Below are 230,686 nucleotides of genomic sequence, written 5' to 3' on the forward strand. Positions count from 1 at the left end.
ACTGTTCAGTTTTCAAGGTTCAAGTTTCAAAAAGGTATGGAGCGGGTGAAGGGAATCGAACCCTCATCATCAGCTTGGAAGGCTGAGGTTTTACCACTAAACTACACCCGCATAATATTGTTGTTTTAGAAGTTGTTTGGCGCGCCCGGCAGGAGTCGAACCCACAACCTTCTGATCCGTAGTCAGACGCTCTATCCAATTGAGCTACGGGCGCTAAATGTTTGGTGCGGCCGAGAAGAGTCGAACTTCCACGGGATTTCTCCCACTAGGCCCTCAACCTAGCGCGTCTGCCATTCCGCCACGACCGCTTGCTATTTAACGACAAGAATCATTGTATCACGTTAAATCCAAGAAGTCAAACAAGAAAATGGTGAGCCATGTAGGATTCGAACCTACGACCCTCTGATTAAAAGTCAGATGCTCTACCAACTGAGCTAATGGCTCGTACGCTATAAAAATAAAAGAATGGCTGGGGAACCTGGATTCGAACCAGGGCGTGACGGAATCAAAATCCGTTGCCTTACCGCTTGGCTATACCCCAATAAAATGGCGGTCCCGACGGGAATCGAACCCGCGATCTTCTGCGTGACAGGCAGACATGTTAACCGCTACACCACGGGACCATTTGGTTGCGGGGGCAGGATTTGAACCTGCGACCTTTGGGTTATGAGCCCAACGAGCTACCACTGCTCCACCCCGCGACAATATTATGTTATAAAGATTATTACTTCTACGCTTATATCTTAGTTGACATCTGCATCGGCTTCGCCTGCTTCGATGTTACTTGCTATCTTCGTACAGCTGCGTTGCTACACCCTCGCGATTTCCTTTAAAGAAATCAAAACTGAGTAACTTTATGCATATAAAGTCTTCATCGTCGCGTTTTCTTTAATAGAAGAAACGCTTCTCTTTTGTCGTGAGTGTTAGTATACCATACTTTCTTAAAAAGGAAAGTTGGTGACCCCTACGGGATTCGAACCCGTGTTACCGCCGTGAAAGGGCGGTGTCTTAACCGCTTGACCAAGGGGCCATATTTGGCTCCGAAGGTAGGACTCGAACCTACGACCAATCGATTAACAGTCGATTGCTCTACCACTGAGCTACTTCGGAATAATGTCGTGTAACTTGTCGACTTTTATTATTATAGGGAGGTTGTTCACTCTCGTCAACCTTTTTCGAATAATTTCTTCAAAGTCTTATCATTCCACTTTCATTAAGGGTCCTGAACACTTGCCACACCGGTATTTGCTAGTATTTAAACGAATCTTCCGTCTATAAAGAAGGCCACAAGACATACAGCCATAGACATGCGAAATACGTCTTGTTGTGCGTTTGGTAGAAACTAAGTTTGCACAAAATCTTGGTGAATTAGTCATTTTCAATAGTTCTTTAAAGTCTTTATCGCGATGTTTATACCCTTTTCCTTCTATATGTAAATGATAATGACATAGTTCATGACGTATGATACCCTCAAGCTCTTCCAATCCATAAAGTTCAAATGATGTAGGGTTTATTTGAATATGATGCGTTCGAAGCATGTATCTCCCGCCAGTTGTTTTTAGACGATTGTTGAAGTAGGCTTCATGCATAAATGGTTTGTTAAAAATGTTCGCGGATATTTTCATCACTAGTTGTTGAAGTTCTTCATTTGTCATACGATCCATCCTTTTACAGTTTTAAACCTGCCTATCTTGATAGGCAGGTTTCTTATTAGCTTTGTTTTACCGGTGAAAGCATCGTTAATGAAATACGTCCTTTTGTTTTTTCAACTTGTTCCACCCATACTGTAACGATGTCACCAAGTGCAACGACGTCTAGTGGGTGTTTAACAAAGCCCTTTTTCAGTTTTGAAATGTGGACAAGCCCATCTTGTTTTACACCAATGTCTACAAATGCACCAAAATCGACAACATTTCGAACCGTACCTTGTAGCTCCATACCGCTCGCTAAGTCTTCCATCTGGAGGACATCGGTTTTAAGTAGCGGTTGTGGAAATTGGTCGCGCGGATCGCGTGTTGGTTTTTTTAGAGTATCGACGATATCTTGTAATGTAATTTCACCGACATCCAATTGTTCGCTTAAGACTTTTAAATTCAACTCGCTTAATAAGAGTTCAGCATCCTTTGTTCCAATCTGTGCTTTCGTTAACCCCGCCTTTTTCAATACTTCCTCTGCAGTAGGATAACTTTCTGGATGTATGCCGGTTGCGTCAAATGGATTCTTTGCTTCTGGAATACGTAAAAACCCGATAGCTTGTTCATATGTTTTGGCACCTAATCGCGGGATTTTTTTAAGTTGCGCACGAGAGGTGAATTTTCCATTTTCATTACGCATAATAATTACGTTCTCAGCCACCGTTTTTGATAGGCCAGATACATACTGCAATAAAGAAGCAGAAGCTGTGTTGATATTAACACCGACTTGGTTAACAGCTGTCTCTACTATAAATGTTAGTGAATCATTTAGTTTCTTTTGAGAAACATCATGCTGATATTGACCAACACCCACTGCTTTCGGCTCTATTTTCACTAGCTCCGATAATGGATCTTGCAGCCTGCGCGCGATTGATACGGCACTTCTTTGTTCAACTTGTAAGTCTGGGAATTCTGCACGAGCGGTATCCGATGCCGAATATACACTTGCTCCCGCTTCATTGACAATCACATACGCAACTTCTCGCTCTGCTTCTTTCAAGCACTCCGCAATAAACTGTTCCGATTCCCGTGAGGCTGTCCCGTTCCCTATTGCAATGATCGAGATTGGATATTGTTTCAATATATCCAGTATTACTTTTTTCGACCCTTGAACATCAGATTTTGGGGGGTGTGGATAAATAACTGAAATCTCTTGAAGTTTTCCAGTATCATCTACAACTGCTAATTTACAACCCGTTCTATAGGCTGGGTCTAATCCCAATACTACCTTTCCTTTTAATGGAGGTTGAAGTAATAGGTTACGTAAGTTTTCAGAAAAAATATGGATTGCTTGTGTCTCGCCCTTTTCCGTGAGTTCCGTACGAATTTCGCGTTCAACAGAAGGTGCAATCAGACGTTTATAAGAGTCTTCTATTGCTTCCGTCACTTGTGGAATACTTGGTGAAGAGCTATATGTCGGTATCCACTCGTCTCGCATGGCCTGTAAAATGCGATCGACTGGAGAATGTAAACTGACTTTCAAAATCTCTTCTTTTTCTCCACGGTTTAATGCCAGGACACGGTGGGGGACAATTTTTTTAACAGGTTCAGTGTAGTCATAATACATTTCGAACACACTTTTTTCATCGTCTTGTTGTTTCTTTACGCTGGATGTAATAGATCCTTCAGCTCGTGTTAGATTACGAATCTTTTCACGAATCTTCGCATCATCTGCAAATTGTTCTGCTAAAATATCTCGTGCACCTTGGAGAGCTTCTTCAACATTTGCCACTTCTTCATTAACAAAGCCTTGTGCTAGTTCTTCAGTGGGAGTCTTTGAATAACTGAAAATAAGATTTGCTAACGGTTCCAGTCCTTTTTCTTTTGCGATTGTCGCTTTCGTTCTGCGTTTTTGCTTATATGGTCGATATAAATCTTCTAGACGTTGAAGAACCGTTGCATGTTGAATTGCGTATGTTAACTCTTCAGTTAATTTCCCTTGCTCGTCAATTAATCGAATAACTTCTTCTTTGCGCTGTTCTAATTGTTGTATGTAACGGTAACGGTCTTCTACCGCTTTTATTTGAACTTCATCTAATGAGCCAGTTGCTTCTTTACGGTAACGTGCGATGAAAGGGACCGTATTTCCTTCTTCGAGTAAATCGATAACTTGTTGTGCTTGTGCAGGTCTCACATTTGTCTCTTTCGCAATGCGTTGCATCATTTGTTTTGCATTCATGGTACTCATCCTTTCTATCTACCCCTCTATTTTACCATTAGGAAAAGACAACATGCACCCACAATGGTGTATGTTGATATTTTTCTTATCCTAATATCCGAAATCTTTGTTTCTAATTGAACATCAAAAAACCTACTCCATTTTATTGGAGCAGGCTGCCTGTGATAAATGTTGCATCATCACCATGTTCAATTGTACTAACCAATGTTTGATGCAAACAATATGCACCAGCACTATTCCTCATGGTGCTTTTAGGACTGCCTAATACAACACCATCAGAATGAAGTAAAAATAAATCACCGGGTTTGTAAGTATATAATTGGGTTCGAAGTTTTTGTGGTCGACCTGATAAGTAGCCCATAACAGGAAGTGGATAAATCATTTTTTCATCGTCTCTGCGAGTCATATAAAATTTAATATTCCCTACACAACTATACTCCAAAGTTTTCGCAATAAAATCAACTTTCATTATTGCGACAGCCGCTCCACGTTTTTGATACATGAGTTCATTACATCGAAGTAACAACTCATCAATCGTTTCGTGATGGTACTCAGCTAAAATCAACGGGATGATTTCAGATGACTGTCTAGCGATTGGACCATTTCCTAATCCGTCAGCAATTGCACATAAAAAGTATTGTTCATTCATATAGGTGAAATACGTATCTCCAGATTCTTTGTTTCCCTCTTTGGCCTCTTGGTAGACGAAGACTTCTAAAAACGGATGCTTGATCACTTCCATCAAGTTACTCCGCCAGCTGCCAGTATTGCATCCTGTAGCTTTTTGATGGCTTTACGCTGTAACCGAGAAACATGCATTTGGGAAATATCGAGTTTTTCGCCCGCTTCCTTTTGGCTCAGTTGTTCAATGTATGTATATTGAATGACTTGTTTCTCTCTCTCAGAAAGGACACTCATTGCCTCTGCCACTAACATACGTTGATCCGTTTTTTCAAATCCATCATCTTTCTGGCCAATCACATCGAATAAAGTAATACTGCTGCCATCCGAATCCGATTCAAGCGAATGGTCCATCGACAACGCTTGGTAGCTTTTGCCCATTTCCATCGCTTCCAGTACATCATCTTCATCTACTTCAAGAAATTCAGCGATTTCGATTACTTTCGGGGAGCGTTGAAGTTCTGTTGTCAGTGTTTCAACAGCAGATTTTATACGTGGTCCCAATTCTTTGATACGACGTGGAACGTGTACGGCCCATGTCTTATCACGTAAAAATCGTTTGATTTCGCCAATAATCGTTGGGACCGCAAAAGCTTCAAACGTCCTGCCGAATTCAGGATCATAACGACGAATGGCTCCAAGGAGTCCCAACATCCCTACCTGATAGATATCTTCATGATACGATTTACCATTCGAATATTTACGGGCAATCGAGTCCACCAGTCGTTGGTAATTCAATACTAGATTGGTTTGTGCCACATCATCTTCCGTTTCTTGATAGGCTTTAATCCATTCCAATATCTGTTCTTTGGTTTCGTAGTTAGGAGGTGATAGTTTCGACATTCTCTTCCACCTGCTCTTCTCCGACATATTTCGTCATAAAGACTGTTACGCCCTCTTGGTGGTGGACTTTCACTTCATCCATTAACGTTTCAATCAAATATAATCCAAGTCCACCTTCACGTAGAAACTGAACTTCTTGTTGGTCATGGTAAGGACCTACTTTGGTTTTTGTTTCTTCAAAGTTGAAGCTTTTCCCATGGTCAGCAACCATGATCTCGATTTTATCTGGATAAAGTGCACATCCAATTACTACTTCGCCTTCATCCACCTCGCTATAAGCATGTTGAACTGCATTCGTAATGGCTTCAGACGACGCAATTTTCAAATCTTCAATTTCGTCGTATGTAAAACCGATTCGACTAGCTAGTCCCGAAATTGTCAAACGAGCAACACCGACGTATTGGGATTTTGCAGGAACCCGAATTTCTACATAATCAAATGGTCTCATTATTTGTTTCCACCTTTATCGTCTGTCTCAATATCCATTATTTCTCCAAGACCTGTAATATCAAATAATCTCTTCAGACGAGTTGACAATCCTGTTAACTTAACATGACCATTGTTCGCATTAACGTGTTTATAGAAAGCTACAATTACTCCTAGTCCAGTGCTATCCATATATGAAACATCAGACATTTCTAATTCTGTCTGTAGATTTTCTTTTTGTTGAACCGTTGCTAGCTTTTCACGTAACATTGGGGCAGTGAAAGCATCTATCTCCCCACTAATAAAAGCTTTAACCAAATTTTCTTCTTCTTTTATAACAACTTGAATATTCATCTATTGACACCCCGTCCATCTATTAAATCAATTTAATTAATACTCATTGCTTACCACGAATGAAGAAATTTTAAACATATTAAGAAGTTTTCTTGAAGATCACGAGCGTAAAATCATCACGGAGTTCAAAGTTTTGCATCTTCTCTAGTTCCTTAAATACCGAATCTACAATGGTTTGAGCTGGTTCGTGACGCATAGAATGAATTAACGTTATCACAATTTTTGGATCTATAAAACCTTCATCCGTTCTGCATTCTGTAACTCCGTCTGTCATCATTACAACGAAGTCTCCGGCTTCCATCGTCACAGCGTGCTGCTCATAACTAACATTCGCAACTACACCTAATAATAAACCTTTTGCATGTAATTCCGTGAATTCATCATTTTGAGCATTGTAAAAAAGAGCTGGTTCATGACCTGCAGTTGCGTATGTAAAAAGAGAATTTTCCACATTATAACGACCGTAAAACATGGATATGAACATATCATCGTTCACACTTTTTTCAACAATACGATTGATGACATCTAACACTTTCTTGGGATCTGTTGCAACATCTTGTAAACTGTCCATCCCATATTTAATCATGGACATGCAAAGTGCAGCAGGAATGCCTTTACCAATCACATCCGCTACAGCAACACCGGCATTGTTGAGATTGTCGCTTAGAAAATAAATATAATCTCCATTCATCTTGCGTGCTGGTACTGATACAAGCCCAATTTCAAGACCATTAATTTTAGGACGTGTTGTTTTTAATAGAGTCCTTTGAACTTTAGCTGCTAAATCCATTTCAACTTTCATTTCTTCTTGCTGTTGAAGTAGACTTTGATGCTCTGCGTGAGCTAGTCCATAACGAATCATCATCTCGATTAACAAGTCAAATGAATTCCACACATTCATCGGCAACTCAGGAAACATTTCTTCAAGTGTTGCCTTATGTATGCTAATTACTTCGTCTGGCGCAATATTTTTTTTAATCAGTTGACGACTAAAATTTTGACCCTCGTATAAATTCCTTTCGGTTTGTTTCATCAGATATTGCTTGAGTATTTCTTTGTATTGTTTTTCAATTTCTTGAGGCATTTATTCTGACCCCCTAGCGAATCCATTTCGTCGCTTTAATAACTGTTCCTTCGCCTACAACCGTGTCAATCTTAAAAGTATCCATTAAACGTTTTACACCAGGCATACCAGCACCTAAACCACCTGAAGTTGAGAAACCATCCTCCATCACTTTTCGGACATCGGGAATTCCCGGACCTTCATCTGATGCGATAATCGTAATACCATACTTTCCGCCTTCTGATATACGTTCAATTTCAATCTTCCCTTTTCCCGCATATAAGTAAATATTACGAGCCAGTTCACTGATTGCTGTTGTGATCCGTGCTTGGTCAACCGTACCGAAGCCCACTTCTTTTGCTTCATTTCGACCAAGTTGTCTAGCAGCAACAATGTCCCACTCTGTTAAAATCTCTACAGAAGACCGATAACTCATTCTTAAGCCTCCAATTCTCGTTGGAGTTTTTCAAGACCATTCTCTAAATCTAAAGCAGTCATGACATCTTCTAAACGAATTCCAAGTTCGATCAGTGTAATAGCTACTGCAGGTTGAATCCCTGTGATAACCACCTTTGCACCCATTAAGCCTGACATACTAATAACATCACCTAATACCTTAGCGATAAAAGAGTCAATAAAGTCTATCGGAGTTAAATCGATCACTACTCCCCGCGCACTTGTTTCATGCAATTTTGTCAGTAAATCTTCTTGGAATTGGAGTGCAGTTTGATCATCTAGTTCCCATTGGATGGAAACAATTAGACAGTCATTTAATTTCAATATAGGTATTCGTAAGTTCAATTTCCTTCCACCTCCACGATTTGACGATTTGTCCAAGCAAGGGCTTGTTCAACCCCACGTTGTAATGTACTTGTCGTTGTAAAATCTTTTAAATTTATGCCTAATGTAACGATTGTTTGTGCGATTTCCGGACGAATTCCAACCAGCATACACTTAGCCCCAACTAAACGAACCGCGTCTGCTGCTTGGATTATGTGATGTGCCACCATTGTATCCACTACAGGAACACCTGTAATATCAATGATTACAACTTCAGCCCGGTGTTTGACAACACCTTCAAGTAGGTTTTCCATAATTAATTTCGCACGCTCGGTGTCAATGGTTCCAACTAGTGGCATAACTGAAATTTTATCAAAAACAGGAATCAAGGATGCCGAAAGTTCCTGTAAGGCAATTTTTTGTAATTGCACAGTACGTTCCCATGTTTTGGCATATGTATCAACGATTCCATCACGCATTGGTGTAATCCAGTTGGTCAAGATCGTATTGTACTCTTTAATATTTTCATCAACTATGATTTTTTCTGTTTCGAGCAGTTCATATACGATATTGGCAAAGTGATTGATGGCTTTCATGACAAAACTAATCGACCAGCCAAATCGCACGACTTTACTTGTAAATATATTTAAGCGATTTTCATACTTATTTTCGCCTTCTAGAAGATTAGAAACCATCAATTCCGCAAATTCACGACTTGTGTTATCGATGACACTTTGAGACATGATTTGAAAGAATCGTTCTTCTGAATCTTCTTTCATCAATTCTTTCCAATTCACTAATATCTCATCTAAATTATCTTGAACTAATGTTGCTATAATTTTATTCATAAATTTTGGCTATGCCTCCTGAGTCCAATTTAATACTTATTTATATTGTATCTGAAAACGTCAAACTACACACTTTTTTTACTTAAATGCGAAGAAACACCGTTTGGAAGAATATCCGCACGGTGTTTCCCCTTTATGTATGATTAAAATTTTACAAGGCCAAGACTTATTTCAAGCGCCTCATCCACTTCTTCCATAAGTACATCATCAAGCTGCGTTATTTTATCCGTCAGCCGTGATTTATCAATCGTCCGCAATTGTTCAAGCAAAATAACGGAATCCCGTTCAAATCCATACTTTTTCGCATCGATTTCTACGTGCGTTGGTAATTTTGCTTTTTGAATTTGCGAAGTGATAGCCACAATGATGACTGTTGGGCTGAAACGATTTCCAATATCGTTTTGAATCACCAGAACGGGTCTTGTTCCACCCTGCTCAGACCCGATGACTGGTGATAAATCAGCAAAAAAAACGTCACCGCGTTTTACGTTCAATATTTCATCCTCCGCTTACAAGTCGCTCCATCGTATGCTCCGCTTCATATTCCAAGTGCAGACACTCGCTTGCAATGGACAAGTTAATACTCGACATTTCCACGTAGCCTTTGATCATTGCTTCTCGTATAAGATTGGGTTTAACTTGTTTAATCACTTTTTTTGTCGAAATATAAACAAACTCTCCTGGCTCAGCCAGTTGTTGCTCTTTCTGTCTATCAAGATCGCTCACAAATTGTCTCGGAAGTTTCACAATAACTTCCTTTGTTTCTCTCTTTTTCACAGTCAACACCTCCGACAAACCCGTCCCTCTTTTCGATACTTTTCTATCTTAACATTCAAAACAGGCATTGAGAAGACAAGAAAGGAAAATATCTGACAATATTTTTTGTTTCGTCGGTATTTGTCGTATGCTACTGCGTGTACACCCTAGGTACTCTATTTGTGAGTATACAAGGAATTTCGTATGAAATAGTTTGCAGTTTTTGTGCCCATTCTTCTATGGTTATTTGTTCGGATCCTTGTCTCCCAATTAAGACAACCGGTTCGCCTATTGAAACCTGTCCATTTAGCCGCACCATGCATTGATCCATACAGATACGGCCAATAATTGGAAATCGTTTTCCTTGAATTAACACTTCTTGTCCACTCAGCCCCCGAATCATTCCATCCGCATATCCAATAGGAAGTGTGGCTATCCATTCGTCTTTACTCGTTGTGTAGGTTGCACCATAACTGATTGTGGATCCTTCAGGAACTTTTTTCACATGTACCACTTGTGTGAGTAAAGATAGGGCTGGTTGCAGTGGAAAAGGAAGTTTGTTCGATACATATGGTGACGGTGATAATCCGTACATCGAGATACCAAATCGTACTGCATCAAACAACGAGTTTTCATGAACGATTGAAGCTGCACTGTTTGCGGCGTGAATGCACCGCGGTTTTACAGGAAAGTGCTGTAAGTAACCCTTGAATTTCTCCAGTTGTTGCCTGAACTGACTTTCGTCCTCTTCATCTGCCGTCGCAAAATGAGTGAAGACCCCATCGATCATGATATCTTGTCTTTGATGGATGGTTTCAAGAAGCAAGCTTAATTCTGATTCCGTAGTAACGCCTAACCTTCCCATGCCGGTATCGATTTTAATATGTACATTCAGCTTTTGGGGTAAGGTCGGAATGTGTAGAAACCAATCTTTTTGAAAAACAGTTACCATAATATCTTTTTCACTTGCCACAGCAGCAAAAGATGGGGATGATGCACCCAGCACAAGAATGGGCGATTCGATGCCACTTTCTCGCAATCGAATCGCTTCATCTGGTGTGGCAACGGCAAGCATGCTAGCCCCAGCGTTTAATGCCGCGTTTGCTACTTCAAGATCACCATGTCCATACGCATTTGCTTTGACTACAGCAATGACCTCGACGGAATGACTAATATGTTTCTTCAAATTAAGTATATTCTTTTTTATCGCATTCAAATCAACCTTTGCAAAAGTCGGTCGATAAAAATATTTCGGCTGCATTGTCATTCCTCATTTATAGTTCGATAGGTAGGTTGGAAATTATTTCATATCAGATGCTTGCATGGAAGACGCCACTGTAATCATTTCTTCACGAGACATTGAATCTGATGCTAAGAAGAATTGTACTCCGTTTTGTTCCCAACTGATAGACTGATCCGTGATTGCCCCGATAGCAAAACCTAAATCGGCTGGATCACCAGCTGCAAATACTGGAACTAGATCGGATGCTTTTTTCGTAATTGGTGTTTGAATAATCGTGAATTCTTTCTTCCCACCATATGTTAAAATAACACGTTCAAGCGTTTCATCCTTAATTACTTTTTCATCAAGTTTGTCTACGCCTTCCCATTGTAGAGCAGGATAGTGTGTTTGAAAGACAGGATATTCAACGTCGGCACTAGCTGTTTCTTTTCCATTTGATTCTTCAGAAGGCATATCTGCCTTATAATCACTAGCACTTCTTGACGTTCCCAAAGTGATCTTATCAAATGTGATACTTATTTGTTCTTCTTTTTGATCATTCAGAATTGATACCTTTGTTGGTAGTAATGTTTTCTTGCTGATATGAATTTTTTGAGTCGGCAACATTTTTTGGTGACTGTTTCTTGTCTTCGTTTCAAAGACGTACGATTTTTCGTTTTCCGTCATTACTGAATCTTTATCCGCCTTGATGTCTTGTGCCAAAGAACCAATTAGATAGGCTTGGCTATTTTTTTCCGGCCAATCACTCTGGAATTTATACGTTTTGCCAAGTGTCGGTGTGATTACAAAAACACCTTCTTTGTTTCTTACAATGGTCTGTGATACATCTTCACCCGTTTGACTGACTTTCACACGATAAAATTCAGGTTTCGTGTGCCACACGCTTACTTCATACAGACGTGGTTCTGATCCAGTACTAATCTCCATCTTCGCGTCTAACTCATACCCTTTTGTGTCAACCCACTTGGTACTCAATTTCTTCAGTACATCTTCTTTTGACTCTTCCCCACATGCTGCCAACAAAAGCACCAACAATAAAACTATCCCAGCAAATACACGGCTACGCAATACTTTCACCCTTTCTCTTTTCGATGCGTTAAAACATCTTATGAGAGATGGACAGGGATTATTCTAGCAATATTACCTGAGCTGCTGCGAATTGTTTTGTATGTGTGATACTGACATGTCCATTCACTATTTTCCCATTAAAATAAAGTATAGGTTTCCCACTTTGGTTGGATAATACTTCAATATCTTGAAAGCTACACTCTTTCCCAATACCCGTTCCTAATGCTTTGGCAAATGCTTCCTTAGCCGCAAAGCGACCAGCCAAAAACTCAATTTGTCTGTTTTCATTCAGCGTACTCCAACGGTCGAGTTCTCGTGTTGTTAAAATACGTTCTACGAATTTCGATGTTCTCCGATTGGTCGTAGCGACCCTATCCATTTCTGTCACATCTAATCCAATTCCTTTGATCATGAAAGACTTCTCCTTTCAACCAATAGCAGTTTCACGTTATAATAGTTTCATACCAATTCGAGGTGAATATATGTTTAATCGAACAGAAAGTTTTGCACAATACATTAAGTTATACCCAGTTGTTTCAATTTTAATTGCAATCAATGTCATTATTCATTTAATTAGTCTCATTCCATTGATTGGTGATCAGCTTTTCATTTTAGGAGCAGGCTCAAATGCTTTAATTGCTGATGGTCAATGGTGGCGCTTTATCACACCGATGTTCTTACATGCCGGATTAGTTCATTTACTGTTTAATATGTTTTCCTTATATTTGTTCGGACCTGAACTTGAGAAACTTGCAGGGAGAGTTCGCTTTCTAACCATTTACTTTATGGCTGGATTATTTGGAACCGTTGTAACATTCCTTCTACAAGAACCCGGTTATGTACATGTTGGTGCAAGTGGTGCCATTTATGGTCTTCTTGGTGCATTTGGCGCCCTGGTTTATTACGCAAGAAAAGCCTTGCCTCAGCTACGTCAAATCATTCTACCGATCATTGTCATTAGTATTGTAATGACTTTTGTATCATCGAATATTAACATTACAGCTCACTTAAGCGGGCTAGCTGTTGGATTTTTAATTGGATTAAGTTATTTTCATCCAAAACGTATCATTAGCTGGAAAAACAGAAAAAGATAGGACAGCCTTATTGCGGCTGTCCTTTTTACTAAGAATTGGAAGTCTAACCGGTTTCCAATCCCCCAGCTAGACTAGTGCTTTGCGCTTTTATTGACCAGATGGTTTATACCAAGTCATCACTTCCTCGATATCCTCTATCTTCATATGGTCTACTTTTGCCGTTACCCCTGTCACCCCAGACTTGATAGTCGTCTCAATCGAGGCGAGTGCTTTCCTTTTTTGGAAAGGAGTTTGTTTCATTATTAACGATTGCATCCGTTTCCTTTCAATAAAAAAGGTACTTTTACTGAATCCGCGGAATCGTAATGACAATTGATTATTTGTCTGCGCAAACGCCGCAGATCGATGTTGCCACAGTCCGAGCAAGAAAATAATCGGCAGGATTAGTAAAGACAATAAACCAAACGGGTAGAAAAAGATACTTATTGCAATTACTACCGGCATCATCCAAAGAAAATCAAGGCGATAATAGAATGGTTTTGCCTTCTTAGGTGAAGATATCCAGTCTGGCTCTAACTCTAATTGTGCAAACAACTTTTGTAATGGCTGTTTGATTTTATTTCTCTTTACGAGTGGAAACAATCGAATTTTTTGATCTTTATCCCCGACAGAACCTCCAGCACTTTCTATAATCACGGCGCAGTATCCGAATAATTGTCTTAAAGGGCTTTCAACTATTCTAATTCCCTGTACTCGACTTAGTGGTATCGTCACTTTCTTCTTCTCCAGTAAGCCACGTGTTAACACAATTTGGTCGTCTTCTTGTACGATTGTAAACTGGTAATAATTAAGCGTAGTCAAAACAACGGATCCAAACCAGGCCACTAGCAGCACCATGAAGACACTAATCGCGACGATAAAAACGCCAAATTTCATAAACACGACTACTTCATCATAAATGCGTTCATACGGAATGAACTCAGAAAATTGAGAGAAAAACACAGCAAGACCTGAAAAAATAACCCCAATCCCACCAGAAGTGGTTGCAAGCATAATTAAATCTTTCATAGACATCTTAAATATAGGGGTACTAGTGACGGTGGTTTCCTTTTCCACAATGTCAACTTCGCCAACTAAGTCACTATCTGAGATTTTGCTCAATTTTCTTTTTTTTGCTTGAGCTAAAGTAGTTTCAATCCATTTTGCTGCTTCTTTTGTAATCGCTGTAAGTTCTGCTTCCGCTTCTTTCGTGGAACCTGAACCTGCCGTCTCAATTGTTACTTTTACTAATTTAAATGGTCGATGTAAAATTCCCTCTGTATAATTTAAACTTTGGATACGTTCAATCGGAATGTATCTTTTTTTCTTTACAAATAATCCATATTCAATTCGAAGTTCATCGTCCTCAAACCAATAGACAAATCGTTTCCATTTAATAAATCCACTAAATAACACCAGTATTAAAACGAGAGGGCCTATTATATACGGGATATAGGCCGTCCAATGAGAATCTTCTGTAGATCCCCCTTGAAACCCATTCGCCACAAAAATAATAACAAACGGAAAGATTAAATCTTTTAAGCCCTTAATAAAATTTAAAAGTGCGGATATCGGGTGCAGTTTATGGCGTTCATTAGACATCATCTTCCGCCACCCTTGCAAGTGTCGATATTCGGCTTCTTAATTCATCTGCCTCACTTGTAATAAGTGCAGGAATTGTATGCGTTGTTGCGGCAGTTGAAATGGTGATCGAAGCCAAGTCATATTTTCGGAGAATCGGACCTTGTGCTGTATCAACGTGTTGTACACGGACCATTGGAACCAGAGTTCTCTTCACTACAAATAGGCCATATTGAAGTTCAATTTCTTGTTCACGTACTTCATATCGCCAACGCAGCCATTGTAATTTGGGAAATAAAATAACGAATAAATATGTATATAATACCGGGAGAACCACACAAATCATCAAAACCCACCACGGACCTTCAAGCCACCAGTTTAATACGCCACCACCGATTGCCAATAACCAAACAATTGCCGAATGCATCAAACCATACAATCGCCAAACTTTTAAACCTTGTGGAGAAATTTGATTAATGGGTATATTTCTCATCAAAACACCTTCTTTCTATTATGCATACGATTCTACAGCAAAAATGTTTCAAAAAAAATATCACAGCCCAAATGGACTGTGATATTTGTATTATTTAGCTTTCGCGACGTGCTGATGAACGAGGACGTCCACCACGGCTTGCGCCATCACGTGATGCTGAAGAAGAACTACTTCCATCACGAGGTCCGCTGCTGCGGCGTGATCCACTGCGATCATATCCACGGCTGGATGAACCTGAAGCTGTTGCACTACGTCCGCCACTGCGGTTGCCTTTATAGCCGCCACCGCCACTGCGTCCGCCACCACCGCCACGATCTTTACGAGCAGGCAATGGGCGTTCTTCGGAAATATTTACCGGAGTATCGCTAGGTTCACGAGTCATTGATTTTAGAGCAGCTGCAATTACATCTACTGCTTCGTATTTTTCAAGTAATTCCGTTGCAAACGAACGGTAATCGCCTAAGTTGTTTTTGTCTACCATTTCACTAAGTGACTCAACAGCTACACGTTGTTGACCTACTAACGCCTCATCAGAAGTTGGTGGGACAAGAGCAGTCATACGTTTTTTAGTTGTGTCTTCAACAATGCGAAGGTAACCCATTTCACGTGGTGTTACAAACGTTATTGCCATACCACTTTTCCCTGCACGACCCGTACGACCGATACGGTGAACATAACTTTCAGGATCTTGTGGGATATCATAGTTATAAACGTGAGTTACGCCAGAAATGTCAAGTCCACGAGCAGCTACATCTGTAGCAACTAGGATGTCTATTTTGTTTTCTTTAAATTGTTTTAACACTGACATACGTTTTGATTGGCTTAAATCACCATGAATACCTTCAGCTAAATAACCACGAATGCTTAAAGCTTGAGATAATTCATCAACACGGCGTTTTGTACGACCAAAAATAATCGCAAGTTCTGGTTGGTGAACATTGATGATGCGAGAAAGGAAATCAAATTTCTCACGTTCAAGTGATTTAACATAGAACTGTTCAATGTTTTCAACAGTCATCTCTTTAGATTGGATTTTAACCATTTCAGGGTTTTTCATGAATTTCTCAGCGATTTTACGGATAGGTCCTGGCATTGTAGCCGAGAACAGTAACGTTTGACGTTCTGGTGGAACACTTTCTAAAATCATGTTGATATCTTCGATGAAGCCCATGTTCAACATTTCATCCGCTTCGTCTAATACAAGCGTTTGAACGTTGTCTAATTTTAATGTACGACGGTTAATATGATCCAAAAGACGACCAGGTGTACCAACGATTACGTGTGGACCATTTTTCAATGCACGGATTTGACGTCCGATTTCTTGACCACCGTATACAGATAAAATTTTCACACGTTTGTCTTGTCCAATTCGGTAGATCTCTTCAGATACTTGAACTGCAAGCTCACGAGTTGGTGCAATAATTAAAGCTTGGATGTTTGGGTTTTTAGGGTCGATTTTTTCAATCAATGGAATACCAAACGCTGCAGTTTTACCTGTTCCTGTTTGTGCTTGACCGATAATGTCGCGGCCTTCCATTGCGAACTTAATTGTACCTTCTTGAATTGGTGTAGCTTCTTCAAACCCCATACGAAGTACTGATTTTAATGTTGAAGCACTAATATTTAATTCTGAAAAATTTGTCAAAATTTAATCTCCTTTTTGTTTACATTTGACAAATGGTTACATTTTCAGATGAAGTTGCGGCAAATTCGAGCCTATACGAGGAACGTTTCCGTTACTTAAAATTCTCTGTAGAGTTATCAGAGGGGACTTATATTTAAAGGAAAGCCCGGTTTTTTGCCGAGCGGTTCGATCAGTTGGGAGCATGTTTCAAAGCGTCTGCATCACGCTGTCTCTTGTGACCTGTTGGTAGCCTAAATTTAACGTTCCTTTGAACTTGGCTATTGTGATAGTTCACATATTTGATGTTTGAAACTAAACATCCTACCCTAAAAAATTGAACAAACCGTTATGTTCAAAAAAAAGACCTCTTCATGAATAGCGAAGAGTCCTTACATAAAATGTATCCATTGCTCTAAACACTTTACCATAATTAAACACAAAACGCAATTATTAACCCACAGTCATAATAATAGTTTTCTTTTCCATATGCAAAAAAGTGAAAAACTTCATCAAACCATTTGTCACCATCAACACTATTTTGCCGCCTTACTACGTAAACAGATTTAGCCCCTCAGATACTTACAATCATACAAAAACGTAAATAATTAGAATTAAGAGCATTGTTACGATTCACATTAACCCAGTTCGCGGCTCGATTTACAAATGAGTTAATCTTGTTCGCAAAAGATGATGCATCGTCTTGTGAATTAAGTTTCTTAGCAGTGCCTTAGCCATTGAATTTTCATCAATTGATTACCATAAATCATGACTTTTAGCATTGTTGAGAATAGTCAATTCAATCCGTTCATCTCTTCTATATAGTGTACAGATGGTTGAGATTCATGCAGCCCATAATACGCCAGTTTTTAATCAATTTTCAAATTTGAAATTCCAACTAACCTATTATTGAATTACATTCTCAAGCGCCATCCCTCGAGAGCCTTTTACTAAAATAAGTGATTTTGAAGAAGTATACGTTTTTAAAGTTTTTTTAATCGCCTCATAATCCTGTTCTGTCCAGACTAAGTGAGTATCGTTCCATTGGTCTTTCAACTGATCGTATAACCACTTCATTCTCGGACCATATAAACAGACTCCTGCAAAATCTTGAGGGCTCATCTGTTCAGCTAGATCTTCATGAAACGCCTTCTCATTCTCCCCAAGTTCTAGCATGTCACCGAGGACAAGCCATTTTTCTGGACGGATTGTCGTTTCCCGAGCAAATGTGATAGCGGCTTTCATGGATGTCGGAGCAGCGTTATATGCGTCGTTAATAAACAACGAGCCATTTGCCGCAGGAATGACTTGCATGCGCATATCTGTTAGGGACACCTGTTTTAATGATTCCTTGATTTGCGAATTCGTTAATCCCGCTTTTTGAGCAATTAATATGGCTACTAAAGCATTCTTCACTTGATGTTTCCCTAGTACAGGTATCGAAAAATGATCTTTAATCAATCCATTAACATCAAACTCACTGCCATTTTCTGTTGTTTGGACAGCTGAAGTATAGACGTCATTCGAACTACTAGTACCGAAGGAAATCGCACGCGTGGAAGTATGCGTTTTTTCGTTATTAAATTGATCAATTAATGGATGTAGCAATGGTTCGTCTCCGTCATAAAACAAAGAACCATCCTCCTGCAGGCCAGAAACAATTTCAAACTTGGCTTTGGCAATTCCTTCTCGTGACCCTAAATCTTGCATATGGGCTTCACCAATGTTGGTAATGGCAACATAATGTGGTTTTGCTAAATTTGATAAGAACTCGATTTCTCCAAAGCCACTCATCCCCATTTCAAGAACCGCAAATTCGGTATCTTCATCTAACGATAAGATCGTGATAGGCAAACCAAGATTATTATTAAAGTTTCCTGCTGTTTTTTGAACTCGGAAGTAGGGAGTTAGGACACCTGCCACTAGATCTTTAGTAGATGTTTTGCCATTTGAACCCGTAATGCCAATAAACGTAGCATTATGTTCATTTCGATAAGTACGTGCCATTTGCTGTAAAGCTTTTTCGCTATCCTCCACCACTAATAAGGGCACATTTTGAGGAGGATTCGGTTCATCTCGTTGCCAAAGAGCGGCAGCCGCTCCTTTTTCAAAAGCTTGCGCAACATATTGGTGTCCATTTACTTTTTCACCTTTAAACGGAATAAATAAATCACCCGGTTCGATGGTTTTTGTATTAATCGACACCCCTGTTACCATCACATCAAGTGTCGTTATAGGTGGTTCTAGTTGTAACCAATTAGCAATTGTCTGTAATGATTTTTCCACAAATATTCACACTCAATCCATTGTATAGTGTAGTTGTTGTTTTTCTGCATGACGTTCAATTGCCAGTTGAATCAGCTGTTCAATTAACTCGGGGTAACTTACTCCTGTATGCTGCCACAGTAATGGGAACATGCTAGATGGAGTAAAACCAGGTAATGTGTTTACTTCGTTGATAAGCACTTCATCTTCATCTGTTACAAAGAAGTCTGCACGTACTAGTCCTGAGCAATCCAATACTTTAAATGCTTTGATTGCGTCTACTTGTAGTGTAGCTTCAACTTGGTCTGAAACGTCTGCTGGGATAATCATAGCCGTGTTACCATCTTGGTACTTCGCTTGGTAATCATAAAAATCTTTCAACGGCTTAATTTCACCCGGTACTGAACACTTCGGAGAGTCGTTTCCAAGGACACCCACTTCGATTTCACGAGCTTTAACGCCTTGTTCAATGATGATTTTACGATCATATTTAAATGCAACATCTACTGCTTCAATCAACTGTTCACGATTAGCCGCTTTGCTGATACCGACACTTGATCCTAAATTCGCAGGTTTTACAAAAACTGGCCATGAAAGCTCATTTTCGATTTTTTGCGTCCAAGTTTCCTGATCCTTCTGCCATTCTTTTCGAATGAAATGGACGTAAGGTACTTGTTTCAAACCAGCAACCGCAAAAAGCTGTTTCATGATAACTTTGTCCATGCCAGCTGAAGAAGCTAAGACACCGTTGCCAATGTACGGAAGATTTAATACTTCCAGCAATCCTTGAACTGTTCCATCTTCCCCATTCGGTCCATGAAGGAGCGGGAAAATGACATCTAATGAATCTTCATTCGACGATTCTTGTTTGGAAGGCAAGAAGCTAGAAATATTATTTGGTAAACTTTGATTTGTTGCTTCACCATACTGAAGTTGTTCAATGGATTCTACTGGCGCCATTAATTGCGACCCTTTTCTCCATTCGCCTTCTTGTGTAATGTATATTGGATAAACTTTATACTCATCGAAATTTAATGCTTGTGTCACTGCGCGTGCTGTCGATAAAGACACTTCATGTTCAGCGGATTTCCCACCATATAATAAACCGATTTTCTTCTTCATTAAAAGACCTCCACGTTTTGGATATTCATATTTTATCACGAACCTTGTTGACCTATGAACAGAAATGAAAAAAACAATCCCTTGCACTCATCTTTGCAAGGGATTGTCGTTAAAAACGGATCGTTTCATCCGGGGTTTGTTTCACTACTGCAGTTAATTCGTCCCATATTTCATCAGCGAAAACCGTGTCTGGTAAAGAGCGGATTTCTAAAACATACGATGCTATTGATTTTTCAATTTTGCATAACGAAAGCAGGATCCCTTCCTTCAACAATGATTTATGTGCATTGAGTTGCTCCATTGTGAGTTCGGGATAAACTTCTTTTTGTTTACGACGCCAAAATGCAGTGCCTCTTTCTTTTTCACGTACTACTTGATTTAGTATATTAACGACTAAACGAAGTGAATCATTTAGTTCGCGAAAATAAATTTTCGTCATACTTTCTTCTTCATTGGACAAGTACACAAAGTGATTTTGAAGTTGATGGTAAAACGGTGAGCGAATCGGTTCTTTTTTATGGCCAATATATAATAATTCAGCTTGTTCTTGGGGCGTTAACATATTAAGTCTGGGTTCATCCGCAAAATCAATCCATCTTATATCAGTAGGTTTGTCCATGAACTCTTTCGTAAAAGAAAGTACCTCTTCATCTGGAACAAACTCTAATTGGGTATGCATGTTAAAAGAACTGTCTTCATACTCATGCTTAAGCAATAACAAATTTTGCAAAGGTCCTGCACATTGTACAAATTGTTGCATAGTTAAACCACTGAACAATACGAATTGATCCGCTTCATTCATATGTATATAAATATGGTGAAGAAAATCTTCAATATCACGTGCCTTTTTCACCACGATCATCACTCCATTTCCTCTCTCATTATAATCTCACTTTATGTAGAAAGAAACATTTGAGCGTGTCTTACGTCATTACATACTGCACAAGCTTTTGTGTAACATTTACGTTATAATAAATTGGCTGTAACTTCAAATTAGAATTTAGGTGACAATTATGGAAAATAACAAAGGGTTCGCGGATCGTTTTGACTGGACGCTAGCTTTTATCATATTACTACTTTTTATCGTTAGCTTGTTTGCAATTTCATCTGCACAAACATCCGGACAATATTTAATAAACTTTATTCCAAAACAAACTTTTTGGTATTTAGTTGGAGCCATTATCATTGGACTTGCCATGTTTTTTGAGCCAGAACAATATAAAAAGATGGCTTGGATTCTATACGGTGGCGGTATATTTCTTTTACTATTATTGATTTTCATGCCGGAGGGTCAAGGTCAAATTGGACAACTTCGTAATAATGCAAAAAGCTGGTATCACTTACCTGGACTTGGGAGTATTCAGCCCTCCGAGTTTATGAAAACCTTTTTCATTTTAGCGATGGCCCGCATGATTAGTAAACATCATGAAAAATTCCCATTAAAATCGATGAAAACAGATTTAATATTACTTGGTAAAATTGCACTCACAATGCTTGTACCCCTTCTCTTTATTATGAAGCAACCCGATTTAGGGACATCACTCGTTTTCATCGCGATTACTGCCGCACTCATGCTTGTTGGTGGGATTACATGGAAGCTAATTGTGCCTTTATTTGCAGGTACCGCTATTATGGGCGGCACATTACTTTGGATGGCAGTCTACATGCAAGATTTTCTCTCGAACACATTCGGTTTTAAGGCCTACCAAAATGCTCGTGTCTATTCATGGCTTGATCCATACTCATATGCAACTGCTGAAGGGTATAACTTAATTAATGCCATGACGGCCATTGGATCTGGAGAAATTACAGGGAAAGGGTACCAAGGTCGACAGGTCTATGTGCCTGAAAATCATACTGACTTTATTTTCACTGTAATTGGTGAAGAATATGGCTTTATTGGGGCTAGTATAGTCATCAGTTTATTTTTCTTACTGATTTACCATTTAACAAAAATCACATTGCAGCTAAAAGATCCGTTTAGTACGTATGTATGTGCTGGCATAATCGCCATGATTACATTCCATGTTTTCCAAAATATTGGGATGACCATTCAATTATTACCAATTACTGGTATCCCTCTACCTTTTATTAGTTATGGAGGAAGTTCGCTTATGGGGAATATGCTTGCACTTGGATTGGTGTTCAGCATGAAGTTCCATCATCGTACTTACATGTTTGGCTCTCATAGTGATGATTAACAAAGATTACGCAGGCTGCTGCGTAATCTTTTTTTGCGAATGCCGTTTGGATTTCATTAGAAAAAGTGCAAAGTGCGTTCGGTCCTTTAGTAAATTTATATTGGAGGGTAATACTGAATCGTGAAGGGTTGCAAATCGCTTTGGACTTCTTATTGCTGCACCATGGTCTAAGAATAAAGAGATGGGGGCAAATTAAATTAGTTTTGTTTTCCGCTACGTTACTGTTAAAGGAACATGGCTATTTGTATTCTTTCCATTTATTTTGATTTCTACCCGTTCATCCAATTTATTCCACATGAAAAAGTCCTTTCAATCTAAACAAGCACAAGCAAGCCCCCCCTCGATAAAATCCCGGGAAGACTCGTTAGTTATTTGTATACATCGTACTGAATCAGATGGTATCAATATGTCTAGGCAGAAACAGCGTAGGCACCTTTCACATGGTAGCCAGAGTAAGAAGACTGGCAATGATTTTCTGCCTTGCTTTCTCGTGGGAGGCATCCACAAATCGCAGACGCGTGATTATAGGGAATACTTAGTCCAGTCTATAATGATGTACTTTTTCAGTAGCCTCTATTAAGGGCAGCACAAGCTTTGAACACTGAATTCTTGGAAGTCACAAATTTTGTACTTTCTTATATTATCTAAAAAAGCGATCCAAAAGAGGGACTTTTGGATCGCTTTTTAGCTTATGTAAATTCTTTGATGATGATTATCCTTGGGATTGAGGAGTTTGAGAGGGTGGTGCAAGTGCTTTTAACATTTCGAGACGAGATTTTGTCATCGTAACTGTTACACCTAACTTCGACAAATTCGAAACGATTTTTTTCAAATCTACTTCTTTCGTCATACCGTCCACCTCATCTTTCCTATAATATTGGAACGAATTCATTAACTAAAAGTTTCAACAATCATGTAAAAAAATTGACTTATTTTATTTTTTATACTATACCCATAGCATACCACTTTTTAGTGCTTTTAAATCTTTCAATTTTGTTACATATTTTATTTAAATGTAAATCATACTAACGAAACTAAAAGCGTGTTTGAAAAGAATTTCATAAGAGGCAAGTAGCTATTTTGTGCAGACTTTTTAAACAAACTTTAAAAGGAGGATTTTGTGTGAAGATCAAAGACATCATGTCCCGAGATATTGTAACTTGTACACCAACCGATTTAATATCGGAAATTGCCCAAAGTATGCGGGCATTGGATATCGGATGTATGCCAGTCGTTGATGGTCCCCGTGTGATAGGTATGATCACTGACCGTGATATCGTGACAAGATCTGTTGCAAAAGATGGGCAAAAGTATGTAAAAGACGTGATGTCTCATGAAGTAATTTCTGTTGGTCCTGAAACCTCTACAGATGAAGCCGCTGCAATCATGGCTCAACATCGTATACGCAGATTGCCAGTCATTAAAAATGAAGGGCTTGTTGGCTTTGTGGCTATTGCCGATTTATCCGTCCCAAGCGAAACACTCCATGAAGCTTCTCAAGCTCTACATGAAATTTCCGAGCCAAGACACACGTAATACACTCCCCAAACTTTTTTAAGTTTGGGGTTTTTAATTTGATTTTCATTTTAGTCACGTTTATCGCACAAATCATATCATCTCTCCGCAAGTTCTTTGGACTTGCGGTGTTTTTAAGTTCCTTTGTTGTTTGTATACTTATTTACTAGTAAAATGAACTATACGTAATGAGTTTAGAAAGCAGGTTCTTTAAGTATGAAGAAAGCCATTTTATTATTAATGTCGGTACAGTTTTTTGTGTATTTAGGTTTTGGCATTATCATTCCGATTTTGCCGGAGGTAATACTAGAACAAGGTTTGAGTGAAGTTCATGTTGGTGGATTATTGACGATTTATGCCCTAGCTTCCTTCTTTACTGCTCCATTGTGGGGGGCTTTATCAGATCGAACAGGTAGAAAGAAATTAATTTTAATTGGTCTCTTTGGGTTCAGTATGAGTTTTGTGATATTCGCGAGTTTTATTGATGTGCTACCGATGTTATACATATCACGTATTGTTGGTGGAATTTTCTCTGGTGCGTTGTATACAGCTGTCACTGGCTTCGTTGCTGACATGACCACTGAAGAAGAGCGAAACAAATACATGGGGTTACTTGGTATGTCGATTGGATTAGGTTTTATTTTTGGACCAGCAATCGGAGGGTTACTTGGAGCTCACAGTTTGCAGCTTCCTTTTGTTGCATCTGCCCTCCTTCTTTTTGCACTGCTGATCTATGCAAGCGTTATTCTGAAAGAACCTGAACGACGAGGTCAAGCGAAAAAACGAACGATTGTCCCTCAAGGTGCGAAAGAGTTCTGGAAATATCGCGTTCGTTACTTATTCCTTTTTTCTTTTATGGTTACTTTCCTGCTGGCTGGACTTGAATCAACTTTCCAATTGTTTCAGATTGATAAGATTGACATCACGCCGCTTCAGCTCGGTTATTTATTCATGGCAAGTGGGTTAGTTGATGCAATAATACAAGGTGGCGTTGTTCGAAGAATTAAGAACGGTCAAGAAACAAAATGGATTATAGGTGCTCAGATAGTAACAGCAATCGGCCTATTCTTATTGCTTTTTACAGGCAGTCTACTGTGGGCTGGGTTTGCACTAAGTGTCTTTACAGCTGGAAATGCATTGGCTCGAACTGCATTAGTTTCACTTACAACGAAAGAATCTGGCGGAATGTTTGGGACCGCTGCCGGGATGACATACTCGATGGATAATATGGGACGCATAATCGGACCACTACTGTTTACATGGATATTCACGGTTCAACCAGACAAAGTCTATATTCTGTCCTCCATACTCGCTATTCTATCGATTGGCTTGATTATTCTTTTCCGCAAATCGAATAAGAAATTAACAAACGAAAGTCCAGCTGTCTCTTAAGAGGAGGTACTGGACTTTTTTCTTATGAAGTGACAGTTTCTATCGTTTCAACTGAAGGTTTTTTCTCCCCCAGCTCCGGATGTGCTTGCTTCATGATTGAAGGACGAAGCATATAAAGGACTGCAATTATCAAGAGCGAACTTGAACCTAGCAATACCCATTGTGCTGGAATAATGTCGTAAAGGAATCCGAAAATAACCATCCCTAGTGGCATTAAAGCCATCGCCATTGTTTCTAGGATTCCAAATACTCGACCTCTGTATTCTTCATCAATACGCTTTTGCATTAATACTCCTATTGGGGTATTTACAAATATCATCGTTACACCAAATGCAAACATCAGCACAAAATAGAAACTGATAATACCAAAATAGGAAAACGTGACGAGTAAAGGTAAAGCGACTGCTGCCATGATAATACCCATGATAAAAATTCCTCTTTTGGAAGTCACCAATGGATATTTCAAATCCTTTCGCATGGAGAAGTAGATAGATGCTCCAAGCATTCCCACGGAGAGAGCACCCTCTGTCAGTCCAAAGTGAGTAGATTCTACGTTTAATTTTTCAACGAGAATATAGGAAAATCCAATTTGAAATGCACCAAAGCAAAAGTTAATGACTAAAGCAACCCATACAATCACCGTTAATATACGATGTTGTTTCAGATACTGAATACCCGCTTTAATACTCTGGAACATGGTTTCTTTTGTTTCTTCTAAAACTTCTTCCGTTTTCTTCGTGAATAACTTAAAATCCATTGTCGCTTCGAGCACCACCGCAACAGCGTAACCGATGATATGGATGACGAGGAAAGTGGGCATCGAGACTAAACCAAATAATAATCCGCCTACTGCTGGCCCTCCGATGGTCGCGATGGAAATCGACATCTGATTAAATGACATGGCTTTTTGAATACGTTCTTCATTAACCAAGTTTGCAATGGATGAACTGAACGTCACTCCTGAAAAAAGGGAAGTTATCGAAAGGACACACGTGGTAATGTAAATGGCTACAAGTGACAAACCCAAACTTATGCTGACTGTCAATAATCCACTCACTGCCAAAACGCTACATATTTGTGCAAGTATCACAATTTTCTTTTTCGAATACTTATCAGCCGCATACCCTGCAAATGGGGCCAGTAATGCTCTAGGCAGAATACTACAAATCATGTTGGTAGCAAAACTTGTAGCCGATCCTGTGATTGACAAGATATAAAAACTAATACCGAACGAATAAACACTAGCCCCAAATGTCGAAATCAATTTACTGATTGTAAATGTCCAAAGATGATACGTGGCTTTTCTTAACTTCAACGTCATATCCACAAAATTTCCTCTTTTCAGTTTGTTTAATTTAATTAAACAAATAATAACACGCAAGCACTTCCCTCGCAAGCGAAAGTTTAATATAATTAAACAAAAGAAATGGAGCGATGAGCTTTGGAAAATATCGGGCTGCGTATTCGCCAGTTACGTAAAGAGCAAAAGTTAACGCTCGAAGCATTGGCAGGAAAAAAACTCACAAAAGGCATGTTAAGTTTGATTGAAAACGGCAAAGCTCAGCCTTCGATGGAGAGCTTATCTTATATAGCACAACAACTAGGTGTGGAGACTACTGAATTAATGGAGGAAGTCAGCCAATCTGAAAAGAGAAGCGTACTTGAAGAAGTAGAAAAATTATATAAAGTGGAGTTCTCTAATTTAACCGATGAACATTCAAAAATCGTCCAATTGATTGAACCCTTGCTGGACAAGCTTACCATCAGTTATGAGTCTGCCAGGTTGCTGGAGATTTACAGTAGATGCGCTTACAATTTAAATCGTGATAACTGGGAAATCTCTTTTGCTCAAGCCCAATCGATGTACGATCAATTACATCTATACAATCAAAGTGCATCCCTCACTTTATTTAAAGGATTGATTCGATTTAATAGGCATGAATACCAGGAATCTTTGGACTTTATTTTACATGAACATGAAGAAATGAAACGGAAATCCATCCAGCTGGATGCCATGACCACTCTTGATTATCTGTATATTGAATCAATATTATATTCTGCAGTAGGAAATTATGATTTGGCACGTTTCAAAATGAACGAGGCAATTTCATATTCGAAGGAAAAAAAACTATTTTACCGTATTGACGATTTATATCGTTTCGCTTGTTTCCAAGCCATTATAAATGGGGATGAAGGAGATCGGCGTTATTACTTGCACAAGGTTAGACAATATGGGGAATTCGCCGAAGACAAAAATTCTGCAGCCATTGCAGAGTTATTAGAAGCCCATTATTATAATTCCTATGCACTCGATTACAAGAACGCGTTGATCTATATCGAGCGTTTCCATGAGCTAGTGAAAGAATTGGATAAAGAGAATCCAAAAAATGAAGATAATAACCACTACCGTCTTGAAAAAGGCAAAGCCTTATTAGGATTAGGGTTCATAAATGAAGCAACTGAATTACTTGAGGCCTATATAGTACCGGTCTACCTCCATCACCCCTACGATTTATCGATGGCGTATGAAGTCCATTCTTATCGGGCTCTTTGCTATTCACAACTTGGAGATATGGACCAGGCACTTGAAGAAGCACAACTCGGTGTTGACTTAATCACGCCAATGCCAGATACACCGTACAAGAAATTTATAAATCAAACACTTGCACAAATTCAAAACTAGCAGTGACTCGAGACGAGTTCACTGCTTGTTTTCATAATTAATATAATTGCGTAACCACAAATGAAACTTTTCAAATGACTCCTCAAAGTTTGGTTGAATGAGCGAAATTTGTACCCATTGTCTGTCTTTCAAATAAGCACTTTGATCATGCAAATCAAATCCAGAAAGTCTTGCATCAAGCGATAGGTATTTGCCTATTTGTTGCATGGTTAATGTGACAATCATGGGATACCCTTGTTTTGTTAAAAACTCCAGTTCACCGCTTGCCTCCACATGTAAAAGATTTTGATATCGTTCGTTCAAAACTGTATACCTTGCTTCGTTATGATATGCTTTCAACGCGATTTCTAAGCTTTTGAGCAGTTGGGAAGAATACGTATACGGAATCCTCCCATTGGCATAAGAGCCTAAATCCAAGTACGACGGAATAGAACTAGATTCTTCTATTTCATGATTTGAATAAACCATGGCTAATCCCGTCATCGTCCCTATTGCTTTCCCACTGACTCCAGTTGCCAAGTAAACGTCTTGTAACGAAAACGGAACTGCACCAATAGAACTGATACAATCCATGCATAGGTGTACTTGTTGTCCTTTACAAACTGCAAGTATGTCTTGGAAATCATTTAACATGCCCGTTGACGTTTCTCCATGCACCAATAACACCCATCCATAGGTTCCCGTCTGAATGGTATTTTTTATTTCCGAAAAGTTAAAAGGAGTCCCCCACTCTTCTTCGATAGTTTCGAATTTCAAATTCCACTTTTGAGCTTGCTTCCTCAAACGTTCACCAAAGGCACCATTAATCAATATCAACCCTTTGGATTGGAGACGACTAATTTGTGCAATCATCGCTTCGTTTGCAAGTGTCCCGCTTCCTGCTAAGAGATGGACTTGTGTCGCTCCTGTCATCTCCGTTAATCGGCTTTGTACGCGCTTTAATAGTTCAGTAAACTCAACTGATCGGTGGGATATCGGTGATTGCTGGAATGCTATTTTTAATTCCTTCGTCAACTCATTAGGTCCCGGATAGAACATATGTCTTTTCTGCTGAAAACGCGCAGCTATCGATTGTTCATAGCGTTCTTTCGTTAAAAACATCGGAACAAAAGCAGCTTCCTCACTTCCGACTGTATGGGCAAAAGCTTGAAAACCAAGCTGGCCATACAGTTTCATTTCACGGACCGTACCCGATATGACCGCTGCCCCGTACCCTTTCTCATAAGCATAATCTGCTAAAGCACGTGCTAACAAGAAAAAGACACGTCCATTTCGATGTTCTTTTCGAACCGATAACAATCTAATTTCGCAAAGCTTTCCTTTTAATGCCTCTTGTGGCAATGAATTTTCTACTGGCCCAATTTTACGGTCTAACGAAAATGGTCGTTGGTCTCGTAATGCAATCATTCCAACAAGTTGTTGACCTTTTAACACGATTAAGTATGTATTTTCATGGTGAAAAGCATCTGTACGTTTTCCACTATGATGTTGTTCATGTTGAGGGATCTCCTCTACAAACGTCTCGTAATTTAGTTTGGCAATCGCTTCAAATTCAGACTCATTGCGTGCAATTTTACACCAATACATGATAGACACCACCTCCATCTTTTAATGTATAGCCACGTTGAAATAATCTTTTTAATAATACCTAGATTAATAGCTAAGTTAAGATATATAGTTCTATATCGTACATTTGCACTTGCCGCAGGTTCCGCATGAGCCCACCACAAGTATGAAGACCGCATGTTTGTGGGCTTCATTCTTCACGCTTTTTGCGGCTTGCTCCTGCGCAATCTCGTCGCAGAAAAGCTGTCTAGGCGCAAAAAGGACTTTTCTTTTTCATTGTCATTAGCTTTCTTTAACATTGCCCACTATAAAGAACGTCTTACTTCTCATTATGTTCTTTTTTCTAACAAATTAAATGAAACAGAATAGCGAAAAAACTCCTCCGACACTTCGGAGGAATTTCTTATTTAACGTATATCGAAATCACCGAATCCAAATAAATGCATAATCTATTGGTAACGACGCTGTCAACTATCAAATCTTGCTCGAAAAATCGACTTCACTCTCGTTTCAAATGAGTTGTTTTTAAGTCATTTGAAGTTCGGAGCATGTCAATTCTTTCAATTTGCACCTCTGATTTATTTTCCCGAATAATAACTTCTCTTTTGTTCCCCATAAACAATTCATTTCTTACGATGGCAAACATCCAATTTCCTCCTAAGTGAACATCAAGTCTGTTCATTGTTTTGTTAACTTCATTTTAACAATTGCTTCTTTGAATTCCTTCCTCCTGCAGATGTAGGTTGAGGGGGGCGTAAGATGTGTTTGATTTCAGCAAAAAACCCGACTTCCTTAAAGGAATTCGGGTTTATCATTGTCTTACATCGCTAGGTAAATACCAGCACATCCATTTTGCCCAATCGATAAACCAAACGAACCTGCAAAGTTTGCGATTCCTTGTGGAACACCAAAACGAGTAGTTTGAGCATCAAGCGTTAGTGGTAAAGTACCAGCACTAGAACGTGAAGTAAAAGCAAATAGTAATAGTTCAGCTGCTCTAATTTCTTCTTTCTTTATATACATTCGGTTATACTAAATAGTAAAGCTACAATGCACTTTCCTGTCATTATCGTACATTTGCGCTTGCCGCAGAAAAGCTGTGTTATGCGCAAGTGCACTCTTTCGTTTTTTATTCAACTTCAATAGCATTCTTATAGCCAAGAGTAAAAAAAGAGTCATTCATGAAAGGTGGGACTTTATGGCTGTTAGTTTAATCAGCATCGCAATTTCCGCCATAATTATACTTAATATATTTTTAGCCATTGCTTTAATCTTTCTTGAACGAAGAGATGCTTCTTCTACATGGGCTTGGTTAATGGTTTTATTCTTTATTCCCGTATTTGGATTCCTTTTATATTTAATGTTAGGGAGACAATTAAGGAAGAAACATTTATTCCGCTGGGAAGGTCGCAGTAAGATTGGGATCGACAAGCTAATAGATTATCAAATTGATGCCATTGAAGATGGGACATTTGAGTTTCGACTTGAAGATGCATTGGATTATAAAGACATGATCTACATGCAGCTTCGAAATAATCATGCGGTGTTGACGCAAGATAATGAGGTGACAATCTTTAATGATGGGGAACAAAAATTCTCTGCACTGTTAGACGACTTAGAACATGCAAAAGATCATATCCATATTCAATACTACATTTTCCGTTTAGATGGACTTGGAAGTCGGATTTATGACGTGTTACTGCGGAAAGCCAAGCAAGGGATAAAAGTTAGATTGCTCTATGACGATATGGGTTCCAGAGGACTGAGAAAAAGACATTTCCATAAACTGATTAATTTAGGCGGAGAAGTAGAAGCCTTTTTCCCTTCGATTATGCCTCTTGTCAATCCACGTTTAAATTACCGGAATCACCGAAAAATTGTAGTGATTGATGGCCGCGTCGGTTATATCGGCGGATTTAATGTTGGGGATGAATATCTAGGTTTGGATCGTAAATTTGGCTACTGGCGTGATACACATCTTCGAATAGAAGGAAGTGCCCTTCACCCACTCCAAACTCGTTTTATTTTAGATTGGAATCAAGCATCAAAAGACCAAGATATTGAATACTCTGATCGATACTTCCCTGCTATTCCTATGAAAGGATCTGTTGGCCTACAGATTGTTTCAAGTGGTCCCGATTCCGAATGGGAACAAATTAAAAATGGCTATTTAAAGTTAATCACCATGGCAAGAAAGTATATTTATATTCAGACGCCATATTTCATACCTGATGCGAGCTTTATGGACTCACTTCGCATCGCTTGTTTGTCGGGCATCGATGTGCGCATTATGATTCCGAATAAGCCAGACCACATGTTTGTTTATTGGGCGACGTATTCTTATGTTGGTCAACTGATTAAAGCGGGGGCAAAAGTTTATATTTATGAAAATGGATTTTTGCATACGAAAATGATTGTGGTAGACGATGAAGCGTCAACTGTTGGAACAGCTAATATCGATGTCCGCAGTTTTAAATTGAATTTTGAAGTAAATGCATTTATTTATGATCGAGAAACATCCCATGAACTGGCGGAGTTATTTGAACAAGACATGTTGTTATCAACAGAACTTACATGGGAACTTTATGAAAATCGCACACGCTTCATTAAAATGAAAGAATCCATCTCCAGACTATTATCACCGATTCTATAACATGAAAGTATATTCACCCTGCATGAAGATAATTGTTGTCTTCATGCTTTTTTGTATCAATTAGTTTGTGTGAATGTATACCGAATGAGTTCTAAAGGAATACATTCGGTATGAACATAATCCTATATATGCTATTATGTACGATGTACCAAAATAAGAAGAGGTTCGCAAACTCCCTCTATAAAAAACTAAGGTGATTCTGTCGCTTACTTTCATATTTACATGCTAGTTATCCTACTAAATCACCTACATAGAGATTGTCGAAACTCATTCTTCCAAAGGAGAAATGAGCAATGAAACAAGAAAAAGCAGTAGTCGTATTTAGTGGAGGTCAAGATAGTACAACTTGTCTTTTATGGGCTTTAACACAATACGAAGAGGTATATACAGTCACATTTGACTATGGTCAACGGCACATCGAAGAAATAAAATGTGCTGAAGAAATCGCCAATGAACTAAATGTTCCATTTAAAGTTTTGGACATGACCTTGATTAACCAACTCTCAGCCAATGCTTTAACAAGAAGTGATATTGCCGTGACAGAAGGAACAGATGGCGGATTGCCTTCTACTTTTGTTCCTGGACGCAATCATTTATTCCTTTCGTTCGCTGCAGTTTATGCACAATCGATTGGAGCCCGCCATATCATTACTGGCGTTTGTGAGACTGATTTTAGTGGATATCCAGATTGCCGCGACGTATTTGTCAAAGCACTGAATGTATCCATTAACTTAGCAATGGATACATCGCTAGAATTCCATACCCCCTTAATGTGGTTGGACAAAGCAGAAACATGGAAGCTAGCCGACGATTTAAATGCGTTGGATTTCGTTCGTGAAAAAACACTGACTTGCTACGAAGGAGTACGCGGAGACGGTTGTGGCGAATGCCCTTCCTGTGTATTGCGGAGTAATGGGTTAACCACTTACCTTGCAGAAAAACAAGGAAGTGCAGCACAATGATTCAACAATTTTACCCACAGACACACCACTCGTTTCGGTACGAATTAAATAAAGATATGCATTTGTCCGCAGCACACTTCATCCCGCATGAAGATGCTGGCAATTGTCAATATATGCACGGGCACACTTACTTTATCAACATCACGATTGCTGGAGATCAGCTAGATCATATGGGGTTCCTTATCGACTTCAAGGAAATCAAAAATCTCGTTCACAAAAGATATGACCATACCGTTCTAAATGATCACCCTGAATTCAAGCAGAAATTCCCTACGACAGAACTAGTGGCTGAACAGATCTGGACGACGATTCAAAATCAACTTCACACACTTACACATCAGCCGAAATGCATGCAAGTAATCGTTCGCGAAACACCTACAAGCTATGTTGTGTATCGTCCAAAAGCGGAGGATTTAGTATGAAGATACCCGTAATGGAGATATTCGGACCTACTATTCAAGGTGAAGGAATGGTGATTGGCCAAAAAACCATGTTCGTCCGTACTGGAGGCTGTGACTATTCATGTTCATGGTGTGACTCGAAGTTCACATGGGATGGGACTGGGAAAAGCACAGCAATGAAAGCGGATGAAATCATTCAGTCTTTGAAAGAAATTGGTGGCGAGACGTTCTCTCACATCACGATTTCAGGAGGCAACCCTGCCCTGCATAAAGGATTAGGCGAATTAATTGATCAATGTCACGAACAAGGTTGGAAAGTTGCGATTGAAACGCAAGGATCTTTTTGGCAGAACTGGCTACTGGATATTGATGATATAACCATCTCTCCAAAACCACCGAGTTCTTTAATGACTACCGATTTTGATAAGCTGGATGTCTTTATCTCCAACTTACAGGATTCCAATGTGAGTTTAAAAGTTGTGATTTTTGATGAAGGCGATTTTAAATATGCAGAGATGATTCATACACGCTACCCCCATATTCCATTCTATTTACAAATTGGCAATGATGATGTATTAACTGTGGATGATCAAGCATTGGTTGCTACTTTATTGAAACGGTTTGAATGGTTAATAGATCGTGCAATGAAATCTACGATCATGAATGATGCACGAGTATTACCTCAATTACATGCTTTGATTTGGGGGAATAAACGCGGTGTTTAACAAGGAGGAACAAAAGATGAGCGGTCGTGAAAAAGCAGAGTTACAAGAACAAGGAATTAGCTTATTGGGTAACCAAAATGTACAATATGATTTTTCATATAATCCTGGCGTTTTAGAATCATTTGATAATAAACACCCTTATCGAGACTATTTTGTGAAATTCAATTGCCCAGAGTTTACTTCTTTATGTCCGATTACGAGCCAGCCCGATTTCGCTACGATTTATATTAGTTATATCCCTGATATTAAAATGGTGGAAAGTAAATCGTTGAAATTATACTTATTTAGTTTCAGAAATCATGGGGACTTCCATGAAGATTGTATGAATATCATTCTGAACGATTTGGTCGAACTAATGGAACCTCGCTATATCGAGGTTTGGGGCAAATTCACGCCACGTGGCGGAATCAGTATTGACCCCTATACGAACTATGGAAAGCCTGGTACTAAGTATGAAGAGATGGCTAGTCATCGTATGATGAACCACGACATGTATCCTGAAACGATTGATAATCGTTAAACTGCAAAAAAGGTCTCCTCTTAAGTACGAGGCTACTGAAAAAGTTCACACTTATATACTACTTGACTAAGTATTCCCCATAATACCCGCTTCGGCGCTATGTGATGCCTGGCTTCTCTCTGGCTACCACCTGAAAGGTGCCTACACAAGTTCTGCCTAGGCATATGGATGACATCTAACTCAGTACAGTGTATACACAAAAACAGCGATTCTTCCTTCAACTTTATTGAGGGAAGTTTCGCTGTTTTTGTTGTTTAAAGATAATACTAATTTCAGTTAGTGTCCTGATAATTTTCAATTAGATATGCCCATTCAACTTTTAGCACACTGAAGGCACTCATTAATTCTGTGAAAACTATTTATAGTTCTAAATATTCTTCGAGTGTTTGTTTGTTTGTATAGATATCTGTCGCGGTCACGACACCAACATAGCGAAAATGCCAGGCTTCGTGCATGTAGCCTGTAATTTCTTCTTTCCCTAGCGGATAACGCATAATAAATCCGTACAGATGTGCGTTTTGTGCGACCCATTTGCCAGCTGGAGTTTCACCAAATGATGAAGAAGCCCAGTGCTGCTCAAAGTTTATCTCTCCTATATCGAATGCTAGACCCGTTTGATGCTCGGAATAGCCAGGTCGTGCACTATAACGATCTGCAGCTTCTTGCCCGTCTTTCTCCACGTATTGATTATATAGAGTGACTTGACGTTCATAGGATCTAAATGTACTAAAAGCAAAAAGTTCGAAGCCATCAATTTTTGCAGCTGCTGCCATTTTATCAAAAGCTTCCCGAGCTGTTTGATCCTCGCCTTTATTATAGGTCGAAGGTAAAGGGTACTTTTTATTAGCAATGATAAAACCATTTATGATTGTAGGTGACTCAGGTAAAGCCTGGTTTGGAATATAACTATTATTCGGTGGTTCCTCTGCTGGAGGCGTGTGTTGTTCCTTTGATTCATCCGGTTTTTCTTGTGGTGGAACAACTTCTTCTGGTTCTTCAGTAGGAACAGGGTCTGGATTTTCACTATCTGGAGTATCCGGTTCTGTAGTTGTTTGTGTTGGCTGCTCATGTGGTGTCTCTGGATTCAGAGCGATTAAACTTTCATCAAGATTCCAGTCGTGTAAGCCAATCCATATGGTTGGCACGATAATGAGAATACCTCCAATAAGACATGTAACGATGATCGGCCACTTCTTCTTTTTCTTGTTGTTATGAAAACGTATTTTTCGAGATTGCATGAGAATCCTTCTTTCATATATCGTACTTGTATATTACCATTAATTTTATAGACAGAACACTCCGCTCTTATTTTCGGTATAATAAATAGTAGATTATTAAAATAGATAAGAGGTTTCCCTAATGATTAATTCTCAAAGATGGTTATCGGTTAACTTTTTCGCATTTTTCTTTACTTGGGGCGTCTTCCTTCCATTTTGGACAGGCTGGTTAACAACTGAAAAAGGTCTTACCGTTGCACATGCGAGTCTCATTATGGGTGCGGGTTTATTTGCGCGTGCCTTTTCTACTTTTATTTTATTCCCAGCAGCTACAAAAGTCGCTTCCATCCGTCGAATCATGATATGGACAGCATTTTTGTCTGTACTTCTAATGTTCCTGTATATTCCAGCTGATAATTTTTCATCGTTACTAATAATCACCGTTTTATTTAGTTTAGTTTATCCCAACTTGTTACCCGCAATGGAAAGTAGTGCTACTATATTGATTCAAACAGATAAGGTTCACTACGGAAAAAGCCGTTCGTATGGCTCAATTGGCTATGCAATTGCCCTTTTAATAATAGGTGCTTTTACTGCACTATGGAGTGAACAAGCTATTTTGTGGGTGATGTTAATTAGTTTAGTTTTTATGTGGTACCTCCACACACGCTCTGCCCCAACTGTACTATCACTTAACCCTAAATTCGTTAAAGGTCCTCACAAAAAATCAGATTTCAAACGTTTATTGACATCCAAGCCTTTTGTTACCGTTCTAATCCTTGCCATTCTCTTACAAGGTGCACATGCTTCTTATTACAATTTCGGTTATATTTATCTGCAGGATCTTCATGTAAATAGCTTATATATTGGTGTAGTGCTTAATGTGGCCGTACTATTAGAGATTTTATTTTTCATTCAGGCAGATCGATTCTTTTCCCATAAAAAAGAATCAACGATGTTCTTAATTGCGGGAATCGGGTCTACACTTCGATGGCTCTTAATTTTCCTATTCCCCACGGTTTGGGTTTTTATTATTTCTCAATTGCTTCATGCAGCCTCATTCGGAATTGCACACTATGGTTTTATCCAGTTTATTTCAAAACGTATACCATCTGATGAAATACCAGCTGCACAAGGAATGTATTCTGCATTTGCTATGGGTTTAAGTACAGCCATATTAACGTTTGCAGGGGGCTATTTATACGAAATCAGCCCTGGAATTGCATTTTTAGGAATGACACTTTGTTCGATTCCTGCAATCGTAATTGTACTGTTAACACGGAAAAAGTTCGCGTACTAAATATTTTTTTGTAATTGACGGACAGAAAACTAGTCATTGCCTCGAATGATATAGAAAGAAAACCGAGAAGGAGTGTATCTACATGTCACGAATCTCAAAATTCGATGTAATACTATTAATGCAACAATTAGACGAGCTTTTAGAAGATCGTAAAACAGCCAAAAGTAAAGATACAAAACAGAAAAACGCGCGTAACCGTTAAAGGTTACCCGCGTTTTTTATTGGATTACTCCACATGCAATTCGATCTCCCGAATTCCCGGCAGGATCTGTTACGTAATCATCCGCCTTCTCATGGATGACGAGAGCACTGCCATCTTCATCAAGCAATGAATTGGACTTTCCTTTTTCTAAAGTAACCATTGGCGTTGTGATTTCTAGATCCACCTCACCCTCTTTAGATACCTTCAAATTTGGAAGATCCCCAGCATGATACCCTTTTGGATTATCAAAGCCGTGTTGTTTCTTTGTAGGATTCACATGACTGCCAGATGATTTAAAATCAGGCTGTTCACATTTCCCTACTTCATGAAAATGAATAGCTTTATCGCCCGGCTCTAAGCCTTTTAGTAATAATCGAATCCTTACTCCTGTATCCGTTTCTGTCAATTCAGCTGACCCAAGTGTTTTTCCAGTGGAGCTTACAATTGTTGTGGCGAGTGAGTTTTCAATTTCTCCACTAACAGGGAGAAGAGTTGTTTGTTGACTACAACCACTTAACAAAATTAATACACTTGCAATAATCCATTTCCTCATAAAAAAAACCTCCATACTAATGATTCCTCATTAGCATGATGGTCTAAATTCGTTTATTTATACATTAGAAAATAATTAATCCTAATACCAGAATAAATGCAGCAGCAAAGAATATAGACATGCCTTTCATCCACTTGGCTTCACGTTCAAATCCTTTTTCTTTAAAGCTGATTGCTCGAAAGCCGTTTGTTAAGGCAAACAACGCGGTCATAAATAACACAGCTAAATTTAAATTTCTATAAATAACAGAGACTAATGCAGCAATACTCACCGCAGCAATTGATAAACCGGCAATCCAATTTCTTTTCATATGCACACTCCTTCATATCATGCTTTCCTGTCAGTGAAAAAGCCGGTGCAGTTACGCACCGACTTTACTTATTCTTTTTCAGTTGGTTTGTTAGAGCCTTTTTTATTTGTTTTTTTAGATTCTGAAACTACTTCCTTTTGCGTTGTATTTTCAGTTTCTGATTGATCAACTATTTCGGTCTCTGGATCAACTGTCTTTTCAGGATGGTTCGAATAAAATTTACGACCAAGCCATGTTTGGAAAATTAATAGTAAACCACCGACTGTCCAGTATAACGGTAGTGCAGACATCGATGAAAATGATACAAACATAATCATGATTGGTGAAATATAAATCATCATTTTCATTTGTTGCTTTTGTTGCTCAGGCACGGTCCATAATGAAACTTTTGCCTGCAAGAAATACACTGCACCAGCAATCATTGTCATGATTAAGTCTGGGGATCCTAGACTATACCATAAAAACTGATGATTCTTCACATCTGGAGAATATAAAATTGCAAAATAAAGTCCCATGATGATTGGCATTTGGATTAACATAGGTAAGCAGCCCATATTTAGTGGGTTTACATTATGTTTGCGATACAAGCCCATCATTTCTTGTTGCAACTTCATTTGCTCTTCTTTGTCTTTAGCTGCTTTGATTTTCTTTTGGATAGCATCCATTTCCGGCTTTAAAGCATCCATTTTGACTTTCATGCCTTGTTGGTTCTTATAATTCCGAAGCATTAATGGCATTAACACGAGTCGAATCAATACCGTAATCGCAATAATAGCTAACCCAAAACTTCCATTGAATAAATCCCCAAAAAAGTTAAGTAAATAGTCGAAAGGTCTTACAAGAAAGTTATAAAAGTAACCTTCTTTATTTTCAACGCCCGCACAACCACTAAGTAGAACAGTAGCAAGAACAAGGATTGACAGTAATCCAATTTTTTTCTTCAATAGTTTCACCTTCATCTTCTAAGCTATAAAAAAGTATACCTTATATGACCTCTATTTATCAAATCAATAGAGAAATAGTGGCACCTCTCGAAATTTAAATGGTTGCAGATAAGGCGAATCGAAAATAATCATGTTCTTTTTGGTCACGGAATTGTTTAGGAGTAACCTCAGTATATTTCTTGAATATCCGAGTAAAGTAACTTTGGTTACAGAAATGAAATTGACGCGAGATTTCTGAAATACTTTTATTCGTATTACGTAAATAGTATTGAGATTCTTCTACTCGTCGGACATTTAAATATTCAACAAGGGTAATTCCGACATGTTCACGGAAAATCCGTGAAAGGTGGCTGGTGCTAACACGAAAATGTTTCGCTATGTCTTCTACAGATAACTCCGACTCCAACTCATCATTAATAAACAATATCACCTTATTAACGGTTTGATGAATGAATGTCGGTTGCTTTCTTTCAGATATCACCATCACAAAAAAGTCGATCAAATCGTCTGCAAATTGAAGAAAAGAGGCATCGTTCATATGGTTGTCTATCATATCTATACAAGCATAATTAAATGCCAACGCCTTTTTTGATGGCACTTGGTTTTCATATAACTTTCTAGCCATGATAGATGATAAAACCGTAAAATAATGTTTTACTCCACGAATTGTCGACTTACCAGCTCTCAACGAAATGCGATCAATAATTAAATGAATTGTTTTCTTTGCTTGTTCTTTTTCCAAATGATGAATTTCATATAAAAGTTTTGTTTCCAAATCAAAGAAATCTACTATCTCCTCATACTGTGACGAGTTTTCAATTTCTGATATGTATTTTTTGGCAATTGTTTCACTGCCTGACAAATGATGTTGTTGCATAAAATCCCCATCTTTCTTAACTATAAGCCTTTTCTTTCACTCTTCTTATCATAACGATATATTGAATAAAGTTCTATGAAAATTGATAGATTTCATAATAAAAAAATCCTTTTGTTTATTAATATTAGGTATTTCCTCACGCGTAAGGTAAAGATGATCACTTTTTTCAACTATTAACCAAAAAAATTGTATGTTGGCAAATAATAACTTTGTCGGTTGAATGAAATGTCTTCTTTGTGCACCTGTCTAATATGGTAAAATTCAATTTAGACATAAATGTGCAAATCGAGGTGAAACAAGTTGGATACTAAATCAATAAATGAAATCATGAAAGTTATTCATGAATTTTTTCCAGAACATGCATCCATTGCGATTTCCAATACAAATGAATATGTGTATTATATACCCAGTAATAAGGTCGACTTAAAAATTCTACCCGGAGATTTAATCAAAGAAGGTACTGCGACACATAAAGCACTTTTGAATGGTCAAAAAGTAAATGAGTTTATTGACTCTGGAATTTTTGGAGTTCCCTATTACGGGATGAGTGTTCCTTTTATTGAGGGAGGAGAAATACAAGGTGCAGTAACAGCAATTCTCCCTAAACCACCATCTCCTTTTTTAAGTCAGTATATGACAATAAAAGTTGATGATAATTGGTACACAGTGAAACATGATAAAATCCTCTTCTTAGAAACTCAACTTAGAAAAACCATTGTAATCACAGAAACTCAAGTTGGTTTTCATCGCTTGAACTTAAGTGAACTTGAACTATTTTTATCATCAGAATCTTTCATTAGATGCCATCGTTCATACATTGTCAATATTGCGTATATAAAAGAGATTCAACCGGATTCTCACTCTACATTTTTATTAGAAATGATTGATGGAACAAGAATTCCAGTCAGTCAACGCTATGCCAGTTTCTTTAGAAGATCATTAGGATTTTAACTAGACTCAAAAAGTCGAATTTCAAAAATACTGGACACAAAAAAGCTACGCTCGCTTTGAGCGTAGCCTTTTCAGTTTATTTATTATCTGTTTCAAATTTATTTTCAATAGATGAAAGATCTGTAACATTTGGTTTATCTGATTTGTTTTTACTATCTTGTATTTCTTCGTTATAATATTTCACACTTGTCATTGAACCTTCGTCGACCATTTTGTTATCTTCTGTGTCAACAGGATCTGAATGACCAGTTTTCGTCATCTCATCTTTATTTGTTTTTTGTGATTCAAGGTATGAATTCACTTTTGTTTTTGTATTATTGAATGCGACTAACGCTTTATCGCGATTTTCTTTCTTTCTGAAATATGCATATGCACCTGCTGCTAAACCTGCTAATAATAATGAATTGTTTTTTCTTTTCGCCATTCTTCATTCCTCCAGTAAACATCAATTTTCTTTCTAATAATAATTTATTACCCTTTATATCAGATTTGAAACATAATTAATGTGAGAAATGATTATTAGTATTTAGTTTCACCATATCTACATGCGGGATTCCATCTTCATCATATTCTAAGGACGTTTCATTGAACCCAAAGGATCCATAAAATTTTCTTAAGTATGTCTGTGCTTGAAGTTGGATTTCTCCCCCAGGCCACTTTTGCTCGATTGTTGCGATTGAAACTTCCATTAATTTTTTCGCTAAACCTCTTCCACGAGCTTTTTCATTCACGATGACACGTCCAATTGAAGCACGATCGTATTTAATCCCTGGTGGTAAAATCCGACCATAAGCAAGCAATTCATTATTTTCTATGTAAGCAAGATGAAAGGCTTGCGTATCATATCCATCTAAATCTGGAAATGGACACGATTGCTCTACGATAAAAACATTGACTCGAAGTTGTAAATATGAATATAGTTCACTGGTTGTTAACGCCTGAAAAGATTTTACTGTCCACATTTTCCCCACTCCTTTATGGATATTATTTCACAAATGTAGCATGCTAGTGAAATATTTGGTATGATAGTTGAAAGAATTTTGAGGTGAAACAAATTGATACGAGTGATGAAACTAGACGATATTCCTGCAGTACAACAAATTGCGAAAATTAGTTGGAATGATACATATGAGGGTATTATCCCAATAGATGTCCAAAATTTGTTCATTGAAAAAGCTTATTCGACTGCCATGTTGATGAAACGTTTAGAAAAAACCTCTGTTTACGTTGCAGTTCATCAGGAAGAACTTGTTGTTGGGTTTGCTAATTTCACACGGGTGGATGAGGATGGAGACGCTGAACTTACAGCTATTTATTTGTTACCCGCATACCAACGTTTAGGATATGGAAAAAGATTGATAGCAGAAGGACTCCAATCTATTCATCACGCGCAACAGCTATTTGTATATGTAGAAAGTGAAAATATAAAAGGTCGCACATTTTATGAAAGCAACGACTTTACGTGTATTGAAGAATTTGATGAACTTTTTGAAGGGCATCCCTTATCAACCGCAAAGTATGTACGCTACCTAAAAACACCCGTTAACAATTAAATTGTTAACGGGTGTTTTTATTAACTTTAATATGGTTGTTTCGTATCTTGGAATTCATTGTTGTAGAATGGATCCTCTACATCAAGTTTTGGGGTTTTACGAACGAAACACATAATTGCTGCGATATAAAATAAGATTGGAGCCAGTAAGAGAATCCCAGATAACAAGCCAGAAACGATAAATAATATACCCGCTGTTTTTGGACTCTTATTTTTAGATACTTTTACTACAGCTACTATACTCAAAATCACACTAATTAATAACGTGATGACTAAAACCCAACCAACAACTCCAACAACATCTGCGCTCATATTTATCCCATCATTGATCATAGCTAGGTCTTCAGTAGTCAAGTTAGGATTTTGTAACATCATCTCTTCTTCCACAATTTGTTTTAACTCAGTTTCATTAATTGACGATAAGCCTATTACAGCAATTGTTACAACAATCAAAAAAATAACATTTAATATGGTACCTATAATTCCTAAAGCAACTTCTCCCGCTCTACTCAAAGCACTTCACCTCTTAATTTAGTTTATACCTTATTATATACGCTCCCAATTAATCTTTGGTTTCATATTATTATAATATTCCCTTGTAAAATTATGACTAAACCTTGTTTAAGGATATAAAGTAGTGGGTATATGATATTTATAACATCAAAATGTTAAATGAGAGGAGAAGATGAGCCTATGGAAGAGAAAATTGTCTTCAGTCAAGCAGATTTTATGTACACAATGGTGGGTGCTTCAGTACTAACAGGATTCCTATTTATTTTCACTCAGATATGAGGGATAAAAACATGTCAATCTATACATAAAAGGCAATCCACTACTATTTAAAATAGCGGATTGCCTTTTAATTATGCTTTAATATCTTCGTATTGATCTGATTGCTCGAAAGCCGCTACGACATACGAACAAACAGCTTCCATTTTATAATCTTTTTCACGCGCAAATTCAGCTGCTTGATCTAACAGTTTCTTGGCAACCCCTTGACCTCGAAGTGTTGGAGAAACAAATGTATGGTCCATCACCATTACATCCCCTAACAGTGTCCACGTGATTTCCCCTAAAGTTTGATTGTCTTTTTCATAAACAAATGCATATGCATCATGACCAGTCTCTTTTAACTGAAACTCCATTTACAACCACTCCTTTTGGACATTTTAGCATAAATTATCCTTTAAATGTTATCGGACGAAGTGATGCCTCAATTTCTTCACGACGTGATTCTAGAAACGGTGGCAATGCTAGGGATTCACCTAAAGTTTCCATGGGCTCGTCTGTTGCAAACCCGGGTTCGTCTGTCGCAAGTTCATACAGAATCCCGTTAGGTTCACGGAAATAAATTGATTTAAAGTAATATCGATCGACTTTTCCAGATGTCATGAATCCTCTTGATCGTAACAATTCTTCCCATCTGTCATACTCTTCAAACGTATTTACTCGGAATGCAACATGATGAACACTGCCACGACCTGGGCGTTCCCTCGGCAAATCCGTGCGTTCTTCCACATGCACTTCAGATGCCGGACCCCCTTTACCTGTTGAGTACACAGTAATCTCAGGCATACCTTCAATAAACGATGGGTATGTTCCTACTTTTTTAAATCCTAACACTTCCGTTAGTACGACTTGCGTTTGTTGTGCTTTACGAACTGTGAGTGTAACGTGTCCTAATCCGACAATTGCATATTCTTCTGGTACCTCAGACTTAGTCCAAGCAATTCCATAAGGTACCCCTTTTCCGTCATCTACAACGAGCATTAAACGTGAACCTTCGAAATCTTCAAAGTACAAGGTGTTTCTACCGAAACGTTCCACTACTTCTTCAACATACACATTGTGTTCCTTAAAACGCTTCTTCCAATAGGTTAATGCTTCTTCACTTTTCACTCGGAAAGCTGTATTGCTTATGCTAGATACTCCAGGTGTAGTTTTTGCAGCATGAGGAATGTCAAAGTAAGTCATATCCGTTCCCGGAGTTCCTACTGCATCCGCATAAAAAAGATGGTATGAAGAAGTGCTATCCTGGTTTACACTTTTTTTCACGAGTCTCATCCCTAATATTCGTGTGAAGAAATCAAAGTTTTTTTCTGCACTAGCTGTAATCGCGGAAACGTGATGAATTCCTGCCAATTCCATGAAAATTCCTCCCATTTATAATATCTCGAATTCGAGATATTTTTTATTTTAGTTTATCATGAGCTTTTAAGATGTGCAATTCATATATTTCGCTTACTTAGGAAGGTTATTAAGTCGCTTCTGAGTTCGCAATTTGAGTCAAACCCATTTTTCATTTGTTACATGAAGGGTTCTAGGTCGCTATGGTGCCTTTCTGCTATACCATATCGACCTCTCATTGCTTTCTTTATTTTGGTGACCGCTTTGTTTTCTCATACTGTTGTCGAGGTTATAAGACATGTTTATTTAACAATACACTATCGTTGGGCATTAAATGGAGAATGTTAAAAGTAGTATACACGGATAAATATGAACAACAGCAGCCGCAATTTCATCTTCGGCTGCTCAGCATTTTGCAGTAAGTGACGATTCTCTAGTTGACCTAAAATAAAAAAACCATTTGCACGTAGATTTATAGGGAGAAACGGAAACACGAACAGCGCAGATTTACCTGTAAAGTTAAGTGGGAGCATGTGACGAAGTCACATCGCTCCCACTTAGTCTTTCATTAGGTAATCCTGCGGTGGTGCTTTCATAAGTTCCCAGGAACCTAAGCGAAAATGTTTTCACAACTTTCTTATCGGTTAAAGGCGCCTGTATCAAATATTGATTCAACTGCATATTGCTTAACTCTTCTCTTGTTTAGTTAAACCAAGAACGAATTGAATCGATTAGGTTCTTGAAGAAGTTTTTGACACTTTCCCAAAACCCCTCATTATCCACAATGTTACCTATTTTATCTTCAATCGTTTTACTTAAATCATTTAGTTGATCAGACCATTTACTAAAATCGATGTCCAATTGGCGAATGCGATCCATTAGATCAATAAGCATCTGACGGTCTTTATCATTCAATTCTATTTTCAGTTTTGATAATTGCTCTTGTACAATTTTTTCTACTTCTTCTTTAGTTGCAGGATTTTGCTCTGCAATTTCTTTTTTGATTTCTGTTAAGAGTTCACTAACCTTTGCCTCATCTATGCCTGCCTTATTTGCTAAGTTGGTTGCGACAGAAAGTTCTTCATTTGCTACATCAGTCCGTTCAGGATCTAGTGTCTCTCCACTTACTTCATAGGCTTTGTAGATCCCGACTAAAGCGGAATGCCCCGTTACTTTCTTTGGTGCTGCTACTTCCACCGTCGCATCTTCAATCCCAGCTGTGAGCATCGCATTTGCATACATCTCTGATGTTACTTGTGTGATGTTGTCTTCCGTCACAATATCGATGACTAGGCCCTCACCGGCATCTTTACGTGTAATTTTTGCCGAAGAGTACATACGAGCCGAAACATCGCCATCTTTAATGTATTTCACTAAATCTTTACCTGTAACTGAAATCTCTTCTACTTCAGTTACGTCTGCAACATCAAGGCTTTCTCGCACACTTTGCTTTTCTGCTTCCGATAAGTCAGCTCCATAGACCACAATCGGCAAACCGAACTTTTCATTAATTCCTTCCCCAGTAGTGGAACCACCTGTACTGGCTAAAGCGGCAGTTGGCATTAGTAAAGAACATGCTAAAAGGATTGTGCCAATGTGTAAGATATTCTTTTTCATCGTAAGTTCTCCTCCAAAAATCGTATTCTATAAGTTGGGACAAGCTACTCTTTAAAATATGCTACCCTTTTGATAATACGACGAAAGGGCACAAAAAGTTTCGAAGATCCTACGTCTTCCCATTCTCTTTGTGCCCTTTGGACCAGTTATTTAAACTTTAGTATCAGACTTGATTAAGGTCCAACCATCTTGTTGTTCTATTTTTCGTTCTTTCATCAATTTACCTAACGCACGTTTGAACGAAGCCTTACTTAAATTAAACATCTCGAAAATTTCATCGGGAGATGATTTATCTGTAAATGGCATTTTTCCGCCCATGTCCTGTAAATAACGATACAATTTTTCCGAATCGTCCATCATGCGTTCTTGTTTACGTGGCAACATCGAACCGTTCAATGAACCGTCTTCTTTTACGCCAATTACACGAATTTCCACATCTTCACCTAAACGTGGTTCAGCCATTTGTTCGGTATGATGAACAAACATTCTATATCCTTCTGGCACGGTAATGAAAAACGATCCTACTGGCAGTAAACGATAAGCTCGTCCTTTTAAGTTTTTATTGGCAACCGTTTCTGGTGCTTCCACAAATGCTTCTGCCACTTTTTCTTCGGTTGCCAAACGGCCAAATAAGTCTCCATGAAAATCCGTTCGAAGTGTCATATATAAATGGTCACCAGGTTTAGGCCATAGTTCTTTAAGCTGTGGCAAATCAAAACCTTTTACAATGACTTCACGTGAACTCCCGATATCTACAATCGCACCTTCACGCTCATCCATTTTAAGAACTCTTGCCCATCCATAGGTGCCTTTTGTGATATGTGGTAATTCCGATGTTGCACTCAAATTGCCACGACGATCTTTAAATAAAAACACTTTGATGGAATCGCCTTCTTGAAGTTCTTCGGGCGCTTCAGAGCTGTTGAGTGGTACTTCTATTTCTCCATTGGATAATATCCATTTAGAAGATTCTTGCGACTTTACTTGTAATTCAACGATTTCTCCTGATACGATTTCGTTCATTTTGGACACTCCTCTCACGATACCCTTATTCTGATTGCTGCTGATTTTTAATTTCTTCTAGTTTTTGAAGAAATTCTGGGTGTTCTTCCATTGCTTGAATTAAGTCTGCAATCCGGTCAATTGAATTCCTGCTTAAGTGATGTTCAATTCCTTCTACATCTTCATATATGTTTTCTTCCTGTACGCCAATTAAACGTAAAAACTGTTCTAATAAATCATGACGTTGAACTAAACGTTTGCCTAATTTCAAACCTTTTGGAGTTAACATTAAGCCACGATAGCGTTCATATATCAAGTATCCATCTTTATCGAGTTTTTGAACCATTTTTGTTACAGAAGAAGGCAGAATTGAAAGAGACTCAGCGATATCCGAAACACGTGCATACCCTTTTTGCTCAATCAGCATATAGATTTGTTCGATGTGATCTTCCATACTAGGTGTCGGCATCCCTCTGTTCCTCTCTTTCCATAGCTTCTCTAAGTGTACTATAGTCGCTTACTGTTCTCAATCACTGGACAAAGACATGCAAATTTCTAACTATTTCATTCTTGGTTTACCTTTTTCAATCAAAGGGTACCTTATTAACAGGCCACATTGTTGAGAGGATGAGTAAATTATGGGTAAAATGTTATGGATGGTTATCGTTGTATTACTTGTTATTTGGTTACTTGGACTTGTTTTAGAAATCGGCGGCGCTCTAATACACTTAATCTTATTAATTGCAGGGATTATCTTAATCGTACAATTAGTAACAGGTAAACGAAAACTTTAGATAAGCACAATACATGATCAGTGATATTAAAAGGGATGCCCGTTATGTTGCGGGCATCCCTTTTTCATTCATTTATTTTGGCATATATGCATGTATTTCGAACAGATTTCCCATCCGCTGACATGGAGTCTTGTTTAAGAATTCCTTCGAGCGTAAAGTTCAATCTTTCAGCTATCGCTCTACTTCTTACATTATCCGAATCACAACGGATTTCCACTCTTTTCGCACCAAATTCTTCGAATGCAAACTCCGTCAGTCGGTCGGCTGCTTCAGTCATATAGCCTTTTCCTTCATGTCGACTGTCTAACCAATAGCCAATCTCCACTTTTGGAATTTCCCAATTCATGCGGTGAAAACCGGTCGAGCCGATAAATTCACCTGTATCTTTTAAGAATATATGGAGTCTTAAATCTTTTCTCGTAATGAAGTCCGCAACCGCTTGACGTGTACTTTCCGTAGTTTCTTCAACCTTGGGAAGAGTTTGTGCCCATGGCATCCATGTTTTTAAAGCTTTATATGAAGCTCGGATACTTTCCCAAACGATCGGCGCATCCTCCACTCTCGGTGCTCGAATCAGCAATCGCTCTGATTCAAATGCATCTGGAAATTCTCGCATGGATATATGTTTCTTGTTTACCTTCAATTCACTTGACTGTTGATCGTCCCACATGACAGGTGTTGTTGTACCTGCCACAAAGTCTTCCCTCGTAATTCCATACGTTATGGCATCATAGTAAGAGCCTTCTTTTGGTGAGAACCAGGCTTTTCGCAGGTGTCCCTCTTTGACAAACCCTGCACGTTCAAACGTTTTTCGCATCGCAAAATTGTCCTGGCGAGTATGCCCTTCAACACGAATTTTTTTCTCAGGCAAGCTAAATACATACTCAGCTACTTTCTTCAATGCGGAAGGACCGTATCCATGACCGCGATGATTTTCGGCGATCCGCAAATCGAATAAAGGAATTTCATCTTGCAAATCAAACACTTTGACTATGCCTACTTTTGCTTCTTCATCATTTTCGACCCAGAACGTTTTGACTTCGTCAGATTCGTAACCGCCTTCGCCAATCATCTTTTCGATAATGTCTCTCGCGGGATTCGAATTCCCATGAAATGGCCACGTATTGGTCGTCATGAAATGTATCAACTGTTCTTGTTCTTCCATCGTCCATTCTGTTAAACGCATCCTGTTCCCCCGAACTGCGTTACTTTTGAATGCGTAATAATCTCATTGAATTTAACACAACGAGTAAGGTTGCACCCATGTCTGCAAATATCGCAATCCAAAGAGTTAATAATCCTGGAATGATCAGCAGTAACGCCACTATTTTTAATCCTAATGCAAACATAATATTTTCTTTAATAATACGCAATGCTTTTCGACTTAATTGAATCGTATATGGAAGTTTTTCTAAATCGTCTGCCATCAAAGCGACATCTGCAGTTTCTAACGCTGCATCCGTTCCCGCTCCGCCCATGGCGATTCCGACTGTTGCCGCTGCAAGTGCTGGAGCATCATTCATCCCGTCTCCGACCATCGCTACTCGACCAAACTCGGCTCGCAATGTTTTCACTGCTTGGAGTTTCTCATCAGGCATTAATCCTGCACGTACGTCTGTCATGTTTAACTGTTGACCAATTGCAACCGCTGTTGTTGGATGATCACCCGTAAGCATAACTATATGTTTTAAGCCAAGATCTTTTAATTTGGTCAAAATGGTTGAGCTTGTTTCTCTTATCGCATCTGCCACGGCTAAGTGACCTGCATATTTATTGTTAAATAGAACTACCATTACAGATTTCCCTTGTTTTTGAAGTTCTTCTACGCTCGCTCTCACTTTATCCTGGATTGTTGTCTTTTCTTCCGCCCACTGCAAGCTACCGATGGCCACTTCAACATCCTCAACAAGAGCTTTCGCCCCTTTTCCAGTCACATACTGAAACTGTTCTATCGAAGAGTGATCGATAATTTGATCTGAAGCGTAATTTAGGATAGCTCGTGCCAAAGGATGGTCTGAATACGATTCGACAGATGCCACTTTTCTAATGAAATCTTGCTCAGTAAACTCTGGTTTAATCGAAAGATCCGTAACTTCTGGATATCCTTTTGTTAATGTTCCTGTTTTATCAAAAGCAATGGCTTGCAGGCGACCCATTTCTTCTAAATGGATGCCTCCTTTGATTAAAACTCCTTGTTTGGCAGCATTCCCAATCGCCGTGACGATTGCAACCGGTGTCGATACAACAAGCGCACAAGGACATCCTACTACCAATACCGCTAGACCTTGGTAAATCCATGTTTGCCAGTCTCCGATAAATAATGGAGGAATGACGGCAACAAGGAAGGCAATCAAGATAATAATAGGTGTGTAGTACTTCGCGAACTGGTCTACAAACTTTTGGGATGGGGCCTTCTCCGCTTGCGCTTCTTCTACTAAATGAATGATTTTTGCTATCGTTGTGTCTTCTACTCGTTTTGTTACACGGACTTCTAGTAGCCCTTCTTCGTTTAATGTTCCCGCGAATACTTCTTCCCCAGGTATTTTGATTACTGGCATCGATTCTCCTGTAATGGGCGCTTGATTGACAGATGAACGACCAACTAAGACTTCCCCGTCCATGGCGATTTTTTGACCTGGCTTAACTAGAAGGGTATCACCGATATTAATCTCTTCCGTACCAAGCTCCATTATTTCACCATTTCTACGAATGACTGCACGTGATGGCGCGATATCCATAAGCTGACGAATCGATTGACGGGCTTTGGTCATTGAATATGCTTCAAGAGCTTCACTCACGGCGAATAGGAAAACAACGACTGCACCTTCACGCCATTCACCGATAATGGCAGCACCAATGATGGCAATCGTCATTAACGTTTTCATGTCAAAATAAAAGCGGGACAAGTTCTTAAGTCCACTCCAAAACATTTCATAGCCGCCTATAACGATTGATGCAGCAAAAAATGCAATCGCATACGGGTCAGCTTCACTTGTCTGGAAAGAAATAGAAGTTCCTATTATCAACAAGACGAGTGAAAGTAGCGTGATGATATTTTCTCTTCGCTTATAAAAAGGTTTACTTTCGATTGTACGTTTCATTGCAATTGGCACAACTTTAATGCCATCAAATGCTCCAGCTTTTTCTAAGTCTTCAACTGATACAGGTCCACTAACACGAACTTTAGAAGCACCAAAGTTAACGTTTACTTCCGTAACATCTGGCAAGGCTTGAATGTTCTTTTCAAACTTCATCGCACAGTTAGCACATGTTAAATTTTCTAAGCGAAATTCTTGTTGTTCATGTTCCTTCATGTTGCTCCCCTTCTTTCGCATGTTCATGTGCAATTTTCACAAGCTGACTCACGTGATGATCGGCAAGTCGGTAGTAGACCAATTTCCCTCTTTTTTCTGACTTGGCTAAATCCATATCCTTTAAATAACGTAAATGGTGGGAAGCAGTTGCTGTGGATGATTGAATAATGGTTGCCACATCACACACACATAGTTCATCCTGAAGTGTTAAAGCATAAGAAATCTTCAGCCTCGTTTCGTCTGCTAACGCTTTAAATATTTGTGCCATTCCTTTTAAATCAGGTAAGTTTTGTTGAACATGCATCACATCTTCTTCATGGATACAAGTCACTTCGCAAACTTCGTTTCTCATTATTCCAACTCCTCATTCAAATGTTCGTTTGATTGTTGATATCAGTATATGTCAGAATTATTCATATATCAAGGACAGTCAAACGAATATTTGAATGTTTATTCGACATACGTAAAATTATTTGTTATAGTTTTTGAGTTTAATATGAATTTTTATATGTGTTAGTAGAACTTAAGCACTGTTCTATTTCATTGTTGATTTTTATTTATTTCTAAATATGGAGCACATATTTTCATGCGACGAGTAAACGCAGGAGCACGTGTTTTCTTGCGACGAGTAAACGCAGGAGCACAAAGATAGCGAGGCAGTCGAGAACCCTTAGGAAACGAATTGTTCAAATGACGAGGAGGTTCGACGCCCGCCCGCGGAAAGCAGAGCTGTTTTGTGGAATATCAACAGGAGGATTTAACATAGGACAGATAAAGACGAGGAAGTGGTAACTTGAACGTACAATCGTTAAAACAACAATGGTTTGGCAATATACGCGGAGATATTTTATCGGGTACGGTTGTAGCATTAGCACTGATCCCCGAAGCAATTGCCTTCTCAATCATTGCTGGAGTTGATCCGATGGTCGGCTTGTATGCATCCTTTACCATTGCCGTCATAATCGCTTTTGCAGGAGGACGCCCTGGAATGATTTCGGCAGCAACAGGCGCAATGGCTCTAGCGATGGTATTGCTGGTCAAAGAACACGGCATTCAATACTTGTTTGCAGCAACTATATTAACCGGCATTCTTCAAATCATTTTCGGCTATTTAAAAGTAGCCAAAGTCATGCGTTTCATTCCAAGAGCGGTCATGATGGGATTTGTTAATGCCTTGGCCATTTTAATCTTTATGGCTCAAATTGATTTCATTTTCGGTATTTCATCGCTTACGTATGTATTTGTAGGACTAACGTTATTAATTGTTTACGTATTGCCAAGATATTTCAAAGCGATTCCGGCACCATTGATTGCCATTGTCGTCTTATCAGCAATCGTCATTACGATGGACTTAAACTTACAGAATGTCGGAAACCTCGGAACAATCACTCAAAGTTTACCAGGGTTCTTAATTCCGGATGTGCCATTTAATTTCGAAACACTTCAGATCATCTTCCCAACAGCCCTTGCACTTTCAATTATCGGCTTGCTTGAATCATTATTAACTGCTTCAATCGTCGATGATATGACCGATACTGGTTCTGACAAAAATAGAGAAGCTCGTGGACAAGGGATTGCCAATGTTGTCACTGGATTTTTCGGAGGCATGGCTGGATGCGCGATGATTGGCCAATCGGGGATTAATGTTAAATCTGGTGGTCGTGGACGTTTGTCTGCATTGACTGCGGGTGTCGTGTTAATTATATTGATTTTGGTTTTCGCTCCATTAGTCATGCAAATTCCAATGCCTGTGCTGGCAGCAATCATGGTGATGGTGTCAATTGGAACATTCGACTGGAGTTCGTTTAAATATTTGGTGAAAGCACCTCGAACAGATGCGATCGTATTATTAGTAACGGTCGTTACGGTTGTATGGACGCACGATTTATCAAAAGGCGTCTTAGCTGGTGTCCTGCTGAGTGCGATTTTCTTTACTGCTAAAATTTCAAAAGTAAGTGTGCAAAAAAAGGACTTACCTTCGTCAATAGAGAATATATATGAAGTACAAGGGCAATTATTTTTTGCTTCAGTAGAAGATTTCACCCTGTACTTTGAACAAAATGATCTACCGGACGAACTTACAATCGATTTTTCAAACTCTCATGTGTGGGACGACTCTGCAGTAGGTGCAATCGATCGTGTCATGCTGAAGTTACAAGAAAAAGGAATTGAGGTAACCTTGACTGGATTAAATGACTCGAGTAGAAAATTACTCGGTAAATTGGCAATCCATCAAGATAAAGACGCAAAAGCACCACTTCACTGAGGAGGTTCGATGATGTATAAACGAATTTTAGTGGCTGTAGACGGTTCTGTACATTCAAAACGAGCTGCCGCACATGCAGTTTTTTTGGCAAGTGCCACACCGGACGTTCATGTAACTTTACTTTATGTATTGGATTACGATAAAACTAGAACAGACGTGATTCACAGTATGAGCAGTGAAGAACTTCACATTGATCGTAAAAATAAAATTATGCCCATAAAAGAAATGTTTTCATCCAAAGGGATTTCATCAGAAATTAAAATACTTCACGGTGAAGCAGGACCAGTAATTGTTGAGCACGCGAACCAAGAAAATTACGACATTGTGGTCATTGGCAGTAGGGGTCTCAATGCACTTCAAGAAATGGTGCTCGGTAGCGTCAGTCATAAAGTGGCCAAACGTGTACATTCACCAGTTCTTTTAATTAAATAAATAACTATACTGCTATTTTCCGTACATTTGAGCTTGTAGCACGTTCCTCATGAGCCAAACTAAATAATATCCTGGGACTGATCATTTTATTGGTCGGTCTTTTTTATAATTGTATAGCTGCAAGGGCCAGCTCACTACCGCCATCACGGGGTCAGAAAGGCGAAGTTAGGCGCATTATGCTTTTCTAATAAGGAGATGAATGGATTGAAAAAAGGGAAGTTGAATTTAATTACCGATGTGATGGGAGTAAAAGTCGGACATGTCACTCTTGATCATGTAATTGATGAAAAAAATGCGATTTGTACAGGTGTCACAGCGATTTTACCACATGAACATAATCCATTCTTACATAAAGTTCCGGCTGCAAGCTTTGTCCTAAACGGCTTTGGCAAAACGGTCGGTCTCATACAACTTGATGAACTGGGGTTGATGGAATCTCCAATACTGCTGACCAATACATTTAGTGTAGGTGCAGTTTTAGAAGGAACACTTGCCTATATGTTGGAACAAAATCCTACCATTGGCGATTCCACGAGTTCCCTAAATATAGTAGTAGGTGAATGCAACGATAGTTATTTAAATTCGATGCGGCAATTGGCCGTTCGACCTGAACATGCCATCACTGCCATAAAAAAGGCTTCGCCTGGAAACTTCAATCAAGGAGCCATTGGTGCTGGAAAAGGAATGATTTGCTACGGAGTTAAAGGCGGAATTGGCAGTTCGTCACGGATTGCTGAACATGGAGATCATGCATTTACAGTTGGGGTTCTTACACTAACGAACTTTGGACGTGCTCACGAGTGTCGAATAGCCCAGTGGGAGCAAGATTATTTGGACAAGCCAGATGGCTCGGTCATCATCATAGTCGCAACCGATGCTCCGGTCGACGCCAGACAACTGAAACGATTGGCAAAGCGTGCAGCAATCGGACTTGGCCGCACGGGAACTCATGTACATAACGGCAGTGGCGACATTATTATTGCCTTTACTAATGCCTATACAATTCCGCATGACTCCGATGAATTATGTGTGACTCAGGTAGTAATGCGTGATGATCATCCTTTAATGAATAAGCTATTCCAAGCCGTCATTGAAGCAACGGAAGAAGCTGTATATCAATCCATTCGTCACGCTGAAACGACTACTGGAAGATTAGGAAGAGTCGTTCAAAAAGGTGTGCTATAAAAACGGTGGTTGGTTTTGAATTTAATCGGCATGAACCGAGATTTATTCGGCATAAAGCGGATTTTAATCGGCATCGTACACGTTTTAATCGGTTTCACCCAGTCTTCTCCTAATAAAAAGCTGTCTCACATGGTCTATTTAACTGACCATGTGAAACAGCTTTTCTTGATTTTCTATTTAATTAAAATGAATCCACTAAAAATCCAACCCATACACACAAATAATAGACCCCCGATTAAAGTCACCAAAGCGTAAGAGATGGCTTTAACCGAGTGACCATCATTCCACGTCTCCACAAATTGCACAGCAAAGGTTGAAAAAGTGGTGAATGCTCCAAGAAAGCCGATTAACCAAAAGGAGGAGAAGGTTCCTGCTTCATCAACAAATCTTAAAGACAAACCAAATAGGAATGAACCTAAGATGTTAACACTCAAAATCCCCAACATCCCTGTTACTCTCATTGAGACAAGATATCTCACAATTGCTCCTAAAAAACCACCTGCAGCAACAGCAATGATCGTTATGACAATCCTCTCCCCCACTTCATGCCAAATGCAGCTAGGATAAAACTCCATACTGTCATTAAGAGCGCGTATAGAATCGCTAATCCTATATCAGCCTGTGCTACAGATAGCCATTCTGCTGAAAAAGTTGAAAAGGTGGTAAAGGAACCTAGAATTCCAGTGGTCCACAAAATGGATGTTGCTTTACCTGTTGCAATTGCACGCCCCGACAACCACCCTAAAAGGAAGCTCCCCACTCCATTTACAATCCATAACACAAAGATATCCGGAATAACCAGCACGACACTGTAGCGTAATAATGATCCAATTATTCCTCCAACTCCCACCAATAAAGTGTTTTTCATACACTCAACACACCCTAATAAATTATCATCATGCGTTTATTTCGATTGAAGAGGAAGAGGAGTAAGCCATATTTTGAGGAGAATACAAGTCTTACCTGTTTCACTTGTGTTTTGCCTCAAATAAACAGGACACCTTTGGCTCATAACAAGGGAAAAGTCCCGAATTTAGAATTCGAGACTTCATTCAAGCATTTTCGCCAACTATTTTCACTTCAAGTTCCAACTCAATCCCGAACTGCTCTTTTACTTTTGTGCGAACCATTTCGATTGTCTGGATATAGTCCGTTGCCGTTGCATTGTTTTTATTCACAATAAAGCCAGCATGTTTAGTAGAAACTTCCGCTCCACCGAATCCTTTTCCTTGTAGTTCGCAGTCTTGAATTAACTTCCCTGCAAAATAACCAGGAGGACGTTTAAACACACTTCCCGCTGACGGGTACTCCAATGGCTGTTTCGATTCACGTAAATGCGTTAAATCTGCCACTTTTGAATCGATGGTTAACTGGTTACCAGGTTCTAAGTCAAACTCTGCAGATAGCACATAGTACCCTTTTTTGGTAATTATGCTCTTCCGATAGCCGAGCTCTAGATCTTCTTTCGACAACACGAGCTTTTGACCTTCTTGTGTCAACACTGTTGCTTGATAAATGATGTCTTTAATTTCTCCACCATAGGCTCCTGCATTCATGGCCATTGCTCCACCAATTGAACCTGGAATGCCACAAGCAAATTCGAGACCTGTTAAAGTTTGTTTCGCAGCAATACGAGAGACATCAATTATGTCCGCTCCACTTTCTGCATAAACACGTGTTCCGTTAATTTCAATTCGATTTAATTTGGACAGATTCAAGACAATTCCGCGTACCCCGCCGTCTCGAACCACCATATTAGATCCATTCCCTAGTAATAGTAATGGAATATTTTGTTGATATGCATAAGCAACAACAAACATCGCTTCTTCTTCCGACGTTGGCGTTACGTATAAATCAGCCCGTCCGCCCATTTTCGTCATCGTGTGTACGTATAGTGGTTCATCTATTTTTACACATGCTTTAGAAATTTTACCTGTTAAATCGTCAAACCAACGCTGTTTAGTCATGAAAAGCCAAATCCTTTCCCTTAACTCTTTCCATTACATAGTATGCGTTTTGACGACCTTTTTGACAAGTGAAAATCAAGATAACCATACTTTTGACCACTGTTCTATGTCCGCAATTGCATCTTTAAGCCCTTTTCCTTTTTCAGTTAAAGAATATTCAACCTTTACAGGAACTTCCGCATACACATGTCTTACGACTAAACCTTCTTTTTCAAGTTCTTTTAATCGTTCTGATAATAGACGGCCACTGACTGGCAAGGCAGATTCAATTTCATTAAATCTCTGAGGTCCTTCTAATAATTGATATAGGATTAATCCTGTCCATCTTTTTCCAATGAGTTCCATTGCTTTCGATAAACGTGGACAGATTGTAGATTCTTTCATTACTTTCACCTCTATTAGTTCATATTATAACGCAAATAAAAAAGCATGTAAACTTATAGTAATTAAATTACTTGACGTAATCAAATTATAATAATATAGTAAGTTACAAATAGTAACTATGAAAGGGGATTGTCATTTTGAACTTTCAACTTGATTCTCAACTCAGTTTAGGTCATCTAACTCTCCAAGTACAGTCCATCGAGACTCAACTGGCTTTTTATCAACAAATGTTTGGTTTACACATTCTAACTAAAACAGATACACATGTCACCTTAAGTGCAGATCGTGTTCATCCGTTACTTATATTACAGACCGGTGAAAATGTGATTATAAAACCCGCACGAACTACTGGACTTTATCATTTCGCCTTACTCGTTCCCGGTCGTGAAGATTTAGCATATGTAATTAATCATTTAATACAATTAGGAATTCGTTTTGACGGTGCTTCAGATCACCTTTTTTCGGAAGCTTTCTATTTAACTGATCCAGAAGGCAACGGAATTGAAATTTACCGTGATCTCCCTCGAAATGAATGGCCAAGATCAGCTAATGGGGAATTACTTGCTGCTACAAATCCAATTGATTTCCAGGGTATTATTGCAACTCTTGATCCTACACGTGAATGGAATGGTTTCCCAGAAGGCACAGTCCTTGGCCATATGCACTTACATGTCAGTGATCTTGCACAAGCAGATCAATTTTATTTACACACACTAGGATTTGAAGAGATTACTCGTCTTCAGGACTCCGCTTTATTTATGTCCGTCGGTGGGTATCACCATCATATTGCGACAAACCTATGGCAAGGTAAAGGCGCACCCTTACCTCCTGCGAATGCTACGGGTTTACTTGAATACTCTCTTATTCTTTCTTCGCTCAAAGAAGTACTGGCACTTGCCGAACATTTAAGAGAACAAAAGATTGAACATACCGTTGAAGAAAATTCATGTATTGTAGTGGATTCAAATAATGTCCGAATGGTTTTTACTTCTTATTCATAATCTGAATCTTATCGGGGTAACTCTATAATTTAACAAGTATTCCCACTATACATTTTATCTTTAATTCAATATAAATTTATTCAAACATATTGACATCGAGATATCTACATCATATAGTAATAAATAGAAATAAATAACAACATGGAGGAATTTAAAATGAAAAAATGGAACGTAGACGCATCTCACTCAAGTATTGGATTTTCAGTAAAACATATGATGGTTTCTAAAGTACGTGGATCATTCAGTGATTTCACGGCTGTAGTTGAAGCAGATGAAACAGATCTAACTGGTGCTAATATTGCATTCACTATTCAAGTTGCAAGTATTAACACTGGAAGCGAAGATCGTGACAACCACCTTCGCTCAGCTGATTTCTTTGATGCTGAAACTTACCCAGAAATCAAATTTGTTGCGAACAATATCTCTAAAAAAGGCGATGACTATGAAATCGCTGGTGATTTAACAATTAAAGACGTAACTAAACCAGTTGTATTTGAAGCTGAATATGGTGGTAAAGGTACAAACCCATGGGGCGTTGAAGTCGTAGCATTTGAAGCTGAAACAAAAATTAACCGTGAAGAGTTTGGTTTAACTTGGAACGCAGCACTTGAAACAGGTGGCGTTTTAGTAGGCAAAGACATCAAGATCTCACTTGATCTTGAAGCTAACCCAGCTTAATTAACAAAAGCAGAGAAAGTCACTGCGGCTCGACTCCACGAAAAGTGAAATTGGTCGCTTTAATCTGACTCATCAAGTAACTACGGATGCCTGAATGCTACACCATGATCTATGAATAAAGAGGGTGATGTGAAGTGACTTCGTCACATCGCATCCCCCTCTCTTTTTCAGGTCATCCTACGGCGATTGGGCATCCATTGCTCCCTTATTTCCTCAATGTGAACCGTTTTTTCGATTTTGGCAGCTTGAGAATAGATGCATTCTTTATTTTGGTGTCCGTTCTGTGCTCCAATTATGGTGTCGAAGTTACGAAATCTGCTCATTTTTTTGCTAGGAATTCGAAAGACTCTATCGTAACCAAGCGTTGACGCCTTTCTAGTGGTAGCCCGAGCGAAAAGACTGGGTACGTGGTAGTCTTAAATTTTATACTTTCTACATTTTTAAAAAGGAACTTTTCTCACTAACGAGAAAAGTTCCTTTTTTGATGCAAGGTTGAATTATATTTTCAATACGTCCATTTTTTCTTTCGTAACTCGATTGCCAACTCTGCTACAACGGGACGGCTAATTAGGTAACCTTGAACTTTTTGCACACCCATGTTTTTGAGCAATTGGAGTTGCTCTTGTGTTTCTACACCCTCCATTACGGTAGACAACCCAAGGTTTTTGGCAATATCTAATATCCCTTGTAATATGACCAGGGATTTATCCTTATCTTGTTCCATCTCCACTATGAAAGAACGATCTACTTTTAATTGTTGAATCGGCAGTAACTTTAAGATAGATAGAGAGGAATACCCTGTTCCAAAATCATCTAGTGATGTTTGTACACCCAGTTCATTCAATTCAGTTAGAATTTGGGTTGCCAATCTACTATTTTGTACAGCTACTGTTTCCGTGATTTCAAAAACTAGTTGGTGTGGGGATACCATAGTTTCATGAATGATCGTTTTCACATCCTTAAAAAAGTCCGGATGCATCATTTGTTTAACGGAAATATTGGTGGCCACTTGAAAATCTGATTGCCCTTCTTCTTCCCATTGTTTAATTTGTGTTGCGACTTGACGTAAAATCCATTTACCGACAGGGATGATTAAATCACTTTCTTCTAGCAACGGAATGAATTCTGCGGGCGAAACTGGTCCAATAATCGGTGATTCCCAGCGTAATAGTGCCTCATAGCTCGTAATTTGTTTCTTTGAAAGTTCATAAACTGGTTGATACACCATATAATATTCTTGATTTGCTAATGCATGTACAAAGTGATTCGCTATTAATCGGACTCTCTCATTTTGATTCCCTAGCTCTTGAGAGAAAAAGACGCTACGATTCCCACCTAGTTTCTTGGCTTCATGTACTGCAAACGTTGCATCTTGCATCATTAGATCCGGCCAGTCGCCTAACTCGGATTTTCGAATACCAATACTACAAGTCACAATGGCACTTTCAAAAGTAGACAATTCAATCGGTTCTTCCATTAACTTAATTAACCCATTCCCTATCGAGATCAACTCCTGATCAGAATGTGAAGGAACAAGGAAGACTAATTCATCTCCGCCTATTCGAAATAATTCATTTTTACCAACGAAAGTCTGTATTTTACGACAGATTTCATATAGCACGCGATCCCCTAGTTGATAGCCGTTCCGTTCATTAATATCTTTAAATCTGTCTAAGTTAATAAAAAACAAAGTGAATTTCTTATATTTCTGTTGATTTAGATCTTTATTTAATTGTTCCTCTAATAATACTCGATTTGGCAAATGGGTAAGTAAGTCTCGTTTCAACATTTTATCCTCGCGCAGTTCAATTCTCCTGATGAACAAGAGAATTCCGCATAAAACAAGGATTGTAAATACGACAATCAATACATTACGCCAAAATATGAATGAAATTTGTTTTTCCATTTCTACAGTAGAGGAATCTACAACGACCGTCCAATTATCACCTGCTCGTTGATACATCACAAAATGGGCGATGTTTTCGTCTATGACAAACGTCCCTTGCTTGTTTTCTTGAATCTGTTTTAGGATGGAAAATCCATTTGGTATTTTCTCTTCAAAGTTGATGTCTGATGTTGTATATACTAATTCATTTTCTTTTAACAAGTATAACGTTCCTGGTAAGTTTGAGTCACGGGCAATTGCACCTAAAACACTGCCCATATTAAGGACTCCCGAAATCACGCCAACCGTTTGATCATTTTTTATGACAGGCATACGAACTGCGGTTACCAACTTAGTCGGATCTTCATAACTTGGAAAAAGTTCACTAAACACCGTCTCACCTAGTAAAGCACGTTCGAAAGATTCTTGATGTTCCATTTTATATAAGGAACCACTATTCGTTAAAACTTCACCGTCTATTGAAATAAAATTAATTGACGTAAAAAAGGGCATTTTTTCTCGTTGTTGGTTCAAAAACTGAATGATTTCTTGATCATTTTCAAGGAAGGCTACATAATCCGCAATTAATTCGAGTTCTGCCACACGTTCGATTGTAAATTTATTGGTCTCATCTGAAAAGTTATGAAGGAGCTCTGTTAATTCCGATTTCACCTTTTCAGTCATAAACTTCTCCGTCGAGTGATAATTCAAGATAGTTAATGTAACAACTGCCAACAAAATAATTGTCATCAAAATATATGCTTGTAGTTGTCTTTTTGACATGTTGAACCTTCCCATCTTGTGTTCGATTGGCAATAAGTGATCCAAAGATATGTAATATCCTAAAGAATATTTCTATATTATTGTCGAGGAATGTCTGAAATTAGTCAATCATTGTATTTAGTAGGTACGGTAGAAAAATAGATTACAGGTAATGATTGGCTCAAACACGATTGACCATAAAAAGCAGTACATCTCAATATGAAAGATGTACTGCCAGATGTACTGCTTTTATTAAGGTTTTAAATATATGGTCATTTCGCCATTGTGATTAGCTGATTTAATTTCAGTATATGCCCCGTTTACGAGTGTTAATTGCGGAGGTACATGGCCAATGTCAACGTTATATATAATCTGCAAGTTTGTCGTTTCAGCCAATCTTTCCAGAGCATCTAACGTTGTAAATCCTCCTACTTCTTGACCTGCAGAGGTGCGTCCAAACATAAATCCAGATGCATTTTCAAACCATCCTGATTGATGCATCTGTAGTAATGTACGATGGAAATCGGTTGCAGACATTTCGCAGTTTTCGAAATACCACAGGATTTGTTCGTCACGGAGGTACGTTTCTTGGAATTTCTTCACATTGCCAAATGGTGTGCCTATCAAATGACGTATTGTATCCATACACCCGCCTAATAGACGTCCCTTCATTTCAACTGGGGTATTGTTAACTGTTTCCCACTTCGTTTCTGTATCCAGTTTAAAAACATAAGGATCAGGTTGTTTGTCGTGTACCCATTCTGACTGATAGTGAGAAGACGACGATTGAAAAATTGTTCCGCCCTCTTCTGAAGAAAGTACGTCTAAAAACTTACTCGTCGTATCATCCCATTCGTCACTTCGCAAATCAACCAAGTTCGTCCCATGTGCAGTTGCAATGCCCGTTTTCAATGTTAGAGCAAAAAGGAGTGTACTTGTATCAGAATAGCCTAGCAACCATTTAGGTTTAATCTGATCCCATTCAATAAGCGGCAAAATCTCTTGGAGGATTTCGCCTCCCCAAGGGGGAATAATGGAATGGATATTGTCGTTTTGAAGCATTGAATTTAATTCTTCTGCTCGTTTTTCTTTCGTTGCTGATGCAGATTTGTACTGAGTCCAAACCGTCTCCCCAATCCCAACTTTGTAACCACGGTGCTCAAATTGTTGTTTGCTTTGGTGCACTAAATCGTGTAATTCAAAATCAACTCCAGAAGACGGAGCTGTGACACCAATCGTTTGACCTTGTTGAAGTGCTTGCGGATAGCGAATCACTGTTGTCACCCTCTTTTTAATATTGAAACTATTTTACTCGTTTCACGTATTAATAGAAAGGAAAGGAGAGAAATATTATGGATTTTTTATGGTTTGCTGGAGGTTTTGGTTTTGTCAGTATTTTTATTACAATAATTTTCATCATCGTTATTGGAGGTTTTATCTTTATGGCAGTCAAAGGGATTACTACATGGTCCAAAAACAATCAATCTCCCGTTTTGAGCGTTCCTGCCGAAGTAGTTGCCAAACGGACACAAACTTCTGGAGGTCATGGAAATTCATCAGCTAGCACATGGTATTATGTAACCTTCCAAGTGCAAAGTGGCGATCGCATAGAGCTTGGGGTTAACGGTTCAAAGTTTGGCCAGCTCGCTGATGATGACTTGGGAATCCTAACATTCCAAGGGACGCGTTTTCAAGGCTTTGACAGACAAAGAAACGAAGGTTGAATACATATAAAAAAGGATTGGACGCATGTGTCCAATCCTTTTTTAATTTAGGCCGTAATTGTTGCTAATTGTGAAGCAACTGCTTTAACTTTTTCCATGCCGTCCGCAATAATTTGTTCTGCGCGGTCCGGATATTGGTTATGTCCTTCGATGATGACTTCATCAATCTTTGTGATACCAAAGAAATTCATTATCATTCGAACATAGTTTACGCTCATTTCTGAAGGTGCCATTTCAGGTGTTGAATATACCCCTCCACGTGCATTTAAAATGATAACTTTTTTCTCGGGCACGAGTCCCACTGCACCCGCTTCAGTGTACTTGAACGTTATACCAGCACGGTATATATAATCGATGAACGTTTGAAGTGGTGCCGGAATTGTTTTATTCCACAGTGGGAATGCAAAGACCACTACATCAGCAGCCATGAATGCATCCATTGCTTTTGTTGATGCTGCCAAAATGCGTTGCTCAATTTCGTTCAATGGCTCTGCTTGAACTGACTTACCCATCGCATTGAAGAAGTCTTGACCAAAATATGGCATGTCTTCTTTGAATACATCAAATGTATGAATGTTTAAGTCTTTTGCCTGTGTTAATTCATTCATGAAAACTTCGTGCATTCTACTAGAAACGCCCTCTGAAGCTGGACGGTTATTTGCTTTAACTACTAAAATATTCATATGTTAAAAACTCCTTTTATTAGACCGAAAATTACACTAATATTATTTATCTCAAAATCGAGACAGTATTTATTTTAAGAGAGAGTATGCCAGATGTCAAAGAACCTGCTTGCTCTCTCAGTTTTGGAATTTAAATGTCGTCTATAAAGATCCCACTATTCACATTTAACCCTTGTTTATTGTCCCTCTTCTTCTGCCACTTTTTTCAATGCATTTGCAAATGTCTCTGCGGGCTGTGCCCCAGAAATAGCATACTTGCGGTTGATTACAAAGAACGGCACTCCTTGAACACCAAGAGACAGTCCATCTTGAATATCTTGTTTCACTTCATTCTCGTATGCATTTGAAGATAACACTTCAGCTGCTTTCGTGCGATCTAAGCCCATTTCATCGACTAAGCCTAGCAATACTTCGTGGCGACCAATCTCCATTGTTTCAATGAAATGTGTTTTTAATAAACGTTCACTGATTTCAGCAGCTTTCCCTTGTTCTTCGGCCCACTTCGCTAAGCGATGTGCATCAAACGTATTAGCTATTTTAATGCGATCAAAATCGTAATCCAGTCCTACAGTTTGAGCTTGTTGTTTAACTGAGGTAGTCATTTTTTTCGCTGCTTCAACGGTCGTTTGATATTTTCCAGCAAGCATTTCATATGTTGATTGATCTGAAAAGGCTGGAGAATTCGGATCAAGTTCGTAAGCTTTAAATTGAATTTCAATGTTTTGTGCCAAACCAGTTAATGCGATCGCTTCTTCTAAGCGACGTTTTCCTATATAACAAAATGGACATACATAGTCCGACCAAACTTCAATTTTCATTTGATTCACCTCATCATAATTGTAGTCCGTACTTATTTGAGTCGCAATGAATCTGCTCTAGCGTTGCCGTTTTATTCATTAGCTATGCTACTATGCTGTTCTTTATCATACTGAGCAATTGCTCAGTTGTAATTATCGTAAGTCACGCAGGAATAATAGAGGATGACGTATGAAAAAAATGAGAGAACGTAGGAACAATCGTACTTCACGTAGGAAACTGCCCCTTACCAGAATATATCCCGTTACTTCTCTTCACAGTAATGGTTGCCAGACATAGCGGCAGCCCCATTCAAGGTTTTCTTTATCGTACATTTGTGTTAGGCGCTATTCAGCAGCCCCCTTCAAAAATAGCCAATATTAAAAATATTCAACGATACTGATAACCTGCTATGCTAATGTGTATTTAAAAGGGGTTCAAGTTCAAGCTCATGATATTACGATCCAGGTGCGACCATTTTGGAAATCAAACAAGACCAACTCACTAAAACACCCTTTGCGGAAGTGGATCATGTTCGGCTTACCGCCGATTTTCTAAAAGAACCTACTCGTTATATACGCCATTTATTCGATACTTAAAAGCCGACTCCTTATTAAAGGAATCGGCTTTTTTGGTCGTTCATTATTTACTTAGTGCTTCTGTTAAAACAGGTACTACTTGTTTCTTGCGTGATACAACGCCTTTTAATAACGCAACATTGTTTACGAAAGGAACACCAAATGCTTTTTCAGCTTTTTCCGCTTGATTCCCAAGTGCTAGTGCCACTGAATCATTATTTAATATATCCGTTACGACGAAGAAGAATAAATCCAATCCTTTTTCAGCAATATTGCGATAGATTAAATCTTCCAATTCACTTTGACGATTCATAACGTCCGAAATATCCACAGCATTTACTTGTGCAATCTCAACTTTATATTCGCCCATACCGAATTCTTTTGCATCTAGAGACAACAAGTCTTCAAGCGTTTTATCGCTAAGATCGGCACCTGCTTTTAACATAGCTAGTCCATATTCTTCTGCATTGACACCAGCAATTATTTCAAGTTCTTTTGCAGCAGCGATATCTTGTGCAGTACAAGTTGGTGATTTAAATAACAGTGAATCTGAAATAATCGCAGATAACATCAGTCCAGCAATATTTGCTGGAATTTCTACGCCATTTTCTTTGTAAAGTTTATTCAAAATCGTAGCGGTACAGCCCACTGGCTCAGCTCGGAAATATAATGGGTCAGCTGTTTCAAAGTTTGCAATACGGTGATGATCTACGACTTCAATCACTTGAACTTCTTCTATATCGCTGACACTTTGTTGTTTTTCATTGTGATCGACTAAAATTACATGTTTTACATCTGGTGATGCAGTTTCAATGAAACGAGGTGCTTCAAATCCAAACTTCTCTAAAGCAAATGCCGTTTCATTTTGCACATCCCCCAAACGAACGGCTTCTGCGTCCATTCCTAACTCACGCTTCAAGTGTGCATATACAATCGCAGAAGAAATTGAATCTGTGTCGGGATTTTTATGTCCTAGTACATATACTTTTTCCATTTTTTGTGTATCCTCCAATAAGTCAAAGTTCTCGCTTTTTATTTTATCATACCTTTTTCTCGAACAAAATGGCTGCTAATTCATCTTTGTTACCCAATAAATCTTGTAATGTGTATTGTTCCAGAACCGTAATATAAGCGGCAAGTGCTTGATGCAATATATTTCGTAATCTACATACGGGTGTAATGATGCAACGGTTCGTACAGCTAAAACATTCTACTAAGTTAAAGTCATCTTCGGTTTTACGCACGACAGCTCCAATATTAATTTCTTCTGGTAGCAAGGCGAGACGAATTCCGCCACCTCTTCCTCGAACCGTTTGAATGTATCCATGTTTTCCAAGCTCATATGTGACCTTCATTAGATGGTTTTTTGAAATGCCATACGCTGTTGAAATTTCTTGTATGGTTGATAATTGTGTTTTTTCCTTCGTTCCGATGTACATAAGAACACGAAGTGAAAAATCTGTGTACATTGTTAAACGCATGATACCACCGCACTTTCCCTACATCATTATACCGATTATGACTTTTTCGTGAAAGAAATGTGTCTGAACTATTAAAGATGTATTTTATATATTGCTTTAAATGATTGGCGGGCGTATGGTTAAGCTATTAAAAACGAAGGCGAGGAAACGAAAATGTTATCTCAAAAATCAATCGACATCGTTAAATCAACTGCACCAGTTTTGGCTGATCATGGAGTAGCAATTACAACTGTATTTTATAAAAATTTATTCGCGGCTCATCCGGAGCTGCTCAATATTTTCAATCATGTTAACCAAAAACAAGGGCGTCAACAAACGGCTCTTGCTAAAACCGTATATGCGGCTGCAACACATATCGATAATTTGGGCGTGTTACTTCCAGCTGTGAAACAGATTGCACAGAAACACCGTTCTTTAGGCATTTTACCAGAGCAATATCCAATTGTAGGAGAACATTTACTTGGGGCGATTAAGGAAGTATTAGGCGACGCGGCAACAGACGATATCATTCAAGCTTGGGCTGAGGCATATGGTGTAATAGCAGATGTTTTTATTCAAGTGGAAAAAGAGATGTATAGAGAAGCTGAAGAACAAGAAAATGGGTTTAAGGAATTTAAAAACTTCAAGATCGTCGATAAGGTTTTGGAAAGTGACCTCATCACTTCATACTATTTACAACCTGAAGATGGGTCAGCAGTTCCATCATTTAGCCCAGGTCAATACATTACGATTCGCCTATCAATTCAAGGTGAAACATACATGTTCAACCGTCAATATAGTTTGTCGCAAGCACCTAATCAACATACATTCCGCATTTCAGTGAAAAAAGAAAGCGAAATGAATCCAAATGGGAAAGTTTCCGTTTTCTTGCACGAGAACGCTCAAATTGGAGATTTGATTGAAATTAGTGCTCCTGCAGGCGATTTCTATTTAGATATCGAAAGCTCACGACCAGTAACATTGATCAGTGGTGGTGTAGGTATTACACCAATGATGAGTATGTTGGACACAATCGCTAAAGTTTCTCCTGCCAGACCTGTTGCATTCTTACACAGCGCAAGAAATAAAAAGGTGCATGCTTTCGATGATAATGTTCGTAAGATAATGTCTACGATGGAAGATACAACTCACTTGGCTTTATACTCTGATGATAAGCACCTTATCACTAAGGAAATACTGGCGGAAAATGTATTGAAAAATAGTGATGTTTACGTCTGTGGACCGGTTCCATTTATGAAAGCTATGATTCAAAGCCTGTACGAATTAGGTTTTGCGGAAGACCGAGTTCACTTTGAGTTCTTTGGACCTGCTGTATCACTCGATCTAGAATGCGTAAATTCGGAAAACACCACACTAGCTTGACACGCACCGGAAATATGAAAATTGAACATTACGTCTAGTACTTGGATTTAGACATTAATATGATAGAAGCTATCGCTCAACTAGGGTGATAGCTTTTTTAATCGACATAAACTGAATACATTTCCATTCCCTTTTGCTAGACACTTCAAAACCGTGACTTATGGCATTTACTAAAATACGCCTAAACACCTATACTTTGACTAACCACAAACCAAAAGTCACACATTTTTTTCTTATTTTAGTAGTTGAGTGAGAAAAAAGTTGTGCATTATTACCAAATAAGTGATAAAATCATATCAATAAACTCACATTTCTTTCGAATTAGAAAAGAGGTCAAATATGGTAAAGAAAATGGAGAAAAAGTATATCCCACTTGCATCTTTTTTTGCAGAAGCATCCCAAAAAGAAATTGCACTTACTTATACAGAAATCGAAAATATTGTTGGCCAACAATTACCAAACGCTGCTTATTTAAATAGTAGTTGGTGGAAAAAAACGAAGCCTCCTGCTACGCATTTTTTATCATGGCTAGACTCTGAATACACTGTAAAAGAAATTGAATTAGGTCGTTCAGTGACATTTACAAAAGAGTCAGATGAAGTTGAAGTAGGAATGGTCTCTACTAAACCAGAAAATATTTTAATCATTCGTCCAGTAGATGTAGACGATGCACGCTCCATCATTAATCTTCACCAAGACATTGATGCAGAATCAAACTTTATGCTCTTTGGAAAAGATGAAAGGAAAATGACTGTTCAATCTATTCGCAAACAAATTGTCGAATGGAAAAAAACCGAAAAATCCAGGATGTTTGTTGGCATCCTAAATGGGCACTTTGCAGGTTTTTTATTATTATTGGCAGGTCCCTCTCCTCGTACCAATCATCGTGCTTCTCTTGTGCTAGGTGTGCGTCAAGCATTTAGTGGAAAGAGTGTCGGCACATCGTTGATGTATAAAGCCGAGTCATGGGCAAAGGCAGTGGGCATCACCAGAATCGAGTTAACAGTTGTCGAAGAGAATGAACGTGCCATTTCTCTCTATAAAAAGTTTGGATATACTGTTGAAGGTACACGGAATAATTCTCTTCTCATTCAGGATCAATATGTAAATGAATTGTATATGGCGAAAAAAGTGTAAAAAGCGACATTGTTCCAAAATGTCGCTTTTTCTTCATGATTCATATATGAAATTAGACTTAATTCCTAACTGGTGGCTCATTCTTGTTTATAGTGATTCTTTTTTAATCTTTCGAAAGCGACTGTATTGTGTTTATTATTGTTTGTGTGAGGATTTTTATTCCTGTATGTATACTCTCAGGATTAAAAGTCATTTTTGGATGATGCAAACCTGGAGACAAGTCGCAACCAAGACCGAGCATCGTCGCTTTTAAATTTGGTTTATGCAATGAATAAAAGTGGAAGTCCTCGCCACCTGGAGTGGTGATACGTGGCTTTAAATTCTTTTTCCCAATAACATCGATGATTGCCTGCTCCATTAAATCATATGATTCCTCATGTACGATTGCCGCTACCAATCCTTCATGTATTTTTAGTTGAATCGTTACATGGTAAACAGATTCTACGTTTCGGATGACTTCCGTCACTTTCGCTTTTAATGTATGCATCATGTCATTTGTTTGAGCACGCATATCGATTGAGAACGTAGCTTTGCCAGGAATAATATTTGCGGTTTCACTCCCTGCGTGTAATTTCGTCATTTTCACTGAAAACGGGATGAGTGGATCCATGTGAATTGCTTGTAGTCCTTGAATAATGGCTGCTCCAACTTCAATCACATTTTTTCCGAGGTGAGGTCTAGCAGCATGGGCATATTCTCCGTAAATTGTTCCTTTTATGGCACTCACTGCCCCATGACAAATTGCAGCAGCTGCTGTTCCATCAGGAATTTCTTGAATCGGTCGTAAATGCACACCAAATAAATAGTCCACGTCATCAAGTACACCAAGAGAAAGAAACTTTTTTGCTCCTTGCCCTTTTTCCTCTGCAGGCTGAAAAATCCATTTGAATCGTATATTCTCCGGAAAACCATGTTCTTTCATTGCCAATAATGTTCCTAAACAGATAGACATATGTGCATCGTGACCACATGAATGATTTGCTTTAAAAACACCATCCACTTCTTGCCACAGTGCATCCATGTCCGAACGAATGGCAATACACTTAGGACCTTCCCCAATATTTACAACCAAACCCGTACATTCCTTGAATACTTGAACACTAAACCCTTGTTGTTCCAGAAGTTGTTTTAAATAAGCTGTCGTTCCCATCTCTTTCCAACTAACTTCTGGATGGTCGTGTAAATAAGCAAAGATTTCATCTATTTTATTCCTGTTCGACTCAATCTTGTCTTTCATTCATTTCACCTCAAATCGTCTCCTTTACATTATCCTATTCAAAAGAAAAGATTATGCTTGGTGAAAAAAAGAAAAGACTGGAAAAATTATGCCAGGTCCCTTATTCTGATTGAAAACTGACAATTATCACTGTCAAACCAGGTTATCAGTTCGCTATGGATGCTGCTTGATTGCTGCACTATGATCTAAAACACATGTGTGCCGAGCTTTCCATAGCTCCAAGAAACCTAGAGCAGAATGGTTTTTTATTACTAGTTATTCGAAAGCATCTACCGTATTTAGGTAGCCACTGAAAAAGTTCGCCAATTAAGCATTCTCGCTCCGGCTACCACTTGAAAGGCACCTACGCTGGTTATGCCTAGACATATTGATTACGTCAAGTTCCGCACAGTGTTTAAAATTAATTAGCGAGCCTTCCCTTGATTTTATCGAGGAAAGGCTCGCTTGTTTAGATCGGAAGGACTTTTACAGTCATCTCCATAAAGGAGAGACTTCCGACATTTATAGTTGTTCTAATAATTTTAATGCTTCGCGGTTAAAAGCTGGAATATCTTCAGGTTGACGACTCGTTACCAACTGATTTTGACAAACAACCACTTCTTTATCCACGTATTTGGCGCCAGCATATATCATATCCTGACTAATCGATTTATATCCAGTTGCGTCGCGACCTTCCAGTGCTTTTGCGGAAATTAATAATTGAGGACCATGACAAATTGCAAAAACTGGTTTCTTGGCATCCATAAATGCTTTTGAAAAAGCTACAAATCTGTCATCCGCACGCAATTGATCAGGCGAAAATCCACCTGGAATGAACAAAGCGTCAAAATCATCCGGTTTTACATCGTCAATGCCATAGTCTATCGTAACCAACGCATCGCCTTGTTTACCCTTTATTTCTTTACCCGCCTCTTTTTCTATCGTAAATACTTCATGTCCTGCTTCATTAAAAGCACGTGACGGATCCATGTATTCCGAGTCTTCAAACATATTCGTGATTACTGTTGCGATTTTTGCCATTTTCAATCACTCCTTAAAGTTTGTTCTCTTTTAGTATTCCACTAAAATTCCGTCATAAACATTAGCGATACTTCGAAACCATTGGGTGTCCTTTTTCAGAAAAACGATAAGGGTAATGAACTGCCTCTCCTGTATTTTGTATCCCGACACGCGGACCTACCTCAACTTCTTTCACACCTGTACCTTCGGCAATATATAAAGGTTTCTTCCACCAATGATGACCATAGTATTGCATGGACACGTCAAGAGCCTTTGCCAATTTCCCAGGTCCGTTTGTCCAATCTTTCATTTTTGTCTTCCCACGAAATTGTTGCATCAGCTCATGCCCCAAAATCGGTTCAGCTGCACGAATTAATACTGCACGAGGTGTGCCGACAGGTCCACTTACCACGTTCATCAATGTATGTGTATGCATTTGATATGTATAAACAAGACCTGCTTCACCAAACATAATTTCAGTTCGCTTTGTTCGACGGTTACCAAAACTATGTGCTGCACGATCTTCTGCTCCCATATATGCTTCTGTTTCTATTATTTTCACGACTAGTAAGCCTTCAGGATGTTCATGCACAATATATTGACCAAGTAAATTCTGAGCAAGTTCAAGAGTCGGTTGATGAAAAAAACTTGGGGATAGTGGTTGATAATTCATGTCCATACCTCCTAGATTGATTATACTAAAAATGCATGTATGAAATGGAGTGGTAGAGTGTCTGTTTTGAACATCATCAATACATAAATACTTAATGAAACGGGGATGTTGTTTATGAATGAACTAATTAAAGAAATCCACCAATTTCGAGATGCTCGCGGATGGGGCGGGAATCATGATGCCCGTAGCCTAGCCATTTCAATATCACTTGAAGCAAGTGAACTATTGGAATGTTTTCAATGGCGTTCGGCTGAAGAAGCGATTGCACATGACAAGCAAGCCATTGTCGATGAAATGGCGGATGTTTTTATCTACTTATTACAGTTTTCTGATGTACTAGGTGAAGACTTGATTAATGCAGCCCGAGAAAAAATGAAAAAAAACGCAATAAAGTATCCAATATCTGTAAAATAATTGAATTTTTCTTGTACTTCCGACCTTTTTCCTATTGAATTATATAAGACTGAATACTATATTAATGACACAAGGAATTAGGAGTTGATCGCATGAAGAATTGGAATTGGTTAGTTTGGGTAGCGGCGGGTGCACTCCTCTTCTTTTATACTAGAACGGATGCAAGACAAGATCAGGTAAGTGCTAGTGAAACCTCAATCAAAACATATGATCCACTAAATAATCCCGACCAATCACTAGCTGATTACTTAATTTTTCGTTCGATGATTTCGGGACAAGCAAAAATGGCGGTTACCGGCAGCAGCGTTACAAAAGGTTCAGGTTCTTCAAAGCAATCAAAAACATGGCGTGGAAGAATCGAAGTGAATCTCCAGAACACGCATCCTGCATTAAATGACCTCATGATTACAAATCATGGCCATTCAGGTTATACCTCGGTTCAACTACTTGAGGATCATGTCACCTCTCCAATCCTAAAAGAGCAACCCGATGTCCTATTTATCGAGACCTCTGTCATTAATAATCACAATAAAAATGTGACTTTAGTAGATACTTTTGCATCATTACAATCTCTTTATGAGTTATATTCAACAACATTACCAGAGACACGAATTGTATTCTTGTCACCAAATCCCTGCACTGAAAATAAATTCGGACCACCCTTGAATCAGTTTGGACTATCTTTTACCGATTATGTAGAAGGAACTCAATCTTACATTACTGAACAAGGATGGACGTACTTTGATACACATGGTGAAATGTTATACTACTTGGCCGAAAAAAACGTTCCTCTTCCGTCTACATTAAAAGATGGCATCCATCCGAATGATCGTGGATATGAGATTTGGGCTGATGTGTTATGGCCGTTCGTGCAACAAAAACAAGAATCACCGAAAATCCCAATGTAAGAAGGAAGCACAACTCCATGACGAGTTGTGCTTTTCCATTCATTTAGATCAATTATTCGGCATTAACTTTGAGGTAAGGTTTCACCCGTTTTTTACAACGAATACCCATGCCAACAATTTACCCTTCAATCAAGCCTTTTTCAATTAAGAAATCACGTGCTACATCTTCGGCTTTTTCACCATCAATATCAACTCGTGCGTTCATTTTCTGCATGTCTTCCAACGAAATCTTTCCTGCCAATTCGTTTAACACGTCTTCAAGTTCAGGATACGTTTCCAGCGTTTCTTGTCGTACCAGTGGAGCTGCATCGTATTTTGGGAAGAACCCTTTGTCGTCAGTTGTAATGGCTAAGTCAAAGCGTTCGATTCGACCATCTGTTGTAAAAGCTGTAATCACATCCACATCACCTTGTTTGACTGCTTCATACATCACGTTTGGATCAAGACTTTCCGTTTCTGCAAACTCGAATGGATATACTCCCACCATGGCGTCATAGCCATCTCCTGGTCGTTCATAAAATGCATGAGGTGCACCAAAAACAATATCATTAGACTTAGATGCCTCTACTAGATCTGAATACGTTTTGGCTTTGTATGATTGTTCTTTGCTATACGCTAGTGTGTAAGTATTCTCAAACCCCAGAGGTTCTAACCACGTCACACCGAACTTCTCTTCATATCCTTCACGAACCCTTTTCAATACACTTTCTGAGCTTTCTCCTTGTACCAGATTCTCTTCTAATACCGACTGTAAACCCGTTCCGGTGTACTCTACATACACATCGATATCGCCTTTTTCAAGTGCGGGCGTTAAGATGGCTACTTCTCCGAGACCTTCCTTATATTCCACTTCATAGTCGGTTTTCGACTCTACATACTGACCTAAAAGTTGCGGTAAAATATATTGCTCTGTAAATTGTTTTCCGCTAATTATGATGGGTTCGCTAGCGTCTCCATTTGTTGAACCACAGCCAGCTAATGCAATAGATGCAACTAGGGCTAATCCTGCCATTCTTTTTTTCATTTGATTGCCTCCTATATTTTCATCCCTTTTGGCGTTGCTTTCTTTTCAACCCATTTCAAAACCAAATCAAAGACAATCGCTAGTAATGCAACTGGTAATGCCCCGGCTAAGACAAGGGAATTATTATACGACTGTAAACCGCGATAAATGACATCTCCGAGCCCACCTGCTCCAACGAATGTGGCTAATGTGGCAATCCCCACTGTTAATACAGTTGCTGTCCGAATGCCAGCCATAATAAAGGGCAGGGCAAGTGGAAATTCAATTTGTTTCAAAACTTGAGTTCTTGTCATGCCCATCCCACGTCCTGCTTCAATAATGGATGAGTCCACACTAGTAAGCCCGGTATATGTATTACGTAATATCGGGAGTAGTGCATAAATAATGAGTGCAATTAATGCGGTATTAGACCCAATTCCCATCAGGGGAACAAGAAATCCGAATAGTGCTAAACTGGGAATCGTTTGAAATATGGCCGTGATGCCAATGATCGGTTCAGCGAACTTCCGATATCGAGCAATCAGTATACCGAGTGGCAATGAAATCACAATTCCAATTGCAAGTGCTACAAAAGATAAATAAATATGTTCGAGAAATGCTTGTTGTATAAGATCAGAGCGGCTTTGTAGTGTTTCCAAAAAATCAGTCATGCACAGAAACACCTTCTTCCTTTGCAAGTACAGCTTTTAACAATGCGGATTGATTGATATAGCCAACAAATTGTTCATCATCATAAACAGCCAATACATCTGCATTTGGCTGACCTAATAATTCAATTGCCTCTGACACATTTACTGAATTATTAACCGAAACGATTTGTTGTCCTGTATTTGCCTGGAAAAAGTACGCGGAAAGTTCAACAAGTTTGTATTGTCCGAACGAACGCTTATTATTGATTCTCTCTAATCCAATAAATTGACGAACAAAATCATTTGATGGATTATGAATGATCTCACTCGGTGGCCCAATTTGTTCAATTTCCCCAGCACGCATCACAATTAAATGATCCGCTATTTTTAAGGCTTCATCCATATCATGCGTCACAAAAACAATTGTCTTATGAATTTTGCGTTGTAAATTCTTTAGCTCTTCTTGAAGCTGCTCCCGACTTATTGGGTCGAGTGCGCTGAATGGTTCATCCATTAACACGATGTTAGGATCTCCCGCTAGTGCTCTCACGACGCCAACACGTTGTTGTTGTCCCCCACTTAATTCAAGCGGAAAACGATTTATGTAAATGTCTGGGTCTAGTCCAACCATATTCATGAGTTCGTTCACTCGATTTTGTGTTTTTTCTGCTGACCAACCTATAAGTGTAGGGACAAGTGCAACGTTTTTTGCAATGGTCATATGTGGAAACAAACCAATGCGTTGAATGACATATCCAATTGAACGACGAAGCTCTACTTCATCTCGATCGCTAATGGATTTTTCATCAATCAAGATATCACCTGAAGTAGGATTTTCTAACCGATTAATCATTTTCATTAAAGTAGTTTTCCCACATCCGCTAGGTCCGATAATTGCAGTCAACTTACCTGTTGGAATGGTCAATGAAACATTTTTTAAAGCTTCAGTTCCATCGTCAAATTGTTTTGTAACTCTATCAAATCGAATCACAGCCTCTTCCCCTTTTTTCTTCGTATATCTATCTTATTGCTAATACCCGTTTTTAAGAAATATATGCGTTAATCCTCATGCTTTTCATTTAAAATAGCTATGTTAATCTATCCTGTTTGTTTATCGTACATTTACGCCCTTGTGACATGCAAGGTGCAAATGCAACTCCCTCGTTTTTTTATCAACTTTCTTTGACATAGCTTTTAAATAAACATTCATCTGGTTAGGATTGACCAAGTGGATAAATTTTACTCTTTTAGTGCGTTAATTTGTTTGGTTAATTCATTAAAGACGTTTCCACCTACTATCCCTATACAATTTCCTTGCTTGATAACCACACTAACTTGTTTAAAGATTTTTGTATCGCCATATTCAATGGACAGGTTTTTTAATGTACCTAATAATGTCCTATCTATTCCCCCTATTTCGGAGGATTAAAAAATCCCTCCGAGAATGATCGGAAGGATTGAATTTACCCATAGTAAATTATGTCAAAAAAACTCTTTCTGAAATGAAGAGAATTTCTGTAGCAGTGAGAAATGGGCAGACTAATCCGATTTTTGATTTGCTCAAGAAATAAGATTAGATATCCATTGGCCCTTCTGTACAAAAGTGTAAATCACCACTCTAGCGTTTGGAGCTAGAAAGTAATTCTTAGTAAACGGATTTATAGCATATTCTTCTCCAATTCGCGTGCAACTCTGTCCATTTCTTCATCAGATACGGTAATCTCTGGTTCTCTCATAACGAAACCATCTCCCGTGAATCTCGGCACCACATGAAAATGAACATGGGGGAAAGCCATGCATTCCCCATTATTTTGAATTATAGAGATACTATCCGGATTATATGCTGTTCTTAAGGAACTCATGACTTCCTTGCATAGTGTCATGACCTGATTCATTTCAACATCTGTCATATCCGTTAAATCAGGCACATGTCTTTTAGGAATCACGAGCACATGTCCTTTTTGAATAGGATCGATATCCAAAAACGCCAACGTTTCTTCTGTTTCTTTCACAATACGCGCAGGTAGATTTTTTGAAATTATTTCACAAAAAGTGCATGTCATGGTATCAAAATCTCCTTTTGCAACTTCTTAGTCAAGCCTTTGAACACGAGCTCATAGGAGTGTGCAATCAATTCCTGAATCAGTTCGGGCGGCAATCCTCCATCTCTATTGAGAGAATTCCAGTGTGTCTTGTTCATGTAGTACCCAGGGTTCACTTCTTCATATTCGGAACGTAACACTTCAGAACGGACAGGGTCGCATTTGAGAGATAGGATGGGTTGACCAGCTCCATCATTGCCAAACATCACAAACATTTTGCCGCCCACTAAATAACGCTCGGCTTGCCAGTCCTGTTGGTAATCATATTTTGCACCTGGATAGCTTTCGCACCACTTTTTCAACTGTTCGAGTTCCATTTACTCACCTTCTTTTGGGACAAATTCAAGATGAACAGAGTCAGCAATTTTACGATAACCGATTTCTTGATAAATTTTATTGGATGTAGGATTCATCATATCTGTATAAAGCACACAGAAATTATAAGTTTTCAGTAATTCTTCGCTTCCTGCAGCGACCATTGTACGAGCATAGCCTTTTTTTCGTTCTTCTTTTGGAGTGAAAACAAACGATACGGTTACACCGTGATCGGAAGGGCGTGCCTTCTTCATCATCGAAACAACTTTTCCGTCTACTTCCCAAAAGAACACTTCTTGATCTTCAAGGAATTGTGCAACACGTTCTCTAATTTCTTCAATTGGTAGATTTCCGATTCCTGTATCGTCACCAAATGCTACATACCACTCTTCAATTAGTGGTGCTTCATCTTTTCGAGCATAGCGCCAGGACCCCGGGCTACTATCTAAAGCTTGGTTCACCTCATCTAAGCGATATAACCCTTGGTCCATTAATAATTTCGAATCACAGTACTGCAATTCTTTCCATTTTTCAGCAAACGAAAAGACAACTGGTTTCAATCCAACTGCTGAAGGAATATGAATCTCTCTTTTAAAGAACTCTTCAGCTGCAAATGAAAGAATGGCATCCCTATTGCCTTCATCGATAATAACTATATTCAATGGATGAGGAGGTGTCATTTGAAAAAGTGCCACTAATTTCCCGTCATCTTCAATCGTTACCATTAATGGATTGTCATAGCGACCTGCCTTGATTCCCTGCAGTATCCCATAAAACAGACTATATACATCTTCATTTTCACTCAAAAACGGTTTTGCTAGCGTTTCGAATTCTTGTGCTTGATTAAATAGATTAAAATTCATCCAATTCAGACTCCTTTAACGTAGTTAACAATTGATATTACAGAATTCGAAATACAATGTCACTAGTTTTTGAAGAAAAAATGGTTTTTTATGGAGACGTCTTATTGAGAATGAATTTGGTACTACACTTGCCTTTGAGACAATTTTGAACGGAAATTTGCTACTGAGATGCATCGCAAAACATACTTCAAAATAAAATATCCACCCCCCTTTATTCTTGGGAGATGGATGGTTCTTCATTTAAGAGTTGCCTGCGTTCAAGTTTCATGACCAAAAGGATGCTGATTTCATACAGCAAAATCATGGGAATCATAATTAATAGGTCACTGATAATGTCCGGAGGTGTCATCATGGTAGAAATGATACCGAGTATCACATAAGACCATTTCCGCACATTCTTCATCTTGTCTGAGGTCAAAATTCCGATTGCGGACAAAAACATCGCGATAATCGGGAGTTCAAATAACAATCCAAGTGGGACCGTCGTCATAATCAGAAAGTGGACATATTCACCGGCTGATACCATCACTTCAAAATTGATTTCCCCGATGTTAATCAAGAACTGATAACTCAAAGGATTCACCACGAAATATCCAAATGCGATACCGATAACAAAGAGTACCAGCATAAGTGGTGAATACAATCCGATGAAGCTGCTTTCTTTTGTCTTCAAGCCGGGTTTCACAAACTGCCAAATGAAGTGAGATAAGAACGGCAAGGATAGACCAAGAGAAATGGTCGTGGAAATCGACATATAAAACTTCACTACTTCAAGTGGTCCTAAAACAATTAATTCATTCCCTCGTGTCACGTATGGAAACCACATGTTGATTGAGGAAAAAACACCGATAAAAAAAATTAGAAAAACCGCTATGCCTTTGATAATCTGTTTACGTAATTCTGCCAAGTGATCAACCAGAGTTCCTTCTTCACCCGGTTCGTTCACCTGAATAATGACTTCCTTTACTACTTCCACAATTGGTTTATCCAATGGACTGATTATATGTTTATTTTGGTGTTCATACGGATCCATATTTCACACCTTCTAAACGACGTCTGATTTCTTCACTTCTATTTTCACAGGTTCTTCTTCTTCATCCTCAATGAGACCTTTTGTGGATTTCTTGAATTCCGCAAAAGTCTTGCCAACCGCTGAACCGATCTCAGGCAATTTTTTTGGCCCGAACAAAATTAAAACAATAACTAAGATAATGATTAACCCAGGTACGCCTATACTCCCTAAACCGCCCAAAATAGTGCCTCCTTTTTAAACGAGTGAACCGCCAGTTTTACTATAATTTATTATGCCTTCTGCACTTCTATACGCAAGCGCCCCTACTGTACCTGTCGGATTGTATCCACCATTATGTGCAAAATTCCCTGCCCCGACGACGAATAAATTCTCAGCATCCCAATGTTGTAAGTATGAGTTCACTACACTATTCTCCGGGCTGGCCCCCATAATGGTTCCCCCTGTATTATGAGTGGTTTGGTAATTGACAATATCATAGTCTGTAATAGGTGTTCGACTCTCAACTGTTTTCGCTCCCATTTCCTTCATGATCTCTGTTGCTTTTTCTGTTATATAGACATGCAAAGCTCGATCTTGTTCAGTAAAATTATATGTCATCTGAAGAAGGGGAATCCCATATGCATCCTTGTATTTGCCATCTAATGCAAGGTAATTCTCTTTATGTGGCATCGATGCACCTTGTGCCCCAATGCTTAGTGTTCGTGTGAAATTGTGTATAGAAGCTTTTTTAAATTCTGCTCCCCAAGTCGGTGTATCACGTTGAATAGGATTACTTTCAATAGGTCGAGCACCAGTTTGAGTTATTGAAAGACTGCCTCCATGGATGAAGTCTAAATCGCTATGGTCAAAATTGTCGGCATTAAAGTCATCAATGGTCATTCCAAGAGCACCCGCACCCATAAACGTATTCATTTGATCATCGAAGAAACCTGTTGCACCTGGAAGAATTTGATAACAATAGTTTTTGCCGAGTGTTCCACGGCCAGTATCTGGATTATACTGTTCTCCGATATTGGATACCATTAACAGCTTGGCATTATTCATGACATAACTGGTCAAAACGACCACTTCAGCTGGCTGTATAAATTCTTCACCAGAGAGAGTGTTGATGTATCTCACGCCTGTGACTTTATTGCCACTCTTGATTACTTCTACTACATTCGCACGAACACGGGTTTCAAAATTTCCTGTTTTTATCGCAGTTGGGATTACAGTGATTTCTGCTGAAGACTTTGCTCCATACTCACACCCAAAACGTTCACAAAACCCACAGTACTGACACGCATTAATCGATTCCCCGTCTGGATTCTTGTAAGACTCCGACAGATTTGCTGAAGGTAACATAAATGGCGAATATCCTAAATCTTGTGTTGCTTTTTCAAATTTCTTTAGGATCGGCGTTCTCTTCATCGGTGGTGTGGGAAAAGGATCTTTACGTTTTAAAAAAGGATTTTTATCTTCACCGGAAAGCCCTATTGTCTGTTCATATGTGTAAAAATAAGGTTCCAATTCTTCATAAGTAATTCCCCAGTCCTGAAGTTGATAATCTTTTGATAATTTATTAGGTCCGTATTTTTTGTCCGTCATGGTTTTAATTTGAAAATCGTAAGGATAAAATCTCCAGGTATGTCCATTCCAGTGAGTTCCCGATCCTCCTAATCCTTCCCCGAGTAAGAATGAACCCAATTGACGCATCGGTAGCGCTGACATTTTGCGATTATTTCTAATAGTAATCGTTTCTTTTGATAAGTTTTGCATCAATTCATATCTAACTGCATAACGATACTCGTCATGTATCTTTAAATAATCTTCAGTTCCTCGTTCTTCTCCTCTTTCCAACCCGACGACTTTCAGACCAGCCTTTGCACATTCCGCTGCAATAATACCGCCTGTCCAGCCAAGTCCAACTACGACCACATCTACTTTTGATAAAGTTGTAACCATTTTATATTCCCCCCGTCTTAGTGCATTCCACCTAGTGATTGTGGCTCGATTTTTTGAAACTTTTCATTTTCAATTTCATTGATATAGGCCATTTGATGTCCAGGGAACCCTTTCATTCTCCAGCCATCCATATTGACATTTCCTTTGTACATAGGGTCGGAATAAGCCCCTTCAAGAGTGGCTGTGCGTAGCAGACGAAAGAAAAATGTTGACGTAACACCAGCCATTTTAATCTCATCTTTTTGAAATGCCGTTAATATTTCATCCATCTGTGCACCTTCAATTTTCGAAAAGCCTTTATCAAATCTTTTCGTAGCTTCTGCGTCCAGCATTTCGATTCCTTGTCTGAAAATCTCAGCTCTAGTCAACCTGCTTTGATATCCTTGTGTGGGAGCACCCACTTCAAATGGTCCATGCATATACTCTTTAGAATTACTTCCATATTGTCCGGCTAATTGGCTATCTATGAAGTAAGGAACTCCCAGCCCAATAGCACCTGGCCCTTGATCATCTTCAGGATAGATGCGTTCAGTTGCGTTCGCTATAATGTCAAATTCCCGATAATTTCTGAAGAATTGCCAACCTTGATCGGTTTGTGTGCTATGCTCGTCAGTCCCAGCAATTTTATTGGTAGGGGAATCATTTTTGTTAATGTTATAGCCAACTAATCCACCAATTAGCCCCCCACCGATTAATGCACCTGTAGCGACTCCAGAAGTTTTTAGAAAGTCACGCCTCGAGATATTTTTTTTATTTTCTTCCATAAATATTCCCTCCTTATATTTCGACTTCGTATTATCAGCTCTATTAACTCTAAACTTAGAATAGGCAATTGAAGAGAGTTTTAAACTATCCAACCCAGTGATTATTTCATTGGGAGGTGTTGAAGTAGGGAGGGGGTATAGCGGAAGAATTGAAATGAAGACCCTTTCAAGAAAATCAACTTGTCTATTTCAAATAAAAGGTCAAAATAAAAAGAGTGAATTTATCCTAAGAGATAAATTCACTCTTTCTATTTGGCCCATGTTGCAGCCATGTTTTCACTTCTTTTGGTGATTTCAATGTAATCACATCTGCTGGTACTTTAGATAAAATCTTTAACATTCCAGGTCGAGCATCTTTCGGGTATCGCCAAATCCAACGAACAAACTCCCAATCTATTTTTTCTGGGCAGCCTTCACCCATATCAGGTCTAGTAACTCCTCGATATTTCCATGCACGTTTACATGCTCGGTATAAACAAAGGACATTTGAAAAGTCGAGAAAAATAATAAGATCTGCATATTGTGCTCTTAATTCAATACTGGAGTCATAATTCCCGTCAATGATCCATTCGGGTTTTGTCAATTCTACTTTCACTTTCTCCATGAATTCTGGTCTAGGTGTAGGGTTCCAGCCGGGTTTCCAAAACAGTGCATCCAGATGGACCACCGGCACGTCCCACTGTTCTGCGAGCTGACGTGATAGTGTGGATTTCCCCGCACCACCAGAGCCAACAATCAGTATTCTTCGGTGCTTAGGCTGCATCTTCTTCAAATGAACATACTCCTATCGTATTACCATCCAGGTCTTTAAACTGAAAAAATTCAACGTTTCCACCACTTCGTATTGGCGTAGCTTGAACTCCTGAATCTAACATCGTTTGATGTGTAGCATGGATATCCTCTGTATAGAGATTAAAGCATTCATGGTCTCCCATTTTATTCACTTCCATAAAAATAGTCCGAACAAGTGTAAAGGCTGTTTTACCATTGCCAATTTCCATAGCAGCATAGCCATTCTCTACATCATGCCATCTTAAGGTAAATCCACATTTATCTTTATACCATTTAATCGAGCGATGCGTGTCTTTTACAGGTAAAAATACGGTGTCAATCCTCTTGAACATAGCCGACTCTCCCTTGTCACTCAATTTTACTAGTTTCATTTTATCAACTATTCATGCCTACGGCTAGAAAGTTTTCAATAATACCTCAAATATTCAGTCTACTAAAAATTCTTCCATTATTTGTTTACCCTATTTGTCTCAAAACAAAAAGGCTACATTAGCAGCCTTTTCATTATTCCAATTCAGTTTGTTTCGTTTCTTTACCAAGAAAAATAACCGATAATACCCCAATCACAATGGCGATACAGAAAATGCTGAAAATCCAGCCAATATCATAGCCCTTGGTAACAAGCGTCCCCACTAAAAGAGGTCCCAGAATCCCACCAATTCGTCCAATAGCAGCAGCCATTCCTGCTCCAGTTGCTCGAATCACCGTCGGGTATTGTTCAGGTGTATAAGCGTATAACGCTCCCCATGCACCTAGGTTAAAGAACGATAGGAAGGCACCCGAAGTTAGTAACATGACGCTGGTGTCAGCATAACCGAAGACATAAGCACTTGCTGCCGTCCCAAGTAAATATACAACTAACACAAATTTACGACCCGCTTTTTCAATTAACCAAGCTGCAGAGAAATAACCAGGTAACTGGGCAATTGTCATGATGAGTACATACTTGAAGCTCGTGATCATATCGAATCCCTTTCCAATCATCACACTCGGCAACCAGAGGAACATGCCATAATAAGAGAAGACGACGGTAAACCATAAGATCCATAACATTAATGTAGATTTCGCATAAGCTTTTGACCACACTTCTTTAATGTTTTGACTGTAAGATCGATTGTTCACACGATTTGCAGTAAACTGTGGTGAATCTGGTAAGTTTATACGCAAGTAAATGGCATAGAACGCTGGTAATGCAGTAATGACCAATGCCACTCTCCATCCGAAATTCGGAATGATGAAATACGAAATTAAAGCCGCTACTAACCAACCTGCTGCCCAAAAACTCTCGAGTAATACAACAACACGACCACGCTCTTTCGCTTCTACACTCTCAGATACAAGTGTCGAGGCTACTGGAAGTTCTCCACCTAATCCCATCCCTACAAAAAATCTAAAAACGAGAAATGCTGCAAGAGTTGTCGTCAAAGCAGACAGACCACTTGCTACAGAGAAAAACAGAAGGGTCAAGATGAACACCTGTTTGCGGCCAATTCGATCGGCAAAAATACCAAAAACAAAAGCACCAACTGCCATACCAATGGAGTTTACACTCCCGATCCACCCCATTTGTCCCGGAGATAAGTTCCACTCAACCGCTAACGCGGCAATGACAAATGACAATATTCCAACGTCCATTGCATCAAACATCCACCCAAATCCGGCAATTCCCAACAGTTTATTTCTTGAAAGTGGCTTTTTCTCTTTTGAAATTATAGTTGTCATTTTTTTACCCCTTGTCTTTACAGATGTATATTTATCTCTTTACACTTAAGTATACTGATAGGGCGATTAACTTACAACCACAAAAACGAAAATACTTGTGAGCTTATGCTCCTAGCGCAATTGTACGATGAACAACAGTTTTAACATCTCTATATATAAAAAAACACATTATCTAGAAAGACTAGACAACGTGTCTTGATTTTACGCAATCAATAATAAACTTAACGCCATTACCGCCATTCCTCCAACAACCCCGTAGATGGAAAGATGGGCTTCATCATACTTCTGTGCCGCAGGTAGTAACTCATCTAAAGAAATAAACACCATTATTCCCGCTACAGCTGCAAATATCATTCCAAACATAATGTCATTTAAGAAAGGCATTAAAATCAAGAATGCCACAAGAGCACCTACAGGTTCGGCAAGACCAGATAGGAATGACCATTTAAAAGCTTTTTTTCGATTCCCAGTTGCATAATAAATGGGAATCGCTACTGCAATACCTTCTGGAATATTGTGGATGGCAACAGCAACGGCTATGGCAATTCCCAAATTCGGATCTTGCAAAGCAGATATAAACGTCGCAATCCCTTCTGGAAAGTTATGAATCCCTATCGCTAATGCCGTAAATATTCCCATTCTCATCAATTTTGTATACTCAGCATTGGAAGGCTCAATATCCATTTCTTCTACACCTTTAACTTCATGTGGGTTCGTTGATTTCGGCAATAATTTATCGATTAATGCAATCACTATGATTCCACTAAAAAAACCAATAACTGTAAACCAATATCCTTGTGAGGCACCTAACTCATTCACTAAAGCATCTTTTGCTTTCACAAAGATTTCAACCAGTGATACATAAATCATTACACCTGCTGAGAACCCTAATGCTAAAGACAAAAATTTCGTATTTGTTCTTTTCGTCACAAAAGCCAGTAAACTTCCGATACCCGTTGCTAGACCCGCAAATAACGTTAAAGCTAGTGCAAACAGAACATCTCCACTCATTTTCTCACCTTCTTTCTATATCAGTCTATTAAATTGATTGTATTCTAAAAGTTTCCTTGATGCAACTCTTTTTGATGAAGTAATACTTTTTGTGTAAACGAAAAACTAAAGCAATTTGATTAATTCGTCTATTTTCATCGCAAATACAGTTAAACGTTTCTCCATATCCCCTTTTGATCCAAAACGTATGACTTGTTCTTCAGTTATTTCTGATTCAATCATACGAAGGTGACGAACAGCCGTATCCAGAACTTGCAACACTTGCTCTCCTCTTACGACACGATTCACATGATGATTATGATCACAATAGCCGTGTACAAAGCCATCTGCAATACATTTCAAAGTTTCCTGACAATCCTGGAATCGATGTTTTCCATAGCGTTCTGTATGGGCAAGTTCTACAAACAAAGTCTCATACAAATTCAAAAAGTTACCTGCCATTACTTCCCCGAAATACACAATAGGAAGTGGATCAATAAGACGAATTTCCCCATTATTGAGTAGCCAATTTTCGGGTGAAGCATCTTGATTCGTTAAGACAGGATGACTGATTTCATTAAAACGCATTTCACAAATACGTATTAAGGCATCTTTTAATCCTGGTTTGTCAAAAATTGGTCTCTTGTTTGACAACTCTTCATAATCATCCAATACCTCATTGCATTCTTCTTTGATAAATGCACGATAGTCACTTGAAAATTGACCATGCAAACCTTGCTTTTCATTCCACGCAAGATATCCGACTCCTTTTAAACCGTGATCCACACGCTCCAGGTTCCGGTACAATTGCCCGATTTCCTTACCAAGCTCGCGTGCCGTTTCTTCACTTAATTGATGTAAGTCCACATGATTTCCAGCGTATGACTCAATTGTATACGTCAAATCTTGTGATACATGATAATAGAAAGTAGAAGGTGCTGCTCCAGGAGAAACTTGATTCACATATTTGTAGTAAATTTCCGTTCCACCATACTCCGCTCTCAAGGCATTTTCATTGTATGTAACTTCTTTTTTATAGGCGAATTTTTTAGGAATACGTAAAACAAGTGGTTCATGTCGAGTACTCGTTAGCTTCCACGCTTGATGCCAAGCTCCTTCACCTAAATCCGATATTACTGATTCCGTCAGTTTTGCATGTTCCAGTGCTTGCTCATATGTCATGTTGATGACTCCTTTACATACTGTCCGATTTTTTTCCAATCTTGTAGTACCATTTCTCTTAATGAAGGGCGATAGAATACTGAAGCAGGATGAAACGTCGGGACAATAACAAAAGATTCTGACGTTTCACTATAGTGAAGATCCTCTAATTTTTCTAAATACTGAATGGGTTGGCAAACCTTTTGCCCGTGCAATTCAGTGACTTTTGCTGATTTCCCTAACAAACGTTGTAGACCAATATTGCCGAGTGTCACGATTAATTTCGGTTTGAGATGTTCAATTTCATAATCCAGAAGAGGAGCATGTGCAAGAATCTCAGCTGGTTTGGGTGCTCGGTTGTACATTCTTTTTACAATCGATCCATCCTCTGCTTTCTTTGTCCCCCATTTGTAGGGACGACTTCGCACACTACTTGTGATGAATACGTCTTCACGCGTTAAGCCTATACTATCTAATGACTTCATAAGCTCGGTTCCTGCTCGCCCAATAAAAGGAATCCCTGTTTCAATTTCATTTTCACCAGGTGCTTCTCCAATCAATAGCAGCGTAGGAGATGGATTTCCATAACTACGCACAAAGCCTTGCACAGCATGACCTTCAATCCTTTGCATGCCCAATTCGACTAAATTGTCGGGGATCGTAAACATATACCATTCTCCCTTTTCAAAAAGAGCCCCACACCAAGAAAGGCGTAAGACTCGGTTCATTCAGATTGTGTTACACGTTTGTTCATCTGGCCGTTTCTCCACTCATACCAGATTGTCACAATGATAAAGAATGAATACCCTATCATCCAACCTGCTAAAACGTCTGAGGCATAGTGTGCAGTTGCCGCGACTCTGGATAGACCCACTAAAATTGTAAGAACAATCGCCCCAAGCCATATGATATATCGAGTCATTTTCGATGATACACTTTCAGTTAGGAAGTAGGCAATTGTAAATAAGTAAAGTAATCCTACCATCGCATTTCCCGAAGGAAAACTAAAGCTATCCACCTGATTTGGAAAGTCCGGTCTTTCACGTTGCACCCATACTTTTAACAATTTGTTCAATAAATTACCGCCACCGACAGAAAAAAGAACGACTAACATGCCTCGATAATTTCGTTTATTAAATCCTAAAAACAATATTAAAATAAGTGCAGCAATAATGATAACGATCTGTTCACCAAAAATACGAAAAACTTGCAGAAATTCATTACCAGCCAATAAATCTGCGATGTTTGCATCAAATTCAATCATTTTCTCATTCGTCAAATTAAGAAATAATATAGCAAAAGCGATTAACGTCACGAACGCCAGAGGATAGAACCATTTTCTCACAGGAATCACACTCCTTTTTAGTATTAGTTTAGTTCAATCATACAATACACACTATGACTTAAGATTCAATAGATATGATAAACGTTTAGTCTAAAATGGCAGTGGTAATGTACATAGGAGTCAGATACAAACGTTTTGAAGGAGGAATTATACGTATGAGTGTCTACTACAAAGAGTTTATAACTGATGATGAGGCCATACGAGGGATACAGGAAATAAAATCACATGGCATTCAAGATGATGATATTTATGTCATAACCCATGAGAATTATCGAACAGAAAAACTTGCTGAGATGGCAAGTGCCAATACAATCGGAGTTGCGGAGGAAGGACTTGGAACAGCAATTGCCAACGCTTTCAAAACCAAAGGAGAAGAATTGCGTGCCAAGTTGGAACATATAGGATTTAGTCTTTCTGAAGCCGTGGACTTGGAACAGCAATTGGATGAGCATAAAGTAATTGTGGTCGTAAAGAACAAACCAGCAGGCTTGACTCTTTAATGGTTGTTTTAAAATTGCGCTCAGTTTTTGTGTAATCTCTTGAAATACGCATTAAAAAAAGCAGGGAAACCATACTTGGCATTCCCTGCTTTCTTTCATTTGCTTATTTTTAATTCATAGACGTTTTGACTAGATTCAATCACATGATCAGGTTTAGGTTTACCAGCATTGGCTTTATGTCCTGCAATATGCTCAGGACTCTTTTCCCAATTCTTCCAAGCCTCTTCGCTCTCCCAGTTCACCATGATCAGCACTTCTTCATCCCCACGACGAACTTTCTTTTGGAGTACTTGAAGATTGATGAAGCCTGGTTGCTTTTCAATAAGACCTTCTCTTTGGAAACGTGATAACACTTTTTCGCTGGAACCTTCAGTTACTACCATTCTTTTCACTTGATAAAACATAAAGACCCCCCCTAAGTAAGCAACCTTACAATGCTGCCTCTGCATCTTTTACCATTAGTTTAACAGATTGTAATCCTCCACCTGATAAGTACCACTGATCCGGATTCAAGTAATAAATTTTGTCATTCTTAAATGCATTGGTTTTTTCAACCAGTTCATTCTCAATCGTTCCTTTGGCACCTTCAGTACTATTCACCGCTGCATCACGGTCGATAACGAATAAGATATCTGGGTTGGTCTCCAAAATATATTCAAATGTAATATTCTGACCATGTGTTGATTGTTCAATTCCTTCATCCGCTGCTGCAAAACCGAACACATCATGCAGGATACCGAATCTTGAACTCGGACCATATGCACTGACTTTCCCTTCATTGCTCAAAACGATTAATGCTTTTTCATCCATAGCTTTTGTTTTTCTTGGATAGACTCAATTGACGCATTTACTTCTTCTAATTCCACTTTCATTTCTTCTTCTTTACCAAAAATAGAAGCAATCATTTCCATGTTTTTCGTAAATGAATCCATGTAATTTGTATAATCAATTGGCACATATACGGTTGGTGCAATTTTTGCATACTCTTCGTACATGTCAGCTTGACGTGCAGAAATGAAAATCACTTCAGGCTTCATTGCATGGATCGCTTCAAAATCTGCCTCTTTCAAACTTCCTACGTTTGTGTAGTCAGAACCAGCATATTTCTCCAAGTAGTCAGGAACTGATACTTGGGGAACTCCTGCAACCTCAATGCCTAACTCATCCAATGTATCCAATATACCGAAGTCAAAAACAACGACGTTTTTAGGGTTTACTGGTACAGTTGCCTCACCAAGTTCATGCTTGATTGTAACTGTTTCTTGTTTGCTGCCTTCTGACGAATCTTTCTCACTTGAACCTTCTTTTGTCTCTCCACAAGCTGCTAATACGACCATAAGAAGTGTTGCAAAGATTAATAGTGACCACTTTTTCATTTTGTCATTCTCCTTGTAATGCGGAATTGAAATATACACAAATCCGGCAATTGTTTAGTTGTTGAACATGAATGTCCATATCGTAAATTTCCTTTAAAGCAGTTGATTGAATAATATCGTTTGTAAGACCATCTTTTATCACTTTACCGTCTTTTAACGCGACAATCCGATCTGAATAGACTGAAGCAAAATTAATATCATGTAAAACAATCACTACTGTTTTCCCAAGTTCATCGACCAGGCGTCGCAAAATCTTCATGATTTGGACGGAATGTTTCATATCTAAGTTATTCAGAGGCTCATCGAGCAAGATTGTATCCGTATCTTGAGCAATGACCATCGCTATAAATGCACGTTGGCGTTGCCCACCTGATAATTCATCCAAGTAGCGATCTTCTAAATCGTGCAAATCCATATAAGTCAATGCTTCATCGACTTTAGCATGATCTTGGTCATTTAATCGCCCTTTTGAATATGGAAAACGACCAAACCCAACAAGCTCTTTTACTGTCAAACGGACGTTCATCTGATTCGATTGTTTTAAAATCGATACTTTTTTAGAAAGTTCCCCAGATTTAATCTTTTTAATATTCTTTTTGTCGAGTAAAACTTCTCCCGTGTCTGCATCCATCAATCGACTAACCATTGATAAAAGAGTAGACTTCCCTGCTCCATTCGGTCCGATAAACGAAGTAATGGTACCCGGAACAATATCAATAGACACTTGATCGACGACGACTTTCTTTCCATAAAGTTTGGATAATCCCCGTACTTGGATCATGATGATTTACTCTCCTTTAATAGTAAGTAGATGAAATACACGCCGCCGATAAAGTTGATGATAACGCTAAGCGTTGTAGAGAAAGTGAAAATCCTTTCAACTACCCATTGACCTCCAATTAACGCAACGATACTCATGAGCATCGCACCCGTAATGAGGATCGAGTGTCTGAAACTCTTGAAAAATTGATAAGACAGATTCGCTACGATTAACCCGAAGAACGTAATTGGTCCTACCAGTGCAGTGGAAATAGCGATTAGTACCGCTGAAATCACCAACATTTTTTTTACAACTGATTCATAGGGTACGCCTAGATTAATCGCTTGGTCGCGGCCCAAAGAAAGTACATCTAAAAAATGAGTGGATCTCCATCCAATAAGGATGACGATAGTAGTTAAAATCAAGGCTATCCACACTAAATCTGTACTTACATTATTAAAGCTTGCGAACATCCGATCTTGAACCATCGAAAACTCATTTGGATCGATGAGAACTTGTAGGAACGTCGAAATACTTGTGAAGAATGTGCCGACAATAATACCAATCAGTAATAAGAAGTAAATCGGCTGACTTCCTTTGTTGAATAAAAATCTATATAACAGCAACGCAAAAATAATCATGGCTGCAACTGATAAAACAAAGTTAACTTGTTTGTTCATGATGGTGATGTGATCAGATCCCAAAAAGAAAATGAGCACAGTTTGCAACAGCAAATACAAAGCATCCAACCCCATGATACTTGGGGTTAATATTCGGTTGTGCGTAATTGTCTGGAAAATGACCGTTGCATATGCGATTGCACAGCCGGTGATGACCATAGCAAGTACTTTGATTCCACGACGTGGAAGTGCATAGTCGTAACTCCCATTTAAATCTTGGAATAAATATAATCCTGTGAATAGAAAGGACAAGCCCAATAGAATAATTAATTTGGTTGAATTACGCATAGGCCCTCCTTCTGAACAAGAGGTATAGGAATATCCCGCTACCTATCACGCCCACCATTAAACTAATAGGGATTTCATAAGGGTAGATGAGAACCCGACCTAACATGTCACACAATAACAAGAAAATAGCACCGAGAAGTGCGGTGTGCGGTAACGTCTTCTCTAAATGATCCCCTTTAAAAATGGAGACGATATTCGGAATGATCAACCCTAAAAATGGAATCATACCAACGGTCAAAACCACCGTCACCGTGATTAGCGCTACTAGAATCAGTCCGAAATTGACAATTCGTCTATAATGTATACCTAAATTCTTCGAGAAGTCTTCACCCATTCCAGCAACCGTAAATCGATTTGCAAATAAATAAGCAATGATCAGAACCGGGATACTTATGTATAACAGCTCATAGCGCCCTTTCATCATCATCGAAAAGTCACCCTGTAGCCAAGCAGACATGTTTTGAATAACGTCTGCTTTATAAGCAAAAAATGTTGTGATGGAAGAAAGAATATTGCCGAACATCAAACCAACCAGTGGGATGAATATAGCATCCTTGAACTTGATACGATTTAGTATTTGCATAAACAACAGCGTGCCGGCAAGCGCAAATACAAATGCTACAGTCATTTTTTCAAGCATCGATGCATTTGCAAAAAGAAGCATCGATACAAGGATTCCTAATCGAGTAGCATCGAGTGTCCCTGCAGTTGTCGGCGAAACAAACTTATTTCGACTGAGACTCTGCATGATTAAACCCGCAATGCTCATTCCTGCACCTGCCAGTATGATGGCAACTAAACGTGGTAGACGGCTAATCAGAAAGATTTGTGTTTCTTCTGATTGATAATCGATTAAATCCATTGGAGTGATGGAACTAACCCCAACAAACAATGAGCAAATCGATAACACGACTAACCCTATTATTAATATTCTTATCTTCATCACAATTCCTCAATTCTAAAAAACATAGCTAATCTTGAAAGTGAAAACGCTCATCTTTCAAGGAAGTAATTGGTAATGAAAATCATTATCAATTACTAACAAAACTAAGTATACCATTTGTACTTATCAGGTCAATAGTTAAATGAATATGATTTTCAATTAGATTAAATTGTGCTGTCCTAACGTAAGGACAGCAGTAATGGAGTTGTTTTTCCCTTTTCGTGATATGGTTGCGTGTTTTCTTGATTTCATTGTTACTTTTGTTGATATTGGTAGGATCTTTCTCGAGATTGTCACAACTCTTCACGAAATTGTCGTAAAATGAAGAAGATTCCACTTACTTATCAAAAAAACAGCCCTCTAAAGAATTTCTTTAGAAGGCTGTCTTTTACATTTCTTGTGCACTATCGAGAACTTCTTGAGGAACTTTTATGGGTTCAACTTTATTGTAATTACTAAAGATAGACTTTAAATCTTGAGACAATTTCATCTCTTCGCCTTCAACCGCCATCGTCATATCCATAATCATGTTCAATGCCGTTGTATTAAACGTTTCCTTGTCGATAAAAATTTCATAATTTACTTTTTCGATGGATAAACCTTTTAACAATTCTTCTTCCTCAACCATTGCTTCAGGCATCATTTCCGTGAGTTGTTTTTGAATTAATTCATTGAATTGTTCCCCTGATGCAGCTAATTTCAACACATATTCAGTGTCCGTTTGTTCAAAAGTAAAGTCTTTCATGAAAGGTTGTAAGTCTTTTAATTGCTGAGCAGGATCAGCTTGGCTCTCAGACATCGCCATCATTTGATTATACATTTCTGGTGGTAGCTTCATCCATTGCTTCGTCATGTTTTCGTACATAAAGAATCCATCTTCTGTCATATAACTTTCGATTTCAATGTCTTGTGGCTCCGTTGTAGAAGCATCGCCAGGTACTGCCATTGTTGTCGTTCCTTTTTGATAAATACTGAGGGGCTCAACCACCATATCCATTGTCAAGTCAGATGTTGTATTCATAGACACAGCTTGAGAAGGCATTTCTATTAACTGTGACATTTCTAGTGTAGCACTTAAACTTTCAATTGTTTCAGACTGTGAAAGAGACTTTTCAAATACTTGCTCAAGTGTTAATTTACTTGTGTTTTCTTCGGCTGTTTCAGAAGTAGGAGTTGCCGTTGAATTACATGCAGCTAAACTAAAAGTTAACAAACTAGCAGCCATGATTGTCATCCACTTTTTCATACTATCCCCACCTATACTATTTTTTGAATTCAATACGTAATACGAGTGTACGCGTAAAAAGTTTCAATTGGAAATATTTACTCTATTTTTGATAGAACAAAAAAACGATACTTCCCTCGATAAATCAAGGAAAGTATCGTTAGTTATTCGTATACACTGTACTGTAGCCTAGACTGAACCAGCGCAGTCGCTTTTCAAGTGGTAGCCGAAGTTAAAAGACTGACAGTGATTTTCTGACAAGCTTCTAGCGGGAGGCATCCACAATGCGCCGATGCGTTATTATAGAGAATACTTAGTCCGTTCTATAATAGTGAACTTTTTCAGTGGCCTCATAGCGGAAGGCTTACTTTATCACTATTATTTTATGCCGCGCATAAATTCCTCGATTTTTGGTGAAAAGAAATACAGCAAGAAACCGATAATTAAGGCAACAGCACCGATGACTCCGAAATAAGCAATTTCATTTTCAGGTGTATATAATTTTACTACCTGTGCGTTAATTGCTTGTGCAGAAGCACTTGTCAAGAACCATAAACTCATGGTCTGTGCAGCAAATGCTGCAGGAGCTAATTTAGTTGTAGCCGATAGCCCTACTGGTGAAAGTAGTAACTCCCCAAGAACAACCAAGAAGAAACTTAGTACTAACCAATATGGACTAACGAGCGTATCTGTACCGTTCATATAAGCTGGAATAATCATGACTAAGAATGACATACTGGCAAAGAACAAACCAAGAGCAAACTTTTTAGGAGTTGATGGTTGTCTTTCCCCTAACTTCACCCACAGCCAAGCAAAAATTGGTGCAAGGGCAATAATGAATAGTGGATTTAATGACTGGAACCATGCTGGATTGATCTCAAATGAGCCAACCATTAGATTCGTTCGTTCGTCTGCATATTGTGCTAAAATGATTGCCCCTTGTTCTTGAATCGCCCAGAACATCATAGCTGCAACGAATAACGGAATATAAGCAAGTACACGAGATTTTTCATCTGCATTTGTTTTAGCACTGCGATATAACACGATAAAGTAAATGGTTGGAATCACGATACCTAGAATTGATACAATCATCGTAAAGACGTCAATTGTCATGATACCGTTAGTGATTAAAATATAACCAATTACCAAGATTGCGACTATTCCAATTGCAATTCGAGAAAACACTTTCACACGTTCATCTTTTGCCAAAGGATTCGGTGCAAAAGATCCTGCTAATCCAAGGTATTTCTTTTTAGTTACCATAAATACTACAAGACCAAAGAACATACCGATTGCTGCGAGTCCAAAACCTGCATGGAAATTGTAATCAAGACCTACCGTACCTACAATAAAAGGTGCAATGAATGCCCCCGCATTGATTCCCATATAGAAGATACTGAACCCTGAATCACGACGAACATCGTTTTCAGCGTACAGATCACCAACAATACTTGAAATGTTTGGTTTCAGTAAGCCTGTACCAATAATAATAAAGGCCATGGACACGAATAGCGTAGTCATTCCACCTGGTATAGCCAAGGTGGCATGTCCTATCATTATGGCTACTCCACCATAAAATACCGTTTTAGTGGTACCAAATAGTCTGTCCGCAATCCATCCCCCGATAATCCCTGACATGTATACGAGTGAACCATATACCGCCATAATAGAGTTCGCTGTTGATCTGTCTAAACCAAGTCCACCTTGGTTCAATTCGTAGTACATATAGTAGAGTAGAATCGCACGCATACCGTAATATGAGAAACGCTCCCAGAATTCTGTAAAGAATAAACTTAGTAAACCTTTCGGATGCCCAAAGAAACCTTTTTGAGGAACCGACTTGATGATATCTTGTTTTGTCGTCATTCTTTTCCCTTCTTTCCACTTAATTTATTACTTTCAACTGATGTCGAAATTTGTAGTTTCATGTCAGTAATTAAAATAACTTTTCAATTTTAACTTGTCTATAATAAATTGTCAAAAAACATTCGGAACTTGAAATACTTTGATATCCTTCGATTCTTGAAGTTTTAAATCGTTTTTAGACTCAAATTCCGTTATAATTACCTGTATCAAAACACCAAGGAGAACTCCATATGCTGAAGAAATTCTTTTCGTATTATCGTCCTCATCGACGATTATTTATTATCGATTTTACGAGTGCTGTCGTAGTCTCAATCTTAGAACTTGCCTTTCCTCTAGCCGTTCAATGGTTTATCGATAAACTATTACCTACTGGTGAGTGGGGTACCATCGTTACAGTTAGTATTTTACTTCTGCTCGTATATGTGATCAGCACCGGTTTGCAATTTATTGTCAGTTATTTGGGACATAAACTCGGCATAAACATTGAAACCGATATGCGTGAACAACTGTTTACACATGTTCAACGTCAGTCATTTCGATTCTTTGATAACACAAAAACTGGTCATGTAATGAGTCGAATTACCAATGACTTGTTCGATATTGGAGAACTCGCACACCATGGACCCGAAGATTTTTTCATTGCGATAATGACTTTCATTGGGGCATTTGTAATTATGTACAATATCAATCCCGAACTTGCCATCATTGCAATTATTATGATTCCCTTCCTTATAGTACTTGTAGCATTCAGTAACATTAAAATGAATCAAGCTTGGAAAAACATGTACGTCAAAATAGCCGATGTCAATGGCCGTGTGGAAGATAGTGTGTCAGGCGCACGAGTTGTTCAATCGTTTACGAATGAAGAGTTTGAAATTAATCGCTTTAAAACCGATAACGGGCAATTTAGATTAGCAAAACTCGTTGCCTATAAAGTAATGGCTGGAACCCATTCCACTATTTACATGATGACTCGTCTTATGACTTTGGTCGTTTTAGTCGTTGGAGCTTGGTTTACCTTTAATGGAAAGTTGTCATATGGAGAACTTGTCAGCTTTGTTTTATTTATCAATGTCCTAATTAAACCTGTGGATAAAATTAGTGCTTTACTTGAGCTTTACCCAAAAGGAATGGCTGGTTTTAAACGTTTCTTAGAATTAATTGATCAAGATCCAGAAATCATCGATCGTCCAAATGCCTCAAAAGTTGACCATCTCAAGGGTGATATCACGTTTAAAGATGTTCATTTCAGCTATGAAGGACACCAGGAAGTTCTTACCGATATCAACATTGAAGTGAAAGCAGGAGAAACTGTGGCATTCGTTGGTCCATCTGGAGCAGGCAAGACAACGATTTGCTCATTGATTCCTCGCTTTTACGACGTTACGGATGGTTCGATCAGTATTGACGGGTATGATATTCGAGATATTACAAAACATTCATTACGTTCCCAGATCGGGATTGTTCAACAAGATGTATTCCTATTTACAGGAACAATTCGAGAGAATATTGCTTACGGTAAAAAAGATGCTTCAGAAGAAGAAATAATGGATGCTGCTCGAAAAGCACACTTACAGGATTTTATTGCTGACCTTCCTAAAGGATACGAAACTCAAATCGGTGAAAGAGGATTGAAACTATCTGGTGGTCAAAAGCAACGACTTGCAATCGCTCGGATGTTCTTGAAGAACCCACCGATATTAATTTTAGATGAAGCAACCTCTGCACTTGATACAGAAACGGAAAAAATCATTCAACAAGCTTTAACTGAGTTGGCTGAAAATCGCACAACACTTATTATTGCCCATCGTCTTGCAACGATACGTGATGCTGACCGCGTACTTGTCGTAACAAAAGAAGGAATCGCAGAGGATGGAACGTATTCAGACTTAGTGGAAGCGGATGGATTGTTTGCACGACTTCACAACATTCAATTTCAATAGATTAAAGGATTAGGAGGATTTGGTTAGTTGGAACCATCAAGCGAAAAGTTGCAACAGTTACGTAAAAAATAATAACGATACTAGAAAAAATCGCATTCCCGATACTTCGGAAATGCGATTTTTTATTTGTCTAAAACAAACTCACTGTAGCGTTCGTAATCAGCTTGTTTTAATTCAGCTTTCAACATCGTTCCATCTTCTTCATACTCGGAATCTTGAACCGATGCATTTTCATTTAAATAGGATACTACATCACCACGATCGTACGGAATGAGTAAGCGACATGTAATATAGTCAGCAAAAATATGTGAGCTAATCACTTCGATCAACTCGTCTAATCCAGCACTCTCTTTTGCAGAAATCCAAATATTATCTCCATTAACATGTGGATACTTCACTTCTGCAAGATCAGATTTGTTGAAAACCTCCACAGTTGGAACATTTTCAACACCAACGGCTTGCAATGTTTCATTCGTTACATCCATCATATAGCGGTGTTCAACATTTGAAACATCTACTACATGAAGCAATAGATCTGCATCACGAGCTTCTTCAAGAGTAGAGCGGAAGGCTTTTACTAGATGGGTTGGTAATTTACTGACAAACCCAACGGTATCAGTGAGTAAAAATTCTTTTTGGTCTGGTAATCGGATTTGACGGACGGATGTTTCAAGTGTTGCAAATAGCATGTCCTTCTCAAAGACTTGCTTATCTTCGATTTGTCCCGTTTTAGCAAGCAGACGATTCATAACCGTTGATTTCCCTGCATTTGTGTACCCTACGATTGACACAACAGGTATTTCATTTTTTCGGCGTTGTTTACGCTGAGTTTCTCGTTGGTCCTTGACATGTTCCAAGTCGTTACGTAGTTTGGCAATTTGATCTTCAATTTTACGACGGTCTAGCTCTAATTTTGTTTCACCAGCACCACGGTTTTTAAATCCACCACCTGTGCCTCCGCCTTGTCGACCTAGTGATGCCCGTAAACCAACCAATCGCGGCAACATGTATTGAAGTTGTGCCAATTCCACTTGCATTTGTGCTTCTCTTGATTTCGCACGACGAGCAAAGATATCTAAAATCAACATCGTTCGATCGATCACTTTACATTCTAGTGCTGCTTCCAAGTTACGAATTTGAGAAGGTGACAGCTCATCATTAAAAATTACAAGGTTCGCAGCAGCTTCTTCAAAAAATGCCTTTATTTCATCAACTTTCCCTTTTCCAACGTAATGCGCGGGATTTACTCGATCTAAATTTTGCGTAACTTCACCCACTACTACGACATTAAGTGCTTCTGCCAAGTTGTGTAGTTCTTCTAAACCATATTCAAAATGAGTATCTTTGTTTAAGTTCACGCCGACAACTATGGCACGTTCTACTAATTCTTCCATTCATCATTTCCTCCTCATCATTCTACTGAGAGAAAATCGGGATTTCCTTTTTTTACCATTAAAAGCAGATAAAAAAAGAGAGTGACTAGCTCTCTCTTTTCTTGAAAATATTATGGTTTTCAAAATGGATAGACCTATCCCGATTTAACTGCAGTAGCAGTCCTTTGCCTTATTTAATTTCATCGCAAAGTGCTCCATCGGAATTTGTAGTCAATCATTTGGAAAACCTCCGTTCCTTAGTATGTGTATATCGTAGCATAATATCTAATTGTGTAACAACTATTTACAATTGTCTGAAGCCACCTGTATTTGCTTTTACTTTCACTTCCGCAAACTTCGCTTCGTTTACTTCTTTAGTAAGCATCGTTCCAATCCAGCCACCCAAGAAACCAAGTGGGACTGATAACAGTGCCGGGTTTGTTAATGGGAAGATCGGATTCCCCGTAATTAAAGCTGCTCCTTCAACAGGGTTCATCACGCTTGGACTAATGGACACTAAAATAAGCGCAGAAACCAGACCTGTAATCATCGAAGACAATGCTCCAGCCGTATTGAATTTTTTCCAAAAAATTGTGTAAACAATAACCGGTAAATTCGCACTTGCGGCAATACAAAATGCAAGAGAAACCAGGAAAGCAACATTTAAACTTTGTGCACCAAGGGCCAAAATGATGGAAAATACAGCTACCCCAACAGAAGCATAACGGGCAGCATTCATTTGTTGTTTTTCAGTAGCTTTCCCTTTTTTAATGATTTGTCCATAAATGTCATGTGCAAATGCCGAAGCGCCTGAAAGTACTAATCCAGCAACTACCGCTAAAATTGTAGCGAATGCAACAGCTGAAACGAATGACATTAAGAGATCTCCACCAAGCGCTTGTGCTAATAGAGGAGCAGCCATATTTCCCGCTGGATTTGTTGAGACAATTAAATCTTGTCCAACAAAAGCAGCCGCACCGAATCCTAAGAAGATCGTCATGACGTAGAATATGCCTACAATCCAAGTTGCCCACATTACTGAACTTCGCGCTGTTTTTGCGTCGCGTACAGTAAAGAAACGCATTAATATATGAGGTAATCCAGCTGTACCAAGTACTAATGCGATCATAAGTGAAAGCGTATCAAGAGGGACTTTATATTTGACCCCAGGATTTAAATAATCAGCTCCGTGTGGGGTAGCCGTTTTCATGAATGTAAACATTTCCATGATGTTGAAATTGAATTTTGCCAAAACTAAAAATGAGATAATCATTGTTCCAGCCATTAATAGGACGGCTTTAATAATTTGCACCCAACTTGTAGCAGTCATACCGCCAAATAGCACATATATTGTCATCATAATTCCGACTAAAAGTACTGCTACCCAATAAGGAATATCAAATAGTAATTGAATAAGTGCACCGGCTCCAACAAGTTGTGCAATCATATAGAATATAACAATCGTAATCGAACTTAATGCAGCACCAGCTCGTACTTTCTTTGCATTAAAGCGAGAATTGATCATATCTGCTAGTGTATATTTCCCTAAATTACGGAGTGGTTCTGCTACGATAAATAATACTACTAAATACGCGACTAGATAACCTATAGAGAAAAGGAACCCATCGAAACCATAAAGAGCGATGGCACCTGCAATCCCTAGAAACGATGCAGCCGATAAATAGTCTCCTGAAATCGCCAGACCATTTTGCCAACCACTCAAACCTCCACCCGCTGTATAAAATTCACTCGCTGTATTCGTTTTCTTTGCCGCAAAGTACGTGATTGCAAGTGTCATCCCCACAATAATTAAGAATAAAATTATGACAACTGGATTCATTGATTGTGTCCCTCCTCATAATTAAATTCTTTTAATGTTTCTTCCGCCATTCGATCAAATTCTGCAGCTTTCTTCATGTAAACGGTTACAAGAGTCCAAGTCATAATAAATAATCCAAGAGCGTAAACCCAACTCCATGAAATATCCCCGATAAATGAAGTGTTCAAAACATCTGTATACGAAATAATAAGAGGAAACAAAATATATAGGCCCAAAAACAATAGAATACTAGGTACTAAAAAACGCTTTTTCTTTTTCATGAGACCTTGAAAACTTGCGGATTTTTCAATTAATGCAAAATCAGGTAATTTCGATGGTTCTCTTACATCAGATTTTTCCTTGTCTATTACAACCATTCTACACACCCCTTTGTCCAATTTTTCTGAATACTATTAAAATTAAATCAATATTAGCATAAAATGTCAAACACTATTTAAATAAATATAAGATTTATAGGTTTCAACAAAAAAAACACATGCAGCTTAGGGCATGTGCAAAAATACTATTCTAGTTACATTTTACTATATCTACTATTTTCAGCCGATCTTTTGCCTCTTTATTATGCTGAAAAACTATTTTAGTATTAGATAAAACAATGGTATGGTTTTCATAATTTACATTTAGAATTTTTGCCCATTCTTTTACATGGGAGGTCGGATCTTTTACAGCGATGACACATTGAGAAATTAGAAGACTTTCATTATATGCTTGCAAGGTCCCATCCTCTCTTAAACTCTGCATACGCTCTTCAAACGGCTCTTCCCATTCGATAAAAAATGGATATGGCAATTCATCAGATACATCTTGCTCGATGAACAACATTTTCCACTTGCGAACAAAACCTGAGGTAGTTTCACGCTCAGCATCTATTACGCCAGATGTAACCAATCCTTCACTACACAATCTTTCATTCACTTCATGGATTTGATTGACACGAACACAAATTGTTCCCCACCCTTCCCCATCTTTCAAATCATTTAATAAAAGTTTGATTAGCGGATGGTTAGATTGTTTTGCTACATCAATGTTTTCCACTGATAAATATTCAATATAACTATTTTTCGTATACGTTAAAGCATTTATGGTCCCCCAATTTTTATGCCTACCACCGATTGAAGTACCTTTATGTTCCAATACATGCTCTTCCGGAGACTGATTACTGAAATACACAACATGATCCAATTCCATCATAAACACCACTACTTCCTAAGTATTAATCCTTTTATGTAGGTACTACCTATCCTAGCTAATCACCTGATTAATTTCCAATATGAAAAACCTGGAAAATGAAGCCAGGCCCTTATTGTGATTGGAAACTGATAACGATCACTGTCCCATCCAAGTTCTCAGGTCGCTATGGATGCCTTAATGCTACACGATGATTCAAAAAATATAGAGGAGGTACGTATTTGACTTCGTCACTTCACGCCCCTCTCATTCCAGATTATCCTGTAGCGTTTGGGCATCCGTCGCTCCTTTGTTTTCTCCGTATCATATCCAAGAAATATTTAAATGATATATTATATATTGACCATTCAAAAAGCCCTTTAATAATAAATACATACGAATCGATTGAATTGCATTACATCCGTTTCTACAAGCTCATTAACTTGACGCAGTAATTTATCTTTTGGCACTACGATAAATTGTTATAAATGGGCTAAGGCTTAATGAATCTTGATTGGAAATCATCGTGTCCACAAATCGTCGAAGCGTTACTATAGGAAAGACATATCTATAATGGGGAATTTTTTCAGTGCCTTCTTTTTAGGTTAGGAAAAGCTTGGTAGTCTCAAATTTTATACTTATATAAAAAAGCCCACAGTATGAGAACTGTGGGCTTAGTTATATTATCGATCTTTTTTTAGCAATACCAATGTTTCGTCAAATTCACTTTCAATTTCATCGTTTTTACGGTACGTAATTAGACTTACGACTACCGCTACGATTAAACTGAGGACAAATCCTGGAACAATTTCATACATAAAGTCTTTAAGGGTATCGTTATTACCCCAAATAACTACTGTGACAGCACCGACGATCATAGCTGACAATGCACCCCAAGTAGTAAGTTTTCTCCAGAACAATGAAAGCAAGATAACTGGACCGAATGCTGCTCCAAAACCAGCCCAAGCATATGCAACCAAGTCTAAGATTGACGAGTTTTGCTCCCATGCTATGAACAGGGCAATTAACGAAACGAATAAAACTGCAATACGTCCCAACAATACAAAATGCTTATCTGTGCCATCTTTCTTAATTACAGCTTTGTACAAGTCTTCAACTAATGCTGAAGATGTAACAATCAATTGAGAAGAAATCGTACTCATTACAGCTGCCAAAACAGCTGCCAACATAATACCAGCAATAAATGGATGGAAAATAACTTGTCCTAACGCAATAAAGACTGCTTCAGGATCACTCAGGGAATCCCCAACATTTTGCTGATAATAAGCGATACCAATCAAACCTGTTGCAATTGCACCAATTAAACTCAAAGCCATCCAACCAATTCCGATTCGACGTGCTTGTTTTGTTTCTTTTACTGAACTGATTGCCATAAAGCGAACAATGATATGTGGTTGACCAAAATAACCAAGACCCCATGCCACTGCCGATAATACACCCAGTACAGACGCACCTTCAACAAAACTCAATCGTGAAGGATCAACAGCACGAATGCTTTCTGCCGCTCCATCCAATCCACCTACTGCAAAAAGACCGATAATTGGTACTAAGATCAATGCCAAGAACATGATTAATCCTTGAACAACATCCGTGTAACTTACTGCAAGGAATCCACCAAACAGTGTGTAGGCAACAACTACTGCAGAGACAATCACAAGCCCTGTGTGGTAGTCAAGACCGAATGACTCGTCAAAGAAGACGCCCCCTGCAACCATTCCAGATGATACATAAAACGTAAAGAATACCAAGATGATGATTCCCGAAACAACTCGCAATAAGCGTGATGTATCTTTTAAGCGGTTTTCCAAGAAACTTGGAATCGTGATGGAATCATTCGAAACTTGTGAATACACACGTAAACGTGGTGCAACCAGCAACCAGTTTAAATATGCTCCTACTGTTAAACCAACTGCAATCCATGCTTCCACTAAACCTGTTGCATAAATTGCTCCTGGCAGCCCCATTAATAACCAGCCAGACATATCCGCCGCTCCAGCACTTAATGCTGTAACTGCAGGCCCTAAAGAACGTCCACCTAACATATAATCTGTAAGGTTTGCTGTTTTTTTATATGAGTAATACCCAATATATAGCATGGCAGCCATATAAATAATAATAGCAATTAATTGATAGACATAATCCGACATATTTATTCCTCCTTTGTGTATATTGTGCATATTTCTTTGATATCATAACATGCATAATTAAGAAGAACGAGTTTTTTTTTAGAAATAATGTGACTGAAACAGTATATTTCCAGCGTTTGACAGCGTTTTCATATTTCCTGGGAAATACGACAAATTCTCAACGTTTTTTGGGAGTGGTACATTCCCTTAATGTTTACGTCCATTTCTTTTACATTTCTAACTAAAATAAGCTTACTCATGACTGTACGCCCGTTCTTTCAACAGATTGGATATGATGTTGTAAATTCAATATATCGTGGTATTTTATGATGTGATATTCTCCCTTTACAATACGCATGTATTTCTTCAGCGCTAAGAACCTCACCTTCCTTAGCAATAATCCAAGCCATTAGCTCTACTCCGAACTTTGATCAAGCACGCCAACTATTTGTACATTTAATACTCTGATGTTGATATAAGAATTCTTCAATTTCTCGAGGATACACATTTTCTCCACCACGGATTACCATATCCTTTATGCGTCCAGTGATGTCTAAGTAGCCTTCGTCTAAGACTGCAATATTGCCCGGATCACTTTTTAAAAATAGATAGTTTCCTGATTGCATATATCGTTATAATTTCCAAGTGATTCATTTTACTATCATTTCATGCTCATTGTGCTATTATAAAAAAATCAAATAGTACCTTTATATTCTTCGGGGCAAGGTGAAATTCCTTACCGGCGGTGAGCAAATGTAGATTTGTAAGTCCGTGACCCGGTGCTTGAAAAAGTAGCGGTGGAGTTGGTGAGAATCCAACACCGACAGTATAGTCTGGATGGGAGAAGAATATAGAGTGGCTTATTTGCTATGCTCAAACTTCCTTTTTTCGGTAAGTAAATTCGAAAGGAGGTCCTTTACCGCACCGGCATCGCTAATGGATTGCCGAAAATTGGATAAAGAATTCATTAAAAGGAAATTGAATTTTACATATTAGGGAATCTATATGTATTTTTCGTGCCGCTAATTCAAAATCACTTTGTCTTTAACTAAAGAGACAAGTTTTTTTAAGTATGTCTGTAAATGCATATAACAACACCCTTCCCTCCCACCTAATTGCCCCAAGGTGGATTATACCCAATATCTCATTTTCTACACATGTAAATATTTTAATTAATCGTGAACAAACGCATGACCCATGTCTGTCTATCCGTATAAACAAATACCCGCATTACTGTTCTTTTCAATAGGAGGATGATTATAGCTTGTTTACAGGAATCATTGAAGAAGTAGGTACCGTCACTTCAATTCAACGAAAACCACATGCACTGGAAATGACCATACGTGCTAAAACGGTTCTAGATGATGTGAAAAGAGGCGATAGTATCTCGGTAAATGGTGTATGTTTAACTGTTTCTTCTTTTACAAATGAAACGTTTGTTGTCGATGTCATTCCCGAAACGTTTAAATCTACAACGCTTGCCGAGCTTTCGTCTAAGTCCAGTGTCAATCTAGAAAGAGCGATGGCTGCAAATGGACGCTTCGGTGGTCACTTTGTCAGTGGACACGTCGATGGGATTGGCGTTATTCGTTCAATCAAAAAAGAAACCAATGCCATCACTAAAAAGATTGAGATCGATGCCAAACTAATGAAATATATGATGATAAAAGGTTCTGTTGCAGTAGATGGTACCTCTCTCACTATTTTTGATATGGATCGATCATCCATTACGATTTCATTAATTCCAACCACACAATATGATTCGTTGATTGGGAATAAAGGGCTTGGACAAAAGGTAAATATAGAATGTGATATGTTAGCAAAATATACAGAACGTATGCAGACATCGAGATCCAACATGTCAAAAGAATGGTTGCAAGAACAAGGTTTTTAATAGGAGGTTTCTTATGTTTTACACCGTAGAAGAAGCAGTGGCAGTATTGGCAAAAGGACAAACAATCATTGTCGTCGATGATGAAAACCGAGAAAATGAGGGAGACTTTGTCGCTCTTGCAGAATATGCCTCACCACAAATCATTAATCTAATGGCAACAGAAGGTAAAGGCCTAATCTGCGTACCAGTGGCAGAAGAAATTGCTCGAAAATTGGACATTAGTTTAATGACAGACCATAGTACAGATCCTTTAAGCACGGCGTTTACAATCAGTGTTGACCATAAAGATACAACGACTGGAATAAGCGCCTTTGAACGTTCACATACCATCACTCAAATGACAAATATTGAATCAATTGCAACTGATTTTAAACGCCCTGGCCATGTCTTTCCGTTGATTGCAAAAAGAGGCGGTGTTCTCGAACGCCCAGGTCATACAGAAGCAGCTGTTGACCTAGCATTACTCGCAGGGTCTTCCCCAGCGGGCGTCATTTGTGAAATTATGAATGAAGACGGGACAATGGCAAGACTTGATGACCTGTTCATTATTGCGAAACGCTTAAATATGGGCATATTAACAATTGCCGAATTGATTGCATACAAGAAAAAACAAGCTTAATTATCAAGTTAGACCATTTATACAAACTATAGAGTAAAGAGGAGCTTATATTATGACTACACATTTAGAAGGTTATTTAATCGGAGCCGATTTAAAAATAGGAATCGTGGTTGGACGATTTAATGAATTCATTACGAGTAAACTATTAAGCGGCGCTGAAGATGCACTTAAACGACATGGAGTCGATGATGCTAATGTAACCATCGCTTGGGTGCCTGGTGCGTTTGAAATTCCCTTGGTCGCAAAACAAATGGCAGCGTCAAAAAAATACGATGCCGTAATTACACTCGGAACTGTCATTCGTGGTTCAACACCTCATTTTGACTTTGTCTGCAACGAAGCAGCAAAAGGCGTGGCCAATGCAGGCTACCAATATGATATCCCTGTTATATTTGGCGTATTGACGACTGATACGATCGAGCAAGCAATCGAACGTGCCGGCACAAAAGCTGGAAACAAAGGTTGGGAAACGGCGACCAATGCAATTGAAATGGCTAACTTAATGAAAAAATTCGCATAATCCATCTCCCTGGAGCATCTAGCTTCAGGGTTTTTTACATGTTACTAGAGTTAGGTTAAACTCTTCAATAAGGGAGTGATGATTGGATGAAAACGTTATATATCGTACGGCATTGTTCAGCAACAGGACAATCACCAGAAGCCGAACTCACCGAATCGGGTCGTCAACAAGCACAAGAACTTGCTTCTTTCTTCAAAACTATCAAGATCAGCCATATCATATCCAGCCCCTTTACTAGAGCACAGCATTCGATCCTGCCAACAGCTCAACAAAAGGATCTTTCGCTTTTCGTCGACAAGCGTTTATCGGAACGTATACTAAGCACTTCCGACTTACCTAATTGGCTTGATCTTCTTGAAGAAACGTTCGAGGACTTCGACTTAACACTGTCAGGCGGCGAATCTAGCCGTGAAGCTACTACCCGTGCCATTGAAGTAGTGGATGCAGCATCGAACAATTCTATACTTGTTACACATGGAAACCTAATGGGTCTAATCCTGAAACACTTTGATAGTTCCATTGGTTTTCAAGAGTGGAAATCACTGGTCAATCCAGACATTTATAGAGTTACTATTGGTCCGCAGAGTTCGACAATCACACGCATTTGGAATTAGTAAAGGGCACACAATAAGAAAACCTTACAAAATGACGTCAGGTCCTTTATTGTGATTGAAAACTGATAATGATCGCTGTCACACCCATGTTCTCAGGTCACTATGAATACCTGAATGCTGCACCATAATTTATAGAACAAAGAGGTGGGTGCTATGTGAATTCGTCACATAACACCCACCTCTCTTATTTCAAATCACCCTGCAGCACTTAGAGCATCCGTTGCTTCCTTGTTCCCTCAATATAAATAATGATTTTGATATTGGCAACTAGAATAGATGACTTCCTTTATCGAATGGTCGGTCGAAGATGAAATTTCGACCGACCATAAAGAAATTTCATGTTGATTTCGCACTTATAGATGAAAACGTAAAATCAGCACACACAAATGATTCAAGATTGCGTCCCTAATCCATTAATCTAACGTATTCCCTTCAGAAGGTATCGGTGTGTTTTTTAACATCCTAGCTAGGTGAATCGTGTTATTCGCTAGCATGCGAACGTGACTCTTTGTAAAATCATTGTCTTTTCCAGCTTCGATGTAAGAAGGACCTGGACCCGCTTCCCCTACCCAATACGCATCAACATTTGGCGGTATGACAAACCCAATGTGAGATAAGCTATACAGTATGGATGCAGAAGCGTGTTTCGCACCATCTTCATTTCCAGTAACTACAACTCCACCAACCTTGTTATAGAAGACGGCTTGCCCTTTATCATTTGTTTTGCTGCTACTTCCGTATAGACGTTCTATGGCTTGTGTTGCGAGACTGCTCTTTTCACCAAGCCATAAAGGGGTGCCAATAATCACGATATCCGAGGCCATGACTTTTTCGAAAATCCTTGGCCACTCATCTCCATTCCCCATATCTTCTTCAACACCAAGTGCAATGTTATAATCGGCCAGTTTGAGGATTTCCGATTCAACACCTTTTTCTTGATAAATCGATTGGACTTCTTGCATCAAAGCTTCTGTGTTAGACCTTTCGTTGGAACTCTTTAAAGATGTATTCAAGAAAACTGCTTTTAACTTCAACATTCAACCACTCCTTCAACATCGTTACTCTCTCTATTCCCAACTACAGAAAAAGTAATCACACGAACAATATGCTAAAATGACGGAAAGAACCTCAGGAAAAGAAGGCGATTTTTATGGAATACCAAGAAATGCATGAACAGCTAACGAAATTGATTCATGACAAGCAATTAATAGCGGCGACTATTAGCCAACCGCGTGCAAAATCTGATGAAATCAAGCGTGTGAAGTTAAAGCCTGTTGAAATTAAAGGCGACTACCACATTCAATTTGAATATCAATACGAACGTGTATTAAAACATGAGAACATCGAACTTGAATCGGTCAGTGATAAACTAAACAACCTGCTGCAACAATTCCGTCAAGTGCAAGCCGATTTCCAGCAAGAAAAGGTACATATTCAGCTTTCCAAGAAGTTCAAAGTGTTGTGGAAATCAGATCGTGTCACATCAAAAAAAATTGCGAATCTTTCACATAACCGAAAGAAGAATTATCTATTGGATGAAGATACAGCGTATCCATTCCTGGTTCGTTTAGGTGTCCAAACACCAGATGGCAAAGTAAAAAACAAAAGCATGACAAATTCCGTCAAATCAATCGTTTTATCGAGTTTATTGATGATGCACTTGATTATTTACCAAAAGACCGTCCAGTTCGAATATTGGATTTCGGATCCGGTAAATCTTATTTAACATTTGCACTCTATCATTATTTACGTATCGAAAAAGGCTTGGATATCCGCGTAACTGGACTGGATTTGAAAAAAGAAGTGATTGAAGAGTGCCAGCAAATTGCTGATGATTTGCAGTATGATCAACTGGAGTTTCTAGTGGGTGACATTAATGACTATAACGAAGAGACTTCGGTAGATATGGTCGTTACGCTACATGCATGTGACGTGGCGACAGATATGGCATTAGCACGTGCCGTAAAATGGGGTGCGAAAGTAATCTTAAGCGTACCTTGCTGTCAGCACGAATTAAATACGCAACTCAATAGTCCTTCTCTCGATCTTATGTTACAACACGGTCTTGTGAAAGAACGTTTTGCTGCCCTTGCAACAGATTCAATCCGAGCTGAATTATTGAAACTCGTAGGGTATGAAGCCAAATTACTCGAGTTTATTGAGATTGAAAATACGCCAAAAAACATCCTGATTCGCGCTTATTTTACAGGAAAAAAACCGACATCTGAAGAACAGTCCAAATACCGTGAGTTTGTAAACTTCTTACATGCTAAACCATTTTTGGAGAATGAATTAAAAGGTTATTTAGAGACGTTTTAAGGAATCTTGAAACTAGCTGAAATAACCGGCCAAAGATGCACGACTGGCCGGTTATTTTATTTTGCTATAAAATGTGAGTCATATTAATACATCATTGACCTTGATTCTCCAAATCATATGATGATACCCTTCATCCCAATAATTCTTTAACAAATAATTAGGCGTACCAAATTTCTTTTTCCAAATTTCTTGAGCACGCGTATATCCACTATCTAAACAAAACTCTTCGATGCCCTTACTCTGCATAGCCGTATACATGTTATGTAATAGGTAATTACCTACCCCTAGACCTTGGAAGTCTGGATGAACAAACACTGTGCCTACCTCATTCAGGTATTTTATTTCATGATTCGAACACTGACAGATCAGCTCACTTGCTGGACCGTATTCGATTGACCCAATTATTTTATCCCCATCCGATGCAATCAGAAAATAACGGTTTTCTCCATCACTTACTAAATCGTTTTCTAGATAGACTTTCTTTGATTTGATTTCTTCTTCTATATCATTCCACTTGTCCCCAATGCCTTCTTTTAAAAAAGTATCGGTTATCACCATTCTAAAAAATTCATGTAGCTCTGCCCTGTCCTCAGTTCCAGGTCTTCTTACGTCAATATTAAGCACAACTAACCCACCTCTTACCCTTATCACAATAATCAAGATGATATCTTTTACAACCTAATCAACTTCGTAATTCAACTGTTAAGAACACGAATCCCCCATTCTCACGAACATCTCCAAATACTAAAGGTACGCGAGATGAAAAAATGGGTCCGTCGACAACTACTGTATGGAATTCTCCGTTTTCTCCACATGAGTCGATTCCGAGTCCTTCTAACTCATCCATCAATTCTTGTGTAAATGTTCGCCCTATATATTCTCCAGGCATCATGGTTGTATTTACAACGACAATCACCGCTTCAAATCCTACTGCTAGTAATTCTTCCAATATAGAGCGACGTGGTTCTTGCCATAGTGGATGAATCGGAATAATATCCGATTTCGCACACGTTTTTTGTACCCATTCCAAGTGTCCAATTAAATCGATATCACCGAAGACTCCATGCGTGATGCCCGCTTCTTTGCATTCGTCCATAGCATGTATAAACTTTTCCTCGTAATCGTCCCATCCCGCTCCACGAATCATTAATGGTACATTTAAACGAACTGCCTGGGCTTGTACTACTGCAAATGGTAAGGCATGTGACTTTGAAACTTCCCCATCTTCTTGAAACATTGTGAGTAATCGTTTCGGTGCCATTCCTGCCTGAACCGCTCGGTAATAAGCCATAGCAGAATCTTTCCCACCACTCCATGAAGCAACAAAGTTTTTGTTTTTCATTTTTACACTCCCACTTCCGAGCCATTGCGTATTTCTTTTGCTTCTATATTGGAGGCTTTCAAAATCACACGGACTTGCTTTTTATAAATAGTTTCATATTGATAGGTCCACTTGAACATTCGACTGTATATTAGCCAAGTTGGGGTATAACTCGATTTCTCAATCCCTCTTTTTTGTAATATAAATCTTCGTGTGATTCGATAGACTCTGACGTATATTTTAGGGTTTAAAAAAAGGATTTGATCGGCTTGATCAAACGTTTTCATTGACCAACCCAGATGTGCCCCTTCGATAATCCAGGAAGGTTGGCTTAATATCGAATCTAACTTGGCATTTCGTACTTCTTCAGTGTTTCGTAGGTCTTCACCAAAACTCCTTGTCCACACGACTTCATCCAAAGAATACATAGGAATTCCTTTTTGTCTTGACAGCTTTTTCGCAAGTGTTGTCTTGCCACTTCCTACAGGTCCAATAATACGAATTTTATTCATTTGCCCACTCAATCTGGTTATCACCATTTCCTACAACTTGTTTCATATTTTATCCTCCTTACATCTTTATCTATAGTTGTTATACTTGTGTTTAGGAAAGGGGCAAAACTATGGAATTAAAACGTGTTGTATACGGTATAATCATGTCGATTTCGCTGATTGTAGTCCGATTGATTAATAAATATCTTTACGATATGCCTACATTGGCATCTTTTATTTTCCTCATTTTGATCATGGTAGTCAGTTATAATTTGGTCGATCGTTCATTATATTTTGACAGACAAATTTCACGAAAAACATACTACTTATTGAATACGCTCATCGTTACATTATTAATTGTAGCTTTTTATACTATCAAATCTTAATTCCGTACTGAGAATTCTTTTCTCTTGTGCGGTTTTTACCATTTATGCTGGCATCGGGGTGTTCGTTGGCGCGGCAAAGCCTTCATTGTAAGTTTGATCGATAAACTCACGAATCTCCTTCAACGACTTACCTTCTTGTGTCATTTGGATGGATTGAATTGCAATCTGTACACAAACTTGGCAACGCGTCCCATGATCATCCCAAATAATCGAACCATTTTCATTTACTTTATCGATAAAACAGTTCTTGTTACTCGTATGTCCAGCACTTTCCCCACAACCACAATAGCAAGGCATCCATTCCAATATTTCGTGTGCTTTCCCAGCTGCCTGATACACCAGTTTCATTTCTTCGGTTTGATTCTCCAAGAATGAAGGCAGTACATCAGCAGATGCAGTTTGTTCCTGTAAATCCACATTTGGTGTATGTGCTTGATGTCCTTCATCATGTCCGTCATGTTCATTTTCTTTGCTTGAACAACCTGCGATCAATAATGCACTAATACATAACATAATAAACCACTTTATTTTCATTTAAATACTCCTCCAACACACTGACTTCAGTGAAATCAGCCCTTTGATAATTTGTCCTCAATGGAAATAGCCTATTTAATAATAGGTGTTTGTTCTTGATAAACCCAGTCCATGATAAATCGTTGTTGGTGTGAATTTAGATTAGGTGGCAAATTTTGCTTATCGAAGTAGGCATGTGCACGTGTTTCTTCGCTTTTTTGAATGAGTTTCCCCGTGACTTCAGATGTTATAAAAATTAGCTGGATACTATATACCTGATTACCATTTGCATATTTTGCAAATCCTTCTTGCCCAGAATATACACCGAAAAAATCTAAATTCCCAATAACTAAACCGGTTTCTTCTTCAGCTTCTCTCCTTGCAGCATCTTCAACTTTTTCTCCTAATTCTAATACACCGCCTGGAATGCACCATACATCTGCATCTGTTCGATGTTGCAATAAGATTTGATTGTCTTTTTCGATAATCACGCCACATCCCACAGTTAACAGTGGTTCATTACCTATCAACTTTCTCATCGTTTTTATGTAGTTCATCTTAATAAAATCCTCCAATAGCAAAGAAGAAGCCTGGTTTGCACCAAGCCTTCCTCTTTAATGCCATTTAAATTTTTGTTCATGTAATAATTTCAGGAATGCATCCACTACAATTGGATTAAACCGGAAAATTATTTCGATAAATACGGTTTGTTGTCATCGCATCGAATGAATCTACCACTTATACAATAGATGCTTCCAGTGAAATTTCATCCCCTTTAATCCGTGTAGATACCTTTTCCATCATAACGTTCATGATGATCTTCTAAGATAAATGGGAATATCGAATCCACTCTTCGGCATGACCAATATCTGAACGGTGTAAAGATGGCTTTTCTTTTATGTCTTTAACCTGTTCCCGTGTAAGTGTCTTAGGTACCTCCACGCTTGACGTTCTTATACATATAACTGTATCTTCTTTCAATTCTTTTGTCATTATTAATCATCGCAATTATTTGAATTCTTCTCTATTCCGCTTAATTCCCCATGAAAAAGCTCTCCAAATTATTGGAGAGCTTTCGTCATTAAAGTGGCAAGCGATTATCTTTCTTTTCTTCTTTTTCCTTATCTTCCATTTGGTAAGAGATCCGGTCTAAAGTTGGGCGAATCGTGGACTTGCCAGAGAAATTTTCCAACATTTCTTTGACATCGATTCCCGAAGATGCTTTTAACGTTTCTTGTAAAGTGGCCATCAGATTAGTTGCATATGAAGTAACCTTATTTGCACCGCCACCTTCGCCGCCGCCAGTATCAACAACCGTAATTTTGTCGATATTTGCTAATGGGCTCGCAATTTGTTTTGCATATTCAGGCATCATGCGAACGATCATATCAAGAACTGCAGCTTGACCATAATGTTCAAATGCTTCCGCAAGCTTTTGTTTCGCTTCCGCTTCAGCTAGACCTTTCAGACGAATAATATCCGCTTCTGTTACCCCTTGTGCACGCTCAGAGTCAGCTTTAGCTAAACCATCAAGTCGTACACTTTCCGCATCGGCTTTGGCTCTTGCTTCGATTCTGTATTTTTCTGCATCCGATTCAGCGATTACACGGGATTTCGCAGCAGCTGCATTTTGTTCAATTGCATAACGATCTGCATCTGCTTTCTTTTTCACTTCAGAATCGTATTGTTTTTCACGACGCAAAATTTCTTTTTCTTCAAGTTCAATTTGTTTCTGCCGCTCAATAATTTTAATTTGCATTTCCTGTTCCATTACTTCTTGTTTGGAAACCGCTGTCTGAAGCTCGTAGGCTTGGTCAGCACGAGCCTTGGCAACATCCTGCTCACGACGATATTCAGCTACCTTCAAAAGATTTTCTTTTTCTGCTGCGGCAATTTCTGTGGCACGTTCAATTTCGGATTGCTGTGCTTCTTTTGCCGCTTCAGCTCGCTTAATTCGTGTTTCCTTGTCTGCTTCAGCTGTGGCAATGTCTGCGTCACGTTTGACTTGTGCGATACGCGGTTTACCTAGAGAATCCAAGTATCCATTTTTATCTCGCACATCTTTTATTGTAAATGACACGATAATAAGTCCCATTTTCGCTAGATCTTGAGATGCAACGCGTTGTACTTCCTGCGAGAATTTATCTCGATTCTTGTAAATTTCTTCTACAGTCATAGAACCTAAAATTGATCGTAGGTGGCCTTCCAACACTTCTTTTGCTTCATTTTCACGATCTTCTTTTGACTTCCCTAAAAATTGCTCAGCGGCAGTTGCGATTTCTGAAATTGATCCGCCAATTTTGATAATCGCGGTTCCATCTGCCATAACCGGAACGCCTTGCTCTGTATACACTTCAGGTGTGGTTACTTCTAATTTACTTGATAACAAACTAAGTGGTGCTGCTTGCTGGAATATAGGAAGTAAGAATGTACCTCCACCACGAATAATTTTAATTCGATTTCCAGAATCATCTGTATGCACGGTTTTGGAGCCTAGATAACTACCTGTTACGATAAGTGCTTCATCTGGACCTACTGTTCTGTACTTTGTAATAAAAACTCCAATAATCGCCAATAATACGAATGCAACAATTCCTACAATAACCCAAATTCCTAATTGCATGTTCATTCCCCCATTTTCTACTTTTTATTGAAATCAAAGGCTTCATATTCTCGAACTAAAAACGTACCTTCTTTTACATCAATCACTAAAACTTCTTTGCCATAGTCGATATCCTCATTATCGTAACCAGTCGCCCGTTTATGCAACAAACCACTTACTGAATCAATGACAATTTCGCCAAATCCATTTGATGGAATCGGGGTAATGACTTTTGCTACTTTTCCGGCTAAAGACTCATCTGTATAGGCTAACGAAACTTCTGCTGATGACATGGGGAGTAAGACGAAAAAATATAACAGAATATCTACAATAAGACCAACTACAACACTAGCAGCTAAAACTAAAAAACTATTCCAGTTTGTTAATACTTCCAGCACATACCCAGTAGCAGAGGTAAGTGTAACGAAAGCTAACAGAATGGCCGGATTTAAAAATGGTATACCTTCTCCGATTCCTTCTACGACATCCCCGAAGAAAACATACAGGATGGTTGCAGCACCCACTATCAGTAATACATACAAATAAATTTGTTCTACCGACATGACAGTCACTCCCATTTCAGCAATTCTTTAGTGATTACTAGTAGTTACGAACCAATATAAGAAAAGTTTCATTTTTCAATTAAATATTTTTTTGATGGAACTTTTTCTAGGCTGAGTATATGTAAGAAATTACACTTACAATACAAAAGCACATATGTCACTCTAACTAAGAGTCTACACATGTGCTTGTTCATCAATTATAACCGAGTTCCCCGTAAGGTTGTTTTTCAGTTAGCCATTTCTCTTTAGCTTGCGACAGTTCCGACTTAACTTGGTAGGTAGATTTCCCTTCTGTTTTGAAGGATTCCAACACTTCGAATGTAAATGACTCTTCTCCAAATGAATTCCAATCATTTATTAAGTCTTTATTCAATAATGTTCCGAATTTCAATTGAAACAATAATCCATTTAAACGCTTTATATTATTCATAGCTTCTATATATACTTTGCCATTTTTGGTATTTGTTACTAGTAGTACCCCAGCTATTGGATACTCTTCTTTTGCTTGTTGTTTCAATTCTTTCTTTCGAGTATTTTCCCCAATTTATTCTTCCTTTCTCCAATAAGCAGAACCATCCGTTTCACGTACCAAGAAGTGATACATAATTAAATATCGTCTAACAAATGTATGGTCATCAAACGCTTCCTTAATTAATTCGTTCACTTCTTTTTCTTTATAGATTTTTCCAAATACAAATTTTTTCACGAGTTCACATAGAACAATAAATCGATGTTTTTCCTGTAATTTAAATGTTTTAAGTTTCCCATCTTCAAAGTTTTTCGCTATTACAGCTTGATATTCTGTATCAGTAATGGTGAATGGTTTTTCATATAAAACAATTTCCTCTTTCGGATGGCTTCGAGCTGTTTGTTCTTCCTCGATCAAGCTCATTAATGAAGCTCATTAATGTTAGTAGCACCTTCGCTTGTTTTTCCTTCTTTTTCAATGAAAAACGATGATTGCGTACTGTTGATGCACTGCCTATTTGGAGCACTTCCTGAATTTCACGATCGGATTTACCTTCAAACATTTGTTGCATCACAGCTTTATGCTGTTCCGATAATCCTGTAATCTCTTTATCTTGTTCTATTAAGTAGGAAAATACAGAACCATGTTTTTCTTCAATATGCAGTTGGATAAATTTATATGCCTCAAAAAATTGTTTTTCTCGTTGATATACCATGCCTTTTTCAATTGACTTTCCACATAGTAAGCATGTAAAAGCCTTACCGCTTTCGGTATAACCATTTTTTATTTCACTTAACGTTGAGTCAAATAAATTCATTTTGTAGACACCCTCTTTTTATGTTTACCTTTATGTAAACATTATAACATTATATCTACTAAATAATAAAGGTTAGCGTTTCATTCAAGATGGGTATTATATATTCAAAGACTAGAGATTGAATAGTCGTAATAATATGAGTATTTACTATAGTAATAATTAAAGGTTGCATGATTTAGGAATCCTAATGTTACAGCAGTGTAAAGTTTAAGTGGGTAATGTAAAATATGTTTTTATTTCCTAAAGGTTTTGATATGATGTTTGAGGTTATTTGAATAACCAATTCTATTTAAAGTCCAGGAGGCTTTCTATGTTTAGTCCAAAAAAACAAGATCCTTTTTTCACTTCTTTACTCAACATCGCAGAGATCGTGAAAGAAGCGACGCATTATGCAGATGATTTTAAAATTAAAACCGTTCCAGATTTAAAAGAACTAAGTATTAAATTAAAGAATTATGAAACGGAAGGCGACAAATTAATTCATGATTTGATTACAAAATTAAACAAATCATTCATGACGCCAATCGAACGTGAAGATATACTTTATTTAGCCAATAAAATGGATGATATTTTAGATGGCGTTGAAGCTTTCGCAGCGTATCTTGAAATGTATTCATTGATTGAAATTGACGACTCTATGCGCACTTTTTTACATTATATAGTGAAAAGTACAGACGAAATCGTTAAAGCTATGGAATTACTAGCAAACAAAAAACTTCTTCAGATGCGTGAACATGCCGTATTGATTAAAGAATACGAACGTAAATGTGATGAAGTATTGCGTACTTCCATTAAACAGCTTTTCTTAAAAGAAAAAGATCCAATTCGTATCATTCAGTTCAAAGACATTTACGAACAGCTTGAAGACATCGCAGATTACGCTCAAAACGTGGCAAACACGATTGAGACAATCATCATGCGTAATGCATAGGGGCGAATTTAGATATGGATGCAATACTTATATTAACGATTCTTGTTGTCATTTTCGCACTAGGATTTGACTTCATTAACGGCTTTCATGATACGGCAAATGCAATAGCGACATCTGTTTCAACACGTGCTCTTCCACCACGAGTTGCAGTATTGCTTGCAGCTGTCATGAACTTCATTGGAGCACTGACATTTACCGGAGTTGCGAAAACAATTACAAAAGATATTGTGGATCCTTTCGCATTACAAAATGGTTCCCTAATTATTTTAGCAGCACTTTTATCAGCAATTGCATGGAATTTAATCACTTGGTATTTCGGAATTCCATCTAGTTCATCTCATGCTTTAATTGGATCAATCGCAGGTGCCGCTGTTTCCGCGGCAGGGCTAGGGATACTAAATTACACTGGATTCATTAAGATCCTTCAGGCTTTATTGATTTCACCTTTTTTAGCACTTGCTGTCGGTTTCTTGATGATGTCATTGTTTAAAATATTATTTAAAAACAACAATCTTTATCGTACGAATAAAGGCTTCCGTATATTCCAAATCGGTACAGCTGCTTTACAATCTTTCACGCATGGTACTAATGATGCACAAAAAGCAATGGGGATTATCACGATGGCTTTGATTGCTGCTGAAATGCAATCAACAGATGATATTCAAATGTGGGTTCGTGTATCAGCAGCACTTGCAATGGGGATTGGGACATCCATCGGTGGTTATAAAATCATTAAAACCGTCGGTGGAAAAATCATGAAAATCCGTCCCATTAACGGGGCAGCTGCCGACTTGTCATCTGCATTGATCATTTTCGGTGCAACGACGATTCATTTACCAGTATCAACAACTCATGTTATCTCTTCTGCGATTATGGGTGTAGGTTCTGCTCAACGCGTAAAAGGCGTTAAATGGGGCGTTGCGAAGAAAATCATTATAACGTGGGTTATTACATTACCAATCTGTGCAGCTCTTGCTGCGATTATTTATCAAGTGCTTCATTTATTTTACTAATTGAAAATAATACCTCTATAAAAAGCTGCCACACTCAAGATATGAGCGTGGCAGCTTTTATTCTTTAATCAACAATCCAAGTGATTTAGCAAACCCAATCGCTTGTTCAGTCGAAACAGTGCAACCATCTAACTTATCAATGGTCACGGTCAAGTCTTCATATGTACATGTACTTAAATCAATATTTGCTAAACTAGTGTCAGTGAAGTTGACACCGTCCAACTCACATGTATTAAATAGCACCTTTTCAAATGCACATTCAAAAAAATCCGCTTTATTTAAGGATGTGTTCTCAAATTTCACTTGCTTGAATTTACTAAAGCTAAAAGCAGCATAATTTGCAACACACCCATTCATAACTACATGACCAAAACGACTTTGCGAACATTGTGCTCCAACTAATTTTGAGTGGTGAAATTCTACTCGGTGAAACACAGAATCGCCAAAATCCACGTTAGACAAATCGCAGCGTTCAAATTTACAATCGATAAATTCCACTTGTTCAAAACGTGTTTCGACAAATGATACATCATGAAAATGAATTTGATCAAAGCTGATTTTTCTTTCAGGTAACTCAAATACATTCCATTCCGACACCATTCCCCGGGAAATAAATCGTTCTTCTTCCACCTCAATTAGAGTCGAAACATCCAATTTTTCAAGTCGTGATGGGATTTTCGGCTTATCTAACTTCAAATTCATGCACCTCTTCTTGTCAAAATACTAGCCATGGATCAAGTCGATGTAAGGCGATTTCACTGCCTAGACAACCATAATTCAGCAAATATATACATGAATCAACATTACTCAGTAGATTCGTCACTTAATATTTTCATGCTATTCGCACTTGCTTTTCCCGGAAAGGATTTCTCTATTTGATTGTATTTGACCTGTACTCGATCAAACTCTCTTACACTTTGGGTTTGATCAATTGATAACGAAAACCATATCGCATCTTTGACCCCTTCAAGCATTTCTTCTTCAGTTTTACCTTTGAGTTCAGTTTCATTTTTTCCACTGATAACCAAAATTCGTGCATTTTCTTTTTTCGCGACGATTCCTTCGATCGACGATGCGTGTCCCCTTTGGGTTTCATTATTTTGAAAGAATAAGGTAATGGACCCGACTACGGCTGATATGGCAATCAATGCTATTACCACAATTAATATGACTACTTTGTTTCCCTTCATATGACTCATCCTCCCCGCTTAATTCGTATGTACTTTTTTTGATTGGCTTATAATTAAACAAGTCTGTTCTTTAGCGTATTTTTACGCTTCCCCGCACGCTTCGCATGAGCCAAGAAGCCTGAAAACCACATACTGGTTAGACCATTCTTCACACTCTTGCGGCTTGCTCCTGCACAGCTTGTCGCAGAAAAGATGTGCTAGGCTCAAAATTCATGACATCAACAGCCTTCTTTAACAAAGCCTTTAGTTTAAATATAATAACATCTTTTACTAGTATATCTGTATTTGCTCTTTTCTCGAAACAAAAAAGAGCTAGAAAAGTTTCTAGCCCTCAAATGTATAGCATAATCGAATCATGTCGCGGCATAACAATCCATTTTCATAAATAGGTTCATCGTAATTACGGAGAAAGTAATCGAAATCAACCCCCTCTATACGAAAACCACACTGTTGATACAACTTTAGTTGATGAATACTGGAATTACCTGTACCAATTTCAAGTCTTGCATATCCTTGATTAGACGCTTCTTGGATAGCATGAGAAATCAATTGTTTACCTAACCCTTTGTTTTGGTAAGGTTCTTGAATCGCTATGTTCATAATTTCCACAACCACTTTATGTGTTTCTTTTAACACATACACCCCTAATATTTTGCCAGAATCTTCCCCCACATAAATGCTTCCACTCTTCAAATACTCTTCCACAATTATTCGAGAAGGATCTGCAAGGGTTAATAATTCCCATGGAGGGGTTTCACTCCGGTTTAATTTTCGGATCTTCATCATTATTTTGAAGTAGTTCGGAATCCTTCAGCCAATAGGTATTCTTCAGCTTCATCAAACGAACCGTAGCTCTCTTCCAGGTTATGGGTATGATAAATATTCCATAACGCGTCCTCTTGAACAAGTTTCAACTCTTGTCCATCGCGATTTACCCAAATTTGTTCTACTACCGCGACCTCTGCATCTTCATCAAACTGTTCTTCCTCAGACAGGATCCCGATTGAGTCCGTTATCATTTCACGCAATTCATCCTCGGACACATCACGAATGTTAAGCATTCCTTTATTGTCTGCTTTGTATTTCTTTAAATCTCCTACAAATACAAAACCGTTGCCGTTTGGGTGAAGATGATAAATAACGGTTTTCTTGTCGTATAAACTACCTTCGAAATGATAGTTCACACGTTTTAACGAAACTTCTTTTTTTGATAATTCAGGGAATGATTCAATAACTTCTTGTTTTTGTTCAAAAGTTAACATAAATTGCCTCTTTTCAAATAAATTCTTTGTGTCATTATATCACATTAGCGAGAAACATTTTATTGACACACTAATGCAATAACGACTATAATCACTGTCATATATGAGAGCACGTTGATAAGGACTAGTAAAGAATCGTTCATTTTTTTAGAGAAGGTGTTGCGTGGTGAAAGACTCCTAAAAATGACATCTTGAACCTACCTTTGAGTTCGAAGTCGAAAGATTTTCGCGGCGACAGTCGTTATCATGTAAGAGTGTGAAGCTTTGCTTCAAATGAGGGTGGTACCGCCAGTAATTGGTCCCTTATTTGTAGCAGGGCTTTTTTTATTCTAATTAAGGGGTGTCTCACATGAAAAAAGAATTTGTACAAAGTGTAACAGCGATGGATGATGACTTCGCTCAGTGGTTTACAGATATCGTAACAAAGGCAGAACTTGCCGATTATTCAAGTGTTCGTGGCTCGATGATTATTCGTCCTTATGGCTATGCGATTTGGGATAATGTGAAAGAAGCATTAGATGCAAGAATCAAAGCGACTGGACACGAAAATGTGTATATGCCATTGTTCATTCCTGAATCTTTATTGCAGAAAGAAAAAGATCACATTGCTGGATTCGCACCAGAAGTTGCATGGGTAACGCACGGTGGCGATGAAAAGTTAGCAGAACGTCTATGCGTACGTCCAACATCCGAAGTATTATTTTGTGAGCATTTCAGCAACATTATTCACTCATATCGCGACTTACCAAAGCTTTATAACCAATGGTCAAATGTCGTACGTTGGGAAAAGACAACACGCCCATTCCTTCGCACATTAGAATTTTTGTGGCAAGAAGGACATACGGCACATGCAACAGATGAAGAGGCTCAAGTCGAAACCATTCGCATGTTGGATGAATATGCACAACTCTGTGAAGAATGGTTAGCGATTCCTGTAGTAAAAGGGCAGAAAACAGAGAAAGAAAAATTTTCAGGTGCTAAATCAACCTTTACAATCGAAACTTTGATGCATGATGGAAAAGCACTGCAATCCGGAACTTCTCATCATTTTGGAGATGGTTTCGCTCGGGCTTTCGATATTAAGTATCTTGATAAAGAAGGCAAACAACAATACGTTCATCAAACTTCATGGGGCTTTACTACTCGCATTATCGGTGCCTTGATTATGGTACATGGTGATGATCGTGGACTAGTTATGCCTCCAAAAATCGCTCCAACTCAGGTGATGATTGTGCCAATCGCTCAACACAAAGAAGGTGTTTTAGATTACGCATACGAGTTGAAAGATCGTTTAGCTGGTGTAGTGCGAATTGGAATCGATGGCAGCGATAAAAAACCCGGATGGAAATTTAACGAGTACGAAATGAAAGGCATTCCAATTCGTTTAGAAGTAGGACCAAAAGATATCGAGCAAGGGCAAGTTGTGCTGGTTCGTCGTGATACCGGCGAAAAAATCATCGTATCTGTTGATGAATTGGAAACGAAACTTCCTTTATTACTTGAAGAAATACAGCACGATTTATTCAATAAAGCACTGACCCATCGTGAAGCACATACATCCACTGCCGTTACATTTGATGAATTCAAGACGGTTTTAGTTGAAAACCCAGGTTTTGTGAAGGCCATGTGGTGTGGGGACGTTGTATGCGAAGAGTTCATAAAAGAAGAAACAACTGCAACGTCACGTTGCATTCCATTTGAACAAGAGAACTTGAGTGATACATGTGTTTGCTGTGAAAAACCAGCTGAAAAAATGGTTTATTGGGCAAAAGCATATTGAAATCGGAAAAGTCTTCCCACGATTGGATGAGGGAAGACTTCTTTGGTGTTTTTTGGGATAACTTAATCAACTTTCGTGCTGACTTGATCAACTCACCATAAGCCCCTTCAAAAAATCCACATCTTCCGGATAGCTCATTTCCAACTGATCTATTTCATCAATGGATTTCCAGGCTATTTCAAGAATCAGTTCATCGGGATCTTGTACTGTCAATTCTCCGCTGACCACTTTCACTTGAAAATACTGTAACTCAAATTGAATACCATATTGTTCATTCAATCCATTTTTGTCACGAAGTTTAGCGATGACTTCGACTTTCAATCCGGTCTCTTCTTCAAACTCTCGTATACAACATTTTTCAAATGTCTCGTTGCCCTCTAGTCCACCTGAAGGGACTGTCCATTTCGGTTCTTCGTCAGGAGCAGCTTGCAGGACCATTAATAATTGATTGTTTTCATTGATGCACACGCCCGCTGCACCTTTCCATTTAAACATCGAAGTTCCCCCTTACTGATTTAAACCCACTCTTATTTTTTCAATGTCTTCCAGCACGATTGCTAAATCTTGTTCGCTGTTCATTTCAGGACGTGCATGACGAAGTACCGGACGCAACGACTACACGGAATGACCGATAGCTTTGATACATTCATACCTAGGCACCATCCCATCCATGTATGAAAATCATGCGTGGTGTCTTTATTGTGAAAATAATAGGCATGTTCGATCCCAAGTACTTCACGCTGTGCTTTTCAAATTTTCGTTAATGTTTGTATGTAATCCATTTGTTCTTCTTCTGTCAATTCGTCCTAGCTCTTAAAGTGATGCTATGATGCGAGAATGACTAACCCTTGAATTGGATAGGCAACACAACATCTTGATGGGCATGAAAATTTATCGTTTCAAAGATGACCCCACTCTGTGGTTCAATCAACCGCTTGTCAGCGCACAACTGAGACATTCCACTTCCACGGTTTGTCCATTTGATAACGCAATCGTACTCATGAAGTTCTTCCATCCTAATGTTCGTAAATCATTTTGCGTGTCATGCCACCATCTATAACTAAATTAATGCCTGTCACAAAATCGTTTTGGGGATCCGTTAAATAAAGACATGCTTTTGCAATATCTGAAGGTTTCCCTACCCGTCCCGATAAGTGTTGTACGTGGTCAATATCTCGAAGTTCACTGTAATCGCCCGTTTCAATCCACCCTGGAGAAATCGCATTTACTGTTATGTGATGTTCTGCAAGAGATGCTGCTAAAGCATGCGTGATTGCCACAATTCCACCTTTTGTTGCAGCGTATGCTTCTGTATTTGGTTCAGACATGGTTGCTCGCGTCGAGGCGATATTGACGATTGAGCCACCCTTTTCTTGATTTCTCATTTGCAAAGCCACTTCACGAGAACATAAGAAAACACTTCTTAAATTGGTATTGATCACGTCATCCCACTCAGAGATCGTTAAATCGAATAGCGGCTTAAAATCACTCTTACCCGCGTTATTGATTAGAATATCAATCCGTCCAAATTTGTCCATGGTTTGCTTGATTAAGTTCTTGATGTCTCCTTCTATTCGCACATCCGTTTTGATAAACAAACTACCCACCAGCTGTTCACTTACTTCTTTTCCTGATTTTTCATTGATATCAGCAAGAACGACTTGAGCTCCTTTAGCTACATAGGCTTCTGCAATGCCACGGCCGATCCCGTGAGAGGCACCAGTCACAATGACGACTTCTGATTGATTCATTTAATGTACCCTCCTCTAAAATTAAATTTTCACTTGTTGTTCTAAAGATTCTTACAATAGGTTTATTGAAATATGATACCATTATTTATTGTAATAGAAGGAGGAAGAAATATGACACAAATCCACCCGGATTTAGAACATTTTAATCCAGTCACTGTAATCGGTGCCGGTACAATTGGGCTATCGTGGGCCACTTTGTTCTTGGCACACGGATTGACAGTGCGTATATACGATCCACGTCCAGACTTAAAAGAAGTAGCCGATCATCATTTTGATTCAATTGGATCTACTTTGACATTACTCAACCTCCCATCCAGTGGTTTTGAATCACGGTTATCACTTGAATCTGATTTACAACAAGCTGTGACTGGTGCAGCTGTCATACAAGAAAATGGCCCTGAAAAATTAGTTCTAAAACAAACCCTTTTCGCTGACATTGAAAAATATATTGAACCACATACACTATTACTGTCATCTTCATCGACGATTCCAGCAAGTGACATATCGGCATCCATGAAAGACAAGAGTCGCATGTTAATTGGTCATCCATTTAACCCCCCACTTGTCATGCCATTGGTCGAAGTAGTACCCGGAAAATCCACTTCCAAAGAAGCGATTGAAGATGCACTTGTGTTTTACAAAGCGCTTGGCAAGGCACCTCAACACATTCAGAAAGAGGTGTTCGGCTTTGTTGCAAACCGTTTGCAATTTGCGATGTTGCGTGAGGCCATGTATTTAGTGGACGAAGGCGTTGTCGCGATGGAAGATGTTGATGAAATTGTGAAAGACTCCATCGGTTTACGGTGGGCTGCAGCTGGCCCGATGCTCGGCATGCATTTAGGAGGTGGCCAAGGGGGCATGGAATCCTTCATGCGTCACTTGGGACCGACGATGGAAAAGAGTTGGGCAGTACAAGGAAATCTGATATTAGATGAGGAGACCATCTCACGTTTAGCGGCGAAATCACGGGACTCATATGGGTATGCCACGATTGATGAACTTGCACATACACGCGATCAAAAACAAATGGCGATCCTTAACTTGCGATCTTAATTGATATCTATTTTAAACTAATCTGTTGTTTATCGTGCATTTGCGCTAGCCGCAAATGCACGATCTCGTTTTTTATTCAATATCAACTGCATTCTTTAATATAGCCAATAAAAAAAGACTGCCTCGATTAACATTATCGAAACAGTCTTTTCCTTATTCTAACTCTGGAATCACCAATTCTTTGACAGGCAAGAATAATTCACCAGTGTTCAAATACGTTATGTTGATTGAATCTCCCGCTTCCAAATAGATGGCAAGTGGGGAAACTTCCGTTGATACTAAATAGTTCGTTCCGTCTTCCAACATGAACGTCACGAGCGTAAAATCACCAACTCGTTCTTTATAAACACGTTGCACTTTGCCAATCATTTTCACTTCGTCTGCATTCGAACTTCCATCTACACTGCTGCCACCACGTTGCAATGCTGTTTTATATAATTTCAAAGCTTCATTCGGTGTATTTGCAAAAGTAGATATTTCCGGGTTTGCTGCAGATACAATAAAGTAGTTTTGCAAGAACCCATTGGCATCAAGTACAGGCGTTAACCAGCTGGCTTCCCCATAAAAATTATAGAGGATTGGCATTTCACCAGACCATTTTTTCTCGATGAATTTCTTTTCAATGATTTGCAAAGCACCTTGTGAATCCATATATGATTCTTCCAAGTTCCCTGTGTAATATGTCGCTGCACCTGTTCTGGCATTCGTTAAGGAATAGCCAAGCATGGAGTCGACACCTTCTTTAGGACTCGTGAAATCGGTAAAATAAAACATGATTCCGTCCTCATTGAAGATTGGGCTAACATTCGCTTCTGTTCCTTCATCAGATGGAAGTCTTACATCTTTTTTACCAAATAGACTATTCCAGAAACCATGAATATACTTTCCGAAATAACTATTTTGCAGGCTGACCACTTCTGGCGATATAGCTCCATCTATGAAGGATGGTACTTCTTCAAGACCATATGTTTTAATATCTCCAGATCGTGGGTTAACCACTGCTACTCCCGTCACTTCAAAACCGTTTCGTCCAGATACGAAATGACCAAATGAACGAAGATAATGCGGTTTTCCTTCATCATCGATTTCAAGCTGCATGTCTCCACGGAAAATTGTCTCTGGCATTTCTAAGCGTAAATGACGTTCGACATTTTTCTGGAAGAATGAAGATGGTGTATACGTCATTTCTGCATCAATAAATTTTGGATTATCAGCTGAATCAGTTGCACTCATCGTAAAGTAACCTGGAGTCGTATCTCCATTCATCCATTTAAAGAATCCAGAGAATTCGACAGGTGCAATATAGACAAATTCATCATTTACTTTTTGTATTTGCAAACTTCCCAATTCATAGTAACTGGTGTTCGGAACTTGCCCGAATGCTTTTTTCATTTTATTACGTACAAATTGCGGCGGTACGCTTGCCGGTGTTTTTGTTTCATCGAATGCTTCAATTTCAACTTCTTGTTTCATTTGTGCAGAATTGAATTTTTCATCTGCATTAAAGAGAGTGGCACTCAATAGATATCCACCAAATACTAATGAAGCTAGGAACAGCAGACCTTTTACTAATCGCTCTTTACCTGTTGATGTGAATGTACCAATACCTGAGGCAATGATTGCTAATAGCCATAGTGCGGATAGATTTCGATCTATGTTGGTTACATAATAGATAACAAAAAGTACAATCATTAGGACAACGGCTGTGCCGATTATTCCAGATAAGATGCCTTTACGTTTTTCCTTTGGTAAAGTCAGCGGCGTGATGAAAAGTGCGGCAACTATGGAAACGACTAAACTATAAAGAATCGTTAATCCCATGTTAATTCCTCATTTCTTTTGTTGTTGTACTTTAAATACGAGTGAGTTTGATAAAAGTTTCATTGAAATTGTATTAGAGATCTTCCTATCGATAAAAAAGTGACTGCTAGCCCGTAGCAATCACTTTTTGAATGTAGCTTTTGAAGTTGTTTGCAGCAATTCCACGTACTTCTTCTTCCGAAAAATGCTCTCTTAAAGCTGAGACCACATGTTGCGTATCTCCAGCATCCTTTAGCTCTTCGATAAACACGGAAATTCCATCGAAATCCGAACCTAGTCCAAGATGCTGAACACCTACTAGATTTGCAAAATGTTTGATATGTGCGATTAGGTCTTCTAGTTTCACTAATTCCCCACCCGCCTTGATAAAATGAGGATAGTAAACTACGTGAATATGACCTCCGGAATCCACTAACGCCTTTGCTTGTTCATCGGTTAAGTTTCGTGGATGGTCACATAAACTGCGTGCATTGGAATGACTCGCTACAAGGTGTTTAGCGACCTTTATTACGTCCCAAAAAGACTGTTCATTTAAATGAGAAACATCCACCAAAATATTGCGTGCATTTAACACGTCCACGACTTGGCGACCAAAATCCGTTAAACCTAAAATAGGTTCTGCATCTGCACCATGGGCAATTGCATTTGCAGGATTCCACGTTAGTCCCACAAGTTTAACGCCTGCATCTAGCACAGCATGCAATTTACTTAAATCTTCCCCTATCGCATCCGCACCTTCAAGTGTCAGCACGGCACCAATTTGTCCGTCAGCCAGTACGTCTATCTGCGACCAATCCGTTATGTGAACCATCTCTGGATTTGGAGCTAGTACTTTGGTATGGAATAATTCAATTTGACGAAGTACCGCCATGAATTTGTCTTTTTGAGGGATTTCAGGTGAAATGAATATCGCAAAAAACTGCACATGTACCTTGCCCGCGATCAGTCTCATCTTATTTGCCTGAAGCAAATCAGCATTTTCATATGACAACGGTTCTTCCATTGTTGCTAATTTGTACAATACATCACAATGTAGATCGATGACTTTCAACACGTTCACCTACCATTCTAAACTCATATATATTTCATCTATGTATATATCTCCAGATTTCATCGCATTCGTTTCGTAACCGAATTCCCTAAAACCCGTTTGTTCATATAATCGGATTGCAGGTTCATTGGTTGCTACAACTGTTAAATTGATCTTTTCCACATATGGTAATTGCTTGGCTTGCTCAATAATTGCTTGTAAAAGAGCCATCCCAATTTTTCTCCCACGAACTCTAGGTGTTACGTATACAGCGAGCAAGTTCACACGATGACGTAACTTAATTGCCCCCTCACTTGATAGAGTCATCATGCCAACTAGTTCGTTTTCGATAAATGCACCATGTGTTGAACTTCCTTCCGCATCCAAATTGTTAGCAACTCTTTTTAATGGGTCCACTCTAGTAATTGCATCTTCATATGTAGTTGCAAAAGCTTCCGGGTTTTGTTGAAGGGCTTCGAGCCTGAGTTTCCAATAAGCTTCAGCATCTTGACCTGTTAACTGACGAATTTCCACGTTACAACCCTCTATTCTATTGGTAGTGATTTGATTTGCATCCATTTGGCAATGGCCCGTTCATCTGATCTATTGATTGAGGAAAGTGTCTCAATTACTCGCTCAACTCGTTCTTTTGAATGATTTTGACTTAACTTCGCTTTCCCTTCAATCGAATCAATGGTAACCGTAAAGCCAATGACACCTTTAGATAAAGAAGCAACATATGTTGGATCTACGTCATCCAAAGAATAGGAACTCGCCGGATCTTCATATTTTTCCGTTAACTCCACCATTGACTGCCAAAGACGTGGATCTTCATCTGTTAGAAGGTGAACTTTCCCTTTCACATGAACCGTTACATAATTCCAAGTCGGCACCGTTTCTTGGGATTCGTACCATGAAGGTGAAATGTAACAATGGGGACCTTGAAATACCACTAATATTTCTTGGCCTTCAAGATCGACCCACTGTCGGTTTGCTTTCGCAAAATGCCCGATGAGTTCCGTCTTATCCTCACTTAACAGCAACGGAAGATGTGTTGCCGTTAATGACCCTAGATGGTTCGAAGTAATTGTCGCAAATCCATGGTTGTTTATGACTTCATGCATTTCTTCATGACTCTCTATCTTAAAATATGTTGGGATGTAAATAATCAAAACCTACTTTCTCGAAAATTTTTCCCCTTTAAGAACCTAAGTATCGAGTAGGTAATTGCGTTTCTTTTTCTTTATCTACACGATAACCATACGCTATTGGACGAGAGCTAACGACATGCTGCAACTCCCCATCGATGAAGTGAAGAGCCACACCATCATCTGCTGCAAATCCACTTCCAAGACTTCCATTTCGAATGAAAGATTGATAGGCCGGTCTTCGATTCTCTTCCCCGTCATAATGAGGACAATGGCTGCCTCGGAGAATACCCAGACAAGAAATCGGTTCGAGCCCAGAACCATATGAATCTGTCACACCTTGGTCAAACCAGCAAAGAGAACCTGCACTCAAACCAGCAAGAATTGTTCCTTTGTCATAAGCTTGTCGAATGGCTACATCAAGTTCCCATTCACGCCAAAGAGCCATTAAGTTTTTGGTATTTCCTCCACCAACATACAAAATATCTTGTTCTTGAATGAATTTATTGATATCTCGTGTATGTGGTTTAAACAAAGAAAGATGCGAAGGTTCACAATTCTCCTTATTGAAGAAGTTATAAAATCGCTCAATATATCCTTCTGCATCACCACTAGCTGTACCGATAAAACAAATTTTAGGTTTCTTGTTTGGTGACTGCTCTAAAATATATCGATCCAACAAAGGATTTTCCGGCTCCATGGAGAAACCTCCACCACCTAAAGCAAGTACTTGTCTCATTTCGTCATCCTCCTATTTGAATATGTTTTCATTCAAAACTATCGTGATGAGTTCATCTATTGAACCAGTACAAATTGTTATTTCCGGCAGGTGATAAAATGTGCTCGTTGTTGGCACATTCATCACTTCTCCGCTTGAATCGAATAGAAATATTCTCTTTTTCTTTGCAATAGCCATTCCAAGCTCAATATGAGTGCCCTTTCCACCAGGCAATAGGACCACAACTACGTCTGCAGCAACTACGGCTTGTTTTTCCAGCATCCCTATCGTTTGTAGTTCTTCGAGCGAGTTCGCCCTTTCATTTTGAGTCCAATCATATGTATGGTGCCATCCAATTTGCTTGAGTTTGTCAGACACCATTCTAACAGCTTCTTTGTTTTGTAAACCAGATGCAATATAAAAATTCATATCTGCTCCCCTTAGTTTTTCAAGACAAAATGTCACATACGCGACCAACTTGTCCATCTTCTAATCGGACTTTAATGCCATGAGGATGACGTGGGGAATTTGTTAATAAATCCTTCACAGTGCCCTTCGTCTTAACACCTGAGCGCTGATCCTTTTTCAAAATAACGTTTACTTCTAACCCTGGTTTTACTTCTGCACGGTTTTGACCATTCGCCATTTGTCTTCACCCTTTCATTTTTTTATTCTAGCATGATAAAATCACATATGGCACCAATATGGTACTTAATTTTCTGGAATTTTAGACAAATCAATATATTATCCACATAAAAAAGGTACCATGACAACTCCTTATTGTCATGGTACCTTTTTTGGTTGTCTTATTTGAAATAGGTCTCTAAATCATCGAGCATCAATTCAGCAGCTAAGTAACCACCTGCAGTATTCCAGATGACATCGTCCACTTTATATACTTTTTTCGCTTTTGCGACTTCAAGGTTTTGGAACAAAGGATCATTAATCCACTCATCTTCTAATTTTGTTGCTTCTTTATCACCAGTTTCATACGTAAAGTAGAACAAAATGTCGCCATCCATTGCTGGTATACGCTCTTTTGTTACACCCTTTTCTGCAAAATCAGGTAAGTCTTGCTCCTCAGGACGTGCAAAACCAAGTTGTTCCAAAATTACGCCTGAGAACGAATCTTTATGGTATATACGTACATCTCCAGCCATAAAGCGAACCATTGAAACTTCTTGTTGTGTTTGGTCACCTAAAGTTGTTTTTAACCCTTCGATACGATTGTTATAAGCATCTAATTTCTCTTGTCCAATATCTTCTTTATTAATTGCTTTTGAGTAAAGTTTAAAGTTTTCTTGCCAGTCGCCACGTAAAGTTTCAGCGAAGACCGTTGGAGCAATTTTGCTTAACTGATCGTACACTTTTTCCTGACGCATTTTGTTTCCTATGATTAAGTCAGGTTTCAACGCTGCGATCGCTTCCAATGAAGGTTCTGACTCGGTTCCTACGGATTTTGTATCTTTTAACTGGTCTGCAGTATGTTTATACCATGTATCTCCTGTAAATGCTTCGGCAGCTCCAACAGGTGTGATTCCCATAGCCAGTACCGCTTCTACGCCTTCATTCGTTAACACCACTATGCGCTTCGGTTCCCCTTCGATCGTTGTTTCCCCCATTGCATGTGTGACTGTGTAACTTTCTTCTTTTACTTTATCTTCACCACTTATCGTAGTTTTTTCTTCTTTTTTACCACATGCCGCTAAAAAGATAAGCATGAAAGCTATCAAAATAAGACCTATTTTTTTCATATTATTTCCCCCTTTTCACTACGTAATTGAGAATGAAAATCATTTACAATTAGTACTTTATATGCTACGATTTTATTTGTCAACAAACGATTAAAATATATGATTCAGAGGTTGCTTATGTTACATACAAATACCACCCGTGGATGGGGAATTGTTATTGGTACGACACTCATCCTTTTACTCATGAGTGCAAGCTTGGTATATGGATACACAAATACAACATGGATCGACGCATACTTAGCTTTATTTGATCCAACTACTTCAAATAAACATCTCATTATTCGTGACGTTCGGTTACCACGTGCGTTGATTGCAGCATTCGTCGGTGCGTGTCTTGGTGTCTCTGGTGCAATTATGCAGTCCATCACCAGAAATCCACTTTCTTCCCCCAGCATACTTGGTATAAATGCAGGTGCCAGCTTTTTTGTTGTGGTTGGGGTCGTTTTTTTGTCTGTACAAAGCCTGCAATCTTATATGTGGCTTAGTTTTGCAGGAGCAACTTTTGCTTTTCTATTGGTCTTTATCTTAAGCAGTACGGGTCGCGAGGGGCTAACACCTCTTAAATTAACATTGGCCGGCTCGGCAATTACCGCCTTATTCACATCATTTACACAAGGCCTTTTGGTCCTGAATGAAACTGCACTTGATCAAGTTTTATTTTGGCTTGCTGGTTCAGTAGCTAACCGACCACTGGAATTATTGTTTCATGCATTACCATACATTATTGTGGCTCTCTTAATTGTATTCTTTAGAGCAAAAGAATTAAATGTACTAAGTATCGGAGATGATGTTGCGGTTGGTCTTGGTCAACGAACTGCTTGGATTAAGTTTACTTTTGGTACTTGTGCAGTTGTTTTGGCAGGATCTGCTGTCGCTGTTGCTGGTCCAATTGGTTTCGTCGGTATTATTATTCCTCATTTAATCCGTTCACTTGTCGGTCTAGACCACCGGTGGATTCTTCCTTATTCCGCACTAGGCGGGGCAGCTCTTTTACTGATTGCAGATATAGGAAGTCGTTATGTCTTAATGCCGCAAGAACTGCCTGTAGGTGTAATGACTGCTCTTATCGGGGTGCCTTTCTTTATTTTCGTGGCACGCAGAAAGCTGGGGATCTAGCCAATGAAAATTTTCAATCATCTTGAATTTATACGTCGTCCGATTTATGCTACGATCCTTGTCTTTCTTGTCGTCATTACAGTCATGATTTTATCTGCGGGTTCTGGGGAATTCCCCTTGTCTCCGTTGAACGTAGTATCTGCCCTATTTGGTTACGGAGATGGGTTTAATCAAACGATACTGATTGACTTTAGGCTACCGCGAATCGTACTAGCTCTTTTTGTCGGAATGTCTCTTGCTGTATCGGGGGCTATCTTACAAGGCATTACGAAAAACCCACTGGCATCACCTGATTTAATAGGAGTCACTGCTGGAGCTTCATTCGCTGTAGTACTGTTTTTAACACTATTCTCAGATGAAAATAATTCATTAACCGTGAGTATTCAGTGGTTACCTTTATTCGCCTTTTTAGGAGCTACTATCACCGCACTTGTTGTTTTCTTATTGTCCTGGAAAAATGGGATTGCACCTTTTCGACTTTTGTTAATCGGGATTGCCGTAGCCGCCTTCATGCAAGCAGGTACGACCATTTGGATATTGCTGGGTCCGATTTATCAAGCAAGCCAAGCAACTATTTGGACGACCGGTAGTATATATGGGGCAAATTGGTCACAAGTTTCCGTGTTGATTCCGTGGGCCATTTTATTAATCGCTATTTCTCTTTTACTGAGACGACAAATGAATATTTTAGAACTTGGGGATGATATTGCAACAGGAGTTGGATCACGGGTCCAAAGAAACCGTGTACTTTTGCTATTAGTAAGCACAGGATTAACAGGCATTGCAGTCGCTTTCGCAGGAGGCATCGGTTTTGTTGGATTGCTTGCCCCTCATATTGCAAGAAGAATTGTAGGGCCTAAGTTTCAATCAATGGTGTTATTTTCTGCTGGTATAGGGGCATTACTCGTCCTCATTGCCGATTGGATTGGACGGGTTGCATTTGCTCCCATTGAGGTTCCTGCGGGTGTTTGGACAGCTGCTGTTGGAGCACCTTATTTCATTTTCTTATTAATTACGCAGAGGAAAAAGGGTGGAGCTTAATGCAAAGTGCTATAAGGAATGATATGTCCACAAATTTTCGTTGGTATCACACTCAATCGGCTATGGACAAATTGACATTGTCAGAATTGTTTAACGAATCCATTCGCGATCAGCATATAATTCGACTAATGACCGAATTTGGTAGTCCCAGCAGAGCTCATGCTGTTTCAATGACCGTCAAACGTATCGGTTACATGGCTGCTCTAATGATTTATGCTCGGATTAAGCACTCTGTCTTAATAAGCCCTAATGAATGTAAATTCATCACGATTTACGAAGAATCATCAAAAGCAAGTTGGCAACCTGTTTATTCATTTCCACTTGAAACTGCCGAACGAGGTCTCTCCACTGTTGAATGGATTACAAGAGAATTGTATGCGAAAACACTTGTCCCTTTAATTGAACTTTTTGCAAAAGAAAAAGGAATTTCACGTGTGGTATTATTTGAAAATATATATACCTATATGAAATGGATTTTCATTTCAAAACTTCAAGATGACCTTACTTTCCAACAGTTGAACAAGACACCCGCTAGTGATTATGGCCTGCAGAAACAGCATCCCTTAGCCCTTTATGAATGTGGACCGAGTGCATCACGAAAAACATGTTGCTTGTATTATCAAACACAAGGTGCTGTAAAACCTTGTAAAACATGTCCTTTATAAGAACAAGCTTGAGAGAAAAATCACTCAAGCTTGTTTTTTCATTTCGTAAAAGGAAATTTTGGGAATTCATTCATTCGATACATACCCAGTTTTCTCTACCAGCTCTTGTCCTTCTTCAGATAATATCCAATCAATAAAATCCTGTGCATGTGGATTTTTTGTTCCAGCAGTAATGGCGTAAAATTCAGCTGTGATCGGATAGGTGCCGGACCGGATAGATTCTTTGTCTGGATAAACCCCATCAATTTCAAGTAATCGGATGTCATCATTGCTTACCATTTCAGTTGAAAAGAAGCGGTATGTATAACCAATGGCATTGCGGTAATTTTTATATTCCGTTACTTCGCTAATAATTCCGCCCATACCCGTGACGATATCCTTCGTAGGTGCTTCCATCATCACTTGAGATCCCATGAATTTTTCCGCTGCGGTTTGACTGCCACTATCAGCAGGACGCTGGAAAGTACGGATTGCATTATTTTTTCCGCCAACATCTTTCCAATTTGTTACTTTCCCGGAATAGATTTCCCTAATTTGGTCACTTGTTAAACCTTTGATTGAGTTTTTCGTATGGACAAAATATACAAATGCTTCCTTACCTATTGGTGTCATTTTTAGTGTAACCCCACGAGCTTTTGCATAATTTAGTTGTGCTTCGGATGGACCAGCCACAAAAATAATGTCTACAGTACCTTTGATCAAGTTGTTATAAGCCTGATCCGTTTTTGTCGACATTACGGTCTGACCATCGAATGTGTACTCGTTTTTGGGATAGGTAGCCTGTGCAAAAGCTGAATACAAAGGATACAGTGCAGTCGCACCATCCAATTTGAGTAGATTATCGTTCGGTAATTGCAATGATGCTTTCTTTTCTAATGTCGCCGCTTTCGTTCCTTCCATATTCGGTTGATATTGCACCAAATTCACTTCTGCACTCACTGTATCCACATTTTCATGATATAAATCTTTAGCCAAATAGCCACCTGTACAAACAAAGAGTAATGCTATGGTTATTAATAAACCTTTCTTTCCATTATTCCTTTTTAATAAACCAAAGGTATAAAATACACACAGTAAAAAAGCAGAAAAACCTATTGCTATTATGAACGGAAGAACTGCTAACTTCCCTCCCATGAGCAGCCAATAAAGCACTCCAAACCCTGTAAAAAAGCTAATAACTATGAATATAACAATGCTGTATACGATATGGTAAATCATTTTGATTTTCAAAAAAAGTCCCCCAGTACTCTCGAATATTATCTACTTAAATTCGAGTGTAATTGGAGGAATCCCTTTAATTTGTTAGATATTCTATTTAATTGGTGATGACATCAGCTTTCTTTAAGAAAGCAAAAAAAGGTGAGACTTTTAGACTCACCTTTTTCGTTTTATTAATCTAGTATTTTGATTTGTACTGTTTGACGTCCCCAGTTAAGAGCATCATCTTGCTCTGGAATAAAGACATCAATGATATTTCCTTTTATCGCACTACCAACATCCCCTGCGATTGCTTCACCGTAACCTTCAACCCACACTCTTGATCCAAGTGGAATTACTGTTGGATCTACCGCAATGACTTTTTGGTTCGGATTTGAACGCAAATCAATCCCAGTAGAAGTTACACCAGAACATCCTTCACAAAATGCTGTATATGCTGTTGCTGTGACTGTCATTTCTTTTGTTGCAGACGAAGTTGGAGCCACAACTGGTTCTGATTCTTTTGCTGGAGCGGGTGCTGCTTTCGTTGTTGTTTTAGCTGTTTCTGGAGCTTGTGTTTTCGCTACTTCAGGTTCAGACTGCACAGTTGTATGAGCTGAATCAACTTTTGAACCTTCAAGTACTAGTTCTTCCCCAGTAATAATCAAATCTGATGAAAGATTATTATTCTTCTTTATCTCATTTACTGATAAACCATAGTTTTCAGCAATAGATGATAGTGTATCGCCTTTAATAACGATATGGACTTTCACAGAGTCTTCTACTTTCAGTTGTTGAGCTGGATATATAAGAGTAGAATCTAAATCGTTCCAAGTTTGTAATTCTGTTACGCTTACATTATTGGCTTGTGAAATCGCCCATAATGTATCTCCTGATTGTACCGTATGAACGCTTGAAGCGAATGCTTGGTTTGCCGTTCCTACTGATAATGCTGCAATTGCAGTTAGTGCAACGATGTGTTTTTTCATGTGATGAATTTCCTCCTTTTCACTAACAAGCAATAGCATACCACCCATAGATGACAAAACCATTGCAAGGCTGTGTGTGAAAGATATCAATTACATGACACCATTTGTGCTTCTGTTTTATTTGTAATATATGGACTTTCTTCCTTTAAAAAATGATTTGGTGTTTATTGAAGCATTTTATGACATGTTCTGTATACTTAATTATCAGACTAAATGCCAATTCATATCTCTAATGTAGTCGATTTGCCAAAAATAGATCTTCCCGCTTTTACCAATGGCATGCAGCACGACCACAGATTACAAAATGATTATACAGTAATAGCAAAAGCGGCTTACCTCTTTCGAAAGGTTCTTTTGCTATTGTGTATTTAGAATTCCCCCAAAATTAAAAACCAAATATTTGTTCTAGCCACATGGTCTTAAATGCGATAATTGCAAACACTAGTAATACAAGGCAGAAAAAAAGATGAATGATATATTCACGCTTCTGAGCTGCAAATTTCCATTCCATCCCTGCTCGAAATAGTTCTAGAATTAAGAAAAATAAAATGATCCATACCTGTAACCATTTGGATTCCGGAAATTGACTACTAAATAGGCTATAACTGATTACCATAACTACTAATAGAATGATTTCTCCCCATCTATGAAACTTGTTCATATATCGTGACCGCTTCTTATCTCGTTTATCGATCTTGAACACTTTCCGTATACCCATTTCTATGGCTGTCATTATCAGACCAACGATTACAAGAACAATAATAAATTTAACTAAGAACAATTTAGACCATCTCCAATCACTAATTCACCCTATTTACCTTTACTGTTATTTTCAGCAAAAAGTTTCAATAAATTAAATCATATTCCATCTACTTTTCGCAAAAATCCTTTAAACTAAATCATATAACAACAAGGAGGGATATAGTGGCACTTCATTCTTTTCATTTAACAGCAGATTGGCCTGGTCTCCGTAACGACGTCGGCACAATTGAAACTGCAAACTTACATACACAGATATCGATACCACCCGAAATGGATGGACCAGGTATTGGCACGAATCCCGATGAAATGCTATTAGGTGCTGCCGCAACATGTTATATCATCACACTCGCTGCCATGTTAGAACGTAGCAAGATTGATAAAGGACAACTCACAATGACATCCGAAGGCATCGTTGACATCACTAACGGGGTTATTACGTACAAAAAAATTATTCATCGACCTTATCTCATCCTGCAATCAGACAAAGATTTGGCTTTAGCACACAAGCTTGCTCAGAAAGCAGAAAGTTCTTGTATGATTAGCCGGGCACTAAAAGGAAATGTTGAGATAGAGTTAGAAGCAAAGATTGAAGTGGGATCAGTTTAATAGAAAAGAGGGATATGATATGGATTTACAACTAAAAGATAAAATTGTAGTCGTAATGGCATCAAGTAAAGGTTTAGGCAAAGCAACTGCTCTGGAATTTGCCAAAGAAGGGGCAACGGTACTCTTATCCAGTCGTAGCGAAGAAACATTAACCCAGACGGTAGATGAAATTATACAACTGACGAATAATACGAAAATCTTTAGTAAAACATGTGACATGTCTTCAGTGGATGATATCAATAATCTCTTCACTTGGATAACCTCAGAATTTGGTGGGGCTGATATACTAATTAACAATACAGGCGGTCCAACTGCAGGCGGTTTCAAGGATGTAGAGGATCAAGATTGGATGGCTGCATTCGAGAAAAATTTACTTAGTTATATTCGAACAACAAGAGCTGTGCTACCACATATGCAATCAAATAACTTTGGGCGAATTATCAATATATCGTCTTCATCAACAAAAGAGGTGATTGATGGTCTGATCTTATCAAATACTTTCCGTTCAGGTATGGTAGGATTCACAAAAAGTTTGGCTCGTGAATATGCGAAACATAATATTTTGGCAAACACGATAGGTCCTGGACGTATTGAAACAGACCGAATTACAGAACTAGATCAAATATCGGCTGATCGGCAAGATGTCTCTTTTGAAGAAATTACAAAACGCAGCAAGAAAATGATTCCGATTGGGCGCTACGGACAACCAGAGGAATTTGCAAAAGTGGTTTGTTTTTTAGCTTCGCCAGCTAATACTTATATGACAGGTCAATCTCTTGTTATTGATGGTGGAATGCTAAAAGCACTTTAATCCCATGAACACCAACTTATTTGTGGTTGGTGTTTTTTACATGCAAAAAAATCCGTCCTAGTATGTGAACGGATGTTTGAGCTTATTGAATTAAACCTTTTCCACCTTGAGGAACAAACGATTCGATTATTGCCATTCCTAAAATATGCGGGCGGCCTCTTTGTATTAACGTTTTTACGGCATCGAGTGATAGTGACGCTTTGTGTGCATCTTCATCCTGCCAAACTTCGGTAACCCAAATTGCATTTGGTTCTTCTTCTTTGACACTAACAATATACACTTCACATTCTTCTAGTGTATTCATCGCTTCAGCCGCTTCAAGTAATATACCTACTAATTCATCACGCTTATTTTCAACCGTAGTTATTTTCCCAAACATACCAAATTTACTCATATAGTGACTCCTTTACAGACCAACAGGAAATCTTGGTAACTTTAAATGAAACATTGTTCCCTGACCAAGTTCACTGTGTACTGTCATTTGTCCACCATGATCATTAATGGTAGTAAATACTTGTGTTAATCCTAATCCCGTTCCTTCACTTTTACTAGAATAGAACGGTGTTCCGAGTAAATTCAACTTATCTTGGGGAATACCAACGCCTGTATCACTAATTTTCACATTAATAAAGTCGTATTCATAGTAATGCTCAATACAAAGTTTCCCTTTAGCCGGCATTGCTTCAATTGCATTTTTTATTAAATTAAAAAAAGCTTTTAAATACAGATTTTTCTTCCCGAAAATATGTTTTTCAGCATCTCGTAAGTCCATATCCGTTTCAACGTCGTATAGCTTGTCCTGAAACAGGAACATGATTGAATTCAATTCCTTGCACACATCTATTTCAACAATTGGTTCTTCGTAAAGATTTGGTTTTGATACTTGAAGCAAATTTTGCAATGTGTCAATTGCTTTCTCCAGCTCAGATTCCATTGTAGACAAATATGGATGGGAATTGTTTTCTTTTAGCAATTGTAAAAAACCTTTCACAGAAGTTAGTGGGTTTTTCACTTCATGTGCAATTCCTGCAGCAATTTGCCCAATTGAGGCTAATTTTTGACGATCATTCAACATTTTTTCTGTTTCTTTTCGGAGTGTCAGGTCACGTAAAACGAATTGAAAAGCCTTCCGATTCCCAAACTGTACTGGATGACAATAGAGTTCTACGTCTACTAAAGTTCCATCTACTCGAGTAATTTTTTTCTCAATGATTTGAAACGGTTCCTTGTCAGACATCCCTTGATTTATTCGCTCATGAATACTATTCTTCATATTATCTTGAAAATAACTAACAACATCCGTACCAATAATTTTTTCTTTGGTCCCTCTTAGGAAGTTAGCTCCTGATTGATTAATATAAAGAATTTTATGATCTACATCTACATCAATAATTGCTTCGGCAGAGTATTCAATTATTTGACTATACAAGTCTTCTTTTTGTATGCATTCTTTCGACTCCATAGATACTAACACTTGATTCATGATTCAGCTCCATTCTTAAGCAAACTCCGAACTTCGAACTCTGAAAAAATATGTTTATACATACCTACTATTGTCAAAATGGTTGTTGATTTGTTAGAATTTTCTTTCTACTGTTTTTATTGTAACTGATACTATTGCACTTGAAAATACCAAAATTATCATTTCACAACTTTTTCTTTTAAAATCATTAAATTATATTAAAAAGTTTCTAAATTTATTTATAATTTGAATTTTTAAGGTTCAAAAGACCTTATTCTTTTACACAAAAAAGAAGACTAATAATAGTCTTCTGTTCATGTAACATAACAATTAGTTTTTATAAAAGTCCTTCTGTTCATTTTTACCTACATCCTGTGGGGAATCAGAGGAACCGAAATTCTCAACGTCTTTAAAACTATTCTCGTAATCTCTAATACCGCCTGCTTCTTTAATCGGTTGATCGGTTGAAGACCCTAGGATTTCTTCCTCAAGAGGACGACTTTCACTATTGTCAATTGGGGTTGCATGCTCAACACAGGTCAAGGCTGACGGCAAAGCTTCGAGTCGCTCATATGGAATATCTTCACCACATACTGTGCATGTTCCATAAGTACCGTCTTCAATGGCTTGAAGCGCATCTTCAATTTTTTCGACTTCATCTTCTTTATGATTTTCAATGGCCATTTCGGTATTTTGATCGGTTAAGTCTGTTGCGTTATCCGCGGGATGATTATCGTAATTGGATAATTCCGTTGTTTCCAAATGGCTATCTTCATGAATACGACCTTTTACATCCTCCAGGTTATGAATCAATTGATCTTTTAATTGTTTTAATTGTTGGTCCGTCATTTTTGTTCCTCCATGTTCTTTCGCTTTTCTTTTCTATTGCCTAAAACTTAGAAATCAAACCTATTTCTCATGATTTGAGGCAAAGGCGTATGATGGAGAATAAGAAAAGCACATTTCTAGGTCGACACCGGCTGCTGCAGAACCGAATCGAAAGCATGCTTTCGCATGAGGGGCTGAAGCTTAGGTACGAGCTGGCGCTTGGAGCCAGACAGAGCTTAACTAATGAAAGAAAATACCTAATAGAATTTATGATTTCTTATATTTAGGATAAATCGAAGGAGGAATCGCCTTGTCTCGCAATCCTTATTCACTCGTCATCGGTGGCGTATTTGCTCTTTTTATTGCGATGAGTATTGGTCGTTTTGCGTACACACCCATCTTGCCTTTTATGCAACAAGAAACAGGATTTTCAACACGTTTTGCGGGCTTTTTAGCATCAAGTAATTATGCAGGTTATTTAGCAGGAGCTCTAATCGCGAGTCTTGTTCCCCTAAAAAAGAATCGTGCCATGCTCTTGCGGTTTAGTATTGTCATCAGTATATTACTGACGTTATTGATGGGTCTTACATACAGTCACACCTCGTGGATGCTATGGCGGTTTTTATCTGGGATTGCCAGTGCGTTTGTTTTCGTCCTGGCATCGAGTTTAATTCTCGATAAATTAGCAAAACTAGGAAAACTTAGTTGGGTTGGTGTAATGTATGGTGGTGTTGGCCTTGGAATTTTTGTTTCTGGATTACTTGTCCCTGTTCTAATCGAGAACTTCCATTATGAAGGTGCATGGATTGGTCTTGCATGTTTAGCAGGTATTTTAGGAATCTATGTATTTCTAACAGTTAAAGAGGACGAACTCATACCCATTTCTGCAGCGACAAATGAACAAACATTAAAACCAACGAAAAGCCCAAAATGGTTTCCTTGGTTACTATGCTCATATGGACTGGAAGGCTTGGGGTACATTGTTACAGGTACATTCATAGTAGCGATTGCTGAACAGACTGCTGCTTTTAGCGGAAATGCCACAAGTGTTTGGGTAATAGTAGGATTAACAGCAATTCCTTCTTGTGTCATGTGGGCATACTTCGGAAATAAATATGGGTTAATGCGGTCTCTTATGATTCTATTAATCATTCAAGCAGCTGGGATCGCATTGCCAGCCATATCCGCTTCATCTTCAAGTTTTTATGTAAGTGCGGTTCTTTTCGGTGCCACTTTTATGGGGGCAACCACCCTTGCCACAGCCTTTGCTCGTAATAAAAACCCACTTGGTAGTGCACGAGTCATCGCGATTATGACAACTATATACGCACTTGGGCAAATGATTGGTCCTTCAATTGCAGGAGTTTTAACTGCGAAAACAGAAAGTTATACGTGGGCACTTTCAGGAGCAGCTATATTTGTATTTATCAGCGCCATGTTCTTACTTCCTTTAGTTAAACATGAAAGGTTGGAAACCAACGATGACGTTCATTAAAAGAATCGATCACATTCAACTTGCAGCACCAATTGGAAGTGAGGAAAAAGCACGTTTGTTTTTCCAAGGTGTTCTATCTATACAGGAAGTCGAGAAACCTGTGGAATTACAGAAAAATGGTGGAGTATGGTTTTCAAATGACCATGTTCACATTCATGTTGGAATTGAAGAGAAGTTCGTTCCTGCTAAAAAAGCTCATCCTGCTTTTGAAGTTTCAGACATAGAATCATTCGCCTCTCATATCCGTGCGAAAGGTGTCTCGATTCAAATAGATGATAAATTACCAGGTGCTAAACGCTTTTATGTGAATGACCCTTTCGGTAACCGACTAGAGTTTTTAGAATGGATTGAAAATAACAAGGAGTGATTGAATTGCCATACGTCAATATTAAAATTACAAATGAAAATGTGACACCCGAGAAAAAAGCAGCACTCATTCAAGGCGTCACGCAGTTGCTTGTTGATGTGTTGGATAAAAATCCAGAAACTACGGTAGTTGTGATTGACGAAGTAGATACAGACAATTGGGGAATTGGCGGAAAGACGGTTACCGTACGTAGACAAAACGGTTAATAACTCCCGGTGCTCCGGGAGTTTCCTATTCTATGCCAACGGTTGTGCTTCTTTTTTCAAACACGACATTATCTCGCCAAACCCCATCCATTTTACCAATTCGCTCGTGCGTTCCAACCAATCGGAATCCACACGACTTATGTAACGAGATGCTCGCTTGGTTTTCTGGGAAGATGACCGCCTTTAATGTCCAAAAACCCTGTTCCTCAGAAACGTTAATTAATTCATTCAGTAACCGTTTGCCTATCCCTTTGCCTTTCGCACTAGGGTGTACATAAATACTGACTTCTCCGACACCGGCATATACGGGACGTGCTGATGTCATAAGTACTTTTGCCCATGCCAATACTTGATCTTTTTCTTCTGCAATTAAATGACATTCCGGATGTGCAGATTCCATCCATTTTTCATAAGTAGGCGCTTGGGTTTCAAAGGTGGCATTTTTTGAATAAATGCCTTCTTCATAAATTTCTTTTACATCGTTCCAATCATTAGCAACCATTTTTCTGATTTTGATGGTCATTGATTTACCTTCTTTACGAGATTATTTTCACTTATCTTTTTAGTTGCATTTCGCAAACGTTAAATATATAACTACACTAAAGAGGTGGAACATGGAAAACAAACGTGATCTTTTTCAACTGTTAACTCGTCGCTTTGGACTTTTAAATAAAAACTGTTGCACAGCAGAAGGTTTAGATATTTCAACTGTTCATAGCCTTATTTTATATGAAATAGATAAGCAACAAGGACCCACCATGCAGCAAATTGCCGATACTTTGGCAATCGATGTCACGACATTCAGCCGCCAAATCCAAACACTGATCAAGTTGCAACTTGTTTCAAAGTCTCCATCTCCTGATGATAAACGCTATTATATCTTAGCTTTAACGGAACAAGGGCACAAAACTGCTCAAGCAATCGAAAAATCAATGAACGCTTATTTAGATGAAATTTTTTCTCATATGAATGAATTTGAACAAGAAACTGTTTTGAGATCTATTAAATTATTGAACAATGCAATGGCTAAATCAAGTGTATGTTGCATTCCGTATCTATAAGCAAGAGGAATCTTGCTTTTACATTTTATATATACTTGCATTACACAAGTACAAGAGATAAAAAGAGGCAAGTGCTTACTTCTTAACTTTTACAAGTAGTCGATGTGATGACCAGTGGAAAGAGGTAAACCCATCGGTAATTTTACGGGAACGCAATGTATTTGAATAGTTGCAATCCGTCAGTATTAATAACGCCGAAGCAGCTATCGACATATTCCACTGCATTGTAACGCCTCCTTTTCAGCCTATATATATCCCATTCCCTGATGACATTTCCAATAATCTCTTTATTTCAGTCGCATTTTCTTTACGTTAACTAATCGATAACCCTTTGCCAATAAGATTAGCTGACACTGGTTTTTTTCCTATTGCACGAGACCAAACGGATAGTTGACCAATATGATGGATTTCATGTGCAATGGTATGGCGCATAATCTCTCCGAATGTGAGCGTTTCAAGACTTCCATCTTGTTGGAAGTCTTGCACTACATGATCTTCCATTTCACTTTTCCACCCAAGCACAAATTCTTCCACTTGTTTTTTAAATATGGCATCCAGCTCTTTTACCTTCTCCAAACTTTGATACTCTTCAAAACTCTCTTGAAAATCCGGCTCCCCCTGCATGATTCGAATCCAGCTCCATTCAACATCAATAATATGGAACAGTGTATGCAGAATCCCCCCAACTCCACCTGTACGCACCTTCAGCAATTCCTCCAGTGGTACATCTTCACACCACGAATACCATTCTTCTCTGATTGTCCAATTGTAGTTGAAAAAGGTTTTCATTTTTACTCCCCATTTCTAATCTGTTGTCTCTTCTTTACTTAATTCGACGGGCTTTGGATTTTCCCCTACCAAGTGCTCATCATGTGTTTTTTTGCATAGGTTAGGTAGTGCAAATAACAGATTTCTACAGGTAGAGAGGATGAAGATAAATGTGTGGAATTACGGGGTGGGTGCATTTCCAACGAGACTTAAGAACACAATATCCAGTCATAGAAAAGATGACGAGGACACTTGCCAATCGTGGACCCGATGATGAAAATGTGTGGCTGAATACTCATGCGGCATTTGGACATAGACGATTAACAGTCGTTGACCCAGTAGGCGGGAAGCAACCAATGACCAAAACTCATAACTCATCTAGCTATACGCTAAGTTACAACGGTGAATTATACAATACAGAGGATCTTCGGAAAGAGCTGCTGCGAAAAGGCTATACCTTTTCTAGCCACTCTGACACCGAGGTTTTATTGACATCCTATATCGAATGGAAAGAACAATGCGTGAATCATTTCAATGGTATTTTTGCCTTTTCCATTTGGGATGAAAAAGAACAAAAAGTGTTTATTGCCCGAGATCGAATGGGAGTAAAACCTTTATTTTATGCAGAACGCAATGGAGGTTTCCTATTTGGCTCTGAAATTAAATCCCTCTTAGCACACCACGAAGTAAAAACCGAGTTATCGCGTGAAGGTTTGGCTGAAGTATTGGCTGTTGGTCCATCTAGAAAACCGGGGTCCGGCGTTTTTAATGGAGTAAATGAATTACGACCTGCTCATGCATTAACTGTTTCAAAAAAAGGGCTCCGAATTTGGCGATACTGGAACGTAAAGAGTGAGAGGCACACTGACTCGGTAAAAGAAACTGTGGATAAAGTTCAATTTCTAGTAACGGATGCAGTCGAGCGCCAACTCGTTTCGGATGTTCCTCTTTGTACGTTCCTATCAGGTGGTGTAGATTCCAGTGCGATCACGGCAATCGCGGCTAATCGCTATCAGCAAGAAGGAAAAGGTGCGTTGCACACGTACTCGATTGACTATGAAGATAATGACAAGTTTTTTAAAGAGAATGCATTCCAACCAAATGCGGATGGCCCCTATATACAGAAAGTAACAGAGCAATATAATACCGTGCACCATTCCTCCATCATTACGCAAGACCAATTAATTGACCATTTGACGGAAGCTGTTCATGTTCGAGACCTTCCTGGCATGGCGGATGTCGATTCCTCATTACTGTGGTTTTGCAGGGAAATAAAGCAAGACTTTACGGTAGGTTTATCGGGTGAATGTGCAGATGAAATTTTTGGTGGTTATCCGTGGTTTCATAACTTCAAAGATTTAAATGGAACAGGATTCCCTTGGATGAGGTCAACTAGCGAGAGAATCACCTTGCTCAAAGAGGATTGGCGTCAGAAATTAAAACTGGAAGAATATTCTCGGCAAGCATATTTGGATGCAGTCGCTGAAACACCAAGGCTCGACGGGGAAACAGGGACAGATGCCAAACGAAGAGAACTATTTTATTTGAATTTGATATGGTTTATGACCACTCTGCTCGATCGAAAAGATCGCATGAGTATGGGTGCTAGCTTGGAAGTACGCGTTCCTTTTGCCGATCATCGTCTAGTTGAATATGCATGGAATATACCATGGGAAATAAAAATGGCTGGGAATCGTGAAAAAGGAATTTTGAGAAAAGCTCTCGAAGGTTTATTGCCTGACGACGTACTTTACCGTAAAAAAAGCCCGTATCCGAAAACGCATAATCCTTATTACACAGACAAAGTGCAATTGTGGTTGAAAGAAATTCTTATTGACAAGAACTCGATTCTCCATGAACTCTTTGATTCGAAACGGCTAGATCAACTGGTTGAATCAAAAGGAGAAGCCTTCAAAATACCTTGGTTTGGCCAATTAATGACCGGTCCACAATTGCTCGCCCACTTAGCACAAATGCATGTCTGGTATGAAGGCTCGAAAATACAATTGATTGATTGAACTCAGAGAGATTGATGGGATGCATGTGGGTTTCGTCTCAACTTTCTTTGGGATTGTCGCAACTTTTCATGCTATTGTTGCGACTTCCCCGACTATTGTCGCAACTCCCCGATATATGAAAAGGATGGCCCGAGTCAGCTGACTTGGCCCATCCTTTTTCACATTCCTGTACATATTCCTCCATCGTGACAAAACTGTCACTTACCTCCATGTTACATCAATGGTAGAATCGCACAATAGGCGATATAGTTGGAGTATAGAAGTAGGAATTATTTGATGAACATTTTATTTATTGCACTGGATAACAAAATTGTTGCGCAACAGAAAAAGGATCATTTCCAGGGTCCTTTAAGCCTACTTGTTCATATATTTGTTTTATCTTGGACATTTCTTTTTCAACTATGTTACTTCACAAGACCCATTTCATTTGGTGGCCAAAAAACAACACTGGTGCTTCCTATGATTTCCTCAATTGAAATAAGGCCAATAATTCGACTGTCTGTACTTTTTCTTCGATTATCCCCCATTACAAATACATACCCTTCGGGGATTACTGTCATTTGAGTGATTTCTTCAAGTGTGAAGTCTCCTGTTAATTTACCTCCAGTTATCTCAGCTTTGAACGAATCTAAGAATGGTTCAGGCTGCACTTGTCCATTGATAAATAACTGATCGTCTTTATAATCAACACGATCTCCTGGCAAACCGATTACACGTTTAATGTAATTTTCTTTCTCGGAAGCATGAAAAACCACAATATCAAATCTGTCAGGTTCCCCCACTTCATAGCCGATTTTATTTACAATCATACGGTCTCCATTTTCTAGAGTCGGGTTCATAGATGCCCCATCTACTACAATTGGTGCAAATAAAAAGTAACGAATTAGCAAGGCAATTCCTAATGTAATGACTATAGCCTTTGACCATTCCCATAAAGCTTGTTTTTCATTTTTCGTTTGTTCCAAGTTTTTGCCCCCTTGCTTCAATTATCATTCTAGGCTCTTTATGTATATCTATACAAATATTATCCATTATTAATGAGTCGCTGACAAATCATAACCTACCTTGTTTTATGTGAAAATACATTAGAGCAATAACCAATCTACCTTAATTGTTTACATTCACTTAACATCCAATTTGCAAATTGAAATAACTCATCATTACTTATGTGGACTTTTTTAGTTACTCCGCAATAGACATTTAAACATTGTTCAACAATCGATCGAAAATTACTCGGTAAATTACTAATCCCCCATTCTCCACCTTCTTTTTTAGATGAAATTGTACCTTCCTTCAGAAAATACATGACTCTACATAAATTAAGTGTGAAATAAACAGGATTATCTGTTATCCCGGAATTCGCGTCCTGTATATCATTAAAAATAGATTCGACATAATACTGCATATCGATGGGTTTGAATACTTCTTTTAAGTCCTTGCCTATGATTGTGGCACCTCGCTGATTAGTTACCACAATATGTCCTGCTAAATCAGGGTCATAAAATCCTTCTCCGCCGCAAATGTACGTTTCATCAGTTAGATATTTAGGGTGAAAATAATGCAGCTCAAACGGTGTCGGGTACACAAAGTCTGTTAAATATCTTTCTAAAATGATGCTCGTTTCTAATTGATTGCGATATCCTTGTGTTAGTGTAAGCAATTTTTTTATGATTCTTTTTTTCGTGTTATTTGAGATTTCCTTTCTACATATAACCAACAAATCCACGTCGCTTGTCTTTGGATTAAAACAACCCATCGCCAAGGAGCCGTGTAAGTAAACACCAACCAAATTATCTTCTATTTCTTCCGCAAAGACATTAGCGATGTTCTCTATGTAAGATTGCAACTCCACTTTCTCACCCTCTCTTTTAAATCGTGTTCAATTTACTTCGACAGAAAGAATCCACTTCCTGCTAGTTTAACTATGTTGGTTTGACGGAGAATGAATGAAACAGACTTACTTAACTCAAACTTAACTGAAAAAGGAGCGTTCTCATTGAATCCACTTGAAGAATCGATTAAGAAGTATGCCTTATCTTACGAAACAAGTAAAGATTTGAATTCTATTATTGATGCCATTGGAGATGCAAAAATTGTTCTATTAGGAGAAGCAAGTCACGGTACTTCCGAGTTTTATACAGTCCGAGCACAACTATCCAAACGACTGATTGAAGAAAAAGGTTTTACGCTAATTGCGGTTGAGGGAGATTGGCCATCTACCCAGCAAATAAACAGATTTATTAAAGGATACACTGACGCTCCAAATGATGTCCGTGATGTATTAAAATCATATAACCGATGGCCTACTTGGATGTGGGCAAATGAAGAAATCGCTGAGTTCGTCTCATGGTTAAAAGAGCAGAATCTACAAAAAGAAGCTCAGCAAAAAGTAGGATTCTATGGCATCGATGTCTATAGTTTATGGGAATCATTGGAGGAATTGATTACATATTTAAGCGAAACAGATCCCGAGGGAAAAGACCTGACACTTGCTAAAAAAGCAATTTCTTGTTTTGAACCATTTAACCGACATCCCGAGAACTATGCCATGTCCTCCATAAATATCTCTCAAGCATGTGTGAACGAAGTTTCTAATCTTCTAACATCCATTCGAGCAAATGAAGACCATTATAAAAATGAACAAGAAGCCGATCTTAATCTAAAAATCAATGCATTGGTTGCCCAAAATGCAGAAGAATATTACCGTGCCATGGTACGGAGTGATGATTTATCCTGGAATGTGCGCGATGAACATATGGTTGAGGCCATCAATGAAGTCATGGACTATCATGGAAAAGAAGCAAAGATTATCATTTGGGAACATAACACCCATATCGGAGATGCCTCCGCAACTGATATGGCAGCAGAAGGCATGATTAATGTGGGGCAGCTTCTTCGTTTACAGAATAAAAAGGAAAACGTCTATGCTGTGGGATTTGGTACTCATAGAGGAACGGTCATTGCAGGAGAAGAATGGGGAAGTCCATTTAAACGGATGGAAGTACCCCCCGCTACTAAAGACTCTTGGGAAGATGCACTGCATAGGACCGGTGCGAATAACAAACTGTTGATCTTCAATGAAGAGAACCGTCATTTGTTTACTCATTGGATCGGTCATCGAGCGATTGGTGTCGTCTATAATCCGGAATACGAAGCATATGGCAATTATGTTCCTTCAAAAATCGGAAACCGTTATGATGCTTTTATTTATATTGATGATACAAAAGCTCTATCACCTTTTGAATAGAACCATCAAAAACGACAAAAACCGCTCAATTTTTAGAGCTGCATTTGTCGTTTCAATACTACTTTATTAATAAATTCATCCATGAAAAGTTACTTAACCCTTATCACTGTTTTTCTTAAACTGGTTTAGCATCAAGCAACTCTTATAAAGTGCAGTCAGTCGACTGATTACACAACTCCGGGTGACTGACACTTTTGTATTAATAAATATTATTATTAATTCCATTGCCTCTTTTCTTAATGATGTCCTGCCATTTTGGAGGAAGTTTGTACGTTTCGATATGTTTAAATTGTTCTAGATTGACCTTTCCAGGAGAAATATAAAAGGTTAATTGATCTTTTCCAACCGCAATATGCGGTCCAACTACGGGAGTGACTTCAATTGTTACCGTGAATTCAAAAGAACGATACCCCTTGATTCGTTCCATATTGAGAATGGTTATTTGATATGGGTATACCAAAGGACTTTGAGTAAGAAAATCAGCGTAATAAGTAGAAACGGCCTTTTCAATATTTGGTGAAAGCATAGAAAGAAATAAGTCCATCATCAGTTCTTCCTCTGACTTTTCAGCAGGCTATTCTATTAATTCCGCATGTACAGGAATCGTATTTATCACTAGCAAGATTGAAAAAATAGTTGAACGTACGACGGTTTTCATAACATTCCACCTAGAAGGATTTTTGTTTATCTTTCTCAAAATGGGTTAATTCATGTATGATTTTTTTCATTTATCTTTCTTATGATCGTCATCATTCTTTTACTGGCGGAAAAAATCGTGCTTTTTTCATTTTCGAATAATGAGCGATTGGACGTCTCTCTTTAAAATTATTTTTAATAAAAGATGCCATTGTATTTTTATAAACTGTGCCTTTAACTTTATTCAATTCCCATGGGGAATGCGCTATATCTATACGAAACAAATGATCCTCTTGTTTGGTCCACATATGGTAACGCTCTGTCAGCCATCGTTCAAAATAGCCAAGATAAAGTGACTCTGGAATGGGTTCAAATGAGGTCACAAGTGTTTCTCGAAATTCCTCTGTGTGTGTATGTCTGCTATGAAGGTGGAATGTATTTTTCCGTCTTTTTAAACTGATCTCTGCATGACGGTAAGGCAAGAAGTCACGGAGTGTCGTCATTTTCACAATCAATGGGTGATTGGCATCCAAGTTAAAAAAATGCACGCCGGCCCTCCCTTTATATGTAACATAGGTTCGGATGTTCAATTCTAAATAAGAGCTCATTCCAGGTACAGGTGGAATGAACCTCGGACGATTGCCTTTAACTCTGAAAAAAACTAGTCCAATCCATGCCATATTGTTATATAAATCAAGTTCCAGTTCTGCAGGAATATGTTCACGTACCATTTCCGGAGATAACGGCCAATGAAGAAATAAGACATCATGCCATTCTTGCGTCATTATCCATGGTTTTTGGAGCATAAATTATCACCGTCCTTTATACATACGTTAATTGTTTCCTGTAGATGGACTATTCAAACTCCCAGATGTCATTATTCAGTCGTAAAATTAATAAGCGTGGCTCGATGACTTTTCGCATCGAAACACGCTATTTTTATTGCTTCATTCCAGTATAAATGTGAACTGCATCTCGCAGAAATTCTGCTGTGCCTGGTTGTTCTTTATCATAATAAGCAGTAAATCTTTCGTCATCCACGTACATTTGAGTTAGGCCTGCATGAGCTTCTTTACTATATTCACTCCAGTAAAACATTAACCACTGTTTGTGTAGGTCAGCAGCTTTTTGTGCTATATCACTCGCAGGATCACCTGTTTTGAAGGCTTCCGCTAATGTCGTTGTGACTTCTTCCGTAAGACGTGTCACTTCTTCATGTTGTGCTTGTGTCATGTTTTTTACTTTTGTGTTTGATTTTTTCACGGTATCCTCGCCATATTTCTCACGAATTTCTTTTCCATATTTTTTTTCATTGTCATTTATCATTTTTTGTTTGAATCCTTCAAACTTTTCATTGTTTGACATGGTCATTCTCCCCTCTGTTGAAGAAATTGTTTTTTCCACATTGGCAATCAGCAAATCCAACTGTTGTCGCTTGTCGAGGAGTTGTGATCGATGTTCTTTTAAGGCCTTTGCTCCATCAAATGACGGGGATGTCACAATCTCTTTAATTGTTTCTAATTTAATTCCAAGTTCCCGATAAAATAGGATTTGCTGCAATCGATCTACTTCATTTTGACCATAGATTCGATATCCTGATGAGCTGATTCTTGCCGGCTTAAGAATGTCAATCTCATCATAATAACGTAGCGTTCGTGTACTAATACCCGCCATCTCCCCCAGCTTTTGCACTGTATATTCCATCTCCTTACCTCCTGACAATTCAAGCGTACACCTTTACGTAACGTCAATGTCAAACACGTAAATGAAAAGTTTTTCAAAAAAATTGACTATCCGCTATGGATAGCCTTAGAGAAATGATTATTGTTGTGACTTTTCTTGAGTTTGTCGCAACTTCTCGTGTTTATGTCGCAACTTATGAACTTATTGTCGCAACTTTCCCTGATTAAGTCGCAACACCACTTAATGTCAATTTCTATCGATACCGCAACGTCTAATACGCCTAAATCTCAATCTTCATAAACTTGCTGACATCTTTAAATCCAATTTTTTCATATAATTTAATGGCTTTTACATTGTGTGCATATACATTGAGTCGTACATCACTGAACCCTTGATTTTTAAACTCATGAAAGGCTTCTTCAATTAATAAATTTGCAAATCCTCTATTTCTATGGGTTTTCTTAACATACAGATCACTGATCCAACCAACTTGACGACCCGTTAAGTAATCTGTTGCTCTATCAATCAAAATCCACCCTATAAGTGTGGACTCTTCTTTTAAACATAGAAAATACGCATTATACTTTCTCGCATGTTCATACTCAACTAGCATTTTCATTTGATTATCGATTGAATGATCATTTGTTGCTTCTAAACGGTTCTCTCCAGCTAATTCATATATTTCTTTCAACTCACTCTCCGATGCCTCTTTTACTACGTATTTCACTTTTTGCACCCCTCGCTCGTCAGGTTGAAGTTCTATCTTCACCAAAGATTGAAACGCTTTGTCTGTCGGATACGAATTCATGTCCATTCCATTTCAACACATTTTCCACATAACCTAAGCCATCGGCATGGTATCTTCCCGCAATCTGCTGCAATGCAGTGAGTTCATAGATGCCATCCCTTGCATAATCAATTGGATAAAGACCACCGATAGGATCCACCCATCCTTCAATTGGGGCTTTGAGTGTTCCATCCTCGTTGTAGATTTCTGACAAATACTCCATGCCTTTATACTGTAAATCCAATACATACTTCTTGTTTGGGCTACTACTTGTTACGTTCACTTTATATTGATCCTCATAGTCGACTGTATATGTGTGTCGCTCATTAAATACGTCGGCATCAAACACTTGTTGCATGTTCCCTTGTAAATATGAATACACATATGCGTAAATCGTGCCCCCGCTTCCGCCTGAATCTATAATGATCAGAATGTCGTCGACATGATTACCAGTTAAATCACCTAGAAATAAAGTAGGATGATAACCGGCATTTTCTTTAAGTGGAAATCGTTCAAATAAATTGGTTTTCCCATTTTGAATGACTAAGGTAATATTTTGCCAAAATGGACTGCCTTCAGTCTTCTCTGCAGTTAGGTAGACGGTGTCAATAAAGCCATCACCAGTCACGTCCCCTGTCTTGCTATCAACCACTACTTGCTTATTCGGATTTCCATTTCTTATGCTATTTATTATCCATTTTCTGCTTTTCTCTAATTTTTCTTTGGAGGGATAGGGTGACGGAAAGGACAGCGCTTTATCGATTGAAGATAGCGCTTGTTTTAAATCTCCCGCTTTCTTCTGAGCATCTGATAAATAAGTCCAGTAAAACGGAAAATCACTTGTTTTGAGCAATTCCTGATAATATGCCGCCACTTTTTTATAATAATAAGTATAGACATCTTTCGCGCGAACCAGCCCTTTATCCCCAAAGCGGTATACATTTACCTTATAGGCTTCGCCAGTATCATGGACCCATAGGGCAATTTCATATTTGCCGTCTTGTCCATTCACACCTGGCATATCTTCAACTTCCATCTTACTGTAAGCCATGTTAGTGGGAGGTAAACGTACAAATCCCTTATTCGTCCATTGGTAAAGTTGTAAATCAGACCATACATTCCCTACTTGCCAGCCTACTATCAGGGTGTTTACCTTGCTATTTGTTAATGGTGCGGCCAATAAATCTGTTATGCCGAACCCGCTGCCTTTTATTTGTGTCAATGGTTGCCATTGGTTATTTAATTTTTTAAATATCACCAGATAATTTTCCCCGTGTAATGTGTACGCACCAATCAATTCCTCAACTTGATCCCCATCGATATCAGCAAGTAATATAGCTGGATGCTTCTGGGGTTTCGGCAATTTCATTATTTTTGCTGTTGATGGCAGAAATCCCTTTAATACGCGTTCATATTCGTTCATTATATTCCCCCATCATAAGTTTTTCTAAATTATCATATGCGGGTAAAATTCAAGTTTACGCCTGTTTTTTCAAAGTATTTCCTATGGAGTTGTTAATTAATTGCTAGGTTAAACTAGGTCGTTGTTTATCGTGCCTTTTAAATAGCCTCATAAGCCAAATCAATAAATACAAGAGCAATCCTCTCGTATTAACAAAAGAAAACTCCAAAAATACGGACGATATTCCATCCAATTTTTGGGGTTTCATTGTGTCACACTTTTAAGTTCTCTTCTTTTCATTAATCCACCAGTCAATATGATTCAAATCAAAAATAATCGTATTGCCAATAGGATTGTTGTGAGGTATTTCCCTCTTCAGAATCAACTCATTTACCCTTTCTTCGTTCAAAGGGAAATTAACCGATTCAAGATAAATAATTAAACTCTTTACCCCATGGACTTTTCTCATTTAATCATCTCCCACCACGTTTTCCAGCTACTAACAATCGAAAGTAGAAAACCTGGTATTAGTTATTAAATGAAACATGCTTATTATTACATACCCTATTATTTAAAAAAGTAGTCTTCCTGAATTAAACTACATGTTTGTCGCGAAGTGGTTTTAAGGCAAACAAAAAAGCAATTCCATTGGGTTGTTCCCCTCTACGGAATTGCTTTTTGTATTTACTTTCTTTACTATTGAGTTTTTCCTGTTTCGTTTTCGTTTTTCGTACATGTGTACTAAAATCGTTTTCTCCCCGAAACTGTGTGACATCTCGTCCTGAATTTCTGAATAAATGTTCTCGTTGCTTGCGAGATTGCGTTTTGGCCATGTTCAACCACTCCTTTTTATGAACAATTGTTACATTTCAAATCCTATAGCATCGAACCCGTTTTTTCAATGAACAAGCATGTGACCTGGCGTATTTTGGAATTAAAAAAGAGTGCTTTTTCAAGCACTCCCGTCAAACAAAATATTGAATTTTTGTAGGATCTAGTTAATTTACCTAACATCACCTAGATTTTTCAAATTAGCATTTGTTATGAAAATGTGAACCAATAATGATTAATAAGATGAAAAGAACGACAAGTAAAGCGAATGAATTGCATCGTCTAGGTGCTTCTTGCTCGAAACAACATGGTTGATAACCACCATAACCACCATAACCGCCACCGTAACCGCCATTAAATCCCATGATAAAGTCCCCCTTTCCGTCGAAGAATACTCTTAGCATATGAAGGATCTTTCGTTGGACTTAGGGATTAGCGGAGAAACATTTGAATAAATCATTTTTATTACTTATATGTAAATATTCATTTCCTCTGAACTATAACTCGGACTTTTGAATTATTCAGTCCTATAACATTCGTCGCATTCTATTTTCAGAGAATTCTTGTTACAATTTTAATAAATATCCAAAATAAGGAGTGAAATACGAATGAATGCCGACGCGATAAAACAAGTATTAAGAACGTTACGACAATTTAAGACTAGCGCAATCCTTCATGAGTATCAAAACTTCACTCTCCATTATTGTGGTCAATCAGATTCATTTATTATTACCAATTCCATCACTCAAGAAGTGAAAGAGTTCAAGGATTTAGATAAATGTGCAACTGTTATTAAAAAGATGATTCAGGACCCTTATGGCTTATTTAATAACATGAAAGTAAATACCGATTAAGGCATAGCCCATGAATGCAATAAGGAAACAATAACGAATTGAAGATTGCTTAATGGATTCCGTAAATATTTCTCTGATCGTAATCATGATGATTATACCGATTGTTAAACTGATGGAAAAAGCCAAGTGTAACGGGTTCTCCATGCCAAAGATACTTCCAATGGAAGCTCCAACTGCTACCGGCAATGCCACTAAAATCGAAACCATCAATAATCGACAGAAACTAACTCCGACCATAAATAACGGAGTGAAAAGGATGATGCCTTCAGGAATATTGTGAAGAATAAGGACAGGTAGGATGGACATGCCTACAGAAGAATGATTGGTTGCTCCGAGAATGACACCTATAGGTAGATTATGCAGCGAGATTCCTAATGTAAGTAATATTGATGTATGCAAAAATACATCTTTTTCACGATTACCTGTAATACCTATGTTTCTGTGAAAGGCTTTATGCAGAAGTTCAAATAATAGGACGCCAGTTAAGAATCCTAAACTAACAATTACCCAATCCCCTAATTGGATGGATTCTGGTCCAATTTCAAAGCTGATTAACCCTACAATCAATCCTCCGCACAATGCATAAATTGTAGCTACGCTTTTCTGAAATCCCTTGAGAGACCATGCAACGCCTCCACCAATACCTAACCCTAAAGCCGTAGACAAAAAACCAATCAGCCACGCCAATGTCAAATTTCCACCTCACTTTTACTCGTGAAAAAGGGAATTACAATGTTCAATAATGCGGTTATTTTGAATAAAAAATGAGGAAGTACATTTGTGCCTAGCACAGCTTTTCTGCGACGAGCTTGCCCAGGAGCATGCATTAAGAGCGTGAATCATGAGACCCACAAGAATGTGGTTTCATAATTGTCGGCTCATACGGAACGTGCGGCTAGCACAATGTAAGATAAACGCCAATGTAGTTAAACATAGATTAATACTTTAAATGTAATCGAAGATATGTGATTTTAGACCACTTACTTTTACTATCATGTAGACTTCGTTTAACAACTTCACAATATATAGTTGACAAAAAGAATATTTGATGTAATAATAGGAAACTGAGCAATTAAGATAACAGGAAATGATTGAATTTCTGGCATCTACTTAATGTTTTTGATTATACTTATTCACACTGGCGCGACTAAAGGGTCGCAAGGACGTAAAAGAAGGTAGGGTTTACGTTGCTTAAGGAAAACACCAGTGGACAATGACCGCGGCACGGAAAGCAAGGAACACTTTCTTAGGAAATTTTCACCGATTTATCGGGATAAACTATATGATTCAAAACTTTTATGTTATCTTTTTTAACAAAGGGACATGTCCAATCGGGCGTGTCCCTTTTCCAATTTCTTGTATAAATAAAAAATCCAGCAATCATTTCGTTGCTGGATTTCTTACTTATTCGCCTAAATCGACGTTATGATAAACTTGTTGAACATCTTCCAAATCCTCTAAAGCATCAATCATTTTTTCAAATTGAACTTGATCATCTTCAGAAATTTCCACATCATTTTGTGCTAGCATTGTTAGTTCTGCTACAGTGAAGTCAGTAATCCCTACACTCTTGAAAGCTTCTTGCATCGCATGGAATTGATCCGGTTCTGCATACACGATTACTGATTCATCTTCTTCTAAAATGTCACGTACGTCCACGTCTGCTTCCATCAATAGTTCAAGCACTTCATCCGCTGTTTTACCTTCAATGCCGATAACAGCTGTTGCATCGAACATATATGCCACAGATCCACTAACACCCATGTTTCCACCATTTTTACCAAATGCGGCACGCACATCTGATGCTGTACGGTTCACGTTATTAGTTAGTGCGTCAACGATGACCATAGATCCATTTGGTCCAAAACCTTCATAACGAAGTTCATCGTAACTTTCTTCCGATCCACCTTTTGCTTTTTCAATTGCACGATCTACAATTGCTTTTGGTACACTATACGTTTTTGCACGTTCTAGCACAATTTTCAATGCGCGATTCGATTCTGGATCTGGCTCTCCTTGTTTTGCCGCCACATAAATTTCGCGTCCAAACTTAGCATATATACGACTTGTATTTGAGTCTTTGGAAGCTTTCTTTTCTTTAATATTATTCCACTTACGTCCCATTTCGGCTCACTCTCTTTCGCGTTTGTTTCTTATATAATGGTATTTCTCTTACAGTACATGCTATTCTTGCTCACTGTTAAATTATACACTATGTGTCTTATTCAGTGAAATACAATATGATTCTCTTATGTTGAGAGAGTTAGAAGAGAAGCTGTCGCAACAAGCAAACTCGCTTTTGAGACGAGTTTGAGCGATAAATTGTAAGTTTTGACCGATAAGTCCACAGTTTGAGCATAAACACCCGAAGTTGAGTGTTATATTCTGCACAAGCCAACAAAGCATATAAAAAGCGTCTTATTAACCAAGTTGACTTGTATTGAACCAAGTTAGAAGAACTTATTTTTGATACAAAAAAGACTAACTCAATTGAGATAGCCTTTATCTTAGAGACCTTCTGTATTTATGCGAGGTTGGGTCACACTTGCTACAGGCTCTGTATTTTCATTTTTATCCTCTGACACGTCGTTAGCAGAAAGTTTTAAATCCTTTTTCACGTTTTCTTTTCGAGCCATGGTTTTTTCGTCTCGTTGGTCTTTATCATTAGAATTAAACATGGGTCTACCTCCTTCGACTGAATACGTTTGTATAGGTATACCCGCAATTAGCTTTTATCAGACGTTATTCAATCTTACTTTTTCAGAAGCACAATAATCTCATGTAACTTCTCTAGGTCCGAGATATTTTGATTGCACTTTTGACTGTCAACGTTAATGTATTCCCCTCTTTGGTATATGTATCGTCTACCGATGCTTTAACTTCAGACATGAATGGGTTATTTTATTCATTAACACCTCTTGCGGGATTGCCATATTATCTTTCGCATAACCAATGGCACAATAATTAGTCGGAATTTCCGCTGCAACAATGGTGGGAATCATGGCTCTATCTAACGGATTAGGAAGATTAATCTTGGCGAGTATGTCAGACTATATCGGCAGGGCTAATGTATACACATAATTGTTTGGTCATTCAAATTGCTGCATTTTTCTTTTTACCCAGTATAATAAGTGCTAGTACATTCACGATTATCGTTTGCATCATGCCCTGTTTAGGGTGGAGGATTTTCTACAATTTCAGCTTATATTGGAGACTTATTTGGAATTAAACAGCTTGGTGCTATTCACGTATATATTTTAACAGCATGGGTTGCAGTTGGATTAGTCGGTCCAATATTAGTATCGTGGGTTCGTGAAACAACTGGGAGTTACAAAGGAACACTAATCGTATTCTCCATTCTCTTTTTGGTTGCATTGTCCATTTCACTCTTGATTCGCTTAGATATTCAAAAACTTCGCCAATTAAATGAACATTAAAAAAATTTCATGGTTAATTCACATACGAATTGACCACAACAAACAAGAAAGGTTGGGATTACTATGACGTTTACGGACTTATCCATCGCCACTAACGCAACCATCAAACCGATCCAAGAAATTGCCACTAAAGCAGGGATCCCATTAGAATCACTTGAACTGTACGGAAAATATAAAGCAAAAATCGACGTCTCTTCATTACCACCTGTCACGAAACTAGGACAAGTCGTTTTAGTAACGGCATTAAGCCCAACTCCAGCAGGAGAAGGGAAATCTACGGTTACAGTAGGCCTTGCAGACGCGTTTAATCAACTTGGTGAATCTGTCATTGTCGCACTACGCGAACCTTCTTTAGGACCTGTTATGGGAATGAAAGGTGGAGCCACTGGCGGTGGATATGCACAAGTTTTGCCAATGGAAGACATCAACCTCCATTTCACGGGAGATATTCACGCCATCACTACTGCCAATAATGCATTATCGGCATTAATCGATAATCATTTGCATCAGGGGAATACACTGAATTTGGACCCCCGAAGAATTGCATGGAAACGAGTTCTTGATATGAATGACCGTGCATTACGACAAATAACGATCGGACTTGGTGGACCTTTACAAGGAGTTCCACGTCAAGATGGGTTTGATATTACGGTTGCTTCGGAAATTATGGCAGTCCTATGCTTATCAACTTCTCTTGAAGATTTAAAAGAACGCCTTGCTCAAATGGTTATCGCTTATACCTATGACAAAGAACCTGTCACCGTGCGACAATTAGGCGTTGAAGGTGCTCTTACATTGCTCTTGAAAGACGCGTTTAAACCAAACTTAGTTCAAACAATTGAAGGAACACCAGCCATTATTCACGGTGGGCCTTTTGCAAACATCGCACATGGCTGCAACTCTTTAATGGCTACGAACACCGCTAGAAGACTTGCTGACATTGTCGTAACTGAAGCTGGATTTGGTGCGGATCTAGGTGCTGAGAAATTCATGCATATTAAATCAAGAAAAGGCGGTTTCCATCCAGATGCCGTCGTTATTGTGGCAACAATCCGTGCTCTCAAGATGCATGGTGGGATTGAGAAAAGTTTGCTGAGTGAACCAAATGCTGATGCTGTTAAAAGAGGAATCACTAATTTAGAAAAACACGTGGATACAATTCGTCAATTCGGGATTGAACCCATTGTGGCATTGAACCAATTTATTACAGATACAGAGGTAGAAATTGCCGAAGTCATGGATTGGTCACAAGCAAATGAGGTTCAAATCGCCCTGACACAAGTTTGGGAACATGGCGGTAAAGGTGGACTTGAATTAGCGAAACTGATCAAACAGGAATTAGGCAGACCGACTAATTTTACAATGCTTTATGATGAAACCGACTCTGTCGAAGAAAAACTTCGAATCATCGTCCAACAAGTTTATGGTGGCGCCGGGGTTCAACTCACTGACAGCGCAAAGCGAAAGTTAGTTGAACTTAAGAAATATGGCTGGGATGCTTTACCCATTTGCATGGCGAAAACGCAATATTCTCTTTCGGATCAACCCTCTCTCCATGGTCGTCCTGAAGGATTTACGATTACCATTAGAGACATCATTCCAAAACTTGGTGCCGGTTTCCTCGTTTGTTTAACAGGTGACATCATGACCATGCCAGGCTTACCGAAACAACCAGCTGCTCTTAAAATGGATGTTGGTGCAGGTGGAGAAGCAATCGGGTTATTTTAATCGAGTCCTATTGTTCATACAAGAGAGGCTGACCCCTGTAATGGGGTCAGCCTCTTTTCTATACATGTATGCTAGTTTTCTCTTTCCATCTATTCATATAAGCCTTTTCAATAAACTCTGGTCTATTTGCAAACAAACGGATGACGTCCTTGATTTCTTCGGCCCGGTACTTGTCATTACGATTATTGGCAAGTGATGGATAACCCGATCCACGTTGTAAATAGTCGGAACTCGCCACCGTGTACCATACTTCATCTTCTAAAGCTTTATTCCCAATAAAAACTGTGTGAACGGTTTTTCCATCATGCACAATTTCAGCCCCTGATACATGCAGACTTCCCACGTATTTCCCTCTAAACCCTGGACCTCTACCATCGGCCAAACAAACCTGTGAATCCAGTGATTGTTCAATAGCTAACTTGAGGTCTTTTCCTTTTATTTCAAAAGAAGTTGGATTTAATGGTGAAGGACAGATTTCGATCAGTTTTTTGTTCGAAAGATAATTGAATACACCCGCATTTACGATGCCACTGTTAATCAATCCAATATCACAGTTCAGCATGACTCTCAATCCATCCGCGATTAGGTTGGTCATCGGATTTTCTTCTATTACATCATGCCATAACGGCTGATTTAGCTTATAAAGTTGGCGGCTTAAAACTTCAATTGCTTTAACTTTATTTGTTCTAAGTATGGAAGTAATCTTTCCATCGACATCCACACCATTTATTGGCATTGTAGCAGAGTGGATGAGGTTCACTTCACCATCCTTTACATCAAGTTCCAGTATTCCCACATGCTCTCCGAACATGCCTGCACTGTTCATAATGGCGCCATTACTTATTTTCGCCTGCGAATAAAGTTGATGGTCATGAGCGGAAAGAATAACATCAATCTCGGGCATTTCCATCGATAGCTCTTCATCAGCAACCGTTCCGATATGACTTAACAGGATACAGATATCATAATTCCCATGATTTCTTTTTATTTCATTTGAAATGGCTTCTTTATAGGAAAGGATATGGACGCCAAGACCTTCATTGAAAACGCCTAAATCCGGAGATGATCCAGTAATCAAAATTCGAAGTCCATTTTTAACTACAATCGTACTTGGGACCACCCCACTCACCTGGGTTTTGTTCTTTTTCAACAAGTTATTGCTGATAAATGGGAACGAACTGTTTCTCGCCATATGCTCGAGTGTCTCAATGCCGTTAAACATCTCATTATTGCCGATTGTTAACGCATCGTATCCGACCGACTCCAACAATTCGATTGCGACCATGCCTTTTGTCCCTTGAAGCTCGATGCTTTTAAAATCCGCAAAATCACCACCATCGAGAATGAGCGTGTTGTCATCTTTCCATTTATTAATTAATGTGGAGACTTTTGCGAAGTTTTCATAGTTACTATGAATGTCATTGGTATGCAGTATTTTTAGTTTCATGATATCCTCCAATATTTCTACTTTTCATCTATACCTTATTCGAAACTTATTCTGATTCTCCTGCAAGAACAATCGATAGTTTTTCAAGAACCAATATACCCGCTATTCATTATGGTTAATTTTTCCGAATCTTTATCAGCGTTCATTCGTATATTTAGGCAGTATGAGTTAAGGAAAGGGGAAATGATAAATTGGGCAAGTATTCGATTGAGGAATTTATTAAACAAACGAAACAGGATGAACGAGAAAATGAGTATTTCGAATTGGAAACGGAACGAATTTTGGAAGTGAACTTGACGGATCTCGTTTGGGCAAAGGCGGGAGCGATGATTGCTTACACTGGACAGATTAAATTTGAGAGGGAAAAGATGCTAGAGAATGGCCTCAGCCAAATGTTTAAAAAGGCAATAACAGGTGAAGGTACTTCTTTAATGAAAGCACAAGGAAAAGGACGTTTGTATTTAGCCGATCAAGGGAAAAAGATCACGATTTTCGACCTGAATAATGAGTCGATTACAGTGAATGGGAATGACCTTCTCGCATTTGAACCCGGGATCACGTGGGATATTAAACTCATGAAAAAAGTGGCCGGTATGATGGCAGGTGGATTGTTCAATGTGATCTTACAAGGCACTGGAAAAGTGGCGATTACTTCCCATTACGAGCCACTGACGTTGCTCGTTCGTCCGGGTGAATCTGTCATCACTGACCCAAACGCAACTGTCGCATGGTCTGGACACTTAACTCCAGAATTCAAGACCGATATCAGTTTCAGAACTTTTATTGGACGCGGAAGTGGTGAATCTATTCAAATGGAATTCAAAGGAGAAGGATTTGTTATCGTCCAGCCATTTGAGGAAGTGTATACAACGGGGAATGGATCTTCTTGAGTGAGACAAGTTAATGTGCGTTGCTGATATGCTCTATTTCCAAATTTAATCATTCCTTTGCAATCTCAGCAATCTTTTTGGTTCTTATAAAACCTTCATTTATAAACAGATTTCGTACTTAGCTGCTGGAATCCTTTCGTTACCTTACTATTGATGTAAAATCAGCACCCCAGTAGATATTAATCTACATAGGGTGCTGATTTTTGTTTGCAAGTACGATAAATTATCGGATTATTTTCTACAAGCTCCTACAAATGCTTCAAAAATCTTCAACGAAGGTGCATCTCCGCCAGTAGCCATGCTTTCAGGATGCCACTGTACAGCTAGTACGAAAGAATGCGCTTCACTTTCGATTGCTTCTATGACCCCATCACTTGCAGTCCCACTTACTCGAAATGGCGTTGGTACGTAACGATTGGATTGATGATGGCGACTGTTTATTTTAAAACGCTCTGATCCCGTTATCTGATGCAGTAATGTCCCTTTAGGTACATCGACAAAGTGTGATCCATGCGTCTTGGGTGCCAGTTGCCTATGCTGAAGAATATCATGATCCACTTGAGAACCAGTATCTTGATACATGTCGCCCCCCACGGCAATATTTAATATTTGGCATCCTCGACAGACACCCAATATAGGTTTATCTAGTTCTAAAAATTTTCGAATCAACATGAGTTCAAAAGCATCACGACTAGGAACTATATTGCCTAACTTTGGATGCGGCTCTTCACCAAAAAGTGTCGGATCGATATCATAACCACCTGTCAGATAAAGTCCATCTATTGACTGTACAATCTCATCAATATCGGATATGTCTAGTAAATTAGGCAACGCCACCGGCAATCCCCCTGCCTGCAATACGGCATTTGCGTCATCGACAGTAATCATGTAATCGGTCCCATTAAGTTCAGTAAAAGAAGTAACACCAATAATCGGTTTCATTTTTTCTCCACCCTATTTTCCATGAAATTTTATCTCTCTAAATGTGCGTTAGTCACGCTAACCCACTATTAGATAATATTCTAGACAGGCCCTTTGATTTCCTTTGAAGAGGAGAAATGTTGTAACCTTTTCTTCATAATGTTACTTACCCTTGGACGGTGGTTTAGAGAGAGTGCCAACTGAGATCTCGACATCCTATGCATACTCTTCAGAAAAATGCGCCATTTGACTTCTCATGTCAATGTCTCTATATTATTACGAGTGAATAAATAATGCCCTTATCAGCTCAAGATAGGGTAGAGGTTGCGATGAATAATAGTAGTTTGAAGAAGAGTCAGAGAACTTGCTTGTTGATTTCAAATGAAAGGATTAATCGCCGAAGTACTATAACTCTCTGGTTATAGTGGCTGGGTCTGTCTCCGAAAAGGTGCAGGACTGTCATAGTGTAATTGCTATGTTGAACTATCTTTTTGTCTGATTCGGTTTTTACACACCGTTTCTGAGTGTGTTTTTTTATACTCTATTTTGACAAATCGGATAGTCGCTTGGTTGAGTGGCCAGAGAACAAATAGAGAGGAATCAATAAAATGGATACAAATAAGAAACTTGGATTATGGATATTAACTGCGTTAGTAGTTGGAAATATGGTAGGATCAGGCATCTTTATGTTGCCACGTACATTAAGTGAAGTTGCCAGTCCTGCAGGAGTCATTGCCGCTTGGGTAGTTACGGGATTTGGTGTACTGATGATCGCCCTTGTGTTTGGAAATCTAGCACTTAGAAAACCTGAATTAAGCGGTGGTCCACAAATTTATGCAAAGGAATTGTTCGAATCTGGAAGTAATGCTTCCACGTTGTCTGGTTTTATGTCTTCGTGGGGGTATTGGATTGGGAATTTAGTGGGGAATATTGCCATCATTACAACTTTTGCTGGCTATTTATCTACTTTCTTCCCTGCATTAGTGAATCAAGCTGAACTATTTACGATTGGTAACTTTACCTTGAAAACAGGAAATGCATTGACCTTTATTGTCTGTACTCTCCTATTATGGTTTGTACATTTCATTATCATGAATGGTCTTGAAAATGCCGGCAAGATCAATCTTGTTGCCACAGCAACAAAAGTAATTGGCTTCCTATTATTTATTGTAATTGGGTTATTTGCATTTCAAAAAGCTAATATCATGCCTTTTGTTGCGCCAAGATACGATGAAATAGGTCATTCCATTGGGTTATTGGGACAAGTCAATAATGCGGCTGTAGCAACCCTATGGGCTTTTCTAGGTGTGGAATCTGCTATTGTTTTTGCATCACGCGCTAAAAAATCAATGGATGTCAAACGTGCAACGATTTTAGGATTAATGATTGCACTTGCGATTTATATAGGAATCAGCTCGCTCGTTTTAGGGATGTTAAGCCATGATGCTCTCCTTGCTTCCGATAAACCACTAATTGATGCCATCTATACTGTATTGGGACCGATTGGTGGTAAAATTCTTGCAGCAATTGGACTGATCAGTTTATTCGGTTCAACGATTGGCTGGGTCATGCTGAGTGCTGAAATTCCTTATCAAGCTGCTAAGCAAGGACTGTTTCTTCCGTCCTTCTTGAAAGTAAATAAAAAAGGAATTCCAGTTTTCTCAATGATCATAACGAATGGACTTGGACAATTGTTTATTTTCTCAACGATTTCCAATACGATTGCATCTGCATTTGACTTCATGATTATTGTAGCTACACTATCGTACTTGGTTCCTTATTTTATTTCTTCCGCATTCCAGTTAAAGCTCGTCTTTACAGGTGAAACGTATACCACTGGAAGAAGTCGAATGATCGATGGCATCATTGGAGTACTTGCTACGCTTTACTCGATTTGGGTCATTTACGCCGGAACCGCAGACTTACAAACATTTATATTTGGTGTACTATTATTAGCTAGTGGAATCCTGTTTTACAAACGTGTAAAACATGCAAATAGCATTTAATCTCTGAAACACCGCCTTCTTCTTATTACGAGGAAGGCGGTGTTTTTTCGTTTAATCCTTTTATTGAAGATGATGTTGTTTATCAATAAACCTTATAATTCGTAAGTCATTCTTTATTTCCAATAATTAAATTCCTTTATCTCCCGTTGGAAATGCAAATTCATGGTTGTTTGGCTGTTTTTCAATAAGAAATAGAAACATATTCATCACACGCAAATTTTTAACGGTATTACAGTCTCACGATATGACCACCCAGCAATTAAAGCATCAGTTAGCTTAATAACAACCTCAGTTAATGCTACGATTTCTCCTATAGATTGTCACAATCACTAAATAAACGAGGGGAATAGTACCGGTTAATAGGACTAAACCAGTCCACCCGCCTAAGTCCCAAATCGACCCCAGCAGTGAGCTGCCTAATGCAACTCCTATATAATAGGATACAAGATAAAGACTCGATGCACTGCCTTTATGATGTTCTGCTTCCTGACCGACAGTTGCAGCTGTAAGAGAATGAGCTATAAAAAATCCAAGGCACGCTATACAGAGTCCGATGATAACCAATGGGACGGAAAGACTCAGTGTCATGAAAATACCTGACGATAAGATAAATACGCCAAAGACTCGTACACGCCCTAATCCGAAATAGCCTGCCATACGTCCTGCAAGAGGAGATCCGATGACACCGAGACCGTAAGCGAAAAACAAATACGAAATAGCTTGAAGTGACATGTCATAAGGTGAATCCTGCAAGTGAAATGGCAAATACGTCCAAACACCTGTAAAGGAGAGTTGCAAAATCGCCCCGAGTCCAAAGACAATGAGCATCGATGGGTTTTTCAAGTGATAAGAATATTCCTCGATATCACGTGAAAAGGAAAGATTACTTGCTTGAAAGTTTCGTGACTGTGGCAACAAGAAAACTACTGCTGCGAAAATGAGTAAACCAGAGATGCCAAAAACAGTAAAAGATGTTTGCCACGAATATTTATCCGATAAATACCCAGTAAGAACACGCCCAAGCATACCTCCGAGTGCGTTGCTAGATATGTACAAAGCCACTGCAAAGCTGACGTATTTCCGACCCGTTTCTTCGCTAATATACGCGATGGCTGCTGCAGGTACTCCTGCCAGTACAAAGCCTTGGATGAACCTGAGCAGGAGAAGCAATGAAAAGGATTCAACAAACGGAATGACCAAGAACGGAATGGAAGAAAGAAGAAGTGAATATTTTATGTAGAAAACCCTCCCATTTCGATCTGATAAAAACCCCAGGACAATAAGTCCAATGATCAGTCCAACTATTGTGAGGGACAAGGATAAACTCGAAACAGACACAGAAACCCCGAATTCTTCGACAAATACAGGCAAAAGCGGCTGAACCGCATACATATTCGAAAAAATAAGCATTGATGCCAATAGCATACTAAGCATGACTTTCCAAAAATTCCTGTCCTTTAATGTATACCCAGCTGATGTCATATTTTCACTTCCTGATAAGTTAAATAATACTTGCAGTTATATATGAATTCATTTCAAAAAATTTATACAGCCATTCAATAAATTAATTATAAACAATTGGACATGCAACTTAAGATCAATCTCCAACGGAATATAGCTAAATTTCCCACAAATTGCATTACATTTTTTTGAGTCTTCCCCAAAATAAAACAGCACATTACATTAAGTAAATTGAGCTGATTTAATAATTCTTCTTATGTAACCTAACCAACCGTTAGCTATGGCTTAATTCCTTTTTTAATAACGATTGAGTGATTGTAGGCAAAATAATTTCTATAGTGGTTCCCTCATTTAATATACTTTGAATTGTTAATTGCCCATGATGATTTTCTATAATTTTATAGCAAGTCATTAGCCCAAGGCCGGTACCCTTTTCCTTTGTTGTATAAAATGGTTCTCCAAGTGTAGATATTCGTTCTTTTGGAATCCCGATACCTTGATCAATAATCGCGATAGAAATCTGCCCTGCTTCTTTTTCCATTACCTTAATGTCAATATTCCCCCCATGAGGCATGGCTTCAATTGAGTTTTTAATAAGGTTTAGAAAAACTTGCTTTAGCTGATTTTTTTCGCAACTAATCATTGGCAAATTGCTATCAAACTCAACGAAAATCTGAACATTGTTCAAAATTGACTGAGTGTTAATTAATGTGACTATATCTCTTATCATTTCCTTAACATCCTGTTCAACGAAAGTTGCTACGCTCGGTTTGGCAAGAACCAGGAATTCACCTACGATAGAATCTATCCTATCAAGCTCTGAAAAGACAATATCAAAGTATTCTTCGTCCAGATTATTTGACTTCAATAGATGAATAAATCCTTTGATTGAAGTAAGTGGATTACGGATTTCATGTGCAATACCTGCTGCCAGTTGACCCAACATAGCCAGTTTTTCTGATTTTTGAAGTAGCCGTTCAGTGTGTTCTTTTCTAATAGTAATATCCTTTCCAATTGAAAGGACAGATTCTTTTTCACCAAATTGAATACACATTGAAGTACCTTCCACAGAAAAAATCAATCCATCAATACGCTTCATTCTGTGTTCGATACTGTTTAATGGCCGTTTCTCTTTCATCACCTGTTTTACTCGTTCCTCTATACGCTCTTCATACTCGGGATCTATAAAATCATTAATGGATTTACCGATTATGTCTTCCTTGCTGATAGCTCCTATCATGGAAACAGCCGCTTCATTTACATAAATAATCATATTATCCTGATGAATAAAAACAGATTCAGGCAATGAATCAATCAATTTTTTATAACTTTCTTCACTAGAACGTGCCTGTTTTTCATAGTATCGAGCTTTATCATATTGCCTCCCAACTAGCCAAGCAATCAGGGTAAATATAAAGAAGTCCATCGTGAAAAAAATTTCATGGTGCACAATCTTTTGGTAGACGGTAAATAGTATCGAAATTAACACCAGAATGATTTGTCCCAATTTATCCATTGTATCCCTCTTAATTTGTCATATTTGCTTATATCTTAGCATATATCAATTCAATTATTACTAAAAATTTTGATAATCAGAATTGAGAGTCAATTAATAAATTAACATACGTTATCTTAGTATCACATTCATGTATGGTATCGGTTCTGCAACTTTCCCTTGGATTTGCTTCTCCTTTTACAGCAATACTCGCTGTTCTTCCAATGTATTCACTTCAACTGAGTTCTCAAGATAGTTATCACCTAACCAAACAATCTATCATTTTTAATAGTTTAATACGGTTTTTTGAGTACATGCTTTGTAAACATACGTTATACTATATTCAAATTTACTTCGAGTACAGAAAGATTGTGAGATGATTTATGACCACTACTAAAACTTCATCAATTTCAAATCCAGTTTATCCCGTTATGTTTGCGATTGGCGTATGTCATTTATTAAATGACTCGCTTCAATCGGTGATTCCAGCGATGTTCCCGGTTCTCGAAGAAAGTCTTGGACTGACGTTTACCGAGTTAGGGCTAATTGCATTCGCACTGAATATGGTCGCCTCTGTTCTACAACCAGTTGTCGGTTTTTTAAGTGACCGAAAACCGAAACCCTACTCCCTTCCAATTGGGATGGCCAGTTCACTAGTTGGTATGATTGGCCTTGCGTTTGCCCCACAATATTGGATGATCCTTATTTCCGTTATTTTCATCGGACTCGGTTCTGCAATCTTTCACCCGGAAGGCTCACGTGTATCGTTCATGGCAGCAGGATCTAAAAGAGGGCTATCTCAATCCATCTATCAAGTCGGTGGGAATTCCGGACAAGCATTGGCACCACTCATGAGTGCCTATATTTTAGTACCACTCGGTCAAAAAGGAGCAGCCATTTTTGTATTGGTGGCAGCGATCGCCATATTTATCTTATTGAAAATATCTGCATGGTATAAAGGACAGCTCGAACAGGAGAAGCTGCTTAATCACAAGAGAGTTTTAGTGTCATCATTTGCAAGCTTAACGAAAAAACAAGTGGGGATCGCACTTGTCCTACTTCTGATCATCATTTTCGCGCGTTCTTTCTACGTAACGAGTATCACCAGCTTCTATGTGTTTCATTTGATTGAATCTTACGGCTTGTCGGTACAAAAAGGACAACTTTGCATCTTCCTGTTTCTCGCACTCGGAGCCGCGGGTACGTTTTTCGGTGGACCTATGGCGGACAAGATAGGGCGTAAAAGTGTGATTGTGCTATCACTTTTGGTACCCATTCCATTATGCATTCTTTTGCCCTATGTACCATTGCCAGTCATTATCGTACTGCTGATACTGATTGGTTTCTTCATCATGTTGAATTTCTCAGTGACGGTGGTGTATGCACAGGAACTAGTGCCGAGCAAGATCGGTACGATGGCGGGTCTAACAGTAGGACTCGCTTTTGGTATGGGAGCAATCGGAGCTGTGGTTATCGGGATGTTAATGGATCATATCGGTATTTATGAGACGATGATTGTCATATCTTTCTTACCTTTACTTGGTCTTGTTGGACTAGCCCTGCCACGTGATCAAAAAATGATTGCCAACTAACTGAAAAAGTTCACCATTATAGACTGGACTAAGTATTCAGTTGATAATTATATGATTGAAAAAAGACTACAGATTCAAAATAATCTGTAGTCTTTTTGTTTGTTCTTATTCAATTGATAATCGATACGCTTTTACAATGATTCCATCATTGGCAGGTTCAAAATCATATTGCGGAAGTCGTTCAAAACCAATTCTTTCATACAACCGCATGGCACTATTCATAAAGTCAGCGGTGTGTAAACCTATGTATTTATACTCTTTTTGTTTTGCACGGTGGATACATTCATTTACCAATGCTTCCGCAATTCCTTTACTTCGTGCTTGAGGCGTGACTGCCAGCATCCTGATTTCCGGATAATCCAACTCATCAACTAGACCTGAGTATGCATCTGATTTTGCTGGATACAACACAATACTTCCGACTACTTCCCCATCCCATTCAGCGACAATTAGCTCAACACCTGACTGTTCATCGGTATCGGATAAAATTCCTTTTTTTAAGGCATTCCAATGCTCTGCGGGAACTTTTTGTGCATGCTCTTCATATGCACGCACTCTTTGTTCCCTCACCGAATCAATTTCATTACTTAAAGCTTCACGAATTTGTAACATCTCATCAACCACTTCTCTTTTTTATTGGCTATGTTAAGAATACTGTTGTTTATCGTACATTTGCAGTAGCCGCAAATGCACTCTCTCATTTTTCATTCGATATAAACAGCTTTCTTTAACATTGCTTATTTTAATAATACTCACATTATATCAATCCTACTATTCCTTTATGCTTCATGCTTCCTAATTCGGATAGACTGCCTGCAAATGACTGATAGATGATTTAATTAAGTCTTGTAAAACATCGACATCGATATCCGCTACTTTATTGACATAGACACACGCTTTCCCAGTCGTATGTTTACCAAAGTTCTGTAACAAGTCCTTACGTTTCGTGTCATCCGGTGCAAAATACAAACTGATTTTTGCTTTTCTCGGTGAGAATCCGGCAAGTGGTGCATCACCTTCATGACCGGTTGCGTATTTATAATGATAAGACCCAAATCCAATAATACTTGGTCCCCACATTTTCGCTGGGAAACCGCTTGTTTCAGTGAAAATATCCAGTAATTTATACGCATCTTCACGTTTTTTGGGATTGTCGACACCCTCGATAAATTCAATGACACTGCTGTCGGTTTCTTTTGTTTTTTGTTCATACATAAATGTATTCTCTCCTTTATTTGAGGTTAATACAAAATATTATACTGTAAGCCCGAATTGGTTCTAGTTTTTGCTTAAACGATTTTCTTTTTTTGATTCTTTATTATTTCCGTTCCAATGGCTCCCACTATCAAAATGAGAAACGAGATGATGCTGTAGTCCTTGAAGAAGGTGGTAAATGGAATATCCATAAGTGACAATACCAATGTAACAATTCTTCCGAGTAATAACACCATTCCGATGACCAGCATCCAATTAAAAGCTTTCTCTACTATGTTCATATTATTCTCCCTTGTCCTTTACTTTCACTCATACTGATGCTTTTTTTATAATACTGATTAATTCATTACTATATGTTTCTATTTGTTCTCTAGCATGTTTAGTATCTTTATTATAGACAAAAAAAGACATCCTTTCCTCAAAAACCTAGGAAAGGATGTCTTTTTTATTTTAATGGACTTTTTCAATGCCACGAACAAATTCTGTTTCGGTTTTTTTAAACCAAATTATTTCCTTTACGCTGTCGAATTTGATAAAAATTCAACTGCTTAAATAAGAGAGAAGAAGTTTCCTGGTCAATGTCAAACACAACACCATATGCAAAATAAGTGTTCTTTGTAGCCTTACGGACAATGGAAGCGTCTATTGAAAAAGAAACTTCTAAAATATTAAAACTGCATTCTACTTTTTGATGCATTGGAATGTCGATAGGGGAATTGAATTCCAACCCTCCCACACTGACATTGTCAATTTTAATGGGCAAGTTTTTTCCATAAATTGAGACCTCTCCACTGATAGTCCGATCAAAAATCACTCGAAAAAATTCGCGTCGATTCTCGCTCATCCCTTTCCCCCCGTTAAAATAAGAATTTTCCCATCACATATATAAATTGATTAATAAGCCCTTGATTTCCCCAATAAGACGAAGCGTATCAATACCTTCTTTTTCATTATTTAATACTTCATCATTGAGTTCAATAAGTTTTTGATCGATCACTTCAATTAATTGATGCGTCTTCATATCGCCGCTGTCATTAAAGCTTTGTTTTTCGGATAACTGTAAACCATAACTCAATGATTCACCGATAAATCGCTTCACTAAATTCTTATAATCCCTGAGATTTTCTAGTGTTTTTTGTTTTGAAAGCTTCTGTCCTTGAGTATCAACATGAGACATCAATAGGTTCAATGTATCAAGTTGCAATTTGGACTGTGTTGTTTTAATGACATTAGCAAAAGAGCTTGTTGGTTTACTATCCAAAGCATTTTTGGGAAGCCTGTCGTTTGGAAAGTTCGTTGGCCGCTCAATACGCAAATGAAAGCACCTCGTTTTAATTATGATAGCTTTTCTTTTTCTTCAACATATTAATGATAAGTTCTACTTCACCATGATCTTTCTGTAGTACTTTGGCTATTTGTTTTGGAGAAAAACCTTGTTTTGATAACTTCGATATCTTTTCATTATCCTGCTCGTCGCTAGGACTAGACTTTTGAATTGTCTGTTCATCGTCTTGTGTAACAGGTTTTCGAACCGAGATGGGGATGCTTTTCACTGGTTTGTCTTGTTTTTCTTCCAATATACGAATTCTCTCATCAAGCTTATTTTCTTTCATCTTAATGTAGTTAACAAGTTCACGATAAAGTTCATCGTTTTCTTTTTCTATACTCGTCACAAAATTTTCTATACTTTGGTTAATTGCCTCAGTATCCTCAATTATTTCTGCCCTTTTTTGTTTCAACTGGTTCAAAACGATAAAGGATCTTATGTTCACTAAAATAGCAAAAATTATCATGACAATAAGGAACCATTCCACGTGCATCACCTTAACCTTCTATACCAAATTATAATTTCAATAATTCTCATGTATCGCTAATATTACGGGGCGTAGACGCAGCATTGCTTTTGAATGCAATTGGGAAACACGAGATACGCTTACATTTAAAACTTCCGCAATCTCCGTTAATTTCAATTCCTCGAAATAACATAAAGAAACCGTTATTTTTTCCTTTTCTGGCAACCGATCAATTGCATGTGCCAAAGATTCTTTCATCATTTTCTCGGACAGATGACGTTCAGGAGATCCTGAATGATCGTTTTGGATCAGATTAAATTTTCCACCTTGATTATTCTCTTCATAGGCGGTCTCATCAATGGAAATCATGGTCGATAAAGCAGCATCTGAGACTGTTTTGTTCAGTTCAGCTTTGGTAATGCCTAAATAATCACTGACTTCCTCATCTGTGACGGAACTATTTTTTTGCTGTTCTAAAATAGCATAGGCACTTTCAATCTTTTTCACTTTATCGCGCACGGAACGTGGAAGCCAATCGCTATATCTGAGACCATCAATGATTGCACCTTTTATTCTCCATGACGCATAGGTCTCAAACTTCAAATCTCGCTCTATATTGAATTTATCAAGTGCATCAAGCAAACCTGCGAATGCCAGACTGCGGATGTCATCTTTATCTACCGATCTCGGCAAACTTATCATGAACCGTTGAATGACATACTCAACCAAAGGAAGATACAGTTCGACTAAATAGTCTCCCGCTTGTGGATCACGCTGTTGTTGCCAACTTTCCCAGTAATCAAGTTCTTCTTTTGACAATTTATTGTTCAACGAGTTTCACCACCAGTTATAGGATCGCTCTTACCTACTACTTAAAAAGCATTTTCAGTAGAAATCCTTTGATTCCAAGTTTAAAAGGGACAGGAAGTTGAAGATAGTCACTTGTGACAATTTGCATGGCCTGTGAGGCATGGCTGTTTGGATAGGCAAGTATAAATGGAACTTGTTTTTTTACGGCATTCGGTACATTGACATCGCTTGGAATGAAACCTAGTGTCCCAATCTGTTTATTTAAAAACTGTTCGGTCACTTTTTTAAAGTTCTCAGCAGTTTGTTTCCCCTCTTTTTCACTTGTACATTGATTGATAATCAGTTTCATATGTACATTTTGATCCTTGGCATGAACCATTTTCACAATGGAATAGGCATCCGTTATTGAAGTAGGCTCTGGAGTCGTCACTAAAATGACGTCGTCAGCCGCTAAAATAAAACGCAAATTTTCATAGGATAACCCTGCACCCGTGTCCAGAATAATATAATCTACAGAACCCTGAATCGTACTCAACTCACTGAAAAATTTGTTTATTTTCGTCTCATCTAAGTGGAACATATCATTGAAACCGGTACCACCAGAAATGAACAGCAAGCCATTTGGTCCTTCTTCAATAATGTCCCAAAGCGATAAATCCTTTTCTATCATCGTGGCAACGGACTCTTTGTTCGATCTGCCTAACAGTACATCGACATTTGCAAATCCTAGATCAACATCGAATATCAGGACTTTTTTATTTTGTTTCACCAAGCCTAAAGCAAAATTCAATGCAAAGTTTGATTTTCCCACTCCACCTTTACCGCTTGTGACAGCAATAACCCGAGTTTGTCTTTTCTCTTTTTTGCATTTTTTTTGCTGGATTTTATCTCTTAATTGCTTTGCTTGATCAATCATTTTCATCTTCTCCTAATACGAAGTCTGCGATCAGCTCCGGAGTAACCGAAAGAATATCATCTGGAACATTTTGGCCATTGGCAATGTAACGGATTGGGATGGAATAATGATAAATTAAATTTAGAATTGCTCCTGAAGAACTAGTTTCATCCTGTTTGGTCAAAATCAGCTGGTCCATTGCAATCGTCTGGAAATTATCAATGATTTTCTTCATATCCTCGTATTTGGATGTAAGGCTTAGCACTAAATTAATCTGTATTTTCTTTTGCTCTGGGAGCATCAGTTTCAGATTGTCAATATACTGTTTTTGTTGATAGTTCCTGCCTGCTGTATCCATCAAAATGATATCGCAGTCGCTGAGATCGTCCAATGCAGCAGTAAGATCCGCTGAAGATTCCACTACCCTGATTGGGATATTCAATATGCCTGCATAGGTTTTCAATTGCTCCACTGCCGCAATCCGATAAGTATCTGATGTGATCAGCCCGACTTTTTTCTCTTCACTCAACAAGTAATCTGCAGCAATTTTAGCAATTGTTGTTGTTTTCCCTACTCCTGTAGGACCAATAAAACAAATGATGTCAGTCTTTCTTCTGCTCGGTCTCTTTTTGTGAGAATTGATCAGCTTGATGATTTCTTTCCGTGCCACTGCTTGTATTTTTTCTTCTGTATAATTGGGATGCTGTTCTAATACCAACATCAGCTTTACGACTAACTCGGACTTAATTTCTTCCGTGATTCCCTGTTCAGTGAATTTTTGATTCAATGATTTCAACGCTTCAGGTAGCTGTTCCTCATCGATTGCCTGAAACATGAATTGCTTCAAGCTTTTCAGTTCACTCATGATTTCACTCAGTTTTTCAGCTTCCTTGTTAGAAGGATCTTCGGATTCAATTACTACCGGAGCCTCTTCCGTTTCGTTTTCTAGAGATAGGGATTCGGAATTGACGGTTTCGATGTTTCTCTTCTTTTCACTCGGCATGGTTTCGGCTGCCGCGATGACCTCAAGTTTTTCTTTCTTAAATAACCCAAGGAATCCACCTGTTTTAACTTTCTTGGTATTTAGAATGAGTGCGTCTACACCCAAGTCTCTTTTAATCATTGGAATTGCTTCGGTTACATTATTGACTATGTAAGTTTTCAACCTCATAAGCTATTGACCCACCCCGACTGAGATATTAATGACCCCTACGCTCTGAATTTCGATTTCTGGTTCTAGTTCGTTATAAGAAAGTACTGGAAGTTCCGGGGCAAAACGTTCAATAAACTGCCGCATATACATGCGAGTTGCAGGTGATGTAAGCAAGATTGGCTGAACACCCGATTGTTGAAGTTGTGTTGCTTGTTCGGAAATCTTTTGGAAAATAAGTTGTGATGATTCCGGATCGATTGATAAATAACTTCCTTGCTCTGTGCGATGTACAGAATCTGCGAACTTTTTCTCGAGACTTGCTCCTGCAGTAATGACCTGTAATGGTTCTTGTGGATTGGTATACTGTAATGTAATTTGTCTTGAAAGAGCTTGTCTCACATATTCTGTCAAGACATCTGTGTCTTTTGTTTGGGACGAATAATCTGCCAATGTTTCCAAAACGACAAGCAAATTGCGAATCGATACTTTTTCTTTTAAAAGCTTCATCAATACTTTTTGCACTTCTCCTATTGCCATCATATTTGGTATTAGCTCTTCCACAACTGCAGGTGAGGTTTCTCTCATGTTTTCAATAAGTGATTTAACTTCTTGTCTGCCAATCAATTCATGAGCATGTCGTTTGATGACTTCCGTTAGGTGTGTAGACACAACAGAAGGCGGATCGACAATTGCATATCCCGCCATTTCGGCTTCTTCTTTCATTTCCTCATTGACCCACAACGCTGGCATACCGAATGCCGGTTCAATGGTCTCGATGCCTTCAACGTTTTCATCATCTATCCCAGGGCTCATTGCTAAATAATGATCCAGCATGATCTCACCAGAAGCGACTCGATTGCCTTTAATTTTAATTACATATTGATTGGGGAAAAGTTGAATATTATCACGAATACGTATGACTGGAACGACGATTCCCAATTCGATTGCACATTGTCTACGAATCATGATGACCCGGTCCAGCAAGTCCCCTCCTTGATTCTTATCCGCAATTGGAATCAGCCCATAACCGAATTCGAATTCAATCGCATCAACATGCAGGAGATCGATGACACTTTCAGGACTTTTCATCACTTCCAGCTCCTGGTCCTCACTGGAAGCTTCCTTGTCTTCATCCTCTTCCGCTTTCAATGTGCGCTGCATTCTATACCCACCGAAGGCGACAAGTGCCGCGACAGGTAACACTAATAGAGGATTGATTGGAGTAAATACCGCGAATAATGCCAGTACTCCAGCAACGATATATAACATTTTCGGGTATGCGAAAAGTTGTCTCGTAATGTCTGTACCTAGGTTCCCTTCAGAAGCAGCCCTTGTAACGATGATTCCAGCCGCAGTTGAAATCAACAATGCCGGAATCTGACTTACTAGGCCATCTCCGATTGATAATAGCGTAAATAGTTCTGCAGCCTCACCAATAGGCAGTTTGTGAACCACAACTCCGATTATCAAACCACCTATAATATTTATGAGAACAATGATAATTCCAGCAATCGCATCCCCTTTAACGAACTTACTGGCACCGTCCATTGCACCGTAGAAGTCTGCTTCCTTGCTAACCTTTTCTCTACGCTTTTTTGCTTCTTGGTCGGAAATCATTCCTGCACCTAGATCGGCATCGATACTCATTTGTTTTCCCGGCATGGAGTCGAGTGTAAAACGAGCTGCTACTTCGGCAACACGCTCAGACCCTTTGGTAATTACCAGGAATTGAATAATGACTAGTATCAAGAAAATTAAAATCCCAATGATTGGACTTCCCCCGACAACAAATGAACCAAATGTTTCAACAACTTCTCCACCCGTTTGATTAGTTAATATCGATCTGGTTGTTGATACATTTAAACCTAATCGAAACAATGTTGTCAGTAATAATAACGTAGGAAAAATTGAAAACTCTAGAGCTTCTTTAGTATTCATCGCTACAAGAATAATGGTTAAGGAAATGCTGATATTCACCATAATTAATAAATCTAGTAATAGTGGAGGAAGAGGAATAACCATCATCACGACAATCATAATAACTGATACCAATACAAGATAATCTTTGATTTTCAAGCTACTTCCTCTTCCCTTAAGTTCATTTGATTTTTCCTTTTAACCGGTAGATATATGCTAAAACTTCTGCAACCGCTAAGAACAATTCCTCTGGAACAGAGTCTCCTATTTCAACCTGTTGATATAGAGCGCGGGCGAGCGGTTTATTTTCCATGATAACAATACCAAGTTCTTTTGCTTTTTCTTTGATTTTCAGCGCAAGATGATCTTTACCCATTGCAATAACCATTGGTGCTTCCATTGTTTCTGCATCATACTTGATTGCAATTGCGTAATGTGTTGGGTTAGTGATGAGAACATCTGCATTCGGCAAGTCTTGAATCATTCGGTTCATACTCATTTGCCTTTGCCGTTCTTTGATTTTCGATTTAATCAGGGGGTCCCCTTCAGACTTTTTGTACTCATCTTGAATGTCTTGTTTTGACATGCGAATGCCTTTTTCAAATTCATACTTTTGATACATAAAATCAAGAATAGCTAAAACTAATAAAATAATTGAAGCAACTAACCCCATTTGAATGACGAGCGAACCTATATATGATAGGGAATAGGCAATACTTTTCTGCGAAAGTAAAAACAACTCATCTTTTTCCGACCATAAAACACTAAAGGCAGCTACAGAGATGATGACAATTTTAAGTAATGACTTTGCCAGTTCCACTAAAGCACGCATAGAAAATATTCTTTTCGCACCTTGAATCGGATCTATGCGTTCAAGCTTTGCCATTAATGGGTCTGTCGTAAATAAGGACCCAACTTGAATGAAATTTCCAAAAAAGCCGAATACAATGGCAGCTCCCATAATTGGAGCCAAAATTTTCATTGCATTAAATGTCATCTGTTCAAAGAACGTACGAATGTTTTTTGGTGTCCATTCCCAGCCAATGTACTGACTGAAGTTTATTCGATAGATTGCAAGAATCTGATCAAGCATCCATCCACCCAAAAAACTGAGTAACATAAGACCTCCCAACAAAATCAAAGCGGCAGGTACTTCGGCACTTTTGGCAACTTGTCCTTTTCGTCTGGACTCTTGCCTCTTCTGTGGTGTTGCTTTTTCTGTCTTTTCCCCAGCAAAGAATTGTAAATCGAGAGGATACCTTTTCACCCTATGGCCCCCCTAATAAACTGATCAACTGTGACATGCTTATCATTAATTTTTCAAACAGGATTTGCAAACCATAAAAGAAAAAAGGCATTGAAAGAAATAGCATAATGAATCCTACAAAAATCTTTAATGGAAGCCCGACAGCAAAAATGTTTAGTTGCGGAACTGTTTTAGCCAATATCCCAAGTGCAATATCGACAAGGAACAGCGCACCAACACTAGGCAAAGCCATTTGTAGGGCAATCAAAAACATTTCAGTAAATAATGTCGTCATAAAATGTGCAATATCTTCAAACTTGGCCGAGAAAGAAATTGATTCTACCGGCAATAGATAATAGCTTTGCATGACACCATCAAGCATTAAATGATGGCCGTTAACCGTGAGTAAGAACAGCAATGCCAATATATATTTGAAATGTCCAATGATTGGGACCTGGGTTCCTGTTTGAGGATCCATTACACTGGCCATCGAAAAACCCATTTGAAAATCGATAAAAGCACCAGCTATTTGAACCGTGTATAAGAGTAATGCAGCAGTAAAGCCAAGAGTTATACCTATACCGAATTCTTTTATAATTAACAAAATGTAAAAGGAATCCAATAAAATAGGCTCTTCAACTGTCAGGCTCGAAAAGGCAATCAGAGAAATAAAAAAACCAAGACCTATCTTAAATTGGGTTGGAACTCCCCGCATCGAAAATAAAGGGGCTATGATAAAAAAGCTAGTTAGTCGTACGAATATAAGTAAAAGTAAAGGGTACATTTCTAGAATAGAATTCATGACATCCCCACTATCCGATTAATTGAGGGAGTTGTTGAAACAAATCTCTTGTAAAATCCAGTAAGAGTGTTAACATCCATGGCCCAAATATCACAAGAGACAAAAACACAGCCAGTATTTTAGGAATGAATGCAAGGGTTTGTTCCTGTATTTGTGTCATCGCCTGGAATATGCTCACAATAAGTCCTACAGCTAACGCAATGAGAAGCATTGGAGCAGAAATGAGGATAATCATATAAATCGATTGTTCAGCTAGTTTAATTACCGTATCTGGAGTCATCTTTTTCTTCCCTTCACTAGAAGCTGACAAGCAACGATTCAATGATTAAATACCAGCCGTCAACAAGTACAAACAATAATATTTTAAATGGCAATGAGATCATGACTGGCGGAAGCATCATCATTCCCATTGCCATAAGCGTACTGGCAACAACCATATCAATGATCAAAAAAGGGATAAAGATAACAAAGCCGATCTGGAAAGCGGTTTTCAACTCACTTATGGCAAATGCAGGGATGAGCGAAGTCAAGGGGATGTCTTCAATGCTGTCAGGCTTCGATAAGCCAGCATACTTGAAAAACAATGCCAAATCTTTTTCCCGTGTATGCTCAGCCATAAACTCCTTTATAGGAACAACGGCTGTATCAAGAGCTTCTTCCTGAGTTATTTTCTCTGCCAAATAAGGCTGCAAGGCAATTTCATTAATGTCGATAGCTATTGGTGACATGATGAAAAACGTCAAAAACAAGGCAAGCCCCACAAGCACTTGATTGGGTGGCATAGACTGTGTTCCTAACCCTGTGCGGACAAATGATAAAACAATAATAATTCGGGTAAAGCTTGTCATCATGATCAAGATTCCAGGAGCAAGTGAAAGAACAGTCAACAAGAACAGGAGTTGCAGGGTAACCGAAACATCTCCTGGAGCATCTGTTATACCTAAGTCAATACCAGGTATACTCACTAAAAATAATATGTCTGTCATCATGTTGAACTACCTTCTTTATCATCATCTTCTTTGGTCAAATCAAACTTGAGCTGGTCCTGCTTAGCCTTTTGCTTATTCAGACTTTGACTGAATAAATGCTCAAAACCACTAGTACTGGCTTTTGTTTTTGTTTCAGTCCGACCTCTGATTTTATCTTTAATAAAAGTAGATAGAGAGTTCGACAAAAGCGTTGGCTGTTGTTCTAGATTCTTTTCAATGCTGTTGATTTCATCTGCATCAGAAATTTCCTTGATCAATGAGACTTGGTCTCCAACTCCAATTAACAAAACCGTGTTCCCAACTTTTACAAGCTGAAGCGACTTATTATTGCCTAATGGAGTACCACCAATTAATTTAACCGCTTGATTGGGTTGCATTTTTTGTTGTCTTAATGCAAGAAACTTGATTAAACCGTAAATCATGACAAGGATTAAGAGTGTATAGAAAATCAGTTTTCCGATGATACCCACGAGACTCGTGTCTTTAGTAGTTATATCAACACTTTCTACCTGTTCTTTATCCCCTGGCTGCCCGTCAGATTGTTCGTCAGCAATCCAGTCTGTTACGTTCGATGGTGAAGCATCAACAGAAACTGGGATTGAAACGAATAGGAAAGAAAAAAGTAAAATGATTGTGGAAACATAAAAAATATTCTTTTGAATCAAACCTGGTGAACTCCTTACATATCGCATTATCGTAGCTTTGAAATACGATCTGCTGTACTTAATATATCTGTTACGCGTACGCCGAAATTCTCATCTATGACAACAACTTCTCCAACTGCAATCAACTTATTATTAATTAAAATATCAACGGGCTCACCAGCTAATTTATCAAGTTCAATAATTGAGCCCTTCGAAACCTCCAAAATCTCTTTAACCATTCTTTTCGTACGTCCCAATTCCACCGTTACTTGAAGCGGAATGTCGAGAAGCATGTTCAAATTGTTTGGCTCAGCGTAAGTGGTTGCTGCAGTTTCATCGAAACTCGAAAATTGTACGGTTTGGATAGTTTGTGTAGAGTCCGAATCTTCCACTTTAGTTGTATTTATATCATCTGATTGTTTAATATCTTGAAATTGCATCTCTTGTGTCTCCCCTGGATATTCCTCATCCATTGTATCCGTCAAGATTCCCACCATTTGTTTCGCCAATTGAACAGGAATACATAGATAGAAACTCACACTTTTTTGACGACCGATTTTTAATTCGAAACTAGCTTCAACAAACCATTTTTCCTGCGTGAATTTAGAAACCTGGAAACCTTCTTGATTTTCTATCACGTCCATAGCTGACAAGGAGTGAGTAAACTCTTGATCTAAAATAGTAGACAAGGATTGTGAGACGGAATCAAACATTTGCTGAACAACAACTTGCATTACCTCAAATTGTTGTTCAATGTCTTCTGCTTCATTGCTTTCATCTACCATTTGCGTAATGGTTTGAGCGTCAGCTTTACTGATGAAGAGAATCTGAATGCCGTTAACTTCTCCTGTATACTCACCTAATACAACGTGAAAAGGCTGTGTGCTAGTCAATAACTTTTCTTTTGGTTTTATTGTAAGCATCGGAGTCATAACCGTTACTTGCTCAGATAATAGTGTGGTTAGTACGGTAGAGGAACTACCTAGTGATACACTGAGTAACTCTGTTAAAGCTTCCTTCTCAACTTTCGACAGCGAACTATTGGACGTCAACTTTTCCTCCGTCCCCTCTTGAGCCAATAAACCATTAATCTCGTCCGGAGATAATTTTTCAATTGTCATCGAATTCATCTCCTTCTGTTTGAACATCGGTAACTTGCACGGCCATCCGACCTTTCGAAACCCCTGGTTGTGCCAAGAATTTCTGCTTTTCATCAACCAACAGTGTTACTGGGTCACGGTATGATTCATTCAAACGAATAATATCACCGTTTTTAAGACTCAAGAAATCGCCAAGATCTATCGTTGCTCTTCCTAGTACCGCTTTGACATCAAGTCTTGTGCTGTGCACTTTTTTCTCCAATGCTTCCACTTCATGCTTTTCGATTGCTTGTTTCTGGTTGGCTAACCAATGACGAGCAGATAACTTTGGTAAGACCTGCTCCAATGCAATGTGAGGCAAGCAAATGTTAATGATGCCCTCTATGTCGCCAATTTTTGTATTTAATGCAATCATTATCACCGTTTCATTACGAGGTGACATCGTTAAAAACTGAGGGTTTACTTCTATTTCATTTAATTCAGGATTTAATTTCACCACAGAAGCCCATGCCTCTTGAAAACTATTCAACGCCTTTATAAAAATCCTCTGAATCACACTGATTTCAATTTCAGTTAAATCACTGCTGTTATGCACTATTTTACCCTGCCCACCAAGTAATCGATCGAACATCACATACGCGACATCAGGAGTAAGTTCCATTACCATACTTCCTTGAAGAGGGGGAGCTTTAAACACACCAAGAATGGACTTTTTTTCCACATTACGAATGAACTCCTCATAAGAGAATTCCTCTACAGATGCAACCGAAATTTGAACAAACGTTCGAAGTTGTGTAGAAAAGTATGATGTCAGTAATCTTGCAAAGTTTTCATGAATTCTGGTTAACGTACGGATTTGATCTTGTGAAAAGCGCAACGCCTTTTTAAAGTTGTAAGTTTGAACTTTTCTTCCCTTAATTCGTTTATCCTGAGTAGGTTCTTCATTTTTCAATGACGACAGAAGCGTATCAATATTTTCATCTGTGAAGAGATCTATCATGGCTGTTCCTCCCCTCATTTCATCCAGTTTGGTTCTTGCAAACTCGGTAAAATGTTGATTTTTTGATAGAAGATTGTTACTTTACTTGTAACTTCCTCAACGGTTTCCAATACGTGTACCTTCTTGCCTGATGTTAACGTAACAACTGTGTCTGGCGTGGATTCAATTCTTTCAATATAAACTGCATTTAAGGTAAGTGTTGTTTGATTTAATCTAGTTAACTGGATCATATTAAAAGTGCTGAGAAGAGACGATTCCCTTTCTCAGCCAGCCCCTCCTAAGTTATCGTTTCAAGTTTACAACTTCTTGTAAAATTTCATCTGAAGTGGTAATTGTACGAGAATTTGCTTGGAAACCGCGTTGCGCAACAATCATTTCGGTGAATTCTTCCGTAAGATCGACGTTCGACATCTCCAGCATCCCTAAGCCTAGTTCAGTGTTTTGTGCAGCTACAGTGCCAATTGGTCCTGGTCCTGAATTTTTAGTTAATTCGTATAAAGATCCGCCGGATTTGCGTAGACCTGCTGGATTTGTAGGTTGCGAAATTCCGATGTCGGCAATCTTAACAGGTGTTCCACCACCCACGGGTTCTCCATAGACTTCACCTAAGCGACTAATGGTAAATGACTCAAAATTAGTTATTGTAGGTGGAGTACCAGGAGTTGTTTGTGAAGCAACATTAATTCTATTCCCAGTATTACCTAACACATAGTAGCCTTGTGTTGTAACCAAATATCCATTTGCATCAACAACAAAGTTTCCGGCACGTGTTAAATATTGACCATCAGTAGTTCCAACACCCGCTGTAGGGTTTTGCACAACGAAGAATCCATCTCCCATAATTGAAAGGTCTGTGCCAACGCCAGTCGTCATAGCTGATCCTGGAGTATGAATCACATTTATTGCAGAGGTTGTTGACCCTAAACCAACTTGGATTGGATTAACACCACCGTTCGAGAGGTTCTGACTTAATAAATCTTGGAAGTTTATCGTGCTTTTCTTATATCCAATCGTGTTTACATTTGCAATATTGTTTCCGATAACATCTAATTTTGTTTGGAAACCTTTCATTCCCGATACACCTGCATACATTGAGCGAAGCATTTGTTTTTCCCCTTTCAAAGTATTGTCTTTTATCCTTTTGAGGATTAGACAATCTTCTGTTCAACTTTTGGTTTATTAATTTTCAATACGGTGGATGGTTTCAATCGGAACCTTGATATCATCCTTATCTAGTTCTGCCAATAACTCTCCATTGAAAAATGATAAAGCTTTCACAACACCCTCGCCTGATTGCAACTGTCCGTTAATTTCCTGTTCCCAATGCACTGTCTTACCAATTAAATTAGCATGTTTAGCTAGTGTTTCATTGCCTTGAAGTCCAATAAATTGATTCATCGTTGTATTTAAGTTTGTTAACTGTTCCAAGCTACTGAATTGGGCCATCTGGCCAATGAATTCAGTATCTTTCAATGGTTCCAACGGATTTTGGTTTTTCATTTGTGTCACAAGTATCTTTAAAAAAGCATCTTTGCCAAGCCCATTATCCGGTCCTGCTTGTTTCGTTGTATTAACCGATTGCGTATTAACTGTGCTGGTACTATTCACATTCAATTGACACCACCCCTTTTCTGACTAGACCGTATAATCTACCTTCATCATCCCATCCACTGTATGACTACGTTCTGCGACGATTTCATCTTCGATTCGTTGATAACCGTTTTTATCGCGTGACATTCCTTGTCTTTGGTGTTGTTGTGTAAAACGTTGTTCTGGATTTGCGTTTTGTTGTCCAAATGATTGCTGTGAAGATTGCTGCGATATCTCAATTTTGTCTACCGTTATCCCTTGCTGAAGCAGTGAGTTTCTCAACTGATTTACATGAAGGTCCAACGCCTCTTTTGCTAGTAAACTGCTAGTAAAAATTTGGGCTGCAATCTTCCCATTTAATTCGGTCAAACGAATCTCAAGATGTCCTAGATGTTCCGGAAATATACTTACTTTTATTTGCGTATCTTCTTGAGCACCATTTAATCTAAGTGAACCATTCAGTACTCCACCTAAATCTTCAATTAGATTGGACATGCGAACCGTTTGTGTAAGGGCACTTGTTTCTGTACGGTGCAAAGCTTGATTTGTTTTTGCGTCCGTAGGAGTTCCTGCAGTCAGCGATTGGCTATTTCCCTCATGTTGAACTGTCTCCAATTGGGGGGTACCATCAACTAGCTGTTGAACGGGTACACTTGATATCGGTCGAGTTAAATCTATATTTTGTCTATTTTTTTTCTGGGAATCTGTCTGATCCTGGCTTTCAAGTTCCTGAGTAAGACTGGTCAAATGCTTAAGAACCTGTTCCATTTTTTCTAATTGCAAAGAGGAAACTTGTTTCCCTGTAGCAGATTGTTCTGTTTCAAGATGTTGTATAAAAGCAACTAACTGTTTATTTGCTTGCTCAAACTTTAGAGGGTCTTCTAAAATATTTTCCCCTTCAACCCCTACAAGTTCTGGGATGCTTTCGAATTGTATAGTAGTTGAGGTTGATAATTCTTGGAGTTGCTGTTTTATCTGCTGAATTAAGTTCAACAATTCCCCTATTATAGGACTAGTCATCATTGGATTTTCTTGAGCCGGACCGCTCAGCAAATTGTCCTGACTAGGTTCTTTTGCCCCTTGAAGCTTGTTTTCCATCTGTAAAGATTGAATAAATAACAACTGTATAATTGCAGACATCATTTCTTGCTCTTCAGGCGATAAATTTTCTTTTGGCATATCTTGCAAGCCTTCTAATACTTCTTCTAATTTGTCCAGCATTTCTACTGGTTGATTGTTAGTGCTGATTTGGTCTTCGGTTGATACAGAAGTCAGCAATGCAGAAAAGGTTACTGTTTCTTTTGATGTCACTGCATCAGCTTTTGGATTGAAAGTCTTGATTGTTTGATTAACTGGTGATTGGGAAGATAACTTTAATGCTTCTATCGAATTCACCCTCTTTCTGCTAGGCTAGCTTGAGATGTGCGGTAGAATCTCGTACTTGCCAATTCATCAAAAAAGTTCTGTTCTATGACTTTATTCTGTTCTACATACAGGGTACGATCTTGTTGTTTTAGATTTCCCCATGTTTTTTCTTCCTGTGCTTTTTTTTGCAAATGAATTTGTGTTCGAGACACTTTCGTTTGCAAATGCTCCAGTTCACGGTTGGCGGACGCCCACTGTTCTTGAAGTTGGAAGATATATGTTTCCATTATTCTTAATTCCGAGATGTTAACCCCATCTTGCTGTTTCTCGTTTTTTTGACGTTCAGCATCGATGATTTTTTTATAAATCAATTCACTTTTTAGATGTCCCACTTCTTGCTGTTTTATGGCATCTGCCATTTGAATTTGTGCGAAATCTTTTTCATTTTCTTTTAAGTCGAGTATCTTTTGAAACCGAAAGTTGAATTTCGTCGTCACGTTTTAATTTCCCCCAAATTGCACCGAAAGCCGCTCTACACTTTCTTCCAGCTTGGTCTTTTCATAAATATCTTGTTGCAAGAATTCTTTTATTAGCGGATACGAACGGATAGCGTCATCTATTTCTTTATTTGCACCACTTTTATATGCACCAATATTTATCAGGTCCTCAGATGATTCATAGGCTGCTAACAGTCGTTTCAATTCTACAGCTGCCTTTTGATGCTCATGTGACACCACATCATGCATGACACGACTGACACTTGCCAGTATATTTATAGCCGGGAACTGTCCTTTTTGAGCAATTTTACGATCCAATACAATATGTCCATCAAGAATTCCTCGAACAGCATCGGCAATCGGTTCATTCATATCGTCACCATCAACCAAAACAGTATAGAATGCGGTGATTGATCCCTTGCTTGATGTTCCGGAGCGTTCCAACAATTTCGGCAGCATTGCGAAAACGCTTGGCGTGTATCCTTTACTGGTCGGTGGTTCCCCCACCGCAAGACCCACTTCTCGCTGTGCCATTGCAAACCGAGTAACAGAGTCCATCATTAACATGACATTTTTTCCTTGATCACGGAAATATTCAGCGATGGCCGTTGCTGTCAATGCCCCTTTAATCCGTTGCAATGGAGTCTGGTCAGAAGTTGCCGCTACCACAACAGATTTTTTCAAGCCTTCAGGTCCTAGATCGCGTTCAATAAAGTCACGTATTTCTCTACCACGTTCACCTATTAGGGCAATCACATTGATGTCGGCTTCTGTATTACGGGCAATCATGCCCATCAATGTACTTTTTCCAACACCACTTCCTGCAAAAACACCTATTCGTTGTCCTTGTCCAACGGTCAACAGGCCATCAATCGCTCGTACACCAACTTCCAACGGCTTTACTATCCTTGGTCTTTTCAAAGGATTTGGAGGTGTGTTATTGGTTGAATATTTTATTAATCCTTTTGGCAGCATGCTTTCATCCAGCGGTTTTCCCATCCCATCAAGAACTTTGCCTAGGATGGACGGGCCAACTTTAATTTGGAGAGGAACTCCAGTCGCGACAACCAAGCATCCCGGGCCAACTTGCGACAAATCCCTTAATGGCATCAGCAATACTTTATTTTCTTTAAAGCCGACAACCTCAGCTTCGATAGGCTGTTCAAAATGGTTTGGGTACAAGAGACAAAGCTCTCCGATTTTTGCATATGGACCTCTGGATTCAATTGTTAAGCCAATGACTTGAATTACTTTTCCATGCTTCTTTACCGGCTCAATCTCTTCCAATAACGCAAGGTACTCATTTGACCTAATGTTCATCGTTGGTTTTCTCCTCACAATAAGCGAGTAATTGGCGCTTAATTTCTTCGAGCTGGCTATCAACCGTGACATCATAGGAGCCACTTGAGGTGTTAATGATACAGCCGCCTTTTGAGAGTTTTGCAACAGGAACTAATTTTAATTCAGAATCTGCTCGAATTAAGGTTTTAAGTTCTTCCATGAAGGGTACAAGTATTGGGTAATCTTCAAGTGATACCTGCATAACCACGTCTTCAGACTCTTCCAGACGTCTTAATGCCCGTCTCACTATATTCAGTAACTGATCATCATGCTGCTTTAATTCTTTTGTGATGACTTTTTCGGCAATTTTCACACTGAGTTCCAACAAAAATGGTTCTGATTGTTGAATGATTTTTGTTTTTTCTTCATACACCGTTTCGATTAGTTCTTGCATGTCCTGTCGTTTTTGCCGAAAATCTTCTTCCGCTTGGGAAATCCCTTGATCAAAACCTGCTTGAAAACCTTGTTCGGATGCTTCTTCCGCAATCCTTAGTGCTTCTTGCTTTGTTTCAACCTGCTTTTCTTCCCACCAATGATCGATGTCTGTTTGCGCCGCATCTTGATCAATCTTTATTTGTCTTTGCAATTGTATGAACTGATTTTCTAATGCTTCTATTTCCTGTAGCAAATGTTGTTTCTGTTTCGCAGGGTCTATAGCTTGTTCCCTAAGGTCCATTCTGTCGGTTTCTATTTTTTTCGTTTGAATAACTTTTTTTTCGACTGTTGAAAGCTGGCGTGAGCGGATAATATTAGACAATTACCTCATCCCCTTCACCACGAGAAACTACGATTTCACCTTTTTCTTCTAAACTACGAATCAATGTAACAATATTTGTCTGTGCATTTTCTACATCTTTTAATTTCACAGGACCCATCGAATCAATTTCTTCACGGACAAGATCAGCTCTTCTTGTTGATACGTTACGGTAAATGCCATTTTTCACTTCTTCACTTGCTACTTTCAATGAGTACGTTAAATCTTCATCATTCACTTCACGAAGTACACGCTGAATTGAACGTGCATCCAATTTCACGATATCTTCAAATACAAACATTCGCTTCTTGATTTCTGCAACTAGGTCAGCGTTGTCGGTTTCCAAATCGGATAGGATTGCTTTTTCTGTTCCGCGATCCACTTTGCTCAATACCCTGACAATGGCTTCCACTCCTCCAGTGGATGTGTAATCCTGAGAGCCTGTCGCTGAAAGCTTTCGCTCAAGAATTTGTTCAACCTGGTGGATAACCTCTGGTGAAGTACTTTCCATTAACGCAATCCTTCTCGCTACCTCCACTTGTTTTTCTAGGGGCAGTGCCGACAGGATTGACGATGATTGTTTAGCATCCAAATAAGAGAGAACAAGTGCAATGGTCTGGGAATGCTCATGTTGTAAAATATTCAAAATTTGATTAGGATCGGCTTTTCGAGCAAAATTGAATGGTTTAACCTGTAATCTGCTTGTTAATCTCTCGATTGTATCCATCGCTTTTTCTTTTCCTAAAGCTTGTTCGAGGATAGTCCTTGCATAATCCAAGCCACCTTCGCTCATATAATCATGTCCAAGAATCATTTCATAGAACTCATTGATTACTTGTTCTGTCTGGCTGTTTTTAAGTTGTCGTACATTGGAAATTTCCAACGTTAATTGATCGATTTCAGGTTCCGTTAGTTGTTTAAATATTTCAACAGATACCTCAGGTCCTAGGCCAACTAACAATACGGCTACTTTTTGAACACCAGTCAACTTTCTTATCGTTTTAACCATGTGCCACTCTCCTAATCATCTGCCATCCATGAGCGTAACAATTTAGCAAAGTCTTCAGGTCGTCCTTTGGCAAGCTTTTCAATCGTTTTCCTCTTAGGATTTGCTCTTGAACTAAATTCAGTAAAATCTTGCTCTTCTTCATCAACTTGACTAGCGTTATTCATTGGATTTTCATACATTTCAAATCCAAATTGATCTTCTTCCTTTGCACGTTTTCTTCTACGCAACACAAGGACCAAGACAAGAATAATCAGTAATAAGGCAATTCCCAAGCCAATCCCCAAAAGAAGACTGTTAGAAATATTATTAATACTCAACAATGATCCCTTCGGTTCATCTTCAGGGGTAACAGGTTTGCCTCGGAATTCAGTTGCAAAAACAGATATCCGGTTATCCAGGTCTGCTTCAGTCACTTGGTTCCCGTTCATACTTAAAGAAGTACTTACTGCATTTTTTAGTAGATTGCTAATATCATCTATATTTTGTTGAGTTAAACTTTCGGGATTTTCAGGAATAGGGGGTTCCACTCCAACGTTAATCGTAATGTCATCAATGACATACGGACTTAATTCGATTTGACGGTTAATCCGATTTACTTCACGGTTTATTCGATCTTCTTTTTTTTCGGACTCACTATTACCACCTAGTCCCACGCCTGGGTAATTTGATATTTCAGTCTCACCCGTCCCAGTCGTTTCGTCTATAGCAGCCCCTTCACTTGAATAGGTCTCGACTATTCGTTCAACACTGATATCAATGCCTTCATTTGTTTCTTTATTTACAGGTTCAACAAGGTTTTCTTCCCGATTTTCCTTAGTAAAGTCTACGTTTGCCATGACCGAGACAACTACTTTGTCACGTCCTAGTGTCAAGCCAAGCATTTGCTGCAGTTCACGCTGGATATCTTTTTCAATATCCTTCTTAATTTCCCTCTGTTGCTGGTACACGGACAATGTTGTATCTAACTGACCTTCTTCGAGCATCTCGAATACTTGTCCATTTTGATTCATAATTACAATTTGTTCCCGAGGTAAACTCGGTACACTTTTACTAATTAAATGATAAAGACCATTAATCTGTTTTTGATCCAATTGAAAGGATGGATCACCTTTTATGACAATAGACGCAGTTGCGACTTGTTCTTCATCCGTAATCCAAACATTTTCTTTTGGAAGTGTAATCATTACGTTTGCTTCCGTCACGCCATTAATTTGCTTGATTAATCCAGCCAGTTCATTTTGCATCGCATCACGCTCAACTACATCAAAATGACGGTCCGTCATTCCCAATCCCATATTTTCACTGAATATGCTGTAGTTCACATTTCCGCTTTCAGGGATGCCATCTGCTGCCAAGCCAACCTTTAAGCTTGCAAGTTCTTCGTTGGGAACATTAATCGCTTTCCCATCTGACGAAACTTGAACAGCAATTCCTCTTTCCTCAATTGCAGTCTTTATTTCTCCTGCCTCTGCCGGAGATAGGTTCGAATATAAAGTTGAATAATTGGTTCGAGAAGTCAGGAACACAAACAAAACTAACACAATTAAGGTACCCAGAAATGATCCAATAACCAGCCATTTTGTCTTTTTTGGAAAACTATCCCATGAGTCTTTTAATTTATTTTTATATACTAATAACTTTTCTTTCATTTATCCTTCATCCTTATTACAAGAATCATAATTGCATTCTCATAACTTCTTGATATGCCTCCACAACTTTATTGCGCACTTGTACGGTAAGTTGTAAGGAAAGACTTGCTTTTTGTGAAGCGATCATCACTTCATGGATGTCTTGTACTTCACCTGTAACCAATTCACTTGTCAGTTTGTCCGATTGGTTTTGTGCTGCTTGTACTTCTTCCAGAGTCTGTTTGAACATTTGACCTAAACCTTCAACTTTGTTTTCAGCATTCAGTTTTGGGGTCGATTGATTTTGAATAAATGGTGTTTGAAGAAAACTTATTTTATCCATAGTACCTCCATAGCAATCTATTAAATTATTTGCCAATCTCCAAGGCTTTCATGAACATGCTCTTTGAAGCGTTCAATGCTGTAACATTCGCTTCATAAGAACGTGTTGCAGACATGAGATCGACCATTTCTTTTATTGGGTCAACATTTGGCAAGCGCACATACCCATCCTCATCTGAATCGGGATTGTAAGGGTCATAGGAGAGTGTAAATGGTGTTGTATCATCTTTGATTTTTGAAACTGTTACTCCCGAAACATTCGTGGAGCCATTGTTCATCGCCGACTGAAGTTGCTGTTGAAATGGTGATACACCACTTTGCGACAACTCAACCAATTTTCTGCGATAGGGTATCCATTCGCCATTTACTAGCTGGGCACGAGTTGTATTTGCATTGGCAATGTTTGAAGATACAACATCCATCCTCATACGATTGGATGTTAAACCTGATGCACTAATATTAAATCCATTAAACAAGCTCACTCCTACTACCTCCCATCGATTACCGTTCTCAAACTATTGAATTTCCCGTTAACTCGTTCCGTGACTGCGTTATACCATAATTGATTCTTTGCCAATTCCGCCATTTCATAGTCCATGTCCACGTTGTTACCGTTCGGACTATATTGAGTGTCATTATTCATTTTTATCGTAGGTTTGAATGGTGTGGTTTCACTGCTGAAAGCAATATGTTCAGAATTTGTCTTATAACTGGAAATAGGCTGGTTGTTGAGAACATCTTTAAACGTTGTTTGAAAGTTGACTTGTTTACTCTTGTAGTTGGGTGTATCAACATTAGCGATGTTTGCAGAGTGAACTCGCTGTTTTAATGAGGCAGTTGATAATGCCTGTTCTAACGACTGAAAAGACTGTGGAAATATTTTCATCACTAAACCCCTTTGTTCTCATATAAAAATCCATCCTTAAAAGATGGATTCACTTTAAGCTTCCAACCGTCAGTAAAGCGCAATCTTATTCAGATATACGCAGACTCACCGTTTAATTTTTAACAAAATATTACATATAATGATGTAATATACAGAAATTTTATCATTAATTTTTTCCAATAAACTCAATATATAACACACAGATTATATTAAAATCGGACAATGTACCTTTATTTTGTCGAATTTTGTTGAAGTTTTTCAATTTAATAGTCATTTAGAACTAGGTTAGTGGTCGAGACTATTTATTTATACCAGCATTTAATTTTCTTACTATAATAATTAAACCAATTACTATTTACTACTGATATTCGTACACACATAACCATTAGTACTCCCATATATATTTCCTTTAAAAAATCAATTTCATGTTATGCATTTAAATACTATTGTAAATTATTTAACTTCAAATAAAATCCATTTAATTTACTTTTATACATTACTAATATTTTTTGATAAATAATACTAATCGATTTTATTACCAAACTTTCCCTATATTTTTACACTAAATAATGTTATGATTGCGCCATAATAAACTTAACGTAATTTGAAAGGGCGTAACGACTATGTTTCGTGGTTTATATGCTGCTACATCCGGTATGATGGCACATAATAGAAAACAGCAAGTTTTGACGAATAACTTGGCAAACGCAAATACAGCAGGATTTAAACAGGATCAAACGATTTTGCGTGCATTTCCCGATCAATTGATAAAAGCAATGGAAAAAGGGAAGATTGCTTCAAACATCGGAACATTAAATACTGGTGTTTATGCTCAAGAAGGAATTCCTTCTTTCATGCAGGGGGCATTAAAAGAAACCAGAAACTCAACAGACATTTCCCTTCTCGGTGAGTCATTACCAGTAAATCCCGAGACACAGAAAAAAGGGACTGTAACTTTTGCTGTCAGACTAGATAACAACGAAATCCGATATACGCAAAATGGCCAATTCACAGTGAATGAAAACGGTTTGTTGACAACCGCCGAAGGTTACCGTGTGTTAAACCAAAATCTACAGCCCATTCAGGTGAATTCAACAGAATTTACGGTTCAGGATAATGGACAAATTATTTTACAAGACGGAACGGCTAATAATCGCCTATGGATAGGTTATACCGAGGAGCCTGAACAATTAGTAAAAGAAGGTAATAGTTTATTACGTTGGGCGGGGGATCCTGCAGCTACTCCACAGTTTGTTGATAATGTTGCTTTGCTGAATAATGCAGGTACTTTCGTTAAACAAGGATTTGTTGAACAATCCAATGTTGACTTGACCCAAACCATGACGGAAATGATGAGCACCTATCGTGGCTTTGAGTCCAATCAAAAAGTCATCCAGGCTTATGACCGTAGTATGGAAAAAGCAGTCAATGAAATTGGCCGGATTTATTAAGGAGGTCCCGATAAATGAGTATCCAACTGCAAACCGCAACCACGTCCATACGTGAATTACAGAAAAAAATCGATACAATTGCAAACAATATTTCCAACGTCAATACAACGGGTTACAAGCGTCAAGAAGCAAATTTTGCCGATGCACTCTACCAATCAATCGAAAAGCAAGCTGGTCCGCAGAACGAGATTGGCCGATTGACACCAAGTGGTTTAAGAGTTGGTTCTGGTGCAATCGTTTCCAATATTCTTCGAACAGAACAAGGATCTTTACAAAAAACGGATCGTCAGCTTGATTTTGCGATTTCAGGTGATAATGGCTTTTTTCGGGTAGCTTCCGAAGGAAATACTTTCTATACAAAAGATGGATCATTTCAAGTGCAACCTATTATGAATTCAAACCAAGTGAACTTGGTGACATCATCTGGAGATTATGTTCTTGATATCAATAATCAACCGATTGCGTTTGATCGAGATTACAAAAATATTAAGGTAAATGAAAATGGAACGCTTGAAATATCTTATAGAAATCCTGCAAAACAGCCAACCACAATCCAGTTGAGTATCGCAGAAGTTAGCCGCCCGAATCTGCTTGAAAAAATCGGTGCCAATAAATATCAACTTCAAGGAACTGAGGCAGAAAATATCGCTAATGGCACTTTGCAAGTTGTAAATTTAGCTGAACAAAATAATGGTTCGATTAAAATAGCTCAAGGTTTCCTGGAAATGTCGAATGTTGATTTAACAGATGAAATGACAGAATTAATTGCAACTCAACGATTGATACAATCTCAGGGTAGAGCGATTTCATTCGCTGATGATATGATGGGCTTGATTAATACGATGAAGAGTTAACCTTTACTGAAAACATTAGGTTTTCAAGTCGCTTTGGACGATTATCTGCTACATCAAAATCTAAAGAATAAAACAGAGGAGCAAGCGGAAAATTGGCTTGCTCCTCTTTCTTTTCATTTCCTTGCTGCTTATTTTTGTCCGTTGCTCCCCTGAATCCTTTTAGTTGCGTTTTTGATAATGGGAAATTAGTTGATAGAGACTTTTTTGAAATGCTTGCTATCGAAGATGCAATTCCAACAGTACTTCACTGATATATCAAGAAATTAATGATGTTTCAGTGGACATTTTTTGCACTTAAAAAGGAGCAGATGCCTTATGGCAAACTGCTCCTTTTATCTTTCATCTTAGAAAATCCATCAAACTTGGCTGAATTATTTTAGCCGCTGCCGCTAGACTTGCTTGGTAGACGCTTTCTTCACTCTTTAATTTAGTAATGGTTTCTGCATAATCCACATCTTCTATGCTTGATAGCATTGATTTAAGTGCCAAGTTAGTATCTAGGACTCTATTTTCAATTGATTCCACTCGATTAAATCTAGCGCCTGCTTCCGCTGAAGTAGTCAATAATTGATTAATTCCTTTATCGATTTTGTCCAATTGGATTGGATCACCAGAACCAAGACTTGAAACGATACTTTCCAATGTATCAAATAAATTCACCCCGCCATTATTAAACAATGCATCTGCTGAAACATTTGCTGGAACTTCTATTCCTTCAGCAATCTTAAATGTTTTTGGAGAAGAATCAAACAATGGATATTCACCATTTACTTTTGCTTCTGAGAGTTGTTGGATTTGTAAGGTTAATTCTTTTACTTCTGTTGCAATTATTTCACGATCCTGATCATTAAGTGTTTCGTTACTCCCTTTGACCGCCAGTTCACGTACACGTTGCATGACGTTGACCATTTGGTTAATGGTCTGATCTGTCTCGTCTAACCATAATTTTGCTTCATTCACATTTCGTTCATATTGCCCATTAGCAGCTATCGCACTTTTTAAGTTCATGGACTTACTAACTGCATACGGGTCATCAGAAGGTTTGTGATGTAGTTTTCCTGAAGATAATTGATTATTGGTTTTTTCCATTCTACCCAAGTTTTGATTCATATGGCGCACGGAATTTTGATGTAGCATTTGTTGTGTAACTCTCATCATCATTTACCTCCTATCCCTCATGATTACCGTGCCATGCGGTTAATTATCGTATCAAGCATTTGATCTGTGGTTGAGATCATTCGTGCTGCTGCACTATATGAATGTTGATATTTGATTAAATTCGCCATTTCTTCATCAAGAGAAACACCTGTCACTGATTGACGTCGGCTATCTGTTGCCAGCAAAGCAGCTTCAAAATTAGCTACGAAGTTAGTTGCAGACTGACTTTTTGCTCCGAGACCAGCAACAAGAGTTTGGAAGGATTTTTTTGCGTTCTTTGAATCTTCTTCCATATTGACTGGTGCAGTATATTTGTCAGCAGTAGTATTGACCGAAAGTCCAGCAATCGTAAAAGTAGCTGCATCTTTTGTAAACAGATTTTCAGTGGTAGTGGTTGCATCGTCTTGTGACATTCCGTTTGCTCCAGCAAACATTTCGACCGTTGTAGTTAGTTCGCGTTGGTAATCAGTTACGGTTTCAAGTGATTTTGTAATGCCAGCAAGTTCTCCACCGAATAACTTGTTGCCGTCAGTTCCTGCACTTTGATCAGCAATATCGGTGTGGTTTATCCCACTCACAAGTGAAGCACCATTAGAACTCAAGGTAATATTGTTTGTCCCGTCTTTTTGTTGTTCCACTTTAATGGAGACAATTTTCGAAAGCTCTTCTACTAGTACATCACGTTTATCTAGTAAATCATTCGAATTGGCACCGTTGCGCTTGATGCTTTGATTCAATGCGGCAATTTGTTCTAAATAACCGTTCACTTCGTCAATTTTTGCAGTTGTCTGTTGTGTTAAATCCGTTTTTAAATTAGTCATTGAACTGTACATTGCTTGTGCGGTTGATACAAATTCTTGAGCCCTCTCTTGAAGGACTGCCTTTGCAGATGCGCTATTCGGATCATTTTCTAAGTCCTGCCATGCAGATGATATTTGATCCATTGCCGATTGAAGTCCAGTTTTACTTGGTTCATTGATGATAGATTCCAGACGATCTAGTGTCTCTTGCGAAACAGACCACTCACCGAGTGTTCCGTTTTGGTTTCGAAACTGGCCATCCAGGAATTGGTCTCGCACACGCGTAATCGAGTCTAGAGATACCCCTGTACCTAACTGGCTTGGATTAACATTACCATTTGCCCAAATGTTTAATGAGGGGGAAGCGGATGTATTCACTTGTTGGCGTGAGTAGCCCTTGGTATTCGCATTTGCTATATTATGACCAGTTGTTGCGATACTTGCTTGCCCAACCATTAATCCGCGCTTTCCTAGCTCTAATCCATGAAATGTTGAAACCATGTATTTCCCTTCTTTCTACCCTCAATCAAGCCTTTGTATCGAAAAATCCACGACTGCTTGTTTGTGATTTTTGTTGTCCTAATGGGGATTGATAATTGAAATTTTGTTGTTTTGACTTGGTGACTTGCTCAATCATATGGTGAACAAAGCTCATCGAGTCTTTAAGAAGTCTCTCGTTCAATTGATTCTTGGCTTGTAACTCTACCATGAGCTGTTGTAATGTTTTCAATTGGAATTGTAGATTAGTTCGTGTCAGGTTATCTGGAATTTGTCCTACGTATTGGCTAAAGCTAAGAGAAGGCTGATGTTGCAGTAAATTCCCCACTAGCTGTGCACGTTTGATTTCCAGTTGTTCGAGCTGTTTCACCAGCTTCGCTTCTTCTTTGACCAGTTGATTTAATTCGTCTATTTTACGATCAATTAATATGGCTTTCTTGTGTTCTGCATAATCTACTAGTTGCTTTTGAATATTGATTAATTCGTTAAGCGTCGTGACGACTGATTTAAGCACCCGACACCCTCCTTTTTACGGCACAAGTCTATTGACCGAACCAAAATTCAAAGACCTTACCTGCCACTTTCTCACCATTGACCTGATATTCGCCGGCTTGGACTTGAGCTTTTAATGTATTAATTTTCTCTTGTCTTTCGATATCTACTTCTGTAGTCTTTTCAAACATCTGTTTTGCTTGGTTTGAGATTTGCAGCTGATCTTCTTTTTGAAGTGGTTTTGTTTTTTCAACTTTAGATACTTGCATTTGTTTTTGATAAGATTGAACAATCGATGCTCCAGTCGTCTTATCTATATACATCTCTTCACCACCCAGTCGTTTATTTATTCCTTTTTAGCCGCCAGTACTGTGCATCAATTGAGCGTAATCGCTCTTTTCTTCCAACTTCACCGACAAGTTTATCTCTCTTTAATGTTGTATTGACTTCCGAAGAAAATTGATCAAAACAATCATCACATAATACCTGCCTTTTTATCAATTTACCACAATGTGCACAGGGAAAACCCAGGTTAGGATAATCATCCGCATAAATACGTCCGTCACGCATAAACTCAGCAATTTGTTTTAATGAAACATTTGTAGATTCGCTAACTATTTCAATCGTTGCATAACGGTTTTGCTCATTTAGTAAAAATTCAATAACGTATTTAAATTCTTGCTCGACTTCTTTATAACAATCTAAGCAATTTTCTGTATGATCTTTTAGAAATAACCTACCACAAATTCTACAGTTATCTAATCGGTTTGGCATGTGACTCACCTGATTCTTTATATTGTTTATATCGGCATCTCAATTAAAATGTTTAGTGAAAAATTTATTATTGTACTTTAAGTTCAGTAACTAATACTCGTTCTACTTTTCCTGTTTCTACAATTTTTCCTAACTTCAAATTCATTTCTTCTTCAAGTTCAGTAATGCCTTCCGTGCCAATCAACTCGTCTATAGTGAAACCGGCAATGGTTGAAATGATGGCAGCCCGTATTTCGGGTGTTCTCTTTTCTGCCTCAAGTTTTGATTTTTCACTACTTAACAGGATATTAAATTGGACAATCCCAAAGTTACCCTGTGATGCTAAATTCGTTGTGATAACATCCGTATCAATACTTAACTCAGCCAGTTCTTCTGCCGATGACCCTTTTTCAATTTCACTTTTAGAACCAAACGGACTTTTTTCAAAGAAAAATATGCCTGCAGCAGCAATTGCTGCCGCCACTATAAATATAATAAAAAACGCTTTTAATTTCCCCATGGTACACCTCTAATGGTTATTTTGACTGCGGATAATTTGAAATCAATACACTGACACGACGGTTTTCTGCTCTCCCCGTTGGCGTAACATTCGATGCAATTGGTTGGTACTCGCCATAACCCGTGGCACTGAATTTTTTCGGATCCAACTCTTTATTTTCAAGAAGGATTTTCATGAAATTAATGGCTCGCGCAGAACTTAATTCCCAGTTTGAGGGGAATTGTTCTGAAGTTGCCGGTACATTATCCGTATGTCCTTCGATCAGAATTTCTCTTGGTGGATCCGTTACCAGTAGGTTTGAAATTTCAACTGCAGTCGTTCTTGACTCTCGCGAAATATCCGCACTGCCAGATGCATATAATACGCCTTCTTTTATTTTAAGTAGGAGCCCTTTGTTGATTAGCTCAGTCTGCAGCCTAGGCGCTAACCCTCTATCTTCAATATAAGCTTCTATTTTCTCTTGAAGTTTCTTAAGTTCTTTTTGGTCTTGTTCTTGTGAAATTTCGTTCTGTTCTCCATCTGATGGATTGGCCTCACCAATCTTTGGAATTGGAGATGTATCTTCGAAATTCTCTACAGCTGCTTCGTGCTCCAGTACACCTGTCCCACCCTGCAACTCACTATTGAAAGCATCGGAAATTTTTTCGAATTTCTCATTATCTACTTCACTAGCAGCAAATAACACAATGAAAAGAGCAAGCAAGAGCGTTAAAATATCTGCATAAGGAATAAGCCACGATTCATCGACATGATCTTCATGCTTTTTCTTGCGCTTCAACTCGAACACCTACTTTTTCTTCTATTTCAAGAACTCGATCTTTTGCCGGTAAATAGGTTAACAACTTCTCTTCTACCGTGCGCACTGGAAGACCTTCCTGGACGGCCAATAATCCTTCCAGCATAATCATTTTTATCTTTACTTCTTGAGCTGATTTACGCTTTAATTTATTTGCAAAAGGATGCCATAATACATACCCAGAGAAGATCCCGAATAAGGTTGCAATAAATGCGGCTGAAATCGATTTCCCAAGCAATGAAATATCGTCCAAATGACCCAGTGCTGCTACCAGACCTATTACTGCACCTAGTACCCCTAACGTTGGAGCATATGTACCTGCTTGTGTGAAAATTTTGGCACCGAGCTCATGTCGCTCTTCCATTGCCAAAATTTCTTCTTCCATCATTTCACGAATATATTCCTGTGATTGACCATCAACCACCATCTTCAACCCTCGTTGTAAAAATGGGTCTTCTACTTCTTCCGATTGTTCTTCCAATGCAAGAAGTCCTTCTTTTCTTGCCAACATTGCCCATTCCGTAAACATAGGAATCAATTCCCTGATAGGAGTGACTTTCAAATCGCCAAAAATCACTTTAAACAAGCTAGGTATTTTCTTCACTTCATCCATCGGGAACGCGATTAGAATGCAGGCAATCGTTCCACCAAAGATAATTACGAGCGCTGCCGGATTATATAAAGCGATTGGATCAGAACCTTTTAAAATTAATCCGCCAATCAGTACAACAAAGCCAAGTATTAAGCCAAACCATGATGTTTTATCCACATCAATACCCTCATTTCAATTCATAGACTACAATAACTCAACCTTCTGAGTTATTTCTTATTTTCACTTCTTTACAAGCCCCATGACTTGTTTCCATGTGTCGCGCAACTCGATTATATACCCTTCTGCTTCTTCTAAGATTTCAAGGTCATTTTTCGTATTTGCTTCAATTAATCGACTATAAATATATTCATAAAGTTGTTCCAAGTTTTTTGATATTTCAATATCTTGATTTAAAGTAATGCGCAATTCTTGAACAATTGCTTGTGCCTTAATCATATTTGTGTTTTTAACCTCAAAATTATTTTCTATCATTGCTTTTCTTGCTAATCTAATAAACTTAAGACTGCCGTTATATAACATAAGCGTAAGCTCTTGTGGAGAAGCTGTCATCGCAGAGTTTTGTTGATAGGTTTGATAAGGATTGATAATTGACATTTTAAATCCTCCTGTACTTTACTTCCGTTTATCAATAAATGAACCTTCGGTCGTCATGTTTTGATAGGCACCAATATATTTTCGTGAAGCTTGCTTGGTCTGGCTAATGCGGTTCATTTGCATCGCAAAAGACCGATGCAGTCCTCTCACAAGTGGCTGCAGCAAAGTCTCATAATTTTTCAGTCTGGAAATCGTCTTCTTATCTCGTTCCGTCCACTGAAAATCCTGTCGCTGGATAAGGCCAGCCAGCTGCTGAATCACTTTCTGCCGCTTTTCAAAGAGCAGCTGCAAGGTTTCCAATTGCCCTTCGCCGTTGTGTTCCATTTTGGTATCAACCGCTTTCGCCAGCCTGTAAACTTCTTCAGTCACTTCAAGAAGTTTCGTTAAATCGTTTTGGTAAGCGTTCATCACATTCCACCGAACATGTTCTGCTGCATCCAGGTACTTTGCTGGTTCATCTGGTTCAACGCTTTTTCCATCGCACTAAACTGTTTCCAATATCGGTCTTCCACCCGTGTCAACCGATCCTGCCATTTACTGATATCATCATTCATTTGATTGATTTTCTTCGTGATAACACTATTATCAACCGCACTCCCGGGATTTCCGGCGCGGTTGCTCAGGCTTTTTATTGCAGAGTTCAACTCCTGGTATACCCGTTCCCCGATACCGAGACCGCCTGTCTTGTTGGTGAATAATTGCATCACTTCATCCGGCTTGTCCATCAGCGCCTTTTTCAGTTTGTCTTCATCAATGTTCAAGCGGACACCTTCGCTATAATGACCCGTCGAAATACCGACTTGGGACAATAGATTAATATTTCCCGGTGCAATGCCTTCTACTTTATCCATGAACGCACGGCGCAATTGCAACACAGCGTCCCGCAAAATCGGGTCGTTGCGCATCAAGCCGCTTCTCGATTTCTCTTCCCACAATTCGATTTCATTTTCGGTCATCGCTTTTTTCTGCTCATCCGTCAGTGGCTTAAAGTCTGGGTAGCGCTTCTCAAGAAGCGACGTTTCGATTTCCGTGATCGCTTTATTGTATTGCTCTACAAATTTCTTGATTGATTCGATCGGCTTTGCCGTATCCGCACTCACTGTGACGGTGGCTGCTGGTCCGACCTGCAATAAGTTCAGCGTCAGACCGTTCACCGTCGTCTGGTTCGTCTTCAAGCCGGTAATATCAATCCCATCGATTCTCACCGAGCCGTCTGTTGATGCATTTGAATACGTCGATGCGGCTGTGGTCGAGAATGATGTCTGCGTATCGATGCCGACTACTTGCTTGGCAAGTGCCGCGGAATCGAAGTCGAGCGAGAAGTTCTCAGATGCGCCCATGCCTTTTGTTGAGATGAAGAAGCGTGACGTCGTATCATCAAAGCTCACTCGGAGCGCAGGTGTTGAAGCAGCTGTCGAATCCTGCAGCTTCGTTGCCACTTCTCTATATGTTTCTTGACCAGTTAAAGTTACTGAAACAGAACCAACGGTAATCGTTCCCGCAGTCCCAATGATGTCTGTCGATTTCACCACCGTACCGTCCGCTTTCGTGAGCGCATTCGCCGAATGTAGCTTCGCCGAACTCGCAACGCTCAATACTTCCGCCTGGTACGAACCTGATACTGCACTGGCAGTCGTCGAAACCGTTAAGCTTGCCGGGTTTGAAGTTGTAGCACTGAACGCGTTAAACGCCGAAGAAAAGCGCAGGCTGCTCGCACTCGTTCGCAAATTCGATAATGTCAAATTGAAATCACGGTACGATTCCTGTTGCCATTCCGTCCACATTTTCTGCTGGGTCAACTTATCCAACGGCATTTTTTCAGCCGACATAAGATCTTTCACTAATTGATCAATATCCATTCCTGATGCTAATCCGCCAATTCGCAAATTTGATCACTCCAATCCTATTACTCTATTTACAACTGAAGCCTTGGACAAATTCTATAATGTATCTGTTATTTACATACTATATATCGACATAAAATAAGAAATTTTTAGCATTTAATAAAATTATTTGTCGTCCCATTAAAATAAGACCGACTCTTGTGGAATCGGCCAAGAAATCTGTGTCTATGAATTTAACTTTTGCCAAATGCAATCAACTGGTCTTATTACTTTCTTCTGCTGTATAAACGCAATTCCTTTGTTATTTTCTTTTGCATTTCAATTTTTTGTTGCTCGGAACGTTCCTGACTTTTCAACGCATTTTCAGACGTGCTATCGCTATGATTACGTGAAAGTAAAGCTTGTGTATATTTCACTCCCATCGGTGACTTCCCCCCATATGTTCTTTTTATATTGGTAGTTAATGAAAGATAGGTTCGGATGGATAATAAATTTCATATGATTACCACATCAACCATGTTTACCGATTATATATTGAGGTGAACTGAAAGACACCTTGTTATAATCACTATTCCGAAAATAAAGATTGGGACTTATTTGAACTATAAAAAAATGTTTGGGAGTACCTTAGAATCACTCCACATAGACAAAGCCGATTCTTAAAGAATCGGCTTTGTCTATGTAAGGCTATTAAAATGTCGGTTTACACCTTGTACCCAATGATTGTTCAAGCCTGTCGGATCGTTCGATACTCCAATCGGAGCATATTTCGCACCAATTTTGGCAACCGTGTCTTTTCCCTGGTCCAAATAATTCTGTCTTAAATTACGTGCCATATCGAAAATGCTATCTTCTATTGATTCATAGCTTTTCAGTCCGCCTTTGCCCATCATGCCCGCCACATTTAGTTTTTCGTTGACGGCTTTTGATGAACCATTCCCCGTTTCATGTATGGCAATCGCAGAAAGCAAACCAGGATGGATATCGTATTTTTTTCCTGCGTTAATAAAATGCATTGCTGTTCCACCCAATTTACCTTCTAGACTATTGTCCAGTTTCATGAACTGCATCGGCTTGAAATTAAAATCACTTGTAACACTTGAATTTACCGCAATGTTACTTGTATCGACATGTTGAAGATTTAATGGTGTATAGGGACTAGTAAGTTGGGGAAAGATCTGATTTTCTCCCAATGGAAGCGTGGTTGGAATATTCGATGCGCTGCCTTGCATCATCGTATTTAATAACATCAGAAACTGTGAGTTATCGTTCGATCCATTACCTATTGAATTGACTGAATTTCCTGTTTGATTTAGAGAAGGCATCGCTTGTGCCAATGAAGCCATGGTCATGTAATAAAACCAATTAGAAGAAATCGGACTGGTCAATAATTTCACATCCTTTAATTAGATGAACGTAATCTATACTACAAGAGAATAATGGAAAAAAGAATAGGAGGATTGTGGTGATAATTAATAGAATTTATCTAAAAAAACCAAAAAGAAAGACAGTGATAGTAAATAAGTCACTGTCTCTTTTTTCTATCCTTTTATTAACGTAATATCATAAGTACTTCTTGTGGCAGTTGATTTGCTTGCGTCACAATAGCTTGTATGGCTTCTAATAAGATATTATTCTTTGTGAACTCCATTATTTCCTTCGCCATTTCTGACAAAATTGTTCTTTTTCTGATTATCTAAAAAAATTACAAATTAACTATGTCTTAAATTAAATAACTTGTTAATCAGGAAGAAGCCACATCCCCAGCCAAAGCTAGAGGATGTGGCTTTTCAGAAGTAAACTTTACTTTTTCTTATTTGAACATTTTATTTTTACTGTTTCTATGTTCATACGCACATTTCACGGTCTTTCATTTATTCTTTTCTGCCTAGGTTGGCTCTATATTATATCCTTTAAGGAAATTATCAATTGCCGACTCCTCTTAGAATCCAGTATATTATCAGTTCCCATAGGCTAAATCTATGATGGTGACCATTATTTGAGTCTTGTTTTTTTGAACCTTTCACTTCCACTGTTGTAGATCCCACAACTAAATAATTGCCTAGCATTCCACTGAATTCGAGCGTCTGTTTGCCATCATTCCAGTCAAAATCCTCACGATTGAATTTGAATTGCCCTTTTTCTGCTTGTTTCTCATATCCATTTTTACCTGAAATGGCTGCTACACCATTTATGGAAACACTTTCCAAGATGAAATTCTTCGTATCAAACCCCTTAGGCAACGATACTTCAACAGAAAATACTCCGTCATTGTCTTTGATAACACCTGGATTTACTTTAATGCTCGTGACAGGGATATAAACTTCAATAGTTTTTTTCAGCGTGGTTGTCCAACCCGCATTGTCTGTTACCGTTATTTGTACATTATATTTACCAGGTTGATTGAAGGAAATACTATCTCCATTTGTATAACTCTTTCCATTTACCGTTAAGCTTTCTGCTTTTAGTCCCGATACAGCATCTTTTGCCATATAGGTCAACGGCAATTTTGTTCCTAATGAATATAGATCTTTCAACTCCCATGTAACGGTTGGAGCTGTTTGATCAATTTTCACTTCAATTGTTTTCACTTCTTCTTTGTTGCCGGCCTGATCCACGCTGTAGAAAGAAACTTTATTGATTCCTTCTTCGTTTACTGTAAAGCTAATGCCTTCCGCAAATTCAGATCCGTTTACTGAGTAATAAGTTGTTTTTACACCGCTTTGGTCGTCTTTTGCTGCCAATTCTACAGCCACTTTATTTTGTGACCAATGTTCAGCATAATTTGATGCAGTTTCTGGTGCCGTGTGATCAATTTTCACTTCAACTGTTTTTGCTTCTTCTATATTTCCAGCATTATCTACGCTAAAGAAAGAAACTTTATTGATGCCCTCTTCACTCAACGTAATGCTTGTACCTTCCGCGTATTCAGATCCGTTCACTGAATAGTAGGTTGCTGATACACCGCTTTGGTCATCTTTTGCTGTCAATTCCACAGTTAATTCCTGATGCCACTCATCTGTTGCATTCGATGTTGTTTCCGGTGCAGATTGGTCAATCTTCACTTCGGCCGTTTTGGCTTCTTCTACGTTCCCAGCCTTATCGACGCTATAGAAGGAGACTTCGTTAATTCCTTCTTCATTTACCGTAAAGTTTGTGCCTTCTATATATTCAGATTCGTTCACTGAATAGTAAGTTGCTGATATACCGCTTTGATCATCTTTTGCTGTCAATTCGACCGTGAATTCCTGATGCCATTCATCTGTTGCATTCGATGTTGTTTCCGGTGCAGATTGGTCAATCTTCACTTCTGCTGTTTTGGCTTCTTCTTCGTTCCCAGCCTTATCGACGCTATAGAAGGAAATTTCGTTAATTCCTTCTTCATTTACCGTAAAGTTTGTGCCTTCTATATATTCAGATCCGTTCACTGAATAGTAAGTTGCTGATACACCGCTTTGGACATCTTTTGCTGTCAATTCGACCGTGAATTCCTGATTCCATTCATCTGTTGCATTCGATGTTGTTTCCGGTGCAGATTGGTCAATCTTCACTTCTGCTGATTTCGGTTCCTCTTTATTTCCGGCATTGTCTACGCTAAAGAAGGAGATTATATTGACTCCTTCTTCATTTATGGTGAAGCTATTGCCTTCCACATATTCTGAACCGTTAATTGAGTAGAAGGTTTTGTCTACACCAATCTTCTTGTCAATTGCAGTTAGTTCAACCGTAAATTCTTGATACCATTGATTAGTCATATTGGATGTAGTTTCTGGAGCTGATTGGTCGATCCTCACTTCTGCGGTTTTCGGTTCTTCTTTATTTCCGGCATTGTCTACACTGTAGAAGGAGATTACGTTGAGACCTTCTTCATTTACAATAAAGCTATTGCCTTCCACATATTCAGAACCATTTACAGAATAGTAGGTTGCAAATACACCACTGAGGTCGTTTGCAGTTAATTCGACGGTGAATTCTTGATGCCAGTCACCTGTTGTATTCGATGTTGTTTCCGGTGCAGATAGATCAATTTTCACTTCTGCAGTTTTCGCTTCTTCTATATTTCCGGCGTTGTCTATGCTGTAGAAGGAGATTTTGTTGATTCCTTCATTATTTAATGTGAAGCTGGTGCCTTCTTTATAATCAGAACCATTTACAGAATAGAAAGTTGAAGCCACTCCGCTCTTATTATCCTCTGCAGTCAATTCAACGGTAAAGTCTTGTTTTTGCCATACGTTCCCAACGTTTGTTGTTGTAGTAGGGGGCGTACGGTCATTTTGGATTTCCACTGCAATAACATTAGAATACCTTGAATCTCCAAAACGATTGTGTGTCACGGTAACCACAAATTCATGTTTTCCATCTTCAATGCCGTTAACAGTAAAAGTTTTCTTATCTGTAGAATCAAGTAAAACAAACTCCCCGTCAATCACTTCAAATATATGATAAAGAGATGCATTTGGTATTTCATTCCACTTAAGAGTGGCTACATTATCATTGATAGATTGAAGTTCAAGCACTGGGCTTGCTACTACAGGATGTCCTAAAGTCACTTGAGCATAAGATACCTCGGATTCACCGAAACGGTCGCTTACTGCTGTCACTTCGTATTCATACCAGTCTTCAGGCATGTTTGTGAAGGTGCGGCTCAAATTTGGTGTATTAGAGACTAACTCTTTTTTACCTTCTTTAATCTGATAAATATTATAAGAAGTCGCAAATTCTACTTGTGTCCACTTCAATAGTAAGTCATTACCGTTTTGGACCGTAATTCTCAAGTTTTCTGGAGACGCCATTACAGGATGTACTAATGAATATTTCACTTGGCTTCCTTTTTGGGATTCTCCAAAACGGTCACTGACCGAAGTTACTTCATACTGGTAATCGCCAGCAGGAAGGTTTGCGAACGTGCGACTGGTGTTTTCCGTATTATATAGGAATTTTTTTACCCCATCTTTAATCTGATAGATATTGTAGCCCGTTGCAAATTCCACTTCTGTCCACTTCACGAACAAATCGTTGCCGTTTCGAACTGAAGTGCTCAACCCTAATGGTGCGCTCATATCAGGATGCACTAGAGTTGTTGAGGACTGGACTCCTGTTTTAGATTCACCAAAACGGCTACTCACAGAATACACTTCATATTGGTAATCGCCTGTTGGCCTGTTAGTCAATGTGCGAGTCAGATTTTCTGTTGTATTAACCAGCTTTTTAACTCCATTTTTAATTTCATAAATATTGTAGGCAGTCGCAAATGCCACTTCTGGCCATTTCAGGTTGATGTCGTTCCCGTTCCGGATAGACAGAGTCAAGTCTGCAGGTGCTGCCATTACCGGATGCACTAAATTTGTTTCAATCTGGCTTGCTGTCTGGGATTCACCAAAACGATCACTGACTGCAGTCACTTCATATACATATTTGCCCTCCGGCATATTTGAGAAAGTGCGGTTTAAGTTAGCCGTGTTAAAAACTAATTTTTTTTCACTGTCTTTAATTTGATAAATATTGTAGCTGCTTGCAAATTCCGAAACTGTCCATTTTAAAGCCAGATCATTTCCGTTACGTACTGTCAGGCTTAAGTCTTGCGGCGCCAACATTTGTGGATGTTCCAATGTATAAGCAACTTGATTTGATGGAGCCGACTCACCACTTGCAGTCTTGAAAGCCGTCACTTCGAAAACATATTCACCTTCCGGCTTATTTGCAAAATTGAAGGATGGATATTCCGGAGATCCGATTAGCTTTTTCTCTCCATTTACAACTTGGTAAACATTGTATTTCTGAGCAGAACTAACTCCAGTCCACTTCAATAGAAAATTATTTCCACTGTTTACAGTCACTTTCAAATCTGTAGGAGCTTCAATTGAAGTAGCAAACACGCTAATTGCAGGAAGCACAAGCTGAAGTACTAACAAAATACTCAAAAGCAATGATATGTGACTATATTTTTTCATAAAAACCCATCCACCTTTATACCTATAATGTGAGCAAATAAAAAAGCATAAAACCATCCATATTCATTTCAAACGATTAAACAGCGAAATAAGAGACTCTACTAAAGTAAGAGTCTCTTATTCTTTGCTTCATCTACTATTCAATATTGATTAACGAAGTAATTGAAGTACAGCTTGTGGTGCTTGGTTAGCTTGAGAAAGCATAGCTTGTGATGCTTGCGTCAAGATGTTGTTTTTAGTCAAGTTCATCATTTCTTTAGCCATATCAACGTCACGGATGCGTGATTCTGCTGCTTGTGTGTTTTCAGCGCTAGCGTTTAGGTTGTTAATTGTGTAATCTAAACGGTTTTGAACAGCACCTAGATATCCACGTGAATCTGAAACGCCTTGGATAGCAGTGTCAAGAGCTAACAATGATGTTGCTGCATTAGTAGCATCAGTCACATCAAGTGTAGTAACTGTTGAGATAGTTGTAGCTAAATCCGCTTTAGCAAAATCAATGTCGAATTTTTCTCCAGAGTTTGCACCTGATTGGATTGTTACTTTTCCGTCTCCAGCTGAACCTGCAGAAGCATCAAGCAATTTTTGTCCGTTGAACTTAGTGTTAGTTGAAATCTCTGTTAATGTTTTTCCTAATTCATCTAACTCTCCACTGATAGCAGTTCTTTCATCAGTGTTGTTTGTATCATTGGCTGCTTGTACAGTCAATTCTCTCATACGTTGAAGAATAGCGTGAGATTCGTTCAAAGCCCCATCAGCTGTTTGAATCATAGATACAGCGTCTTGTGAGTTTTTAGAAGCTTGCTCTAATCCACGAATTTGTCCGCGCATTTTTTCAGAAATCGAAAGACCAGCTGCATCGTCTGCACCTTTGTTGATGCGCATACCTGAAGATAGTTTTTCCATTGAGTTTGCTGCGTTGCCGCTCACTTGGCCCATTTGGCGGTGAGTGTTAAGAGCTGCGATGTTATTGTTGATAATCATTTTGTATTACCTCCGTGTAATGTTTTTTTGTTTTTTGCAAGGGCCCAAATCCGTTTGAACTTCCTTACATTATTTATATCGGAGACATATGAAAAATGTTTAGCGATTTTTTGAAAATATTACTATTAAATTATCAAAAAAATAAAAGCCCACAGTATTTCTGTAGGCCTTCTCCGTAATTCACTTATTTATATTCAAAAAATCACTCAAGTTAATGACATTCGAAGTCGCTAGTCGATTCTCTTCCTGAATCTCTAGATAGATTTCCTTCCGATGGATGGTGATATGCTTTGGTGCTTTAAAACCGAGTTTTATAGTATCTCCTTCAATACCCGTAACGATTATTTCAATATCGTTATCGATTATGATGGATTCCCCTTTTTTTCTTCCAAGCACTAACATATGCTACACCTGCCTTGCTACAGCTTTTTCACTGTTTTGGAATAATGGCTGCTTAATCTGATAGTTTTTGTTATCCAATACAATCTGCATGCCCAACTGCTTGTTGTTATTGATAACAAGAGGAGCTTTTAAGTTAGTGGTCGCTTCATTAATTTGACCTTTAACTGTCACAGTAGTTAATACTATTGCGTCAGTAGGCTCTTCCAATTGGAGCCTATCGACCATTTGCTCCTCTAATTTGATGTCGTATTCCTTGAAAAATGTAAATGGATCGACTAAAAAGAAGCTCACTTCTACTGTTTCGATCGACTGTAGGAAAAAGAATGGTGTTTCCTCTTTTGCATCCGCCGGTACCAATACGTACTTTTTATATTCCTCAAAACCTGGAATCCCTTTATTAAACGTGATTACACGATTGTCTGCTATTTCTAATTCACCAAAACGTTCAGTTTGAACTCTCATAAAATGGCTCCTTTCGTTTCTTCTAGTCCTACTATTAATCTAACTACTTCTTATTTTCACATAAATGGTGTTTAGTAGACAGTATAGATTTCTAATTATAATTAAAGTCGTTTCAACATCTTTTAGTCGCTCTATTATTATTTCGGCTCAAAAGTGCCATGCACGTGTTCAGATAATTTTTTTCGAAGGTACTCCCACTTGAGGACATGTGTCCTTTCATGTAATCCACCCATCGTATTAAATGAAAGAAAAACTACTGGGGAGAGCATTTATGAAAGGCATTATTTTTGCAATTTTAGGTGGAGCTTTTATTACATTACAAAGTGTTGCCAATGCACGCATCAGCCTTGATATCGGCACATGGCAAACAGCAACCATTACACAACTGACTGGTTTTATCGCAGCTTTTCTCATTCTTCTTGTCATTAAGGATCGCAACTTCAAAAATCTTAGACAGGTCCAGCCTCTTTACTTGATTGGCGGAACGTTCGGAGCGATTGTCGTTTTCAGCAGCATTATGGCGATTCAGCAAATTGGCGTCACGCTGACAGTAGCAGTGTTATTGATTGCCCAGCTATTTTTGACGTTCATCATAGATCGTAAGGGTTGGTTTGGAATGGACAAACAAAATATGAGCTTGTCTCAAATTTTGGGCATCACCATGATGGTAGTAGGGGTTGTTATACTAAGTTTGTAATTCCGTACACACTGAAAGGAGAGAAGTGCCATGAAAGAATTCAATAATCGCCAACAATTACAACAGTATATAAAATTACATAACATCGAATCCATTTTCAACGAACAGCTTCTCCCCTTTCTTGCTCTATATCACTTTGATCAAGGTGAACGTGTCTGTTCACAGGGGGAAGAATCAAACCATCTCTATATCCTCGTAAAAGGAAAAGTGAAAATATCTACCACTTCTGTTGAGGGCAAAACACTTATCCTTTCCTTTAAAAAACCACTTGAAATAATCGGGGATATTGAATATGTACAAAGAACGGAAATTCTCAACACGGTTGAAGCTGTTTCTGCTGTCATCATGATTGGGGTACATCATCAATGGCTGAACAAATATGCAAAAGAGGATGCCAACTTTCTACAGTTTTTGTTAGGAATCATCTCCCAAAAGTTCTATATTAAATCGAATACGATGAGCTTTAACTTAATGTACTCCGTGGAGGTTCGGTTAGCCAGCTATCTTTTATCCATTTCATTCGATGACAATGATCCTTTATTCCAACAAAAAATCAGCACATCCAGTCTACCTGATGCGGCTAATTTAATCGGGACAAGCTACCGTCACCTAAATCGAGTCCTTCAGAAATTTTGTGCCGATGGCTTGGTGGAGCGCAGTAAAGGCTCCCTCGTAATCAAAGATAGGAACGCTCTATACATGTTAGGAAATGGCAACATTTACGAATAAATAGTTTAAAGGAGATGACTGGAATGCTTATAGGAATCTTATTCGCGCTACTTGCCGGTTCGCTAGTTGGTCTGCAAAACATTTTCAATAGTAAGGTCAGTGTACATACTGGTTCATGGACTACTACAACATTGGTATTGGGTCTGGGATTTGTGGCATCCTTCCTGATTGGGCTCTTGGTGGAAGGAAAGAACCTTTTTGCACTCCACAACATGGAGCCTTGGTATTGGGTCAGTGGATTGATTGGAGTTGGCGTGGTGACTTGTATCGTACAAGGAATCAATTATCTTGGGGCTACGTTCGCAATATCCATCTCACTTGCATCCCAGTTGGCATTTGCATTATTGTGGGATTCATTCGGCTGGCTTGGCTTGGAAAAAGTCCCCTTCACGTCCCAACAACTGATAGGCGTAATGGTAGTCGTGGCGGGTGTGCTAGTATTTAAGCTTGGCGGCAAGAAACACATATCGGCTTAGGAACAATTTTTTTCAGGAATCACCCCCATCACAAAAACCCTTTTAAACAAATAATGAAAGGGTTTTTTGACTGCTTCTATCAATTTGATCATTTCATTCCTTCTTAAACAGTGCCTGTTCATCAAATCAATAAACATTTTTCAACACACAGCCACGGTGTAGTAATGCGTAGTAGCTGATCAATTGTAACGGGATGATCGAAACTAGTGATTTTAACAATAGGTGAACATTTATTATGACAAGCGTATCACCTTCTAATTCACCCGATTTCACTATTTTTATTCAGCAACATTGGATATCTGCAAAAGCTCCGTTTTCGATTTGCTTAATAACACAATGCTGTATTGGTCGTTTTGAATCATTTCTCTAACCTCTTCTGACGAAAGAAATTTGCGCAGTGCAGTTTCTATTTCTGAAATAATTTGCTCTTCAGTATTTTCAGGGAGGACTGTTTTTATCGAGACGTTCGCGACTCCGCCCTTCACTTTATAGCTGATGCCTGTGATATTATAAGTTGACTTCCCAGCCATTGATTCATGTATATCACTGGCAATATATGACCATCGGTTGTCTTGCTGCCTATGCTTTTCATTGTAATAACGAAGCTCGACATGTTTAATATCCAGGTCCTCTGTTTTGATGCCATCTTTTACGAAAGAAAGGATGTCTTCTGCCTCTTCTATATGGTCTGGCATATCCAATTCAAGTGTTTTTGAAAGGAATTCCTCAGAAATTCCAAATGTCACCGCTTGCGCCAGTTCCGTATATCCAAAATGACTAAAAGCATCTCTGATAATTGTCCCAACGCTCTCCATTCGTTCATTTGATTCAATATATTTTTCTGGTGTCTCTACGCTTCCTTCAAATTGTGTGATTTTCAACTTATATGAATCAATTCCTTTTTCATAGAGTAGATTTTCAATTTTAGGTTCAAGTACTTCTTTCATTGTTGAAAGATTGTCTTCAGCTTCCATCAGTGAAATTTCAATCGTATAAGGATTTGGTATTGTTCCGACAAAAGATGCCTCATAGCCTTCCCTTTCAATAACAGCCATAATCGATTCATGAATGGTAGCATCATTCACTTTGATTTCTAGTGGTATTATTTTCGCGACTAATGATGCCATCGTTGTGGAATAGAATGGAGAACTTCCTAAAAACAACAGCAATACAACCGCAGCAGAAATCCAGATTTTCCTGTTTGATGATGTTTTAGTCACTGGCCTTTGAATTTCCCCTAAGACACGCTTACGTAATTGGTCTTGGTACTCCGCTTTCATTCGAATTTTTTGATCCAGGTTCTTCAAGGATTCTTGCAAATCATCATCCAACCGTCGATTCATATTCAAACCCTCCTTCGAGTAGCTGTTTCTTTAATTCCTGTAATCCTCTTTGTAATGTGCTTTTCACTTTGCTCTCCGACCACCCTAATATTTCTGAGGTCTCCTTTGTTGAAAAATCTTTTAGTTTACGTAATATCAACACTTGACGGTAATTTCTTTTTAGCATTTTTATAGCCTTATACAATGCCACTTCTTGTTCATTCATTTCCATCATTTGATGAGGCAAAGGGGCTGAATCCTTCTCGTTCATCGGTAAATCCAAATGATATCGCCAAGGGTTCATTTTACGTAGATGGTCCTTTGCCGTATTTTGCGCAATACTGAATAACCAAGTCTTAATACTGGATTGACCTGAAAATGTATGATGCTTCCGAAAGGCCTTCACGAAGGTTTCCTGTGTTATATCCTCAGCCTGTTGGTAATCTTTCAACATCATAAATATGTATGTAAATACGGCTTCACCATAATCGTCATACCACTCCGTAATCAATTCTCTAGAACTCACCCATATTCAACTCCTTTCTCTATTACTTAGACGTACAGTTTGAAAATCGGTCGCAAAAAAGCATTTGAGGCAACTTTGTTAGAAAAACGAAAAGCACCGTCTTAGTCTGTCTCTGTTGTTGGAAAGATGAAAGGCTAACTGACTCACTTTTCTGACCCCCTAAAGGGGCATGCGTTCGTTAATGAAAATAATTCACAAAGTATTTGAGAGTTTAATGTAACAAGCTTCGATATAGTTATTGAAAAGGCTTTTTCGAATACATAAAGGAGACTAAATAATGCGATGTAATTCTAATAATTTTGTTACACGTTTGCAAAAACAAAAAGAAGATGCACTTGAATATGTAATCGAGCACTATTCAGCTTTAGTAAATGCAATTGCTTATAAAGTTCTCTCTGGAATTAGTAAGGATGCTATAGATGACTGTGTGAATGATGTTTATTTAGCAGTTTGGCAAAATGCCGGGCAATTTAAAGGCCAACCCCAGGACTTTAAAAAGTGGATCGGTATGATGACGAAATATAAGGCGATTGATCTATTTCGAAAACTTGAAAAACAACAAGCACGAGAACACAGTGACGATTTGTTTGAGCAAAAATCAAAAAACGACGAAGTGACGGAGCAACTTGTTAAAAAAGAGGATAGTAAAGATTTATTACTTGCCGTAAGCAAGTTAGAAGAGATTGATCGCGATATTTTCATGATGAAATATTACTTGCAGTTATCCAATATTGAAATTGCGGAAGCCCTTAATTTATCAAAAGCTGCGGTTGAAAACCGACTATACCGCGGGAAGAAAAAGTTAGCTACGATGATTCAATTAAAGGAGCGATTAATATGACCGAAAGCTATAAACAGTGGCTAGATTTAGATATAGAGAACATTGAACCAATGAGCTTAACCGATTCTAGGAAGGCTGAAATTAAACACACTGTACTAGTAAATAGTCGAAAAAAGAAAGGTTTTGTACAATTAAGATATCTTACTGTAGCAGCAATAGTTTTCGTTAGTGCTGTTACAACAATGAGCTACACTTTTCCAACGTTTGCTTCACAAATTCCGTTCATGCAAAATGTCATCAGTTATTTTAATAAAGAAGATTCGATATACGAGAAATATGGTGACTTTGCAACTGAAATTGGCTACACACAAATAAGCAACGGTACTTCCATAATGATTGAAAATGCAGTTTTTGACGGAACGTCACTAACCGTTTCATATGCGATTGAAACGGATGCCGATTTGAGCCCAAGCACTTATACGTCAAATCGTTTTGATATTAAAGGAGCAAGTGGATTAAGTGGTTCGGGAGCTATTCGTAAAATCAGTGACACGAGGTATGTTGGACTTGAAAGGTTAACTCCCCATTTCGACACCGCTGCGCCTGCTGAAATAGAAGTGAGTTGGCAGCCAAAAACATTTATCGATCAAACCACAAATACCGAAATCAATGGTGACTGGAATTTTAACTTTACACTCTCAAAACTTGATAATGAAATACAGCCCGTTCAACAATCTGTGACAGATCATGGTGTCACGGTTGTAGTCACTTCATTGAAAAAAAATGAGATGTCAACCGTTATCGAGTACGAATCGGTTGTAGATGAAGAGATTTTGAAACAATGGCCATTCGTTTCCGTACAATTTGAAACTATCCAAGATAATCTTGGAAACACTTATATAGTGGATTCAAATGGTAGTAAAAGTAATGATAATGGAGTGTCTTTCGAGTCGAGTGCCACTATTAAAGCGATAGACCCAAATGCGAAATCACTCAAACTTGTCCCTATGATTTACTTTTCACTAGGTTCTGGCAGAGGTCTAGAAACAAAATTTACGGAGCCGATTATCATCGATTTGAAATAGCAAAAGGAAAGGTCTTTGTCTATATCTCTAGACAAGGACCTTTCCTTTGCGACGAGTAACCGCAGGAGTAGTATCGTGCTTTCCAAAGACCTTGGGATTCTTTATGAAATCAGTGAACACCATGTTCTCGGTAGCCCAAGATTTCTAAACTCTCTTATATTTAGGTTGTGTCAAATCCTACTCTTGCTATTCCGTAAAACAGCTCCATATCTATAAACAAGTAAACATCAACAATAAAGTATTACATAACTATAAGTTTCAACCAACTTTTTCAATTCTCTAAATCTCAAAGTATTTCCTGTTTATCATTTCTATTTTTTCTTGACGAATAATGATATTGAACATCAAACAAATAAAATTGCTGATAAATAAACGACGAATGTAACCGTGATACTGCTCAGCACCGTCGTCATTAAAACGGTTTGCGCAGCATTATCTGGATACACATCATACTCTAGAGCAAGGGTTGCACTGTTCCTTGAAGTCGGAAATGAACTTCCTATAAACAGCGATTGAGCGACCACCCCGTCTATCCCCATAAGGTAAATGAGGATCAGTGCGATACTTGGACCGATGATTAATCTTCCTAAACTACTGACAATAATCATCTTGTTAAATAGGGTTTTAAATTGAATTTTCGCGAGTTGCGCGCCCAATAATATCAATGCAATTGCGATAAACGCATTGGCAAGTTGATCAATTGGCGTCCATATGAATTCAGGAATACCGATTTTGAAAGCATTAAATATCCCTCCGAGTATCATCGCATGAATAATCGGAAGTACCAAAAGTGCTCTCAATACGTCAAGGCCAGATTTTGTAGCTGAAATTAGGTTGTATAACCCATATGTATAGGTGATGATGTTTTGAAATACTAATACGATAATCTGGATTGAAATGCCGAGAGGATTTGCCTGGAAGATTAATTGGCTAACAGGAATTCCATAGTTTCCTGAATTCATTAAAACTACACTATTTTTGAATATCCCGGATTCTCCTTTATCCAGTTTAAGAAATTTAGCAATCAAGAAGCTTACCAGCATCAAACAAAGACTAAAGATGATTAGGTAACCAATAATTTCAAAAAGGATATGAATATCAACTTCTGTTTCATAAATATTGATAAAAACAGCTGCCGGCATGAAACAATATGTAATCAAATTCGAGAGAGCCTTTAAATCAAAATTAAACTTCCGTTGCAAGACCGCGCCGATTAGTAAAAGGATTAATATTGGCAATATAACATTTAGAAAGACTGTACCTAAAAAGGACATTTCAATGACTCCGTTCGTGTGTGAACTGTATTCATTAATATACATTCTCCATTTACAATGCATTTCCTTTGTTATTTCTATATATTTAGTAACCAGAATTTTATGATAAAGCATTTCTGAAAATACTAGAATTATTGAAACGAGGACAAGAAGGCCTTCATCCAGAACCTATTTATTGCTTGAACTTATCATAATATGGCTGTTTCCTTGTAAAGGAGGAGGTAACGTTATGTTCAAAATTCGAGTGGTAAAAAAGCTTTTATATTGATTTGTTTATAGAGAATGAGCAAAAAAACCGGCGCATTCGCACCGGTTCTCAATTTATCTTCTATATCTTCCCCTACTATTAAATAGAAATAACGCCAAATATAATTGCAGCAATAATCATAAATAATGAAGAAGCAACTACCCATTTCAAGGCATAGCGCTGGTTCTGACCGTAGTCAATTCCAAGCATACCGACTAGCAGATAACCTGCCGCATAAAGCGGACTTAGCACGTGGACAGGTTGACCGAGAACGGATGCTCGGGCAATTTCAGCCATAGGAATATTGTAGCTTGCAGCGGTTTCGCCAATGATTGGGATAATTCCATAATAATACGGATCGTTTGCCATGAAATACGTAAATGGCATGCTCGTGATTGCAGTGATTAAAGGTAGCTGACTTCCTAATTGTTCCGGAATGACTTGCACAAGTGCGGTAGCCATTGCATCAACCATCTCAGTTCCATTCATAATCCCTGTGAATATCCCTGAGGCAAAGACTAGTGCGACAACTGCAAGAACATTCCCAGCATGGGCTGTAATGCGTTCTTTTTGCTCCGCCAGATTTGGGTAATTTATCATGGTGGCGATGGCGAATCCGAGCATAAAGAGAACGGGCAGCGGCAGCAGTCCGACAATTAAGGCAATAAGTAGACCGATTGTCAGTCCTGCGTTTACCCAAATCAATTTTGGACGTTGTAGCGCTACGGGTTCTTCCCTATTAGCAACAGTAGCGGCGACTTGAATCTCGGCTAAGTGCATTTCATTGGCGGTTGAGGCATCAATTTGATGGATGCCAATCCGTTTACGTTCTTTTAATCCAAAGTACCAAGCAACGAGAAACGCAAAGCTTATTCCGGCTGCCATCACAGGAATGAGCGGAAGGAATACTTCCTCGGTCGTGAGCTGTAGCGAGCTGATGACTCGGGCTGTCGGTCCGCCCCAAGGTGTCATGTTCATGACGCCGATGGAGAGAAGCGCGAGCGTAGCGAGCATGTATAAATTCATTTTTAGCTTTTTGTACAAAGGCAGCATTGCTGTGACGGTGATGATGAATGTTGTTGTTCCATCCCCATCTAGGGCAACAAGCGATGCGAGCGCAACTGTTCCGAGCGCAATTTTTAACGGATCTCCTTTTACAATCCGCAAAATCGCATTGACAATTGGTTCAAATAAGCCTGCATCGATCATGATGCCAAAATAAAGGATAGCAAACACAAGCATGACGCCTGTAGGAGCAACTTGGGCAATCCCTTCGAGCATCATATCTCCAATGCCTGTATAGAATCCCCCAATTAAGGCAAATACAATTGGAACGATAATTAATGCCAGTAGTGCAGACATTCGTTTTGTCATAATTAATATCATAAAAATAGCAACCATACTATACCCAAACAATGCGAGCATTTAAAATCCCCCTTATTACTATGTAAGCGCTTCATTTTGGTTAACTTTAACAGGGCTGCTCTTTGAAGAATAGTTTAGTTGTTTTAATTTAATAACAGGCAATTGATTTCATTTTTTTCATATTTTTTATACAACAAATAATCAAACCTATTTAGGAGTGCTTGCTAGGTTGTTTGTAACGACGTTCTGGACGACCAACACTGCCATAGACAATATCCACTTCCAATAAGTCACTAGAAACCAAATACTCTAAATAGCGTCTCGTAGTGGAGTGACTTGCACCAATTTGCATTCCAACCTCTTCAGCATTTAGGCTTGTGGAAGCGGCTTTCATTGCGAGGATAACTTTACGCAGCGTATGTTTGTCGATGCCTTTTGGCAAGGAATCGGTTCCATGCTTGGCATCGGTTGTTGTAACACTTTTGTGAAAGATGCGTTGTATGTCTTCTTGTTTGATATGAGCATTCGACTGCCAAGCTTCCCTTGTTTGGCGGTAGTTTTCAAGAGTTGAAAAAAAGCTTTCAACCATAATCGGTTTCAGTAGATAGCTAAAGGCTCCTCCCCGCATTGAATCTCCTATCGTTTTTGAATCATTTGAAGCTGTTATCATAATCACGTCAATATGGCGGTAAGCCTGTTTGATTTGAAAAAGTATATCAATTCCATTTGCGTCCGGGAGATAAACATCGAGCAGGATGAGCTCTGGTGTAATCACGTTCAACAATTGAATGGTTTCTGAAGCTGTTTGTGCTTTCCCTATAACAGTGAAATCTTCTTTATTTTTAATAAGTTGTTCATATACAGACGCGGCGACAGGGTCATCCTCAACGATAAGAACCCCAATTGAAGGGTTAGTCATGATTTTTTCTCTCCTTCGTGTTTGTGTAATCGATACTAGTTTTTGGAATAGCGATTGTCATACATGTTCCTCCCTGTAAACGATCTGACCGGTACCATTCTCCACCAAGCTGATGCAATGCATGCTGCATAATTGCCAAACCAAGGCCATGCTGGGCATGATTTTTAGTTGTCGCTCCTTCTGTAAAGAAATAAGCTTCTTCTTCAGCGGTCATGCCTTTACCATTGTCCTCAATATCCATAATCAGCTCGTTCCCAAAGTCTGTAAAAGATAAGTGGACAGCGGCTTTTGTTCCATTCAAGGCAGAAGAGGCTTCCAGGGCATTATCAATCAAATTGCCAATTACTGTAACGATATGCTCGCTTTGTATGGTATCAGGGAAGTCTAACCACTGGCTGTTTGCATCAAATGTGAGCGATGCTTTCATTTCTTTGGCACGGTTCACTTTCCCAAGAAGAACGGCCACAATCAAAGGGTCTTTGACTGTAGTCATTAAAAAGGTGACGGTTTGTTGCAACTCTTGCACTTCCATCTTCATAAATGCCTTTGCATCATCGTAACGCTCCAATAACAGGAGGCCATTTAATGTGTTTAATTTATTTAAATATTCATGGGTCTGCGCTCGAATATGGTTTGCATGCTGCTGAATTTCAATAAGTTCATTCGCCAAGTCTTCAACTTCAGAGAAGGGGCGAATTGTCAGCACAAATCCAGAAATTGCCGTTTCTTTAGCCTGGATAGGCGAGATGTCAACAATATATATCAAGTTGTTCATGAGTACTCGGTCTTGAATTAAGGAGTTAGGATTCTGCAAAGCGGTTTGTATAAGTGCTTGCAAATGAGGCTCCGTTAGCGTACCTATGGCATGTTCGCCTAGAATGTCACGCGCTTTTTTATTGGCAGATAAAATATCAAGCGCAGGGCTAATGGCCAGTGTCGCATCCACTATCGATTCGAGAATGGCTTGTTTTTCAGAAAAGGCATGGGAAATCTCCTCTGGCTCCAAATTAAAAATAAGCGTCTTGACGCGGCGGGCAATAAAGAAGGCGCCCGGAATGCCAATAAGCAGGGCGAGACCACCGAAACCAGCCACGCGCAATTGATATAAGAATATCACATCCTCTACTTCGCTCGTTAAGAAGCCAACGGAAGAAATTCCGATAATAGCGCCCTTCTCGTCATAAATCGGTGTTTTCGCTTTAACTGCTTCACCTAAAATACCGTTATCAATAAAAACAATGGATTCTCCAGTCAGCGGAATTTCGTTGCTTGTCTCAGTAACTCGGCCAATTTGATCTGGATGGGGATGGGAATAACGAATCCCTTCTTTATTTGCTATAACAATATAATCTGCGCCAGTCCGAACTCTAAGTTTCTCAGCTAATGGCTGAATCGACTGTGCTGGATCTTCTGTAGAAAACGCATCAATGATTGAAGCGTTTTCGGCAACCAATTCGGCAACTGTCAAGGCTTGCTGTCCAGTGGTTTTCTCAATCAGTTGGTCAATAATCGATGCAAAAAAAACCGTGATAAGCAGAATGCAAGATACGATTACAGCCAGCATAAGAAGGACCATTTGTCCGAAAAGTCCGGGGCGTTTTAACTGAGAAGACAAAAACATTGTGTTCACCTCATACAATTTTGATTGCTTCTAGCGGAAGCAGGGGGACGGTTCTCTTGCTTTTATCAACCCGACCACCAATACCGAAATTGATGGTGACTGACATTTTCACTTTAATCTGTGACAGATATGGATCATTGTTTTAGTCACTTCATTAGAAAAACGAGATGCTAACAGTTATCGAGTACGGACCAGTTGTAGATAAAGAAAATTTGAATCAATGGCCATTCGTTCTCCGTATGTAGGAAATCTTCTTGAAATCTCCGTTAATGAGTGACTGGCATAAACCACTTGAACGATGTAGTCTACCTTTAAAGTAACAGTTTGCCCGCAATGCTTCTGAACTTTTTAATTACTATTTCTTCAAGCCACTAATTGTCCCATCCATAGACATCGGTGCATTCAAATCGACAAAGAACAATACAATTGTAGTGTCTTCATTCGCGACTAGAGATGGAAGCGGATTGACTAAATCTGTTACGGCTTCTTGTTTACCAATTATGAGATCTTGCACCGTAATTTCACCGTTCAACACGTAGAGAAATGGTTTAAATCCTACATACGTTGGAACTTCCAACTCTTCGCCAGCTTTAGGATGTGCATCTAACATGTAGACATTTTGCCTAACGTAAAGTGGTGCTTCGCTTCCTTCAGGTCCAACCATGACATACCAATTTCGATTGTCTGCCGGTTTATCATGAAACTGAATTTCTGGTGAAAGATCCGTTTCATTCGGTCGGACGAAGATTTGAAGCATTTCAACCTCATCTTCTTTCACTTTTTCCTCATGCCAAAAGCTAGCTCCTGCATTCATCATCATTAATTTACCTCTTGCAATCGGTGCTTCAAAACCTGCGGAATCTTTATGGTGCGTGACACCTGTCCATATATAACTTAAAATTTCATCGTTGATATGTTCATGCATTTTAATCGTTAAGCCCTTTTTCATGACCGCATGATCAATGATAGCTAACGGTCCCCATGCAGTATCTGCTGTTTCATCTCCCAAAATATTACCTGGTTGGACTCGTGTAATTGTAAAAGGACCTCTGAACGGCTGTGCATGATTTCCAGCTTCAAGTTTTTGTAACAAGATAAAGACCCCTTCCTCTTGGCATATAACAAAATCGACTCTCGATAGGGAGTCGATTTTGTTGTTATCCCGCATTAAATTGACGTACTTACCCCACTTTAAGCCTTCAAGAAAACCAAGAAGAATAAGTGGGGGATCAACAGCACTAAAGTGCGGAGGTATAAAGAACTATTCCTCCCTAAAACCCGATTACTTTACCCGTGTAGGAGAGATTATACTGCATCCCTGCCTATTAGATATTCAGGTGTTACGCAGGACTCGGTGAACCTAGACTGTGTACATTATTTCACTTGAATATACTTTTCGCCAAGGATGCTATTAACCTCGTATGCATCTTGCGGTAACTGTTTCTGTAGAAATGCGACTACCTCATTTTTTTCAATTGAATAATATTCTTCAATTTCGCGTGAGAATAACAATTTTTCCTGTTGAAGTAATTGATCTAAATCGGAAAGCTGTTTCGACTTTAACGTTACATCCGGTAGTAATTGTTGAAGTGCATTCGTGTAGTCCTCCAAAGCTCGTGCACCAACGATTCGAACACCTTTTTGTTCTTCATTCACCATGACGATTGTTGGGAATCCACGAACACCTAACTCACGGACAAGTTGGAAGTCTTCCTGTAATAAAGTATTTGCTTCTGGAAGCTTCGATTGATTCACGATTTCTTCTCCGTTAAGTCCAACTTCATTGACAATATGGATTAAAATTTCATCTTGTGCAATATTTTTATTAAAAGCAAATAGTTCTTCTCGTGCACGACGTAAAAATGTGTTTGCTAGATCGCGATTTTTTTCTTGAATTACCTTATATACGCGAGAAGGGATGAAAGACGATTCGATTGGATTATCGTACCAAACGGTTCCATCAATTGGCATGCGTGAGTGTTCACCAACTTCTCTCCAATGGCCGGCAACATCTGCGGGACTGGAAATGCCGTTGCTTACGTCTGCAAAGTCGTCCCATTTTTCAAGTAATCCTCCCATAAGCGTATTCATATTAAAATATTGCCCGTATTGATTGACAAACTTTCGTAGGACCGGTTCTAATGCCCAGCAATGCGAGCAGATTGGATCGGTTACATAGTATAGTTCAATCGCTTTTTTAGGTGTTGACAAATCGATGAATTCCATTGTATTCATGTCGTCCCCACCCGGTCCGCATATGCCAGTTTCTAAATCGCAAATCATGTTATTTTTCGTTTCCATTTAAATTCCCCTTTACTTTTTAATTGTTTTTGCTGCCATCAAGATTGATATGTTTTTGTGCCCATTCCTGGACTGGTTGTAGGGCATTTGCCAATAGTTGCCCTTTTTCAGTCAGATGATACGTGATTGTAACAGGCGTTCCTTCTGTTACTTTTTTTACGACTAAGTCATACTCCGCAAGCTCGGTCAATTTCAACGAAAGCGACCGGGGGGTAATCTCATTTAAATCTCGCTTGATATGAGAAAAATGAGCAGTAAACTCAGGGCAATTCGACAAATAATGAATAATGAGCCCATTCCAACGTCTTCCTAAGATTTCAAAGCACGATTCTAAATAAGGACATACTTTAATAAGTACCACCTCCAACTATTATTTCAAGTATATATAAGTATAAAAATTATATCAAGTATAATAATTATATTAAAATTACCTATTACCAATCACACATCCTGAGAATAGTAAAAAAGGCTACCCATCGACCATAGAATTTTGACCGCCGGTAGCCTCCAATTATTCCTGGACTTTCACTTTGGAAGGAATCCCATCTGCTCATCCGAACAGCGAAGTTTCAATACAAGAATCTCCACAAATAAAAAGTCGCATAGGATTCAAAGCCTTTCCAAGGAGCAGATATTTTCAAAATTTCTTCTTTCGTGGGCTTCACTTCCGCACCCGTTACATGCTTAATCGCATTATGCAGCCCGACATCAGCAATTGGGAATGCGTTCGGGAATCGTAAACAACGCATTAATACATAGTTTGCAGTCCATGGACCAATACCGCGGATTTTGACAAGCATTTTTTCTGCTTCATTAAAGTCACCAGTCCCCATTACAAGTGATTTCGAAAGGCTCCCTTCGACAATAAGTCCGGCAACTCCAATAAGATATTCACATTTTTTCACGGTCATTTTGATCGGGGATAAGTCTTCGATTGTAAGATTGGCAATGTCTTTTGCTTCTGGGAAAATCCAATACTGACGGCCCTCCCATTCAATTGATCTTCCGAATGTTTCTACCAAGCGCCTTTTTAATGTATAAGCGTATGTCAAATTGATCTGCTGTCCGAGAATTCCCCACACTAAGGCTTCAAATAAATCTGGAATCCCAATATTTCGTAATCCATAAAATTCGTCAATTGCTTTTTGGAGCAACAAGTCATTTTCAGCCATTTCATAAAAAGGCTTTAAATCATTATCCAAATCAAACCAGTCCCTCACATACTGTTGCACATCGTCACGTACCTTTTTGCTTACGGGACGGTTGTCTCCTAAAAAGCGAATCACAAGGTTTCCATCAGTGCTTTCACTTATTTCGACCAATGAAACTTCATTTTCAACTGGAATTGCCTTCACGATCTTATCAGCACGGATTTCAAACATGCACTCATTTGAAGACCGTAGCATATACCTAATATTCTCTTTAAAGCTGAATTCTTTTGGAACTTTTATAACTAAATCGTCACTATGATAAACAACCATTACACGAACACTCCTTCATGTTACCTATATACATAGTTGTACCATATTACTGTAATCAACTATTTCGTTATCTTGCTCTTACATCCAATAAACCCTTATCAATGAAAAAATGCGAGTATACTACAAGTAGAAGAGAGGTGATTCCATGAATGACAATCAAGATGTCATGCGATTAACTGATGAACAATGGCAAGCGATTACGCATAATGACCAGTCATATGATGATAGTTTTATTTACGCGGTAATATCAACGGGTATCTGTTGCCGACCGTCTTGTAAATCGAGAGATCCTAAAAAAGAGAACGTCCGTATTTTCAACGATGTGGATGAGGCAATATCCGAAGGTTTTCGTCCTTGTAAACGGTGCAAGCCAGGTTGCATACGTTTGCCAGACGAAGAATGGACAGTCCAAATCCAAGAATATATAAACTCTAATTATCATGAACCATTGTCTTTGGAAATATTAGCAGACATGTGTCATGGAAGCCCTTATCATTTACAACGAACATTTAAGAGAATTATTGGGTTGACTCCAGCCGAATACATCCAACGAGTAAGAATTACAAATGCGATGAAAGAACTCTCCACAAATAATAAATCTGTCGCAGAAATCGGTGTTTCTGTAGGTCTTCCAAATACGCCCTATTTCATTACGTTATTCAAAAATCATACGGGACAAACACCTAAACAGTATCAGAAAACAATTATGGAGGTGCACAATATTGGAGAAAAACAATGAAAGTATCGTGTATTGGATGCTGTTAAATAACGGAACATGGACGATTTATATTGCAGCAACAACGGAAGGACTTTGTTATGTCGGTTCACAAAATGCACCATTTGAAGAACTCGCCGCATGGGTAAATAAACGTCTCCCTACTTATGTACTTTCTGAGGATGGGCATGTATTGAATCCTTATGCAGTTGAATTAATTGATTACTTGGAAGGACGACGTAAAGAATTCACATTGCCAATGGATCTTCATGGTACAACGTTTCAGCAATCTGTCTGGAAGGTGTTGCGGGATATTCCGTATGGTCAGACGGTTTCGTACACGGATATTGCCGAGCGGATTCAAAAAACGAACGCGGTGCGTGCAGTCGGGACTGCTATTGGAGCCAATCCTGTATTAATTACGATTCCTTGTCATCGTGTCATCGCAAAAAGCGGAAAATTGACTGGTTACAGGGGTGGTTTAGAGATGAAGGAACAACTTCTAGGTCTAGAAAAGTGAGTAGAAGCATAGGGACGGTTCTCTTGCTTCTTATTAATGATAGTTAACATCTGTTTTAAAATTCATCAGGTATATTTGTAGGATTGTTGAATTAGATATGGGTGTTTCTTCCTAACCTTATTTAAAGCCTGGGAAAGGAGGAAAAAACAAGAGAATCGTTGTTGCTTTATAATAAAGTTTGATCAAATTGATACTAATAATCTTGATAAATGAACAAAAAAAAAAGCTTGTTTTGAAAAAAATTGATCAAAACAAGCATTTAATATGATTATTTTCTACT

Annotated in this window: 247 protein-coding genes, 9 tRNA genes, 7 pseudogenes, 3 riboswitches and 1 other annotated feature; of the genes and pseudogenes, 62 read left to right on the forward strand and 201 right to left on the reverse strand. The window is 38.6% G+C overall.

Annotated elements, in window-relative coordinates:
* Nucleotides 1-37: 37 nt before the first annotated feature.
* The 24 genes from GY23_RS10785 to acpS form a co-directional block, all read right to left on the reverse strand.
* Nucleotides 38-111 (reverse strand) — tRNA-Gly (locus GY23_RS10785).
* Nucleotides 112-137: 26 nt separating this feature from the next.
* Nucleotides 138-214 (reverse strand) — tRNA-Arg (locus tag GY23_RS10790).
* 8 nt (nt 215-222) lie between these two features.
* A tRNA-Leu gene (locus GY23_RS10795) sits at nt 223-308 on the reverse strand.
* 60 nt (nt 309-368) lie between these two features.
* Nucleotides 369-444 (reverse strand) — tRNA-Lys (locus GY23_RS10800).
* A 22-nt stretch (nt 445-466) separates the two neighbouring features.
* A tRNA-Gln gene (locus GY23_RS10805) sits at nt 467-541 on the reverse strand.
* A 6-nt stretch (nt 542-547) separates the two neighbouring features.
* A tRNA-Asp gene (locus GY23_RS10810) sits at nt 548-623 on the reverse strand.
* Between the two features lie 3 nt (nt 624-626).
* Nucleotides 627-701, reverse strand: a tRNA-Met gene (locus GY23_RS10815).
* Between the two features lie 254 nt (nt 702-955).
* Nucleotides 956-1,030, reverse strand: a tRNA-Glu gene (locus tag GY23_RS10820).
* A 5-nt stretch (nt 1,031-1,035) separates the two neighbouring features.
* Nucleotides 1,036-1,110, reverse strand: a tRNA-Asn gene (locus GY23_RS10825).
* A gap of 89 nt (nt 1,111-1,199) precedes the next feature.
* Nucleotides 1,200-1,655: a SprT family protein gene (locus GY23_RS10830; protein WP_075619248.1), complete on the reverse strand. Its 456-nt coding sequence runs from the start codon at nt 1,653-1,655 to the stop codon at nt 1,200-1,202.
* 55 nt (nt 1,656-1,710) lie between these two features.
* The gene (locus GY23_RS10835; protein ID WP_075619492.1) at nt 1,711-3,873 is read right to left on the reverse strand and encodes a Tex family protein; all 2,163 of its coding nucleotides are present in this window, start codon (nt 3,871-3,873) and stop codon (nt 1,711-1,713) included.
* Nucleotides 3,874-4,015: 142 nt separating this feature from the next.
* Nucleotides 4,016-4,615, reverse strand: a complete 600-nt coding sequence (locus GY23_RS10840; RefSeq protein ID WP_075619249.1) for a PP2C family serine/threonine-protein phosphatase — start codon at nt 4,613-4,615, stop codon at nt 4,016-4,018.
* Nucleotides 4,615-5,397, reverse strand: coding sequence for an RNA polymerase sigma factor SigB (gene sigB, locus GY23_RS10845; RefSeq protein ID WP_075619250.1), 783 nt, complete (start codon nt 5,395-5,397; stop codon nt 4,615-4,617). Before sigB ends, GY23_RS10840 begins: the two co-directional genes overlap by 1 nt.
* Entirely contained in the window at nt 5,375-5,845 is a 471-nt protein-coding gene (gene rsbW / locus GY23_RS10850) for an anti-sigma B factor RsbW (RefSeq protein WP_075619251.1), read from the reverse strand. The genes sigB and rsbW overlap by 23 nt, the downstream gene beginning before the upstream one ends.
* Nucleotides 5,845-6,177 (reverse strand): anti-sigma factor antagonist, encoded by a 333-nt coding sequence (locus GY23_RS10855; protein WP_075619252.1) that lies wholly within the window; start codon nt 6,175-6,177, stop codon nt 5,845-5,847. The genes rsbW and GY23_RS10855 overlap by 1 nt, the downstream gene beginning before the upstream one ends.
* 79 nt (nt 6,178-6,256) lie before the next feature.
* Nucleotides 6,257-7,261, reverse strand: coding sequence for a PP2C family protein-serine/threonine phosphatase (locus GY23_RS10860; RefSeq protein ID WP_075619253.1), 1,005 nt, complete (start codon nt 7,259-7,261; stop codon nt 6,257-6,259).
* A 13-nt stretch (nt 7,262-7,274) separates the two neighbouring features.
* Nucleotides 7,275-7,676, reverse strand: a complete 402-nt coding sequence (locus GY23_RS10865; RefSeq protein WP_075619254.1) for an anti-sigma regulatory factor — start codon at nt 7,674-7,676, stop codon at nt 7,275-7,277.
* Nucleotides 7,677-7,678: 2 nt separating this feature from the next.
* Entirely contained in the window at nt 7,679-8,041 is a 363-nt protein-coding gene (locus GY23_RS10870) for an STAS domain-containing protein (protein WP_075619255.1), read from the reverse strand.
* Nucleotides 8,038-8,868, reverse strand: coding sequence for an RsbT co-antagonist protein RsbRA (locus tag GY23_RS10875; protein ID WP_075619256.1), 831 nt, complete (start codon nt 8,866-8,868; stop codon nt 8,038-8,040). The genes GY23_RS10870 and GY23_RS10875 overlap by 4 nt, the downstream gene beginning before the upstream one ends.
* A 143-nt stretch (nt 8,869-9,011) precedes the next feature.
* Nucleotides 9,012-9,362, reverse strand: coding sequence for a type II toxin-antitoxin system PemK/MazF family toxin (locus GY23_RS10880; protein ID WP_075619257.1), 351 nt, complete (start codon nt 9,360-9,362; stop codon nt 9,012-9,014).
* Nucleotides 9,363-9,366: 4 nt separating this feature from the next.
* Nucleotides 9,367-9,663 (reverse strand): transcriptional regulator, encoded by a 297-nt coding sequence (locus tag GY23_RS10885; protein WP_075619258.1) that lies wholly within the window; start codon nt 9,661-9,663, stop codon nt 9,367-9,369.
* A gap of 112 nt (nt 9,664-9,775) precedes the next feature.
* A complete protein-coding gene (gene alr, locus GY23_RS10890; RefSeq protein ID WP_075619259.1) occupies nt 9,776-10,885 on the reverse strand; it encodes an alanine racemase in 1,110 nt (369 codons plus the stop codon).
* Nucleotides 10,886-10,924: 39 nt separating this feature from the next.
* Nucleotides 10,925-11,935 (reverse strand): LolA family protein, encoded by a 1,011-nt coding sequence (locus tag GY23_RS10895; RefSeq protein WP_075619260.1) that lies wholly within the window; start codon nt 11,933-11,935, stop codon nt 10,925-10,927.
* Between the two features lie 58 nt (nt 11,936-11,993).
* Complete coding sequence (gene acpS / locus GY23_RS10900; protein ID WP_075619261.1) at nt 11,994-12,347, reverse strand: holo-ACP synthase; 354 nt, start codon at nt 12,345-12,347, stop codon at nt 11,994-11,996.
* Between the two features lie 70 nt (nt 12,348-12,417).
* On the opposite strand from acpS, the gene GY23_RS10905 reads away from it, so the two are divergent.
* On the forward strand, nt 12,418-13,029 hold the full coding sequence (locus GY23_RS10905; protein ID WP_075619262.1) for a rhomboid family intramembrane serine protease: 612 nt from the start codon (nt 12,418-12,420) through the stop codon (nt 13,027-13,029).
* 87 nt (nt 13,030-13,116) lie between these two features.
* Here the strand turns inward: GY23_RS10905 and GY23_RS10910 are convergent, their stop codons facing one another.
* The 6 genes from GY23_RS10910 to GY23_RS10935 form a co-directional block, all read right to left on the reverse strand.
* Nucleotides 13,117-14,610, reverse strand: coding sequence for a PH domain-containing protein (locus tag GY23_RS10910; RefSeq protein WP_075619263.1), 1,494 nt, complete (start codon nt 14,608-14,610; stop codon nt 13,117-13,119).
* Nucleotides 14,603-15,082 (reverse strand): PH domain-containing protein, encoded by a 480-nt coding sequence (locus GY23_RS10915; RefSeq protein ID WP_075619264.1) that lies wholly within the window; start codon nt 15,080-15,082, stop codon nt 14,603-14,605. The genes GY23_RS10910 and GY23_RS10915 overlap by 8 nt, the downstream gene beginning before the upstream one ends.
* A 94-nt stretch (nt 15,083-15,176) precedes the next feature.
* Nucleotides 15,177-16,727 (reverse strand): degradosome RNA helicase CshA, encoded by a 1,551-nt coding sequence (cshA, locus tag GY23_RS10920; RefSeq protein ID WP_075619265.1) that lies wholly within the window; start codon nt 16,725-16,727, stop codon nt 15,177-15,179.
* Between the two features lie 882 nt (nt 16,728-17,609).
* Nucleotides 17,610-18,989 carry a UDP-N-acetylmuramoyl-tripeptide--D-alanyl-D-alanine ligase gene (locus GY23_RS10925; RefSeq protein WP_075619266.1) on the reverse strand — a complete coding sequence of 460 codons (1,380 nt, stop codon included), beginning with the start codon at nt 18,987-18,989 and terminating at the stop codon, nt 17,610-17,612.
* Between the two features lie 12 nt (nt 18,990-19,001).
* The gene (locus GY23_RS10930; protein WP_075619267.1) at nt 19,002-20,090 is read right to left on the reverse strand and encodes a D-alanine--D-alanine ligase; all 1,089 of its coding nucleotides are present in this window, start codon (nt 20,088-20,090) and stop codon (nt 19,002-19,004) included.
* Nucleotides 20,091-20,199: 109 nt separating this feature from the next.
* The gene (locus GY23_RS10935; protein ID WP_084544112.1) at nt 20,200-20,952 is read right to left on the reverse strand and encodes a hypothetical protein; all 753 of its coding nucleotides are present in this window, start codon (nt 20,950-20,952) and stop codon (nt 20,200-20,202) included.
* A gap of 151 nt (nt 20,953-21,103) precedes the next feature.
* Between GY23_RS10935 and GY23_RS10940 the strand changes: the two genes are divergently transcribed.
* On the forward strand, nt 21,104-22,291 hold the full coding sequence (locus GY23_RS10940; RefSeq protein WP_075619268.1) for an FtsW/RodA/SpoVE family cell cycle protein: 1,188 nt from the start codon (nt 21,104-21,106) through the stop codon (nt 22,289-22,291).
* 712 nt (nt 22,292-23,003) lie between these two features.
* On the opposite strand, the gene GY23_RS18485 is transcribed toward GY23_RS10940, so the two are convergent.
* Nucleotides 23,004-23,141 (reverse strand): Lmo0850 family protein, encoded by a 138-nt coding sequence (locus tag GY23_RS18485; RefSeq protein ID WP_169834567.1) that lies wholly within the window; start codon nt 23,139-23,141, stop codon nt 23,004-23,006.
* Nucleotides 23,142-23,413: 272 nt separating this feature from the next.
* On the opposite strand from GY23_RS18485, the gene GY23_RS10945 reads away from it, so the two are divergent.
* Both GY23_RS10945 and GY23_RS10950 read left to right on the forward strand, forming a co-directional pair.
* Nucleotides 23,414-23,827, forward strand: coding sequence for a CBS domain-containing protein (locus GY23_RS10945; protein ID WP_075619269.1), 414 nt, complete (start codon nt 23,414-23,416; stop codon nt 23,825-23,827).
* A gap of 195 nt (nt 23,828-24,022) precedes the next feature.
* Complete coding sequence (locus GY23_RS10950; RefSeq protein WP_075619270.1) at nt 24,023-25,198, forward strand: MFS transporter; 1,176 nt, start codon at nt 24,023-24,025, stop codon at nt 25,196-25,198.
* Between the two features lie 22 nt (nt 25,199-25,220).
* On the opposite strand, the gene GY23_RS10955 is transcribed toward GY23_RS10950, so the two are convergent.
* Nucleotides 25,221-26,525 carry an MFS transporter gene (locus GY23_RS10955; RefSeq protein WP_139311111.1) on the reverse strand — a complete coding sequence of 435 codons (1,305 nt, stop codon included), beginning with the start codon at nt 26,523-26,525 and terminating at the stop codon, nt 25,221-25,223.
* A 114-nt stretch (nt 26,526-26,639) separates the two neighbouring features.
* Here GY23_RS10955 and GY23_RS10960 point away from each other — a divergent pair, with 114 nt between their 5' ends.
* The gene (locus GY23_RS10960) at nt 26,640-27,881 is read left to right on the forward strand and encodes a helix-turn-helix domain-containing protein (RefSeq protein WP_075619271.1); all 1,242 of its coding nucleotides are present in this window, start codon (nt 26,640-26,642) and stop codon (nt 27,879-27,881) included.
* Nucleotides 27,882-27,899: 18 nt separating this feature from the next.
* On the opposite strand, the gene GY23_RS10965 is transcribed toward GY23_RS10960, so the two are convergent.
* The 3 genes and pseudogenes from GY23_RS10965 to GY23_RS10970 all read right to left on the reverse strand — a co-directional run.
* Nucleotides 27,900-29,468, reverse strand: coding sequence for a GNAT family N-acetyltransferase (locus tag GY23_RS10965; protein ID WP_075619272.1), 1,569 nt, complete (start codon nt 29,466-29,468; stop codon nt 27,900-27,902).
* Between the two features lie 478 nt (nt 29,469-29,946).
* Complete coding sequence (locus GY23_RS18280; RefSeq protein WP_161487598.1) at nt 29,947-30,093, reverse strand: hypothetical protein; 147 nt, start codon at nt 30,091-30,093, stop codon at nt 29,947-29,949.
* Between the two features lie 176 nt (nt 30,094-30,269).
* Nucleotides 30,270-30,440 (reverse strand): annotated as a pseudogene (locus GY23_RS10970) (cation:dicarboxylate symporter family transporter); the annotation flags it as partial.
* Between the two features lie 205 nt (nt 30,441-30,645).
* Between GY23_RS10970 and cls the strand changes: the two are divergent.
* From cls to queF, 5 genes are all read left to right on the forward strand, one after another.
* Nucleotides 30,646-32,100 (forward strand): cardiolipin synthase, encoded by a 1,455-nt coding sequence (gene cls / locus GY23_RS10975; protein ID WP_075619273.1) that lies wholly within the window; start codon nt 30,646-30,648, stop codon nt 32,098-32,100.
* Nucleotides 32,101-32,254: 154 nt separating this feature from the next.
* A riboswitch (PreQ1 riboswitch) is annotated at nt 32,255-32,298 on the forward strand.
* A gap of 95 nt (nt 32,299-32,393) precedes the next feature.
* Nucleotides 32,394-33,062, forward strand: a complete 669-nt coding sequence (gene queC, locus GY23_RS10980) for a 7-cyano-7-deazaguanine synthase QueC (protein ID WP_075619274.1) — start codon at nt 32,394-32,396, stop codon at nt 33,060-33,062.
* Nucleotides 33,059-33,484 (forward strand): 6-carboxytetrahydropterin synthase QueD, encoded by a 426-nt coding sequence (gene queD, locus GY23_RS10985; RefSeq protein WP_075619275.1) that lies wholly within the window; start codon nt 33,059-33,061, stop codon nt 33,482-33,484. Before queC ends, queD begins: the two co-directional genes overlap by 4 nt.
* Nucleotides 33,481-34,188 (forward strand): 7-carboxy-7-deazaguanine synthase QueE, encoded by a 708-nt coding sequence (gene queE, locus GY23_RS10990; protein ID WP_075619276.1) that lies wholly within the window; start codon nt 33,481-33,483, stop codon nt 34,186-34,188. Before queD ends, queE begins: the two co-directional genes overlap by 4 nt.
* A gap of 16 nt (nt 34,189-34,204) precedes the next feature.
* Nucleotides 34,205-34,708, forward strand: coding sequence for a preQ(1) synthase (gene queF, locus GY23_RS10995; protein WP_075619277.1), 504 nt, complete (start codon nt 34,205-34,207; stop codon nt 34,706-34,708).
* A 359-nt stretch (nt 34,709-35,067) separates the two neighbouring features.
* Here queF and GY23_RS11000 read toward each other — a convergent pair whose 3' ends face one another.
* Nucleotides 35,068-35,946, reverse strand: a complete 879-nt coding sequence (locus GY23_RS11000) for a D-alanyl-D-alanine carboxypeptidase family protein (RefSeq protein ID WP_075619278.1) — start codon at nt 35,944-35,946, stop codon at nt 35,068-35,070.
* 121 nt (nt 35,947-36,067) lie between these two features.
* Between GY23_RS11000 and GY23_RS11005 the strand changes: the two genes are divergently transcribed.
* The gene (locus GY23_RS11005) at nt 36,068-37,225 is read left to right on the forward strand and encodes an MFS transporter (protein ID WP_211270670.1); all 1,158 of its coding nucleotides are present in this window, start codon (nt 36,068-36,070) and stop codon (nt 37,223-37,225) included.
* A 218-nt stretch (nt 37,226-37,443) separates the two neighbouring features.
* Here GY23_RS11005 and GY23_RS11010 read toward each other — a convergent pair whose 3' ends face one another.
* The 4 genes from GY23_RS11010 to GY23_RS11025 all read right to left on the reverse strand — a co-directional run bounded on the left by GY23_RS11010 (nt 37,444) and on the right by GY23_RS11025 (nt 40,111).
* Nucleotides 37,444-37,980 (reverse strand): superoxide dismutase family protein, encoded by a 537-nt coding sequence (locus tag GY23_RS11010; protein WP_075619279.1) that lies wholly within the window; start codon nt 37,978-37,980, stop codon nt 37,444-37,446.
* Nucleotides 37,981-38,044: 64 nt separating this feature from the next.
* Nucleotides 38,045-38,290 (reverse strand): hypothetical protein, encoded by a 246-nt coding sequence (locus GY23_RS11015; protein ID WP_075619280.1) that lies wholly within the window; start codon nt 38,288-38,290, stop codon nt 38,045-38,047.
* 68 nt (nt 38,291-38,358) lie between these two features.
* The gene (gene yidC, locus GY23_RS11020; protein WP_245827647.1) at nt 38,359-39,249 is read right to left on the reverse strand and encodes a membrane protein insertase YidC; all 891 of its coding nucleotides are present in this window, start codon (nt 39,247-39,249) and stop codon (nt 38,359-38,361) included.
* 79 nt (nt 39,250-39,328) lie between these two features.
* Nucleotides 39,329-40,111, reverse strand: a complete 783-nt coding sequence (locus GY23_RS11025) for a helix-turn-helix transcriptional regulator (protein WP_075619281.1) — start codon at nt 40,109-40,111, stop codon at nt 39,329-39,331.
* A 300-nt stretch (nt 40,112-40,411) separates the two neighbouring features.
* Here GY23_RS11025 and GY23_RS11030 point away from each other — a divergent pair, with 300 nt between their 5' ends.
* Entirely contained in the window at nt 40,412-41,062 is a 651-nt protein-coding gene (locus GY23_RS11030) for a LytTR family DNA-binding domain-containing protein (RefSeq protein ID WP_075619282.1), read from the forward strand.
* A gap of 76 nt (nt 41,063-41,138) precedes the next feature.
* Here the strand turns inward: GY23_RS11030 and GY23_RS11035 are convergent, their stop codons facing one another.
* Both GY23_RS11035 and GY23_RS11040 read right to left on the reverse strand, forming a co-directional pair.
* Complete coding sequence (locus tag GY23_RS11035; protein WP_075619283.1) at nt 41,139-41,486, reverse strand: hypothetical protein; 348 nt, start codon at nt 41,484-41,486, stop codon at nt 41,139-41,141.
* Nucleotides 41,487-41,562: 76 nt separating this feature from the next.
* Nucleotides 41,563-42,024: a GNAT family N-acetyltransferase gene (locus tag GY23_RS11040; protein WP_075619284.1), complete on the reverse strand. Its 462-nt coding sequence runs from the start codon at nt 42,022-42,024 to the stop codon at nt 41,563-41,565.
* Between the two features lie 93 nt (nt 42,025-42,117).
* Between GY23_RS11040 and GY23_RS11045 the strand changes: the two genes are divergently transcribed.
* Nucleotides 42,118-42,615, forward strand: a complete 498-nt coding sequence (locus GY23_RS11045; RefSeq protein WP_084544113.1) for a GNAT family N-acetyltransferase — start codon at nt 42,118-42,120, stop codon at nt 42,613-42,615.
* Nucleotides 42,616-42,641: 26 nt separating this feature from the next.
* Here GY23_RS11045 and GY23_RS11050 read toward each other — a convergent pair whose 3' ends face one another.
* The 6 genes from GY23_RS11050 to mntR all read right to left on the reverse strand — a co-directional run bounded on the left by GY23_RS11050 (nt 42,642) and on the right by mntR (nt 47,829).
* A complete protein-coding gene (locus tag GY23_RS11050) occupies nt 42,642-43,127 on the reverse strand; it encodes a DUF4064 domain-containing protein (RefSeq protein ID WP_075619285.1) in 486 nt (161 codons plus the stop codon).
* 350 nt (nt 43,128-43,477) lie between these two features.
* On the reverse strand, nt 43,478-43,759 hold the full coding sequence (locus tag GY23_RS11055) for a GNAT family N-acetyltransferase (RefSeq protein WP_075619286.1): 282 nt from the start codon (nt 43,757-43,759) through the stop codon (nt 43,478-43,480).
* 34 nt (nt 43,760-43,793) lie between these two features.
* Nucleotides 43,794-44,762: a ring-cleaving dioxygenase gene (locus tag GY23_RS11060; RefSeq protein WP_075619287.1), complete on the reverse strand. Its 969-nt coding sequence runs from the start codon at nt 44,760-44,762 to the stop codon at nt 43,794-43,796.
* A gap of 681 nt (nt 44,763-45,443) precedes the next feature.
* Nucleotides 45,444-46,304, reverse strand: coding sequence for a DUF1002 domain-containing protein (locus GY23_RS11065; RefSeq protein ID WP_245827659.1), 861 nt, complete (start codon nt 46,302-46,304; stop codon nt 45,444-45,446).
* A 204-nt stretch (nt 46,305-46,508) separates the two neighbouring features.
* On the reverse strand, nt 46,509-47,381 hold the full coding sequence (locus GY23_RS11070) for a CvfB family protein (RefSeq protein ID WP_075619289.1): 873 nt from the start codon (nt 47,379-47,381) through the stop codon (nt 46,509-46,511).
* Nucleotides 47,382-47,406: 25 nt separating this feature from the next.
* Nucleotides 47,407-47,829 (reverse strand): transcriptional regulator MntR, encoded by a 423-nt coding sequence (gene mntR, locus GY23_RS11075; protein ID WP_075619290.1) that lies wholly within the window; start codon nt 47,827-47,829, stop codon nt 47,407-47,409.
* Nucleotides 47,830-47,998: 169 nt separating this feature from the next.
* On the opposite strand from mntR, the gene GY23_RS18035 reads away from it, so the two are divergent.
* Nucleotides 47,999-48,154: a lmo0937 family membrane protein gene (locus GY23_RS18035; RefSeq protein ID WP_139311112.1), complete on the forward strand. Its 156-nt coding sequence runs from the start codon at nt 47,999-48,001 to the stop codon at nt 48,152-48,154.
* Between the two features lie 64 nt (nt 48,155-48,218).
* On the opposite strand, the gene GY23_RS11080 is transcribed toward GY23_RS18035, so the two are convergent.
* The 3 genes from GY23_RS11080 to GY23_RS11090 are packed head-to-tail and all read right to left on the reverse strand — an operon-like array spanning nt 48,219 to nt 51,820.
* Entirely contained in the window at nt 48,219-49,340 is a 1,122-nt protein-coding gene (locus tag GY23_RS11080; RefSeq protein ID WP_075619291.1) for a GNAT family N-acetyltransferase, read from the reverse strand.
* Nucleotides 49,341-49,359: 19 nt separating this feature from the next.
* Nucleotides 49,360-51,468, reverse strand: coding sequence for a heavy metal translocating P-type ATPase (locus tag GY23_RS11085; RefSeq protein WP_075619292.1), 2,109 nt, complete (start codon nt 51,466-51,468; stop codon nt 49,360-49,362).
* Nucleotides 51,455-51,820 (reverse strand): ArsR/SmtB family transcription factor, encoded by a 366-nt coding sequence (locus GY23_RS11090; protein WP_075619293.1) that lies wholly within the window; start codon nt 51,818-51,820, stop codon nt 51,455-51,457. The genes GY23_RS11085 and GY23_RS11090 overlap by 14 nt, the downstream gene beginning before the upstream one ends.
* A 441-nt stretch (nt 51,821-52,261) precedes the next feature.
* Between GY23_RS11090 and GY23_RS11095 the strand changes: the two genes are divergently transcribed.
* From GY23_RS11095 to GY23_RS11105, 3 genes are all read left to right on the forward strand, one after another.
* Nucleotides 52,262-53,734: a SulP family inorganic anion transporter gene (locus GY23_RS11095; RefSeq protein WP_075619294.1), complete on the forward strand. Its 1,473-nt coding sequence runs from the start codon at nt 52,262-52,264 to the stop codon at nt 53,732-53,734.
* 12 nt (nt 53,735-53,746) lie between these two features.
* Nucleotides 53,747-54,166, forward strand: coding sequence for a universal stress protein (locus GY23_RS11100; protein WP_075619295.1), 420 nt, complete (start codon nt 53,747-53,749; stop codon nt 54,164-54,166).
* A gap of 204 nt (nt 54,167-54,370) precedes the next feature.
* Nucleotides 54,371-55,351 (forward strand): P1 family peptidase, encoded by a 981-nt coding sequence (locus tag GY23_RS11105; protein ID WP_075619296.1) that lies wholly within the window; start codon nt 54,371-54,373, stop codon nt 55,349-55,351.
* Nucleotides 55,352-55,524: 173 nt separating this feature from the next.
* On the opposite strand, the gene GY23_RS11110 is transcribed toward GY23_RS11105, so the two are convergent.
* From GY23_RS11110 to GY23_RS11125, 4 genes are all read right to left on the reverse strand, one after another.
* The gene (locus GY23_RS11110) at nt 55,525-55,893 is read right to left on the reverse strand and encodes a fluoride efflux transporter FluC (RefSeq protein ID WP_245827648.1); all 369 of its coding nucleotides are present in this window, start codon (nt 55,891-55,893) and stop codon (nt 55,525-55,527) included.
* Nucleotides 55,872-56,219, reverse strand: coding sequence for a fluoride efflux transporter FluC (locus GY23_RS11115; RefSeq protein WP_075619298.1), 348 nt, complete (start codon nt 56,217-56,219; stop codon nt 55,872-55,874). The genes GY23_RS11110 and GY23_RS11115 overlap by 22 nt, the downstream gene beginning before the upstream one ends.
* 184 nt (nt 56,220-56,403) lie before the next feature.
* Nucleotides 56,404-57,318 carry a UDP-N-acetylmuramate dehydrogenase gene (gene murB, locus GY23_RS11120; RefSeq protein ID WP_075619299.1) on the reverse strand — a complete coding sequence of 305 codons (915 nt, stop codon included), beginning with the start codon at nt 57,316-57,318 and terminating at the stop codon, nt 56,404-56,406.
* A 75-nt stretch (nt 57,319-57,393) separates the two neighbouring features.
* Nucleotides 57,394-57,702, reverse strand: a complete 309-nt coding sequence (locus GY23_RS11125) for a winged helix-turn-helix transcriptional regulator (protein ID WP_075619300.1) — start codon at nt 57,700-57,702, stop codon at nt 57,394-57,396.
* Between the two features lie 137 nt (nt 57,703-57,839).
* Between GY23_RS11125 and GY23_RS11130 the strand changes: the two genes are divergently transcribed.
* Complete coding sequence (locus tag GY23_RS11130) at nt 57,840-58,703, forward strand: VOC family protein (RefSeq protein ID WP_075619301.1); 864 nt, start codon at nt 57,840-57,842, stop codon at nt 58,701-58,703.
* A 156-nt stretch (nt 58,704-58,859) separates the two neighbouring features.
* Nucleotides 58,860-59,381 carry a YceI family protein gene (locus GY23_RS11135; protein ID WP_075619302.1) on the forward strand — a complete coding sequence of 174 codons (522 nt, stop codon included), beginning with the start codon at nt 58,860-58,862 and terminating at the stop codon, nt 59,379-59,381.
* A gap of 505 nt (nt 59,382-59,886) precedes the next feature.
* On the opposite strand, the gene GY23_RS11140 is transcribed toward GY23_RS11135, so the two are convergent.
* Nucleotides 59,887-62,049, reverse strand: coding sequence for a bifunctional diguanylate cyclase/phosphodiesterase (locus GY23_RS11140; protein ID WP_075619303.1), 2,163 nt, complete (start codon nt 62,047-62,049; stop codon nt 59,887-59,889).
* A gap of 231 nt (nt 62,050-62,280) precedes the next feature.
* Nucleotides 62,281-63,303: a S66 family peptidase gene (locus GY23_RS11145; protein ID WP_075619304.1), complete on the reverse strand. Its 1,023-nt coding sequence runs from the start codon at nt 63,301-63,303 to the stop codon at nt 62,281-62,283.
* Between the two features lie 77 nt (nt 63,304-63,380).
* Between GY23_RS11145 and GY23_RS11150 the strand changes: the two genes are divergently transcribed.
* Nucleotides 63,381-63,752: a DUF2500 domain-containing protein gene (locus GY23_RS11150; protein ID WP_075619305.1), complete on the forward strand. Its 372-nt coding sequence runs from the start codon at nt 63,381-63,383 to the stop codon at nt 63,750-63,752.
* A 47-nt stretch (nt 63,753-63,799) separates the two neighbouring features.
* Here the strand turns inward: GY23_RS11150 and GY23_RS11155 are convergent, their stop codons facing one another.
* The 4 genes from GY23_RS11155 to GY23_RS11170 form a co-directional block, all read right to left on the reverse strand.
* A complete protein-coding gene (locus GY23_RS11155; protein ID WP_075619306.1) occupies nt 63,800-64,435 on the reverse strand; it encodes an FMN-dependent NADH-azoreductase in 636 nt (211 codons plus the stop codon).
* Nucleotides 64,436-64,611: 176 nt separating this feature from the next.
* Nucleotides 64,612-65,253, reverse strand: coding sequence for a DsbA family oxidoreductase (locus tag GY23_RS11160; RefSeq protein WP_075619307.1), 642 nt, complete (start codon nt 65,251-65,253; stop codon nt 64,612-64,614).
* A 619-nt stretch (nt 65,254-65,872) separates the two neighbouring features.
* On the reverse strand, nt 65,873-66,802 hold the full coding sequence (locus tag GY23_RS11165) for a manganese-dependent inorganic pyrophosphatase (RefSeq protein WP_075619308.1): 930 nt from the start codon (nt 66,800-66,802) through the stop codon (nt 65,873-65,875).
* A gap of 46 nt (nt 66,803-66,848) precedes the next feature.
* Complete coding sequence (locus tag GY23_RS11170) at nt 66,849-67,289, reverse strand: RrF2 family transcriptional regulator (RefSeq protein WP_075619309.1); 441 nt, start codon at nt 67,287-67,289, stop codon at nt 66,849-66,851.
* A 153-nt stretch (nt 67,290-67,442) separates the two neighbouring features.
* Between GY23_RS11170 and hmpA the strand changes: the two genes are divergently transcribed.
* Nucleotides 67,443-68,651 carry an NO-inducible flavohemoprotein gene (gene hmpA, locus GY23_RS11175; protein WP_075619310.1) on the forward strand — a complete coding sequence of 403 codons (1,209 nt, stop codon included), beginning with the start codon at nt 67,443-67,445 and terminating at the stop codon, nt 68,649-68,651.
* Between the two features lie 339 nt (nt 68,652-68,990).
* Nucleotides 68,991-69,788, forward strand: a complete 798-nt coding sequence (locus GY23_RS11180; protein ID WP_075619311.1) for a GNAT family N-acetyltransferase — start codon at nt 68,991-68,993, stop codon at nt 69,786-69,788.
* A 103-nt stretch (nt 69,789-69,891) separates the two neighbouring features.
* On the opposite strand, the gene GY23_RS11185 is transcribed toward GY23_RS11180, so the two are convergent.
* The 3 genes from GY23_RS11185 to GY23_RS11195 all read right to left on the reverse strand — a co-directional run bounded on the left by GY23_RS11185 (nt 69,892) and on the right by GY23_RS11195 (nt 72,697).
* Complete coding sequence (locus GY23_RS11185; protein ID WP_075619312.1) at nt 69,892-71,025, reverse strand: M20 peptidase aminoacylase family protein; 1,134 nt, start codon at nt 71,023-71,025, stop codon at nt 69,892-69,894.
* A 501-nt stretch (nt 71,026-71,526) separates the two neighbouring features.
* Complete coding sequence (locus tag GY23_RS11190; RefSeq protein ID WP_075619313.1) at nt 71,527-72,045, reverse strand: type 1 glutamine amidotransferase domain-containing protein; 519 nt, start codon at nt 72,043-72,045, stop codon at nt 71,527-71,529.
* A gap of 61 nt (nt 72,046-72,106) precedes the next feature.
* On the reverse strand, nt 72,107-72,697 hold the full coding sequence (locus GY23_RS11195; RefSeq protein ID WP_075619314.1) for a DNA-3-methyladenine glycosylase: 591 nt from the start codon (nt 72,695-72,697) through the stop codon (nt 72,107-72,109).
* 114 nt (nt 72,698-72,811) lie between these two features.
* Between GY23_RS11195 and GY23_RS11200 the strand changes: the two genes are divergently transcribed.
* Both GY23_RS11200 and GY23_RS11205 read left to right on the forward strand, forming a co-directional pair.
* Complete coding sequence (locus GY23_RS11200; RefSeq protein WP_075619315.1) at nt 72,812-73,111, forward strand: nucleotide pyrophosphohydrolase; 300 nt, start codon at nt 72,812-72,814, stop codon at nt 73,109-73,111.
* 92 nt (nt 73,112-73,203) lie between these two features.
* A complete protein-coding gene (locus GY23_RS11205; RefSeq protein WP_075619316.1) occupies nt 73,204-74,019 on the forward strand; it encodes an SGNH/GDSL hydrolase family protein in 816 nt (271 codons plus the stop codon).
* Between the two features lie 118 nt (nt 74,020-74,137).
* Here GY23_RS11205 and GY23_RS11210 read toward each other — a convergent pair whose 3' ends face one another.
* The 17 genes from GY23_RS11210 to GY23_RS11290 all read right to left on the reverse strand — a co-directional run bounded on the left by GY23_RS11210 (nt 74,138) and on the right by GY23_RS11290 (nt 88,703).
* Entirely contained in the window at nt 74,138-75,043 is a 906-nt protein-coding gene (locus tag GY23_RS11210) for an ABC transporter substrate-binding protein (RefSeq protein ID WP_075619317.1), read from the reverse strand.
* Nucleotides 75,044-75,054: 11 nt separating this feature from the next.
* Entirely contained in the window at nt 75,055-75,693 is a 639-nt protein-coding gene (locus tag GY23_RS11215) for an ABC transporter permease (protein WP_075619318.1), read from the reverse strand.
* Nucleotides 75,686-76,663, reverse strand: coding sequence for an ABC transporter ATP-binding protein (locus GY23_RS11220; RefSeq protein ID WP_075619319.1), 978 nt, complete (start codon nt 76,661-76,663; stop codon nt 75,686-75,688). Before GY23_RS11220 ends, GY23_RS11215 begins: the two co-directional genes overlap by 8 nt.
* A gap of 667 nt (nt 76,664-77,330) precedes the next feature.
* Nucleotides 77,331-77,735, reverse strand: coding sequence for an HIT family protein (locus GY23_RS11225; protein ID WP_075619320.1), 405 nt, complete (start codon nt 77,733-77,735; stop codon nt 77,331-77,333).
* Nucleotides 77,732-78,091 carry an MmcQ/YjbR family DNA-binding protein gene (locus GY23_RS11230; protein ID WP_075619321.1) on the reverse strand — a complete coding sequence of 120 codons (360 nt, stop codon included), beginning with the start codon at nt 78,089-78,091 and terminating at the stop codon, nt 77,732-77,734. Before GY23_RS11230 ends, GY23_RS11225 begins: the two co-directional genes overlap by 4 nt.
* Nucleotides 78,092-78,952, reverse strand: a complete 861-nt coding sequence (locus GY23_RS11235; RefSeq protein WP_075619322.1) for a GNAT family N-acetyltransferase — start codon at nt 78,950-78,952, stop codon at nt 78,092-78,094.
* 211 nt (nt 78,953-79,163) lie between these two features.
* A complete protein-coding gene (gene tatC / locus GY23_RS11240) occupies nt 79,164-79,985 on the reverse strand; it encodes a twin-arginine translocase subunit TatC (protein ID WP_075619323.1) in 822 nt (273 codons plus the stop codon).
* A gap of 12 nt (nt 79,986-79,997) precedes the next feature.
* Entirely contained in the window at nt 79,998-80,204 is a 207-nt protein-coding gene (tatA, locus tag GY23_RS11245) for a twin-arginine translocase TatA/TatE family subunit (protein ID WP_075619324.1), read from the reverse strand.
* Nucleotides 80,205-80,219: 15 nt separating this feature from the next.
* Entirely contained in the window at nt 80,220-81,929 is a 1,710-nt protein-coding gene (locus GY23_RS11250) for a GMC family oxidoreductase (RefSeq protein WP_075619325.1), read from the reverse strand.
* A gap of 17 nt (nt 81,930-81,946) precedes the next feature.
* Nucleotides 81,947-82,693 carry a gluconate 2-dehydrogenase subunit 3 family protein gene (locus tag GY23_RS11255; RefSeq protein WP_075619326.1) on the reverse strand — a complete coding sequence of 249 codons (747 nt, stop codon included), beginning with the start codon at nt 82,691-82,693 and terminating at the stop codon, nt 81,947-81,949.
* 226 nt (nt 82,694-82,919) lie between these two features.
* Nucleotides 82,920-83,456, reverse strand: a complete 537-nt coding sequence (locus GY23_RS11260) for a DNA topology modulation protein (RefSeq protein WP_075619498.1) — start codon at nt 83,454-83,456, stop codon at nt 82,920-82,922.
* Nucleotides 83,446-83,817 (reverse strand): VOC family protein, encoded by a 372-nt coding sequence (locus GY23_RS11265; protein ID WP_075619327.1) that lies wholly within the window; start codon nt 83,815-83,817, stop codon nt 83,446-83,448. The genes GY23_RS11260 and GY23_RS11265 overlap by 11 nt, the downstream gene beginning before the upstream one ends.
* A gap of 172 nt (nt 83,818-83,989) precedes the next feature.
* Nucleotides 83,990-85,207, reverse strand: coding sequence for an MFS transporter (locus GY23_RS11270; protein ID WP_075619328.1), 1,218 nt, complete (start codon nt 85,205-85,207; stop codon nt 83,990-83,992).
* Between the two features lie 201 nt (nt 85,208-85,408).
* Entirely contained in the window at nt 85,409-86,218 is an 810-nt protein-coding gene (gene zupT / locus GY23_RS11275; RefSeq protein WP_075619329.1) for a zinc transporter ZupT, read from the reverse strand.
* A gap of 105 nt (nt 86,219-86,323) precedes the next feature.
* Nucleotides 86,324-87,379: a hypothetical protein gene (locus tag GY23_RS11280; protein ID WP_075619330.1), complete on the reverse strand. Its 1,056-nt coding sequence runs from the start codon at nt 87,377-87,379 to the stop codon at nt 86,324-86,326.
* Nucleotides 87,376-88,026 carry a uracil-DNA glycosylase gene (locus tag GY23_RS11285; protein WP_075619331.1) on the reverse strand — a complete coding sequence of 217 codons (651 nt, stop codon included), beginning with the start codon at nt 88,024-88,026 and terminating at the stop codon, nt 87,376-87,378. The genes GY23_RS11280 and GY23_RS11285 overlap by 4 nt, the downstream gene beginning before the upstream one ends.
* A 56-nt stretch (nt 88,027-88,082) precedes the next feature.
* Nucleotides 88,083-88,703: a phosphatase PAP2 family protein gene (locus GY23_RS11290; RefSeq protein WP_075619332.1), complete on the reverse strand. Its 621-nt coding sequence runs from the start codon at nt 88,701-88,703 to the stop codon at nt 88,083-88,085.
* Nucleotides 88,704-88,858: 155 nt separating this feature from the next.
* Here GY23_RS11290 and GY23_RS11295 point away from each other — a divergent pair, with 155 nt between their 5' ends.
* The gene (locus GY23_RS11295; RefSeq protein WP_075619333.1) at nt 88,859-89,203 is read left to right on the forward strand and encodes a YflT domain-containing protein; all 345 of its coding nucleotides are present in this window, start codon (nt 88,859-88,861) and stop codon (nt 89,201-89,203) included.
* 95 nt (nt 89,204-89,298) lie between these two features.
* On the opposite strand, the gene GY23_RS11300 is transcribed toward GY23_RS11295, so the two are convergent.
* The 7 genes and pseudogenes from GY23_RS11300 to GY23_RS11330 form a co-directional block, all read right to left on the reverse strand.
* The gene (locus GY23_RS11300; RefSeq protein WP_075619334.1) at nt 89,299-89,607 is read right to left on the reverse strand and encodes an antibiotic biosynthesis monooxygenase family protein; all 309 of its coding nucleotides are present in this window, start codon (nt 89,605-89,607) and stop codon (nt 89,299-89,301) included.
* Nucleotides 89,608-89,632: 25 nt separating this feature from the next.
* Nucleotides 89,633-90,579, reverse strand: a pseudogene (locus GY23_RS11305) (siderophore ABC transporter substrate-binding protein).
* Between the two features lie 4 nt (nt 90,580-90,583).
* The gene (locus tag GY23_RS11310; protein WP_075619335.1) at nt 90,584-91,360 is read right to left on the reverse strand and encodes an iron ABC transporter ATP-binding protein; all 777 of its coding nucleotides are present in this window, start codon (nt 91,358-91,360) and stop codon (nt 90,584-90,586) included.
* Nucleotides 91,357-92,307, reverse strand: coding sequence for an iron chelate uptake ABC transporter family permease subunit (locus tag GY23_RS11315; protein ID WP_075619336.1), 951 nt, complete (start codon nt 92,305-92,307; stop codon nt 91,357-91,359). The genes GY23_RS11310 and GY23_RS11315 overlap by 4 nt, the downstream gene beginning before the upstream one ends.
* Entirely contained in the window at nt 92,300-93,250 is a 951-nt protein-coding gene (locus GY23_RS11320) for an ABC transporter permease (protein ID WP_075619337.1), read from the reverse strand. Before GY23_RS11320 ends, GY23_RS11315 begins: the two co-directional genes overlap by 8 nt.
* 388 nt (nt 93,251-93,638) lie before the next feature.
* Complete coding sequence (locus tag GY23_RS11325; RefSeq protein ID WP_075619338.1) at nt 93,639-94,496, reverse strand: DUF6612 family protein; 858 nt, start codon at nt 94,494-94,496, stop codon at nt 93,639-93,641.
* Nucleotides 94,497-94,853: 357 nt separating this feature from the next.
* Nucleotides 94,854-96,341 carry a peptide MFS transporter gene (locus GY23_RS11330; RefSeq protein ID WP_075619339.1) on the reverse strand — a complete coding sequence of 496 codons (1,488 nt, stop codon included), beginning with the start codon at nt 96,339-96,341 and terminating at the stop codon, nt 94,854-94,856.
* 230 nt (nt 96,342-96,571) lie between these two features.
* Between GY23_RS11330 and GY23_RS11335 the strand changes: the two genes are divergently transcribed.
* Nucleotides 96,572-98,284, forward strand: coding sequence for an ABC transporter ATP-binding protein (locus GY23_RS11335; RefSeq protein ID WP_075619340.1), 1,713 nt, complete (start codon nt 96,572-96,574; stop codon nt 98,282-98,284).
* 122 nt (nt 98,285-98,406) lie between these two features.
* On the opposite strand, the gene hflX is transcribed toward GY23_RS11335, so the two are convergent.
* The 6 genes and pseudogenes from hflX to GY23_RS17825 form a co-directional block, all read right to left on the reverse strand.
* Nucleotides 98,407-99,678 (reverse strand): GTPase HflX, encoded by a 1,272-nt coding sequence (gene hflX / locus GY23_RS11340; RefSeq protein WP_075619341.1) that lies wholly within the window; start codon nt 99,676-99,678, stop codon nt 98,407-98,409.
* A 283-nt stretch (nt 99,679-99,961) separates the two neighbouring features.
* Nucleotides 99,962-101,497, reverse strand: a complete 1,536-nt coding sequence (locus GY23_RS11345) for a solute symporter family protein (RefSeq protein ID WP_075619342.1) — start codon at nt 101,495-101,497, stop codon at nt 99,962-99,964.
* Nucleotides 101,494-101,853, reverse strand: a complete 360-nt coding sequence (locus tag GY23_RS11350; RefSeq protein WP_075619343.1) for a DUF485 domain-containing protein — start codon at nt 101,851-101,853, stop codon at nt 101,494-101,496. The genes GY23_RS11345 and GY23_RS11350 overlap by 4 nt, the downstream gene beginning before the upstream one ends.
* A 151-nt stretch (nt 101,854-102,004) precedes the next feature.
* Entirely contained in the window at nt 102,005-102,688 is a 684-nt protein-coding gene (locus GY23_RS11355) for a VOC family protein (protein WP_075619344.1), read from the reverse strand.
* A gap of 659 nt (nt 102,689-103,347) precedes the next feature.
* A complete protein-coding gene (putP, locus tag GY23_RS11360; protein WP_075619345.1) occupies nt 103,348-104,832 on the reverse strand; it encodes a sodium/proline symporter PutP in 1,485 nt (494 codons plus the stop codon).
* A gap of 257 nt (nt 104,833-105,089) precedes the next feature.
* A pseudogene (locus GY23_RS17825) lies at nt 105,090-105,398 on the reverse strand (AMP-binding enzyme); the annotation flags it as partial.
* A 121-nt stretch (nt 105,399-105,519) separates the two neighbouring features.
* Nucleotides 105,520-105,664, forward strand: a riboswitch (FMN riboswitch).
* Nucleotides 105,665-106,075: 411 nt separating this feature from the next.
* Between GY23_RS17825 and ribE the strand changes: the two are divergent.
* From ribE to GY23_RS11385, 4 genes and pseudogenes are all read left to right on the forward strand, one after another.
* On the forward strand, nt 106,076-106,705 hold the full coding sequence (gene ribE / locus GY23_RS11370; protein ID WP_075619347.1) for a riboflavin synthase: 630 nt from the start codon (nt 106,076-106,078) through the stop codon (nt 106,703-106,705).
* A gap of 13 nt (nt 106,706-106,718) precedes the next feature.
* Nucleotides 106,719-107,318: pseudogene (gene ribB, locus GY23_RS11375) on the forward strand (3,4-dihydroxy-2-butanone-4-phosphate synthase); the annotation flags it as partial.
* Between the two features lie 58 nt (nt 107,319-107,376).
* Nucleotides 107,377-107,844: a 6,7-dimethyl-8-ribityllumazine synthase gene (gene ribH, locus GY23_RS11380; RefSeq protein WP_075619349.1), complete on the forward strand. Its 468-nt coding sequence runs from the start codon at nt 107,377-107,379 to the stop codon at nt 107,842-107,844.
* 86 nt (nt 107,845-107,930) lie between these two features.
* Nucleotides 107,931-108,458, forward strand: coding sequence for a histidine phosphatase family protein (locus GY23_RS11385; protein WP_075619350.1), 528 nt, complete (start codon nt 107,931-107,933; stop codon nt 108,456-108,458).
* Nucleotides 108,459-108,871: 413 nt separating this feature from the next.
* Here the strand turns inward: GY23_RS11385 and GY23_RS11390 are convergent, their stop codons facing one another.
* Entirely contained in the window at nt 108,872-109,495 is a 624-nt protein-coding gene (locus GY23_RS11390) for a flavodoxin family protein (protein ID WP_169834568.1), read from the reverse strand.
* A gap of 113 nt (nt 109,496-109,608) precedes the next feature.
* Here GY23_RS11390 and GY23_RS11395 point away from each other — a divergent pair.
* Nucleotides 109,609-110,777 (forward strand): annotated as a pseudogene (locus tag GY23_RS11395) (class I SAM-dependent methyltransferase).
* Between the two features lie 78 nt (nt 110,778-110,855).
* Here the strand turns inward: GY23_RS11395 and GY23_RS11400 are convergent.
* The 3 genes from GY23_RS11400 to GY23_RS11410 are packed head-to-tail and all read right to left on the reverse strand — an operon-like array spanning nt 110,856 to nt 112,610.
* On the reverse strand, nt 110,856-111,401 hold the full coding sequence (locus GY23_RS11400) for a GNAT family N-acetyltransferase (protein ID WP_075619351.1): 546 nt from the start codon (nt 111,399-111,401) through the stop codon (nt 110,856-110,858).
* A gap of 58 nt (nt 111,402-111,459) precedes the next feature.
* Entirely contained in the window at nt 111,460-112,119 is a 660-nt protein-coding gene (locus tag GY23_RS11405) for a Dph6-related ATP pyrophosphatase (protein ID WP_075619352.1), read from the reverse strand.
* A gap of 2 nt (nt 112,120-112,121) precedes the next feature.
* Nucleotides 112,122-112,610, reverse strand: a complete 489-nt coding sequence (locus GY23_RS11410; RefSeq protein WP_084544125.1) for a P-loop NTPase family protein — start codon at nt 112,608-112,610, stop codon at nt 112,122-112,124.
* A gap of 110 nt (nt 112,611-112,720) precedes the next feature.
* Here GY23_RS11410 and GY23_RS11415 point away from each other — a divergent pair, with 110 nt between their 5' ends.
* Nucleotides 112,721-112,975: a hypothetical protein gene (locus GY23_RS11415; protein ID WP_075619354.1), complete on the forward strand. Its 255-nt coding sequence runs from the start codon at nt 112,721-112,723 to the stop codon at nt 112,973-112,975.
* 42 nt (nt 112,976-113,017) lie between these two features.
* Here GY23_RS11415 and GY23_RS11420 read toward each other — a convergent pair whose 3' ends face one another.
* The 7 genes from GY23_RS11420 to GY23_RS17835 form a co-directional block, all read right to left on the reverse strand.
* Nucleotides 113,018-113,509 (reverse strand): PCYCGC motif-containing (lipo)protein, encoded by a 492-nt coding sequence (locus tag GY23_RS11420; RefSeq protein WP_075619355.1) that lies wholly within the window; start codon nt 113,507-113,509, stop codon nt 113,018-113,020.
* A 71-nt stretch (nt 113,510-113,580) separates the two neighbouring features.
* A complete protein-coding gene (locus GY23_RS11425) occupies nt 113,581-114,045 on the reverse strand; it encodes an NUDIX hydrolase (protein ID WP_075619356.1) in 465 nt (154 codons plus the stop codon).
* A 524-nt stretch (nt 114,046-114,569) separates the two neighbouring features.
* On the reverse strand, nt 114,570-116,111 hold the full coding sequence (locus GY23_RS11430; RefSeq protein ID WP_075619357.1) for a flotillin lipid rafts scaffold protein FloT: 1,542 nt from the start codon (nt 116,109-116,111) through the stop codon (nt 114,570-114,572).
* A gap of 17 nt (nt 116,112-116,128) precedes the next feature.
* Nucleotides 116,129-116,653, reverse strand: coding sequence for an NfeD family membrane protein (locus GY23_RS11435; RefSeq protein WP_084544115.1), 525 nt, complete (start codon nt 116,651-116,653; stop codon nt 116,129-116,131).
* A gap of 193 nt (nt 116,654-116,846) precedes the next feature.
* Nucleotides 116,847-117,170, reverse strand: coding sequence for a GIY-YIG nuclease family protein (locus tag GY23_RS11440; protein WP_245827649.1), 324 nt, complete (start codon nt 117,168-117,170; stop codon nt 116,847-116,849).
* Nucleotides 117,171-117,197: 27 nt separating this feature from the next.
* Nucleotides 117,198-117,545: a DUF2087 domain-containing protein gene (locus GY23_RS17830; protein WP_084544116.1), complete on the reverse strand. Its 348-nt coding sequence runs from the start codon at nt 117,543-117,545 to the stop codon at nt 117,198-117,200.
* Nucleotides 117,481-117,939 (reverse strand): LuxR C-terminal-related transcriptional regulator, encoded by a 459-nt coding sequence (locus tag GY23_RS17835; RefSeq protein ID WP_084544117.1) that lies wholly within the window; start codon nt 117,937-117,939, stop codon nt 117,481-117,483. The genes GY23_RS17830 and GY23_RS17835 overlap by 65 nt, the downstream gene beginning before the upstream one ends.
* Before the next feature lie 310 nt (nt 117,940-118,249).
* On the opposite strand from GY23_RS17835, the gene GY23_RS11450 reads away from it, so the two are divergent.
* Together GY23_RS11450 and GY23_RS11455 are read left to right on the forward strand one after the other, a co-directional pair.
* Nucleotides 118,250-118,870, forward strand: a complete 621-nt coding sequence (locus tag GY23_RS11450; RefSeq protein WP_075619360.1) for a DUF47 domain-containing protein — start codon at nt 118,250-118,252, stop codon at nt 118,868-118,870.
* Nucleotides 118,871-118,884: 14 nt separating this feature from the next.
* The gene (locus GY23_RS11455; RefSeq protein WP_075619361.1) at nt 118,885-119,883 is read left to right on the forward strand and encodes an inorganic phosphate transporter; all 999 of its coding nucleotides are present in this window, start codon (nt 118,885-118,887) and stop codon (nt 119,881-119,883) included.
* Between the two features lie 57 nt (nt 119,884-119,940).
* Here GY23_RS11455 and GY23_RS11460 read toward each other — a convergent pair whose 3' ends face one another.
* The 4 genes from GY23_RS11460 to GY23_RS11475 all read right to left on the reverse strand — a co-directional run bounded on the left by GY23_RS11460 (nt 119,941) and on the right by GY23_RS11475 (nt 122,335).
* Nucleotides 119,941-120,579, reverse strand: a complete 639-nt coding sequence (locus tag GY23_RS11460; RefSeq protein ID WP_084544118.1) for a pentapeptide repeat-containing protein — start codon at nt 120,577-120,579, stop codon at nt 119,941-119,943.
* A gap of 107 nt (nt 120,580-120,686) precedes the next feature.
* Nucleotides 120,687-121,073 carry a YobA family protein gene (locus GY23_RS11465; RefSeq protein WP_075619363.1) on the reverse strand — a complete coding sequence of 129 codons (387 nt, stop codon included), beginning with the start codon at nt 121,071-121,073 and terminating at the stop codon, nt 120,687-120,689.
* Nucleotides 121,074-121,397: 324 nt separating this feature from the next.
* Nucleotides 121,398-121,856, reverse strand: coding sequence for a GNAT family N-acetyltransferase (locus GY23_RS11470; RefSeq protein WP_075619500.1), 459 nt, complete (start codon nt 121,854-121,856; stop codon nt 121,398-121,400).
* Nucleotides 121,857-121,858: 2 nt separating this feature from the next.
* The gene (locus GY23_RS11475) at nt 121,859-122,335 is read right to left on the reverse strand and encodes a hypothetical protein (RefSeq protein WP_075619364.1); all 477 of its coding nucleotides are present in this window, start codon (nt 122,333-122,335) and stop codon (nt 121,859-121,861) included.
* Nucleotides 122,336-122,440: 105 nt separating this feature from the next.
* Nucleotides 122,441-122,642 (forward strand) — a binding site (T-box leader).
* Nucleotides 122,643-122,684: 42 nt separating this feature from the next.
* Here GY23_RS11475 and proS point away from each other — a divergent pair.
* Complete coding sequence (gene proS / locus GY23_RS11480; protein WP_075619365.1) at nt 122,685-124,115, forward strand: proline--tRNA ligase; 1,431 nt, start codon at nt 122,685-122,687, stop codon at nt 124,113-124,115.
* A gap of 87 nt (nt 124,116-124,202) precedes the next feature.
* Here the strand turns inward: proS and GY23_RS11485 are convergent, their stop codons facing one another.
* Entirely contained in the window at nt 124,203-124,610 is a 408-nt protein-coding gene (locus GY23_RS11485) for an NUDIX hydrolase (RefSeq protein ID WP_075619366.1), read from the reverse strand.
* A 521-nt stretch (nt 124,611-125,131) separates the two neighbouring features.
* Entirely contained in the window at nt 125,132-125,866 is a 735-nt protein-coding gene (locus tag GY23_RS11495) for a glucose 1-dehydrogenase (protein ID WP_075619367.1), read from the reverse strand.
* A 111-nt stretch (nt 125,867-125,977) separates the two neighbouring features.
* Here GY23_RS11495 and GY23_RS11500 point away from each other — a divergent pair, with 111 nt between their 5' ends.
* The gene (locus GY23_RS11500) at nt 125,978-126,919 is read left to right on the forward strand and encodes a 3-hydroxyacyl-CoA dehydrogenase NAD-binding domain-containing protein (protein ID WP_075619368.1); all 942 of its coding nucleotides are present in this window, start codon (nt 125,978-125,980) and stop codon (nt 126,917-126,919) included.
* Nucleotides 126,920-127,072: 153 nt separating this feature from the next.
* On the opposite strand, the gene GY23_RS11505 is transcribed toward GY23_RS11500, so the two are convergent.
* The 8 genes from GY23_RS11505 to GY23_RS11540 form a co-directional block, all read right to left on the reverse strand.
* A complete protein-coding gene (locus GY23_RS11505) occupies nt 127,073-128,740 on the reverse strand; it encodes a hypothetical protein (RefSeq protein ID WP_075619369.1) in 1,668 nt (555 codons plus the stop codon).
* 106 nt (nt 128,741-128,846) lie between these two features.
* A complete protein-coding gene (locus GY23_RS11510) occupies nt 128,847-129,791 on the reverse strand; it encodes a dipeptidase (protein ID WP_075619501.1) in 945 nt (314 codons plus the stop codon).
* A gap of 9 nt (nt 129,792-129,800) precedes the next feature.
* Nucleotides 129,801-130,304: a GNAT family N-acetyltransferase gene (locus GY23_RS11515; protein ID WP_075619370.1), complete on the reverse strand. Its 504-nt coding sequence runs from the start codon at nt 130,302-130,304 to the stop codon at nt 129,801-129,803.
* Between the two features lie 11 nt (nt 130,305-130,315).
* A complete protein-coding gene (locus GY23_RS11520; protein WP_075619502.1) occupies nt 130,316-130,936 on the reverse strand; it encodes an FMN-binding negative transcriptional regulator in 621 nt (206 codons plus the stop codon).
* Between the two features lie 34 nt (nt 130,937-130,970).
* Nucleotides 130,971-131,657, reverse strand: a complete 687-nt coding sequence (locus GY23_RS11525; RefSeq protein WP_075619371.1) for a Type 1 glutamine amidotransferase-like domain-containing protein — start codon at nt 131,655-131,657, stop codon at nt 130,971-130,973.
* A 12-nt stretch (nt 131,658-131,669) separates the two neighbouring features.
* Nucleotides 131,670-132,065 (reverse strand): nucleoside 2-deoxyribosyltransferase, encoded by a 396-nt coding sequence (locus GY23_RS11530; RefSeq protein WP_075619372.1) that lies wholly within the window; start codon nt 132,063-132,065, stop codon nt 131,670-131,672.
* Between the two features lie 19 nt (nt 132,066-132,084).
* Nucleotides 132,085-132,282 (reverse strand): YwbE family protein, encoded by a 198-nt coding sequence (locus GY23_RS11535; protein ID WP_075619373.1) that lies wholly within the window; start codon nt 132,280-132,282, stop codon nt 132,085-132,087.
* Between the two features lie 160 nt (nt 132,283-132,442).
* A complete protein-coding gene (locus GY23_RS11540) occupies nt 132,443-133,390 on the reverse strand; it encodes an ABC transporter substrate-binding protein (RefSeq protein ID WP_075619374.1) in 948 nt (315 codons plus the stop codon).
* 117 nt (nt 133,391-133,507) lie between these two features.
* Here GY23_RS11540 and GY23_RS11545 point away from each other — a divergent pair, with 117 nt between their 5' ends.
* The 3 genes from GY23_RS11545 (at nt 133,508) to GY23_RS11555 (ending at nt 136,212) form a co-directional block, all read left to right on the forward strand.
* Nucleotides 133,508-134,506, forward strand: coding sequence for a FecCD family ABC transporter permease (locus tag GY23_RS11545; RefSeq protein ID WP_075619375.1), 999 nt, complete (start codon nt 133,508-133,510; stop codon nt 134,504-134,506).
* Nucleotides 134,507-134,509: 3 nt separating this feature from the next.
* A complete protein-coding gene (locus tag GY23_RS11550) occupies nt 134,510-135,547 on the forward strand; it encodes a FecCD family ABC transporter permease (RefSeq protein ID WP_075619376.1) in 1,038 nt (345 codons plus the stop codon).
* Nucleotides 135,548-135,609: 62 nt separating this feature from the next.
* Nucleotides 135,610-136,212, forward strand: a complete 603-nt coding sequence (locus GY23_RS11555) for a (2Fe-2S)-binding protein (protein WP_245827650.1) — start codon at nt 135,610-135,612, stop codon at nt 136,210-136,212.
* A 66-nt stretch (nt 136,213-136,278) separates the two neighbouring features.
* Here the strand turns inward: GY23_RS11555 and GY23_RS11560 are convergent, their stop codons facing one another.
* The 3 genes from GY23_RS11560 to GY23_RS11570 form a co-directional block, all read right to left on the reverse strand.
* Nucleotides 136,279-137,442 carry a PstS family phosphate ABC transporter substrate-binding protein gene (locus GY23_RS11560; protein WP_245827651.1) on the reverse strand — a complete coding sequence of 388 codons (1,164 nt, stop codon included), beginning with the start codon at nt 137,440-137,442 and terminating at the stop codon, nt 136,279-136,281.
* 161 nt (nt 137,443-137,603) lie between these two features.
* Nucleotides 137,604-138,398, reverse strand: a complete 795-nt coding sequence (locus tag GY23_RS11565) for a LysM peptidoglycan-binding and 3D domain-containing protein (protein WP_075619378.1) — start codon at nt 138,396-138,398, stop codon at nt 137,604-137,606.
* Nucleotides 138,399-138,783: 385 nt separating this feature from the next.
* Nucleotides 138,784-139,179, reverse strand: a complete 396-nt coding sequence (locus GY23_RS11570) for a DUF4181 domain-containing protein (protein WP_075619379.1) — start codon at nt 139,177-139,179, stop codon at nt 138,784-138,786.
* Between the two features lie 143 nt (nt 139,180-139,322).
* Here GY23_RS11570 and GY23_RS11575 point away from each other — a divergent pair, with 143 nt between their 5' ends.
* A complete protein-coding gene (locus GY23_RS11575) occupies nt 139,323-139,766 on the forward strand; it encodes an OsmC family protein (protein WP_075619380.1) in 444 nt (147 codons plus the stop codon).
* 19 nt (nt 139,767-139,785) lie between these two features.
* Nucleotides 139,786-140,577: an SDR family oxidoreductase gene (locus GY23_RS11580; RefSeq protein WP_075619381.1), complete on the forward strand. Its 792-nt coding sequence runs from the start codon at nt 139,786-139,788 to the stop codon at nt 140,575-140,577.
* A gap of 82 nt (nt 140,578-140,659) precedes the next feature.
* On the opposite strand, the gene GY23_RS11585 is transcribed toward GY23_RS11580, so the two are convergent.
* The 3 genes from GY23_RS11585 to GY23_RS11595 form a co-directional block, all read right to left on the reverse strand.
* Nucleotides 140,660-140,971, reverse strand: coding sequence for a putative quinol monooxygenase (locus GY23_RS11585; protein ID WP_075619382.1), 312 nt, complete (start codon nt 140,969-140,971; stop codon nt 140,660-140,662).
* Nucleotides 140,972-140,983: 12 nt separating this feature from the next.
* Nucleotides 140,984-142,060: a two-component system sensor histidine kinase NtrB gene (locus GY23_RS11590; RefSeq protein ID WP_075619383.1), complete on the reverse strand. Its 1,077-nt coding sequence runs from the start codon at nt 142,058-142,060 to the stop codon at nt 140,984-140,986.
* A 309-nt stretch (nt 142,061-142,369) separates the two neighbouring features.
* Entirely contained in the window at nt 142,370-142,888 is a 519-nt protein-coding gene (locus GY23_RS11595) for a TraR/DksA C4-type zinc finger protein (RefSeq protein WP_075619384.1), read from the reverse strand.
* A 289-nt stretch (nt 142,889-143,177) separates the two neighbouring features.
* On the opposite strand from GY23_RS11595, the gene GY23_RS11600 reads away from it, so the two are divergent.
* The 3 genes from GY23_RS11600 to GY23_RS11610 are packed head-to-tail and all read left to right on the forward strand — an operon-like array spanning nt 143,178 to nt 144,935.
* Entirely contained in the window at nt 143,178-144,362 is a 1,185-nt protein-coding gene (locus GY23_RS11600) for a YbfB/YjiJ family MFS transporter (protein ID WP_075619385.1), read from the forward strand.
* Nucleotides 144,349-144,729 carry a VOC family protein gene (locus GY23_RS11605; RefSeq protein ID WP_075619386.1) on the forward strand — a complete coding sequence of 127 codons (381 nt, stop codon included), beginning with the start codon at nt 144,349-144,351 and terminating at the stop codon, nt 144,727-144,729. The genes GY23_RS11600 and GY23_RS11605 overlap by 14 nt, the downstream gene beginning before the upstream one ends.
* Nucleotides 144,730-144,734: 5 nt before the next feature.
* Nucleotides 144,735-144,935 (forward strand): tautomerase family protein, encoded by a 201-nt coding sequence (locus GY23_RS11610; RefSeq protein WP_075619387.1) that lies wholly within the window; start codon nt 144,735-144,737, stop codon nt 144,933-144,935.
* Nucleotides 144,936-144,960: 25 nt separating this feature from the next.
* On the opposite strand, the gene GY23_RS11615 is transcribed toward GY23_RS11610, so the two are convergent.
* Nucleotides 144,961-145,458 carry a GNAT family N-acetyltransferase gene (locus tag GY23_RS11615; protein WP_139311114.1) on the reverse strand — a complete coding sequence of 166 codons (498 nt, stop codon included), beginning with the start codon at nt 145,456-145,458 and terminating at the stop codon, nt 144,961-144,963.
* A gap of 91 nt (nt 145,459-145,549) precedes the next feature.
* On the opposite strand from GY23_RS11615, the gene GY23_RS11620 reads away from it, so the two are divergent.
* Nucleotides 145,550-145,996, forward strand: coding sequence for a MarR family winged helix-turn-helix transcriptional regulator (locus tag GY23_RS11620; RefSeq protein WP_075619388.1), 447 nt, complete (start codon nt 145,550-145,552; stop codon nt 145,994-145,996).
* 312 nt (nt 145,997-146,308) lie between these two features.
* Here GY23_RS11620 and GY23_RS11625 read toward each other — a convergent pair whose 3' ends face one another.
* The gene (locus tag GY23_RS11625; RefSeq protein ID WP_075619389.1) at nt 146,309-146,785 is read right to left on the reverse strand and encodes a DinB family protein; all 477 of its coding nucleotides are present in this window, start codon (nt 146,783-146,785) and stop codon (nt 146,309-146,311) included.
* Nucleotides 146,786-146,934: 149 nt separating this feature from the next.
* Here GY23_RS11625 and asnB point away from each other — a divergent pair, with 149 nt between their 5' ends.
* A complete protein-coding gene (gene asnB, locus GY23_RS11630) occupies nt 146,935-148,782 on the forward strand; it encodes an asparagine synthase (glutamine-hydrolyzing) (protein WP_075619390.1) in 1,848 nt (615 codons plus the stop codon).
* A gap of 404 nt (nt 148,783-149,186) precedes the next feature.
* On the opposite strand, the gene lepB is transcribed toward asnB, so the two are convergent.
* Together lepB and GY23_RS11640 are read right to left on the reverse strand one after the other, a co-directional pair.
* The gene (gene lepB / locus GY23_RS11635) at nt 149,187-149,747 is read right to left on the reverse strand and encodes a signal peptidase I (RefSeq protein ID WP_075619391.1); all 561 of its coding nucleotides are present in this window, start codon (nt 149,745-149,747) and stop codon (nt 149,187-149,189) included.
* 137 nt (nt 149,748-149,884) lie between these two features.
* On the reverse strand, nt 149,885-150,634 hold the full coding sequence (locus GY23_RS11640) for an aminoglycoside adenylyltransferase domain-containing protein (protein WP_075619392.1): 750 nt from the start codon (nt 150,632-150,634) through the stop codon (nt 149,885-149,887).
* A 144-nt stretch (nt 150,635-150,778) separates the two neighbouring features.
* On the opposite strand from GY23_RS11640, the gene GY23_RS11645 reads away from it, so the two are divergent.
* Entirely contained in the window at nt 150,779-152,029 is a 1,251-nt protein-coding gene (locus GY23_RS11645; RefSeq protein WP_075619505.1) for an erythromycin esterase family protein, read from the forward strand.
* Between the two features lie 199 nt (nt 152,030-152,228).
* Here the strand turns inward: GY23_RS11645 and GY23_RS11650 are convergent, their stop codons facing one another.
* The 8 genes from GY23_RS11650 to GY23_RS11685 form a co-directional block, all read right to left on the reverse strand.
* On the reverse strand, nt 152,229-152,573 hold the full coding sequence (locus GY23_RS11650; RefSeq protein ID WP_161487599.1) for a DUF3888 domain-containing protein: 345 nt from the start codon (nt 152,571-152,573) through the stop codon (nt 152,229-152,231).
* 205 nt (nt 152,574-152,778) lie between these two features.
* A complete protein-coding gene (locus GY23_RS11655; RefSeq protein ID WP_075619393.1) occupies nt 152,779-153,471 on the reverse strand; it encodes a YqjF family protein in 693 nt (230 codons plus the stop codon).
* A gap of 133 nt (nt 153,472-153,604) precedes the next feature.
* Nucleotides 153,605-154,369, reverse strand: a complete 765-nt coding sequence (locus tag GY23_RS11660; RefSeq protein ID WP_075619394.1) for a MerR family transcriptional regulator — start codon at nt 154,367-154,369, stop codon at nt 153,605-153,607.
* A 259-nt stretch (nt 154,370-154,628) separates the two neighbouring features.
* A complete protein-coding gene (locus GY23_RS11665) occupies nt 154,629-155,075 on the reverse strand; it encodes a GNAT family N-acetyltransferase (RefSeq protein ID WP_075619395.1) in 447 nt (148 codons plus the stop codon).
* Between the two features lie 19 nt (nt 155,076-155,094).
* On the reverse strand, nt 155,095-156,558 hold the full coding sequence (locus GY23_RS18755; protein ID WP_245827652.1) for a hypothetical protein: 1,464 nt from the start codon (nt 156,556-156,558) through the stop codon (nt 155,095-155,097).
* A 259-nt stretch (nt 156,559-156,817) separates the two neighbouring features.
* Nucleotides 156,818-157,006 (reverse strand): hypothetical protein, encoded by a 189-nt coding sequence (locus tag GY23_RS11675; RefSeq protein ID WP_075619396.1) that lies wholly within the window; start codon nt 157,004-157,006, stop codon nt 156,818-156,820.
* A gap of 124 nt (nt 157,007-157,130) precedes the next feature.
* Complete coding sequence (locus GY23_RS11680) at nt 157,131-157,370, reverse strand: hypothetical protein (RefSeq protein WP_075619397.1); 240 nt, start codon at nt 157,368-157,370, stop codon at nt 157,131-157,133.
* A gap of 198 nt (nt 157,371-157,568) precedes the next feature.
* Nucleotides 157,569-157,733: a YjcZ family sporulation protein gene (locus tag GY23_RS11685; RefSeq protein ID WP_075619398.1), complete on the reverse strand. Its 165-nt coding sequence runs from the start codon at nt 157,731-157,733 to the stop codon at nt 157,569-157,571.
* 243 nt (nt 157,734-157,976) lie between these two features.
* Here GY23_RS11685 and GY23_RS11690 point away from each other — a divergent pair, with 243 nt between their 5' ends.
* The gene (locus tag GY23_RS11690; RefSeq protein ID WP_075619399.1) at nt 157,977-158,222 is read left to right on the forward strand and encodes a hypothetical protein; all 246 of its coding nucleotides are present in this window, start codon (nt 157,977-157,979) and stop codon (nt 158,220-158,222) included.
* Here GY23_RS11690 and GY23_RS11695 read toward each other — a convergent pair.
* From GY23_RS11695 to GY23_RS18490, 3 genes are all read right to left on the reverse strand, one after another.
* Nucleotides 158,190-158,909: a ZIP family metal transporter gene (locus GY23_RS11695; RefSeq protein ID WP_245827653.1), complete on the reverse strand. Its 720-nt coding sequence runs from the start codon at nt 158,907-158,909 to the stop codon at nt 158,190-158,192. The genes GY23_RS11690 and GY23_RS11695 overlap by 33 nt on opposite strands.
* Before the next feature lie 717 nt (nt 158,910-159,626).
* Nucleotides 159,627-160,346: a YebC/PmpR family DNA-binding transcriptional regulator gene (locus GY23_RS11700; protein WP_075619401.1), complete on the reverse strand. Its 720-nt coding sequence runs from the start codon at nt 160,344-160,346 to the stop codon at nt 159,627-159,629.
* Nucleotides 160,347-160,729: 383 nt separating this feature from the next.
* Nucleotides 160,730-160,900, reverse strand: a complete 171-nt coding sequence (locus GY23_RS18490) for a hypothetical protein (RefSeq protein WP_169834569.1) — start codon at nt 160,898-160,900, stop codon at nt 160,730-160,732.
* Nucleotides 160,901-161,398: 498 nt separating this feature from the next.
* Here GY23_RS18490 and GY23_RS19050 point away from each other — a divergent pair.
* Both GY23_RS19050 and GY23_RS11705 read left to right on the forward strand, forming a co-directional pair.
* Nucleotides 161,399-161,659, forward strand: a pseudogene (locus GY23_RS19050) (MFS transporter); the annotation flags it as partial.
* A gap of 63 nt (nt 161,660-161,722) precedes the next feature.
* The gene (locus GY23_RS11705; protein WP_075619402.1) at nt 161,723-163,387 is read left to right on the forward strand and encodes a formate--tetrahydrofolate ligase; all 1,665 of its coding nucleotides are present in this window, start codon (nt 161,723-161,725) and stop codon (nt 163,385-163,387) included.
* A 58-nt stretch (nt 163,388-163,445) separates the two neighbouring features.
* Here the strand turns inward: GY23_RS11705 and GY23_RS11710 are convergent, their stop codons facing one another.
* On the reverse strand, nt 163,446-164,834 hold the full coding sequence (locus tag GY23_RS11710; protein WP_075619403.1) for a bifunctional metallophosphatase/5'-nucleotidase: 1,389 nt from the start codon (nt 164,832-164,834) through the stop codon (nt 163,446-163,448).
* Between the two features lie 191 nt (nt 164,835-165,025).
* Here GY23_RS11710 and GY23_RS11715 point away from each other — a divergent pair, with 191 nt between their 5' ends.
* Nucleotides 165,026-165,724 (forward strand): AIM24 family protein, encoded by a 699-nt coding sequence (locus tag GY23_RS11715; RefSeq protein WP_075619404.1) that lies wholly within the window; start codon nt 165,026-165,028, stop codon nt 165,722-165,724.
* 231 nt (nt 165,725-165,955) lie between these two features.
* On the opposite strand, the gene GY23_RS11720 is transcribed toward GY23_RS11715, so the two are convergent.
* A complete protein-coding gene (locus tag GY23_RS11720) occupies nt 165,956-166,666 on the reverse strand; it encodes a gamma-glutamyl-gamma-aminobutyrate hydrolase family protein (protein ID WP_075619405.1) in 711 nt (236 codons plus the stop codon).
* 289 nt (nt 166,667-166,955) lie between these two features.
* Nucleotides 166,956-167,139: riboswitch (Lysine riboswitch) on the forward strand.
* A 114-nt stretch (nt 167,140-167,253) separates the two neighbouring features.
* Here GY23_RS11720 and GY23_RS11725 point away from each other — a divergent pair.
* A complete protein-coding gene (locus GY23_RS11725; protein ID WP_075619406.1) occupies nt 167,254-168,651 on the forward strand; it encodes an amino acid permease in 1,398 nt (465 codons plus the stop codon).
* 288 nt (nt 168,652-168,939) lie between these two features.
* On the opposite strand, the gene GY23_RS11730 is transcribed toward GY23_RS11725, so the two are convergent.
* On the reverse strand, nt 168,940-170,133 hold the full coding sequence (locus GY23_RS11730) for an MFS transporter (protein WP_075619407.1): 1,194 nt from the start codon (nt 170,131-170,133) through the stop codon (nt 168,940-168,942).
* A 253-nt stretch (nt 170,134-170,386) separates the two neighbouring features.
* The gene (locus GY23_RS11735) at nt 170,387-171,628 is read right to left on the reverse strand and encodes an ATP-binding protein (RefSeq protein ID WP_075619408.1); all 1,242 of its coding nucleotides are present in this window, start codon (nt 171,626-171,628) and stop codon (nt 170,387-170,389) included.
* Between the two features lie 362 nt (nt 171,629-171,990).
* Here GY23_RS11735 and GY23_RS11740 point away from each other — a divergent pair, with 362 nt between their 5' ends.
* Nucleotides 171,991-173,199, forward strand: coding sequence for an MFS transporter (locus tag GY23_RS11740; RefSeq protein WP_075619409.1), 1,209 nt, complete (start codon nt 171,991-171,993; stop codon nt 173,197-173,199).
* A 105-nt stretch (nt 173,200-173,304) separates the two neighbouring features.
* Here the strand turns inward: GY23_RS11740 and GY23_RS11745 are convergent, their stop codons facing one another.
* The 29 genes from GY23_RS11745 to flgB form a co-directional block, all read right to left on the reverse strand.
* The gene (locus GY23_RS11745; protein WP_075619410.1) at nt 173,305-173,811 is read right to left on the reverse strand and encodes a GNAT family N-acetyltransferase; all 507 of its coding nucleotides are present in this window, start codon (nt 173,809-173,811) and stop codon (nt 173,305-173,307) included.
* Nucleotides 173,812-173,994: 183 nt separating this feature from the next.
* Nucleotides 173,995-174,414 (reverse strand): DUF1801 domain-containing protein, encoded by a 420-nt coding sequence (locus tag GY23_RS11750; RefSeq protein ID WP_075619411.1) that lies wholly within the window; start codon nt 174,412-174,414, stop codon nt 173,995-173,997.
* A gap of 74 nt (nt 174,415-174,488) precedes the next feature.
* Nucleotides 174,489-174,695, reverse strand: a complete 207-nt coding sequence (locus tag GY23_RS11755; RefSeq protein WP_245827654.1) for a hypothetical protein — start codon at nt 174,693-174,695, stop codon at nt 174,489-174,491.
* A 215-nt stretch (nt 174,696-174,910) separates the two neighbouring features.
* The gene (locus GY23_RS11760; RefSeq protein ID WP_075619412.1) at nt 174,911-175,258 is read right to left on the reverse strand and encodes a PilZ domain-containing protein; all 348 of its coding nucleotides are present in this window, start codon (nt 175,256-175,258) and stop codon (nt 174,911-174,913) included.
* 33 nt (nt 175,259-175,291) lie between these two features.
* Entirely contained in the window at nt 175,292-175,729 is a 438-nt protein-coding gene (locus GY23_RS11765; RefSeq protein ID WP_075619413.1) for a YaaR family protein, read from the reverse strand.
* A 16-nt stretch (nt 175,730-175,745) separates the two neighbouring features.
* Nucleotides 175,746-176,207: a DUF6115 domain-containing protein gene (locus GY23_RS11770; protein WP_245827655.1), complete on the reverse strand. Its 462-nt coding sequence runs from the start codon at nt 176,205-176,207 to the stop codon at nt 175,746-175,748.
* Between the two features lie 57 nt (nt 176,208-176,264).
* The gene (locus tag GY23_RS11775) at nt 176,265-177,038 is read right to left on the reverse strand and encodes a FliA/WhiG family RNA polymerase sigma factor (protein WP_075619415.1); all 774 of its coding nucleotides are present in this window, start codon (nt 177,036-177,038) and stop codon (nt 176,265-176,267) included.
* 37 nt (nt 177,039-177,075) lie between these two features.
* Nucleotides 177,076-177,933, reverse strand: coding sequence for a MinD/ParA family protein (locus GY23_RS11780; protein WP_075619416.1), 858 nt, complete (start codon nt 177,931-177,933; stop codon nt 177,076-177,078).
* Nucleotides 177,926-179,083: a flagellar biosynthesis GTPase FlhF gene (gene flhF / locus GY23_RS11785; protein WP_075619417.1), complete on the reverse strand. Its 1,158-nt coding sequence runs from the start codon at nt 179,081-179,083 to the stop codon at nt 177,926-177,928. Before flhF ends, GY23_RS11780 begins: the two co-directional genes overlap by 8 nt.
* A gap of 3 nt (nt 179,084-179,086) precedes the next feature.
* A complete protein-coding gene (gene flhA, locus GY23_RS11790) occupies nt 179,087-181,102 on the reverse strand; it encodes a flagellar biosynthesis protein FlhA (protein WP_425434991.1) in 2,016 nt (671 codons plus the stop codon).
* A gap of 61 nt (nt 181,103-181,163) precedes the next feature.
* Nucleotides 181,164-182,249: a flagellar biosynthesis protein FlhB gene (gene flhB / locus GY23_RS11795; RefSeq protein WP_075619419.1), complete on the reverse strand. Its 1,086-nt coding sequence runs from the start codon at nt 182,247-182,249 to the stop codon at nt 181,164-181,166.
* Between the two features lies 1 nt (nt 182,250).
* On the reverse strand, nt 182,251-183,030 hold the full coding sequence (gene fliR / locus GY23_RS11800) for a flagellar biosynthetic protein FliR (RefSeq protein WP_075619420.1): 780 nt from the start codon (nt 183,028-183,030) through the stop codon (nt 182,251-182,253).
* Between the two features lie 10 nt (nt 183,031-183,040).
* Complete coding sequence (gene fliQ, locus GY23_RS11805; RefSeq protein WP_075619421.1) at nt 183,041-183,310, reverse strand: flagellar biosynthesis protein FliQ; 270 nt, start codon at nt 183,308-183,310, stop codon at nt 183,041-183,043.
* 16 nt (nt 183,311-183,326) lie between these two features.
* Entirely contained in the window at nt 183,327-184,019 is a 693-nt protein-coding gene (gene fliP, locus GY23_RS11810) for a flagellar type III secretion system pore protein FliP (protein ID WP_075619422.1), read from the reverse strand.
* Nucleotides 184,016-184,684: a flagellar biosynthetic protein FliO gene (locus GY23_RS11815; RefSeq protein ID WP_075619423.1), complete on the reverse strand. Its 669-nt coding sequence runs from the start codon at nt 184,682-184,684 to the stop codon at nt 184,016-184,018. The genes fliP and GY23_RS11815 overlap by 4 nt, the downstream gene beginning before the upstream one ends.
* A gap of 26 nt (nt 184,685-184,710) precedes the next feature.
* A complete protein-coding gene (fliY, locus tag GY23_RS11820) occupies nt 184,711-185,784 on the reverse strand; it encodes a flagellar motor switch phosphatase FliY (protein WP_075619424.1) in 1,074 nt (357 codons plus the stop codon).
* Nucleotides 185,774-186,763 (reverse strand): flagellar motor switch protein FliM, encoded by a 990-nt coding sequence (gene fliM / locus GY23_RS11825; RefSeq protein WP_075619425.1) that lies wholly within the window; start codon nt 186,761-186,763, stop codon nt 185,774-185,776. The genes fliY and fliM overlap by 11 nt, the downstream gene beginning before the upstream one ends.
* A 14-nt stretch (nt 186,764-186,777) precedes the next feature.
* The gene (locus tag GY23_RS11830) at nt 186,778-186,993 is read right to left on the reverse strand and encodes a flagellar FlbD family protein (RefSeq protein ID WP_075619426.1); all 216 of its coding nucleotides are present in this window, start codon (nt 186,991-186,993) and stop codon (nt 186,778-186,780) included.
* Between the two features lie 52 nt (nt 186,994-187,045).
* Nucleotides 187,046-187,867, reverse strand: a complete 822-nt coding sequence (locus tag GY23_RS11835) for a flagellar hook-basal body complex protein (RefSeq protein ID WP_075619427.1) — start codon at nt 187,865-187,867, stop codon at nt 187,046-187,048.
* 75 nt (nt 187,868-187,942) lie between these two features.
* Nucleotides 187,943-188,371, reverse strand: a complete 429-nt coding sequence (locus tag GY23_RS11840; RefSeq protein ID WP_245827660.1) for a flagellar hook capping FlgD N-terminal domain-containing protein — start codon at nt 188,369-188,371, stop codon at nt 187,943-187,945.
* A gap of 27 nt (nt 188,372-188,398) precedes the next feature.
* Nucleotides 188,399-189,748 (reverse strand): flagellar hook-length control protein FliK, encoded by a 1,350-nt coding sequence (locus GY23_RS11845; RefSeq protein ID WP_075619429.1) that lies wholly within the window; start codon nt 189,746-189,748, stop codon nt 188,399-188,401.
* Nucleotides 189,745-190,215 (reverse strand): flagellar export protein FliJ, encoded by a 471-nt coding sequence (gene fliJ, locus GY23_RS11850; protein WP_075619430.1) that lies wholly within the window; start codon nt 190,213-190,215, stop codon nt 189,745-189,747. Before fliJ ends, GY23_RS11845 begins: the two co-directional genes overlap by 4 nt.
* Nucleotides 190,216-190,218: 3 nt before the next feature.
* A complete protein-coding gene (gene fliI / locus GY23_RS11855) occupies nt 190,219-191,535 on the reverse strand; it encodes a flagellar protein export ATPase FliI (protein WP_075619431.1) in 1,317 nt (438 codons plus the stop codon).
* Nucleotides 191,525-192,313, reverse strand: a complete 789-nt coding sequence (locus GY23_RS11860) for a FliH/SctL family protein (RefSeq protein WP_075619432.1) — start codon at nt 192,311-192,313, stop codon at nt 191,525-191,527. Before GY23_RS11860 ends, fliI begins: the two co-directional genes overlap by 11 nt.
* The gene (gene fliG, locus GY23_RS11865) at nt 192,306-193,319 is read right to left on the reverse strand and encodes a flagellar motor switch protein FliG (RefSeq protein WP_075619433.1); all 1,014 of its coding nucleotides are present in this window, start codon (nt 193,317-193,319) and stop codon (nt 192,306-192,308) included. The genes GY23_RS11860 and fliG overlap by 8 nt, the downstream gene beginning before the upstream one ends.
* An 11-nt stretch (nt 193,320-193,330) precedes the next feature.
* On the reverse strand, nt 193,331-194,968 hold the full coding sequence (fliF, locus tag GY23_RS11870) for a flagellar basal-body MS-ring/collar protein FliF (RefSeq protein ID WP_075619434.1): 1,638 nt from the start codon (nt 194,966-194,968) through the stop codon (nt 193,331-193,333).
* A 25-nt stretch (nt 194,969-194,993) separates the two neighbouring features.
* Nucleotides 194,994-195,290 (reverse strand): flagellar hook-basal body complex protein FliE, encoded by a 297-nt coding sequence (gene fliE / locus GY23_RS11875; RefSeq protein WP_075619435.1) that lies wholly within the window; start codon nt 195,288-195,290, stop codon nt 194,994-194,996.
* A 25-nt stretch (nt 195,291-195,315) separates the two neighbouring features.
* The gene (gene flgC / locus GY23_RS11880; RefSeq protein ID WP_075619436.1) at nt 195,316-195,771 is read right to left on the reverse strand and encodes a flagellar basal body rod protein FlgC; all 456 of its coding nucleotides are present in this window, start codon (nt 195,769-195,771) and stop codon (nt 195,316-195,318) included.
* A gap of 5 nt (nt 195,772-195,776) precedes the next feature.
* Nucleotides 195,777-196,175: a flagellar basal body rod protein FlgB gene (gene flgB, locus GY23_RS11885; RefSeq protein WP_075619437.1), complete on the reverse strand. Its 399-nt coding sequence runs from the start codon at nt 196,173-196,175 to the stop codon at nt 195,777-195,779.
* A gap of 623 nt (nt 196,176-196,798) precedes the next feature.
* Between flgB and GY23_RS11890 the strand changes: the two genes are divergently transcribed.
* A complete protein-coding gene (locus GY23_RS11890; RefSeq protein WP_075619438.1) occupies nt 196,799-197,626 on the forward strand; it encodes a flagellar hook-basal body protein in 828 nt (275 codons plus the stop codon).
* 14 nt (nt 197,627-197,640) lie between these two features.
* The gene (locus GY23_RS11895; RefSeq protein ID WP_075619439.1) at nt 197,641-198,480 is read left to right on the forward strand and encodes a flagellar hook-basal body protein; all 840 of its coding nucleotides are present in this window, start codon (nt 197,641-197,643) and stop codon (nt 198,478-198,480) included.
* A 339-nt stretch (nt 198,481-198,819) separates the two neighbouring features.
* Here GY23_RS11895 and flgL read toward each other — a convergent pair whose 3' ends face one another.
* From flgL to fliW, 18 genes and pseudogenes are all read right to left on the reverse strand, one after another.
* A complete protein-coding gene (gene flgL / locus GY23_RS11900) occupies nt 198,820-199,638 on the reverse strand; it encodes a flagellar hook-associated protein FlgL (RefSeq protein ID WP_245827656.1) in 819 nt (272 codons plus the stop codon).
* A 23-nt stretch (nt 199,639-199,661) separates the two neighbouring features.
* Nucleotides 199,662-200,939 (reverse strand): flagellar hook-associated protein FlgK, encoded by a 1,278-nt coding sequence (gene flgK / locus GY23_RS11905; RefSeq protein WP_075619440.1) that lies wholly within the window; start codon nt 200,937-200,939, stop codon nt 199,662-199,664.
* A gap of 25 nt (nt 200,940-200,964) precedes the next feature.
* On the reverse strand, nt 200,965-201,450 hold the full coding sequence (locus GY23_RS11910; RefSeq protein ID WP_075619441.1) for a flagellar protein FlgN: 486 nt from the start codon (nt 201,448-201,450) through the stop codon (nt 200,965-200,967).
* 28 nt (nt 201,451-201,478) lie between these two features.
* The gene (gene flgM, locus GY23_RS11915; RefSeq protein WP_075619442.1) at nt 201,479-201,751 is read right to left on the reverse strand and encodes a flagellar biosynthesis anti-sigma factor FlgM; all 273 of its coding nucleotides are present in this window, start codon (nt 201,749-201,751) and stop codon (nt 201,479-201,481) included.
* A gap of 19 nt (nt 201,752-201,770) precedes the next feature.
* On the reverse strand, nt 201,771-202,202 hold the full coding sequence (locus GY23_RS11920) for a flagellar protein (RefSeq protein WP_075619443.1): 432 nt from the start codon (nt 202,200-202,202) through the stop codon (nt 201,771-201,773).
* A 67-nt stretch (nt 202,203-202,269) separates the two neighbouring features.
* Nucleotides 202,270-202,701: a flagellar basal body-associated FliL family protein gene (locus GY23_RS11925; protein ID WP_075619444.1), complete on the reverse strand. Its 432-nt coding sequence runs from the start codon at nt 202,699-202,701 to the stop codon at nt 202,270-202,272.
* A gap of 16 nt (nt 202,702-202,717) precedes the next feature.
* Nucleotides 202,718-203,479 carry a flagellar motor protein MotB gene (gene motB / locus GY23_RS11930; protein ID WP_075619445.1) on the reverse strand — a complete coding sequence of 254 codons (762 nt, stop codon included), beginning with the start codon at nt 203,477-203,479 and terminating at the stop codon, nt 202,718-202,720.
* The gene (gene motA / locus GY23_RS11935) at nt 203,457-204,266 is read right to left on the reverse strand and encodes a flagellar motor stator protein MotA (protein ID WP_075619446.1); all 810 of its coding nucleotides are present in this window, start codon (nt 204,264-204,266) and stop codon (nt 203,457-203,459) included. Before motA ends, motB begins: the two co-directional genes overlap by 23 nt.
* A 63-nt stretch (nt 204,267-204,329) precedes the next feature.
* Nucleotides 204,330-204,704: a flagellar export chaperone FliS gene (fliS, locus tag GY23_RS11940; protein ID WP_075619447.1), complete on the reverse strand. Its 375-nt coding sequence runs from the start codon at nt 204,702-204,704 to the stop codon at nt 204,330-204,332.
* A gap of 18 nt (nt 204,705-204,722) precedes the next feature.
* Nucleotides 204,723-205,112 carry a flagellar protein FliT gene (locus GY23_RS11945; RefSeq protein ID WP_075619448.1) on the reverse strand — a complete coding sequence of 130 codons (390 nt, stop codon included), beginning with the start codon at nt 205,110-205,112 and terminating at the stop codon, nt 204,723-204,725.
* A complete protein-coding gene (gene fliD / locus GY23_RS11950) occupies nt 205,112-206,563 on the reverse strand; it encodes a flagellar filament capping protein FliD (protein WP_245827657.1) in 1,452 nt (483 codons plus the stop codon). Before fliD ends, GY23_RS11945 begins: the two co-directional genes overlap by 1 nt.
* A gap of 251 nt (nt 206,564-206,814) precedes the next feature.
* On the reverse strand, nt 206,815-206,970 hold the full coding sequence (locus GY23_RS18285; RefSeq protein ID WP_161487600.1) for a hypothetical protein: 156 nt from the start codon (nt 206,968-206,970) through the stop codon (nt 206,815-206,817).
* A 255-nt stretch (nt 206,971-207,225) separates the two neighbouring features.
* The gene (locus GY23_RS11955; protein WP_245827658.1) at nt 207,226-207,945 is read right to left on the reverse strand and encodes a glucosaminidase domain-containing protein; all 720 of its coding nucleotides are present in this window, start codon (nt 207,943-207,945) and stop codon (nt 207,226-207,228) included.
* 155 nt (nt 207,946-208,100) lie between these two features.
* A pseudogene (locus tag GY23_RS11960) lies at nt 208,101-208,217 on the reverse strand (flagellin); the annotation flags it as partial.
* A gap of 256 nt (nt 208,218-208,473) precedes the next feature.
* Nucleotides 208,474-212,499: an OmpL47-type beta-barrel domain-containing protein gene (locus tag GY23_RS11965; RefSeq protein WP_075619451.1), complete on the reverse strand. Its 4,026-nt coding sequence runs from the start codon at nt 212,497-212,499 to the stop codon at nt 208,474-208,476.
* A 150-nt stretch (nt 212,500-212,649) separates the two neighbouring features.
* Entirely contained in the window at nt 212,650-213,483 is an 834-nt protein-coding gene (locus GY23_RS11970) for a flagellin N-terminal helical domain-containing protein (protein WP_075619452.1), read from the reverse strand.
* A gap of 180 nt (nt 213,484-213,663) precedes the next feature.
* Nucleotides 213,664-213,885: a carbon storage regulator CsrA gene (gene csrA, locus GY23_RS11975; RefSeq protein ID WP_075619453.1), complete on the reverse strand. Its 222-nt coding sequence runs from the start codon at nt 213,883-213,885 to the stop codon at nt 213,664-213,666.
* 3 nt (nt 213,886-213,888) lie between these two features.
* The gene (gene fliW / locus GY23_RS11980) at nt 213,889-214,347 is read right to left on the reverse strand and encodes a flagellar assembly protein FliW (protein ID WP_075619454.1); all 459 of its coding nucleotides are present in this window, start codon (nt 214,345-214,347) and stop codon (nt 213,889-213,891) included.
* A gap of 271 nt (nt 214,348-214,618) precedes the next feature.
* Between fliW and GY23_RS11985 the strand changes: the two genes are divergently transcribed.
* From GY23_RS11985 to GY23_RS11995, 3 genes are read left to right on the forward strand one after another with little or no spacing between them, the layout of a single operon-like run.
* Nucleotides 214,619-215,044 (forward strand): DMT family transporter, encoded by a 426-nt coding sequence (locus tag GY23_RS11985; RefSeq protein ID WP_075619455.1) that lies wholly within the window; start codon nt 214,619-214,621, stop codon nt 215,042-215,044.
* A 30-nt stretch (nt 215,045-215,074) separates the two neighbouring features.
* Complete coding sequence (locus tag GY23_RS11990) at nt 215,075-215,773, forward strand: Crp/Fnr family transcriptional regulator (RefSeq protein WP_075619456.1); 699 nt, start codon at nt 215,075-215,077, stop codon at nt 215,771-215,773.
* Nucleotides 215,774-215,796: 23 nt separating this feature from the next.
* Nucleotides 215,797-216,249 (forward strand): DMT family transporter, encoded by a 453-nt coding sequence (locus GY23_RS11995; protein WP_075619457.1) that lies wholly within the window; start codon nt 215,797-215,799, stop codon nt 216,247-216,249.
* A 278-nt stretch (nt 216,250-216,527) separates the two neighbouring features.
* Here GY23_RS11995 and GY23_RS12000 read toward each other — a convergent pair whose 3' ends face one another.
* Complete coding sequence (locus tag GY23_RS12000; protein ID WP_075619458.1) at nt 216,528-217,592, reverse strand: hypothetical protein; 1,065 nt, start codon at nt 217,590-217,592, stop codon at nt 216,528-216,530.
* A complete protein-coding gene (locus GY23_RS12005; protein ID WP_075619459.1) occupies nt 217,573-218,097 on the reverse strand; it encodes an RNA polymerase sigma factor in 525 nt (174 codons plus the stop codon). The genes GY23_RS12000 and GY23_RS12005 overlap by 20 nt, the downstream gene beginning before the upstream one ends.
* A gap of 277 nt (nt 218,098-218,374) precedes the next feature.
* On the opposite strand from GY23_RS12005, the gene GY23_RS12010 reads away from it, so the two are divergent.
* On the forward strand, nt 218,375-218,938 hold the full coding sequence (locus GY23_RS12010; protein ID WP_075619460.1) for a sigma-70 family RNA polymerase sigma factor: 564 nt from the start codon (nt 218,375-218,377) through the stop codon (nt 218,936-218,938).
* Nucleotides 218,935-219,963: a DUF4179 domain-containing protein gene (locus GY23_RS12015; RefSeq protein ID WP_075619461.1), complete on the forward strand. Its 1,029-nt coding sequence runs from the start codon at nt 218,935-218,937 to the stop codon at nt 219,961-219,963. Before GY23_RS12010 ends, GY23_RS12015 begins: the two co-directional genes overlap by 4 nt.
* Nucleotides 219,964-220,307: 344 nt before the next feature.
* Here GY23_RS12015 and GY23_RS12020 read toward each other — a convergent pair whose 3' ends face one another.
* From GY23_RS12020 to GY23_RS12055, 8 genes are all read right to left on the reverse strand, one after another.
* On the reverse strand, nt 220,308-221,237 hold the full coding sequence (locus GY23_RS12020) for an AEC family transporter (RefSeq protein ID WP_075619462.1): 930 nt from the start codon (nt 221,235-221,237) through the stop codon (nt 220,308-220,310).
* Between the two features lie 346 nt (nt 221,238-221,583).
* Nucleotides 221,584-222,909: a CitMHS family transporter gene (locus tag GY23_RS12025; RefSeq protein ID WP_075619463.1), complete on the reverse strand. Its 1,326-nt coding sequence runs from the start codon at nt 222,907-222,909 to the stop codon at nt 221,584-221,586.
* Nucleotides 222,910-223,060: 151 nt separating this feature from the next.
* Entirely contained in the window at nt 223,061-223,768 is a 708-nt protein-coding gene (locus GY23_RS12030) for a response regulator (RefSeq protein WP_075619464.1), read from the reverse strand.
* Nucleotides 223,761-225,389: an ATP-binding protein gene (locus GY23_RS12035; protein ID WP_075619465.1), complete on the reverse strand. Its 1,629-nt coding sequence runs from the start codon at nt 225,387-225,389 to the stop codon at nt 223,761-223,763. The genes GY23_RS12030 and GY23_RS12035 overlap by 8 nt, the downstream gene beginning before the upstream one ends.
* Nucleotides 225,390-225,744: 355 nt before the next feature.
* Nucleotides 225,745-226,482, reverse strand: coding sequence for a pirin family protein (locus tag GY23_RS12040; RefSeq protein ID WP_075619466.1), 738 nt, complete (start codon nt 226,480-226,482; stop codon nt 225,745-225,747).
* A 281-nt stretch (nt 226,483-226,763) separates the two neighbouring features.
* Nucleotides 226,764-227,690: a DsbA family protein gene (locus tag GY23_RS12045; protein WP_075619467.1), complete on the reverse strand. Its 927-nt coding sequence runs from the start codon at nt 227,688-227,690 to the stop codon at nt 226,764-226,766.
* Between the two features lie 19 nt (nt 227,691-227,709).
* Nucleotides 227,710-228,042, reverse strand: a complete 333-nt coding sequence (locus GY23_RS12050; protein ID WP_075619509.1) for a winged helix-turn-helix transcriptional regulator — start codon at nt 228,040-228,042, stop codon at nt 227,710-227,712.
* 217 nt (nt 228,043-228,259) lie between these two features.
* Nucleotides 228,260-229,171, reverse strand: a complete 912-nt coding sequence (locus GY23_RS12055) for a DNA-3-methyladenine glycosylase family protein (protein ID WP_075619468.1) — start codon at nt 229,169-229,171, stop codon at nt 228,260-228,262.
* 145 nt (nt 229,172-229,316) lie between these two features.
* On the opposite strand from GY23_RS12055, the gene GY23_RS12060 reads away from it, so the two are divergent.
* Both GY23_RS12060 and GY23_RS12065 read left to right on the forward strand, forming a co-directional pair.
* The gene (locus tag GY23_RS12060; protein ID WP_075619469.1) at nt 229,317-229,910 is read left to right on the forward strand and encodes a bifunctional transcriptional activator/DNA repair enzyme AdaA; all 594 of its coding nucleotides are present in this window, start codon (nt 229,317-229,319) and stop codon (nt 229,908-229,910) included.
* Complete coding sequence (locus GY23_RS12065; protein WP_075619470.1) at nt 229,891-230,406, forward strand: methylated-DNA--[protein]-cysteine S-methyltransferase; 516 nt, start codon at nt 229,891-229,893, stop codon at nt 230,404-230,406. The genes GY23_RS12060 and GY23_RS12065 overlap by 20 nt, the downstream gene beginning before the upstream one ends.
* Nucleotides 230,407-230,686 lie beyond the last annotated feature (280 nt).

This window comes from Paenisporosarcina indica (assembly GCF_001939075.1).
Lineage (GTDB): Bacteria > Bacillota > Bacilli > Bacillales_A > Planococcaceae > Paenisporosarcina > Paenisporosarcina indica.

What these genes read in the sequence shown, in the direction of transcription:
- GY23_RS10830 (WP_075619248.1), bottom strand. Translation starts at nt 1,655, where the DNA reads ATGACAAATGAAGAACTTCAACAACTAGTGATGAAAATATCCGCGAAC.
- GY23_RS10835 (WP_075619492.1), bottom strand. Translation starts at nt 3,873, where the DNA reads ATGAATGCAAAACAAATGATGCAACGCATTGCGAAAGAGACAAATGTG.
- GY23_RS10840 (WP_075619249.1), bottom strand. Translation starts at nt 4,615, where the DNA reads ATGGAAGTGATCAAGCATCCGTTTTTAGAAGTCTTCGTCTACCAAGAG.
- sigB (WP_075619250.1), bottom strand. Translation starts at nt 5,397, where the DNA reads ATGTCGAAACTATCACCTCCTAACTACGAAACCAAAGAACAGATATTG.
- rsbW (WP_075619251.1), bottom strand. Translation starts at nt 5,845, where the DNA reads ATGAGACCATTTGATTATGTAGAAATTCGGGTTCCTGCAAAATCCCAA.
- GY23_RS10855 (WP_075619252.1), bottom strand. Translation starts at nt 6,177, where the DNA reads ATGAATATTCAAGTTGTTATAAAAGAAGAAGAAAATTTGGTTAAAGCT.
- GY23_RS10860 (WP_075619253.1), bottom strand. Translation starts at nt 7,261, where the DNA reads ATGCCTCAAGAAATTGAAAAACAATACAAAGAAATACTCAAGCAATAT.
- GY23_RS10865 (WP_075619254.1), bottom strand. Translation starts at nt 7,676, where the DNA reads ATGAGTTATCGGTCTTCTGTAGAGATTTTAACAGAGTGGGACATTGTT.
- GY23_RS10875 (WP_075619256.1), bottom strand. Translation starts at nt 8,868, where the DNA reads ATGAATAAAATTATAGCAACATTAGTTCAAGATAATTTAGATGAGATA.
- alr (WP_075619259.1), bottom strand. Translation starts at nt 10,885, where the DNA reads ATGCAGCCGAAATATTTTTATCGACCGACTTTTGCAAAGGTTGATTTG.
- acpS (WP_075619261.1), bottom strand. Translation starts at nt 12,347, where the DNA reads ATGATCAAAGGAATTGGATTAGATGTGACAGAAATGGATAGGGTCGCT.
- GY23_RS10905 (WP_075619262.1), top strand. Translation starts at nt 12,418, where the DNA reads ATGTTTAATCGAACAGAAAGTTTTGCACAATACATTAAGTTATACCCA.
- GY23_RS10910 (WP_075619263.1), bottom strand. Translation starts at nt 14,610, where the DNA reads ATGTCTAATGAACGCCATAAACTGCACCCGATATCCGCACTTTTAAAT.
- GY23_RS10915 (WP_075619264.1), bottom strand. Translation starts at nt 15,082, where the DNA reads ATGAGAAATATACCCATTAATCAAATTTCTCCACAAGGTTTAAAAGTT.
- GY23_RS10930 (WP_075619267.1), bottom strand. Translation starts at nt 20,090, where the DNA reads ATGAAGAAGAAAATCGGTTTATTATATGGTGGGAAATCCGCTGAACAT.
- GY23_RS10935 (WP_084544112.1), bottom strand. Translation starts at nt 20,952, where the DNA reads ATGATCGTGGTGAAAAAGGCACGTGATATTGAAGATTTTCTTCACCAT.
- GY23_RS10940 (WP_075619268.1), top strand. Translation starts at nt 21,104, where the DNA reads ATGGAAAATAACAAAGGGTTCGCGGATCGTTTTGACTGGACGCTAGCT.
- GY23_RS18485 (WP_169834567.1), bottom strand. Translation starts at nt 23,141, where the DNA reads ATGACGAAAGAAGTAGATTTGAAAAAAATCGTTTCGAATTTGTCGAAG.
- GY23_RS10950 (WP_075619270.1), top strand. Translation starts at nt 24,023, where the DNA reads ATGAAGAAAGCCATTTTATTATTAATGTCGGTACAGTTTTTTGTGTAT.
- GY23_RS10965 (WP_075619272.1), bottom strand. Translation starts at nt 29,468, where the DNA reads ATGTATTGGTGTAAAATTGCACGCAATGAGTCTGAATTTGAAGCGATT.
- GY23_RS18280 (WP_161487598.1), bottom strand. Translation starts at nt 30,093, where the DNA reads ATGTTTGCCATCGTAAGAAATGAATTGTTTATGGGGAACAAAAGAGAA.
- cls (WP_075619273.1), top strand. Translation starts at nt 30,646, where the DNA reads ATGGCTGTTAGTTTAATCAGCATCGCAATTTCCGCCATAATTATACTT.
- queC (WP_075619274.1), top strand. Translation starts at nt 32,394, where the DNA reads ATGAAACAAGAAAAAGCAGTAGTCGTATTTAGTGGAGGTCAAGATAGT.
- queD (WP_075619275.1), top strand. Translation starts at nt 33,059, where the DNA reads ATGATTCAACAATTTTACCCACAGACACACCACTCGTTTCGGTACGAA.
- queE (WP_075619276.1), top strand. Translation starts at nt 33,481, where the DNA reads ATGAAGATACCCGTAATGGAGATATTCGGACCTACTATTCAAGGTGAA.
- queF (WP_075619277.1), top strand. Translation starts at nt 34,205, where the DNA reads ATGAGCGGTCGTGAAAAAGCAGAGTTACAAGAACAAGGAATTAGCTTA.
- GY23_RS11000 (WP_075619278.1), bottom strand. Translation starts at nt 35,946, where the DNA reads ATGCAATCTCGAAAAATACGTTTTCATAACAACAAGAAAAAGAAGAAG.
- GY23_RS11005 (WP_211270670.1), top strand. Translation starts at nt 36,068, where the DNA reads ATGATTAATTCTCAAAGATGGTTATCGGTTAACTTTTTCGCATTTTTC.
- GY23_RS11010 (WP_075619279.1), bottom strand. Translation starts at nt 37,980, where the DNA reads ATGAGGAAATGGATTATTGCAAGTGTATTAATTTTGTTAAGTGGTTGT.
- GY23_RS11015 (WP_075619280.1), bottom strand. Translation starts at nt 38,290, where the DNA reads ATGAAAAGAAATTGGATTGCCGGTTTATCAATTGCTGCGGTGAGTATT.
- yidC (WP_245827647.1), bottom strand. Translation starts at nt 39,249, where the DNA reads ATGAAGGTGAAACTATTGAAGAAAAAAATTGGATTACTGTCAATCCTT.
- GY23_RS11025 (WP_075619281.1), bottom strand. Translation starts at nt 40,111, where the DNA reads ATGCAACAACATCATTTGTCAGGCAGTGAAACAATTGCCAAAAAATAC.
- GY23_RS11035 (WP_075619283.1), bottom strand. Translation starts at nt 41,486, where the DNA reads ATGGCGAAAAGAAAAAACAATTCATTATTATTAGCAGGTTTAGCAGCA.
- GY23_RS11040 (WP_075619284.1), bottom strand. Translation starts at nt 42,024, where the DNA reads ATGTGGACAGTAAAATCTTTTCAGGCGTTAACAACCAGTGAACTATAT.
- GY23_RS11055 (WP_075619286.1), bottom strand. Translation starts at nt 43,759, where the DNA reads ATGGAGTTTCAGTTAAAAGAGACTGGTCATGATGCATATGCATTTGTT.
- GY23_RS11060 (WP_075619287.1), bottom strand. Translation starts at nt 44,762, where the DNA reads ATGGAATTGGCAGGAATTCATCACGTTTCCGCGATTACAGCTAGTGCA.
- GY23_RS11065 (WP_245827659.1), bottom strand. Translation starts at nt 46,304, where the DNA reads ATGCCAACTGCCGCTTTAGCCAGTACAGGTGGTTCCACTACTGGGGAA.
- GY23_RS11070 (WP_075619289.1), bottom strand. Translation starts at nt 47,381, where the DNA reads ATGAACGAAATCGTATCAGGAGAAATCGTTGAATTACAAGTAAAGTCG.
- mntR (WP_075619290.1), bottom strand. Translation starts at nt 47,829, where the DNA reads ATGCCGACACCTAGTATGGAAGATCACATCGAACAAATCTATATGCTG.
- GY23_RS18035 (WP_139311112.1), top strand. Translation starts at nt 47,999, where the DNA reads ATGGGTAAAATGTTATGGATGGTTATCGTTGTATTACTTGTTATTTGG.
- GY23_RS11080 (WP_075619291.1), bottom strand. Translation starts at nt 49,340, where the DNA reads ATGCGTTTAACAGAATGGACGATGGAAGAACAAGAACAGTTGATACAT.
- GY23_RS11085 (WP_075619292.1), bottom strand. Translation starts at nt 51,468, where the DNA reads ATGAAGGAACATGAACAACAAGAATTTCGCTTAGAAAATTTAACATGT.
- GY23_RS11090 (WP_075619293.1), bottom strand. Translation starts at nt 51,820, where the DNA reads ATGAGAAACGAAGTTTGCGAAGTGACTTGTATCCATGAAGAAGATGTG.
- GY23_RS11100 (WP_075619295.1), top strand. Translation starts at nt 53,747, where the DNA reads ATGTATAAACGAATTTTAGTGGCTGTAGACGGTTCTGTACATTCAAAA.
- GY23_RS11115 (WP_075619298.1), bottom strand. Translation starts at nt 56,219, where the DNA reads ATGAAAAACACTTTATTGGTGGGAGTTGGAGGAATAATTGGATCATTA.
- murB (WP_075619299.1), bottom strand. Translation starts at nt 57,318, where the DNA reads ATGACTAAACAGCGTTGGTTTGACGATTTAACAGGTAAAATTTCTAAA.
- GY23_RS11125 (WP_075619300.1), bottom strand. Translation starts at nt 57,702, where the DNA reads ATGAAAGAATCTACAATCTGTCCACGTTTATCGAAAGCAATGGAACTC.
- GY23_RS11135 (WP_075619302.1), top strand. Translation starts at nt 58,860, where the DNA reads ATGAAAAAATGGAACGTAGACGCATCTCACTCAAGTATTGGATTTTCA.
- GY23_RS11140 (WP_075619303.1), bottom strand. Translation starts at nt 62,049, where the DNA reads ATGTCAAAAAGACAACTACAAGCATATATTTTGATGACAATTATTTTG.
- GY23_RS11150 (WP_075619305.1), top strand. Translation starts at nt 63,381, where the DNA reads ATGGATTTTTTATGGTTTGCTGGAGGTTTTGGTTTTGTCAGTATTTTT.
- GY23_RS11155 (WP_075619306.1), bottom strand. Translation starts at nt 64,435, where the DNA reads ATGAATATTTTAGTAGTTAAAGCAAATAACCGTCCAGCTTCAGAGGGC.
- GY23_RS11160 (WP_075619307.1), bottom strand. Translation starts at nt 65,253, where the DNA reads ATGAAAATTGAAGTTTGGTCGGACTATGTATGTCCATTTTGTTATATA.
- GY23_RS11165 (WP_075619308.1), bottom strand. Translation starts at nt 66,802, where the DNA reads ATGGAAAAAGTATATGTACTAGGACATAAAAATCCCGACACAGATTCA.
- GY23_RS11170 (WP_075619309.1), bottom strand. Translation starts at nt 67,289, where the DNA reads ATGCGTTTAACAATGTACACAGATTTTTCACTTCGTGTTCTTATGTAC.
- hmpA (WP_075619310.1), top strand. Translation starts at nt 67,443, where the DNA reads ATGTTATCTCAAAAATCAATCGACATCGTTAAATCAACTGCACCAGTT.
- GY23_RS11180 (WP_075619311.1), top strand. Translation starts at nt 68,991, where the DNA reads ATGGTAAAGAAAATGGAGAAAAAGTATATCCCACTTGCATCTTTTTTT.
- GY23_RS11185 (WP_075619312.1), bottom strand. Translation starts at nt 71,025, where the DNA reads ATGAAAGACAAGATTGAGTCGAACAGGAATAAAATAGATGAAATCTTT.
- GY23_RS11190 (WP_075619313.1), bottom strand. Translation starts at nt 72,045, where the DNA reads ATGGCAAAAATCGCAACAGTAATCACGAATATGTTTGAAGACTCGGAA.
- GY23_RS11195 (WP_075619314.1), bottom strand. Translation starts at nt 72,697, where the DNA reads ATGAATTATCAACCACTATCCCCAAGTTTTTTTCATCAACCGACTCTT.
- GY23_RS11200 (WP_075619315.1), top strand. Translation starts at nt 72,812, where the DNA reads ATGAATGAACTAATTAAAGAAATCCACCAATTTCGAGATGCTCGCGGA.
- GY23_RS11205 (WP_075619316.1), top strand. Translation starts at nt 73,204, where the DNA reads ATGAAGAATTGGAATTGGTTAGTTTGGGTAGCGGCGGGTGCACTCCTC.
- GY23_RS11210 (WP_075619317.1), bottom strand. Translation starts at nt 75,043, where the DNA reads ATGAAAAAAAGAATGGCAGGATTAGCCCTAGTTGCATCTATTGCATTA.
- GY23_RS11215 (WP_075619318.1), bottom strand. Translation starts at nt 75,693, where the DNA reads ATGACTGATTTTTTGGAAACACTACAAAGCCGCTCTGATCTTATACAA.
- GY23_RS11225 (WP_075619320.1), bottom strand. Translation starts at nt 77,735, where the DNA reads ATGACATGCACTTTTTGTGAAATAATTTCAAAAAATCTACCTGCGCGT.
- GY23_RS11230 (WP_075619321.1), bottom strand. Translation starts at nt 78,091, where the DNA reads ATGGAACTCGAACAGTTGAAAAAGTGGTGCGAAAGCTATCCAGGTGCA.
- GY23_RS11235 (WP_075619322.1), bottom strand. Translation starts at nt 78,952, where the DNA reads ATGAATTTTAATCTATTTAATCAAGCACAAGAATTCGAAACGCTAGCA.
- tatC (WP_075619323.1), bottom strand. Translation starts at nt 79,985, where the DNA reads ATGGATCCGTATGAACACCAAAATAAACATATAATCAGTCCATTGGAT.
- GY23_RS11250 (WP_075619325.1), bottom strand. Translation starts at nt 81,929, where the DNA reads ATGGTTACAACTTTATCAAAAGTAGATGTGGTCGTAGTTGGACTTGGC.
- GY23_RS11255 (WP_075619326.1), bottom strand. Translation starts at nt 82,693, where the DNA reads ATGGAAGAAAATAAAAAAAATATCTCGAGGCGTGACTTTCTAAAAACT.
- GY23_RS11260 (WP_075619498.1), bottom strand. Translation starts at nt 83,456, where the DNA reads ATGCAGCCTAAGCACCGAAGAATACTGATTGTTGGCTCTGGTGGTGCG.
- GY23_RS11265 (WP_075619327.1), bottom strand. Translation starts at nt 83,817, where the DNA reads ATGTTCAAGAGGATTGACACCGTATTTTTACCTGTAAAAGACACGCAT.
- GY23_RS11270 (WP_075619328.1), bottom strand. Translation starts at nt 85,207, where the DNA reads ATGACAACTATAATTTCAAAAGAGAAAAAGCCACTTTCAAGAAATAAA.
- zupT (WP_075619329.1), bottom strand. Translation starts at nt 86,218, where the DNA reads ATGAGTGGAGATGTTCTGTTTGCACTAGCTTTAACGTTATTTGCGGGT.
- GY23_RS11280 (WP_075619330.1), bottom strand. Translation starts at nt 87,379, where the DNA reads ATGACATATGAGCAAGCACTGGAACATGCAAAACTGACGGAATCAGTA.
- GY23_RS11285 (WP_075619331.1), bottom strand. Translation starts at nt 88,026, where the DNA reads ATGTTTACGATCCCCGACAATTTAGTCGAATTGGGCATGCAAAGGATT.
- GY23_RS11295 (WP_075619333.1), top strand. Translation starts at nt 88,859, where the DNA reads ATGAGTGTCTACTACAAAGAGTTTATAACTGATGATGAGGCCATACGA.
- GY23_RS11300 (WP_075619334.1), bottom strand. Translation starts at nt 89,607, where the DNA reads ATGTTTTATCAAGTGAAAAGAATGGTAGTAACTGAAGGTTCCAGCGAA.
- GY23_RS11310 (WP_075619335.1), bottom strand. Translation starts at nt 91,360, where the DNA reads ATGATCCAAGTACGGGGATTATCCAAACTTTATGGAAAGAAAGTCGTC.
- GY23_RS11315 (WP_075619336.1), bottom strand. Translation starts at nt 92,307, where the DNA reads ATGCGTAATTCAACCAAATTAATTATTCTATTGGGCTTGTCCTTTCTA.
- GY23_RS11320 (WP_075619337.1), bottom strand. Translation starts at nt 93,250, where the DNA reads ATGAAGATAAGAATATTAATAATAGGGTTAGTCGTGTTATCGATTTGC.
- GY23_RS11325 (WP_075619338.1), bottom strand. Translation starts at nt 94,496, where the DNA reads ATGAAAAAGTGGATGACAATCATGGCTGCTAGTTTGTTAACTTTTAGT.
- GY23_RS11330 (WP_075619339.1), bottom strand. Translation starts at nt 96,341, where the DNA reads ATGACGACAAAACAAGATATCATCAAGTCGGTTCCTCAAAAAGGTTTC.
- GY23_RS11335 (WP_075619340.1), top strand. Translation starts at nt 96,572, where the DNA reads ATGCTGAAGAAATTCTTTTCGTATTATCGTCCTCATCGACGATTATTT.
- hflX (WP_075619341.1), bottom strand. Translation starts at nt 99,678, where the DNA reads ATGGAAGAATTAGTAGAACGTGCCATAGTTGTCGGCGTGAACTTAAAC.
- GY23_RS11345 (WP_075619342.1), bottom strand. Translation starts at nt 101,497, where the DNA reads ATGAATCCAGTTGTCATAATTTTATTCTTAATTATTGTGGGGATGACA.
- GY23_RS11350 (WP_075619343.1), bottom strand. Translation starts at nt 101,853, where the DNA reads ATGGTTGTAATAGACAAGGAAAAATCTGATGTAAGAGAACCATCGAAA.
- GY23_RS11355 (WP_075619344.1), bottom strand. Translation starts at nt 102,688, where the DNA reads ATGATGGAATTGGATCATGTTGTGTATTTCAGTAATCAGTCTCCGGAA.
- putP (WP_075619345.1), bottom strand. Translation starts at nt 104,832, where the DNA reads ATGTCGGATTATGTCTATCAATTAATTGCTATTATTATTTATATGGCT.
- ribH (WP_075619349.1), top strand. Translation starts at nt 107,377, where the DNA reads ATGACTACACATTTAGAAGGTTATTTAATCGGAGCCGATTTAAAAATA.
- GY23_RS11385 (WP_075619350.1), top strand. Translation starts at nt 107,931, where the DNA reads ATGAAAACGTTATATATCGTACGGCATTGTTCAGCAACAGGACAATCA.
- GY23_RS11390 (WP_169834568.1), bottom strand. Translation starts at nt 109,495, where the DNA reads ATGTTGAAGTTAAAAGCAGTTTTCTTGAATACATCTTTAAAGAGTTCC.
- GY23_RS11405 (WP_075619352.1), bottom strand. Translation starts at nt 112,119, where the DNA reads ATGAAAAACAAAAACTTTGTTGCTTCATGGAGTGGTGGGAAAGATTCT.
- GY23_RS11410 (WP_084544125.1), bottom strand. Translation starts at nt 112,610, where the DNA reads ATGAATAAAATTCGTATTATTGGACCTGTAGGAAGTGGCAAGACAACA.
- GY23_RS11415 (WP_075619354.1), top strand. Translation starts at nt 112,721, where the DNA reads ATGGAATTAAAACGTGTTGTATACGGTATAATCATGTCGATTTCGCTG.
- GY23_RS11420 (WP_075619355.1), bottom strand. Translation starts at nt 113,509, where the DNA reads ATGAAAATAAAGTGGTTTATTATGTTATGTATTAGTGCATTATTGATC.
- GY23_RS11425 (WP_075619356.1), bottom strand. Translation starts at nt 114,045, where the DNA reads ATGAACTACATAAAAACGATGAGAAAGTTGATAGGTAATGAACCACTG.
- GY23_RS11430 (WP_075619357.1), bottom strand. Translation starts at nt 116,111, where the DNA reads ATGCAATTAGGAATTTGGGTTATTGTAGGAATTGTTGCATTCGTATTA.
- GY23_RS11435 (WP_084544115.1), bottom strand. Translation starts at nt 116,653, where the DNA reads ATGTCGGTAGAACAAATTTATTTGTATGTATTACTGATAGTGGGTGCT.
- GY23_RS17830 (WP_084544116.1), bottom strand. Translation starts at nt 117,545, where the DNA reads ATGAGCTTGATCGAGGAAGAACAAACAGCTCGAAGCCATCCGAAAGAG.
- GY23_RS17835 (WP_084544117.1), bottom strand. Translation starts at nt 117,939, where the DNA reads ATGAATTTATTTGACTCAACGTTAAGTGAAATAAAAAATGGTTATACC.
- GY23_RS11450 (WP_075619360.1), top strand. Translation starts at nt 118,250, where the DNA reads ATGTTTAGTCCAAAAAAACAAGATCCTTTTTTCACTTCTTTACTCAAC.
- GY23_RS11455 (WP_075619361.1), top strand. Translation starts at nt 118,885, where the DNA reads ATGGATGCAATACTTATATTAACGATTCTTGTTGTCATTTTCGCACTA.
- GY23_RS11465 (WP_075619363.1), bottom strand. Translation starts at nt 121,073, where the DNA reads ATGAAGGGAAACAAAGTAGTCATATTAATTGTGGTAATAGCATTGATT.
- GY23_RS11470 (WP_075619500.1), bottom strand. Translation starts at nt 121,856, where the DNA reads ATGAAGATCCGAAAATTAAACCGGAGTGAAACCCCTCCATGGGAATTA.
- GY23_RS11475 (WP_075619364.1), bottom strand. Translation starts at nt 122,335, where the DNA reads ATGTTAACTTTTGAACAAAAACAAGAAGTTATTGAATCATTCCCTGAA.
- proS (WP_075619365.1), top strand. Translation starts at nt 122,685, where the DNA reads ATGAAAAAAGAATTTGTACAAAGTGTAACAGCGATGGATGATGACTTC.
- GY23_RS11485 (WP_075619366.1), bottom strand. Translation starts at nt 124,610, where the DNA reads ATGTTTAAATGGAAAGGTGCAGCGGGCGTGTGCATCAATGAAAACAAT.
- GY23_RS11495 (WP_075619367.1), bottom strand. Translation starts at nt 125,866, where the DNA reads ATGAATCAATCAGAAGTCGTCATTGTGACTGGTGCCTCTCACGGGATC.
- GY23_RS11500 (WP_075619368.1), top strand. Translation starts at nt 125,978, where the DNA reads ATGACACAAATCCACCCGGATTTAGAACATTTTAATCCAGTCACTGTA.
- GY23_RS11505 (WP_075619369.1), bottom strand. Translation starts at nt 128,740, where the DNA reads ATGGGATTAACGATTCTTTATAGTTTAGTCGTTTCCATAGTTGCCGCA.
- GY23_RS11525 (WP_075619371.1), bottom strand. Translation starts at nt 131,657, where the DNA reads ATGAGACAAGTACTTGCTTTAGGTGGTGGAGGTTTCTCCATGGAGCCG.
- GY23_RS11530 (WP_075619372.1), bottom strand. Translation starts at nt 132,065, where the DNA reads ATGAATTTTTATATTGCATCTGGTTTACAAAACAAAGAAGCTGTTAGA.
- GY23_RS11535 (WP_075619373.1), bottom strand. Translation starts at nt 132,282, where the DNA reads ATGGCGAATGGTCAAAACCGTGCAGAAGTAAAACCAGGGTTAGAAGTA.
- GY23_RS11540 (WP_075619374.1), bottom strand. Translation starts at nt 133,390, where the DNA reads ATGAAAAAAATAGGTCTTATTTTGATAGCTTTCATGCTTATCTTTTTA.
- GY23_RS11545 (WP_075619375.1), top strand. Translation starts at nt 133,508, where the DNA reads ATGTTACATACAAATACCACCCGTGGATGGGGAATTGTTATTGGTACG.
- GY23_RS11550 (WP_075619376.1), top strand. Translation starts at nt 134,510, where the DNA reads ATGAAAATTTTCAATCATCTTGAATTTATACGTCGTCCGATTTATGCT.
- GY23_RS11555 (WP_245827650.1), top strand. Translation starts at nt 135,610, where the DNA reads ATGGACAAATTGACATTGTCAGAATTGTTTAACGAATCCATTCGCGAT.
- GY23_RS11565 (WP_075619378.1), bottom strand. Translation starts at nt 138,398, where the DNA reads ATGAAAAAACACATCGTTGCACTAACTGCAATTGCAGCATTATCAGTA.
- GY23_RS11580 (WP_075619381.1), top strand. Translation starts at nt 139,786, where the DNA reads ATGGATTTACAACTAAAAGATAAAATTGTAGTCGTAATGGCATCAAGT.
- GY23_RS11585 (WP_075619382.1), bottom strand. Translation starts at nt 140,971, where the DNA reads ATGAGTAAATTTGGTATGTTTGGGAAAATAACTACGGTTGAAAATAAG.
- GY23_RS11590 (WP_075619383.1), bottom strand. Translation starts at nt 142,060, where the DNA reads ATGAATCAAGTGTTAGTATCTATGGAGTCGAAAGAATGCATACAAAAA.
- GY23_RS11595 (WP_075619384.1), bottom strand. Translation starts at nt 142,888, where the DNA reads ATGACGGACCAACAATTAAAACAATTAAAAGATCAATTGATTCATAAC.
- GY23_RS11605 (WP_075619386.1), top strand. Translation starts at nt 144,349, where the DNA reads ATGACGTTCATTAAAAGAATCGATCACATTCAACTTGCAGCACCAATT.
- GY23_RS11615 (WP_139311114.1), bottom strand. Translation starts at nt 145,458, where the DNA reads ATGACCATCAAAATCAGAAAAATGGTTGCTAATGATTGGAACGATGTA.
- GY23_RS11620 (WP_075619388.1), top strand. Translation starts at nt 145,550, where the DNA reads ATGGAAAACAAACGTGATCTTTTTCAACTGTTAACTCGTCGCTTTGGA.
- GY23_RS11625 (WP_075619389.1), bottom strand. Translation starts at nt 146,785, where the DNA reads ATGAAAACCTTTTTCAACTACAATTGGACAATCAGAGAAGAATGGTAT.
- asnB (WP_075619390.1), top strand. Translation starts at nt 146,935, where the DNA reads ATGTGTGGAATTACGGGGTGGGTGCATTTCCAACGAGACTTAAGAACA.
- GY23_RS11650 (WP_161487599.1), bottom strand. Translation starts at nt 152,573, where the DNA reads ATGGACTTATTTCTTTCTATGCTTTCACCAAATATTGAAAAGGCCGTT.
- GY23_RS11655 (WP_075619393.1), bottom strand. Translation starts at nt 153,471, where the DNA reads ATGCTCCAAAAACCATGGATAATGACGCAAGAATGGCATGATGTCTTA.
- GY23_RS11660 (WP_075619394.1), bottom strand. Translation starts at nt 154,369, where the DNA reads ATGGAATATACAGTGCAAAAGCTGGGGGAGATGGCGGGTATTAGTACA.
- GY23_RS18755 (WP_245827652.1), bottom strand. Translation starts at nt 156,558, where the DNA reads ATGAACGAATATGAACGCGTATTAAAGGGATTTCTGCCATCAACAGCA.
- GY23_RS11675 (WP_075619396.1), bottom strand. Translation starts at nt 157,006, where the DNA reads ATGAGAAAAGTCCATGGGGTAAAGAGTTTAATTATTTATCTTGAATCG.
- GY23_RS11680 (WP_075619397.1), bottom strand. Translation starts at nt 157,370, where the DNA reads ATGGCCAAAACGCAATCTCGCAAGCAACGAGAACATTTATTCAGAAAT.
- GY23_RS11685 (WP_075619398.1), bottom strand. Translation starts at nt 157,733, where the DNA reads ATGGGATTTAATGGCGGTTACGGTGGCGGTTATGGTGGTTATGGTGGT.
- GY23_RS11690 (WP_075619399.1), top strand. Translation starts at nt 157,977, where the DNA reads ATGAATGCCGACGCGATAAAACAAGTATTAAGAACGTTACGACAATTT.
- GY23_RS11700 (WP_075619401.1), bottom strand. Translation starts at nt 160,346, where the DNA reads ATGGGACGTAAGTGGAATAATATTAAAGAAAAGAAAGCTTCCAAAGAC.
- GY23_RS18490 (WP_169834569.1), bottom strand. Translation starts at nt 160,900, where the DNA reads ATGTTTAATTCTAATGATAAAGACCAACGAGACGAAAAAACCATGGCT.
- GY23_RS11705 (WP_075619402.1), top strand. Translation starts at nt 161,723, where the DNA reads ATGACGTTTACGGACTTATCCATCGCCACTAACGCAACCATCAAACCG.
- GY23_RS11710 (WP_075619403.1), bottom strand. Translation starts at nt 164,834, where the DNA reads ATGAAACTAAAAATACTGCATACCAATGACATTCATAGTAACTATGAA.
- GY23_RS11720 (WP_075619405.1), bottom strand. Translation starts at nt 166,666, where the DNA reads ATGAAACCGATTATTGGTGTTACTTCTTTTACTGAACTTAATGGGACC.
- GY23_RS11725 (WP_075619406.1), top strand. Translation starts at nt 167,254, where the DNA reads ATGGATACAAATAAGAAACTTGGATTATGGATATTAACTGCGTTAGTA.
- GY23_RS11730 (WP_075619407.1), bottom strand. Translation starts at nt 170,133, where the DNA reads ATGACATCAGCTGGGTATACATTAAAGGACAGGAATTTTTGGAAAGTC.
- GY23_RS11735 (WP_075619408.1), bottom strand. Translation starts at nt 171,628, where the DNA reads ATGGATAAATTGGGACAAATCATTCTGGTGTTAATTTCGATACTATTT.
- GY23_RS11740 (WP_075619409.1), top strand. Translation starts at nt 171,991, where the DNA reads ATGACCACTACTAAAACTTCATCAATTTCAAATCCAGTTTATCCCGTT.
- GY23_RS11745 (WP_075619410.1), bottom strand. Translation starts at nt 173,811, where the DNA reads ATGTTACAAATTCGTGAAGCTTTAAGTAATGAAATTGATTCGGTGAGG.
- GY23_RS11750 (WP_075619411.1), bottom strand. Translation starts at nt 174,414, where the DNA reads ATGTATGAACAAAAAACAAAAGAAACCGACAGCAGTGTCATTGAATTT.
- GY23_RS11755 (WP_245827654.1), bottom strand. Translation starts at nt 174,695, where the DNA reads ATGAACATAGTAGAGAAAGCTTTTAATTGGATGCTGGTCATCGGAATG.
- GY23_RS11760 (WP_075619412.1), bottom strand. Translation starts at nt 175,258, where the DNA reads ATGAGCGAGAATCGACGCGAATTTTTTCGAGTGATTTTTGATCGGACT.
- GY23_RS11770 (WP_245827655.1), bottom strand. Translation starts at nt 176,207, where the DNA reads ATGATAATTTTTGCTATTTTAGTGAACATAAGATCCTTTATCGTTTTG.
- GY23_RS11780 (WP_075619416.1), bottom strand. Translation starts at nt 177,933, where the DNA reads ATGATTGATCAAGCAAAGCAATTAAGAGATAAAATCCAGCAAAAAAAA.
- flhF (WP_075619417.1), bottom strand. Translation starts at nt 179,083, where the DNA reads ATGAGGTTGAAAACTTACATAGTCAATAATGTAACCGAAGCAATTCCA.
- flhA (WP_425434991.1), bottom strand. Translation starts at nt 181,102, where the DNA reads ATGATTGTCGTGATGATGGTTATTCCTCTTCCTCCACTATTACTAGAT.
- fliR (WP_075619420.1), bottom strand. Translation starts at nt 183,030, where the DNA reads ATGAATTCTATTCTAGAAATGTACCCTTTACTTTTACTTATATTCGTA.
- fliQ (WP_075619421.1), bottom strand. Translation starts at nt 183,310, where the DNA reads ATGACTCCAGATACGGTAATTAAACTAGCTGAACAATCGATTTATATG.
- fliP (WP_075619422.1), bottom strand. Translation starts at nt 184,019, where the DNA reads ATGATGACAGACATATTATTTTTAGTGAGTATACCTGGTATTGACTTA.
- fliY (WP_075619424.1), bottom strand. Translation starts at nt 185,784, where the DNA reads ATGACAATTGAAAAATTATCTCCGGACGAGATTAATGGTTTATTGGCT.
- fliM (WP_075619425.1), bottom strand. Translation starts at nt 186,763, where the DNA reads ATGATAGATCTCTTCACAGATGAAAATATTGATACGCTTCTGTCGTCA.
- GY23_RS11830 (WP_075619426.1), bottom strand. Translation starts at nt 186,993, where the DNA reads ATGATCCAGTTAACTAGATTAAATCAAACAACACTTACCTTAAATGCA.
- GY23_RS11835 (WP_075619427.1), bottom strand. Translation starts at nt 187,867, where the DNA reads ATGCTTCGCTCAATGTATGCAGGTGTATCGGGAATGAAAGGTTTCCAA.
- fliI (WP_075619431.1), bottom strand. Translation starts at nt 191,535, where the DNA reads ATGAACATTAGGTCAAATGAGTACCTTGCGTTATTGGAAGAGATTGAG.
- fliG (WP_075619433.1), bottom strand. Translation starts at nt 193,319, where the DNA reads ATGGTTAAAACGATAAGAAAGTTGACTGGTGTTCAAAAAGTAGCCGTA.
- fliF (WP_075619434.1), bottom strand. Translation starts at nt 194,968, where the DNA reads ATGAAAGAAAAGTTATTAGTATATAAAAATAAATTAAAAGACTCATGG.
- fliE (WP_075619435.1), bottom strand. Translation starts at nt 195,290, where the DNA reads ATGGATAAAATAAGTTTTCTTCAAACACCATTTATTCAAAATCAATCG.
- flgB (WP_075619437.1), bottom strand. Translation starts at nt 196,175, where the DNA reads ATGAAAATATTTCCACAGTCTTTTCAGTCGTTAGAACAGGCATTATCA.
- GY23_RS11890 (WP_075619438.1), top strand. Translation starts at nt 196,799, where the DNA reads ATGTTTCGTGGTTTATATGCTGCTACATCCGGTATGATGGCACATAAT.
- GY23_RS11895 (WP_075619439.1), top strand. Translation starts at nt 197,641, where the DNA reads ATGAGTATCCAACTGCAAACCGCAACCACGTCCATACGTGAATTACAG.
- flgL (WP_245827656.1), bottom strand. Translation starts at nt 199,638, where the DNA reads ATGATGAGAGTTACACAACAAATGCTACATCAAAATTCCGTGCGCCAT.
- flgK (WP_075619440.1), bottom strand. Translation starts at nt 200,939, where the DNA reads ATGGTTTCAACATTTCATGGATTAGAGCTAGGAAAGCGCGGATTAATG.
- flgM (WP_075619442.1), bottom strand. Translation starts at nt 201,751, where the DNA reads ATGTATATAGATAAGACGACTGGAGCATCGATTGTTCAATCTTATCAA.
- GY23_RS11920 (WP_075619443.1), bottom strand. Translation starts at nt 202,202, where the DNA reads ATGCCAAACCGATTAGATAACTGTAGAATTTGTGGTAGGTTATTTCTA.
- GY23_RS11925 (WP_075619444.1), bottom strand. Translation starts at nt 202,701, where the DNA reads ATGGGGAAATTAAAAGCGTTTTTTATTATATTTATAGTGGCGGCAGCA.
- fliS (WP_075619447.1), bottom strand. Translation starts at nt 204,704, where the DNA reads ATGTCAATTATCAATCCTTATCAAACCTATCAACAAAACTCTGCGATG.
- GY23_RS11945 (WP_075619448.1), bottom strand. Translation starts at nt 205,112, where the DNA reads ATGAACGCTTACCAAAACGATTTAACGAAACTTCTTGAAGTGACTGAA.
- fliD (WP_245827657.1), bottom strand. Translation starts at nt 206,563, where the DNA reads ATGGATATTGATCAATTAGTGAAAGATCTTATGTCGGCTGAAAAAATG.
- GY23_RS18285 (WP_161487600.1), bottom strand. Translation starts at nt 206,970, where the DNA reads ATGGGAGTGAAATATACACAAGCTTTACTTTCACGTAATCATAGCGAT.
- GY23_RS11965 (WP_075619451.1), bottom strand. Translation starts at nt 212,499, where the DNA reads ATGAAAAAATATAGTCACATATCATTGCTTTTGAGTATTTTGTTAGTA.
- GY23_RS11970 (WP_075619452.1), bottom strand. Translation starts at nt 213,483, where the DNA reads ATGATTATCAACAATAACATCGCAGCTCTTAACACTCACCGCCAAATG.
- csrA (WP_075619453.1), bottom strand. Translation starts at nt 213,885, where the DNA reads ATGTTAGTGCTTGGAAGAAAAAAAGGGGAATCCATCATAATCGATAAC.
- fliW (WP_075619454.1), bottom strand. Translation starts at nt 214,347, where the DNA reads ATGAGAGTTCAAACTGAACGTTTTGGTGAATTAGAAATAGCAGACAAT.
- GY23_RS11985 (WP_075619455.1), top strand. Translation starts at nt 214,619, where the DNA reads ATGAAAGGCATTATTTTTGCAATTTTAGGTGGAGCTTTTATTACATTA.
- GY23_RS11990 (WP_075619456.1), top strand. Translation starts at nt 215,075, where the DNA reads ATGAAAGAATTCAATAATCGCCAACAATTACAACAGTATATAAAATTA.
- GY23_RS11995 (WP_075619457.1), top strand. Translation starts at nt 215,797, where the DNA reads ATGCTTATAGGAATCTTATTCGCGCTACTTGCCGGTTCGCTAGTTGGT.
- GY23_RS12000 (WP_075619458.1), bottom strand. Translation starts at nt 217,592, where the DNA reads ATGAATCGACGGTTGGATGATGATTTGCAAGAATCCTTGAAGAACCTG.
- GY23_RS12010 (WP_075619460.1), top strand. Translation starts at nt 218,375, where the DNA reads ATGCGATGTAATTCTAATAATTTTGTTACACGTTTGCAAAAACAAAAA.
- GY23_RS12015 (WP_075619461.1), top strand. Translation starts at nt 218,935, where the DNA reads ATGACCGAAAGCTATAAACAGTGGCTAGATTTAGATATAGAGAACATT.
- GY23_RS12020 (WP_075619462.1), bottom strand. Translation starts at nt 221,237, where the DNA reads ATGTCCTTTTTAGGTACAGTCTTTCTAAATGTTATATTGCCAATATTA.
- GY23_RS12025 (WP_075619463.1), bottom strand. Translation starts at nt 222,909, where the DNA reads ATGCTCGCATTGTTTGGGTATAGTATGGTTGCTATTTTTATGATATTA.
- GY23_RS12030 (WP_075619464.1), bottom strand. Translation starts at nt 223,768, where the DNA reads ATGACTAACCCTTCAATTGGGGTTCTTATCGTTGAGGATGACCCTGTC.
- GY23_RS12035 (WP_075619465.1), bottom strand. Translation starts at nt 225,389, where the DNA reads ATGTTTTTGTCTTCTCAGTTAAAACGCCCCGGACTTTTCGGACAAATG.
- GY23_RS12045 (WP_075619467.1), bottom strand. Translation starts at nt 227,690, where the DNA reads ATGGAAACGAAAAATAACATGATTTGCGATTTAGAAACTGGCATATGC.
- GY23_RS12055 (WP_075619468.1), bottom strand. Translation starts at nt 229,171, where the DNA reads ATGGTTGTTTATCATAGTGACGATTTAGTTATAAAAGTTCCAAAAGAA.
- GY23_RS12060 (WP_075619469.1), top strand. Translation starts at nt 229,317, where the DNA reads ATGAATGACAATCAAGATGTCATGCGATTAACTGATGAACAATGGCAA.